We start from the raw sequence: 230,686 nt of genomic DNA, 5'->3' as shown, positions 1-230,686 counted from the left end.
CGCTCTCCGCTTCGCTCGCGTACTGCGCTATTGCGACGACAAATCACCCGCCGACGCGGACAGTCTGGATTCGGTGAAGAAGCACTTCGGATACTGACCGACATCGGGCACCGACCGCGCGTCGGTTGTACCGTCGACGGCATGACGGACGTCCACATCCACCCGCCCAAGGTGGAGGTCTTCGACGTCGCCGGCAGCACGAACACCGATCCCAAGGGTGTCGTGCGTCCCGTGGACCGGTACGACGAGACGGACTGGGGACTGTACATGGCCCGCCCGTCGGACCACCCGTCCTTCGACTACCTGGAATCGTGGATCATCCCCCGGCTCGGAATCCGCGCGTCCGTGTTCCACTATCTCCCCGAACACACCCGTGACCAGGACTACTACGTCGACATCGGTGAGTATCACCGGACCGGATCGGTGTGGCACTCGGTGGATCACTACCTCGACATCGTGGTGCGTACGGGCCGGGACGTCGAACTGCTGGACGTCGACGAACTGCTCGCGGCCCACACCGTGGGAATGCTGGATGCCGGTACGGCCGAATCGGCCATCCGCCGTGCGTCCGACGCGGTGGACGGCATCGCCGGCGCCGGTCACGATCTCGACGCCTGGCTCGCGTCCTCCGGGATGCCCACCCGCTGGCTCACTCCCACCCCTCGACCGGCCGCGGGCGGGCACGGGTCACTCCCCCGCTGACCACCCGGTGCGGCGCGCCCACTCGAGGCACCGTTCGTAGGCGGAGTCCATCCACGGTGCCTTCGCGTCGACGTATGCCTCGATCGCGGCGGCGTAGTCGGCCGGTTCGACGACCGCGGCCGCCGCGCGACGCTTGATCTCGAGATACTCGATCCGAACCTCGGGTTCGGCGCGCAGCCAGTCTCGGAACATCAGCGCCGACTGCTGACCGGGCCACCCCTCGACGCGAATGTGGATGTTGGCCGTTCGGCCGGGGTCGGCGGTTCCGTGCAGTCTCTTCTCCCACACGCTCGGATCGGACTCCCCGGGGTAGGCCGCTTTCGGCTCGTCGGAGGTGATGCGATCGATGCGCGGGAAGGTCGCCTCGGTGAGCGGATCACGCAGAGCGTCGGCGGTCTCCATGTCCCGCACCGTGATCTGGATGTCCAGGACATCCTTGGCCGGGAAATCGGGGACGGCGGTGGACCCGATGTGGTCGATGCGCACGGCGCGCTCGCCGCACGCCAGAGCCAGTCGCTCGATCAGTCGGCGAGCCTGGTCCGGCCAGGTGGGGTCCGGGTCCACGACGGAGGGCAGCGTGCGGGCCACGGTGCGTGTGCGCAGGTTGTCCCGGAACGGAACGAGACGCTCCGACCACAGGGCCCGCACCCTGGCCTCGAGTTCGTCCGGCGTCCCGGAGTTCTCGAGCCAGACGTCGGCGGCAACGCGGCGCTGCTCGTCGGTGGCCTGCGCGGCGATCCGCGACCGGGCGTCCGCTTCGGCGATGCCTCGTGACTCCACGAGGCGCCGGATTCGCTCGTCCTCCTCCACGTGGACCACGATCACCATGTGGAAAGCGGCCGCGGAACGACTTTCGACCAGCAACGGAATGTCGTGCACCAGAACGCAATCGGCCGGAGCCTCGGCCATGAGCTCCGACGTGCGAGCCCCGATCAGGGGGTGCAGGATGCCATTGAGGGCACGGGTGGATTCCTCGTCACCGAACGCCACGGTGGCCAGCGCCGAACGAATCAGCACCCCCTCGTCGTCGACGATCTCGGAGCCGAACCGCTCGACGAGCGCGGCCAGGCCCTCCGTCCCCGGTTCGACGACTTCGCGGGCGATCTTGTCGGAATCGATCACCACCGCGCCGCAGTCGGCGAGAGTGCGCGACACCGTCGACTTACCCGCTCCGATGCCACCTGTCAGTCCGATCCTCAGCATCCGTCCAGTGTGCATCGAACACGCCGCGAATCACCAGTCTCAAATGCACCATGTTTCCCAACCCGTCGGTTATCTTCGAGGCGCACAACAGGCTTCACGGTTCCTCACGAGGGCGACAGCGACACGACGGCCGTCGACGGAACCCACGAGCGCACCACTTCGACGGACAAAGGACGGGCATGGACACCAATCGGATTCAGCCGGGTCGTCATCGCCTGGGCATGCCGGATGGCGTTCACTGCATCCTCATCCCGCAGGTCGCCGACGCGCTGGCCGAGCACCGCCGCAACTGGTTCACCTCGCTGCTGAGCCCGGCGCGCCACAGCTTCGCGTCGATGCGCAAGCGCAGTGCGTCGATGGGCACGAGCTGGAGCCCCGCCGCCGCCGGCTGACGTTCCGCCCCCCCCGGACCACCACGGCCCGATCCCTTCGTTGGGATCGGGCCGTTGTCGTGCTCTGCGCGAGATCGAGGCTGTCGTGCTCTGCGCGAGATCGAGGTTGTCGTGCTCTGCGCGAGATCGAGGCTGTCGTGCTCTGTGCGAGATCGAGGCGCTCCCGGACGGACCGAGCGCCCCGAACCGGTGTGGTTCGGGGCCCTCGGGGGTTGACGCGGTGGAACCGTCGAATCAGGCTCCGCCGGACAGCTTCTCGCGCAGTGCGGCGAGCTGAGCGTCACTGGCGAGCGATCCGCCGGTGGACTCGGGTGCTGCGGCCGCCGGTGCACCCTCTGCAGACGGGGTACCGGTCTCGGAGGAGTAGCCGGCCGCTGCGTTGGCAGCTTCCTGCGCCTCGTCCGCGGCGGTCTTCTCCATCTGCGCGGTGTGCATCTTGTGGCGACGCTCCGCCTCGGCGTACCGGCCTTCCCACTCTTCGCGCTGCTTGTCGTATCCCTCGAGCCATTCGTTGGTCTCGGAATCGAAGCCTTCGGGGAAGACGTAGTTGCCCTGCTCGTCGTACGAGTCGGCCATGCCGTACTTGGACGGATCGAACTCGGCTGCGTAGTCCTCGTTGGCCTGCTTCAGCGACAGCGAGATCCGGCGACGCTCGAGGTCGATGTCGATGACCTTGACCAGCGCGTCGTCGCCGACGGTGACGACCTGGTCCGGGACCTCCACGTGGCGCTCGGCCAGCTCGGAGATGTGGACCAAGCCCTCGATGCCCTCTTCGACCCGCACGAAGGCGCCGAAGGGAACGAGCTTCGTGACCTTGCCCGGAACGATCTGACCGATCGCGTGGGTCCGAGCGAACTGACGCCACGGGTCTTCCTGAGTCGCCTTGAGCGACAGCGATACCCGCTCGCGGTCCAGGTCGACGTCGAGCACCTCGACGGTGACCTCGGTACCGACCTCGACGACCTCGGAGGGGTGGTCGATGTGCTTCCAGGACAGCTCGGACACGTGCACCAGGCCGTCGACGCCACCGAGATCGACGAACGCGCCGAAGTTGACGATGGAGGACACGACGCCCTTGCGGACCTGCCCCTTCTGGAGCTGGTGCAGGAACTCGCTGCGGACCTCGGACTGGGTCTGCTCGAGCCATGCACGACGCGACAGAACGACGTTGTTGCGGTTCTTGTCGAGCTCGATGATCTTGGCCTCGATCTCCTTGCCGACGTACGGCTGGAGGTCGCGGACGCGACGCATCTCGACGAGCGAGGCGGGAAGGAAGCCACGGAGACCGATGTCGAGGATGAGTCCACCCTTGACGACCTCGATGACGGTGCCCTTGACTGCCTCGTCCTTCTCCTTGAGCTCCTCGATCGTGCCCCAGGCGCGCTCGTACTGAGCTCGCTTCTTGGACAGGATCAGGCGGCCTTCCTTGTCCTCCTTGGTGAGGACGAGTGCTTCGATCTCATCTCCCACGGAGACGACCTCGTTGGGGTCGACGTCGTGCTTGATGGAGAGCTCGCGGGAAGGGATGACGCCTTCGGTCTTGTAACCGATGTCGAGCAGAACCTCGTCGCGGTCGACCTTGACGATCGTGCCTTCGACGATGTCGCCGTCGTTGAAGTACTTGATCGTGGCGTCGATGGCGGCGAGGAAATCCTCTGCGGAGCCGATGTCGTTGACGGCTACCTGCGGTGAGGTGACGGTGGATGAGGCCATGTGGTGAGTTGCTCCGGACGGGTTGGGGTCGGTGGATGGATGTTCGGTCGGACAGACTCTCGATCGACCGGACAGGATCCGGCTGCTGCCGTATCTTGACTGGTGAAAACCGTGAGACGCGGTGTACGCCGCTCGCGAGCAACCGACCGCGGCCTGACGACCGACGACGGAGCACACGCACGCGAGGGCAGACGTTGCGTGTGTCGAGACTACGCGGTGGCACGCACGGCGAGCAAACCCGGTTACGGTGTTGCGCGTGTCCGACGAATCCCCGTTCTCCGCGCCGGATCCGGCGACCATCGCCGACCCGAGCCGACCCGTCGAACACGCGTCGTCGCCCGAGTCGCGACCGTCCCGTCGACGAGTGGATTCGCGAGCGAGCGAGCAGGCCTCGCGCTCCTGGTGGGACCAGGATTCCGACGAGTACCACCGCACCCATGGACGGTTTCTCGGCGTGGACACGGACGACGGCGAGTTCGTCTGGTGTCCCGAGGGACTGCACGAGGGAGACGTGCACCTTCTCGGCGACGTCGCCGATCGCGACATCCTGGAGGTGGGCTGCGGGTCCGCACCCTGCGCGCGGTGGTTGACGGCGCAGGGAGCGCGGGCCGTCGGTCTCGACATCTCGGTCGGCATGCTCGCGCACGGCGTCGCCGCCCTGGCTGCGCGCGCCGATCCGTCGGCACCCGCGCCTGCCCTCGTCCAGGCCTCGGCGGAAAGACTTCCGTTCGCGGACGCGTCGTTCGACGCCGTCTGCTCGGCGTTCGGCGCAGTGCCCTTCGTCGCCGATTCCGCCGGCGTCATGAGCGAGGTCCATCGCGTCCTGCGCCCGGGCGGGCGCTGGGTGTTCGCGGTCAATCACCCGATGCGGTGGATCTTTCCGGACGATCCCGGACCCGACGGCCTCACCGCGACCATCCCGTACTTCGACCGCACCCCGTACGCGGAGTTCGACGACTCGGGTACGGCGACGTACGTCGAGCACCATCGCACCATCGGTGATCGAGTCCGCGAGATCGTCGCGTCGGGTCTGACGCTGGTGGACATCGTGGAGCCGGACTGGCCGGAATGGTTGGACCGCGAGTGGGGGCAGTGGTCTCCGCTACGTGGTGCGCTCTTCCCCGGCACGGCGATCTTCTGTTGCGAGAAGCCGCGCTGACGATCAGCGATGCACGGCGCGGGCCACGACGGTCTCGATGTACTCGCTCGTCGACGCCTGTCCCCCGATGTCCGCGGTCGCGACGCCGGACGCGATCGTGGCCTCCACCGCCTCGCGAATCCGCTCCCCGGCTGCGGCGTATCGGCCGGGGCCGGGACCGAGGGCGAGCCGTTCCAGCATCGCCGCCGCGGACAGGACGATCGCCGTCGGGTTCGCGCGGTTGTGGCCGGCGATGTCCGGCGCGGCGCCGTGCGCGGCCTGGGCCATCACCTTGGTGTCCGACGCGTTGATCGACGGGGCCATGCCGAGCGATCCGGACAGCTCCCCGGTGAGGTCCGAGAGAATGTCGCCGAACATGTTCTCCGCCACCACCACGTCGAAGTCCGCGCCCGATCGCACCAGCAGCGCCGCCATCGCGTCGATGTGTTCGTGGCGGACGACGACGTCGGGATGACGCGTGGCCACGGCGTCGCAGGCGTCGCGAAACAATCCGGTGGTCAGTCGAAGCACGTTCGTCTTGTGCACGACGGTCACGTGTCGGCGGCGAGTCGCGGCGAGGGCGAAGGCCTGCTCGGCGATGCGTTCGCACGCCGCCCGCGTGAACACTCCGACGGCGAGGGCCACGTCCGGCGTCGGCATGAATTCACCGGAGCCGATCCACATGTTCCGGTCCGCGTAGAAGCCCTCGGTGTTCTCTCGAACGACGACGAGGTCCATCGTCGGTGACACGGCCCGCACCCCGGACAGGGCCCGAGCGGGTCGAATGTTGGCGAAGAGATCGAACTCCTTGCGGATGCGGCCGCCGGGACTGAGCTGGCCTCGAAACTCCTCCGGGTACGACGCGTTGTCGTGGGGACCGAGCACCCAGGCGTCGAGTTCGGACAACGCCGCGAGGGTTTCGTCGGGAATGGGCGTTCCGTGGGAGGTGAGCGCATCACGTCCGAACGGCAAGCGTTGCCAGGCGATTCGCTCCGCCCCGACCGCCTGGACGGCCGCATCCACCACTCGAACAGCTCCCGGCACGATCTCGGCGCCGATGCCGTCACCGTCCATGACACCGATCGGATATCCGTCGCCTCGACGGTTCGAGGACCCCGTCGTCGTCTCGCCGCTCATTGCGCCATCATTGCTCATCATGGTGCAGTCGATGGAACTCCTGCTCGACGACGATGCCGTGGCGCTGATCGTGCGCGAGTGGCGGTTACTCGCCGATGCCGGTCTACCGAGTCAGGCCAGGCACAGTGGGGCGTCGAATCGACCGCACGTCACGGTGGCCGTGGCGCAGTCGTTCTCCGCCGAGGTGGAACGGCGTCTCGCGAATCTGGTGGCGGACTCCCAGCGGGCCGGCCGATTCCCGGTGGCGCTGCGCCTGGGCGGCCTCGTTCTCTTCGGAGGGCCCCGCGCCGTCCTCGCCCGGGCGGTGGTTCCGACGGCCGCTCTGCTCGACTTCCACGCCCGAGCGCACGAGGCCCTCGCCGGTTCCCCCGGGATACCTCCCCACCTCTTTCCGGGCCGGTACACCCCCCACGTCACACTCGGGATGCGGATGCGCGCGGACCAGGTGGCGTCTGCGGCGGCGCATGTGCTGCCGGTCTGCGAGGACATCGACACCGAGATCACCGGGGTACGTCGGTGGGACGGTGACGCCAAGCGTGAGTGGACGATCGACTGACGTTCGGGTGGCTCGGGAAGAATCACGGGATCGTTCGTGTTGGAAGCCGCAGAGACGTTCACTTCACGAGAGGATCATTTGTGGCAACCCAGACCCTGAACCAGCAGAACTTCGACGAGACCGTCACCGGCAACGACGTCGTTCTGGTCGACTTCTGGGCGGACTGGTGCGGCCCGTGCAAGCAGTTCGCGCCGACCTTCGAGAAGTCGTCCGAGAACCATCCAGATGTGGTGTTCGGCAAGGTCGACACCGAGGCGGAGCAGGGACTCGCCGCCGCCGCGAACATTCGCTCGATCCCCACGCTCATGGCGTTCCGCGAGGGCGTACTGGTCTTCGCACAGCCGGGCGCCCTTCCCCCCGCGGCCCTCGAAGAACTCCTCGGACAGGTCAAGAGCCTGGACATGGACGAGGTGCGCAAGCAGGTCGCGGCCCAGCAGAAGCCCGCCGAGTAACGACACCGTATGTAGACCGACACCGACGAGGGCGGTGGGAACCCGAGGTTCCCACCGCCCTCGTCGTGTGCGGATCAGTGAGCGGCGTCGTCCCAGCTTCGGCCCGTACCGACCGAGACCTCGAGCGGTACCGACAGCTCGATGGCGTCGGACATCTTGGCTCTGACCAGAGCTTCGACCTCCTGCCGCTCGGATTCGACGACCTCCAGAACCAGTTCGTCGTGAACCTGCAGCAGCATGCGGGACCGGAAGCCGGCTTCGACGAGGCCGTTCTGCACGTCGATCATGGCGACCTTGATGATGTCGGCGGCCGTGCCCTGGATGGGTGCATTCAAGGCCGCCCGCTCCGCCACCTCGCGCCGCTGGCGATTATCGCTGGTGAGATCCGGAAGGTAGCGCCGACGGCCGTAGAGCGTCGACGTGTACCCCACCTTGCGCGCCGCTTCGACGACCTCGTGCAGATAGTCGCGCACCCCACCGAACCGCGAGAAGTACGCCTCCATCTGCTCCTTCGCCTCCTCGGTGGAGATCTTGAGCTGCTGGGACAGACCGTAGGCGCTCAGACCGTAGGCGAGCCCGTAGGACATCGCCTTCACCCGACGACGCAATTCCGGCGTGACCTCGTCGATGGGCACCCCGAAGGCCCGCGAGCCCACGAAACTGTGCAGGTCCTCACCGGTGTTGAAGGCCTCGATCAATCCCTCGTCCTTGGAGACGTGCGCCATGATGCGCATCTCGATCTGGCTGTAGTCCGCCGTGAGAAGCGAGTCGAATCCGTCGCCGACGACGAAACCCTCGCGAATCCGACGGCCCGCCGAGGTCTTCACCGGAATGTTCTGCAGATTGGGCTCGGTCGAGGACAGTCGGCCGGTGGCGGCGATGGTCTGGTTGAACGTGGTGTGCACGCGACCGTCGTCACTGACGGCCTTGAGAAGACCGTCCACGGTCACCTTCAGTCGCGTCGCGTCCCGGTGATCGAGGAGGTGCCGCAGGAACGGATGCTCGGTCTTCTCGAACATCCCCTGCAACGCCTCGGCGTCCGTGGTGAACCCCGTCTTGGTGCGCTTGGTCTTGGGCATGTCGAGTTCCTCGAACAGCACCACCTGCAGCTGCTTCGGCGAACCGAGGTTGATCTGCTTTCCGATCACCGCGTACGCCGCGTCGGCCGCCGCGCTCACCTCCCCGGCGAACTGGCTCTGCAGATCGTGGAGATGGTCGAGGTCGATGGCGATACCGGTGTTCTCGACCGTGGCGAGCACCTCGAGCAGCGGGAGCTCCATGTCCGACAGCAGTGGCCCCGACTCGATCTCCGCCAGCTCGCGGTCGAGAGCGTCGGCAAGATCGAGCACCGCCTGCGCCCGAAGGATCTCGCCCTCCGCCACCGCGGCCTGCGACTCGTCCTCGTTGTCGAGCAACGACAGCTGGGCCTCGCCCGAGTCCTCGATCCGCAGTTCGCGCTTGAGGTACCGCAACGACAGATCGTCCAGTGCGAAGCTGCGCTGTCCGGGGCGCACCAGGTACGCCGCGAGGGCGGTGTCGCTGGTGGTCCCGTGAACCGCCCACCCGCGGCCGCGCAACGCGTGCAGCGCCCATTTCGCCTCGTGAAAGGCCTTCGGGCGCCGAGGGTCTGCGAGCCAGCCGGCGAGCGCCGCTTCGTCCGTCGAGTCGAGGCCGACGGTCTCGACGTACGCCCCCTCCCCGTCCGCGGCTGCGAATGCGATGGACGTGGCGTCGCCGTCGAACGGTGACCGCGAGCCCACCACGGACAGTCCGGTACGCACGCCCGACGAGGTGTGGGTGTCGAGCCATTCGCCCAGGGCGCCGGGCGCGAGTTGCTCGCCGCGCACCTCGAACCCCTCCTCCGCCTCCGGCTCGGACGAGGTGAGAGTGGCGAACAGGCGGTCACGGAGAACCCGGAACTCGAGGTCGTCGAACAGAGCGTGAACCCGTTCGCGGTCCCACGGCGCGAGCTCGAGCTGATCCGGGGTGTACGGAAGCGGAACGTCGCGCACCATCTCGGTGAGCTGACGATTCATGATCACGCTGGAGAGGTTGGCGCGCAACGCGTCTCCCACCTTGCCCCGAACCGTGTCGACCTTGTCCACCAACGCCTCGAGACTGCCGTACTCCGTGATCCACTTCGTCGCGGTCTTCTCGCCGACACCGGGAATTCCGGGCAGGTTGTCGCTCGGATCGCCGCGGAGCGCGGCGAAGTCGGGGTACTGACCCGGAGTGAGACCGTACTTCGACTCGACCTCGGCCGGGGTGAACCGGGTCAGATCCGACACGCCTTTCCGGGGGTAGAGCACGGTGACGTTGTCGTCGACCAGTTGCAACGCGTCACGGTCTCCCGTCACCACGAGAACTCGAAACCCCGCGGCCACGGCTTGCGTCGTCAACGTCGCGATGATGTCGTCCGCCTCGAAGCCGGCCTCGGCCATCACCGGGATTCCGAGCGCCCCGAGCACGTCCTTGGTGATGTCGACCTGACCGGCGAACTCGTCCGGGGTCTTGCTCCGGTTGGCCTTGTACTCCGGGAACTTCTCGGCGCGGAAGGTCTGACGTGAGACGTCGAAGGCCGCCGCGATGTGCGTCGGCGACTCGTCTCGGAGGAGATTGATGAGCATGGACGTGAATCCGTACACGGCGTTGGTGGTCTGGCCGCTGGTGGTCTTGAAGTTCTCCGCGGGCAGGGCGAAGAACGCTCGATAGGCCACCGAGTGGCCGTCGATCAGCATCAACAGGGGCGACTTCTCGGTTGCTGGACTCACGAGGCCCAGTCTAGGGAGGAGGGCCGACAGGGACGGTGTCGGTGCACGAACCGCGTCCGTCGGCCACCTGTCCGACAGCGAAACAAGACCGAAACAATCCGGTAATTGCAGACGCCGATTTCGATACCGTGCAGCCGCTAGAGTCCCACAATTGCAAGCATCGGTCGAGAGCCCTCGACATTCGCCTGTCCGAAAGGGACCCCGCGTGCCACCCTCGAGCCCTCGACGGTCGGTCCGAGCAGCAGCCACAGCCGCTCTCGTCCGCACGTTCGTCGTCGCGCTCCTGAGCCTGATCGCCCTCACCACCATCGGTGGCACGGCGCTGGCCCAGGAACCGACCCCCTCCCCCTCCCCGACCTCGTCACCCACGAGTGAATCGGGCTCGTCACCTCCCGCCGATGCCGTGTCGGTCAGTGGAAGTCTGAACAACGAAGGAGAACGCCTGGAAGGCGTCGACGTCGTCGCGCTCGACTCCTCCGGAGCCGAGGCCGCCAGAACGACGTCCGAGACCGGGGGCCGATGGACCCTCGACGTCTCCCCCGGTACCTACACGTTCAGCGTCGTGCAGGACACGCTTCCCGACGGGGTGAGCGTGCAGGGTGACGTCGAGCGTGACGTGCAGGCCGGCCGCTCCAACACCGTGATCTTCTCCTTCGGCGAGGCACGCACCGCAACCAGCGTTCCGGTCTGGGAGCAGTTCCTGCGAACGACGGTGGACGGCTTCCGGTTCGGTCTCGTCATCGCCCTCGCCGCAGTCGGTTTGAGCCTGATCTTCGGAACCACCGGTCTGACGAACTTCGCGCACGGCGAGATCGTCACCCTCGGCGCCGTGGCGGCCTGGGTCTTCAACGTCACGATGGGCATTCAGCTCATCCCGGCCACGATCCTCGCGATCATCGTCGGCGTCGCGATCGGCTGGCTGAACAACGCGGCCATCTGGAAACCGTTGCGAAAACGTAGGTCCGGGCTGATCGCTCAGCTCGTGGTGTCCATCGGACTCGCCATCGCGCTGCGCTATCTCATCCTGATCTTCTTCTCCGACCGCGCCGAGCCGTTCGCCGACTACCAGGCGCAGACCCAGAACGAGTGGGGCCCCTTCGCCATCACCAACGTCAACCTCGCCTGCATCATCATCAGCATCGTGGTTCTCGTCGGGGTGGCAGTGATGCTGCAGCGCACGCGAATCGGCAAGGCGATGCGTGCCGTCGCCGACAACCGCGACCTCGCCGCGTCGTCGGGCATCAACGTCGAGCGCGTCGTGACGTTCGTCTGGTGCCTCGGTGGCGGACTCGCCGCCCTCGGCGGCGTGCTGTTCGGTCTCTCCGAGCTGGCCGGTCGCGTCCAATGGGAGATGGGCTTCAAGCTTCTGCTGCTGATGTTCGCCGGAATCACACTGGGCGGGTTGGGAACCGCGTACGGAGCCTTCCTCGGCTGCGTCATCGTCGGGCTGCTCGTGCAGTGGTCGACGCTGATCATCAATCCCGATCTCAAGTACATCGGAGGACTGCTCGTCTTGATTCTCATCCTCATCGTCAGGCCGCAGGGCATACTCGGCTCGCGGCAAAGGATCGGGTGACCTCGTGGACATTCTCGGAGCACTCCAGGTTTCCCTCGCTCAACTCGTCGGCCCATCCGCGATCTTCTACGCGCTGCTCGCCATCGGCCTGAACCTGCACTTCGGCTACGCCGGACTGCTCAACTTCGGTCAGATCGGCTTCGCCCTGCTCGGCGGCTACGGCGTGGGCATCATGACGATCACCTACGAACAGCCGCTGTGGCTCGGCATTCTGGTCGGTCTCGGCGCTGCCGGCCTGTTGGCGCTGGTGCTCGGCATTCCCACACTGCGCCTCCGGGCCGACTATCTGGCCATCGTGACGATCGCCGCATCGGAAATCCTCCGCTTGGTGTTCAGATCCACGGCCAGCGACTCCGTGACGGCATCGACGAACGGCCTCTTCGGGTTCGCCGACCCGTTCACTTCGCTCAGCCCCTTCGATTCGGGCAAGCAATACGACTTCGTCGGTGTGAAGTTCTACGGCGACGATCTGTGGGCGATGGTCGTCGGTTGGTCGCTGGTGCTCATCCTGTGCGGGGTCGTCTATCTTCTCACTCACAGCCCGTGGGGACGCGTCCTCAAGGCCGTTCGTGAGGACGAGGACGCCGCTCGGTCCCTGGGCAAGAACGTCTTCGTCTACAAGATGCAGGCGCTCGTCCTCGGTGGCGTGATCGGCGGAATGGGCGGTGTCTTCAACGCTCTGCAGACCAAGTCGATCAACCCGGACTTCTACTCGACGGCGCAGACGTTCTTCGCCTTCGGAGCCCTGATTCTGGGCGGCGCGGCCACGGTTTTCGGACCCGTCGTCGGAGCCATGCTGTTCTGGTTCCTGCTCTCGATCCCGGATGCGATTCTGCGTCAGGCAATCTCGGGACCCGATCCACTGCTCAACCTCACCGAGCAACAGGTCGGTGCCACCCGTTTCGTCCTCCTGGGAATTCTGATCGCCCTCTTGATGGTGTTCAGACCTCAGGGCATTCTCGGCAACAAGCGAGAGGTTCAGCTCAATGCCTGACGCGAAGAACACGCCGAACAAGAACCCCAGCACACTGGAATCCCGTGCGGCCATGGCGCTCGACGCCGATCAACGTGCCGCGCTGTTCGCCGGGGTGGCCGGTGAACCCGGCTCGGCGAAGCCCGATCCGACGCTCGTCGTCGACGGTATCTCGCGCACGTTCGGCGGTCTCAAGGCCGTCGACGTGGCGCACCTGGAGATCCAACGCGGCTGCATCACCGGGCTCATCGGCCCCAACGGCGCCGGCAAGACCACCTTGTTCAACCTGTTGACCGGATTCGATCGGCCGGACACCGGAACCTGGTCGATGGACGGTCAGGAACTGGGCAAGATGCATCCGCATCAGGTCGCCCGCAAAGGCGTGGTGAGGACGTTCCAGCTGACCAAGGCACTGTCGAAGCTGACCGTTCTCGACAACGTTCGACTCGGTGCGACCGGGCAGCGCGGTGAACGAATACTGAACACCTTTCTACCGTGGACGTGGAAGGCTCAAGAGCAGGAAGTGACCGAACGTGCGAAAGAACTGCTCGCACGTTTCAAGCTCGACGCCAAGGCCGACGACCTCGCCGGTTCACTGTCCGGTGGACAGCGCAAACTGCTCGAGATGGCCCGCGCGCTCATGACCGACCCGTCCGTGGTGATGCTCGACGAGCCGATGGCCGGCGTCAATCCCGCACTGACGCAATCTCTTCTGGGACACATCAAGTCCCTGCGCGACGACGGGATGACGGTGGTGTTCGTCGAGCACGACATGGACGTCATCCGAGACATCAGCGACTGGGTCGTCGTGATGGCTCAGGGCAGCGTGATCGCCGAGTCCACACCGGAGGAACTGTCCAACAACGGGGCCGTCGTCGATGCGTACCTCGGCAGCCATCACGATCAGGCGCTCGAATTCGACGCCGACGGCAATCCGATCGGTGCGACGGCAGACCTGGCCGAGGCGCTGAAGAAAGCCGAGGTCGAGGAGCTCGCGGCCGGTGGCGATCTGTCGGAACCTGAGTTCGTCAAGCCCGACACCACCGACGGTGGATCCCACCGGGCCAAGGAGGTCAACTGATGAGTGAACCGACCACCGAGAAGCAGCAACTGACACCCGCGGAGTTCGCGGCCACTCCCGGGGAGCATGCTCGGCTCGCCGAGGGTGCCCTACTGCGCGCCGACGGCCTGGTCGCCGGCTACATCCCCGGTGTGAACATCCTCAGCGAATGCAACTTCTTCCTCAACGACGGCGAGATCGTCGGCATCATCGGACCCAACGGCGCAGGGAAGTCGACCCTGCTCAAGGCTCTGTTCGGTCTGGTCACGGTCCGAGAGGGCAGCGTCCAGCTGCGCGGCGACACGATCACCTCCGCCGAAGCGCACGTCCTGGTCACCAAAGGTGTGGGATACGTCCCGCAGACGCAGAACGTGTTCCCGTCGTTGACCATCGAGGAAAACCTCGAAATGGGAATCTATCTGCGACCGAAGAAGTTCCAGGAACGCTTCGACTTCGTCTCCGAACTCTTCCCCCTGCTCTCCGAACGACGCAAGGTGAAGGCCGGGGCTCTCTCGGGCGGCGAGCGACAGATGGTCGCGATGGGCCGAGCCCTCATGATGGAACCCTCGGTACTGCTCCTCGACGAGCCGTCTGCCGGCCTCTCGCCGATGTTCCAGGACGAGGTGTTCATCCGCTGCAAGAAGATCAACGCGGCCGGCGTCTCGATCATCATGGTCGAGCAGAACGCCAGGCGGTGCCTGCAGATCTGCGACCGAGGTTACGTTCTCGATCAGGGACGCAATGCCTACACCGACACGGGACCGGCTCTGATGAACGACCCCAAGGTGATCGAGCTCTACCTCGGCACTCTGGCGGGCAGCAAAGAGAAGAAGTAGCGACACGTCGACACACGAAACCCCGGTTCGGATCACTCCGAACCGGGGTTTTTCGCGCGGCTCGCTACACGAGCCCCGCCGGCCCGACGACGAAGGCCCGGGTCCGTTCTCGGACCCAGGCCTTCGTGTTCGGACGTCTACCGATCACTCACCGACGACGATGTAGCCGTCCGTGGTGAGGGTGTTGTCCGGTCCGAAGACCAGGTTGCCGTACGAACCGGTCGCAGGCTCGCCCGCGTCACTGAAGTTCAGCTCACCGGTGACACCGTCGTAATCGATGTCGGTGCCGGCTTGCAACAGCGGGAGGCACTCCTCGAACGAGGTGCACTTCTCGCCGTCCTTGGTGACACTGTTGATGTTCGCGGCAATGTCCACGCCTGCAGTCGATCCGGCCTGAATTGCTGCCAGTGCAGGAATCACGACCGCATCGTAGGACTCACCCGCGTAGTTGAAGTCGACGAGCGCAGGATCGACGGTCTGCAGTCGCTCCTGGAACTCGGTGCCGACGTCGGTGAGCGGCGTGGTTCCTCGCATCCCTTCGAGCAGGCCGGGAGCCACCGACTCGCCGAGGGCGTTACCCATGTTGCCGTCGACACCGTAGACGAGCGTGCCGTCCGAGGGCCCGATTCCGAGCTCGTTCATGCGGGTGATGATGCGCGCCGACTCGTCGAAGCCGATCACGGCTACGGCGTCGGGTGCGAAGTTGTTCACGTCGTCGATCTCGGCGTTGTACGACTGCGCGTTGGGGTCGTAGATGATGGTCTGGAGCTGATCGGACGGGATGCCCGCAGCTTCGAGATTCTCGACCGTGTTGTTCGCCAGTCCCGTTCCGTACGGGTCGTTCAGGGCGAGGATGGAGACGCGCTGAGCGCCGTCCTGTGCGATCAGGTCGGCCAGAGCCTGTGCCTGCAGCACATCGGTGGGTGCGGTACGGAAGTACAGCCCACTGTCCGGGTAGCAGACGAACTGGTCGGAGGTGTTCGCCGGCGAGATCATGACGACGCCTGCGCTGGTGATCTTGTCGATGACCTGCAGTGAGACGGCCGAGGACGCGGCGCCGACGATGACGTCCGCGCCACCCGCGAGCAATCGGTCGACCGTGGTGTTGGCGGTGTCGGTGGTGGTGTCGCCGGAGTCACCCGGAATGAGCGTGACCGGCTGATCCAGGACCCCTCCCGCAGCGTTGATGTCGTTGACGGCGAGCTGGACCCCCGCCACCTCGGGCGGTCCCAGGAATGCGAGGCTGCCGGTGTTGGGCAGCAAGGATCCGACGACCAGTGGGTCGGTGACGGGAGTGTCCCCCGCAGTGGCTTGTTCGGGTTCGCAGTCGGTGACGACCTCTTCGGCCGTTGCCGAGGTTCCGGCGGCGCTGTCGTCGCCGCCGGAACTCGAATCCTCGCCCGAAGAACAGCCGAACAGGGCGAGCGACGCGACGCTCACCAATGCAGCCGTTCGAACGATGGTTCGTCTTGCCATCAATGGTCTCCTCGAGATCTGTGCGACGCGAATTCGATACCGCGCCGCTCTGTGAGGGAGACCGTAGCGCTCCGACGGCGTTCGCGAACCGCCGAACAGGGCCTGTGACCTTACTGTGACGTGGAATCGATCAGTTTTAACAAAGCAACGGCGGACGGCACGTTCTCGAAGTCCGACGACAACGGTCAGATGTCAGCGCGGCGGTTGTTCGAGAGTCTCGATGACGACCGTCGCGACCGCCTTCATGGTGGTGCGTCGATCCATCGCCGCACGCTGGATCCACCCGAATGCGTCCGGCTCGGAGAGCGATTGCGATGTCATCAGCAGACCCTTCGCTCGATCGATCAGCTTGCGGGTGACCAGCCGGTCCTGCAGATCGGCGACGTCGCGTTCGAGCAGGGACATTTCGGCGAATCGGCTCGCCGCCAATTCCACCGCCGGAACCAGATCGGCCTTGGTGAACGGCTTGACCAGATAGGCCATCGCACCCGCGTCGCGGGCGCGCTCGACCAGGTCGCGTTGGCTGAACGCCGTCAGGATCACCACCGGCGCAATGCGTTCCGACGCGATCTCCGATGCGGCATCGATCCCGTCGCGCCGCGGCATCTTCACGTCCATGATCACCAGATCGGGGGTGAGCGCGCGGGCGAGGTCGACGGCCTGCTGTCCGTCCGCGGCTTCGCCCACGACGTCGTATCCCTCTTCGCGGAGCATCTCGACGAGGTCGAGGCGAATGAGGGATTCGTCCTCCGCGACCACGACCCGACGCGGTACCGGCGTGTTCATCGACTTCGACTCTCCTTCTCGGCGGTCCGGGGGATGACGGGCCCGGTGCGCGTACCCGGTTCGTGCCGAAAGGGTACCGGTGGTGGAGTCGGCGCACCGATCTTCTACACTCGGCAACCGCACCTGCCGCATGCGGCCGGTCACGCCCTCGTATCCCAATTGGCAGAGGAAACGGATTCAAAACCCGTCCAGTGTGAGTTCGAGTCTCACCGAGGGCACTCCCCCACACAGCCGGTGCCGACGACCCGTCGCACCGACAGGCCTACAGTCGAGTGCATGTACATCCCCAGCAAACTCCGGTGTCACGACACCGGCGCCGGCACCCTGTGTGCGCAACGCGTCGAGCATCGATTCGAGGCGTCCGCCGAGGATCCGGGTGTGCATTGGGTGTACTACCGATGCAGCGCGAATTCGGCTCACGTCACGGGGTACGAGGATCGAGTCGTCACCGACTGACTCTTCGCCGACGGCACCGATGCCGCGTGCTTCGTGATCGCGATCGGACTTCGGTGGATCACCCCCCGTACTCGCCGATGACGCGTCCGAGAACGTCACGCTCGGCGGCGGTGAGGCCGTTCAGCCGGGCGCGGATCACCGTTTCGTCCACCCAGAGTTCGTCCGCCAACTCGGACACGGAACCCGTACGAACCCAGCGCAGAGCGTCGCTCAGCTGGGCCAGGGAGACGAGTCGGCGTGCGGCTGTCGCCTCCACCGCCGCTTCTTCCCGAGTACGGGCGCGAGCGTCGCCGACCGGCATGCCGCGATCGAGGTGCACCAACTCGTGGGCGAGCGTCGACCGTCGGCCGGCCTGGCCCAGCCGACGGTCCAGCCAGATGCGGCTGCCCATCAGGGCGCCGTCGAGTCCGTCGAGTGTGTGGCGACAGACGATGGTCACGTCCGCTCTGCCTCCGGCATCCCGCCACGGGTCGTACCGCGTCATCGTCACAGTGTGTCGATGACCGCCGACATCCGAGGCGGTCAGCGCTCGGTGGAGCTCGTACGGGCGGCGTGCAGTTCGGTGGTCGGCGGCGGGGCGTCGTCGACGGTCCGAGGCGCCTCCATGCGGCGCCGGATGGCCGTCAGCAACTCGTCGTCGGTCAGCGCGTCGGCACTCGCCGCGAGTTCGATCGACGCGTCCACCTCGGTGGGGCGCAGGTAGCGAGCCACGACGAGCGCCTCCACCGGATTGCGACCGAAGTGGCGCGCCACCGCGATCACCCGGTCGGCGCTGGGTGTGTTCTTGCCCAGCTTCCACCGCGAGACGGACGCCGGGTCCACCCCCGCTGCTTTGGCTATCTCCACCTGCGACGCTCGATCCGTGACGCGGTTCAGGTACTCCCACCACGTCTCCCCCACCCCGGACGTTTCACCCATGGCGCGAACACTACTGACATCCACGCAATCCGACACACCGCCCCGGCGTTGCCTCACCGCTATTGCGTGTGTACCTTCACTGTCGTGTGCGCAATGAGCGTGCACATCGAATCGGGGGGTTTCGATGGCAGCACTGATCTTGAACCGCGACGGACTCGAGCGCCTGCGCCGGTGGTCCGACATCACCACGGACTGCGAGCTGGCGGCACGCATCGGAGTCGATCCCGCCACCGTGTCCCGCGTTCTCAGCGGAAAGTGCAGTCCCGGAACCAAATTCATCGCCGGCGTCGTGGCGGAGTTCGGCTCCGATCGATTCGGCGATCTCTTCGTCGTCGCGCCGGACGACGATGCATGTCACCTCGACGGGAAGTGGCGGATCAGACCTTCCTGAACCACGGTGGCCACGAGCTCACCCGTGCGAGCGAAGAACCGACCGGTCGCCAAACCGCGCGAACCCGCCGCCACGGGTGACTCGGTGGCATAGAGCATCCACTCGTCGAACCGGAACGGGCGGTGGAACCAGATGGAGTGGTTCACGGTCGCCGCTACGATGCGGTCGAACCCCCACGACAGACCGTGCGTGGTGATGATCGAATCGAGAACGGTGGTGTCCGAGGCGTACCCCAGCGTGGCCACGTGCAGGTTCGGGTCGTCCGGCAGAGGACCATCGGACCTCATCCACACCCGGTTGTGGTTCGACCTCTCCCCGGTGCCTTTCATGATCCACGCGGGATCGTTCGCGTAGCGCATGTCGATGGGCTTGAGAGCGTCGACGAACATACGCAGACGTTCCTCGTACCCGTCGAAGTGGTTGCCGAGCGGCGGCAGTTCCTCCGGGTACTCGACCTCCGGCAACTCGACGCTGTGTTCGAGGCCGTCCCGGAAATCCTGGAACGCCGCCAACATCACGAACAGTTCCCGGCCGTCCTGCATCGCCGTCACCTGACGGTTGGCGAACGCGCGGCCGTCGCGATGCCGGTCCACTCGGTACTCGATGTCTCGCTTGACATCCCCGCCTCGGATGAAGTGTGCGTTGATCGCGTGGACCGGCCGTGAACCGGCCACCGTGCGGCCCGCGGCGATCAGCGCCTGCGACACGAGCTGTCCGCCGAAGGTACGGCTCTCGACCTGCGCCGGATGACGCCCGACGAAGGTGTCGTCCCCGGTCTGCTGCAGGTCCAGAATGTCGAGCAAGGTCGTCAGATCACGGGAACGGCCGGCCGCCCCCGTCGCGATCGGTGAACTCCCCTCACCGATCGCGCCCCCCGCGGTGTTCACTCAGCGATCCTCTTCTCCGATTCGGTGCACGTGGATCAAGTTGGTGGAGCCTACCGTGCCCGGAGGGGCACCGGCGACGATGACCACCTGATCACCGCGGTTGTATCGATCGAGCTCGAGAAGCGATTTGTCGACCTCGCGGACCATACCGTCGGTGGTGTCGACGAACGGGACCAGGAACGTCTCGGTACCCCAGGTCAGAGCGAGCTGGCTGCGTACCTCCGGCAGCGACGTGAACGCGAGGAGCGGCAACCGTGAGTGCAACCGCGCCATGCGCCGTACGGTGTCCCCGGACTGGGTGAAGGCGACCAGGGCACGGGCGTCGAGCCGCTCGCCGATGTCACGCGCCGCGTAGGAGATCACGCCACGCTTGGTGCGGGGAACGTGGGTGAGCGCCGGTACGGGATCGCCGTCGGTCTCGACGGTTTCCACGATGCGCGCCATCGTGCGCACGGTTTCCATGACGAACTGTCCCACCGATGTCTCACCGGACAGCATGACCGCGTCGGTCCCGTCGAGCACGGCGTTCGCCACGTCGGACGCTTCGGCGCGCGTGGGGCGGGAGTTCTCGATCATCGACTCCAGCATCTGCGTCGCGACGATGACGGGCTTCGCGTTGGCGCGAGCGATCTGGATGGCGCGCTTCTGCACCAGCGGAACCTGCTCCAACGGCAGTTCCACGCCGAGATCACCGCGGGCGACCATCACCGCGTCGAACGCGAGGACGATGGCCTCGAGGTTGTCCACCGCTTCCGGCTTCTCGATCTTGGCGATGACCGGCACACGCCGACCGACCCGATCCATGACCGAGTGCACGAGTTCGACGTCCGCGGGCGACCGCACGAACGAGAGCGCGATGAAATCGACACCCAGGGCGAGGGCGAACTCGAGATCCGCCGTGTCCTTCTCCGACATCGCGGGAACCGACACGTCCATGCCCGGCAGCGAGACACCCTTGTTGTTGCTGACCGGGCCACCCTCGGTCACCCGGCACAGCACGTCGTTGCCCTCGACCCCGGTGACGACCAGCCCTACCTTGCCGTCGTCGACCAGCAGCCGGTCGCCTTCCTTGGCGTCCTGCGCGAGTTCCTTGTACGTGGTGGACACCCGGTCGTGGCTGCCCTCGCATTCCTCCACCGTGATCCGAACGAGTTCGCCGTTCGCCCACGTGGTCTTGCCTTCTTTGAAACGTCCCAGGCGAATTTTCGGTCCCTGGAGATCGGCGAGGATGCCGACGGCCTTACCGGTCGCGTTCGATGCCGCGCGCACTCGGTTGTAGTTGGCTTCGTGGTCGGGGTAATCGCCGTGACTGAAATTCAGCCGCGCCACGTCCATCCCGCTCTCGACGAGCTCCTTGATTCGCTCGTCACTTGCTGTTGCAGGTCCCAGGGTGCATACGATCTTCGTCCGTCGGCTCACGGGGCAAGCCTAGTCGCTGAGACCGGCGATCGCGCCCATGAACCCCCCTACTTTGTCCTGACAAGTGAACTACTGGTGAGTAGCTTTCACGGACGCAGCAACCGACCCGCGTGGTCGCGCAGACGGCCGGTCAGCATCCGGATTCCGTCGACCAGGGCCCACACCCAGACCCCGGCCACCAGGGTCGCTCCCGGCACCGTGCCCACGGACGTCAGCACCAGCACCACCCCGACGACGAAGATCGCGACCTGAGCGGCGGCGACCCGCGTGTGTCCCATGACGAATCGGCCCAGTCCGAGGGGTAGTGCCAGAAGCAGCGGACCCAGCTGCAACGCACCCGCCAATCTCCTGGACGTCGGGCCGAAGGGTTCGTCCGTGACCGGGTCGCGGCCCATCGGCGAGGCGGAGTCGACGGTCCGGCGCGGGGCCCGCGATGCCTTCCGCGGGGACTCGGACGCAGGTGTCAGCGGTCGCGCGTCGGGGGCGGGATACGCCGGAAAGGCACCCGAGCCCGGGCCCTCGCCGAAACTGGCGTTCGTGTTCCAGCCCGGCCCGGACCCTCCCGCGGGAGGGACCCCGTCCGCAGGACCGTAATCCGAGCCGCGCTCGGTCCATTCCGTCGAATCAGAGGGTCCGGTCACGACCCTCACCGTCCGTGGTCGACGCGATCCCGTCCACCGTCGTCACACCGTCGGTGGTGCCCGACGACACGACCGTCGAATCGTCCCGGTCGTCCTCGGGGTGGTCCTCGGAATCGTCGTCGTCCTCGGCGTCGGACCGCGACCTCAGCGACGCCGGGTCCTCACGGCCCTTGCGCGCCAGCACCACGTAGGCCAGCGCAAGAAGGAACACGATGCCCGAGGTGAAGGAGTTGACGCGGATGCCCGCGATCTCGTTCGCGAAGTCGCTGCGCATCAACTCGATGACGAACCGCCCCGCGCAGTACCCCGCGACGTACAGCGCGAACAGGCGGCCGTGGCCGATGCGGAAGCGACGGTCGAGGACCACGAGGACACCGACGATCACCACGTTCCAGAGGAGTTCGTACAGGAACGTCGGGTGCACGACCCGCTCGACGACCCCGTTGGACACCCCGGCGAGGGTGTCGACGCGGCCGTCCGCGTCGACACGTTGATAGATCTCGAGTCCCCAGGGAACCGTGGTCTCGCGGCCGTAGAGTTCCTGGTTGAAGTAGTTGCCGATGCGGCCGATCGCCTGCGCGAGCAGGATGCCCGGAGCCACGGCGTCGCCGAAAGCCGGGAGGGGAATGCCACGTCGGCGGCAGGCGATCCACGCTCCGACACCGCCGAGGAAGACCGCTCCCCAGATCCCGAGGCCGCCCTGCCAGATCTTGAGGGCATCGACCGGGTTGCCGCCCTCGCCGAAGTACGTGGGCGCGTCGGTGATGACGTGGTAGATCCGACCACCGATCAGACCGAACGGGACGGCCCACACCGCGACGTCGAGGACGGTGCCCTTGTCTCCCCCGCGGGCCACCCACCGCCGATCGCCCCAGACGATGGCGACGACGATGCCCAGGATGATGAACAGTGCGTACGCACGCAGTGCGAACGGACCGACGTACCAGACTCCCTGGGGCGGGCTGGGCAGATACGCGAGCAGGGCGGTGTCGGCGGTCACGAGGTCACGGTAGCGGAGCGGACACCGTCGGCGAGTTCGGCGGTGAGAGCCGCCACCGCAGCGATACCGGAGTCCACGGCCGTCACCAGAGCCGATCCGACGATCACGGCGTCGGCGTACGCGGCGATCTCCGCCGCCTGGGCGCCGGATCGCACACCGAGCCCGATGCCGATGGGGATGTCGGAGTGGATTCGGATGCGGGACACCAGTTCGGGGGCGGCCGACGACACGGACGCGCGAGCTCCGGTGACGCCCATCGTCGACGCCGCGTAGACGAACCCACTGCTCGACTGCACCGTGCGCGAGAGCCGCTCGTCGGTGGACGACGGGGCGACGAGGAAGATCCGGTCGAGGTCGTGATCCTGCGACGACGTCATCCATTCCTGAGCTTCGTCGGGAATGAGATCCGGCGTGATCATGCCCAGGCCACCCGCCGCTTCGAGTTCGGTGGCGAACTTCTCGACACCGAACTTCAACACCGGATTCCAGTAGGTCATGACGACTGCCTTGCCGCCGGCATCGGTGATCGCCTCGACCACACGGAACACGTCGTGCACCCGCGCGCCGTTCGCCAGAGCCGTACCGGCCGCGGCGGCGATGGTCGGGCCGTCCATCACCGGATCGGAGTAGGGAATGCCGACCTCGATGATGTCGCACCCGGATTCGACCATCGCGCGGACGGCCTCGATCGATCCGTCCACGGTGGGAAAGCCGGCCGGAAGGTAACCGACCAGCGCGGCGCGCTTCTCCGCGCGAGTGGCCTCGAACACCGGCGCGAGACGTGACGGGCCCTGCTCGACGGGAATGGGAACGACGGGAGTGCTCACTGGATGTTTCCCTTCTCGTCCAGGATGCCGAACCACTTCGCGGCCGTGTCGACGTCCTTGTCACCGCGGCCGGACAGGTTGACCAGAATGACCGCGCCCTCCCCCAGTTCCTTGCCCAGGGTCAGAGCGCCGGCGATCGCGTGCGCCGACTCGATGGCGGGAATGATGCCCTCGGTCTTGCTCAGCAGCGTGAACGCTTCCATCGCCTGCGTGTCGGTGATGGGCCGGTACTCCGCGCGACCGATGTCGTTCAGGTAGGAGTGCTCGGGTCCGACGCCGGGGTAGTCCAGGCCTGCGGAGATGGAGTGCGAGTCGACGGTCTGGCCGTCCGCGTCCTGGAGCAGGTACGAGAACGCGCCGTGCAGGGCACCCGGCGAACCGGCACCGATGGTGGCGGCGTGTCGGCCGGTTTCGATGCCGTCACCGGCCGCCTCCAGCCCGATCAGACGCACGTCGGCGTCGTCGATGAACGCGTGGAAGATGCCGATGGCGTTCGACCCACCCCCGACGCACGCCGCGATGGCGTCGGGAAGTCGGCCCAGGCTGTCGAGAACCTGCGCGCGCGCCTCCATACCGATGATGCGCTGGAAGTCACGCACCATCATGGGGAACGGGTGCGGACCGGCGACGGTGCCGAAGCAGTAGTAGGTGGCGTCGGCGTTGGTGACCCAGTCGCGCAACGCCTCGTTGATGGCGTCCTTGAGGGTGCGCGAGCCGGAGGTCACCGCGACGACCTCGGAGCCGAGCAACTTCATCCGCGCGACGTTCAACGCCTGCCGCTCGGTGTCCACCTCACCCATGTAGACGAGGCACTCGAGTCCGAGCAGAGCACACGCGGTCGCCGTGGCGACGCCGTGCTGGCCGGCTCCGGTCTCGGCGATGACGCGCGTCTTGCCCATCCGCTTCGCGAGCAGGACCTGCCCCAGCACGTTGTTGATCTTGTGCGAACCGGTGTGATTCAGGTCCTCGCGCTTGAGGAGGATGCGCGCTCCGCCCGCGTGGGCCGACAGGTTCGCGGCCTCGAACACCGGCGAGGGCCGCCCGGTGTAGTCGCGTTGCAGCCGATCGAGTTCGTCGAGGAACGTGCGGTCACCGCGGGCCTTGTCGTACGCCGCGGTGACTTCCTCGATGACCCCCATCAGGGCCTCGGGAACGTACCGGCCACCGTACTTTCCGAAGTGACCGCCGATGTCGGGGTCGTGTGTCGTCCGCTCGGTGATGCCGTCGCTGGAGTTCGGAAGCTTCGTGGTACTCACACCTCGAGTCTGCCCGACGACGTCGGGCGACGGTTCAGCGGGCCGGTTTGGGGCAGGACGGGTGCGTACCGGCGGTGACCAGGTCACGTACGGCCGATCGCGGGTCGCCGCTGGTCACCAGACCCTCGCCGACGAGTACCGCGTCGGCACCCGCTCCGGCGTAGGCGAGGAGATCCGCCGTACCGCGCACGCCCGACTCCGCGACACGAATCACAGTGGAGGGCAGACCCGGTGCGATCCGAGAGAACGTGTCCGGGTCGACGTCGAGAGTCTTGAGGTTCCGGGCGTTCACCCCGATGACCTTGGCGCCGGCCTCGAGCGCGCGGTCCGCCTCCTCTTCGGTGTGCACCTCGACGAGAGGAGTCATTCCAAGAGACTCGGTGCGGTCGAGCAGAGAGACCAGGGCATCCTGCGGCAGTGCCGCCACGATGAGAAGAACCATGTCCGCGCCGTGCGCGCGAGCCTCGTGGATCTGGTACGGGCCGACGATGAAGTCCTTGCGCAGCACCGGAATTCCCACGGCGCGCCGGACGGCGACGAGATCGTCGAGCGAGCCCCGGAACCGGCGCTCCTCGGTCAGCACGCTGATCACGCGGGCGCCGCCGGCCTCGTAGGCGGCGGCGAGGTCCGCAGGATCGGCGATGTCCGCGAGCGCGCCCTTGGAGGGACTGGCCCGCTTGACCTCGGCGATGACCGCGATGCCGGGTTCGATGAGTGCGGCGGCCGCGTCGAGGGCGGGCCGGGCCTTGGCCGCGGCGGCCTTCACGGACGCGAAGTCCACGACGGATTCGCGCGCTTCGGCATCGGCGCGCGCTCCGTCGACAATCGAGTCGAGAACTGTCATCGTCGTCGCCCCCGCATCCTTTCGTCGAGCAGCGGACGAAAGTGGTGTTCGTCCGATTGGCACAGCGTAGAGGGGCGTCGGGTCCGGTTCCTCGGCGGGTGCCCGAGCACCCGCATCGGCACGGACGTTGCGCAGGTCACGAACCCCGCGGTTCGGTTCCGCCCGACGAATCGTCGCGTGGGGAGCCGTCCGCGTCCGAAGGGACCGTGGGATCGACGCCCGAATCGAGCGCATCCCACAACGCACGTTCGCTGACGTCGGCGTCGTCGACGGAGGCGGTCAGTGCCTCGCGCTCGGCCTTCTCGCGCCGGACGGCCGGACTGTCGTACTTCGACGACAATCCCGTACGGGTGGTGGTCGAACGAAGGATCACCAGCGCGGCGAGCAGCGCGAGCACGGCGCCGAGCAGCGCCAGCGCGGCGGGAGCGCGGGAGACCGCGATCGCGACGACCTCGGCGCGGCCGGGAAGCTCCGCGAGAGCGGCGCCGCGGTCCGCTTCGGCCCCACCGACGATGAGCTGCACCGCGGGGATCGCGGCACCGAGACCCACCAGAGCCACCAGAATCGCCAACAGAATCGACCACCGGCCGCGGATGGCGAACAGGGCGGCCACGGCGGCGATCGCGGCGATCGCGAGGGGGGTGGTGGCCGCGGCCCAGGTACCGCCGACGATCGCCGTGTCCTGCTCGACTCCCAGACCGTCGAAACTGGTCACCGAGACCCAGGTCATCCGCGACGACGACCACAGCGCGACGGCCGCGAGCGCCAACAGAACGGCCGCGGTCCCGACGGTCCGGCGCTCCCGCGTCATCGGTCCGACCCCACGGGCGTGACGGTCTCGGCGGCGGCGACCGCGCCGAGCACGGCCATCGCCTTGTTGCGCGCCTCGGTGTCCTCGTACTCGGCGACCGAGTCCGCGACGACACCCGCGCCGGCCTGCACGTAGGCGGTGCCGTTCTTCATCAGTGCCGACCGGATGCAGATCGCGGTGTCCGCGTCGCCCGCGAAATCGAGGTACCCGACGATGCCGCCGTACACCCCGCGCCGCGTCGGCTCGAGCTCGTCGATCAGTTCCATGGCACGGACCTTCGGTGCCCCGGACAGAGTCCCGGCGGGGAAGCACGCCTTCACCGCGTCGAGCGCCTGTTGTCCGTCGTCGAGTCGCCCGGTCACGGTGGACACCAGATGCATCACGTGGCTGTACCGCTCGATGTGTCGGTAGTCGGTCACCTTGACCGTGCCGGGCTCGCACACCCGCCCCAGATCGTTTCGGCCGAGATCCACGAGCATGAGGTGTTCGGAATTCTCCTTCTCGTCCGCCAGCAGATCCTTCTCGAGCAGGATGTCGTCCTCCTCACTGGCTCCGCGCCACCGAGTGCCGGCGATGGGATGCGTGGTGGCGATGCCGTCGGCGACGGTGACCAGCGCTTCCGGACTCGATCCGACGATCGAGAACGCCGTCTCGCCGTCGTCCCCCGGCACGTGCATCAGATACATGTACGGACTCGGGTTGGACGCGCGAAGCATCCGGTAGACCTCGATGGGGGCGGCGTCGGTGTCCATCTCGAAGCGCTGCGAGAGCACCACCTGGAACGCCTCACCCGCCTCGATCTCCTCGACGAGCCGACGCACGTCCGCGCCGTACCCCTCGGTGGTGCGCTGGCGGCGGAAATCCGGAGCCGGTCGCGCGAAGGAGGACACCGTCGACCGTGCCGGGGTCGCGAGTGCGTCGGTCATCCGGTCGAGCCTGGTCACGGCGTCGTCGTACGCCTCGTCGACCCGATCGTCGGTTCCGTTCCAGTTCACCGCGTTCGCGATCAGGGTGATCGCTCCCTCGTGATGATCGACCGCGGCCAGGTCGGTCGCGAGCATCATCACCATCTCCGGGATCTGCAGGTCGTCGGTGGTGGTGTCGGGCAGTCGCTCGATGTGACGCACCGCGTCGTACCCCAGGTACCCCACCATGCCGCCGGTCAGCGGCGGCAGATCGGGAAGCCGCTCGGATCGCAGCAGTTCCAGCGTCGCGCCCAGGGCGTCGAGCGGATTCCCTCCCGACGGAGCTCCGATCGGCGCGTCACCCAGCCATGCCGCACGACCGTCACGCACCGTCAATGCCGTGGGGCTACCCGCGCCGATGAACGACCACCGCGACCACGACCGCCCGTTCTCCGCCGATTCGAGAAGAAACGTCCCCGGTCGGTCGTCGGCCAGTTTGCGATACGCGGACAGCGGAGTCTCGGAATCGGCGAGCACCTTGCGGACGACGGGGACGACCCGGTGTTCGGCCGCCAGCGCGCGGAACTGTTCACGAGTGGTGGTGCCGTCGGAATGCATCGGTCCATCATCCCGGGTAGGCGGAGTCGACTCCGCGAGGGCCACACCGACGGTGGGTGAAAGACTGACGACATGCGCGACGCGGAACCGAACGATCGGTGGCTGTCCCCCGGGCAGCAGGACGCCTGGCGGGCGCTCGTCGCCATCACGACACGGCTGCCGGCAGCGCTCGACACCCAGTTGCAACGGGACTCCGGCCTGACTCACTTCGACTACTTCGTTCTGGCGATGTTGTCCGAAGCCCCCGATCATCGCCTTCGCCTTCGCGAGCTGGCCCGCGTGGCCAACGCGTCGCTGTCCCGGTTGTCGCACGTGATGACCAAGCTCGAGAAGGCGGGGTGGGCGCGACGCGAGAACATCCCCGGCTCTCGCGGTTCACACGCGGTGTTGACCGACGCCGGACTCGAGCGTGTCGTCGCCACCGCCCCCGGTCACGTCGACACCGTTCGTGCGCTGGTGTTCGACGGTCTCGACGACGCCCAGGTGCAGACCCTGATGGAACTCGGAACCGTGATGGTGACGAACCTCGACGCCGCGATCGCTCGCGGCGAGTCCGCGCGTCAGTCCGAGAGCGGTGGGTCCGCGAGCGGTGCGTCGGACGGCTCGGACAAGAGCACGTCGGCGTCGAAACAGGAGTGATCGCCGGTGTGGCAGGCCCCGCCGATCTGATCGACGGTGAGCAACACCGTGTCGCCGTCGCAGTCGAGCCGAACCTCGTGCACGTACTGCGTGTGACCCGAGGTCTCCCCCTTCACCCAGTACTCGCTCCGCGAGCGTGACCAGTACGTTCCCTTGCGCGTGGCCAGGGTCATCGCCAGTGCGGTGTCGTCCATCCACGCGACCATGAGGACGTCACCGGTGCTCTTCTCGCGAGCCACCGCGCACACCAGACCGTCGTCGGTGCGCTTGAGGCGCGCCGCGATCGCGGGATCCAGTTCCGAGACACTCACCGAACCTCGACCCCTGTTCGACGCAGTGCGCCCTTGACCTCGCCGATCGTCATCTCCCCGAAGTGGAACACGCTCGCCGCGAGGACGGCGTCCGCCCCCGCACGGACGGCGGGTGCGAAGTGGTCGACCGCGCCCGCGCCGCCGCTGGCGATGACCGGGACCGCGACCGCAGCGCGCACGGCGGTGATCATGGCGATGTCGAAGCCCGCCTTCGTCCCGTCGGCGTCCATCGAGTTCAGCAGGATCTCGCCGACGCCCAGTTCGGCGCCGCGGCGGGCCCACTCGACGGCGTCGATTCCGGTTCCGCGGCGGCCACCGTGGGTGGTCACCTCCCAGCCCGACGCCGTGGCCGTCTCTCCCTCGGGCACGGTTCGAGCGTCGACGGACAGCACGATGCACTGCGAACCGAAGCGAGAACTCAACTCGCGCAGCAACTCCGGTCGCGCGATGGCCGCGGTGTTGATACTCACCTTGTCCGCGCCGGCCCGCAGGAGGGCGTCGACGTCGACGACACTGCGCACCCCACCGCCCACGGTCAGGGGGATGAAGACCTGTTCGGCGGTGCGGGTGACGACATCGAGCATCGTGGCCCGCCCACCCGAGGACGCGGTGACGTCCAGGAACGTCAACTCGTCGGCTCCGTCCGCGTCGTACTTGGCCGCCAACTCCACCGGGTCACCCGCGTCGCGCAGACCCCGGAAGTTCACCCCCTTCACCACGCGCCCGGCGTCGACGTCCAGGCACGGAATCACGCGTACGGCAACGCTCACGGCGCCAACCCTTCCGCCTCGTAGTTCAGAATCGCGAGAAGCTCCGAGTGCACTCCGGGCGCCGCGGCCAGCACGGATGTCGAGGACACGGTCCACGGCGCTCCCGCCAGATCCGTGACCACTCCTCCGCCCGCGCGAACCAGCATCGCGCCCGCTGCGTTGTCCCACGGGTGATGTCCGAAGACCACGGAGCCCCCGAGCACCCCGGCCGCGGTGAAGGCCAGATCGAGGCCGGTCGAGCCGTGCATGCGGATCCGCGACGACACCCGACTGATGTCGGAGAGGACCCGCACGCGGTACTCACCGGGGATCCGGCCGCGACTGTCGACGTTGAACGCGCCGAATCCGACGATCGAGTCGGCCAACGCGGTGGGAGTCAGAGCGGGGAGAACCTCGTCACCACGGTGAACCGGCCCCCCGTCGACCGCCCAGTACCGCTGCCCGAACAGCGGCAACCAGGTCAACCCGATCACCGGTACGCCGTCGACGAGCAGGGCCAGAAGTGTTCCCGCCGTGGGCAGTCCGTACGAATAGTTGAAAGTTCCGTCGATGGGGTCGAGCACCCACACCGTCCCCGACTCCACGGAGGGACCGCCGAACTCCTCACCGTGCACCGGGATCGACGTTCGGTCGGCCAGTTCGGCGGTCAGGCGACGCTCGAGTTCGAGGTCCACCTCGGTGGCGAAATCGTTGCCCACCTTCGCCACCGCGCTCGGCGCACCGACGCCGGCGACGAAGCGATCGTGCACCCCGTCGAGGAGGTCGCGCGCCGTCGCGGCGAGCGCGTCGAGATCCAGGTTCGACGCCGTCTCGCTCACGATGCGGCCGGAGCGCTGCCCGCGACCGCGGCCAATGCATCGGGAAGGGTGAACTGGCCGGCGTAGAGGGCCTTTCCGACGATCGCCCCCTCGACACCCCGGTCGGTCAACGCGGCGATGGCCAACAGGTCGTCGATGGTCGACACGCCACCCGACGCGACGACGGGGGCGTCGGTGGCCGCGCAGACCTGCTCGAGCAGTTCGAGATTGGGGCCGGTGAGGGTGCCGTCGCGGCCGACGTCGGTCACGACGTAGCGCGAACATCCGTCGCGATCGAGCCGCGCGAGAACCTCCCAGAGGTCACCACCGTCGCTGACCCATCCGCGGCCGCGGACACGGTGCTCGCCGTCGACGATGCGGACGTCGAGACCCACGGCGATCCGATCGCCGTATTCGCCGATCGCGCGCTTGCACCACTCGGGATTCTCGAGTGCCGCGGTCCCGAGGTTGACTCGCGCGCATCCGGTGGCCAGAGCGGCGCGAAGGCTGTCGTCGTCGCGAATGCCGCCGGACAGTTCCACCGCCACGTCGAGCTCACCGACGACTGCCGCGACGAGGTCTCGGTTGGAGCCGCGACCGAAGGCCGCGTCCAGATCGACCAGATGCACCCACTCGGCGCCGTCGTTCTGCCACGACAGGGCGGCGTCCCGGGGAGAACCGTAGGCGGTCTCGCTGCCGGCCTCCCCTTGGACCAGGCGAACGGCCAGGCCGTCGGCGACATCGACAGCGGGAAGAAGTACCAGGCTCACGGGCGTCGAGGTTACCGGCCGAGCCCGCTCATCGGTCGGTCGGGTCGACGCTGTGATCGGCGTCGCTGCCGTCGCCGAAGGACCTGCGCATCGAGCGTTTCGCCGCAGCGGACGCGACGGCGAGGGTGGTGACGACACCGACCCCGACGACGAGCAGACCGACTCCGCCGCTCGGACGTAGAAGGACCACGACGAACGCGGTCAGCATCAGTACGGCCGCCGCCGAACCGAGAACCAGCAGGGCGTGCCGGGCGAAGGAGAAATCGCCGGGGCCACTGTTCACGACAGCGTGCGCAACCAGTTCTCGAGCAACACGGCACCGGCATCACCGGACTTCTCCGGGTGGAACTGGGTGGCGGACAACGCTCCGTTCTCCACCGCCGCGAGGAACCGGCCACCGTGGTCCGCCCACGTCAACGTCGGTGCGCGCAGCGAGTCGCTCGGTTCGAGCTCCCACGTCTGTGCGGCATAGGAGTGTACGAAGTAGAAGCGCGTCTGCGGATCCATACCCGCGAACAGCACTGAGTCCGCGCCGGGCTCCACCGTGTTCCACCCCATGTGCGGCAGCACCTCGGCCCGAAGTTTCTCCACGGTGCCCGGCCACTGGCCACACCCGGTGGCCGGCACGTCGAATTCCACGCCGCGATCGAAGAGGATCTGCATCCCGACGCAGATTCCCAGCACCGGCCGACCGCCCGCGAGGCGCTTGTCGATCAACTCGTCGCCGCGTACGGACAGCAATCCGTCCATGCACGCCGCGAACGCTCCGACCCCGGGCACCACGAGTCCGTCTGCCGCCAGGGCGACCGAATGATCGTCGGTGACGGTGACCGACGCGCCGACGCGTTCGAGGGCGCGCTTCGCCGAGTGCAGATTGCCCGACCCGTAGTCGAGCAGAGTCACCGCCGGCGCGCTCACAGCGTGCCCTTCGTGGACGGCACGCCGCTCACCCGCGGGTCCGGTTCGACGGCCGCGCGCAGCGCCCTCGCGACGGCCTTGTACTCGGCCTCGGTGACGTGGTGCTGGTCTCGGCCGTAGAGGACCCGGACGTGCAGCGCGATCCGGGCGTTCAGGGCGATGGACTCGAACACGTGGCGGTTGATCACGGTGGAGTACGGGGCACCGGGGTATCCGGCGATCTGTGCGTGCAGCATGTGCTCGGGTTCGCCGGTGTGGACGCAGTACGGGCGGCCCGACACGTCGACGGCGGCATGCGCCAACGTCTCGTCCATGGGGACGAAGGCATCGCCGAAACGCCGGATGCCCTTCTTGTCCCCGAGCGCCTGTGCGAGTGCCTGCCCGATGACGATGGCGGTGTCCTCGACCGTGTGATGCGCCTCGATCTCGATGTCGCCCTTCGCCTGCACCGTGAGGTCGAAGCTGGCGTGGGTGCCCAGCGCGGTGAGCATGTGGTCGAAGAACGGCACCCCGGTGGAGATGTCGACGACGCCCGTGCCGTCGAGATTCAGCTCGACGGTGATCGCCGATTCCTTGGTGGTGCGCTCGATCCGGGCGATGCGGTTCGGCGTCATGATGCTGCTCATACTTCGGTTCCTTGCGTGCTCTGCGAGACGGGCTCGGTGTGCGAGACGAGGTCGGTCAGCGTCCGACTGACCTCGAGGAAACGATCGTTCTCGGCGGCGATGCCGATGGTGACGCGCAGGTACCCGGCGATCCCGACGTCACGGATCAGCACGCCCTGATCGAGGTACCGCGACCACGCCGCAGGTGCGTCGTCGAAGCGTCCGAACAGAACGAAATTGGCGCTGCTCGGCACCACGTGGAACCCGAGTGTCGCCAGCTCCGCGACGATGCGGTCACGCTGCGACGCCAGTTCGGCCACCGACGCGAGCGTCTCGTCGGCGTGCCGCAGAGCGGCGCGGGCCGCGGCCTGGGTGAGGACCGACAGGTGGTACGGAAGCCGAACGAGAAGCAGGGCGTCGACGACCGCCGGGGCGGCCACGAGGTAACCCAGACGTCCGCCCGCGAAGGCGAAGGCCTTGCTCATCGTTCGACTGACCACGATGCGCGTCGGGAACTCCTCGATCAGCGCGATGGCGCTGGGGGCGTCCGAGAACTCCGCGTACGCCTCGTCGATCACCACGATGCCCGGCGACGCCGCGACGATCCGCCGAATGTCGTCCAGCCAGAGGCTGTGACCGGTCGGATTGTTGGGAGTGGTGACGAACACGACGTCCGGCTGCATCGACTCGACGGCCTTCACCGCTTCGTCGACGTCGAGCGAGAAATCCGCCCGTCGGTGCAGATCCAGGAATTCGGTCTGCGTACCCGCCGAGATGATCGGGTGCATCGAGTACGACGGGACGAACCCCAGTGCGCGTCGGCCGGGACCGCCGAAAGCCTGCAGCAACTGCTGCAAAATCTCGTTGGACCCGTTGGCCGCCCACAGGTTGTCGACGGTGACGGGCACGCCGGTCCGCTCGGACAGATACGACGCGAGGTCCGTGCGCAGGGCGACCGCATCCCGGTCCGGGTAGCGGTGAAGGGATTCTGCCGCCACGCGCACCGAGCGTGCGATGTCGTCCACGAGCGCCGCGGACGGCGCGTGCGGGTTCTCGTTCGTGTTCAGCTGCACCGGCACGTCGAGTTGCGGCGCTCCGTAGGGCGACTTGCCCGTCAGGGCTTCGCGCAGCGGCAGATCGGCCAGCGACGCGCTCCGCCCCGGAGCCGTGGTCACGAGCCCGCCTCGAACCGCACGCGAACGGCGTCGCCGTGAGCGGGAAGGTCCTCGGCGTTCGCCAGTGCGACGACGTGCTTCGCGACGCCCGCGAGCGCGTCCCGCGAGTAGTCCACGATGTGGATGCCGCGCAGGAACGTCTGCACGGACAATCCCGACGAGTGCCGGGCGCATCCCGCGGTGGGTAGTACGTGGTTGGAACCGGCGCAGTAGTCACCGAGACTCACCGGTGCCCACGGACCGACGAACACGGCGCCGGCGCTGCGAATGCGATCGGCGACCCGGCTCGCGTCCTCGGTCTGGATCTCGAGGTGTTCCGCCGCGTAGGCGTTGACGGTGCGGACGCCGTCGTCGAGGTTCGCCACCAGCACGATGCCGGACTGCTCCCCGGCCAACGCGGTGGCCACCCGTTCGGTGTGCTTGGTCGTCCGCATCTGCGCGGCGACCTCGCGGTCGACGGCATCGGCGAGCTCGACCGAGGTGGTGACCAGCACGCTGGCCGCGAGGACGTCGTGTTCGGCCTGGCTGATCAGGTCCGCGGCGACGTGGACCGGGTCGGCCGTGTGGTCGGCAAGGATGGCGATCTCGGTGGGGCCGGCTTCGGAGTCGATGCCCACCGCTCCGCGGCAGAGCCGCTTGGCCGCGGTGACGTAGATGTTGCCGGGCCCCGTGATCATGTCGACCGGGGCCAGTTCCGCGCCGTCGGTGTCGGTTCCGCCGTAGGTCAGCAGCGCCACCGCCTGGGCACCTCCGACCGCCCACACCTCGTCGACGCCGAGCAGCGCAGCCGCCGCCAGAATCGTGGGGTGCGGCAGACCGCCGAAATCTGCTTGCGGCGGGGACGCGACCACGAGCGACTCGACCCCGGCGACCTGCGCCGGTACCACGTTCATCACCACGGAGGACGGGTAGACCGCGTTGCCGCCGGGAACGTAGAGGCCGACTCGATCGACGGGAATCCATCGTTCGGTGACCGTTCCGCCCGGCACCACCTGCGTCACCGTGTCGCGGCGACGCTGATCCTCGTGGACGATGCGCGACCGTTCGATGGACACCTCGAGGGCTTCGCGCACGGCGGGATCGAGTTCGGCGAGCGCCCGTTCGATCTCTCGCGCCGGCACTCGCACCGCGTCGGGTCGAACACGGTCGAACTTCTCGCCGTACTCGAGTGCCGCGTCGGCTCCGCGCTCGCGGATTGCGTCCACCACCGGTGTGACCAGATGCAGCACCGAGTTCACGTCCACTCCGCCTCGGGGGAGAACGGCACGCAATTCGGCCGTGGACGGGGAGCTCTCGCGCAGATCCACGCGACGCAGCTCGGTGCGGGCAGTCATGTCTGGTGTGTCCTTTCGAACGACGACAGAAAAAAGGTGACGGTGCGATTATCGCGCACCGTCACCTTTCGACGAACCGTGGGATCAGCTGTAGCGACCCGCCAGCTTCTCCAGCGTCTTGGTGATACCCGCGGCGTTCTGCGCGGGCATCTTGAACAGTTCGAGCACCTTCGGTGCCTTGGCGGATCCGTACAGGAAGGATTCGGTGACCTCGGTGGAACCGGGCGCGGTCTGCGCGAATTCCCAGCGCCACTTGTGACCGAGCGGGTGCTGCCACTCGATGACCTTGTTCTGTCCCTGATCGACGAACTCGGTCACCGTGCTCGTGATCTTGTACGGCACGCCGTACTGCTTCATCCCGACGGAGAACTTGGCACCCTTCGACAGGGTGGCCGGTCCCTTGACGTTGTCCTTCACCGTTCCCGAGCCGTCGACCTCACCGTGTCGGTGTGGATCGGCGAGCTGCGCGAACAGGACGTCGGCGTCGGCTGCGACCGTGACCTTTCTCGAAACCGAACGTGGTCCTTTGTCGACTGTCGTCACTGTTGCCATGTGCGGAGAGTATCCGGCGGCACGGGGTTTCAATCGGCCGTCGAGTGAAAATCAAGGCCCAGGTCGAGGACCGTGACGGAATGAGTCAGGGCGCCGACGGCGAGGAAGTCGACTCCCGTGCCCGCGTACTCGCGAGCCGAGGACAGTTCGAGGCCACCGGACGATTCCAGTTTCGTGCGCGGAGCCGTGCGATCGCGGCGTTGCACGGCCATCTGCGTCTGCCAGAGCGGAAAGTTGTCGAGGAGCACCAGTTCCACCCCCTCGGCCAACACCTCGTCGAGCTGCTCGAGGGTGTCCACCTCGACCTCGCAGGGCAGATCGGGCGCCGCGGCGCGCACGGCCCGCAGCGCCGCGACGACGGATCCGGCCGCCACCACGTGGTTGTCCTTGATCAACGCGGCGTCGCCCAGACCCATCCGGTGGTTGCTTCCCCCACCCGCGCGCACCGCGTACTTCTGCAGCGCGCGCAACCCGGGGAGGGTCTTGCGGGAATCGCGCACGACGCACCGCGTGCCCTCGATCGCGTCGACCCAGGCGGACGTGGCCGTCGCGATCCCGGACAGGTGGCACAGGAGATTGAGCATGGTGCGTTCGGCGGTGAGCAGTGCTCGAGTCGGTGCCTCGATCACCAACACCGACTCTCCCGCCCGCACTCGGGTCCCGTCCGGCACGCGGTCGACGATGCGATGATCGCCGATCACTTCGTCGAGCACCACGAGGGCCACGTCCACTCCTGCGACCGTCCCGTCCTGTCGCGAGACGACCGACGCGCGCGTTCGGGCATCGTCGGCCACCGTGGCCGTCGACGTCACGTCGGGTCCGTATCGCAGGTCCTCCTCGAGTGCACGCCGGACGACGTCGAGAACGTCGGCGCGGTCGACGGGAACCAACTCGGGTGTTGCGGTCATGACACTCCCTGGAACTGCGGTTCGGATGCGCCGAGGCGCTCGAGCACGGCGGACGCCTGCAGCCGGAAATGTGTGCTGCGCCGTTGTCCGTCGTCGATGTCGGGATGATCGGACCTGGTGTGCGCTCCCCGAGTCTCGGTACGGGCCGCGGCCGCGGCCACCACGGCGCTCGCGAGCAGGGTCATCGATGCGTCCTCGAGATGGGCGATCTCGCCGATGGGCAGCACCGGAGCTCCCGCGATCACCTCGGCCGCCGAGGACAGACCGTCCGCGTCGCGCACGACGCCGACCCACCGGGTCATGATCGACTGCAGAACCGCACGCGTTAACCGGGGCGCCGGGGGGACCCGGTCGTCCGCGTTCGGCACTCCCTGCACTCCGATTCGCTCTCGCGCCGCGACGGCCACCCGCGCGCCGACCACCGCTCCTTCGAGCAGACTGTTCGACGCCAGCCGGTTCGCGCCGTGCAGACCCGTCCTCGCGACCTCGCCCGCGGCGTAGAGACCCGGTACCGCCGTTCGGCCCCGAGAGTCGGTGACGATTCCCCCGCACGCGTAATGAGCCGCGGGAGCGACCGGAACGGGTTCGCGGGCCGGGTCCACGCCCAGAGCCAGGCACGCCGCGGTGACCGTCGGGAATCGACGATGCATGTGCGCCACCCCGGTCGCGTCGAGCAGCACGTGGTCGGTGCCGGTGTCGGCGAGGCGTCGGGCGATGGCCCGCGAGACCACGTCTCGCGGGGCGAGGTCGCCCAGTGGGTGCACGCCCTCGGTGATCGATCGACCGTGCAGATCGACCAGTCGCGCACCCTCGCCGCGCACCGCCTCGCTCACCAGTGGCAACCGTCCTCGACCACCGGGGACGAACAGAGCGGTCGGGTGGAACTGGACGAACTCCACGTCCGCGATCTCGGCGCCCGCGTGCAGGGCCAGCGCGATGCCGTCTCCGGTCGATCCCGCCGGATTGGTACTCGACGCGTACAGCATTCCGCTTCCGCCGGTGGCCAGCAGGACGGCCGGCGCGTGGACGACACCCATCCCGTCGGCGGTGGCGAGGAGGAGGCCCCGAACTCCGGTCGTGCCGGTGAGCACCCGGACCGCGGTCGCGCCGGTCAGGGTCGCCGGAGCAGCGGCGGAGAGGGCCCGTTGGATCTCGTCGCCGGTCGCGTCACCGCCCGCGTGCACGATGCGTCCGGTCGAGTGACCGCCCTCCCGCGTGCGGGACAGGGAACCGTCGGCCGCGCGGTCGAAGGCCGCGCCTCGGTCGACGAGAGCCGCGAGAGCAGCCGGTCCGGCCGAGACGATCGAGCGCACCGCCGCCGGGTCGCACAGTCCGGCGCCCGCGTTCAGTGTGTCCGCCACGTGCGCGTCGATGTCGAGCCCGTCGCTGATCGCGATGCCGCCCTGCGCATACCGGGTCGCGGTGTCCATCGCGTCCTTGCACACCACCAGAACCCGCAGCCCCGCGGCGGTGGCGTCGACGGCGGCGGTCAGACCCGCGATGCCGCCGCCGACCACCACCAGATCGGCGTCGGCTCGCCAGCGGTCACCGTCGGGGTCGAACACACCGGCCGAGGGAGCACCGAGGTCCGACGAGGTCACTCCCCGCCGCCGGGCGAGCCGATCGCGATCATGCGCTCGACGGACGCGCGGGCGCGGTCGGCGACCTGCGCGTCGACGTGCACCTCGTCCTTGTTCTCGGTGAGGCAGCGCAGCAGTGCCGCCGGCGTGATCATCTTCATGTAGGGGCACGACGCCCGCTCGTTCACCGCCTGGAAATCGACCTGCGGAGCGGCTTTGCGCAACTGGTGCAGCATGCCGATCTCGGTGGCCACGAGCACCTGGGTCGCACCCGTGGTCCGGGCCGCGTCGAGCATGCCGCCGGTCGAGAGGATCTTCACCTGGTCCTCGGGCACGAACCCCTCACCGGCGAGGTACAGAGCCGACGTCGCGCACCCGCACTCGGGGTGCACGTAGAGCTCGGCCCCCGGGTGAGCGCGCGCCCGCGCCGTCAACTCGTCGCCGTTGATGCCGGCGTGGACATGGCACTCGCCCGCCCAGATGTGCATGTTCTCGCGTCCGGTCTTGCGTCGGACGTGCGCGCCCAGGAACTGATCCGGAAGAAACAGCACCTCGCGATCCGCATCGATGGAGTTCACCACCTCGACCGCGTTGGACGAGGTGCAGCAGATGTCCGTCAGCCCCTTCACCTCGGCGGTGGTGTTCACGTACGAGACCACCACCGCGTCGGGGTGTTCTGCTTTCCACTCGCGCAGCTGTTCTGCGTCGATGGAGTCGGCGAGCGAGCACCCGGCCCGCTCGTCGGGGATCAGCACGGTCTTGGTGGGCGCGAGGATCTTGGCCGTCTCGGCCATGAAGTGCACTCCGCAGAAGATGATCGTCTCCTCGGGAGCCTCCGCGGCGATACGGGAGAGGGCGAGGGAGTCACCGACGTGATCGGCCACGTCCTGGATGGCAGGAAGCTGGTAGTTGTGGGCGAGGATCGTCGCGTTCGTCGCCCGTGCCAATCGCCGGATCTCGGCGGCCCACTCGGGTGTCGGGTCCACCCCGGAGTACCCCCCGACACCGTCGATGACAGCGGGAAACGCCGCGGTTCGCGTCGTCGTGATCGTCATGGTGCGCTCCTCACCTACCGCCGGCCCGAGGTGCGCCGGATCCGAACTCACCGCCGGGTTGGCCCCGACGGGGTTTTCGACTTACGATCGAAAACATGCCTCATCGTAGCACCGCCGCGGACCTACCCGGCGAGGAAGCGGCCGATCTCGGGTCCGCGTCCCTCGTCCACGAGGTGATCGGGGTGGTCTTCCAGGTGCGGGTGACGGCGCCGTCGAGGCCCGCCGAACTCGCCGTGCTCCTGTGGCAACGCGCCCTCGCCCCGGACCGTGGGACGTGGTCGCTCCCCGGCGGCGTGCTGGGCCCGAGCGAGAACCTCACCGACTCCGCCCGGCGGCAACTCGCGGAGAAGGTCGACGTTCGCGAGGTCAAGCACCTCGAACAACTGTCGGTGTTCTCCGACCCGCACCGGGTGCCCGGTCGACGGCGGATCGCGTCGACCTTCCTCGGCCTCGTCCCCAACGTGGCCGATCCGAGATTGCCGATGGACACCGCATGGCACCCGGTCCACGATCTTCCCGCCACCGCCTTCGATCACGGCACCATGGTGAAGCACGCGCGCACCCGGCTGGCCGCGAAACTCTCCTACACGAACATCGCGTTCGCACTCGCGCCCACCGAGTTCACCATGTCGACACTCCGCGACATCTACTGCGCCGCACTGGGATACCAGGTGGACACGACGAATCTGCAGCGCGTGCTCGCCCGTCGAGGAGTGCTGGCCGCCACCGGACGCACCGCCCCTCCGGGCCCCCACGGCGGACGCCCGGCGGCCCTGTTCCGCTTCTGCGAATCACGACTGCGAGTCACCGACGAATTCGCCGCGCTCAAGCCCCCGGGCTGACGGGCCACCGGCGGTCGTCCGGCCCGGCGGACGGCGTCGGGTCCGGGTCGTCACGGGATGCCGGCTCGTCGCCCGGCCCTCGCAGATCGTCGTAGCCGCACAGCGCCACCGCCAGAACCAGCGCGACACCGGCCGCGAGGGGTTGCGCCAGCAAGGCGATCGGCGTGATCACACTCGGTGCGAGCGAGACGATGTCCCCCGCCTCGGCCGACGGCATCGACGGGTAGCGCAGCAGGCCCACCCCCGTCCCGGCCCCGGCCATGACCACCGCGCCGAGCACGGACCCCACGGTCGTCGACGCCACCAGCCGGGGACCACGCTGCGCAACCGCAGTCCACGCCGCCAGCGCCGTCACCACCCCCACGGCCGCGCCCAGACACACGAAGTACGCGACCGCGTCGAACTGGTGCGCGCTCTCCCCCGTCAACACCACCCCACGCCCGCCGCCCACCGAGACGAGTTGCTCGACCGGCGCCGACAACGCCCACCCCGCCCCCACGATCGCGCTGACGACCGCGATGAGAAGGGTCGATCGCACCGGCCACCGCAGCGGGTGCGCGGGCTTCTCGGTACTCGACACGTCCACCCGGCCACCCTAGCCACACTCGACGCACCCGGACCGCCGGCGAAGGCTCTAGGCTGGCCGGGAACGATCACCGCCCTTAGAAGGAGACTCGCCGTGCAGTTGCGCCGCCCCGACGTCGTCGACGGTGCGATCACGATCCTCGACGAGTACGGCCTCGGCGACCTCACCATGCGCCGACTGGCCACGTCCCTCGGTGTCGGGCCCGGCGCCCTCTACTGGCATGTCGCCAACAAGCAGGCGCTGCTCGGCGCCGTGTCCGATCGCATCCTCGAGCGGATGGACCGTCCGGGTCCGCCGACGGACGGCCGGTGGGACGTGGGCCTCGCCGAGCTCGCGCATCGGCTGCGCGACGCTCTGCTCACCCATCGCGACGGAGCCGAGGTGGTGGCGACCAGCCTGTCCGCGCGGACCGTGACCCACCCGGTCGAGGGCACCCTGACCGCAGTGCTGCGCGCAGGCGGTCTCGACGCGGACGACGCGACGTCCGCTGCCCGCTCGTTGATGTACTACGTCCTCGGCGCGACGACGGACGAGCAGTCGCGCATGCAGATGGATTCCGTGGGTGCACTGCCCGCCGACGAGTCGGGTGGCGTCGGTCGCGACGCCACCGCGGAATTCGGTTTCGGGCTCGACCTCTTCCTCGACGGCGTGCGCAGTCGCGTCCGTACGCTGCAGGGGTGACCTCCTCCCCCCTCGACCGCTCCGTCACCGTGGTGGGTGCCGGCATCTCCGGCGCCGCCTGTGTCCGTGCCCTTCACGACGCCGGCATCACGACCCGCCTGCTCGACCGGGGGCGCGCACCAGGTGGCCGGATGGCCTCACCGCTCCTGCACGATCGCCGCGTCGACATCGGCGCGGGATACTTCACGGTGCGAGACGACGAGTTCGAGGCCCTGGTCCGAGGCTGGGAACGGGCCGGCCTGGCGCGCGAATGGACCGACACCTTCGGGGTTCTGCACGCCGGAGAGGAACCGTCCCGCAAGCAGGGGCCGGTGCGATGGGCGACCCCCGGCGGGCTGCGCTCCCTGGTTCGAGACCTGCTGGACGGAGTCGACGTGACCACCGCCGAACTCGACGGCCTCCCGGACGGCCACGTGGTTCTCGCCATGCCCGACCCGCAGGCCGCACGCATCACCGTCGTCCCCGACGCGGTCGACTACGACCCCACGATCACCGTCGTCGTCGGGCTGGAACCCGGTGCGTCGGTGCCGCTCTCGGACGCCGCCTTCGTCACCGACGACGACATCGAGTTCCTCGCCCACGACGGTGCCCGCCGGGGTGACGGCGCACCGGTGATCGTCGCCCACAGCACTCCGGCCCGCGCGCGGCGACACCTCGACGACCCCTCGACCGCCGTTCCGCCGATGGTCGCGGCGATGCGTCGATTGCTGGGTGTCGGTGAACCCGCGTGGACACACGCTCATCGGTGGACCTTCGCCAAGCCGGCCGACTCTCACCCCCAGAGCCACGCTCTGCACGAGCGCGACGGACGCGTGGTCGGCTTCGCCGGGGACCAGTGGTGCCCGGCGGGCGCTCCGCGGGTGGAGAGCGCCTGGCGATCCGGTACCGATCTCGGACGCGCCCTGGCCGCTCGACTCGGTTCCGGGACCTGACCCGCGACGAACGCACCTCCCGACCTGGGCCGACGGTCTCCGATCTCAGGGTGGGGGTCGGGCCGGGATAAGGTTCGCCCCATGTCCGTCGACCATGCACACGAAGCACCGACATTCCAGGTATGGCCCGGCAGCGCCTACCCGCTGGGCGCCACGTACGACGGCGCCGGGACCAACTTCGCCGTCTTCTCCGAGGTCGCCGAAGCCGTCGAACTCTGCCTCATCGACACGGACGGCAGCGAGACCCGGATCCGCCTCGACGAGGTCGACGGATACGTCTGGCACGCCTACCTTCCCGCCGTCCAGCCCGGACAGCGGTACGGCTACCGCGTACACGGCCCGTGGAATCCTGCTGCCGGGCAGCGGTGCGACGCCAGCAAGCTTCTCCTCGATCCGTACGGCAAGGCGTTCGTCGGTGCCTTCGACGGCGACCGGTCCCTCTTCAGCTACGACATCGACATTCCCGCACAGGAGACCCCGGTCGCGGAACCGTCCGGTGAGGTGCACCCCGGTGAGCCGCACGTCGCCGGACCCGCCGGCTCGGCCGTCGCCTCGCGCACCGTCGACGCCACGCGGGCGAACGTACCCACCCCCAACAACGTGCCCGCCGCGCCCGTCGAGGATCCGGACCCCGCTCCCGTCGAGGTGGAGCCCGTCGAGGTTGAGCCGGCGGACAGCAGCTTCCCGCAACACGATTCCCTCGGACACACCATGACCACGGTCGTGGTGAACCCGTTCTTCGACTGGCAGAACGACCGCTCGCCGCGACGGCCGTACAACGAGACCGTGATCTACGAAGCGCACGTCAAGGGCATGACGATGACGCACCCGGACATCCCCGAGGACATGCGCGGAACCTACGCCGGACTGGCGCACCCGGCCGTGATCGCCCACCTGGAGAAGCTCGGCGTCACGGCCATCGAGCTCATGCCCGTTCATCAGTTCATGCAGGACCAGACGTTGGTGGACAAGGGACTGCGCAACTACTGGGGCTACAACTCGTTCGGTTTCATGGCTCCGCACAACGAGTACGCGTCGTCCGCGCTCGCGGGTTCCGCGGTGTCGGAGTTCAAGACCATGGTGCGGTCCTTCCACGAAGCCGGCATCGAGGTGATCCTCGACGTGGTCTACAACCACACCGCCGAGGGCAACCACATGGGGCCCACGATTGCGTTCCGCGGCATCGACAACGCCGCCTACTACCGGTTGGTCGACGACGATCCGTCCTTCTACATGGACTACACGGGCACCGGGAACAGCCTCAACGTCCGCCATCCGCACACGCTGCAGCTCATCATGGATTCGCTGCGGTACTGGGTGACCGAGATGCACGTCGACGGCTTCCGCTTCGACCTCGCGTCCACGCTGGCGCGAGAACTGCACGACGTGGACAAGCTGAGCGCCTTCTTCGATCTGGTGCAGCAGGACCCGGTGGTGAGCCAGGTCAAGCTCATCGCCGAGCCGTGGGACGTCGGCGAGGGCGGCTACCAAGTGGGCAACTTCCCCAGCCTGTGGACCGAGTGGAACGGCATGTACCGCGACACGGTCCGCGATTACTGGCGCGGGGAGCCGGCGACGTTGGGCGAGTTCGCCTCTCGGCTCACCGGATCCTCGGACCTGTACGAGGCCACCGGCCGCCGCCCCGGTGCGAGCATCAACTTCGTCATCGCGCACGACGGTTTCACGATGAACGATCTGGTGTCCTACAACGACAAGCACAACGAGGCCAACGGCGAGGACAACAACGACGGCGAGAGCCACAACCGTTCGTGGAACTGCGGCGTCGAGGGTCCGACGGACGACCCCGAGATCCTCTCGCTGCGCGCCCGTCAGATCCGCAACATGCTCGCCACGCTGATGCTCAGTCAGGGCACACCGATGCTGGCCCACGGCGACGAGATGGGCCGCACGCAGCAGGGCAACAACAACGTCTACTGCCAGGACTCCGAGCTCGCGTGGATGGACTGGTCCCTCGCCGAGGAGAACGCGGACCTGATCGAGTTCACCTCACGGGTCATCGCGCTGCGCAACGACCACCCGGTGTTCCGGCGCCGCCGGTTCTTCGAGGGTCGGCCCATCCGTACCGCCGGTCAGACCCGCGACATCGCCTGGCTCACGCCGGCGGGTGAAGAGATGACCGAGGAGGACTGGGACAGCGGTTTCGGCAAGTCGCTGGCCGTCTTCCTCAACGGTGAGGGCATCCCCGAGCCGGACGGGCGCGGCAACCGCGTCGTCGACGACACGTTCTACCTGTGCTTCAACGCGCACCACGAACCGATCGACTTCACCACCGTCGACGGCGAGTACGCGTCGGAGTGGACGGTGGCGCTGAACACGGCGACTCCGACGGGCGACGAGGACCGCACGATCGTCGCCGGCACCGCCGTGGCCGTGGAGGCACGGTCACTGTTGGTGCTCAGAAAAACTGGGTAAGGACTGCACCATGGCACCGAGCAGAACGATCACGTCGACCTACCGACTCCAATTACGAGGTGATCGCTTCCGCCTCGGCGACGCCGAGCGCCTGGTCCCGTATCTCGCCGAACTGGGCATCTCCCACGTCTACCTGTCGCCCATCCTCACCGCGTCCGAGGGGTCCACCCACGGATACGACGTCACCGATCCGCGCACGGTGTCCGACGCCCTCGGTGGACGCGCGGCACTCGAGTCGTTGGTGACGGCGTGCCACGCGCACGGACTCGGGGTGATCGTCGACATCGTGCCGAATCACCTGGGTGTGGCCACCCCACGGGAGAACCCGTTCTGGTGGGACGTCCTGCGCCTCGGCCGGGCGTCGGAGTTCGCGGCGTTCTTCGACATCGACTGGACCGGGTCGGACCGCATCGCCCTCCCCGTTCTCGGCGCCGACTCCGACGTCGACGAACTGACCGTCGATCGGTCCGAAGACCAGCCCACCCTCGCCTACTACGAGCACCGCTTCCCCATCGACCCCTCGACCGACGACGGCTCGGACGACGCGAAGGCCGTGCACGACAGGCAGAACTACGAGCTGGTGGGCTGGCGGTCGGGGCGCATCGGCTACCGCCGCTTCTTCTCCGTCAGCGACCTCGCGGGACTGCGCCAGGAAGATCCCGCGGTCTTCGACGCCACCCACGCCGAGGTCGCGACGTGGTTCGCCGACGGTCTGATGGACGGTGTGCGCGTCGACCACCCCGACGGTCTCACCGCACCGGCCGACTACCTGGCGAAGCTCCGCGGGCTCGTCGGACCCGACGCCTGGCTGGTGATCGAGAAGATCCTGACCGCCGAGGAGCCCCTCGATCCGACACTCGCCGTCGACGGAACCACCGGGTACGACGCGTTGGCCGATCTCGGCGGCGTGTTCGTCGACGCGTCCGGTGAGGAACCGCTGACGGCTCTGTCCCTGCAGACGACCGGTGCGGCGGGCGACGCGGCCTGGGTGCACGAGGCGGAACGCTCGATCAAGCGGGTCACCGCAACCACCCAGCTCGCGGCCGAGGTGTCGCGCCTGGTGGCCGCCGTGGGTCGCGACGCGGGTAGTTCCGTGGACGTCGACGCAACCACGGCGGCGGCGGTCGAGGTCGTCGCCCGGATGCCCGTCTACCGCTCGGACTACGCACCCCTGGCCGGCATGCTGCCGCGGCTGATCGGCGACGTGGCCGCCGATCGACCCGAGCTGGTGCCCGCGCTGAACGGGTTGGCCGCCGCGGTCACTCGGGGCGGCGAGGCGTCGGCGCGGCTGCAGCAGGTTGCGGGCGCCGTCATGGCCAAATCGGTCGAGGATTGCATGTTCTACCGCACGTCGCGCCTGATCTCGCTTCAGGAGGTCGGCGGTGACCCGTCCCGCTTCGGCCGTTCGGTTCCCGAGTTCCATCTGCGACTGGCCGAGCGCGCCCGGTTGTGGCCCAAGGCCATGACCACCCTCTCGACGCACGACACCAAGCGCGGCGAGGACGTGCGCGCGCGTATCGGTGTGCTGTCCCAGACCCCGGCATTGTGGGAACGCTGCCTCGCCGACTGGGAATCGGTGACCGCCTCCCCCAACGGCGAAACCGGGCTGTTCCTGTGGCAGAACATCTTCGGCACCTGGCCGGTGGACGGCGTCGTGACGGCCGAGTACCGGCAGCGGCTCCACGATTATGCGGAGAAGGCCATCCGCGAAGCCGGATCGTTCACGGCGTGGAACGACGTGGACGAGGAGTTCGAAACGGCCGTCCACACGTGGATCGACGCGGTGCTGGACGGACCCGTGGCGGACTCCCTGACCACGTTCGTGGCGAACCTGGCCCCGCACGCCTGGTCCGATTCGCTGGGTCAGAAACTTCTGCACCTCACGGGACCCGGCATCCCGGACGTCTACCAGGGCACCGAACTGTGGGAGGACTCGCTCGTCGACCCGGACAATCGCCGAGACGTGGACTACGACGTGCGGCGAGCGCTGCTCGACTCCGTCACGTCCGCGCCCGATGTGGACGCGTCGGGAGCGGCGAAGTTCTGGGTGACGCGGCAGGCTGCCTCGTTGCGTCGTGAACGTCCCGCGAGTTTCGTCGGCGGCACGTATGCACCCGTGGCGGTCGACGGCGACTCGGCGGCCCATGTGGTCGGTTTCGCCCGCGGCCCGGAGGGCGGCACCGCGGACGTGGTCGCGATCGCGACCCGGTCGAGTCTGACGCTGGTCGATCACGGATGGCGCGATACGGCCGTGAGGCTCCCGGACGGGCAGTGGACCGATCGCCTGACCGGGCGCACGTTCTCCGGATCCGTCTCGGCGGTCGACGTGTTCGAGGCGATGCCGGTGGCCCTGCTCGTGCGCTGAACCGCCGGACACGGCGGGTGACAACAGAAATCGGGCCGGACACCGTGGTGGTGTCCGGCCCGATTCGGTGGAGCTGCCGGGAATCGAACCCGGGTCCTGTGTCGGTTTGCCAGGGCTTCTCCGTGCGCAGTTCGCTATGCCTCTACTTGGATCTCCAGATCTCGCGAACAAGCCTGGATGACGATCCCAGCCACTGTTGGATGTTCCACATCACTCCGTAGCCGAGTGAATAGGTAAGCCCTCTAGCTGATGCCAGTACCCGGCCCGAGGGCGAAACCGGACTGACAGACACGCAGTCGCTACTTAGGCAGCGAGTGCGTAGTCGCGCTGATTGGAATCGGCGCTTATATTTTTGCGATGACGCTTACGGTGGTCTCTCGCCTGCACCGGCACGCTTCCCCTGACTCGACGCACACAGTCGAAACCGTTCAGCCCCTTTCTCGCCCGCAACGGGCGATGGTGATCCGCCGCGTTACCGGCGGCGGCTGTTCAGTCTAACCTCATCCGACCGTAGTTTCATCCCGATCGTCGACGGCCTGTCGCTCGGCCTTGGTCGTGATGTTCTCGAGCATGCCTCGGAAGATGACGCCGTGGAACGGCATGATGGCGAACCAGTAGAGACGCCCGCCCAGGCCCCGCGGAAAGAAGATGGCGCGCTGTTCGTATCGCGACTTGGTTCCGCCGTCGCGCGGCAGTACGCGTAGTTCCAGCCAGGCCCCACCGGGGGCCTTCATCTCCGCACGTAGTCGGAGCAGCGAACCACGCTCGATCTCTTCCACACGCCACCAATCGAGGGCTTCGCCGTTGACCAGTCGGCGCGGGTCGCGGCGACCGCGCTTGAGTCCCACTCCCCCGACGACCTTGTCCATCCAGCCGCGAATCACCCAGGCGGCCGGGAACGAGTACCACCCGTTCTCGCCGCCGATGCCCTCGACGACGTCCCACAGTTGTTCGGGGCGCGCATTGCAGTCCTGCGCGCGCTCGTCGACGTAGACCACCTCGCCGGCCCAGTCCGGATCGGACGGAAGTGGATCCGACGGCGCGCCGGCGTCCGTCGCATTCGACCACGACGTCTCGACCTCACCGTTCTCGATCCGACGCAGCGCGAGTCGGACCGACTCCGCGTAACTGGTCAGTCCGCCCTCGGGCGGAGAGATGACGGAATCGATGTCGTTCTCGTGACCGATGGCGTCGTACTGCAACGATTCGATGAGCGGCATCGCCAGGCCGCGAGGGATGGGGGTGACGAGACCGATCCAGTGCCCGGCGAGCCGCGGCGTCAGTACCGGCAGAACCAGCATCCTGCGCTTGCGAAGTCCGGCCACGGCTGCGTACGTGTTCATCATCTCGCCGTACTGCATGACGTCGGGTCCACCGATGTCCCACGTCCGCGAGGTGTCGAAGTGGGCGTCGGCCGACTCGATCAGATAGTGCAGGACGTCGCGCACCGCAATGGGTTGAATCTGGTTGTGCACCCACTTCGGAGTGGTCATCACCGGCAGCCGGTTGGTGAGGTGACGGATCATCTCGAACGACGCCGACCCGGAGCCGATGACCACGCCGGCCTGGAGCACGACGGTCTGCACACCGGATTCGATCAGGATTCGGCCGACCTCCGCGCGGGAGTGCAGGTGCGGGGACAACTCACCGCTGACGGGGTGGAGTCCGCCCAGGTAGACGATGCGGCGAACACCGGCGGCCTTCGCGGCCTCGGCGACGTTCTCGGCGCTGGTGCGCTCGGTTTCGGCGAAGTGATCGTCTCCACCCATCGAGTGCACCAGGTAGTACACGACGTCGACGTCGCGGAACGCCTCGTTCAGCGACTCCCGATCACCGAGGTCACCGCGGACGACCTCCACGTCGGGGGCCCACGGCACGTCACGCAACTTCTGCGGCGACCGCGCCAACACCCGCACGCGGTACCCCGCTTCGTGCAGTCGAGGGGCCAGTCGGCCACCGATGTATCCGGTGGCGCCGGTGACGAGGACGCGGGCGCCTGTGGGGTTGTCCATGTCGATCATTCGTAGCAGAGCCCGGACTCGAGTGCCGATCGACTCAGCCGGACGTCGCGATGAGGGCGACCGAGGCCAGAGCCAGCGCCATCCCGACGCGTTGCATCGGCCCCACCCGCTCTCCCAACATCACCATCGCGAGCAGGACCGTCGCCGCCGGGTACAGCGCCGTGATGACGCTGACCAGGGACAACAGCCCGCCCTGGAAGGCGTAGAGCAACGCCGCGTTGGCCACCACGTCCAGCACCGCCACCCATACCGCCAGCATCACCACCGACCGTGGGGGCACCAGGAAGGAGGCCGTGATCAGCGCGACCGTCCACATCACCACCGTGGCGGACGCGCGGCTGGCGACCAGCGGCCACAGCCCGACGTCGTCGCCGCCCGCCAGGTCCAGGAAGACGAAGGTCGCGGCGAAGGCCACTCCGGAGGCGACGGTCAGGGCCGCGACGCGCGGGGTGAAGGTCAACGTGCGCCCACCGGCCACCTCACCGGCCGTGTCGTCGGGAGACTCCCGGCTCACCAGAACCACCGCGACGAGGGCACCTGCGATACCCACGTAGGCGAGCAGCGACGGTCGCTCGCCGCCGGTCACTCCGACGACCACCGGAATCCCGGCCACCAGCACCGCCGTGATCGGCGAGACCACTGCCATCGGACCCTCGGCCAACGCGACGTAGAACCACCACACCGCCAGACCGCCGGCGACTCCCGACATCGCTCCCCAGAACAGGGATGTGGCGGTGGCGGAACCGCCGACGAGCGGTGCGACGGCCAGCACCATCAGCAGCGATATCGGGTAGGAGACGATGACAACCCTGAGGGCGGCCACACGGCGAGAGGCGACTCCCCCGACGAAATCGCTCACGCCGTAGCCGACGGCGGCCACGAGCGCGAGGGCGACGGAGATCAGCGGTCGCTCCGGGCGGCAGTCACCTCATGCCCTTGATGCGCCGTCCGAGCTCGCGAGTCACCTCGCGCTCGGCGGTGCGTCGGGCCAGATCCTGCCGCTTGTCGTAGTCCTGCTTACCCTTGGCCAAGGCCAATTCGACCTTGACCTTGCCCTCGTTGAAGTACATCGAGAGCGGGACCAGCGTCATGTTGCCCTCGCGGGTCTTGCCGATGAGAACCTCGATCTCCCGCTTGTGCAGGAGAAGCTTGCGGTTGCGCCGCGGTGAATGGTTGGTCCAACTGCCCGCCATGTACTCGGGGATGTGCAGGCCACGCAGCCACACCTCGCCGTCGTCGACGGTGGCGAACGCGTCGGACAGGGATGCCTTGCCGTCGCGCAGGCTCTTGACCTCGGTGCCGACCAGCGCCACCCCCGCCTCGTAGACGTCGAGGATGCTGTAGTTGTGTCGCGCCTTGCGGTTGGTCGCAATGGCCTTGCGACCCTTCTCCTTCACAGCGGAACTCCGTTCGCGATTGTCGGTGACTCGGTTGTCGATGGCTCGATCGCGACGGACCCGTTCGTCGCGACTGTTCGCTCATCATAAGGAGCACGTCCAGCCGATTGTTCCCGAGCGCGTGCGCCGACCGACGTCACTGGCGTACGTACAGCCGCAGCGTGATGTACGACGTGACCGCCGCCATTCCCACACCGACCAGCAGCAACACCGGCGACACCAGGAGCACGTCGCTCGATGTGATCCGGGCCAGGATGTTCGCCTGATAGAGGTCGTCGAGCACGGAATCGATGAACGCCGTCTTCGCCGTGAACAGGCCCGCGATGGCCAGCACGGCCCCGACGAGCGAAGCCACCACCGCCTCGAGGAGGAACGGCAGTTGCGTGTACCAGCGGGTCGCGCCGACCAGTCGCATGATTCCGACCTCGGTCCGTCGGGTGAAGGCGGCGATCTGGACCATGTTGGCGATGAGGAGAACGGCGGCGACGGCCTGCACCACGGCGATCGCGAACGCCGCGTTGCGCACTCCGGCGAGCACGCTGAACAGGCGGTCGACGAGCTCGCGCTGGTTGAGCACGCTCTGCACCCCCGGCCGAGCGCCGAACTGATCGTCGATGACGCCGAATCGTTCCGGATCGTCGAGTCGAACCTTGAACGATGCCGGGAAGCTCTCCGGGCTCACCAGCGACGCCAATTCGGGCTGGTCGCGAAACACTCGGTCCGTCGCGTCGGCCACGGCGTCGTCGCGGTTCAGGTACTGCACGGAGGTGACCGACGGTGTGGCTTCGAGATCGGTGCGCAACGCCGCACACGTGTCGGAGGTACATCCCGGGTCGGAACCGGAGATGTCGTCCGTGAGGAAGATCTGCACCTCGACCCGATCGAGGAAGATCTGCTCCGTCTTCCCCGCCATCTGCACGACCAGCAGACCGCCGCCGAAGAGACCCAGGGAGATCGCGGTCGTGAGGACCATCGCGATGGTCATGGTGATGTTGCGACGGAGACCGGTGAGGACTTCACCGAAGAGAAAACTTGCACGCATGGCGAGATACTTTCGTCGATCGGGCGAGGGGCGGGAACGTCGGGGAACTACCGCCCGACGCCGTAGACCCCTCGGGCCTCGTCGCGAACCACACGTCCGTTGTCCAGCTCCACGACTCGTCGACGCATGGAGTCGACGATGTGGTTGTCGTGGGTGGCCATGAGAATCGTGGTTCCCGTGCGGTTGATGCGCTCGAGCAACAACATGATGTCCTGGCTCGTGTCCGGGTCCAGGTTGCCGGTCGGTTCGTCCGCGAGAAGAACCAGCGGGCGATTGACGAACGCACGCGCGATCGCGACGCGCTGCTGCTCTCCTCCGGACAACTCGGTGGGGAGCCGATCGGCCTTGCCGGACAGCCCGACCAGTTCGAGCACCTCGGGAACCGTGCGCTCGATCATCGATCGCGGTTTTCCGATGACCTCGAGCGCGAACGCGACGTTCTGCGACACCGACTTGTTCTGCAGCAGACGGAAATCCTGGAACACGCACCCCATGCTCTGCCTCAGCTTGGGGACCTTACGACCGGCGATCTTGTTCACGTGGAACGACGCCACCGTGATGTCACCCGAGGTGGGGACCTCCTCGCGGAGCAGCAATCGCATGAACGTGGACTTGCCGGAACCCGACGGTCCGATGAGAAAGACGAACTCTCCCTTGTCCACCTCGACCGAGACCTTGTCCAGGGCAGGGCGTGTGGAGGACTTGTAGGACTTCGACACGTTCTCGACGCTGATCACGGGACGCCAGTGTAGCCGCGTCGCCCCGGCCGTCTCGAGCACCGACTCGCCCGCGGGGCGCGACTACTGATTACCGCTCGCCGGCGGTAACGGCAGTCCCGGGATGGCCGGGAGCTGAATACCCGGAGGCCGCTGGGTGGACTCCGTGGTGCCCGGCGCCGTCGTGGCGGTGTCCGTCGTCTCCGGCACCTGTTGGGTCGGCGTGTTCGGCACGGTGGTTGCGCCGGTGGGTGACGACGTCGGAGTCGGCGTACCGGTGACCGTCGGTTCGGGTTCGACCGTCGGTTGCGGCTCGGGCTCGACCTCTTCCGTCGTCGGCGGCACGTACAGCGGGGAGTTCTCGTTCAACGTCGGGTCGTACCGCACCCCGTTCCACAACACGAGCACCGCGAAGAACAGGACGATCAGACCGACCGTCGTGGTCCTCAGGCCGCCCGGTAGGTACGGCGGGATCTTCGACACCCAGGCGAACCGCGACTTCTTCTCGTTCTCGGCGGGCTCGGTGGCGTCGGTGCCGGTGGCGTCGGTGCCGGTGGCGTCGGCGCCGCCGGCGTCGGGCCGGGTCATCGTTCGACCCCCGTGGCCTCGTCGGCCGAGAGTTCGGGCGAGACGGTGATGCCGTCTCGACGCAGAACGAGGGCGATGCGGGCACGCAGTTCACGCCCCACCTCGAACTGTTTGCCGGGCAGGGTGCGCGCGACGATGCGCAGGTTCACCTGATCCACCTCGATGCTCTCCACGCCCATCACCGTCGGCTCGTCGAGCAGCAACTCGGTGAGGTGCCGATCGGTGTGCGCCTCCTTGCCGACCGACTTCAACAGTTCGGTGACTCGCGGTAGATCGGCGGACGGCGGTACCGGCACGTCGATGACCGCGCGAGCCCAGTCCTTCGACAGGTTGACGGCCTTGACGATCTGCCCGTTCGGAACGGTGATGACCTCGCCCTCCGCGGAGCGGATCCGGGTGACTCGCAACGTGACGTCCTCGACGGTCCCCTCGGCGTCGCCACCGGGCGTGCCGAGAATCGCCAACTGCACCACGTCGCCGTAGCCGTACTGGCGCTCGGTGATGATGAAGAATCCCGACAGGATGTCCTGCACGATGCGCTGCGCCCCGAAACCGAGAGCCGCGCCCAGCACGGTGGCGGGTGCCACCAGGCTGGTGATCGGAAAGCCGAGTCGCTGGAGCACGCGGATCGCGACCAGGACGTAGATCAGCGCGATCACGACCCAGGTGATGACCTGGGCCAGCGAGTGGCGGTGCTTCTCGGCTTCCGTGCGGATCAACGCGTCGGTCTGCTGGTAGGCGCGGTCGATTCGACCGGTGATCTTGGTCCCGAGCCAGTTGACCCCGCGGGCGGCCAGCATGCCACCCAGAATCCACAGGATGATCTCGAGAAAATTGTTCGCCAACCAGAAGTTGAGATCCGGAGGCGGCGTGAGGAAGCTCGGCACGGTCAGGACTCGTCCGTGCGCATGCGCCAGCGGATGCCCGATTCGATGAACCCGTCGATGTCACCGTCGAGGACGGCCGAGGGGTTGTTCACCTCGTACTCCGTGCGCAGATCCTTCACCATCTGGTACGGGTGCAGCACGTAGGAACGCATCTGATTGCCCCACGAGCTGCCGCCGTCGCCCTTCAGGGCGTCCATCTCGGCGCGTTCCTCCTTGCGCTTGACCTCGAGCAGCTTCGCCTGGAGCACGCGCATCGCCGAGATCTTGTTCTGCAGCTGCGACTTCTCGTTCTGACAGGTCACGACGATGCCGGTGGGGACGTGGGTCAGACGGACGGCCGAGTCGGTGGTGTTGACGGACTGACCACCCGGACCCGACGACCGATAGACGTCCACCCGGATGTCACCTTCGGGGATCTCGATGTGGTCGGTCGTCTCCACGACGGGCAGCACCTCGACCTCGGCGAACGACGTCTGGCGTCGCCCCTGGTTGTCGAACGGACTGATACGGACCAGGCGGTGCGTGCCCTGCTCGATGGACAGGGTGCCGTAGCTGTACGGCGCCTTGACCGCGAAGGTGGCGCTCTTGATGCCGGCCTCCTCCGCGTACGAGGTGTCGTAGACCTCGACGCCGTAGCCGTGCTTCTCGGCCCAGCGGATGTACATCCGCATCAACATCTCGGCCCAGTCCGCGGCGTCGATACCGCCTGCGCCGGACCGGATGTTGACCAGGGCGTCCCGCTTGTCGTACTCCCCGGACAGCAGGGTCCGCACCTCGAGCAACTCGATGTCGGTGTGGAGCGAGGTGCGCTCGGCGTCGGCTTCGGCGTGGGCCTCCGCGGCGGCGTCGCCCTCCTCCGCCTCGGCCAGCTCGTAGAGCACGGGCAGATCGTCGAGGCGCTGTCGCAGCGCTTCGACGCGCCGCAGCTCCGCCTGCGAATGCGACAGAACGCTGGTGACCTGCTGCGCGTGCTCCTGGTCGTTCCACAGCTCGGGGTCCGCGGCCTGGTGCTCGAGTTCGTCGATGCGTCGACGCAGTTCTTCCACGTCGAGCACCGACTCGACGGTTCCCAGGGTGGTGTTCAGTTCGGCGATGTCGGCAGAAACGTCAGGATGCACGCGCTTCAGGTTACCGGTGCCACGGCGTTCACCCGAACGGCGGCGCGGGCGGCCCGGGCTCGATCGGTAACGTCCTCGCGGTGACCGACCGCGACCCGACAGACCGTGCCCGCTCCGTCGCCGACGATCTCGCGCTCGCCCTGCGCCTGGCCGATCGCGCCGACTCCATCACCTCGGCTCGTTTCCAGGCCGTCGACCTCCGTGTCGACGACAAGCCCGACCTGACGCCCGTCTCGGACGCCGATCTGGCCGTCGAGACCGAGATCCGTCGGATGCTGGGTACCGAGCGCCCCGACGACGCGATCCTCGGCGAGGAGTTCGGCGGCGACGCGATCCTGTCCGGTCGTCAGTGGGTGCTCGATCCCATCGACGGCACCAAGAGCTTCGTACGAGGGGTCCCCATCTGGGCCACGCTGATCGCACTCCTCGTCGACGGAACTCCCGTCGTGGGTGTCGTCAGCGCACCTGCCCTGTCCCGTCGATGGTGGGCCGCGTCCGGTCTCGGCGCCCACACCCGGTTCGGCGACGCGGAACCGCGCCGATCGCAGGTGTCGTCGGTCGGGGACCTGTCGGCGGCGAGTCTCGGCTTCTCCAGCCTGAGCGGTTGGCGCGAGATCGGCCGTCGGGACCGCTTCGTCGCCCTGACGGACGAGGTGTGGCGCATCCGCGGGTACGGCGACTTCCTCTCCTACTGTCTGGTCGCCGAGGGAGCCGTCGACGTCGCGGTCGAGCCCGAGGTGTCTCTGTGGGATCTGGCGCCGCTCGACATTCTCGTCCGGGAGGCGGGCGGGCGGTTCTCCTCGCTCGACGGTGCCGCCGGACCCCACGGCGGAAGTGCCGTCGCGACCAACGCACTGCTGCACGATCGGGTCGTCGGACGGCTTCGTTCCACCGATTGAGCAGGTCCGGGCGCCGACGACGCGCCCTCACCACACGGTGGACACCGAACTTACCGCTCAGTAAGATAGGCGGAGTCCCCGACCGAACACCGAGAAACAGCTGGTGATCATGACGAAGAACGACAGCGCTCCTACTACAGCGACGTCCGACGCCGCGCGGCGTCCGGTGCGTGACACGTCCGCAGTCGGCCTCAACCCGATCCGGCGCGACGCCATCGGCACGACCATGCGGATCCTCACCAAGCTGACCGGCTCCGAACTGGCCGAGAAGTACAAGCTGCGTCAGACGATCGACCGCGTGACCTACGAGGGCACGAAAACCGGATTCCGGACTCTGGGTGCAGCGACCCGCACGTTCTCCAAGGTGGCGGGCGGCGGCGCGCCGACGCGGCTCCCCGAATCGTCGGTCAAGAACTCCGACTACTTCGACCTGACGCCGGACGACGAACAGAAGATGATCGTCGAGACCGTCTTCGAGTTCGCGGAGGAGATCATGCGGCCGGCCGCGCACGACGCGGACGAGGCTGCGGCGTCGCCCGACGACCTGGTGTCGCGGGCCGCGGAACTCGGTATCACCCTGATCAACGTGCCCGAGAACCTCGACGGCGCGGCGAGCGAACGTGGAGCGGTCACCAACGCTCTCGTCGCCGAGGCCCTCGCCTACGGCGACATGGGACTGGCTCTGCCGATCCTGGCGCCCAGTGGCGTCGCGGTCGCACTGACCCAGTTCGGGACGGATGCACAGCAGAAGACGTATCTACCCGCATTCTCCGGCGAGAAGGTTCCCGGTGCCGCGCTGGTGGTCACCGAACCACGGGCGCTCTTCGACCCGTTCGCGTTGAGCACCAAGGCGGTCCGCTCCCCCAGCGGCTACAAGATCACCGGCGTCAAGTCGATGGTTCCGGCCGCCGCGTCGAGCGAACTGTTCGTCGTCGCCGCCGAACTCGACGGCAAGCCGGCCCTGTTCCTGGTCGAATCGGACTCCGCGGGGCTGAGCATCGAAGCCGACCCCAGCATGGGACTGCGTGCCGCCGGGCTGGGCCGACTGCATCTCGACGACGTCGCGGTGCCGGAGGGCAATCTCCTCGGTGACGGCGATGCCGACTCTCACGCCGCCGATTACGCCGACGCGATCCGGCTCGCCCGCCTCGGCTGGGCATCGATGGCCGCCGGGACGTCCAAGGCCGTTCTCGATTACGTCGTCCCCTACGTCAACGACCGCACGGCGTTCGGCGAGCCGATCAGCCACCGGCAGTCGGTGGCCTTCATGGTCGCCAACATCGCCATCGAGCTCGACGGACTGCGCCTGGTCGTCCAGCGCGGCGCCTCACGAGCCGAGCAGGGTCTGTCGTTCGCCCGCGAAGCATCGCTCGCGCGTCGCCTCGCCGGCGACAAGGGGATGCAGATCGGTCTGGACGGGGTGCAACTCCTCGGCGGCCACGGCTTCACCAAGGAACACCCGGTCGAGCGCTGGTACCGCGATCTGCGCGCCATCGGCGTCGCCGAAGGCATCGTCCTGATCTGATCGACTTCCCCTCTGCCACAAAGGAACACACTCATGATCAATCTCGAACTTCCTCGCAAGCTCAGGGCGTCGGCCAACCAGGCACACCAGGTCGCAGCCGAGATCCTTCGTCCCATCTCGCGCAAGTACGACCTCGCCGAGCACTCCTACCCCGTGGAGCTCGACACCATGGCCGCCATGGTGGAGGGAATGACCGACGCGGGCAACGACGTCGGCGGCGCCAAGGGTGGACGCGAAGGCAAGACCGACCCCGCCAAGTCCGGCAAGACCACGAACGCCAACGGCGGCAACATGTCCGCGTTGGTCAACGTCATGGAGACCTGCTGGGGCGACGTCGGACTGACGCTGTCCATTCCGTACCAGGGCCTCGGCAATTCGGCCATCGCCGCGGTGGCGACCGACGAGCAGCTCGAGCGCTTCGGCAAGGTCTGGGCCTCGATGGCCATCACCGAGCCCAGCTTCGGTTCCGACTCGGCTGCGGTCAGCACCACGGCCGTTCTCGACGGTGACGAGTGGGTGCTCAACGGCGAGAAGATCTACGTCACCGCCGGCGAGCGCTCCACACATATCGTGGTGTGGGCCACCGTCGACAAGAGCGCGGGCCGTGCCGCCATCAAGTCGTTCGTCGTGCCGCGGGACGCACCGGGACTCAGCGTGGCTCGACTCGAGCACAAGCTGGGGATCAAGGCGTCCGACACCGCCGCCCTGCTGCTCGACAACTGCCGCATCCCCCGCGACAACCTGCTCGGCTCGGAAGAGGTCAACAACGAGAAGGGGTTCGCGGGCGTCATGCAGACGTTCGACAACACGCGCCCCCTCGTGGCCGGGATGGCGATCGGTGTCGCCCGCGCCGCCCTCGAGGAACTGCGGACCATCCTCACCGACGCCGGTGTCGAAATCGACTACGACGCCACCACCTACGGCCAGCATGCGGCGGCTGCCGAGTACATCCGGCTCGAAGCCGATTGGGAGGCCGCGTACCTGCTCGCGATGCGTGCAGCGTGGATGGCCGACAACAAGGAGCCGAACTCCCTGCAGGCGTCCATGTCCAAGGCCAAGGCCGGGCGCAGCGCCTCGGACATCACGCTCAAAGCCGTGGAGCTCGCCGGCACTCTCGGCTACTCGCAGCACCTTCTGCTCGAGAAGTGGGCCCGCGACACCAAGATCCTCGACATCTTCGAGGGCACGCAGCAAATCCAGCAGCTCATCGTCGCGCGACGTGTTCTCGGAAAGTCGTCCGCCGAACTGAAGTGACACCGACGTCCCACCTCGACAGGCCCGACGCGCGCGCGTCGGGCCTGTCGTCGTTCGTGGCAAGCTTGCAGTGCCGGATGCCGATCGACGTGCACCGCAGCAGAAGGAGGAGTTCGATGTCCGACTGGGTGAAGAAGATCGAAGAGAAGACCAAGGGTTTCATCGCCGAAGCCGAAGTCGAGCTCACCGCGCTCGAGGGAGTGGACACCGTGGACCTCGGCGAAGCGGACGACGGTGACAGCGAATCGCGGACGGACACCGGCGGCGAGAAGGACGAGAACGATGCACCGAGCACCGGCATGACGTCGGCGGATCCCGACATCTCGCACTGACGCTATGAGTCAGGGGCACCCTCACGTCGCCAGACAGACCGAGGGTGCCCCTCACTCCACCGCGCCGCCCGCGTCAGGGGCCGCGCGCGCGTGTACAAACACAAACGGACCGGAACTCCGTGAGGAATTCCGGTCCGTGTGCACTGTGGTAGCGGGGACAGGATTTGAACCTGCGACCTCTGGGTTATGAGCCCAGCGAGCTACCGAGCTGCTCCACCCCGCGTCGGCTTCGAATCGCTGTGCGCCTCGAAGCGGTACTTCGTTTTGCTGTGTTGCTGAACAAGAAGTTACCGGACGGCATCGTGCATTTGCAAATCGCCTGCTGACCAATGGATTTCCGATACCAGCCGCCCACCCGAGTCGTGACCGGGGTCTCAAAATCAGCATGATGCCCCTCACATAACGAGCGCATCACGAAACCGCAACGCGGTGGTGTCGACCGACGGTGACCTGGGTTTTTGCAGGGAGAGCGGGGATCAATCACGGGCGACATGCCCGAATCCGACGATGTGACCGGTCGAGATCGCTCCATTACCGTCGCGTCCGGCCCACACACCGGGCCAGGCCGACCCGCCGCTGACCTCACTGCCCCGCGGGATCGGAAGACCCGACCACACGGGGGCAGAGGTCCGGCACATCCGCATCGACACCACACGTCGTTGTGTGCCGCGCCTGACAGCGCCGAGAGGATTCACCCGTATGACCACAGCACGTAGCTTCACCGCCCGCGCCCTCGGCTACGCCGCCGTCGCCGGCACCGTCGTCGCGATTCCGCTCGGACTGAGCACCGCCACCGCCAGCGCCGCACCCGCCCACAACTGGGACGGCGTCGCACAGTGCGAGAGTGGTGGCAACTGGTCGATCAACACCGGCAACGGGTACTACGGCGGACTCCAGTTCTCGCAGAGCACCTGGTCGTCGCACGGCGGTAGCGGCATCGCCTCCAACGCCTCGAAGGCCGAGCAGATTCGCGTCGCCGAGAACGTGCTCGCGTCTCAGGGCGTCGGTGCGTGGCCGACCTGCGGCAAGTACCTCACCACCGCGTCGCCTGCACCGACGGCTGTGCCCGAGCCTGCTCCGGCACCGGCGCCCGCACCGGCTGCACCGGCTGCACCCGCACAGGACCTCATCGATCAGGGTGCGGCGTTGGCCGAACAGTACGGCGTGGCAGCGCAATACCAGGACTTCGTGTCCGCGAGCCAGGGATTCGTGGCCGGCCTTCCTCGCTAGAAGCCGAACCGCACACCCCGAACACGACGAAGCCCCGCATCCGATCGGATGCGGGGCTTCGTCGTGTCGAACAGATCGAGTCGACCGGCGTATCAGCCGCCGGCGTTCTCGTACTCCTCGATCGCCTGCTCCAGCGTGGCGAACGCGGAACCGAGCTGAGCGAAGTCGCCCGAACTCTGAGCCGCACGCACACCCTCGAGTGCGGCATTCAGATTCTGCACGGCAGCAGCCTGATCGGCCGGGGGCGGAGTGGCGGCGGCCTGGGGTTCGGCCGGGGTCGCCGGTTCCGTCTCCGCTTCCGTTCCGGTCGTGGCCCCGTTGACCTCGGTGCCGTCCACCTCCGGCTCGACGGCAGCCACGGCCGATCCACGCCCGAACACCTGCTCGAGCGCACCGGCGAGCGTGGGCGCGTACCCGACGCGACCGTCGTAACTCACCAGCACGCGGATCAACTGCGGGTAAGCGGCGGGATCGTTGCTGCGCGAGGCGTACACCGGCTCGACGTACAACAACCCGTCCTCACCGATGGGCAGGGTCAGCAGGTTGCCGAACGTCACGGTGTTCTCACGACGCACGATGCCCAGGTTCTCCGACACCAGGGTGGTGGTCGTCATCTGGTTCTGTACCTGGTTCGGACCCTGCACCGACGTATCGGTGGGCAGCTGGAGCACCGTGAACTGGCCGTATCGCTCCGGTGACGAATCGACACTCACATACGCACCCAGCACCTCTCGCCGGAAACCGGTGAGCGCACTGGTGAGCTGGAAGGTCGCGTCCTCCGAGCTGCCGGACGGATCGCGGGTCACCACGTAGTACGGCGGCTGACTGGCGACGTTCGTCCCCTCCACCGTCGGATCGCTCGGGACCTCCCAGAACGCGTTGTTGGTGAAGAACTCACGAGGCTCGTCGACGTGGTACCGCGTCAACAGTTCTCGCTGGACCTTGAACAGGTCTTCCGGGTACCGGAAGTGGCTGCGCAATTCGTCCGTCACCGCAGACTTGGGCTCCACCGTTCCGGGGAAGGTGGACATCCAGGCATCGAGAACGGGATCGTTCTCGTCCTCCTGATAGAGGCGAACCGTGCCGTCGTAGGCATCGACGGTCGCCTTCACCGAGTTCCGGATGTAGCCGACCTGCCGGCTGGGCAGCGCCCGGACGGTCGTCGAGTCGAGGCTGTCCTCCGTGGCCTCTTCGAGGGAGGTCTGCTGGGAGTACGGGTACTGATCCAGCGTGGTGTAGCCGTCCATGATCCACACGATGCGACCGTCGACCATGGCCGGATAGGTGGCACCGTCGAGCGTCAGCCACGGCGCCGTCTTCTCGACACGGTCACGGGGATCGCGGTTGAAGATGATCTTCGACTCGGACCCGATGACGCCCGAGAACAGCAGGTTCCGTTCGGCGTAGCTGGCCGCGAAGACGCCGCGGTTGAACCAGTTGCCGATGGGCACTCCGCCGTCGCCGGTGTAGGAGTAGCTGCTCGAGTCGCTGTCGTATTCGCGCGGCTCGCCCGCCGATCCGACGATCGCGTAGTCCGCGTTGGAGTTCGCGATCACCGGGCCGTAGTAGATACGCGGCTGGTCGAGGTTCGCGGGACCGTCGTTGCGGATCGTTCCCTCGGCGTTGTTCTCGATCCAGTTGAGCTGGTAGCTCGGGTAACCACCCTGGTCGGTGTTGCCCTCCTGGGCGACGCCGACGACGGCGTTGGCCGGAGCCGCCACCAGACCGTTGCCGTGCGTGAACACGGTGTGGCGGTTGATCCAGTCGTTCTGGTTGTTGGTGAGCGACTGGGGAGAGATCTCGCGCGCGGCGACGACGTAGTCCCGCAGCTCACCGTCCACCTCGTAGCGGTCCACCGCGAGCGTGTCGGGGAACCCGTAGAAGTTTCGAATCTGCTGCTGCTGCGTGAACGTGCGCGACAGCACGTTCGGATCGAGCAGACGAATGTTCGACAGCGTCTGCTCCTCGTCCGCCACCTGCTGAGGCTGCAGGGTCGCGCTGCCCGAGTAGTTCCGATAGGTGACCGTCTCGTCGGTGATGCCGTACGCGGCTCGCGTCGCCGCGATGTTCCGTTCGATGTACACCGCCTCGCGGTCCGCCGCGTTCGGTCGAACCGAGAACTGCTCGACGACGAGGGGCCAGACGGCGCCGACCAGAATGGACGAGAGCACCAGCAGCGCGGTGGCCAGAGCGGGAATCCGAAGATCACGCAGGAAGATCGCGGCGAAGAAGGCACCGGCGCAGATGACGGCGATGGCGAGCAGGATCAACTTGGCGGGCAGAACCGAGTTGATGTCGGTGAAGCCGGCGCCGGAGAAGACCGGTTCCTTGCGACTGCTCCACAACAGCTCGTACCGGTCGAACCAGTAGGCCACCGCCTTGAGAACCACGAAGGTGCCCGCGAGGGCGGCCAACTGGATGCGCGCCGGCTTGGTGAGTGCACCCTCACGCCCGCTCAGGCGCAGGCCGCCGAAGATGTAATGCGTGACGAGCGCGGCGAAGAACGCCAGGACGACGGCGACGAAGAGCCAGTTCAGAACCGAGCGGTAGAACGGCAGGTCGAATGCGTAGAAACCGATGTCCAGTCCGAACTGCGGATCGGTCTGACCGAAGCTGCCGCCGTTCAGGAACAGCTGCACGGTCACCCAGTTCGCCTGGGCCACGAGGCCGGACAGGAAACCGATCGCCACGGGGACACCGATACCGAACACCCGAAGGCGGCTCATGACCGTCGTGCGGTAGCGGGCGATGGGGTCGTTGGGTCCGACGGTCGGTACGAAAACCGGGCGCGACCGATACGCGAACATCAGCGCGGCGAACACGACGCTGCCGACCAGAATGGAGACGGCGAGGAAGACCATCAGGCGGGTCACCAGCACGGTCGTGAAGACGCTGCGGAAACCGACCTCTCCGAACCACAGCCAATCGGTGTAGATATTCACCAGGCGCGGGCCGAACAGCAGCAGGGCTGCCACCACCGACGCCAGGATGAGCAATGTACGGCTGCGTCTCGTGAGAGTCGGTAAGCCGGTTGGGGGCCTCATGCCCACGAGCCACACTCCAGGATCTCGTGCGACCGTCTCGCGCACCACCACGGTCTCGGTGGCAGCACGGCGACGACAGCAGCATCATGTTTCTCAAATGTCCGTTTCGGACCACTGTACGGGCACTTCCCGACACCACGGACCGCAGACCGTGGCGCCGAGGACGACTCTAGCCCCGAGTGCAAGGATGGGTACGTGAGCGACAGTCCAGGCGAATACTTTCGACCCGACGACCACTTCGATCCCGGCGCCGATATCGGCCGCTCCGAACGCGCTCTCGCCCGCTGCGTGCGCGAGGTCGTCGACTTCGTCGAGGCCGGCGGATGGGACCAGGGACCTCAACTCTTCGCCCTGGTTCCGACGGCGGATCTCGCCGCAGCCGAGCCGAGCCTGCTCGATCAACTGCTCGACGGCGCCGATCTGACCCCGGTTGCGCAGGAGCGGCTGCCCGCCGACGTCGCGGGCGGGTCGCACGCCCTCGACGAGTTCCTGGGCACCACGACCTGGCCGTCATCGGTCGCCGGATGCGCTCTGGTGGAGGAGATCGTGGTCCTGCCGCCCGACGCGGAGACCGATCTCGACAACGCCCTCACTCCCCTGCTGGCCGACCGGGACGCGGCCGATCAGGCCGCCCGGCTGGCGGCGGAAGAACACCCCGAACGCCGTGACGGCCGGCTCGTGGTCGCCGTGTTGCGGGACGGCCCCTCACTCGCCCTGCTGCAGCTGCGTCCCGACGAGGACGAGGACGGCTTCGGAGACGAGTCGGCCGAGCTGCTGACCTACGAGAACCTCGCGCCGAACGTCGTCGCCGCCCTGTACGCGACCCTGGACGCGGTGGACGAGGACGACTGATCGGCAGCGCAGACCGGCCGTCACCCCGAGCGGTCAGCCCTTCGCCACCAACGGCGCGACCTCGGTACCGAGAAGCTCGATTCCGCGGAGCAGATCGCTGTGCGCGAGCCGCGGGTTGGTCATCTGGAGGGAGAGTCGGTCCACCCCGCCCAGCTGCTCGCCGACGCGAAGGATCTTGTCGGCCACGGTCTTCGGGTCGCCCATGAAGAAGGCACCGTTCGGCCCCGAGGTCGCGTCGAACTGTTGACGCGACGGCCGGGCGAATCCGCGCTCACGGGAAATCTTCGTGAACATCTCGTTCCAGCCGGGGTAGATCGTGTCGGCTGCGGCCTGCGTGGTCTCGGCGACGAAACCGAACACGTGCAGACCCACCTGCAGCTTTTCGGGTGCGTGGCCCGCCTGAGCTCCCGCACGCCGATACAGGTCGACGAGTGGGGCGAACTGCCGCGGTTCGCCGCCGATGATCGCGATCATCAGGGGCAGGCCCAGCAATCCGGCGCGGGCGAAGGACTCGGGGGTTCCACCGACTCCGACCCAGATCGGCAGCGGATCCTGCATCGGTCGCGGGTAGATGCCCTGCTTCTTCAGCGCCGGCCGGTGGCGACCGGACCAGGTGATCTCGACGTTGTCGCGAATCTTCAGGAGAAGGTCCAGCTTCTCGGCGAAGAGCGAGTCGTAGTCGGCCAGGTCCAGACCGAACAGGGGGAAGGATTCGGTGAAGGAACCGCGGCCCACGACCAGGTCGATCCGGCCCTTCGAGATCAGATCCAAGGTGGCGAACTCCTGGAACACCCGCACCGGGTCGTCGGCGCTGAGCACCTTGACGGCGCTACCGAGCCGAATGCGTTCCGTTCGAGCGGCCGCGGCGGCCAGGATGATCGACGGTGCGGAGTCGTAGTACTCACTGCGGTGATGCTCCCCGATGCCGAACGAGTAGAGCCCGACCTCGTCGGCGAGCGCTATCTCTTCGAGCAGGTGACCCATGCGCTCTTCCGGAGCGATCACGCGTTCGTCGGTCGGATCTGTCACGGAGGAGACGAAACTGTCTACGCCCAGGTGCACGGTGGACCTCTCGATCGGGAATCGTGTCGCCGTCGCGACCTTCGGACGGCGCCGGCCGTACGATGACGGCCGGTCGGTGGGAGAACATCGTTGCAATCGAAACTATTTCACGTCACCGGGTCCGCACGTTCAGCAACTCGGAGCCTCGCCTCCGGCGTTCAGCAACTCGGAGCCTCGCCTCCGGCGTTCAGGGACTCCAGCGCGTCGATCGCACCCGACAGCTGCTCCACCCGCACCAGCCGAAGTCCGTCCGGAGTCCGAGCCGCCGCTTCCGCGCAGTTGTCGCTCGGCACGAGGAACGTGGTCGCCCCCGCCTCCCGCGCAGCGATGAGCTTGTACGGGATTCCCCCGATCGGCCCCACGTTGCCGTCGGGATCGATGGTTCCGGTCCCCGCCACGAACGTGCCTCCCGTCAATTCGCCCGGGCTCAACTTGTCGATCACCGCGAGGGAGAACATCAGACCGGCGGACGGGCCGCCGACATCGGCGAGGTTGAAGTCGACCGTGAACGGAACATCCGGAGTCTCGACCGGGGTGATCCCCAGGTATCCGCGTTCGGCGTCGTCGGGTCGCGGCGCGAGGGTGACCTCCTCGGTGACGGGCGTGCCGTCCCGGATGACGTCGATCGTCACCGTCGATCCGGGGCCGCGAGCACCGACCGCCTCCTGCACGGACGCGACGGTGGAGACGGACACATCGTCGACCGCGACGAGCTCGTCACCCGCTTCCAGGATTCCCGCGGCCGGGCTGTCGTCGCCGATGTCGTCGATCGACAGCAGCACCGGCAGGTCCAGATACCGCAACGCGGCGAGCTCGGCGCTGTTCTCGGACTGCGCGAAATCCGCCTGATTCGCGCTCTCGACCTCCTCGCGCGTGCGGTCCGGCGGGTATATCTCGTCGCGAGGGACCAGACCTTGCCGACCGCTCAGCCACAGACCCAGCGCCTCGAACACGGTGAGACCGTCCCGGACCGCGACGGTGGTCATGTTCAGATTCCCGCGGGTCGGATCGGTCTCTGCGCCCTGGATGTCGACGACGGGTTCGCCGTCGACCTCACCGAGCGTGTCGAAAGTCGGGCCGGGTCCCAGCGCCGCGAACGGAACGGTGACCGCGGATCCGAGTACTCCGAGCACGACCACCGGCAACAAGGCGACCAGCAGAGTCGCGATCCTTCGATTCACGTCACCACAGTAATGATGATCGGCCGGAGCGCCGCCGCGCGGTGGCTTCGGCCGATGTTCGCCCTCGGCACGGTCTCCGAACGCCGACGAGCGGCCGTCGGCCTTGTACCGTTGAGGCATGACTAACAGCCCCTTCGGATTCTCGAATTCCGACGACGACCCGGACCGCGACAAGCCGTCCGGGGGTGGCCAGGGGGGTGGACCGGGCGGCTTCGGCTTCGGCGGCGAGGGGTTCGACCCCGCAGCACTGGGACAGATGTTCACCCAGTTCGGCCAGATGCTGAGCGGTATGGGGTCCTCGTCGTCCGCCGGTCCCGTCAACTACGACATCGCCAAGAAGCTGGCGCTGCAGCAGATCGGATCGAGCGAGCCGATTCGCGACGGTTCGAAATCGGCCGTCGCCGACGCGGCACACCTCGCCGAACAATGGCTCGACGAGGCGACGATCCTGCCCGCCGGTGCCGTGCGTACCCAGGCCTGGACCCCGCACGAGTGGCTGGACAACACCCTCGACACCTGGAAGCGACTCTGCGATCCGGTCGCGGAGCAGATCTCCGGGATGTGGACCTCCGCGCTGCCCCCGGAAGCGCAGCAGATGGTCGGTCCCATGATCGGCATGCTCGGGCAGATGGGCGGTATGGCCTTCGGGTCGCAGCTCGGCCAGGCGCTCGGTCAGCTCGCCAAGGAGGTACTCACCTCCACGGACATCGGCCTCCCACTCGGACCGTCGGACACGGCGGCCCTGCTTCCCGCCGCGGTCGCCGAGTTCAGCAGCGGCACCGAGCTTCCCGAGCGCGAGGTTCTGGTGTTCCTCGCGGCCCGTGAGGTCGCACACCATCGCCTCTACTCCCACGTTCCGTGGCTGCGTCAGCGAGTCCTGGCGACGGTCGAGGAGTACGCGCGGGGCATCCGGATGGACTTCGGTGCGATCGAGGAAGCCGCACGCGGTCTGGACCCGTCCGCCCTCACCGATCCCTCGCAGCTCGAGAAGATCCTCCAGCAGGGCACCTTCGAGCCGCAGACGACGCCGGAGCAGAAGGCCGCCCTCGAACGCCTCGAGGTGCTCCTCGCCCTGGTAGAGGGGTGGGTCGACACCGTGGTGACCTCCGCCGTCGGGGAGCGACTCCCGGGAGCGTCCGCGATGTCGGAGACAATGCGTCGCCGACGCGCGTCGGGTGGTCCCGCCGAGCAGACGTTCGCCACCCTCGTCGGCCTCGAACTGCGTCCGCGCAAGGTTCGCGAAGCCGCCGATCTGTGGCGGAAGCTGACCGACGCCGCCGGCATGCAAAGCCGAGACGGAGTCTGGGCGCACCCCGATCTGCTCCCCGACTCGTCCGATCTCGACGATCCCGCCTCGTTCCTCGATCGCATCGTCGGCGGCGAGACGGTCGGCAACTTCGACGACCCGATCGCTCAGCTCGAGGAGTTCGAGCGCAAGCGGGCCGCCGATGGAGACGGAGACAGCCCCCCGGCGACCTGATTCGCCGACCTGGGAATTCGTCGACGCTCCGCTCCGACGGTGCAGGTGGGAGCCTCGGCAGCCTGTGGATGAACGCCGTCGCCGCCGCGGTCTTCGGGTAGCGCTCGTGCCACCGTGTGAGCCATGAGCCCTCGGTCGCAGGAACCCGCTCCGTCGGACAAGGCCGTACCGGAGATCGCCGCGTCCCCGACGATTCCCTCCGCGCTCCACGACGTCGCCGTTCCACAGGCGGTGGCCGCCCGCGCCACCGCCTGTGGTCTGCCCGTGCTCGACGCGTCGATCGCGCTGCTGCGCCGTCGCGACGGCACCGTGCAGATCGGGTGGACCCCGGAACGCCGGTTCGTGCTCAGGCCGCCGCCGGGAGTCGACGTCGCGTCGATGATCGCGGTTCTACGCCTGATCGACGGCCGACGCAGCCTTCCCGATCTTTACTGGCGTGCCGCCGCGCTCGGACTCGACGGTTCGCACCTGACCGTCGTGCTCGGTGAACTGGACGGACTCGGCGTGTTGACCCGCCGTCGCCCGGAACGGCGTCGCACTCCGTCGGTCCTGGTCCTCGGTCGCGGTCCACTCACGGACGCCGTCACGATCGGACTCTCACCGACCTGCACCGTTCTGCGCCGACACGTCACGTTGCCGAACCGACGACTCGACGTGGACTGCGTGGTGTTGTGCGACAGCCTGACGTGTCGTCCCGAGATCACCGCCGTTCTCATGAGCGGTGCCATCGCGCACCTTCCGGTACGGGTTCGCGACGGCACCGGGGTGGTGGGACCGTTCGTCGAACCCGGACGGACCAGTTGCCTGCAATGCGCGGATCTGACTCGGTGCGACTACGACCGTGAGTGGCCCCACCTCGCGGCGCAGATGCTGTCGTCCTCGGGGGCAGGACCTGCCCCCACCGTCGGCGCGACGGCCGCCTTCGCCGTGGCGCAGGTGCTCGCCTACATCGCGTTGCGACCGGACGGTCCTGCGCTCCCGACCTTCGAGCACAGCGTGGAGATCGACGCCACCTCCGCGACCGCGGTGCGGCGGCGATGGCCTCCGCACGCTCTGTGTCGATGTCGTGGCGAATGAGCCGCCGGACGGACCTGGCCGGGGTCCGGTCGTGATGTGTCACCGACATCGGACCCGTGGGCCGACCGGTGGCGGCGCGTTTTCCGGTTGTCCGCCATGATGGAGTCATGCCCGACATTCCACGAAGAGGTTCCGCCCGATCCGCCAAGCTCGCCAGCATCCCGCTCGGGATGGCGGGCCGGGCCGCAGTCGGTTTCGGACGCAAACTCGCCGGGGGCAACAGCTCGGACATCGACGCCGAACTGAGCGCGAAGGCCGCGGAACAGATGTTCGCCGTGCTCGGCGAACTCAAGGGCGGCGCGATGAAGCTCGGGCAAGCGCTGTCGGTCATGGAAGCAGCCGTACCCGAGGAGATGGCGGGCCCGTACCGCGAGGCACTCACCAAGCTGCAGGCCGAGGCGCCCCCGATGCCCTCCTCGACGGTGCACCGCGTGCTCGATCAGCAACTCGGGACCGGGTGGCGCGCGCGAATGCAGCACTTCGACGACACACCGACGGCATCGGCGAGTATCGGGCAGGTGCACCGCGGAACGTGGTCGGACGGTCGCGACGTCGCGGTGAAGATCCAGTACCCCGGCGCCGATGAGGCGTTGCGCTCCGACCTCAAGACTCTGTCCCGCTTCGTCGGGGTGCTCTCGACGGTCGTTCCCGGCACCGACGTCAAGGCCGTGCTCGAAGAGATGTCCGCGCGGACCGAGGAGGAGTTGGACTACCGCATCGAGGGCGACAACCAGCGAGCGTTCTCCACCGTCTACGAGGGGGATCCGCGCTTCACCGTCCCGCGTGTCGTCGCCAGCGCGCCCAAGGTGGTGGTGTCGGAATGGATGGAGGGCACGTCGCTGTCCGCGATCGTGTCCGGCGGCACGACCGAGCAGCGGAACCGTGCCGGGGAGAATCTCGCCCGGTTCCATTTCGAGTCCGCCGCTCGGGTTCGACGCATCCACGGCGATCCGCACCCCGGAAACTTCAAGCTGCTCGACGACGGTCGGCTCGGAATCATCGATTTCGGAGCCGCACTGCAGTTGCCGAACGGACTGCCCCCGGAACTGGGCAGGATGGTGCGGCTGTCGCGGGACGAGAAGTTCGACGAGCTGACGGAGTTGTTGCGCGACACCGGTTTCGTTCTCCCCGGCCGTACGGTCACCGATCAGGAGATCGCGGACTATCTGCGGCCCTTCACCGATCCGATCAAGACCGAATCGTTCCACTTCACCCGGCAGTGGTTGCAGAGCACTGCGGGCCGGGCCGCCGATTTCAACGGTCCCCAGTTCCGTACCGCTCGCTCGTTGAACCTTCCGCCGCAGTACGCCGTGATCTTCCGGGTGTTGCTCGGATCGGTCGGAATCTGCGCGCAGCTCGATTCGTATGCCCCGTACATGGCGATTCTGACCGAGTGGATGCCGGGCTTCACGGACGCCGCGTAGTAGCGGGTGGGCGTCGCCGACCATGGGTCGGCGACGCCCGATCCTCGGTCACGCGACGGCCGCGGTCTTTCGGGGGCGACCGCGGGGGCGCTTGCGGGCGATGACCACGCCCTGCTCGAAGATCTCGCCTCCCCACACTCCCCAGGGTTCGGCGCGATCCAGGGCCTCGCCCAGGCACCACGAACGCACGGGGCACCGAGCACACAGCTGCTTCGCGCGCTCGAGGCGTTCCGGAGAGTCCGCGAACCAGAGATCCGGATCTCCGGTGCGGCAGGGGATGTCGGGTTTCGTGGTGGCTGCGATCCCCCACGACTCGAGGTCGTCCGATTCATCTGTGCGGGGGGTCGTCCGGGTGTCGACGGTGGACACGTCGGTCTCCTCTTGTTTCGTGTCGGTCGGTGATCGATGACGGGCGAACCGGCGGTGTCCGTCGATCGAGATGCGATCTCGACACGACGAAGGCCACGGTTCGCGGGGCGAATCCGTGGCCTTCGTGTGGTGCTACGAAGTGTGGTCCTATCCGGGCTGTGCCCGGGAGAGATCCATCACGGATGCCCGCGGCGCAATGCGCGTGCGACGCAGCAGCCCGACGAGCGGAAGGACTGCGAACACACGGGTTCCACGCACAGCTGCGTCACCCGGCACGCGATGCGCGGACGATGGTGCATGGAAGGCCACGAGGGCCTGCATCGACGTCTTCTTCACGGGTGACACCTCCTTCGGCAATCGAACGACAACGGGATGAAGCGGTCCTGCACTGGATCACGAGTCCGACCGACGAACGTTGCCGCCCTACGGATCCGGACACCGGGCGACGAGCACTCGGTCGATACCCCGCAACAGTAAACGCGCCGGGAAGGGGGCACAACCTATTTTTAACCTGCGCTTTCGCGCGTTTCCGTCAGGTGTCCGAGCGTTCCGAGATCAACGCCAGCACGTCCGCGCCGAACCGTTCGAGCTTCTTGGCGCCGATCCCCGGAATGGCGACCAACCCCCGCTCGTCGCGTGGACGCTGCTCCGCGATGGCGGTGAGCGTGTTGTCGCTGAACACCACGTACGCCGGGACCTTCAGTTCCTTGGACGTGGCCGAGCGCCAGGATCGCAGAGACTCGAGCAGGGGGATGTCGACGTCCGAGGGGCACGACTCGCACCGACCCAACATCGTGGCCACCGTGCCGATCACCTGCTTGCCACACACGCGACAGACCGGGCGTTTGCGGGACGACGTCGGCGCGGCGATGCGCGACGCGGGAGAATCGTCGGGCACCAGATCGACCAGGAAGCGAGATCGGCGGCGCGATTTGCGGCCGCCCTCGTTCCGAGCCAGCGCCCACGAGAGCTCCAGGTGTTCGCGCGCCCGCGTCACACCGACGTAGAGCAACCGTCGTTCCTCCTCCACCGCGGCCTCGTCCGGCGATGCGTTGTTGTCCCCCAGCGCGTGACTGATGGGCACCGTGCCATCGGTGAGTCCGACGAGGAACACCGCGTCCCATTCGAGCCCCTTGGCCGCGTGCAACGACGCCAGGGTGACCCCCTGCACCGTCGGTGGGTGCCGCGCTTCGGCGCGCGCGGCGAACTCCCGGAGCAGACCGTCGAGGTCGAGGTCCGGCATCTGAGCCACCAGGTCACCGGTGAGCGCCGACAGCGCCTGCAGGGCGGCCCACTTCTCGCGGGCCTGCGCGCCGGACGGTTCCGCCGTGGTCAGACCGAGCGGAGCCAGCACCGCCTCGACCAGACGAGGCAGGCCGGCACCCACGCGGGACTCGTCCGGCAGGTCCGTGCGACCGGCACTGGATCGAATCGCCGCGATCGCCGACCGCACGTCCGGTCGCATGAAGAAACTTTCGCCGCCGCGGACCTGGTACGGGATGGCCAGCGCCGTCAGGGCCTGCTCGTGTGCCTCGGAGTGGGCGTTGATCCGGTACAGCACGGCGATCTCCGACGGTTCCACACCGTTCCTGATCAGGCGCTGAATGGTCCGCGCGGTGCCGGCTGCTTCCGACGCCTCGTCGTCGTACTCCACGAAGGTGGGCTCGGGTCCCGCCGGGCGCTGTCCGATCAGCTGCAACCGAGTGCCGGCGATGCGCCCCTTGGCGGCACCGATGACCCGGTTCGCCAGCGACACGACCTGGGGCGTCGAGCGGTAATCCCGCTCCAGGCGAACCACCGTCGCATCGGAGAATCGGCGCGAGAAGTCGAGGAGGAACTTGGGCGTCGCTCCCGTGAACGAGTAGATGGTCTGGTTGGCGTCGCCCACCACCGTCAGATCGTCCCGCTCCCCCAACCAGGCGTCGAGTACTCGTTGCTGCAGCGGAGTCACGTCCTGGTACTCGTCCACCACGAAACAGCGATACCGCTCCCGGAACTCCTCCGCCACCGCGACGCTGTTCTCCAGCGCCGCGGCCGTGTGGAGCAGCAGATCGTCGAAGTCGAGCATCACCGCGTCCGGATCACTCGTCTTCAACTGCTCGTAGCCGGAGTACACCGCCGCGACCCGTTCGGGATCCGTGGGCGTGTCCCGATGCAGACGGGCCACGGACGCCGCGTAGTCCTCGGGAGCGATCAACGACGCCTTGGCCCACTCGATCTCTCCCGCCAGATCGCGGACACTGTCGGTCGACGTCGACGCGCCCACGGCGGACGCGGCGCGGCCCACCACCGTGAACTTCCGATCGAGCAAGCGCCACTGGGTGTCCCCGACGACCTGCGGCCAGAAGTACTTCAGTTGACGCATGGCCGCAGCGTGGAACGTCCGGGCCTGCACCTGCCCACCCGCACCGGCGATGCCCAGCGCTCGCAACCGTTCGCGCATCTCTCCGGCCGCACGGGCCGTGAAGGTGACGGCGAGTACCTGACCCGGCGACACGTGATTCGCCGCGACGAGGTGCGCGATCCGCCGGGTGATGGTCCGCGTCTTACCGGTGCCCGCACCGGCCAGCACGCAGACCGGACCGCGGGGGGCGAGAACGGCGGCCGACTGCTCTGGATCGAGACCGGCGACGGCGTCGCGTTCGGGACTGTCGCGTTCGTTCACCGATCCATCATGTCAGCCGAGTCCGACAGCGACGCGACGCCCGATCGTGAGGAACAATCCCGACGGCCGTGTGCGTTGTACGGGATGTGACTACGACAGCTGATCAGACGACAACTCACGACAAAGCTCCGGCCGTGACGATGTACTCCACCGAATGGTGTGGCTACTGCCGTCGGCTGAAGACCCAGCTCGACGAGAGCGGCATCGCGTACACCGAGATCGACATCGAACGCGATCCCGCGTCCGCCGAGTTCGTCGGCAGTGTGAACGGCGGAAACCACGTGGTGCCCACCCTGCGTTACGCGGACGGCAGCACCGCGACCAACCCCTCGCTGGCGCAGGTCAAGAAGTCGCTCGGACTCTGAGCGGGCGCTGCCTCGGCGCGCAGGACGTCACGCCGAGGCAGACCACGATTCGAGCATCGCGCGTGCGATGGAGATCGAGCCGGGCAGCAGCAGGGGTGCATCGTCCGACGCACTCCAGTCGCCCGCGTCCAGGGCCGCGCGTACCTCGCTGCGGCTGAACCATCGCGCTTCCGCGATCTCGCCATCGTTGAAGTACAGTGCCTGCTCACGGTCGGCGCGGGCGGCGAATCCGATCATGATCGAGCGCGGGAACGGCCACGGCTGACTCCCGAGGTAGGCGAGATCGGTCACGTCGAGGCCGACCTCCTCCTTCACCTCGCGTGACACACACGACTCCAGAGATTCTCCGGCCTCCACGAAGCCGGCCAGCACCGACATCCGGCGGACCGGCCAGACCGGCTGACGTGCCAGCAGAACGTGATCGTCGCCGTCGTGAACCAGAACGATCATCGCGGGGTCCGACCGCGGCCACTCTTCGTGCCCGGTGACCGTGCTGATCCGCGACCACCCCGCCGCAGCCGGTCGCGTCGGCGACCCGTCTCGCGCGGAGAACTGAGCCGTGCGGTGCCAGTTGAGGAGCGCGACGGCGGTGACCACGAGTCCGGCGGAGGACTCGGTGAGCACGTCGCCGAACGACCGGAGATCGGTCACTTCGCCGGGCAGGGCTTCGACCGGTACTGCCCAGACGTGTTCCGAGGACACCACGCCCAGGAAGACGGCGTCCTCCGGCGGCGCGTCGCCCAGGCCGCTCGCCGGGATCAGTTCGACCTGCCCGTCGGCGACCGGAACCCGGCCTGCAGCATCCACTCTCAGCACGGAGGCGGTTGCCCAACCGGTGGCCAGCGCGTCGGTGTCCCGACGCAGTTCCTCGGCGCGGTGGAGCGGCGAGCGCGACAGCAGGGGTTCGGTCAGCAGGGTGAACGGCACGCACCGACACTACTGACCGATGCTGTCGATCGACCCGCCCGGCCACCGGTCGCGCCGAACCGGTTCAGTTCGTGACGCGTCGGATGTACAACAGGCGGTCCTCGGCCTCGACGGCGTCGACCTCGGGAGAACCGACGCGAACGAGTCGGCCGTTCCGGACGACGCCCAGCACGATGTCGGACAGGTGCCGCGGTGACCCGCCGACCTCGTCCGGCTCGACCTCGCGCTCCGCGATCGCGAACCCGGCCTCGGGCGTCAACAGGTCCTCGATCATCTCCACGACACTCGGCGTCGTGGTCGCGATTCCCAGCAGGCGACCCGCCGTCTCCGACGAGACGACCACGGAGTCCGCACCGGACTGGCGCAACAGATGCACGTTCTCCGCTTCGCGGATCGCGGCGACGATCTTCGCCTTCGGGGCGATCTCCCGCGCGGTGAGCGTGACCAGCACCGCGGTGTCGTCACGATTGGTGGCGACGATGATGGCCGACGCATGCTGAGCGCCGGTCAGCCGGAGTACGTCGGACTGGGTGGCCGAACCGGACACGGTGACCAACCCGACGGCAGATGCCGCCTCCAGAGCGGCCTGATCGGTGTCGACGACCACGATCTCGGCGGCGGGAACTCCGTCACCGAGCATCGCGTCGATTGCGGTGCGGCCCTTGGTGCCGTAACCGACGACCACGGTGTGATTGCGCACGGTGCGCCTCCATCGCTGAATTTTGAACGCCTGACGGGAGCGCTCGGTGAGTACGGACAGAGTGGTGCCGACGAGAAGGATCAGGAAGAAGACCCGCAAGGGGGTGATCACCAGGATGTTCATCAAGCGGGCCGACGGCGAGAGCGGCGCGATGTCGCCGTAGCCGGTGGTCGAGAGCGAGACCGTCGTGTAGTACAACGCGTCGAGGAAGGACAACCCGTCGCCCTGGGTGTCGGCGTACCCGTCACGGTCGATATAGACCACGGTCGCCGAGACCAGCAAGGTCGCCAGTGCCATGAGAATGCGACGGTAGATCGCTCGCCACGGACTCTGTTCGAACTCCGGGATGCGAAGAATGCCGACCAGGGTGAAGTCCGGACGATCGGTGAGGGCCGCGTTCGAATTGCTCAACCGCGTGCGCAGCCGTCCTGCCATGCTTCGTCCTCGCTCGAGTTCGGTTCGTGGACAGCGCGCACGGCGCGGCCGATCAGTCGGGTCCGACTGTAACGGACACCGCGCACCGCATCGCGCATCCGCGTGGTCTTGGTATCGGGTGCGCGATGAGGCAGGCTCATCGCTCATGACCGACCTGTTGTCCTCGTTGCCCGTGCTCGGCCCCTCGGCGAAGCAGAAGGCCGCGAACGCGGCGGCCGGGAGGCTCGCCGTCCTGCTCGGCGGCGCCGGCGTCCTGCACTTCGCGGCGCCCGGCCCCTTCGACGGCCAGGTCCCGCGGGCGCTCCCGGGTGAACCCCGGACGTACACCTACGTGTCCGGTGCGGTCGAACTTGCGCTGGCGGCCGGTCTCACGGTGCCCCGCACCAGACGGGTCTCCGGACTCGCGGCCGCGGCGTTCTTCGTCGCGGTGTTCCCCGCCAACATCCAGATGGCGATGATCTGGCTGGCGAGCGAAAAGACCAGCACCGCAATGAAGATCGGGGTGATCGCGCGCCTCCCCCTGCAGATTCCGCTGATCACCGAGGCTCGGAAGGTCCACCGGCACGCTCGGTAGACGCGGCGTCCGCTCCGGCCGCGCGGACGAGCCGGGCCAGCTCGTCGGCGTCCGGCAGATCGGCCGGGGCCACGGTCGTGTCCGAGCGCACGTAGTGGAATGCCGCGCGCACCATGTCCAGGGAAACGGGCCGAGCAGGATCGGCCGCCGACATCAGCTCGGCCCATGCGATGCGGTACGCGGCGAGTTGCATGCCGATCGCGCGCGCCTCGCCGGGCCCGGGCGGCGCACCGGTCTTCCAGTCCACGATCGTCCAACCGCCGTCGGCGTCGGCGAAGACCGCGTCCATCCGGCCGCGCAGGACCACGCCCGCCACCGAGGTCTCGAACGGAACCTCGACCTCGACAGGGCTGCGTTGCGCCCACCGAGATGCGTCGAACGCCCGTTGCAGCTGCTCCAGGTCGGAGTCGGATCCGGTCGTCGCGTCGGCCGCACCCGGCAACTCGTCCAGGTCCAGTAGCCGGGTCGCACCGAACCGGCGCTCCACCCAGGCGTGGAAGGCCGTTCCCCGGCGCGCCAACGGATTCGGAGCGAACGGCACCGGTCGGCGCAACGCCGACGCCAGCGCATCCGGGTCCGCCACGAGTTGAACGATCTGGGACACCGACAGCGACGAGGGAACCGTGACCTCGCCGCCGGACGACGCCGGCGTGTCGCGTTCGGCGAGCAGGAGATCGATGTCCCGAGCCCAACCATCGGGGTCGGAATCCGCCCCGGCATCGGGGTCGGCGTCGGGCGTGGTCGCCAGTGCCGCCAGCACCGCAGCCGCCCCCGCCTCGACGTCCGCACGGCGGATGCCCAACGGGTCGGCCGGCCACACGGCGGTCTCCGGTGTTCCGGAGAAAGGGTTCGTCGCGTCCGCCGACGGAGGCTCGGTCCAGATCTCGACGGTGGCGGCCGCGCCCCTCTCATCGTGTCCGGCGAGGTCGTCGCGCAGTTCCCGCAGGAACTCCGACGCCCCTCGCGGCTTGGCGGACGTGCGGTCCCAGTGGTGGCCGGACACCAACAGAACTCGCTCGGTGCGGGTGAGTGCCACATAGAACAGTCGGCGGTCCTCGTCCGCGCGGCGACGTTTGAGTGCCTCCTTGTGCGCGGTGATCGCGTTCTCGAGGCTTTTGCGGTCGGCTATGTCGTCGAGCGACAACACCGGAACGCCGCCCGCGTCCTCGCCCTCGACGGCGCGGTCCCCGCGCAACGACGGAGGCAGCTCGGCGACCGATCCCAGCCACGACGCCGAGGCGGTGGACGAGGGGAACACGCCCTCGCTCACGTGCGGTACGGCGACCACCTCCCATTCCAAGCCCTTCGCGGCGTGCACGGTGAGAACCTGGACCCGATGCGGCGCGACCTCCACCTCCCCCGGCGCGAGACCGTCCTCGACGGACTCCGCGGCAGCGAGGAACGTCAGGAGTCCGGTGAGTGTGGCCGTGGGGCCGTCGCCGTAGTCGGCGACGACATCGGCGAACGCGTCGAGATGTTCCCTTCCGCCCGGGTCTCCGGCCGGACGTCGCGCTCCGGCTTCGATTCCGATCCCGAGTACGCGCTCGACGTCGGCGACCAAGTCGGGAAGCGGCTGGCCCAGGCGCATCCGTAGACCGTGCAGCTCCGCGCCGAGCGCCGTGATGCGCCGATGACCTTCCGCGGAGTACCGCGAGGGCTCCCCAGGATCGGCGACGGCGTCGACCAGCCCCGATTGCTCCGCACGCTCCCCCGGCAGCGCCTCTTCCAGCGCGCGACCCAGTTCCCGAGCGTCGCCGACGACCCCGGTTCGCCCCCGCTGCCCGAGTGCGGCGATGTCTCTCGCTCGCGACCAGAGAGCGCGCAGATCGGCGGCGCCGAGCTGCCACCGCGATCCTGTCAACAACCGCATGGCCGCACTCCCCGCGAGGGGGTCTGCGACGAGCCGCAACATCGCCACGAGGTCACCGACCTCCGGGGTACGCAACAACCCGCCGAGACCGACCACCTCGACGGGCAGTCCCCGTCGACGAAGCTCTTCCGCCATCGGCTCCGCATCGGCGTTGCGCCGCACCAGGACCGCCGCGGCGGGGGGTTCGCGGCCGGCGTCGTAGGCGGCGTCGTACTCGGCGGCGACCACACCGGCGATCCAGGCGCGCTCCTCGTCGATGGTGTTCGTCAGCGCCAGTCTCACGTCACCGGTCACGGCACCCGCGCGCGCCTGGAGTTCGTCGACTCCCACACCTCGCCCGCGCAGCGGCGCCGCCACCAGGTTCGCGAGGGCGAGAGCCTGAGGGGGGTTGCGCCAGCTGGTGGTCAGCTGGCGCACCGGAGCCGGCGTCACGGGGGTTCTGGCCGTGGCTGCAGATCGCGGAAAATCGGTGGTGAAGCGCGGCAGGTTCGCCGCGGAGGCGCCGCGCCATCCGTAGATGGACTGCATGGGATCCCCCACCGCCGTGACGGTCATGCCCCGGTCTCGGCCTCCACCGAACAGCGACGAGAGCAGCACGCGCTGCGCGTGTCCGGTGTCCTGGTACTCGTCGAGCAGGACCACCCGGTACCGGGACCGCTCGTCCCGGCCTACTTCCGGATGATCCGCGGCCACCGTCGCGGCCAGCGACATCTGTCGACCGAAATCCAGCAGGCCCTCCGACGTCATCACCTCGTGGAGCCGAGCGACCAGGGGCAGCAACGCCACTCGATCGTGTTGGGTGTCCGACACGGCGAGCAGTGGCCGGCTCGGTCCCGTCCCGGTCTGCCCGGGTCCTGCGGGCAGGGTGGTGACGAGTCGGTCCAGTTCCGCGTGCGCCGCGCGCAGATCACCGGGCGACACGAGGTGTTCGGCGAGCTGACCCGACAGGGCGAGGACCGATTCGGTGATCGATGTCGGGGCGCGGTCGGTGTCGATGTCACCGTCCCAGGCGGAAACGACACGATGCGCGAGTTGCCACAGCTCGGTCTCCGACACCAGCGACGTCGCCGGTTCCACCGGCAGCAGCATTCCGTGCCGATCGACGAGACGGCCGGCGAAGGAGTGGTACGTACTCACCTCCGGCTCGGCCGAGGTGACGGTCCGTCGCAGGTCACCGGACGGATCGAGATCGCGGACCAGCTGCGAGCCCGCCAGCCGGGCGAGACGTTGACGAATGCGAACGGTCAGCTGTTGGGCTGCTTTCCGCGTGAAGGTCAGTCCGAGCACCTCGTCCGGGCGTACGAGGGAATTCGCCACCAACCACACGACACGAGCAGCCATGGTCTCGGTCTTCCCGGACCCCGCGCCGGCCACCACGAGCATCGGTCCCGGTGGTGCGGCGATGATCGCGATCTGCTCGGCGGTGGGTTGCGGCTGGTCCAGTGCGTCGGCCAGTTCGGCGGGCGTGACCCGCGCCTCGGTGACGACGGCGGTCATCCTTCGGTCACCTGGCGACCGCTGTCCTGCGCCGGGCAGGACGACGCGACCGGGCAGTGCCGGCAGCCGTCGTTGACGCGCGCTTCGAACACCGGTCCCCGGGTGGCACGAGCCGCGTCGACCACGGTCTCACGCCATCGGTCCAGCGAGTCCTCCGCCAGGGGAGGTTGTGTACGTTCCGTCGCGCCCTCGGAGCGGTGCGGCTTGGCCACGAACACCAAGCGTCCACCGCCCGGCACGGCGGTGGGTTCGCCGTCCACCGCTCCTTCGGCCAGCGCCACCTGATACGTCGCGAGTTGGGGATGTTCGGCGGCCTGCGCCTTGGTCAGCGCGTTCTTGCCGGTCTTGACGTCGACGACCACGAGCCGACCGTCCGCGTCGCGTTCCAGCCGGTCGATCCGGCCGCGGATCCGCACAGCGGGGTCGCCCGGTGATCGCGGTTCGAGCACCCCGTCCACCGGGACCTCCACGCCCACCTCGGTCAACTCACCGCGGGTGCGGCGCATCCACGCCTCGAACGTCTCGATCATCGACGCGGTCCGGGCCAGTTCCTTGCGGGAATACCAGGCGGATCCCAGATCGACTCCGACCCAGGCCTTTTCGAGTTCGCGACGGACCTCGTCGGGCGGAACGCGTCCGGCGACCGCCTGTACCAGCGTGTGCACCAGCGTTCCGGTGACGGCGTGCACGGTGTCGCCGTCGTTGCCGCCGCTCCGTTCGAGGGCCCAGCGAAGCGGGCACGTGGTGAGCAGCTCCACCGTGGACGGCGACAGCGCGACCGGTCCGTCCTCGGGACCCCACAGTGCGGTGTCCGTGCTGACCCCCGCCATGCCGTACCACTGGTCCGGGTGCGCCCCCGGAACCCCCGCACGTGCGAGGCGCGCCAGCTGTCGGGCGGCGCGCGCGTGTCGCTCGGGGTCGGTGGATTCCACCCGCGCGTCGCAGACCACGCTGCGGAGTTCCGCCACGATGGCCGGGAGCGCCAGTACCCGTCCGGGTACGTCCTCCGTTCGCTCCTGAAGTGAACTCTCGGATCCACGTGCGACGGGCGACGACCACACGCTCGCGTCCTCGATCAGCTCGTCGAGAAAGCGGGATCGTACGAGGTCGGCGTCGCCCGACACCGATTCGACCGCGGTCACCAGCAGCGCTCGGCGGGCTCGGCTGCACGCCGACAGGAACAACCGTCGTTCCTCGGCCAACAACGGCGCGGTGCGCGAGAGTCGGCCGTCCAGGGAGTCTCCGCCGTCGGACACACCGGCCGCGAGATCCACCAACGCCTCGACGCCGAGCAGCGATCCCCTCGGACGCAGCGCCGGCCACAGACCCTCCTGCACCCCGGCGACCGCCACGACCTCCCACTCTCGGCCGGCGGCAGCGTGCGCACTGAGCACGCGCACCGCGTCGGGGGCGACCGCGGGATCACGCCCGTCCCCCACCGGAATCTGCTGATCGGCGACGTAGTCGACGAACCCGGCCACCGTCCCGCGGGGCAACGAATCGACGAAGGCCGCAGCAGCGTCGAACAGCGCCACGACACTGTCGAGATCCCGGTCCGCCTGCGCGCCGAGCGGACCTCCGCGTGCGGACGACGTCGTCCACCGGCGCTCGAGACCCGTCGCTCTCCACGCCGCCCACAGGGCTTCTTCGACCCGGCGACCTCCGGGTCCCACCGCCCGCAGACCGTCGGCGACGACCTTGCGCACGCGACGCAACGGTGCGGCCTCCACGGTGGAGAGGCCGTCGACGAGATCGTCCACGGAGGACCCGACGACGGCGGCGCGTATCAGCGCCGACGAATCGCGCTCGCCGCCACGCGCGACGTCACCGCGACGTAGCCCTCGGCGTAGGCGCCGGACGGCCAGCGGATCGGCCCCGCCGATGGGCCCCTCGACCAGAGCCAGCGCCGCGTCGTCGGTGAACCGGTGCGCACCGTCCCGCTCGAGACCCGCGGCGACGGCGTGCAGCGCCAACAGCAGTGCGGCCGCGCCTCGTTGGCGGTGCAGGGGGACGGCCGCTGCGGACGACACCACGGGCACCCCTGCCGCGTGGAGGGCGCGTCGCAACGGCGGCAGCGAGCGCGGAACCGAACGCACGATCACCGCCATGTCCGACCACCCGACCCCGTCCGACAGGTGAGCTCGACGCATCGTGTCGGCGATCTCGGCCGCCTCCTTCGCTGCGGAATCGGCGACGTGCACTCGTACCGGCGGTACTGCCGTGGGGGGTAGTTCCGGATCCTCGTCGTCGCGGTAGCGCTCGGCCCGCCGTCCGGGATCGCTGCCCGGCAGAAGGGACGCCACGGACGTGGCCACCGAGCCGACCGCGGCCGTGGCCCGGTGGTTGTGTCCCAACACGATTCGACGACCACCGGTGCCGTCGTCGAGCCCCGTCAGGTAGCCCGAGTCCGCGCCGCGGAAGGAGAACACCGTCTGATTCGGGTCCCCGGCCACGACACTCGACGAGGCTCCGACGCAGAGCAGGCGGATCAGGTGTGCCGCCTGCGGGTCCAGGTGTTGCGCGTCGTCCACCAGGACGTGCCGGATGCGGCGTCGCTGGGAGGACAGCAGTTCAGTGTCCGTCGCGAACGCGGTGAGTGCCGCGCCGACGAGCTCGGCCGCGTCCAACCCGGGCGCGGTGGCCTCGGGTGCCTCGACCCCCACCGATCCCCGCAGCAGCATCGCCTGCTCGTACTGGGCGGCGAACTTGCCCGCGGCGACCCATTCGGGCCGACCGTGGGCTCGACCCCACTTGATCAGATCTTCCGGGCCCAACCCTCGTTCTGCCGCCCGCAGTATCAGGTCGCGCAATTCGGAGGCGAACCCGGACAGCGCGAGTGCTGGCCGGACCCGCTCCGGCCAGTACGCCGCACCGTCCGCGACCTCCCCGCGCAACATCTCCCGGATGACCGCGTCCTGTTCGGCGTTTGTGAACAGGCGGGGTGGAGGATTGCCGTGCGCGGAGGCCTGGAGCCGAAGCACGGCGAACGCGTAGGAGTGCACGGTGCGGACCAGGGGCTCGCGGGTCGCCCGCACAGCGGATTCCGCGCCCAGGAGCCCGGCCGTGATCCGATCGCGCATCGCGGTGGCCGCGTTCTTGGAGTGCGTGAGCACCAGAACCGACTCCGGATCACAGCGGCGGTCCACGATGCGCGAGACCGCGACGTCGGCCACCAACGAGGTCTTCCCCGTGCCGGGACCACCGAGAATCTGCCACGGGCCGCCGGCGTCGAGCTCGTGTGGTTCCCGTCCGATCAGCGGCCGGCACGCTCTCGGCCACGATCGCGGCGACGGCGACGCCACCGGCCGAGCGACGAGACGAATCGCGGGGCCTTCGCCGTGACCCGCCGACCTCGCGCCCGCCGCTCGTGTGTCCATGCGGGCATTGCATCATGGGAGTCCGACACGGCCCGAACGACCGCATGTCGCGCCGCCCATCTCGACGGACAGGACGAACACGGTGACCGAGAACAGCGTCCACACCTACGGACCGGACGACGGACCGGTGGTTCTGGCGATACACGGCATGACGGGTCACGGCCGTCGTTGGCGAGCATGGTCGGAGCACCTTCCGCAGGCTCGTGTCGTCGCACCGGACCTGATCGGTCACGGCCGAGCGCGGTCGACCCCGCCCTGGAACATCGAGGCCCAGGTCGAACTCCTCGAACGGGCGATCACCGACCATGCGCCCGGACCGGTGGTCGTCGTCGCCCACTCCTACGGCGGCGTCCTCGCGGTCCATCTGGCTCGCACCGCTCCGTCACGAGTGTCCGGAATGGTGCTGCTCGATCCGGCGATCGGACTGGATCCCGAGACGATGCTGTCGATCGCGCACTCGACGGCGACCCACCACGACTACACCGACGAGGCCGAGGCGCGCTCGGAGAAGATCCACGGCGCGTGGAACGACGTCGATCCTCGGCTGCTCGACGAGGAGGTCGCGGAGCATCTGATCCCCACCGAGAACGGTCGAGTCGGATGGCGTACCTCGATGCCCGCACTGGTGGCGTCGTGGGGCGAACTGGCCCGGCCCGTCGTCGTTCCACCGCCGCACATCCCGGTGACCGTCGTGCGCGCGGCTCGCGTGCAGCCGCCCTACGTCGGGGAGCCCTTCCTCGACGCGCTGGCACGGGACGGTCGCCGGTTCGAACTCCTCGACTTCGACTGCGATCACATGGTGCCGCAGGCCCGTGGACCGGAGTCGGCGGCTCTCGTCGCACGCATGCTGGAGACGGTCGGGGCGCGATGAGCCCCATCACGGACGCTCAGGTCGAAGCGGTGCGCGCCGCCGTGCAGGCGGTTCCGCGCGGCGCGGTGACGACCTACGGCGACATCGCCCGGTACGTCGGGCTGTCGAGCCCGCGCATCGTGGGGTGGATCATGAGAACCGATTCGGTCGACCTGCCGTGGCATCGAGTGCTGCGTGCGGACGGACGACCCGCGCCCCATCTGCGCGAGCAGCAACTCGCCACGCTGCGAGGGGAGGGCGCTCGGGTCACCGACGGCCGGGTCGATCTCGGTACCTGTCGACACCGATTCCCCGATCCGACGCGGTGACGCGGCCTGCCTCAGGCAATGAGCTCGGGGACCTCGACGCGCCGGGGTGCGGCCGGCGTGCGCGCGAGGTCCGCACCGTCCCCGCAGACCCGCACGAGCACGTCCAGAGCGGCGTCGATCTCCGCCGGCGAGCGGGTGAACGGAATCCGCTGGTGATCGTCGAAGGCGTAGCCGGTGCCGAACCGGGTCCCCGGCGCCAACAGCAGCCCGTGACCACGCGCCGCCTCCACCAGCGCGGTGGACCCGAGCCCGTCCGGCAGCGTGCACCACAGCGACAGACCGCCACGAGGTCGATGGAACGTCCAGTTCGGTAGGCGTCGCGTCAGCCCGTCCATCAACCGATCACGGCTCGCCGCGAGCCGGGCGGCTCGATGGGCGACCACCTCGTCGTACCGCCCGAGAAGATCGATCGCCGCGAACTGGTCGAGGGCCGAGACGCCGAGCTGACGGCGCGCGAACGTCGAGGCGAGACGAGCGATGTGCGCCGGATCCGCCCTGACCCACCCGACGCGTAACCCGCCCCACACGGTCTTGCTCATCGACCCCACCGTGATGGTGGCGCGATCGGGCAGCGGGGCGCCGAACGCCTCGCTCGGTTGGTCACCGTCGAGAGCGAGATCCACGGCGACCTCGTCGACGACCGTGAGGACACCGTGTCGGTGCAACGTCGCGGCCACACGTCGGCGGTGTGCGGTGGGTAGTTCGGCCCCCGAGGGGTTGGACCAGTCGGGCATCAGATACGCGAGCGTCGGATCGTGCTGACGGGCGAGTCGATCGACCCCGGCGACGAAGGCGTCGGGATCGGCCGGATCCACCGGCACGGACACGCACCGACCACCGGCCGCCTCGATCACCTCGACGGCACCGGGGTAGGTGGGGTGCTCGATCAGGACCCTGTTTCCCGGGTCGACGAAGGTGTCGACGACGGCGTGCAGTGCGTCGGCGGCGCCGGAGGTGACGAGGATCTGGTCCGGTGTGGTCGGCATCCCGCGTCGAGAGAATCGCTGCGCCACCAGCTCTCGCAGTGTCGGCACCCCGGCACGGACGTACCCGGTGTCCGTCAGGTGCGCCCCGATCTCCCGCGCGGCCGTCGCGTACGCCGCGCCGAGGTGCGTCGACGCCGGCGGTGCCGCGTTCACGAATTCGAGGACGTCCCCCGGGTTCCCGTGCAACAGCCCACCCCACGGCAGCGGCCGCGGCTCGGGCACCACGAAGGTTCCGGAGCCGTGTCGGGACACCAGGCGTCCGCGATCGCGTAGTTCGCGGTAGGCCGAGGCGACGGTCACGCGGCTGATGCCGAGCACCGCCGCGAACACCCGCTCGGAGGGCACCCGCACCCGAGGAGCGAGCGTGCCGGCGGAGATCAATCGATCGAGCTCGTCGGCCAGCGCCGTGTAGAGCGTTCCTCGATCCCCGCGAAGTGCCGCCGGGTCCACGTGCGCCGCGAGCGTGCGCGCGGACATCGCCTCGACCGATCCGGAAGTGGTCACCTGCGAAAGGATGCCACATCGGTCGTCGAGCAGGCCACTCGTGCACCGACGGCGCTCCGGCGCCTCGAGTGGACCGCCGTGCGAACGGACCGTGCCGACGACCCCGCGGACCGCTCCCTGCTGGATCTCGCGGTCGGCGTCACCACTAGAGTCGGCTGTCATGACGGACGGGGATGTCGTGGTGGACGCCGTCGTGTTGGCCGGTGGCCGCAGCTCGCGGATGAACGGAGCCGACAAGACCCTCGCCACGATCGACGGGCACACCCTCGTCGACCGCGCCGTCGAGGCGGTGTCGTTCTGCCGCACCGTCGTGGTGGGTCCGAGCTCCGTGCCGGTGTCCCGCCCGGTTCTGCGCACGCGTGAGGAACCGCACTTCGGCGGTCCCGTCCGGGCACTGGCCGCGGGCCTGACCGCGCTGACGACCACCCCCGCTTCCGCCGTGACGGTGGTGCTGTCCGCCGACCTGCCCTACATCACCGAAGCCGCCGTTCGCCGCCTCGTCGACACGCTGGGACGCTCCGAGGCCGACGCGGTCTTCGCGACCGATTCGGATGGGCACCTGCAGTACCTGGTGGGTGCGTGGCGCACGGACGCCCTGCACGCGGGTCTCGCCCGGACGGACCACGGAGCCGACGCCACCCGCCAGCCGGCGTTTCGATCGCTGCTGCCCCAGCGCTACACCGGCATCGCCCTCGTCGGGGTCGACGATGTCGACACCGCGGAGGATCTGCTCGCGGCCCGCACCGCCGGGATTCGACCGACCCTGGACCGCGCACGCTCGCTGATCGCCGAACGCCTCCGCCCCAAACCCGTGGTCGTCGCGTCGTTGCTGGACAACCTCGGCGGGGCGCTGGCCGAGCCTCTGCGTGCCGCAACCGCTTTCCCTCGCTTCCCCACGTCCGCCATGGACGGTTACGCCGTGGTGGGATCCGGCCCCTGGCGCCTGACCGACACCGTCGTCACCGCCGGCGACGCGGCCACGGTCCACCTCGCGGCGGGCACCGCGGTCCGCATCGCAACGGGCGCACCGGTTCCCGCCGGCGCGTCGGTGGTGCGGGACGAGTTCGTCGACCTCGCGCCGCCGTGGGTTCGGCTCCGGGAGGACGCGCCGACGCGGGACGACGCCAGGTCCGTCGGTGAGGACTGGTCCGCCGGTACGCAACTCGCGCCGGTGGGCACCACGATCACTCCCGCCGTGGCGTCGGCCGCGCTCAGCGCCGGCATCGAGAAGGTCATGCTGCGTGGACCGGCCACGGTGCGTCTGGTGCTGAGCGGCAACGAGATCGTCGGTGACGACCGCCCGCTCTCGGACGGCATGATTCGCGACACCATCGGACCGGTCATGCCGAATTATCTGCACTGGTGCGGTTTTCGCGTCGCCGACACCGTGCACTGCGAGGATTCGGACGAGGCGTTCGATCGAGCACTGACCGCACCGGGCCCCGACGGTGCCGTGGCCGACGTCGTCGTGTTCGTCGGCGCGACCGGATCCGGCGCTGCGGATCGCCTGCAGGACATGCTGATTCGACACCGGACGACGCCCATCGTGCGCGGACTCGCGCTGCGACCCGGCGGATCCACCACCGTCTCCACGTTGCCGGACGGACGCGTCGTCCTCGGCGTTCCCGGCAACCCCTACGCCGCGGTCAGCACGATCTGCATTCTGGGCCCCGCCGTCGCACGGGCGGTCACGGCTCAATCGCCACCGACGCGGATCACCGGACGACTGCTCGATGCGGGCGATCCGCCCGACGTGGCGCGATCACTACCGGCGACCCACCTGGGCGACGACGGTTGGCGTGCCGAGACATCGCTGCGCACAGCGCATCTCGCGGCCCTCGTCGGTCACGACGCCCTCGCGATCATCGGCCCGGGTGACTCGCCCGTCGAGATCGTCCCGCTTCCGCGTATGTGAGGGCCGCCTCGCGATACCGCTCGCAGACCAGGTCGACCACCCCGGGGTGCAACCCGAGAGGTTCGGTGACACCGTCGGCTCCGCACTCGCCCAGCCTGGTGTGGAACAGGCCGGGAGCCAACAGGTAGGAGGCGACGAACACGCGACCGGGGCCCGCGTCGCGCAGCTGTGGAACCAGATCCTTCACGCGCGGCTCTCCCGTTGCCACGTAGGCCACCGAGACCGTGGAATTCGCGGCCTCCGACAGCTGATCCGCGGCCGTGTGCACATCGGCCAACGCCCGAGCGTCGGACGATCCGGCCGCGGCGAGAACGATGCGTTCGCCGGGCTGCCATCCGAGCCGTTCGAGGCGTTCGATCATCACTCCCGCGAGTACGGGATCAGGTCCGAGCGCCCGCGTGACGTGGACGTCGGCGTGCCCGCTCTCCTCGATCTCCCTCGGCACATCGGCGTGCACATGATAGCCGGAGGCGAGGAACGCGGGGACCAGGACCGCGGGGCCGTCGACGTCGCGCAGAACCTCCGACGGAGTCGGACCCAGGACGTCCACGAACGCCACCCGCACCGGACCCGCGGACACCGTCACCGCATCCGCGAGGTCGGCGATCAGTCGCACTCCGGCCGGATTCCGGGTGCCGTGCGCCACGAGAATCAGCTGCGGGACCGTCACGAGTCACCGTCCAGGGCGAGTCGGTATCCACGCTTGACCACGGTGGCGATGATACCGGGGGCTCCGAGAGCCGATCGGACGCGCGCCACCGCCGTCTCCACGGCGTGAGTGTCGCCGCCGCCACCCGGTAGCGCCGCGAGCAATTCGTCGCGCGAGACGACTCGGCCGGGGGTACGGGCCAGGACGTGCAGGAGGGCCATTCCGGCCGGCGACAGCGCCTTGGGAACGCCGTCCACCACGATGCACGCGCCGAGCACCCGGATGTCGTGGCCGCCGGCACGGAGCATCACGGCCCGACGGGGCAATTCGTCGGCCACGTGGCGGGCGAGCGCACCGACTCTCGCTCGCACCGGCGCGGTCGTCGGCACGCCGAGCACGTCGAGCGGACCCGAGGTCACCGGACCGACGCACACGGCGAGAACCCGATCGCGCAGGGACTGCAGCAACGGGTCGAGCAGCCCGTTCTCCTTCGCCCGCATGAGCATCGCCGCGACGGCAGGAGCACTGGTGAACGTCACCGCATCGAGATCCCCCGCGATCACGGCGTCGATCATCCGGTCCATGGGAGCCGAGTCGGCAGGCGGCACCCACCGGTACACCGGCACCGGGATCACCGTCGCGCCGGCGCCACGCAGGGCTTCGCAGAAGTCCGGTATCGGCTCCCATTCGGTCGTCGCGCCGTGCAACTGCACCGCCACGGTCGTGTCTCGAACACCCTCGGACAGAAGGTGCTCGAGTACCTCGGCCGAGGATTCCGAATCAGGAGACCACTCCTCCCGGAGTCCGGCGGCTCGAATGGCTCCCTTGGCCTTGGGTCCGCGCGCCAGAATTCGTGTCGCCTCGAGGGCGCGCCCGAGGTCCTCGGCCCGGCCCCACCCGTCCGCGGCTTCCATCCATCCGCGAAACCCGATCCCGGTGGTCGCCACGGTGATGTCGGGCGGGGTGGCGATGATCTGCAGGGTGACCCGTTCCAGTTCCGCGTCGTCGGACAACGGAATGATGCGGATGGCGGGCGCGTGCAGAACCTCCGCGCCCCGACGCTCGAGCAGGGTGGCCAGTTCGTCGGCACGTCGGGCAGCGGTGATGCCCACCGTGAACCCGGCGAGTGGCGTATCGGTCGACACCGCGGACGTGACCCCCGGCACGGCCTCGGTCGACTGTTCGCTCACGGCGTTTCCGTCTCCGATCCGGCGATGAGAACCATGTCGGCGTCCACCGCGACGGGATACGTGGCGAGCCGAACCTCCGGATCGTCCAGGCACCGGCCGTCTCGCAACGAGAATACCTGCTTGAGCAACGGCGATGCCACGGTCGGCTCCCCGCCCCGATCGCCGACCAGCCCTCGGGACATCACGGCCGCGCGGCCGTAGGGATCGATGTTGTCGACCGCGTGGAGCGAGTCGTCGGGCAGTCGGAACAGGGCGGCCTGCCTCCCGCCAGGCAGCAAAACCGCGACTCCACGCCCGGGGATCAGCGAGTCGAAGGCGATGGCCGGAGTCCAGGTCGGTGCCGCGACACCGGAGTGAAGCGGGTCGAGCGATTCGGTGACGGTCATGAAAGATTCCTCCTGGAGACAGTTCTACGTCGCCCGTGTTTCTCGGCGGTTAACCGGACATGTCCGGCGTTGTCGCACTCGTGGGTGGGTGCCGTTCACCCGGCCGGGACCGTGGGCATTCCCATGAGCACGGGGACCTTCCGCGGTCCGTCCTCGTCGAAGGAGACGGTGGGATCGGCTTCGGTCGGGGCATTGACGAACGACACGAACCGGCTCAGTTTGTCCTCGTCCTCCAACACCCCCGCCCACTCGTCGCGGTAACCGGCGACGTGACGATCCATGTCCGCCTCCAGTTCGGCCCCGATCCCGAGGCTGTCCTCGCACACCACCGCGATCAGGTGTTCGAGGCCGCCCTCGAGCGATTCGAGCCACGGCGCCGTCCGTTGGAGCCGGTCCGCGGTACGGACGTAGAACATCAGGTAGCGGTCGATGTAGCTGACCAGAGTCGCATCGTCGAGGTTGGAGGCGAGCAGCTGAGCGTGCTTCGGACTCTGTCCGCCGTTGCCGCCGACGTAGAGGTTCCACCCACCCTCGGTCGCGATCACTCCGACGTCCTTACCACGCGCTTCCGCGCACTCTCGAGCACATCCGGACACGCCGAACTTGATCTTGTGCGGTGAGCGGAGCCCGCGGTACCGGTTCTCCAGGTCGACTGCCATGCCGACCGAGTCCTGGACGCCGTATCGGCACCAGCTCGAGCCGACGCAGCTCTTCACCGTGCGCAGCGACTTTCCGTACGCCTGACCGGATTCCATACCCGCGTCCACGAGGCGCTTCCAGATGGCGGGCAGTTGCTCCACCCGCGCCCCGAACATGTCGATGCGTTGACCACCCGTGACCTTGGTGTAGAGCCCGAAGTCGCGGGCGACCTCACCGATGACGATGAGTTGCTCCGGTGTGCACTCCCCGCCGGGCATCCGCGGGACCACCGAGTACGTTCCGTTCTTCTGGATGTTGGCCAGGAAGTGATCGTTGGTGTCCTGCAGCGACGCCTGCTCGCCGTCGAGGATGTGATCCGACGACGTCGACGCCAGGATGGATGCGACGACCGGCTTGCAGATGTCGCACCCGGTTCCGCCGCCGTACTTCGCGATCAACGACGAGAAGGTTCGGGTGTTCGTGGCCCGCACGATCTCGAAGAGCTCCGCCCGAGACTGGGAGAAGTGCTCGCACAACGACTTCGAGAGCACCACGCCCGACGCGGCGAGCAGGGACTTGATCGACGGAAGACACCCACCGCACGTCGTGCCCGCGGACGTGCACGCCTTCACGGCGGCCACGTCGCAGGCACCCTCGGCGATGGCGCCGCAGATGGCGCCCTTGGTGACCCCGTTGCAGGAACAGATCTCGGCCGCGTCGGGAAGCGCCCCGATTCCCACCTGCTCCGCCGCCGGGGAGATGAGCGCTCCCGGATCCCCGGGCAGCTCTCGGCCCACCAGCGGACGGAGCAACGCGTAGGCGGTCGCGTCGCCCACCAGGATTCCTCCCAGGAGCGTCGTCGCGTCGTCCGAGACGACGAGTTTCGCGTACGTACCCTTCGGTGCATCGCTGAAGACCACTTCGAGCGCGCCGTCGGTGGCGGCCATCGCGTCCCCGAAACTCGCGACGTCGACACCCATGAGTTTGAGTTTGGTCGACATGTCCGCGCCGGGAAATTCTGCGGAGCCGCCCACCAGGCGGTCCGCGACGACCTCCGCGGTGGAATAGCCCGGTGCGACCAGTCCGTAGCATCGGCCCTCGACCGCCGCGCACTCGCCGATCGCGAAGATGTTCGGATCCGCGGTGCGGCAACCGATGTCGGTCAGGACGCCACCGCGCTCCCCCACCTCGAGTCCGCTGTCGCGGGCGAGCCGATCGTGCGGACGCACTCCGGCCGAGAAGACCAGCAAGGCCGCGTCGATCGTGCTGCCGTCCGACAGCGTCACCTCGATTCCCGACGCGCTCTCCGTGATCGACGACGTTCCGACGCCCGTGTGGACCGCGACCCCGAGATCGGTGATCAACCGTTCCAGCAGCGCCCCGCCGCCCTGATCGACCTGCATGGGCATCAACCTCGGTGCGAACTCGACGACGTGCGGAGTCATCCCCATCGTCTTCAGCGCGTTCGCCGCTTCGAGACCCAGCAGACCACCACCGACGACGACGCCCACCGCCCCGGGTTCCGCGGCGTCCGCGCAGGATCGGATTCGGTCGAGATCGTCCAGGGTCCGGTAGACGAAGCACCGGTCCAGATCGTGTCCGGGAATCGGCGGGACGAAGGGGTACGACCCGGTCGCCAGGATCAACGCGTCGTACGGCACACGATCTCCGCCGGCGGTCACCACCTCGCGGGCGTCGCGATCGATCGCGTCGGCCCGTGTTTCGGTACGCATGGTCACCGCGGTGTCACCCGGATAGTCGTTGCCCGCCAACGCGAGTGCCTCGCGGTCCCACGCACCGACGTAGGACGACAGACCCACCCGGTCGTACGCCGGAAGCGCTTCCTCGCACAGAACGGTCACCGACCAGTCACCCGCCGTGTCACGCGCGCGGAGGGCCTCGACGAAGCGGTGCCCCACCATGCCGTGACCGACCACCACGGCCGACCTGCCGGTGGGGCGGGCGGTGTGCGGTGATGGGGCGTCACTCGGGCGTGTCATGAGGTCTCCTCGACGATGGGGCAGATTCGGTGATTCGGTGATTCGGTGATTCGGTGATTCGGGGTTCGGTCGACTCAGGCCGTGTTCAGCGCGTCGGGCGGATCCACCCGGTGCAGCCACTCGCACAACCCCTCGACCACGCCGACGCAACTCCCGCACCCCGTGGTGGCTCGGGTCTTCTCGGCCATCGAGGTCGGCGTGTGTGCACCGGCTCGCCAGGCAGTGACGAGGTGCTTCTTGGTGACGGTGTTGCACCGGCAGATCACGGCCGCGTCGGGCATCGTCGAGGGGTTGGCGCTCTCGGTGGCGCCGCCGACGAGATGTCCGAGCAGAAGGGTCATCCGGTCGCTCGGCACGGGGGTGGCGCCGTCGAAGTACTGGCTCAGCGTGCCCACGACCTCGGGGTTCCCGAGCATGACCGCGCCGACCAGCCGGTCCTTGCGGACGACGACCTTGGCGTACCGGCCCCGCGTCGGATCCGACATCACCAGAACTTCGGTGTCGGTGTCGGCACCGTCGGCGTCGACCTCGCCCATCGAGGCGAGGTCGACGTCGTGGGCCTTGAGTCGCGTGATCTGGGCCGTACCGTCGTACCCGGTTCCGCCGCCGGTGCCGCACAGTTGATCTGCGACGACGCCCGCCATCTCCCAGGCGGGCTGCACCAGGCCGTAGACGTCGCCGCGATGCTGGGCGCACTCACCGATGGCTCGAATCTGCGGGTCGGATGTGCGGAGGTCGTCGTCGACCACGACGGCGCGGTCGACGACCAGCCCGGCCTCGGCGGCGAGTGCGACGTTGGGGCGGATGCCGGCGGCCACGATCACCAGATCGGCGCCGATCGCGCTCCCGTCCGACAGCACGAGTTCGCGGCTACCGTCCGCACCGACGCGCAGTTCCTTCGCTCGTGCGTCCAGAGCCACGTCCATGCCGAGTTCACGCAGGACACGAGTCAATACGGCACCTCCCGCGCCGTCCATCTGCTTTTCCATCGGATAGGCGCGGGGATGGACGATGGTGACCTGAGCTCCGCGCATGAGTGCGCCGCGCGCGGCCTCGATTCCGAGGAGCCCCGCGCCGATGACGACCACCCGGGTTCCCGGCGTCGCCGCAGCGACGATCGACTCGCAGTCTCCGAGCGTGCGAAAGGCGACGACGCCGTCGGCGAGGCGACCCGCGTCGTCCGTGAGTCCGCGCGCGGGTGGGACGAAGGGCCGGGATCCGGTCGCCAGCACCAGCGTGTCGTAACGGTCGACCTGCCCGTCGGAGCGAGCGACGGTGCGCGCAGCCGGGTCGATCGCGGTGATCGCGACCCCCACGTGCGTGGTCAGTCCGTGCCGGACACACCAGTCCTCGGGCTTGAGACGGGTATCGACCGGACGCAGCTGCCCGGCGACGACGTTGGAGAGCAGGATTCGGTTGTACGCGGAGTGCGGCTCGTCGCCGTACACCACGACCTCCACCCGTTCGGCCCTCGGATCGCGGCGATGGATCTCGTCCTGCAGACGGGCTCCGGCCAACCCGTTGCCCACCACGACGACACGATGGCGACGATCGGTCTCGCTCATCGCCGCGGCTCCAGCCGTACGGCACACACCTTGAACTCCGGCATCCGGCTCGTCGGGTCCAGAGCCGGGTTGGTGACGAGGTTGGCGCGACCTCGATCGGCGAAGTGAAACGGCAGGAAGACCGTGTCCAGTCGCATCGAGGCGTCGCACCGCACCACCGCCCCGACGGTGCCGCGGCGCGAGACGATGTCCGCGTCCGCGCCGTCCACGAGACCTGCGCGGGTCGCGGTATCGGGGTGGACCTGGACGAACATCGCTCCTGCCGACTCGGACAGCGACGCCACCCGGCGGGTCTGCGCTCCGGACTGGTAGTGCGTGAGCACCCGGCCCGTGGTGGCGAGAAGCGGGAAATCCGCGTCGGTGGGTTCGGCCGGGCCGATGTGATCGACCGGGACGAACCGTGCACGACCGTTCGGGGTCGCGAACCGATCGAGAAAGAGTCGCGGGGTGCCCGGGTGATCGACCGCGGGGACCGGCCAGTGCAGAGCCTCACCGGCGTCGAGCCGCTCGTAGGTGATGCCCGAGTAATCGGCGACGCCACCCGCGCTCGCACGCCGCAGTTCGTCGAACACCACCCGAGCGTCGACGGGGAAGCGATCCCGGGGCTGGCCGAGTCGGACCGCGAGATCGGACAGGATTCGCAATTCGCCGCGCGCCCCGTCCGGAGCCTCCACCGCGCTGCGGCGGCGCAGAATTCGGCCCTCGAGCGACGTCATGGTGCCTTCTTCCTCCGCCCATTGCAGCGTCGGTAGCACCACGTCGGCCAACGCCGCCGTCTCGGACATCACGAAGTCCGTGACCACCAGGAGGTCGAGCGAGGACAGCCGATCGACCACGTGCGACGCGCGGGGCGCCGAGACGGCGACGTTGGATCCGTGCACCATCAGCGCTCGCGGCCCGGTCTCGGTGCCGAGTGCGTCGAGCAACTCGTACGCGCTCAGTCCGGCACCCGGGATCTCGGAGGCCTCGATCCCCCACACCGACGCGACGTGTTCGCGCGCGTCGGGGTCGGTGATCTTGCGATAGCCGGGAAGCTGGTCCGCCTTCTGTCCGTGCTCGCGCCCGCCCTGCCCGTTTCCTTGACCGGTGATGCACCCGTAACCCGTGCCCGGTCGACCGCAGAGACCGAGAACGAGGGCCAATCCGATGACCGCGGAGACGGTGTCGGTGCCGGATGCGTGCTGCTCGGCACCGCGAGCCGAGAGGATGTAGGCGCCGGTTCCCGCGTCGCGCGACGCAGCGAGCAACCGTACGGCCGCCTGCATCTTCGCGACCGGCACTCCGGTGACGCGCTCGGTCCGCTCCGGCCACCATTGCGCCGCCGCGGTCCAGAACTCGCCGAACCCCTCGGTGCGGGAGTCGAGGTACTCACGGTCGGCGAGGCCGTCCAGCACGGCGAGGTGGACCATCCCCAGCGCCAACGCCAGATCGGTGCCCGGGGAGAGTTGCAGGTGCACCCCGCCGGCTGCCGTCGCACGCTCGACGGTGGGAGTGCGCCGGGGGTCGGCGACCACCAGTCCGCCCGCTTCCGCGGCCGACTTCAGGTGCTGCACGAACGGCGGCATCGTCTCCGAGACGTTCCCGCCCAGCAGAAGAACGGCGCGCGCGTCACCGACGTCTGCGAGGGGAAAGGGCAGTCCGCGGTCGAGCCCGAAGGACTTGTTGCCCGCCGCGGCCGCGGAGGACATGCAGAACCGGCCGTTGTAGTCGATGTTCGACGTACCCAGCGCCACCCGCGCGAATTTGCCCAGCAGATAGGACTTCTCGTTGGTGAGGCCACCCGCTCCGAAGATTCCCACCGCATCGGCGCCGTGCTCACCGCGGATGCGGATGAACGTCGAGGCGATCAGATCGAGCGCGTGATCCCACGTGGTGGGGACGAGCACCCCGTCCACTCGCACCAACGGCGACGTCAACCGTCCCGGCACTCGCAGGAGTTCCGCTGCGGTCCAGCCCTTCTGACACAGACCGCCCTTGTTCGTGGGGAACTGCCGCGACTCGACGGCCGCGTCGGCCGCGTTCGCTCCCGTCACGGTCATCGCGCACTGGAGCCCGCAGTACGGGCAGTGGGTCGCCGTTCCGAGGTTCCGTGCCTCCCGGGGGTTCCGCGACTCGTGGGCCGTGGACCCGGGAGCGGACGCGGCGAGAGTCATCCGGTGGTCACGATCTGCTGCTCTCGCGGCGCCGCCGTCGTGGCGGTCGTCCGAAGATAGACCGCCCACGTGACGATCGCGCAGACCACGTAGAACCCGAGGAAGACCCAGAAGGCCATCGTGGCGGACTTGGCCTCACCGGAGTACGACGCCCGCAGCACCAGGTTGATGCCCACTCCGCCCAGGGCACCGATGGCACCGGCGATACCGATCAGCGCACCCGACATGCGTCGGGACCAGGCGCCCTGCTCTTCTGTCGACATCCCCACCAGGGCAACGGACTTCGCCGCGAAGATCGCCGGGATCATCTTGTACACCGAACCGTTGCCGACGCCGGAGAGCAGGAACAGCAGGATGAAGCCGACCACGTACAGCGTCATGATCGTCCCGGTCGCCGCACCGGCGGTCGAGTCGTCCCACGCCGACGCGGACACCAGGATGCCGGTGGAGAAGATCATGGCCACGAACACGTAGAGCGTGATGCGCCCACCGCCGATGCGGTCGGCCAGCTTCCCGCCGAACGGGCGAGAGATCGAGCCGAGCAGTGGACCGATGAAGGCGATCTGCGCGGCCTGCAGCGAGGCCTCGGCCTGCTGCGCTGGGGTGGCCGGCGCCCCGTCGGTCAGGCCGGCGAGGAAATTGATCTGCAGGATCTGCCCGAAGGCGAAGCTGAACCCGATGAAGGATCCGAACGTACCGATGTAGAGAAACGCGATCCACCAGGAGTCCGTGAAGCGCAGGACGTCGATCATCGACCGCGAATTGGTCTTTTGATTGTCGAGATTGTCCATGAAGAGAGCGGCGCCGACCGCGGCGATCGCGATGAACACGAGGTAGATCGCGCACACGATCTCGGGAGCGGTGTTGCCGACGGTGGCGATCACCAGCAGGCCGATCAGCTGGATGACCGGAACACCGATGTTGCCGCCACCGGCGTTGAGACCGAGTGCCCAGCCCTTCTCCCGCTGCGGGTAGAAGGCGTTGATGTTGGTCATCGACGACGCGAAGTTTCCGCCGCCGAGGCCCGCGAACGCCGCCACGATCAGGAAGGTCGTGTACGAGGCCGGGTTCATCATGAAGTACAGGGTCAGCACGGTGGGGATCAGCAGCACGAGCGCACTGAAGATCGTCCAGTTGCGACCACCGAACTTGGCCGTGGCGAACGTGTACGGGATACGCAGGATTGCGCCGACCAGTGTCGGAACGGCGACGAGGAAGAACTTGCCCGCGGGATCGATGCCGTACTGCGCCATCGGCATGAACAGCACCATGACCGACCAGATCGACCAGATCGAGAAGCCCACGTGTTCGGCGACGACCGACCAGACGAGATTGCGTCGGGCGATGTCCTTACCGCCCGCCTCCCAGGCCTCGACGTCCTCGGCGTCCCACTCGGCGATGTGGTGTCTGCGAGCCACCGGGGGCGTGGCCCCGGTGTCGGTGTCCGACGAACGCGTCACGTGCGGCCTCCTGTTTCGATGGAAGCCTCAAGATAGGAAAGCCATGTTGCCGCGGCGCTGCCCGCGATTGCCTGGACGTGAACTTGACCTCACGGAGGTTCGCGAGAGCCGGTGAGGGCGGCCGAGGTCGATGCCGCCCCGGTGGCGGTCAGAGGTCTTCGTAGATCTGGGGACGACACGCCGACCGCGCGGCCCAGAGCAGAACCGCGACGCCGACGAGAAGGAACCCGAACGACCACGTCCATCCGTCCGTGCTCTCGTGCAGAACGCCGAACAACAGGGGTCCGGCGCACGCCACCGTGTAGCCGACGCCCTGGGTGAATCCGGACAGCGACGACGATCCCGCGGGCGTGCGGGTCCGAAGGTTGATCAAGGTCAGCGACAGCGGGAAGGTCAGCGGACCGATGCCCACCAGGATCACCCAGACGAACGTGGCGGTGGTGGGGAGCCACAACAGGCCTGCGAAACCGGCGAGGTAGGTCGCCGCGGCGAGCAGGACGAGCGGATAGGGGTCGGTCATCCGATTCGCCAGGGCCGGCGCGAGAAGCGCCGCGAACAGACCCATCGCGGCGAACACCGCCACCGCCGTTCCCGCGGTGGTCTCGTCGACACCCGACTCGACGAGCAGCGTCGGCAGCCACGTGAACAGGGAGTAGGTGATCATCGACGTCATTCCGAACATGAAGGCCATGCCCCATCCGAGCGACGTCCGCCAGACCGGAGGCAGGGTCGGGGCGCGGTCCGCCGTCGTCACCGTCTCGCCGATCGACGACGTATCGGCTTCGGAGGCCGTCGCCGACCGCGTCCGCCGCAGCAGCAGCACGGCCGACCACGGGCCGGCGGCCGCCACTGCCGCGATCGCCCAGAGACCGAGCGAGACCCGCCAGCCCGACGCGTCGGCCACGGGAACCGCGATGAGGGCGGGGACGATCGTGCCCAGCTGCAGCACGCAGATGTACAGCGTGCTCATCACCGCCAGGCGGTCCGAGAAGTACCGCTTGACCAGCGGAGGGATGACGACGTTACCGATTCCCATACCCGCGAGGGCCACGGCGGACAGACCGGCGAGGGAGACCACCTCGGGCGCGAGAGCGCGCGAGAGAACACCCACCGCGGTGAGAACCGCCGCGAGCAGCGCGGTCCGTTCGAGGCCCCATCGCGTCGCGATCCACGGCGTCAGAACGCCGAACAGCGCGAACATCGCCGTCGGCAGCATGCCCAGTACCCCGATGGCTGCGGTCCCGAACCCCAGGTCGTCCCCGACCCGCGGAAACAGCGGCGTCACCGAGGTCACGGCCGCTCGCAGTGTGAATGCCGACAGCACGAGCGCGGTGAAGACCAGCAATCGGCCCCGCAGAAGAGGCAGGGGGCGTCGTGACGCTGCGGGAGCGGTGGTGCCGGTCATGGCCGAATCATAGGATGATCGGATCATATGTGCCAAAGGCCGCTACCATGACGAGCGATCGGCTCGCACTCGGCGGGACCGACCGGAGCGGGAGGGTACGTGGTGCAGCAGGTTCGTCGGCAATCGCTGATCACCCAGGTCACCGAGTCGATCCGCGCCGAGATCGAAGCCGGGACCTGGCCCATCGGCTCGCGAATCCCGACCGAACCGGAATTGACCGCCCTCACGGGCGCCGGCCGCAACACCGTCCGCGAGGCGGTGCAGGCGCTGGTCCACACCGGGCTGCTCGAGCGCCGCCAGGGGTCCGGCACCTACGTCGTCGCGACGTCCGATCACCGCGCCGCGCTGGGTGACTACTTCGCCGCCGCACAGGAGCGCGAAGTGACCGAGTTGCGGCGCGCACTGGACGTTCCGGCCGCGGCGCTCGCCGCCGAGCGGCGCGACGATTCCGACGTCGACGCCCTGCTGGACACGTTGGCACAGCGTCGTGCCGCCTGGGACACCGACCGCGCGCGAGCCCTGCGGCTGGATGTCGCCCTGCATCGCGCCATCGTCGTCGCCGCACACAACACGGTCTACCTCGAGGTGTACGACTCGTTGCTCCCCCGCATCGAAGCGACGATCGCGCACCACGTGGCCGACACGGGTCGGGCACTGCACGACGAGCACGCCGCGTTGGTGAGGGCCGTCGTCGCCGGCGACGTACCCGCCGCCACCGACGCGGCTCGACGGTTCTTCGTCGAACTCGAGACGGCCTGACGACTCAGAGGATCAGACGGATCAGATCCGCGGTGCGGGCCAGGCCGGGAAAGGCGTCGCCCGTGGACCGTGGGTGCAGGGCGTGCACCGCCAGCCTGAAGATGACCGCCCGCAACAACATCTGCGGCCACTCCGGCATGTCGTTCCATCGACCGATCAGTCCGTCGTCCGCGCCGCCCCAGGACAGTGCGTCGACCACCACCACGGCAGCGGCCCACGACGCCGGTCGCCAGTACGGGGTGATGTCGGTGATCCCGGGCGCATCGACCCCCTCGAACAGCACGGTGCCGAAGAGGTCGCCGTGCACCAGCTGGTCCGGCAGCTCGACGGGGAGGCGCAGACTCGCGAGCTGACCGATCAATTCGACGCTGCGCAGACCGTCCGTCGAGGTGGGCTCGATGGCTCCACCGGCGCGGGCCGAGCGGAAGGGCACCGTCTCCCAGGCCGCCCGATCGGCCGCCACGAACACGTCGGCCTCCGTCCACGGCGCCACCGGCTGCTGCGAGAGGAACCGGGGGCGCTCGAGCTGAGACGTCGCGACGTGCAGACGTGTTGCGAGAGACACCACTTCGTCGTGCCGGGGCTCGGGGACGCCCGCGATGAAAGTGTCGGCCCGCCATCCGGATACCACGTATCTACCGTCCGTCGATCGCACGGGCCGCGCCAGTCGAACACCCTCCACCGCGAGGGTCTCGCGCACCTTCGCCGACCAGGCGCCGCGGGCGTGATCGGCCACCGGCGACAGCACGACGTCACCGCACCGCCATCCGCCGTCCCAGTCGGCGCCCAGCGCCACCGGGACCACCTCACGCAACCCGAAGGTCCCGATGACGTGCTGTGGGGGTTCCGCCGAAGTCATGCCCACAACGCTACAACCGTTGCGGACCGCGACCGGGGACGTGACCCCCTTCGCGGCGCGGGAAGCCGTCAGTAGGTCGGAAGGGTCGGATCGACGGTCTCGGACCACTCCTCGAGCCCGCCGCGCAGATGCCGGACATCGGTGAAGCCGACGCCCCGCAAGATGTGCAGGGCCTCCGCGGACCGCACCCCGGTCTTGCAGTAGAGCACCACCGGACGCGAGCGCGGGACGGCCGCGAACGCCGCCCCGGAACGGAAGTCGTCCATCGGCACCAGGGTCGCGCCGTCGAGGTGAGCGATGTCCCACTCGACCGGTTCGCGCACGTCGATCAGAACCGGCGATTCGTCCGACGCCAGACGATCCCGGAGCTCGACGGCACCGATCTCGTCGGCCGGCGCGGATTCCGGTACGGCCTCGACGCCGCAGAACGCGTCGTAGTCGGCCTCGACCTCGTGCACCGGCACCCGCGCCGGATCGCGGCGCAACCGGACCGTCCGGAACGTCATGGACCGTGCGTCGTAGACCAGCAGCCGTCCCAGCAGGGTCTCCCCCATGCCGGTGATCAATTTGACCGCTTCCGTCGCCATGACGGAGCCCACGACGCCGCAGAGCACTCCGAGGACTCCCGCCTCGGCGCACGACGGCACGGTCCCCGCGGGTGGCGGATCCGGGTAGAGATCGCGGTAGTCGACGCCCAGTCCGTGCGGGGCCGCGTCCCAGAACACCGACACCTGACCGTCGAATCGGTAGATCGAACCCCACACGTACGGGACCCCGGCCACCGCGGCGGCGTCGTTCACGAGATAGCGGGTGGCGAAGTTGTCGGTGCCGTCCACCACGAGGTCGTACTGCCGGAAGATGTTGACCGCGTTCCGCGGCGCGAGGTGCACCTCGTGCAGCCGGACCTCCACGCCGGAGTCGATGGACCGAATCTTCTCGCGCGCGCTGACGGCCTTCGGACGCCCGATGTCGGCTTCGCCGTGAATGATCTGCCGTTGCAGGTTGGACCGATCGACCTCGTCGAACTCCACGATGCCGAGGGTGCCGACGCCGGCGGAGGCGAGGTAGAGGAGCACCGGCGAACCCAGGCCGCCCGCGCCGACCACCAGCACCCGCGCGTTGCGGAGGCGGCGCTGACCGTCGACGCCGATGTCCGGCAGGAGCAGGTGACGGCTGTAGCGCGCCACCTCCTCACGGTCGAGCGGCGGACCCGGCTCGACGAGCGGCCCCGGTCCGGTCGGCTCGTTCACGTCCGCGGGTAGGGCCACGGATTGAATCGGCACACCTTGCCGTCCATGGGGACCACGCCCTCCGGGTCGAGCGTCGCGATGTCGTCGTTCCCCGTGCCGAAGGTCTGCTGCATCATGATCGGAGCGAGTCCACCGTCCGTCTCGCATGGCTGATGGGCCTGGTAGCCGATGGCGTGGCCCACCTCGTGATTGATCAGGTACTGCCGGTAGGACCCGATGTCACCCTGGAACGAGACCGCGCCACGAACCCATCGCGGCTCGTTCAACACGACTCGGCCGATGCCCGGGTTGTAGCAGGACACCTCGAGTTCGATGCTGTAACCGCACGCGTCGCGAATCGACAGCTGGGATGTGAGCGACACTCGGAAGTCCGGCTCGCCCGCGTCGATGCGTCGGAAAGCGAAACGCTCGTCGTTGGTCCAGCTCTTGGGGTTCGCGAGCGTTTCGTCCACGAGTCGACCGAAGGACTCGTCACCGCCGAACCCGGTGGTGTCGACGCCGTCCTCGATCTCCACCGTGTAGGAGAACACACGTTCGGTCCCCAGGCCCACCTGCTCGCCGGCACCGGGGACGATGCGCCAGGTCCCCGCACCCTCCACCGCGAAGGGGCCGCCGTCGGGCAACGTGCCCGACGAGATCGTCTCCGCGAAGTTGCCGTCCGCGCGAGGCGGAATTCCGATGACGCCGGTCTCGTCCGTGGTGTTGCTCAACGCTCCGAACCCCGGTGCGGTCTCGTCCGGGGCGGGCGTGCTCGACGACCGCACCGCGTCGACGACGACGAGAATGGTCACGATCACCAGGATCGGAATGGCGTAGGCCCGCCATCCGTACGTGGCGGTGAACTTGCCCAACCGCGATTGTTTCCGGACCCGACGCTCCGGCCGCGCCGCCCGAACCCGCGACGGATCGACGGCGGTGGGATCCCACTGAGCCCGTAGAGGCTGATGGGATCGACGGATCCGCTCGTCGCCGCCCGGCGCCCCGCGGCCCGGAGAAGACGCCCGACCGGCAGGTGCGTTCTCACGCTGCGGTTGCCATCGGTCGGTCACGTCAACCAGGTTCTCACACGCGTCTCGGGCGTCGGACCGGCGCGCCGGGGTATCGTCGTCCGAATCTGCACGAAGTTATAGCCGCTTCCGTCGGGGTGAGCGATCCTCACTGCCCGACGCGTGCGCGGCAGACAAGGAACCGAAGTCCACATGACAGACGTCGCCGACCGAAGCAACCCCGTGGGCAACGGAGGTGGCGGTCGCCGCAACGCGCGCCTTCCGCGGGACGCGCGGCGAGCCCAGTTGCTCACCGCCGCCAGCGAGATCTTCGTCGCCCGGGGCTACCACGCCGCCGGGATGGACGAGATCGCCGAATGCGCCGGTGTCAGCAAACCTGTTCTCTACCAGCACTTTCCAGGGAAGCTCGACCTCTACGTCGCCGTGTTGCAGAACTACGTCGACACCCTCATCGCCGGCGTTCGCCAGGCGCTGCGCTCCACCACGGACAACCGTCTGCGCGTCCGCGCCGCGGTCTTCGCGTTCTACGACTTCGTCGACACCGACACCCAGGGCTTCCGACTGGTCTTCGAGTCGGACCTGATGGGCGATCCGCAGGTTCAACGACGCGTCGACCAGGCGACCGAGGCGTGCGTCGACGCCGTCTTCGATCTGGTCAGCCACGATTCCGGCCTGGACCCGCACCGAGCCCGAATCCTGGCCGTCGGCCTCGTCGGAGCGAGCCAGTTCACCGCGCGGTACTGGCTCGAGGCGGACCGCCCGATCACCAAGGAGGAAGCCGTCGACACGACGGTGACACTGGCCTGGGGCGGCCTCTCCCACGTTCCCCTGCAGGCCGGCTGACGCTGCGCACGAAGCACGAGAGCCCCGCACCGAGATCGGTGCGGGGCTCTGCTGCCGTGACGGCCGGCGTCAGACGGCGGTTCGGGATCCGAATCCGACGCGTCGACTGTCCGACGGGCCGATCTCGACGTACGCCAACTTCGCGCCGGGGACGAGGTACTTGCGTCCCTTCTCGTCGACCAGGCTGAGCACACCTTCTCCGCCGAAGGCGGCGGTGACCAGCGCCTCCACCTCGTCGGGCGTCTGGACACTGTTCACGACCAGCTCCCGAGGGCTTTCTGCGATACCGATCTTGACCTCCACGGCCGACCTCCGAAACGTCGATGCTCGAGCGAACTACTGTCCGGTCCAGGCTAGTGCAGCCGCCGCGGGGTTCGGGGTCGCGGCGCACACGCCCTCAGCGAACACGACGCCGGACACGTCAGACGAGACCGAGCACCGCCATGCGCTCGGAATGCCGTACCTGCATGCGGTCGAACAGTGCGACGATCCCGTTGAAGTTGCCCGATGCCGTCATCACCAACTCGGTCAGTTCCTCGCGCTGCGCGAGGACGAACTGGGCCTGGGTGATGGCCTCCCCCAGCAACCGGCGACCCCAGAGCATCAACCGGTCCTTGTCCGACGGGCTCGCCTCGACCCGGGTCACGACCTCGCTGACCACGAACTCCGAATGGCCGGTCTCCGCGAGCACGTCGCGCACCGTCGCCGCGACGTCGTCCGGAAGACTGTGCGCGATCTCGCGGTAGAAGTCCGCGGCCAAACCGTCTCCGACATACGTCTTGACCAGCACCTCCATCCACGTCGAGGGCGCCGTGGACGCGTGGTACGCGTCGAGGGGTGCCGCGAACGGCTCGGTCACCGACAGGAGCTCGTGACCACGCCGTTCGAGGGCCGCCTGCAGAACCTCGAAGTGGTTCATCTCGGCGGCGGCCATGCTCGCGAGGTGGATCCGCCCGCGCAGGGTCGGTGCCATGCGCGCGTCCTCCACCAGCCGGTAGAAGGCCGAGATCTCGCCGTACGCGAGGACACCCAGGAGCGAGTCGATTCCCGGGTGGTCGGCGGGGACGATCGAGGTCTCGGACTCCGTGGCGGCCATGGCAGCAGACCTTACCGCCGCGGGGCCGTTCCGGGCGGAGACGACCGCGTCCGGCCGGGTCCTTCGCACGCCATCGCCGCCGGAGCAGGTAGAATTCTGTCCGAGCGATCCTCCGGAGCCGTTTTCCGATTCGGCACCGACCGTCGACGCGCCTCCACACGAGCCGTCACGGATCGCTCACCGACATTGTGCGCGCACCTGATTCGTGCTCGACCGCCGTTCAAGTCGGACATGTCCGCCCGTCGTCCGCACCAGCGGTCGCAGGTGCTCGAGAACGTGCGAGGCCTTGCGATCCGGTGGACACGCTCGCGGGATCGGTCCGGCTGCGATGACGGCCCGACGACGGATCGAGGGCATCGATTCGGGCCGCCACTCGGCCCTGGCCCTCACTCGTGCGTGCAGAACACGAGAGAGGCCGAACCCCTGAGCGAGACAACCGTCGACCACGAGACCGATCCCGTGGTGGAGAACACCGTGTCCGCGGTCATCGACACCACGCACGTCCCCCCCACCTTCGCCGAGCTCGGAGTGCACCCGGAGATCGTCCGCGGGCTCACCGACATCGGCATCGAGCGCACCTTCGCGATCCAGGAGCTGACCCTGCCCCTGGCCATGGCGGGCGACGACCTCATCGGTCAGGCCCGCACCGGCATGGGCAAGACCTTCGGCTTCGGAGTTCCCCTTCTGCACCGCCTGGCCACCGGTCCTGCCGGCGGATCCGGGACCAGCGTCCTCGACGGCACGCCGCGTGCTCTGGTGATCGTCCCGACGCGCGAGCTCTGCGTCCAGGTCACCAAGGACCTCGAGACCGCTGCGCGCCACCTCCGGTCCACCAACGGCAAGGTCGGCGTCATGTCGATCTACGGCGGTCGTCCGTACGAGGCGCAGATCGAGCAGCTGCGGTCCGGTGTCGACGTCGTCGTCGGTACCCCGGGACGCCTCCTCGACCTCGCCAAGCAGGGCCACCTGGTCCTGGGCAAGGTCGGCGTCCTGGTCCTCGACGAGGCCGACGAGATGCTCGACCTCGGGTTTCTGCCGGACATCGAACGCCTCATGGGCATGGTGCCGGAGAAGCGCCAGACGATGCTGTTCTCGGCCACCATGCCGGGACCCATCATCACGCTCGCGCGCACCTTCCTCACCCAGCCGACGCACATCCGGGCCGAGGAGGCGGAGTCCTCCGCGGTGCACGAGCGCACCGCCCAGCACGTGTTCCGTGCCCACGCACTGGACAAGGCCGAAATGGTCGCCCGCGTCCTGCAGGCGAACGGCCGCGGGGCCACCATGATCTTCACGCGAACCAAACGCACCGCGCAGAAGGTGGCCGACGACCTCGGCGAGCGCGGATTCGCAGTGGGCAGTGTCCACGGCGACCTCGGGCAGGTCGCGCGTGAGAAGTCCCTCAAGTCGTTCCGCGACGGCAAGATCGACGTGCTGGTGGCCACCGACGTCGCCGCGCGCGGCATCGACATCGACGACGTCACCCACGTCATCAACTATCAGTGCCCCGAGGACGAGAAGACGTACGTCCACCGCATCGGCCGCACCGGCCGCGCAGGACGCACCGGCATCGCCGTGACGCTCGTGGACTGGGACGACATCCCCCGCTGGCAGCTGATCGACAAGGCGCTGGTCCTGGGCATCCCGGACCCGGTGGAGACCTACTCGAGCTCGCCGCATCTCTTCGCCGAACTCGACATCCCCGAAGGCGTGACCGGCAGCATCGCCAAGCCCGGTCGCGGCTCCGGCGACTCCCGCACCGAGAAACCCCGCACCGAGAAGCCCCGCACCGAGAAGTCCCGGTCTGCCGGTGCCACCACGGCCACGCAGGATCCCGCGGCGGGGACGGGAGCCGGTGAGTCCGCCTCGACCGCACCCCGGCGCAGTCGCTCCCGCCGACGCACGCGTGCCGGCGACAGCGGTGACACCACGTCGGATCGGCGCGCCGCGTCGCCCGACACCGGTCCCGCGGTAGCCGCCGAGTCGGGCGACGACTCCACCGACCGTCCCCGGAGACGCCGTCGCCGTCGGACCGCATCCGGACGTTCCGGCGAGCCGAACGCCACGGGAGACACTCGCGCGGCGTCGGATTCGTCGACCTCGAGCACCGACTGACTTCTCGGTAGGTGATCGCTCCCGAACGGCGTACGCGCGCCGACCTGATCGTCGCGGCGACCATCGTCCTCGTCCTGATGGTCGCCGCGTCGGTGATCTGGCTCCGCAGCGACGCGCGGGGCACCACGTCCGTCACCGCGGACACACCGCTCGCGCTGCCCGCGTCGGCGTTGTCCGTCCCGGAATCGCTGACCGAACGGTGGCGCGCGCCGGATCCCGCGCTCGGTCCCGTGACCGCCGTCGGCGGCGCGATCGTCGTCGGCGGCGAGAACTCCGTTCGCGGGCTGAACCCGGTCGACGGCGTCGAGGCGTGGTCCTACGTCCGGGATCGCCCGCTCTGCGCCATGGTGGGGGCCTGGGACGCGGCCGTGGCCGCGTTCTCCGATCCTCGTGGTTGCGGTCAGGTCACCGAACTCGACGGGTCCACGGGTGAACGGCGAGACCAGCGCACCAACGACGCCGATCCGTCGGTGACGCTCACGTTCGACGGGACCTACGTGACCCAGGCCGGGCCCACTCGGCTCGAGGTGTGGAGGTCCGACCTCGTGCGCACCATCGAGTACGGGCGCGTCGCCGCTCCGGTCAGCTCCGGTGATCAACCGCGCTCCGGATGCACGTTGCTGTCCACCGGGTCGAGCAGCGCGCGTCTGGCGGTGCTCGAACAGTGTCCGGACGAGGACGGGCCGCGGCTCACCGCCCAGAACCCGGTACCCGAGGACAACACCGAGCCCGAGATCAACGGCTCCACCGTTCTCACCGACGTGCCCGTCGGGGGCGGCGGTGCGCGCGTCCTCGCGGTGGTGGGAGACCGCATCGGGCTGTACCTACCGCCATCGGGTACCAATCCGGCTCGGGTCGCCGTCTTCGACGGATCGTCCGAGTTCGCGTCCGCGCAGGCCCTGGACGAGCCGGCGGCGCCGACGGCGGGACCGGCGGACGTCACCCGCACCGGAACGGTGCTGTCCTGGTGGACCGGCGGCTCGACGATCGGTTTCACCCAGATCGACCTGGCGCAACGCTGGGTCCTGCCGGACACCCTGGGGCCCGGCGCCGTCATGGCGGGCCAACTGCTGGTACCGATCTCGGACGGTCTCGCCGTGGTCGACATCGGGAACGGAGTGGTCACCCGGACCATCGCCGTCGATCGCGGCGGCTACGACGGTCCGGTCACCCTCGCGGTGCTCGGAACCGGCGTCGTGGAGAAGCGCGGCGACGAGGTCGTGTCCCTGCAGTAGCCGGGGCCGTCCCGTCAGTCCTCGGCGACGTACGTCCGTAGCTCGGCCCCGTCGAACCAGTGCGCCGCCAGGTTGTCGGCGAGATCGCGATAGGCCTGCGCACCCTTGTTCTTGCGCCCGGCGATGACCGACGTCCCCGACGCCGACGCCTCGGCGAATCGCACGGTCCGCGGAATCGGCGGTGCGATCACCGGAATGTCGTATCGGCCGGAGACGTCGGCCAGCACGTCGCGACTGTGGGTGGTCCGCGAGTCGTAGAGCGTGGGGAGCGCACCGAGCAACGTCAGCGTCGGATTGGTGATCTGCTGGATCTCGCTCACCGTGCGCAGCAGCTGCCCCACACCGCGGTGCGCCAACGTCTCGCACTGCAGCGGGACCAACACCGAATCGGCAGCGGTCAGACCGTTGAGCGTCAACACCCCGAGGGACGGCGGGCAATCGACGACGATCACGTCGAAGTCGTCCGCCACGGTGGCCAGAGCGCGCTTGAGCGTGTACTCGCGGCCGGGCCGCATCAGCAGCATCGCCTCGGCACCCGCCAGGTCGATCGTCGCGGGCAGCAAGGCCGCGCCTTCCGCCGTCTCGAGAATCGCCTCGCTCGCCGGTACCCCCGCGGTGAGCACCTCGTGAACCGAGGTGGTCAACTTGTCCGGGTTGTGCCCCAACGAGAACGTCAGGCTGCCCTGCGGGTCGAGATCGACGACCAGCACCCGCTTCTGCAGGGCCACCAATGCCGCACCGAGAGACGCCACGGTGGTGGTCTTGGCGACGCCACCCTTCTGATTCGCCACTGCGAGGATCGTCGTCACCCGCTGATCTTGACACTCGGTGCCGCACGGTGTCGCGGTTCGGGGTCCCCGCGGCGTGGCGAACGCCTCGTCGTGCGGCGAGGCGCAGGCCGTTCCCTCGCCCCCGTGGATGCTTTGGAACAATTCACGTCATGTCCACCCCCTCGCACCGTGTCCGCCGACTCGTCCTGCTCCGTCACGGCGAAACCGAGTGGGCGGCAGCGGGTAAGCACACCGGATCGACCGACGTTCCCCTCACTCCGCACGGCGAGCAGCAGGCCGTACGCGCCGGTCGACTCCTCGCCGAACTCGATCTGCAGAGTCCGCTGGTGATCTCCAGCCCGCGCGAACGGGCCACGCGCACCGCCGAACTCGCCGGGCTGGCGATCGACCGGACGTGGGACGCGACGAGCGAATGGGATTACGGCACGTACGAGGGCCTCACGACCCCGGAGATCCGAGAGACCGCCCCGCACTGGACGGTGTGGACGCATCCGTGTCCCGGCGGAGAGAGCATGGAGGCCGTCACCACACGGGCCGACCTCGTGTTATCCGTCGTGGAACCGGCGCTCGTGGAGCGAGACGTGATTCTCGTCGGCCACGGACACTTCTCCCGCGCCGTCGTGGCCCGCTGGGTGCATTTTCCCACGATCGAGGGTCGCCGCTTCGCTCTCGGTCCGGCGGCGCACTCCGTCCTCGGGTACGAGCACGGCTTTCGGCAGATACTCGCGCACAACGTCGACTCGCGCACGCCCCGGTCCGGCCGGGAACGAACGCGTCCGGAGAACTAGGGCGTGCGGCCGGATCCGTCCGGTCGACGCTCGTTCGGTCCGGGTTCGTCGATGTACTCGTCGAGCATCCACCGCGACGCCGGCCCACAGAACAGACACACGAGCACGGTCACGACGGTCACGCCGAGGACGGTTCCGTAGAGCGGCTGCTGCGAATCGGTCAACAGAGACCAGACGACGGGCAGCAGCAACAGCTGAGCCACGATGGCGATCGCTCGCCCCCACCGATTCCCGAGCACCAGGGCGACACCGCCGGTGCCGATCGCTCCACCGAGAACCAGGAACCAGATGGCCGTGCCGAATCCGTTGGCCACCGTTTCGTCGGCGCCGGCGAATCCGCGCACCACCAGGACCACGGCGGCGACGAGCGCGACCGCACCCTCGCCGGCCACGAGAACACCGGCCAACCGGATCGGGGCCGGGGCATCGGCACCGGACTTCGAAGAAGGCACCCAGCCACCCTAGAGCAACCGAGGAGGCCCGCGCCCGACGCGGCGGCCGGGGTCGGGACGGCCCGAGGTCGTGACCGGAGCGGGACCGCGCGCGTCTAGGCTGGTCGCTCGTGCGAGCCATTCTCATCGTCAATCCGAATGCCACGTCGACCACCGCGGCGGGACGCGACCTGGTTGCTCACGCGTTGGCCAGTCGGGTCTCGTTGTCGGTGATTCACACCACGCACCGCGACCACGCCAGCGAGATCGCCGTGGAGGCACGACGAGCCGGAATCGGTCTGGTGATCGTCCACGGCGGGGACGGCACCGTCAACGAGGTGGTCAACGGCCTGCTGGGCACGCCGGCTCCGACGTCGATGCAATCGGTGACCGTCGGCCCGGTCCCCGTGCTCGCCGTCGTTCCCGGCGGGTCGGCCAACGTGTTCGCCCGGTCGCTGGGCATCGAGCGCGACCCCGTCGAGGCCACGAACCAGCTGATCGATCTCATCGACGCGGGAAGTGTGCGTCGAATCGGTCTGGGACACTGCGACAAACGGTGGTTCACGTTCAACGCCGGGATGGGATGGGACGCGGACGTCTGCCTGGCCATCGACGACGGGCGGAAGAGCGGCGAACCCGTCTCACCGCTGCGATACGTCCGTGTCGCCGTGTCCACCTTCTTCCGCCGCAAGCGGCGCGACCCGCTCCTGACCGTCACGGTGGACGGCTCCGAGCCCGTCGACGGGGTTCACTATGCCTTCGTGTCGAACTCCGATCCGTGGACGTACTTCGACGATCGTGAGGTGCACACGAATCCGGGCACTCGTTTCGACAGTGGACTCGGCATCTTCGCGATGCGGTCCACGGCGGCATTCCGGTCGCTGCGAGTCGTCGCGCAAATGCTTTCTGCGAAGTCGGATCCACGCTCGTCGGCATTGCTGAGAATGGACGACGTTCCGCGGATCGTGGTGCGGTCCGACGAGCCCGTGGGCCTGCAACTGGACGGCGATTTCATGGGCGAGCGAACCGAGGTGGAGTTCGCGTCCGCGCCCGACGCCCTCGCGGTCGTCGCACCCCTACCTGCTCGAACGTCCTGAAGCCAAGCAAATGTGTTTCACATCTCGGAATCCGGGTACCAGACCACAGCGTCCGGTTGCAAATTCATCCGAGTGAGCTTGCCCACGCAGCGGCGTGAATCTATTGACATCCCCACTGTTCGTGAAAGCATTCATGAGTAACAGCGCGGAAACATTTCATGCTGCGCACTTGAACTGCATCGAAACAGACCGACACCGATCGACAGCGCACCATGGCGCTCAGTAAGGAGTACGAGAATGGATTGGCGCCACCAGGCAATCTGTCGCGACGAGGACCCGGAACTGTTCTTCCCGGTGGGAAACAGCGGACCGGCTCTCGCGCAGATCGCCGATGCCAAGGTTGTCTGCAACCGTTGCCCCGTCACCGCCGACTGCCTCTCCTGGGCCCTCGAGTCGGGCCAGGACGCGGGCGTGTGGGGCGGGATGAGCGAAGACGAGCGTCGCGCGCTCAAGCGTCGAAACGCACGCACCCGCGCCCGCTCCGCGGTCTGACCCGGACGTAGATCGTCCCGAGCAACCGTTCGACCTCGACGCGGTTCCACGAAGCCCGGCACCGACAGGTGCCGGGCTTTTTCGTGCGCCGGCCCGGTCGCGGGGCGTCATCGGCGCTCTCGTCGACCGAGCGGAATGGTCAGAACGGCGTCCGTTCCGCCGTCCGGCCCCGGGCGGACGACGAAGTTCCCGTCGAGCTCGACCGACACGAGGGTACGCACGATCTGCAGTCCCAGCCGGTCCGAGGCCGTCGCGTCCACGCCGTCCGGCACACCGCGGCCGTCGTCTCGTACGGTGACGTCGAGGGTGCGGGCCGAGCGCGTCGCGAGAACGACGACCCGACCGGCGGACCCCGGATCGAATCCGTGTTCCATCGCGTTCTGGACCAGCTCGGTGAGCACCATGATCAGTGGGGTGGCTCGCTCCGCGGGAAACGATCCGAGACTGCCCCAACGCGTCACCGCCATCTGCGACGACAGCGATCCGATGTCGACCATCACCGGTATCAGGCGATCGACCACCACGTCGAGGTCGACGACCTCGTCCACCGACGACGACAACACGTCGTGCACCAGGGCGATTGACGTCACCCGCCGAACCGATTCCGTCAACGCCACTTTCGCCTCGTCGTTCTCGGTGCGTCGGGCCTGCATCCGCAACAGTGCAGCCACCGTCTGCAGGTTGTTCTTGACGCGATGATGGATCTCGCGAATCGTGGCGTCCTTGCTGAGCAGAGCCCGGTCGCGCCGGGTCACCTCGGTGACGTCGCGAACCAGCACCACCGCGCCCACGGACCGACCCGACGGTCGCAGCGGAACCGTCCGCAACAGAACCGTGGCCCCGCGCGCCTCGACCTCCATGCGGCGTCCCCGCAGCGAGCGCACCGACTCGCCGATGTGGGCGGCGATCTCGTCCGCGTCGAACGGATCGGTGACCAGCGATCGCGTGGATTCCGCGAGGTCGTGACCGGGTAGATCGGCCGTCAGGCCCATCCGGTGGTACGCGGAGACCGCGTTGGGGCTGGCGTAGGACACCACGCCGAGGGTGTCGAGGCGAACGAAACCGTCGCCGACGCGCGGACTCGAGTTCACGTCGGTCTTCTCCGTCGGAGCGGGAAAAGACCCCTCGGCGATCATGTCGCACAGGTGGTGCGCGCAGTCGCGGTACGCCGATTCGAGCAGACTGGGCGGTCGGCCGGACACCGGAGCCGAATCCCTGGTCAGCACGGCCACGATGCGCCCGTCGACACGGACGGGCACGGCGTCGTCGGGCGGTCCGGCGTCCGAGGCGAACTCTCCCCTCGGGCGGACGATGGCCGTCGCGCGGAGACAGTCGAGAACCTGGGGATGCTCCGCGGGCGAGACGACTGCGCCCACCTTGTCGACCGGAAGGACCGTCGGCGCGGTGGTAGGTCGGCACTGCGCCACGCACACCAGCCGACCCGGGTCCGGCGATTCTTCTCTCACCCACAACAGAACGTCGGCGAACGACATGTCGGCGAGCAGTTGCCACTCGGCGACGACGCGCTGCAGATGATCGACGGCGCTGCCCGGCAGGTCGGTGTGCTCGGCCAGAAGATCGGACAGGGTGGACACGGCGCAGTGGCTCCGTCGGACCGAGTCAGCCGATCACGGCGATCAGGTCACCCTGCTGGATGACGTCGCCCACCCGCACGCCGACCGAGGTGACGGTGCCGGAACTCTCGGCCAGAACCGGGATCTCCATCTTCATCGACTCCAGGATCACCACCGTGTCGCCGTCTCGCACCCGATCGCCTTCGGCGACCATGATCTGAAACACCGTCGACACCATCTCGGCGCGGACATCCTCGGCCATGACGAATCCCTTCTTGCCGCAGGCGGACTCACCGCGCCGAGCCGACGCACGGAGTCCGGTCGGTCTCGCTGAGCCGACCACTCGTGGTACAGCCAACCACACGTGGAAGAATGCCTGTGAAACGGAAGGAGATCCACCATGGGCAAGCGAGGACGCAAGAAGCGCGCGCGCAAGAAGAACGCCGCCAATCACGGTAAGCGGCCCAACGCCTGATCGGGCACACACACGAACGAGGGGCCGAGACGCACTGCGTCTCGGCCCCTCGTCGTTTCGGGTCTCGTCGTCTGCGGTGATCCGTCAGACCGTTCGGTCCTCCGACGTGATCGTCACGGACTTGCGGATCTCCAGGGTCAGGCGTTCCCGCAGCCCCTCGGGCGCCCGCTCTCCCCCGCACTTACGGCCGATCAGGGATTTGATCTTCTCCTCGATGCCGTACTGCGCCAAGCACGATCCGCAGCTGTCCAGATGCAGTTGCACACGGCGCCGACTGCCTTCGTCGCACTCGTTGTCGAGCAGCGTCCAGACGTCGGCGATGACCGCGGAGCAGTCCAGATCCTCGAATTGGTTCTCGCTCATCGAACGACCTCCTCGGAGTCGGCTGCGGCGGTGTTCGACGGTTCCGAGCGGGTGAACCCGCGATCGCGGGCCACTTCGGCGAGTTCCCCGCGCAACTGCTTGCGGCCGCGGTGGAGCCGGGACATCACGGTGCCGATGGGGGTGCCCATGATCTCGGCGATCTCCTTGTACGGAAATCCCTCGACGTCCGCGTAGTACACCGCCATGCGGAAATCTTCCGGTAGCGCCTGGAGCGCCGCCTTGATGTCGTCGTCGGGCAGCGCGTCGAGCGCCTCGACCTCGGCCGATCGGAGCCCGGTCGACGTGTGCTCCGCGGTCGCCGCGAGCTGCCAGTCCGTGATCTCGTCGGTGGGATACTGCGCGGGTTGGCGCTGCTTCTTCCGATACGAGTTGATGTAGGTGTTGGTGAGGATGCGGTACAGCCAGGCCTTGAGGTTGGTGCCCTCACGGAAGCTCTTGAAGGCGGTGTACGCCTTCACGTACGTCTCCTGCACCAGATCCTCGGCGTCGGAGGGATTGCGGGTCATGCGCAACGCGGCGCCGTAGAGCTGGTCGAGCAGCGGAAGCGCGTCGCGTTCGAACCGCGCGGTGAGATCCTCTGCGCTCTCGGTCGAGCGGATTCCGTCCTCGGTTTCGAGCAGGGCGGGATCCACGGTACCGGTGGTGTGACCGTCGGGCGTACCCGCGGTTCCCGGATCGGCGCTCCTGCCGGCATGTGCTGTCGATTCGTCCGTCACGCTGATCCCTTCGGTCGCCTCGAGCGCGGGCAGACCGGCGGCATCTGCGCCACCGGTGCTCACCGGCGACTTTACCGGTGCGAGCACCACCACATTCGTCAGCGTACGGCGGGGTGACACGGTCGCGACACTCATCCGCACCTCCTTCACATCGTGAGGACCGGCGCCGATCCGGAAGCATCCGGCCGAACGACAGTCCGTTCTCCTCGGTGCAACAGCCCCGTCTCCGGTCCTGTTCCCGGTCGGATCCGTCCGGAGCGCTAGGGTCGATCCGACGTCGTCGACCGCTCGGAGGTGCTCGTGTCCGCATCGGCCACGCCCGCGACCACCCTGCTGATCCGCCGCGGGATCGACTTCACGACTCACACGTACGAACACGACGCCCGCGCCGGCTCGTTCGGCGACGAGGCCGTGGCCGCCCTGTCGACCGACCTCGACATCGACCACCGCCAGGTGTTCAAGACCCTGGTGTTGCGAACCAAGGTCCGCTCTCTGGTGGTCGCCGTACTCCCCGTTCCCGAGTCGCTGTCGCTCAAAGCGGCGGCCTCGGCACTCGGTGTCGGCAAGGTGGCCATGGCAGAGCGTGCCCCCGCCGAGCGCTCCACCGGCTACGTGTTCGGCGGCATCTCGCCGGTGGGGCAGCGCACGCCGCTTCCCACGGTGGTCGATGCGACTGCCCTGCACTGGGATCGCGTGTTGTGCAGCGGCGGCCGCCGCGGTCTCGAGATCGCACTCGACCCTCGCGACCTGGTCGCGATCACCGGTGCCGTCGTGGCGGACGTTCTCGCGTGATCCGGACGGTCGCTGCCGCTCGGTGTCCGCTGCGGTGAGAGAATCGTCGTCGTGACGCCCTGGACTGCCCCCCTCGCCCCCGGACCCGTTCGTGCGACGGTCGCGCTTCCCGGATCGAAATCCATGACCAATCGTGCGCTGGTGCTGGCGGCGCTGGCCGACGGTCCGTCCACCGTGACGGGCACGCTTCGCAGCCGGGACACCGACCTCATGATCGACGCACTTCGCACCCTGGGCGCCACGATCGACATCGACGCGGACGACCCCACCTCGGTGCGGGTCGTCCCCGGCCCCCTGCGCGGCGGGCACGTGGACTGTGGTCTGGCCGGAACGGTGATGAGATTCGTACCGCCCGTCGCGGCGCTGGCAACCGGCGATTCGACCTTCGACGGCGACGAGCACGCGCGCACGCGACCCCAGCGGACCATTCTCGATGCTCTGCGCGGCCTGGGAGTGCGCGTGGACGGCGACCGGCTCCCGTTCGTCGTCGGCGGCGCGAACGGAGTTCGAGGTTCGGTCGTGCGCCTCGACGCGTCCGGGTCCTCCCAGTTCGTATCGGGTCTGCTGCTCTCGGCGGCCCGGTTCGTCGACGGGCTGACCGTCGAGCACGTCGGACCACCGGTGCCGTCCATGCCCCACATCGAGATGACGGTGGCGATGCTGCGCGAGAACGGCGTGGTCGTCGACACCGCCGCGGAGACCGGCGTCGCCGACACCTGGACGGTGCGGCCGGGTCCCATTCGCGCCGTCGACCGCGTCATCGAACCCGACCTCTCCAACGCGACACCGTTCCTCGCGGCCGCCGCCGTCACGGCGGGTGAGGTGACCGTTCCCCTGTGGCCCGCCTCGACGACACAGCCGGGCGACGCCTTTCGTCGGATCCTCGCCGACATGGGTGCGTCGGCCACCCGGACGGCACACGGTCTCACCGTTCGCGGACCGGCCGCGTTGACGGGCCTCGACGTCGACCTGCACGACGTCGGCGAGCTGACCCCGACGGTCGCCGCCATGGCCGCGCTCGCGACGTCCCCGTCCCGCCTGCGGGGCATCGCGCACCTCCGGGGACACGAGACCGATCGTCTCGCCGCGCTCGCGGCCGAGCTCGGTTCGCTCGGGTGCCGGGTCGAGGAGACCGAGGACGGCCTGGTGATCACCCCGGCTCCGATGACCGGCGGCCCCTGGCGCGCGTACGCCGACCACCGGATGGCCACAGCGGGCGCCGTGGTCGGTCTACGAGTCGGCGGAATCGACGTCGACGACATCGACTCGACGGCGAAGACGCTGCCCGATTTCGCCCGGTTGTGGAACGCCATGCTGGGCGGCGCGTCCTGACTCGGCAGACCGGCGCGGGCCGCCTGCCGCACTACGACGAGTCCGATGTACGCATTCGGCCGGGCAAGGGCACGCGCCCCCGGACCAAGACTCGTCCGACACACGCCGACGCGGAGCGCGCGATGGTGGTGACCGTCGACCGCGGACGGTGGGGTGTGGTTCTCGACGGTGACCCCGATCGTTTCGTCGTTGCCATGCGTGCACGCGAACTCGGGCGCGTACCCATCGTGGTGGGCGACGAGGTGGGGGTGGTCGGAGACGTCTCGGGGCGTGTCGACGCGCTCGCACGCATCGTCCGGGTCGAGGATCGCCGCACCGTGTTGCGACGCACGGCCGACGACACGGACCCGTACGAACGCGTGGTGGTGGGCAACGCGGACCGGCTGCTGATCGTGGTCGCACTCGCCGATCCGCCTCCCCGGTCCGGATTCGTGGAGCGGGCGATGGTGGCCGCGTACGTGGGCGGGCTGCAACCGGTATTGGTGCTGACCAAAGACGATCTGGCCGATGCCGGTGATTTCGCCGCAGTGTTCGCCGGTCTCGACGTGCCCGTGGTGATGGCGGGCAGAGATCGACCGCTCGACGATCTGCATCGGCTGATCGACGGTGGCTTGTCCGCTCTCATCGGCCATTCCGGGGTGGGGAAATCCACGTTGGTCAACCGACTCGTCCCCGAGGCGCACCGCGCGGTGGGTGTGGTGTCCGGCGTGGGCAAGGGTCGCCACACGTCCACCCAGTCGGTGGCGCTGCATCTACCGGAGGGCGGCTGGGTGATCGACACGCCCGGAATCCGATCGTTCGGACTCGCCCACATCTCGCCGGGTGACGTGGTGTCCGCGTTCTCGGATCTCGCTGTCACTGTTCAGGATTGCCCGCGCGGATGCACCCATCTCGGACCACCGGCCGATCCGGAGTGCGCGTTGGACACGTTGACCGACCAAGCGGCGCACCGCGTTTCCGCGGTGCGCCTGCTGCTGAAGGCCGTCATGAGCAACGACGCCTGGGTACGCGACCCGAGCTGAGCTCGGGTCGCGTCGGTGTTCTGGCGGGAGATGTCCTGGCGGGAGATGTCCTGGCGGGAGATGTCCTAGCGGGAGATCAACTTCCGGAGTCCCCGCCGCTTCTTCGACGTCAGGTTCGCGGTACGCAGTCCGACGCGACGACCGGTCTCGGGATCGACGATCGGGGCGACCGCCCCACCGAACTTGCGCTCGGACGCAGTCTCCGGTGCGTCGTCCGCCGTCGCCGTGAGGTACTTGTCCGGCAACGAGAGCTTGGCGATGGTCCGCCACGACTTCGCGTACTGCAGCGGGAACGAGCCCGTGGTGTACGGAAGATCGTACTTCTCGCACAGCCCGCGAATCCGAACGCTGATGTCCGCCAACCGATTACTCGGAAGGTCGGGGAACACGTGATGCTCGATCTGGTAGCAGAGGTTGCCACTCATGAACGCGAGAACCGGTCCGGCGTTGAAGTTGGCACTGCCCAGCATCTGGCGCAGGTACCACTGGCCCTGCGACTCGCCATCGAGGTCCTTGCGCGTGAACTTCTCGGCACCGTCGGGGAAGTGGCCGCAGAAGATCACCGCGTTGGTCCAGATGTTGCGGATGACGTTGGCGGTGATGTTCGCGGTCAGCGACGAGCGGAACGAGGCCGCCGGTGACACGGACGTCGCGGCCGGCGTGATGACGTAGTCCTTGAGCATCTGGCGGCCGACCTTGTCTCCGACTTCCTTCAGCTTGCGCCGCGTCTCCTCCTTGGGAACCCGGCCCTTCACGGCCTTGCCGAGTTCCAGATGCTGAACGGCCACACCGTATTCGAAGAGCAGCATGAGCAACGTGTTGTAGACGAGGTTGCCGGCGTTGAACGGAACCCACTTGCGGTCGCGGGTCACCCGGATGAGGCCGTAGCCCACGTCGTCGTCCATGCCCAGCACGTTGGTGTACTTGTGGTGGATGTAGTTGTGGGTCTGCTTCCAGTGCGCGGACGGCCCCGTGTTGTCCCATTCCCAGGACGTCGAATGGATCTCCGGGTCGTTCATCCAGTCCCACTGGCCGTGCATCACGTTGTGCCCGAGCTCCATGTTCTCGATGATCTTCGAGACTCCCAGAACGGCACTTCCGGCCCACCAGGCCACCCGCTTGTCGCTGGCGAGCAGGGTCGTACGGCCGATGGCCTCGAGTCCTCGCTGCAAGCGGATCGTGTTGCGGATGTACTTGGCATCCTTCTCACCGCGGGATTCCTCGATCTCGCGCCGCAGGGCGTCGAGTTCGTGTCCGAGAGCCTCGACATCGGATTCGGTGAGGTGCGCGTACTCCTTGACATCGGAGATGGCCATGTTCAGCTCCTCGAGTAGTGTCGACGCCCTCGCTCGAGGGCCGTTCGCACTACCGTACCGGAACTTACGCCTCCGTAGGTTACGGTCGCGTATGTGTGTGACGCATCACCGCGCGGCGACCGCGGATGCCTGGTGCCGAGCCGAGCGGAACGCAGCGCGAGCTTCCGAACGCGCCTCGCGCAGGGCCGATCGCAGGCCCCGCTTACGTCCGGTGATCGCGTCGAAACGCACCCGGTCGACCACCGAGTTCTCGCCGGTGTGGAACCGCTTCTCCGAGCTGGTCTCCGGGGCATCGTCCGAGGTCCGACGCAGTACCGAGTCGGGAAGCGCGAGCTTGAAGATGGTGCGAAGCGACAGCCAGTACTGCGTCGCCAGGTGACCGGTGGTGTACGGCAGGTCGTATTTGTCGCACAACTGACGCACCGTGGTCGAGATCTCGGCGTATCGGTTGCTCGGCAGATCCGGGAACATGTGGTGCTCGATCTGGTAGCAGAGGTTGCCGCTCATGAACGCCATCGCCGGTCCGGCGGTGAAGTTGGCGCTGCCCAGCATCTGGCGCAGGTACCACTCCTCCCGCGTCTCGGTCTCGAACTGGCCCATCGTGAACTTCTCGGCCCCGTCCGGGAAGTGGCCGCAGAAGATCACCGCGTACGCCCAGAGGTTGCGGATCACGTTGGCGGTCAGGTTCGCGCCGACGGCCCGGCGCCACCCCGGTCCGGCGAGCGCCGGGAACAGCACGAAGTCCTTGACCACCTGGGTGCCGATCTTCCGGACGAACGCTCGGTTCGGCTCGGACTTCGTCGACCAGCGCGAGCCGCCGACCTGGTCCTGAGCGGCTTCGAGGTCGTGCAGGGCGATGCCCCACTCGAACGTCAGCGCGAGCACCAGGTTGGCCAGCGGCTGCGCGAGGTTGATCGGCTTCCACTGCTCGTCGCGGGTCATGCGGAGAATGCCGAACCCGATGTCGTGGTCCATCCCGACGATGTTGGTGTACGTGTGGTGCGAGTAGTTGTGCGCTCGCTTCCACTGCGCGGACGGGCCCGTCTGGTCCCACTCCCAGTTGACGGAATGGATCTCCGGATCGTTCATCCAGTCCCACTGGCCGTGCATCACGTTGTGGCCGAGTTCCATGTTCTCGATGATCTTGCTGGTCGCCAGCAGCGCAGTGCCGACCAGTGCGGCCGGACGCCACTTCGATCCCATGATCGCGACCCGACCGGCGACTTCGAGAACGCGCTGTGCGGCGATGGTGCGTCGGATGTAGCGCGCGTCCCGCTCGCCGCGTGACTCCTCGACGTCGCGACGCAGCGCATCGAGCTCGCGCCCGAAGGCCTCGATGTCCGCGTCCGTCAGGTGCGCGAATTCCCGAATGTCCGTGATCGCCATTGGCGGTTACTCCCGAGATCGAATGTTGGCCGTCGACGGCCGAGGGGCGCGTCGTGCCTCGAGCCGACAGGTTCGGCGGGCAGCCTCCTCCGACAATAGCCGAATCCCGCGAGTTGCCGAATGGCCCCGGCGCGGGGCACATCTCACAGTTCGACCGTGCAATCCCCCGCTGCAGCCGAAATGCAGGTCTGAATGCGCTCGCCGTGCGAATGTTCCTTGCCCGAGCGCAGATCGCGCACATGACCGTCCGTCAACGGTGCGACGCAGGTCTGACAGATTCCCATCCGACACCCGAAAGGCATTGCCACGCCGACCTTCTCGCCGGCCTCGAGCAGGGTCGTGGCCCCGTCGATCTCCACCGTTCGGCCGGACACGGAGAACGTCACGGTGCCACCCTCGGCCGATCCGGAACGTGCGATCTCGAACCGTTCGGTATGCAGACGATCCGCGATCCCGGCGCCCTTCCAGACCCGCTCGAGGTCGTCCAGCATGGCAACGGGGCCACACGCCCACGTCTGCCGTTCTCGCCAATCCGGAAATCGATCATCGAGCGAGGTCGGGTCGAATTTTCCGTCCGACCGGGTCAACTGGACGTGCGAGACGAACGACTCGTGGGCCCGATCCAATCGCTCCAGTTCGGTGGCGAACATCACCTCGTCCTCGGACGGGGCGGAGTGCACGTGGACGACGTCGGGCATCCGGTCCCGGCCGTCGAGGCTGCGCAGCATTCCGATGACCGGCGTGATTCCACTGCCGGCGGTGACGAAGAGAATCTTCTCCGGCGGAGGCTCGGGCAGCGCGAAGTCCCCCTTCGGGGCGGCCAGCCGCACGATGGTGCCTGCGGGCACTCCGCCGACGAGGTGCGACGACAGAAATCCCTCCGGCATCGCCTTGACGGCGATCGAGATCTGCTTGTCCTTCCAGTCGGGCGCGGACGTCAAGGAGTACGAGCGCCAGTGCCATCGGCCGCCGATGTGCAGACCGATCCCGATGTACTGCCCCGGGCGGTAGTCGAAGTCGAAGCCCCAGCCCGGTTGGATCACGATGGTCGCCGAGGTCTCCGTCTCGGATTCGACACGCACGATGCGTCCGCGCAGCTCGCGGGCCGACCACAGCGGGTTGGCCAGATGCAGGTAATCGTCCGGGATCAGCGGGGTGGTGATCCGCGCGAGTGCGCCACGCACCAGGTTGGCCGCCGGTCGCCGCGGAGAAGACACACCGGCAACCGGAGCTTCGAGCCACTCTTTGAGTCCCACAGAGAATCCGTTCCTCGGTCCGACGGGTCGACAAGAACCACAGCTGCTAGAGCAGCTCCAGGAGAAACGGTATCTCCTGCGGCGCGTACCACGCGAGTTCGTGATCCTCGGCGTCGCCGAGGACGAACTCGGCATCGGTGTCACCCAGATCGGCGGCGTCGATCTCGGCCACCGCGGCCCGTACGGCGTCCTCGGCCCCGACCAGATCCACGTGGATCGACGCGACCTCGGCGAGGGCGAGCGGCGCGGCCAGACGTACCACCGCGTCGTCGAGATCGGGGCGAAGCTTCACGTCCTCCACATCGGCGGCGATCACCACCCGGCGGTAACGGGACGACGACGAATCCGCGACCACGGCTCCCTCGGGATCGGCGGTCTCCGCATCCTCGGCGTCGTCGATCTCCGTGCCGAGCAGTCGCATCGAGGCGCGGGCGGCCTCACGGAGCGCGACGTCCGCGAGCTCGTCGTCCTCCCCCGCGGTGTACGCCGCGCGCAGGGCGGGGGTGACGGCGAAGGCGGTCCGACTGATCGGGTTCAGCTCACCGTCGTCGACGAGCGTGTGCAGCATGGCGATGGTCGCCGGAACGAAGACCCTCACGTGAATGCGTCATCCTCTCGGGTTCTTGTCGTCGGCCGCGTCGAGGAGTTCCTCGAGCGCCTCGTGCACGAGTGTGGTCACCACATCTATATCCGGCATGGCCGCGCGATCGGCGTTGACACCGTAGTAGACGTTGCCGTCGTACGACGTGAGGCCGATGGACAAGGCCTGGTTGCGGACGAGCGGCGGTACCGGATACATCTCGAGCATCCGAGCGCCGCCGACGTACAGCGAGAACTGCGGGCCGGGCGCGTTGGTGACGATCACATTGAACATACGCTGCGACAGACTGCTGCCCACCCGCGCTCCCATCGCGTGCAGGGTCGCCGGGGCGAACCCCGTCAGCGCGATCAACGTCGACGCGGTCACCCCGTTGCTCTGGCGCAAGTGCGCCTCGGTGGCGTGCGAGACATGGGACAGGCGAACGACCGCATTGGGCTCTCCGACCGGGAGGTCGATGAGAAAGGACTCGACCTCGTTGGCGGGAAACTCGGTGGCGGACGACTCGGTGGGTGCGGCCGAGCCGACGGGGATCGACCCCGCGACCTCGGAGTCGCCGGCGGCCCGTGGGTGCACCGACAACGGAACCATCGCACGCACCGTCGTCGACGCGGTGACCGGCTCACCGCGCGAGAGCAACCAGTTCCGAAGCGCCCCGGCGACGACCGTGAGCACGACGTCGTTGACGGTGCCGCCGAACTTCGCGCGTATGCGGCGGTAATCGTCGAGATCGGTCTTGGCCACCGAGAACCGACGGTTGCGCGAGATGGTCGTGTTCAACGGACTGGTCGGCGCCGGCTGCGCCGCCGTGCGCACCACGGCCGCCACGCGTCCCACTGCCCGTACCGCGCCACCGGCAGCGTGCGCGACGTCTCCCACCGCGCCGCGAATCGCCTCGACGCCCTCACCCGGACGCGACACGAGTTCGGCCACCGCGTCCAGAACGAGTGCCTTGTCGGACGGTTCGCGGGCCGGCATCCACAGTTCCTCGGCCATGGGCGGCGGATTCTTGCTCGCGTCGAGAATGACCTGGCTGATCTCGAGAGCCTTGTCGCCGTCCACGATCGAGGAATGCGATTTGGTGAAGATGGCGAACCGGTTCCGCGCCAGACCCTCCACGAGGTACATCTCCCACAACGGGCGGGTGCGGTCGAGCGGGCGTGAGGTCAGGCGCGCCACGAGATCGTGCAGTTGCTCGGTCGATCCGGGACGCGGCAACGCGGATCGCCGAATGTGGTACGTGATGTCGAAATCGCGGTCGTCGACCCACACCGGCCGGGCCAGGCCCAACGCGACCTCGCGGACCTTCTGGCGGTAGCGCGGGACCAGCGACAAGCGACTCTCGACGAGATCGAGCAGTCCCTCGTAGGTGAAACCACCGCGAGGCAACCGGAAAATGGCAAGGGATCCCACGTGCATCGGTGTGGTGCTGGCTTCCAGGAAGTAGAACGACGCGTCCTGGGTGGTGAGTCTGGTGGCCAACGCGCAGTCCCCTCGATCGTTGCGAACGCTCAGTCTCGCACGTCACCCCCATCGGACCCACAGGTCGCCCCGCACGCGCATGCCGTCGAATCGGTTCCGCCCCCGGGGCATTTCGGGGTGGTTCGACAGCGGTGCGTCGTCGGCGCTGTGACTTCGTCCGGGCCTTCCGACATCGCGCCCGCGAGGTGGGTCGATCGTGCCAGAATCTTTCCCGTCCGACTCTCCCGGACCTCGTACTCTTCACGACCTCGACGCGATGAACGTCGCGTCCCGAGCCCTATCCGGGAGACACCGTGACCGCCCCTGACTCCTTCACACCTCCCCCGCCGCCCACACCCCTGCCGTCCACACCACCGCCGGACGCCACCGACCACGTCCTGACGAGGCGGCTCCCCCGCTCCGAACCACCGGCGACGGGTCACCCGGATCACCGCTGCGCCGCGGGCGCTCCCCGTCGACGGGGCGGAGCGCTCTCCGCGTCGCGGCCGGGTCCTCACTCGGGGCGCTCGCCCTCACCCCGGCCGGTCTCCGATCCCGACGGCGCAGCGCTGGCGGCGGCGGCCCGCATGTTCGCCGATCGGTGTCTGCGATTGATCCTGGAAGCGATCGACCGACGCCGGCCGGTCTCCACCGTGACGCCTCTGCTCTCCCCGGCGGTCGCGGGGATGATCAGCGCACTGTCGACGGCGTCGGTGCCCGGCCGATCCCGCGGGGGCGCCGTTGTTCGAACGGTGCACGTACGCCTCGTCGGGGACACGGCCGCCGAGGTGTTCGGGACCTACGCCCGCGGTGACCGGGTGTTCGCCGTCGCGGCCCACCTCACCGCTCGCCGCGGCGTGTCGCCGAGCGAATCGCGACTCTCGACGCGCTCGGCGCCGGCTCGCGGCGCCGCGTGGACGATGACCAGCCTGCGATTGTCCTGATCGGTCTACTTGCGGCGCTTGGACTTCGACGTTCGCTTGACGGGCTTGGATCCGGTGCGGGCAGCCTCGCGCCGCTGTCGACGCGTACCCGCAGCCGAACCTTCCGGCGCCTCGTCGGTGGCGCGTCGAACCGACGTTCCCCCGGTCTCGTTCGGTCCCGAGAACGTCAATCGACCGGTCTCGCTCTCCTCGAGTCCCTTCGCGCGCAGTGCGGCGGGCGCGGCCGGGCGCGACTCCGGAACGGGAACCGCAGGACGCGCCGGAGCGGCCGGAGCCGCACCCGTGGGCCGTGACTGCGCGGGGGCAGCCGGCGCCGGTACGGGGGCGCCCGCGGCGGGCGCGCCGACCGGCGACTGCAATCCGGCACCGACCTGCAGACCGACGGACGCCGCCGGGCCGGGGGTGGTCGCTTCGACCTGCAGGTTGAACAGGAATCCGACGGATTCCTCCTTCAGGCCTTCCAGCATGCCGGTGAACATGTCATACCCCTCGCGCTGGTACTCGATCAGCGGATCACGCTGAGCCATCGCGCGCAGACCGATGCCCTCCTTGAGGTAGTCCATCTCGTAGAGGTGCTCACGCCACTTACGGTCGAGGACGGAGAGCAGGACCCGACGTTCGAGCTCACGAATGCCGTTCTCGCCCGCGATCTCGTTGATCTCGACCTCGCGCTTGGCGTATGCCTCGCGGGCGTCGGTGAGCAGTGCTTCGAGCAGTTCCTCGCGAGAGAGGTCGCCCTTCTCGCCGAATTCGTTCTCTCCGGTCAGTTCCTTCTGATCGAGCGAGACGGGGTAGAGAGTCTTCAGCGCCGTCCACAGCTGATCGAGATCCCAGTCCTCCACGTACCCCTCGGTGGTGGCCCCTTCGACGTAGGCGGTGACCACGTCGGTGATCATCTGCTCGACCTGGCCCTCCATGTTCTCCCCGCGCAGAATGCGTCGCCGCTCGTCGTAGATGACCGTGCGCTGCTGGTTCATCACCTCGTCGTACTTGAGAACGTTCTTGCGGATCTCGAAGTTCTGCTGCTCGACCTGGGTCTGCGCGCTCTTGATCGCCTTCGAGACCATCTTGGCCTCGATCGGAACGTCGTCGGGCAGGTTCAGTCGCGTCATGATCGACTCGAGAGCCGAGCCGTTGAAGCGACGCATGAGTTCGTCGCCGAGCGAGAGGTAGAACCGGCTCTCGCCGGGGTCACCCTGACGACCCGCACGCCCGCGGAGCTGGTTGTCGATGCGGCGGGAGTCGTGGCGCTCGGTACCCAGCACGTAGAGCCCGCCGGCAGCTCGGACCTTGTCGGCCTCGGCCTTGACGTCGGCCTTGACCTCGTCGAGCGTGGCCTCCCATGCCTCCTGGTACTCGTCCGGCTGCTCCACCGGGTCGAGGCCGCGGCCACGCAGCGCGATGTCGGCGATGATGTCCGGGTTTCCGCCGAGCACGACGTCCGTGCCACGACCGGCCATGTTGGTCGCCACGGTGACGGCGCCGGTGCGGCCGGCCTCGGCGATGATCGTCGCCTCCTGCTCGTGGAACTTCGCGTTCAACACGTTGTGGGGCACGCCGCGCTTGGTGAACTGCTTCGACAGGTACTCCGAGCGCTCGACGCTCGTGGTGCCGATCAGCACCGGCTGGCCGTTGTCGTGCCGCTCGACGACGTCGTCGACCACCGCGTTGAACTTGGCTTCCTCGGACTTGTAGATCAGGTCGCCGTTGTCGGCGCGCACCATCGGACGGTTCGTCGGGATGGGGATGACACCGAGCGAGTAGGTCTGGTGCAGTTCGGCCGCCTCGGTCTCGGCGGTACCGGTCATCCCGGACAACTTGTCGTACAGCCGGAAGTAGTTCTGGAGCGTGATCGTCGCGAGGGTCTGGTTCTCGGCCTTGATCTCGACCTTTTCCTTGGCCTCGATCGCCTGGTGCATGCCCTCGTTGTATCGACGGCCCACGAGGATCCGGCCGGTGAACTCGTCGACGATGATGACGTCGCCGTCACGGACGATGTAATCCTTGTCGCGCTGGTACAGCTCCTTGGCCTTGATGGCGTTGTTGAGGTAGCTCACCAGGGGCGAGTTCGCGGCCTCGTAGAGGTTGTCGATGCCCAGCTGGTCCTCGACGAACTCCACGCCGGCTTCGTGCACACCGACGGTCCGCTTCTTGATGTCGATCTCGTAGTGCAGGTCGACCTTCATCATGGGCGCGATGCGCGCGAACTCCGCGTACCACTTGGACGACGCGTCCGCGGGCCCCGAGATGATCAGCGGCGTGCGGGCCTCGTCGATCAGAATGGAATCGACCTCGTCGACCACGGCGAAGTTGTGTCCGCGCTGGACGAGGTCGTCCAGCGAGTGCGTCATGTTGTCGCGCAGGTAGTCGAAGCCGAACTCGTTGTTCGTTCCGTACGTGATGTCCGCGGCGTACGCGGCCCGACGCTCGGCCGGGGTCATCCCGGACAGGATCACGTCGACGCTCAGACCGAGAAAGCGGTGGACGCGGCCCATCCACTCGGAGTCGCGCTTGGCGAGGTAGTCGTTGACCGTGACCACGTGGACGCCGTCGCCGGAGATCGCATTGAGGTAGGCGGGCAGGACACAGGTGAGGGTCTTGCCCTCACCGGTCTTCATCTCCGCCACGTTTCCGAAGTGCAATGCCGCTCCGCCCATCACCTGGACGTCGAAGTGACGCTGTTGCAGCACTCGCATGGATGCCTCGCGCGCGACGGCGAACGCCTCGGGCAGAAGTTCGTCGAGGGTCTCGCCCTCGGCGTACCGCGCGCGGAACTCGTCGGTCTTCGCCCGCAGCTCGGCGTCCGTGAGTGGCTCCACGTCGGGAGACAGGGACGACACATGGTCGGCGATGTGCTTGAGCCGCTTGACCATGCGACCTTCACCGACACGGAGCAACTTGGTAAACGACAACGACGGCACGGGCTTTACTCGTCCTCAGGATCGGCAACGGGTGGACATTCGTTCGGGCGGTGACGCCCCGGCGGGCGTACGCGATTCACTCGTCACGACACCGCCGACGCAGACCATCGTAGGCGCTGGCGTCGACACGACACTGCGGGTGCCCGTCCGGAGAAGGACGAACACCCGCAGTGATCGCGCGGAATCAGGACAGACGGATCAACCCGTAGTCGAACGCATGACGGCGATAGACGACCGAGGGGCGATCGGTCTCCTTGTCGTGGAACAGAAAGAAGTCGTGTCCGACCAGTTCCATCTCGTACAGCGCGTCGTCGACGGTCATGGGACTGGCGTCGTGGTCCTTGATCCTCACGATGCGTCCGGGACCGGCGTTCTCCTCCGGCGCGTCCGGTTCCGGATCGACCGACGTCGGTGCCAGGTCGATGGTCTCGGCCAGCGGTGCGGTGGCCTCGGCGACCGAGGTGGGCCGCTTCTCGCCGTAGTGCACCTTGCGTCGGTCCTTGGTCCGCCGCAGCCGGTTCTCCAGCTTGGTGGTCGCGGACTCGAGGGCAGCGTAGAAGCTGTCGGCGCACGCCTCGGCGCGGACGACGGGCCCCTTGCCTCGTGCGGTGATCTCCACTCGTTGACAGTTCTTGGCCTGACGTCGATTTCGCTCGTGGATGAGTTCGACGTCGAAGAGGTGGATGGTGGGATCGAACCGCTCGAGTCGAGCGAGCTTCTGTGACACGTACAGGCGGAAGTGGTCGGGGATCTCCACGTTGCGACCCTTGACGACGACGTCCGCGGACGTCTCGTCGGCAGAGGATCCCGCGTCGGCAGGGGCGCCGCCGAAATAGCCGGGATCGGTGGACGTATCGGTGGCGTCCGGCTCGGCCGAGTTCTGGGTCGAGGGATCGGAGCCCTGGACGTGCGGCTCCCGTGGGTGGGCATTCACGCGTTGTGGTGCGGTGTGCGCAGCAGTGGCTGGAGAAGTGGTCGTCATACGTACCTCCCGATAGTGGCTGCCGACGACGACGGAGGTCGAGGCAGCGGGGAAAACGTGAAGCGCCGGGGTCGATCAACGCCCGGCACCAGGTGAAGAACTACCACCTCCTCCCGGTGTTCGTGGGCGTGCGGGCGTCGACCCGGACGAGCGTTCGACGTGGTTCGAACCGTAGTCGCTCACCAGTACGTCTGCCACCGTTCACGCGATATTCACGGGGTCTTTTCAGGTCCATCCCCGGTGCGATTTCGCCATTCTCGAAACGGCGGATCACGCCGTTGTCGCTCCACCGTCGGCACTCACCGCACGTGGGCCACGACGAGTACGCCCTCCACCCGCCACTGTCGTGCCGCGAGGGCGCGCACCGTTTCCGCCGCGGTGGCGCCCGTCGTGGTCACGTCGTCCACCACGAGGCACGTTCGGACCGACGGCAACGCGGCACCGGCGCGCACCCGGACACGGCCGGACAGATTGTCCGCACGCTCCGCGGCCGAGAGTCCGACCGAATCACGCACGCGGGCATCCATTTCGACGATGTTCGCGACATCGACGCGTTCGGGTGCGAGGGATCTCGCGGTCGCCCGACACATCCGAGTCACCGGGTCGCCGCCGCGTGTCCGTGCCGCCCGTCGACGAGTCGGGGCGGGAACGAGCACCAGCTGCGACAGCTCGGGCGGGTCGATCTCGCCCGCATCCCGCAGGCGGTGGATCGCCACCGCCACGGCGGTGCCCAGCGGGACCGCCAGGTCCCGGCGACCGCGCTCTTTCGCCGCGACCACGGCGCGTCGCCGAGGCCCGCCGTACGCGCCGAGCGACCAACACGGCACTCCCACGTCGGCACGCGGCACGACGCGCACCGGATCTCCCGCGAGTTCGTCGCGACAGGCGTCGCACCAGGCCACGTCGGGGCGGCCGCAGCCTCCGCATTCGCGGGGAAGCACGAGGTCGATCAAGTTCTGCACGGGTGACGACTGTGCCCCCACCCACCGACACGGTGAGGAAGGACTCAGCCCGGCAGCACCGGGACGGCCTTCGTACCGGTCAGTCCGGGCACCTCGCGCCAGTACCGGTCGCTCGCCGGATCGCTCTCGTCGATCTGGAACACCGCACGCGAATCGGCGACGTAGGTGCTCGTCGCGGAGGCGTCCACGGACACCACGGGGGCGGTCAGGTTGCGGCTCGGCAAGCCGTCGAGGCGCGATCCGTCCACGGCGACCTCGACGATGGGAACGTCCGCGGCGGCCCGTGCCACCACGACGGTGTTACCGGTACTCCAATCGAGCGACAGTGCGGCGCTGGCCAATCCGTTGGCCACGGCTTCGGGTTCGCGCAACGCGTACACGCCGTCGGCTCGACGGACGACCACCGCGACGTAGACGGTTCCGTCCACGATGAGAGCCGCACGAACACCGTCGCGAGAGAGTCGTAGTTCGGTGATCTGACCACCGAGCTCCGTGATCGCCGAGGAGTCGACGTCGACCACCGACACCTGGCCGGTCGCCGGCTCGCGCACCGCGCGCTTCACCACGGTGCCGTCCGTGACCGCCCAGACGGCGTCGCGATCGGCTCCCCACGACGGTCTGGTGATCGACGCACCCTCCGCGACCGGGAAGGCTCCCCCGCCGTAGGTACCGATCATCAGGGCGTCCGGCTGTTGAGGCGCCGGTCGCCCCGTGTCGGAGACGGCCGCCACCAGCGTTCCGTCGGCCGACAGCGAGATCGAGCGCATGTTGTTCACGGTGCCGAAGTACCCGGGCACGGCGGTGATCCCGTCGGCGTCGATACGCACGAGGCTGCCGTTGCGAAGGGCGTGCAGACCGACGTCCGCCCCCGGTACCGCCAGGGGATCGAATTCGGCCACGTCCGCGGTGGTCCACCCGGACGGATAGGCGGGATCCAGTGGGTCGCCGTTGGCCAACAGCACGTAGGGACCCGAGATCTCGGCCTCGGCCAGCGTCCAGATGACCTGCGCCGCCAACAACTCGCGTGTCGCGGGGTCCAGTGATGCTGCCCCGTCGAAATCGATACGGACGCCGCCGAGCCCGACACCGACGGCCGTGTCCCGGCCGTCCGCCTTCGTGATCTCACCGGTGGTGGTGACGTCGTTGAGAAGGTTGCGCACCGCGGGCTCGAGCGATGCACGCGGACCCACCTGAAGCAGTGTGGTCAGGGTCGACGTCAGCGCCTCCTGGGCGGTGTTCACCCAGCGCTGATCGGGAACGAGCGTCGTTCCCGTGGGGTCCACGAAATACAGCGAACGCCGTTGGTAGGAGCTCAGGAACTGAGTACGGTCCATCACCACCCCCGAGGGCAGCTCGTCGATCCGCCATTCCCCGTTCTCGCGCACCAGGGTCAGAGCGGCATCGAACGAACCCTGCTCGGCCAGGTAGCGGCCGCCCTGCTCGAGTCGGCCCACCCGGTTCGCTCGGATGGTGTAGCTCGCGGAATCGGTGGATCGCGACTCCTCGAGCACGTCGACCTTGTCCACCACCACCGCACCCGCGCCGTCGTTCCAACGCGAGGCCGCGTCGTCGGTGAGGAACTGTCGGGCGCCGGCATGGTCCTGCGCCGGATCCGTGCTCGCCTGAACGAAGTCGCGGACCAACAGGGCGGGCTCGCGCCCCGGGGTCGGCGCCGCCTGCTCCTCGGGAAGGGACCCGCGGGCCACCTCGCCGATGGCCTGCGGTGACGACGACGCCGGCAGCGAGGCGCACCCGGACAGGAGAAGGACGAGTATCGCCATCATCACCCACAGGGTTCGAGACCTGCGTGGGCCGGCGTTCACGAGCGGCGCTCCGAGGCGTCGACCCCGACGGTCATCGGCCGAGCGGCGGGCAGAATCTGGCCACGGGGATGCTTGCGCATCGTCGGCCTCAACGGGAGCGGGCTGGACACGACCTTGCGTCCACGAACGAGTGGAACTGTGAGCCGGAAGCATGCGCCGTACCCCATCTCGCCCCACGCCTCGAGCTTGCCGTCGTGCAGCCGCGCGTCCTCGAGGCTGATGGCCAGGCCGAGCCCGGTACCACCGGAACGACGCACCCGAGACGGGTCCGACCGCCAGAAGCGATTGAAGACCAGTTTCTCTTCGCCGGGACGAAGACCGATCCCCTGGTCGCGCACCACGAATGCCGCGGCGTCGTCGTCGGCTCGCAGGCGCAGCAGCACCGGCTTGCCCTCACCGTGATCGAGGGCGTTCGCCAGGAGGTTGCGCAGGATCCGCTCGACACGACGTGGATCGACATCGGCCAGGACCGGCTCGTCCGGCACGTCGACGATCAGCTCGGTGCCGGTCTCGCGGGCGAGGTGACGCACCGTGGTCACCGCCGCGCGGGCACACATGCGAAGATCGAGCTGCTCCGAGGAGAGCTCCGCGACGCCCGCGTCGTGACGGGAGATCTCCAGCAGGTCGTTCAACAGGATCTCGAACCGGTCGAGCTCGGCCACCAGCAGTTCGGACGACCTCTTCAATGCGGGGTCGAGGCTCTCGCTCGCATCGTGGATCAACTCGGCCGCCATGCGCACCGTGGTCAGCGGTGTCCGCAACTCGTGCGACACGTCCGAGGTGAACTGGCGTTGCAGATTACCGAACTCCTCGAGCTGCGCGATCTGCTTGGACAGACTCTCCGCCATCTCGTTGAACGACATCGCGAGGCGGGCGATGTCGTCCTCGCCGCGCACCGGCATTCGCTCCTTAAGGCGACCGTCGGCAAAGCGAACCGCGATACGGGACGCCGAGCGGATGGGCACGACGACCTGCCGGGCCACGAGCATCGAGATCGCGGCCAGGAGCACCAACAGGACGGCCCCGCCGATGAACAGGGTGCCCCGCACGAGCGCCAGACTGCGCTCCTCACCGGCGAGCGGGAAGACGAGATACAGCTCGAGCGTCGACAGATCGGACGCCGTGGGACTGCCCATGATCAGGGCCGGTCCGGAGTACCCGTCGGGGTCGGACACGGTCGCGTACTGGTAGCTGACCTGGCCGACCTGCACGAACGATCGGAGAGCCTGCGGGATCTGTTCGGCGGGTCCCGTGGACGTCTCGGGACGGGCGCCGTCGCCGGGAACGATGAGCACCGGATCGAACGTACCTGCCGAACCCGACTCCGCGCCGCCCTCACCGTCGCCGCTGCGGAGCGAGGACGATGCGAGCTGCAGCCTGTTGCCGACGGTCGTCGAATCGTCGCCGGCCAGCTGGCCCTCCACCAGCGCCCGCGCTCGGTCGAGTTCCTCGGTCGCGGCGTCGATCTTGCTGTCGAGGAGACGGTCCGTGATCTGGCTGGTCAGCACCACCCCGAGCACGGAGATGACGACCAGGGACAGCGTCAGCGTCGAGACCACGACGCGAAGCTGCAGCGAGCGTCGCCAGGAATGACCGGCGGCCGTGCCGAGCAAACGCGACCACCGAACCAGCGGCGAGAAGGTGCCGTTGATCCGCCTGCGTGACCGGGACGAGAAGATCACCGGTGGCGCTGCCGCGAAGCGAGACCGGTCACGGTGGGCCGGCCTTGTACCCGACGCCTCTCACGGTCAGGACGACCTCGGGATTCTCGGGATCGATCTCGACCTTCGCGCGCAAACGCTGGACGTGCACGTTCACCAGGCGCGTGTCCGCAGCGTGGCGATACCCCCAGACCTGCTCCAGGAGAACTTCCCGGGTGAACACCTGGCGCGGCTTGCGCGCCAATGCGACCAACAGGTCGAACTCGAGAGGAGTCAGCGAGATCAGAACGCCGTCCCGCGTCACTTTGTGCGCGGGGACGTCGATGACCACGTCGCCGATCGAGAGCAGCTCGGCGGGCTCCTCCTCGGTCCGACGCAGGCGGGCTCGCACACGCGCGACGAGTTCCTTGGGCTTGAACGGCTTCATGATGTAGTCGTCGGCGCCCGATTCGAGACCGAGGACCACGTCGACGGTGTCGGTCTTGGCCGTCAGCATCACGATCGGCACTCCCGAGTCGGCGCGCAGGACGCGGCACACGTCGATACCGTTCATCCCGGGAAGCATGAGGTCGAGCAGCACGAGATCCGGGCGGTTCTCGCGCACCGCCGCCAGTGCCTGAGTACCGTCGCCGACGACGAACGGTTCGAAACCCTCACCGCGAAGAACGATGGTGAGCATCTCGGCCAGCGCCGTGTCGTCGTCGACAACCAGAATTCGTGGCTTCATGGGTCCTATCGTGTCATTTCGTCGGGCCGGGTCGGCTGATTGAGCAGGTCGGCGGCGAGTCCCTGCACGTCGACCGACTCCGAGGTCTCGTCCGGCCGGACCACGAACCACGGCGAGACCCAGGACGCGGCCGCGAGCCCCGCATAGACGGCCGCAGTACGAGCCTGCAGTCCGTGGTCCCGTTCGTACACGTCACGAGCCCGCGAGGAGTCCTCGGCTTCCCGCTCGCGAGCACGGCGCTCGGCCACCTCGACCGGCACGTCGAGGAGGATCTGCGCCGTCGGCAGCGGCAGCACTGCCCGATCGAACTCGAGGTTGCGTACCCACTCCACGATCTCGCCGTCCGCGTCCTGGTGTACCCGGGCCGCCGAGTACGCGGCGTTGGAGGCCACGTATCGATCGAGCAGCACCACGTCGTGTCGCGCGATCATCGCGCGAAGATCCGCTGCGGCACCGGCTCGGTCGAGCGCGAACAGCACGGCCATCGCGTTGACGCTGGCGGCGAGGTCACCGTGCTCGCCCCCCAGCGCCTCGGCGGCGAGATCGGCATGGAGGGATTCCCCGTATCGCGGAAATCCCACTCGGACCGCGTCGACGCCCGACTCCGACCACGCTCGCGTCAACTGCGCGGACAAGGTGAACTTGCCCGCGCCGTCGACGCCCTCGATCGCGATCAGTCGACCCATCGATCCGTACCCTTCTCGCCGCCGCGGATCTCTAGTAGCGGTAGTGCTCGGGCTTGTACGGCCCCTCGACGTCGACGCCGATGTACTCCGCCTGCTCCTTGGTGAGCTTGGTCATTGTTCCGCCGAGCGCCTCGACGTGGATCCGCGCCACCTTCTCGTCCAGGTGCTTGGGAAGACGGTAGACCTCGTTGTCGTACTCGTCCGGCTTCGTCCACAACTCGATCTGCGCGATGACCTGGTTGGAGAAGCTGTTGCTCATGACGAACGACGGGTGGCCGGTCGCGTTGCCGAGGTTCAGCAGGCGACCCTCGGACAGCACGATGATCGAGTGGCCGTCCTTGAACTGGAATTCGTCCACCTGCGGCTTGATGTTGATGCGGGTGACCTCGGGCGAGCGCTCGAGAACCGCCATCTCGATCTCGTTGTCGAAGTGGCCGATGTTGCCCAGGATCGCCTGGTGCTTCATCTTGCGCATGTGCTCGAAGGTGATGATGCCGAGATTGCCGGTCGAGGTGATGATGATGTCGGCTTCGCCCACGGCCTGCTCGACCGTGCGCACGGGGAATCCGTCCATGAGCGCCTGCAGCGCGTTGATCGGATCGGCCTCGGTGACGGTGACGCGCGCGCCCTGTCCTCGAAGTGCTTCCGCAGAGCCCTTGCCCACATCGCCGTAGCCACACACGAGGGCGGACTTGCCGCCGATCAGCACATCGGTGCCGCGGTTGATGCCGTCGATCAACGAGTGGCGGGTGCCGTACTTGTTGTCGAACTTGCTCTTGGTGACCGAGTCGTTGACGTTGATCGCCGGGAAGGTGAGCTCACCCTGGGCGGCGAACTGGTACAGCCGCAGCACTCCGGTGGTGGTCTCCTCGGTGACACCCTGAACGGACTCGGCGATGGCCGTCCACTTGGCGGAGTCCGCCTCGAGGGACGCGCGCAGCAGCGCGAGGAAGACCTTGTACTCGTCGGAATCCTGGTCGTCGTCCGTGGGCGGCACGACGCCGGCCTTCTCGAACTGCGCGCCGCGGAGCACGAGGGTGGTGGCGTCGCCGCCGTCGTCGAGAATCATGTTGGCGTGGCGTGCGGTGCCGTCCGCGGCCGTCGGCCAGGTCAGCATCTTCTCGGCCGCCCACCAGTACTCTTCGAGCGACTCGCCCTTCCAGGCGAAAACGGGTACGCCCGAGGGCTTCTCGGGACTGCCGTAGGGGCCGACCACGGTGGCCGCGGCCGCGTGATCCTGTGTCGAGAAGATGTTGCAGGACGCCCAGCGAACCTCGGCACCCAGCGAGACGAGCGTCTCGATGAGGACGGCGGTCTGCACGGTCATGTGCAGCGAGCCGGAGATGCGGGCACCCTTGAGCGGCTGCACGTCGGCGTACTCGCGACGCAGCTCCATCAGGCCCGGCATCTCGTGCTGAGCGAGTCGAATTTCCTTGCGTCCGTATTCAGCCAGCGAAAGATCCGCGACCTTGAAATCGAGACCGTCGATGACGTCGGCTTCGAGATTAACGACAGACTGGGGTGTCGATGTAGTCATGTATGTACTGCTCCTGTCGGCTGGTGATCGTATCCAGGCTATCGGCTCGGGCGATCATCGGGTGTTCTCGGGTGCGCCGACCTCTCGTTCGGTCCTCGGAGGGTCTCGGCGACTGTCGGCGTACGCGTCGGCGTCCGCGAACCGGGCACGCAACGAATCCGCCTTGCCGGGCTGGAGGTTCGCCGACATCACGTCGCCGTCGTAGTGCGCCACCACGCGCGGGTCCATCACCCGTCGCCAGAGCGGAGGCACGGCCGCGAGAACCACCATGGTGGCGTACCCGGCGGGCAATTGAGGAGCCTCGTCGAACGTGCGCAGCGTCTGGAAACGACGGGTGGGGTGAGCATGATGATCGCTGTGCCGTTGCAGGTGGTAGAGGAAGATGTTGGTGACGATGCGATCACTGTTCCAGCTGTGCCGCGGCGAGCATCGCTCGTAGGGGCCCCGAGCGGTGCGGCGTCGTAGCAGCCCGTAGTGCTCGATGTAGTTCACGGATTCGAGCAACACCACGCCCACCAGCGCCTGCAGCAGAACCAGCGGCAGTACGGCCGGGCCGAAGGCGACAGCGAGCCCGACGGCGAGTACGACGGACATCGCCCACGCGTTCACGACGTTGTTGCGCAGGCTCCACACCCGCTCGTCGCGCCGCATCGAGCGGTTGCGCTCGAGCTTCCACGCGGAGCGCACTCCGCCCACGATCGTGCGGGGGAGGAATCGGTACAGCGACTCCCCCAGCCGAGCGCTCGCGGGATCCTCGGGCGTCGCGACGCGCACGTGGTGACCGCGGTTGTGCTCGACGTAGAAGTGCCCGTAGAAGCTCTGCGCGAGAGCGATCTTGGCGAGCCACTGTTCCGATTTCTCGACGCGGTGACCGAGTTCGTGTGCCGCGTTGATGCCGATTCCCGCCACCAGGCCGACGCTGACCGCGTACCCGATCTTGTCGATCACCGACAGGTCTCCGAACGTCCACAGATAGCAGGCGACGAGCAGGCCGGCGTACTGCACGGGGAGGAAGGCGAAGGTGCACCAGCGGTAGAAGCGGTCGTGTTGAAGGGCATCGACCTCGTCGTCCGACGGGTTCTGGCCGTCCTCACCCGCGATCACGTCGAGAAGCGGAATCAGAACGAAGAACACGAGCAGTCCGCTCCACCAGAACGCCGAGACCCCGGTGTGCAGGACCAACTGCGACGGTAGAAGCGCCGAGGCCGGAGCCAGGATTCCCAACATCCACAGGTATCTCTTCGGGTCCCGCCACCGCCGCGTCATTCCACTGCCTCCCCTGGATCTCCGGTCTTCGGATCTCCGGTCTTTTCTCGCGGTCCGGATCGACGAACCGTGAGAATTGCTGGTTTCGAGCGCACAACTGTGCCCTGCGACCGTCGACAGCCCCCCGATGAAACCGACCGATGCGTCTAGCAGTGTAGTTCGAACTTCAAGATTTCGAAAAGGTCACGGAGGCGAAGAATCCTGTGAGAGAACTCTGCCCAACGCCGGATGCGTTGTCACCGTTCACGAATCATGCCGGAAGACTGCCGCCGGCGCGACACGAGGGCACCCGGTGCGGTCGATCCCGAGGAAGGAGATACGGATCGAGCAGGCTATCGACGCGGTTCACCCACTCTGGCGACGAAGCACCTCGCCGTGTCGGACAACGACGCCACTCGCGGCGTCGGTTCTGCGGCATCCACCCACGCCGCCGTTCCTCGTTCGATCACCAATCGGTCGTCGCCGGACGACAACTCCACTCGCCCCTCCGAGCACAGCACGATCGTGGGGCTCGGCTCGGAGCCGTCGACGGTCACGTCGGCACCGGCGACGAGGTCGACGCGGCACAGCGCGAATTCTGGTGCGGGGGTGTCGTATCGGACTCGTCCCTCGGCGTCCGGAACCGGGTCCAGCACGGGTGAGTCGATCGGTTCGAAATCGAGAACCCGCATCAGTTCGGGCACATCGACGTGCTTGGGGGTCAGACCGCCACGCAGGACGTTGTCCGAGTTCGCCATGATCTCGACGGCCGTACCGCGCAGATAGGCGTGCAGGTTTCCGGCGTCGAGGTAGAGCCCCTGACCGGGCCGCAGAGTCACGCGATTGAGCAGCAACGACGCCAGTACGCCGGCGTCGCCCGGATACTGCTCGCCCAGCTCGAGAGTCGTCCGCAGTTCCGAACCGAAGTCTCGATCGTCCTCGCCGCCGGCGCGCTCGAGCATTCGGACACACGCGTCCAGAACCTGCGGCAACATCGCGTCCAGCGCCCGTTGCGGAAGCGTGATCCACGAGGTGAACAAGGCCCGCAGCCCCGAAGAATCGGGTTGAGCCGCCAGCATGTCGTAGTAGGGGCGCAGTTCCTCGACGTCGAGACGCTGCAGGAGGGCAACGGTGTCGGACGGACGGCGAAACCCGGCAAGCGCATCGAACTCGGTGAGAGCGACGACCAATTCGGGTTTGTGGCTGCTGTCCTTGTAATTACGTGTCGACGCGTCGACGGCGATTCCGGCCGCGTTCTCGCGCTCGAAGCCTTCGCGGGCCTGGTGCGCACTCGGGTGAGCCTGGAGCGACAGCGGCTCGTCGGCAGCGAGGAACTTGACGAGGAAGGGGAGTCGCGGACCGAACGCCGCGACCACGTCCGCACCGAGAAGCCGTCCGGGATCTGCGTCGATCAGTTCGAGCAACGACCGACTACCGGCGTCCTCCACCACGTGCGCGGGGTCTGCCGGGTGCGCACCGAACCACATCTCCGCTTCGGGGTGCCGCGTCGGTGACGGCGCGCCTCGCAACTCCGCGAGCGCAGTTCTCGATCCCCAGGCGTAGGAACGGGCGGCGCCCTCCAGTCGCTTCACCAGCGATCACCGACACCGTCGAAGGACCGGGTCGGGGTCGGACCGGCGGTCACGCGGAGATACGCGGCTGCCGACTCGAGCCGCGCCGCGAGTACCAGCGACTGTCGCAACACCACGGACGCGGCCCCGACGGCCGACGGCTCACCCGAACCACCGGAATCGCCGGGCTCGTCGGCGCGGACGACGTCCACCTCGCCGAGGACCGCGACCCGCCGCCGCACGGAGGTGTCGTCGGGGTCGGTCGAGACCGCCAACACGCGCAGAGGATCCGCCGGACGAGGCCCGTCGATCTGCTCGTCGTGGAAGAGCGGGTCCACCGGGACACCGACAGGGTCGGGACTCGTCGCGGCGTCGTGCACCGCGGCGGCGACGTCGGAGAGTTCGCCGACGGCGGCGACCGCTCCGGCCACCCGCAGCAACACCGCCGCACCGTGCCGCGCCACTTCGGTGCTCACCACCGAATCTCCGGTCAGGACGACACGGCGACCCCTCATGCGTGAGGCGAGCCCCTTCGCGGGATTCGCGAACACCTCCACCGACGCGTGGTGTCGAGCGATTTCCGCGTCGACCGCGTCGGCGAGGGCGTCGAGATCACCGATCGACGAGGACCGATCGACCGCGGCGACCACGGAACCCATTGCCGCGAGATAGCGTGGCAGTGAATTCTGTTCGAGCACACGCACTCTGGGAGGCAGGGGCAGAACGCGACCGGCACCGGCGCCCGCCACCGGTCCCTCGTCGGGTGCGCACACGACCACTTCGGATCGCCGACGCACCGCAGCGGCGACCGAGGCCGCCAAGCTCGGGTCACCGGCGTTGTCCCCCGCCACTACGACCACGTCCAACGGGCCGACCCACGGCGGCGTCGAGGAGGAACGAACGATCGGCACCCCGGCCGTGGGAGCGAGGATCGCCGCGACCAGACCCGCCGCTCGGGCCGCCGGTCCCGACGGAGCGACGAGCACGACGCTGCGGGGGTTCATACCCTCCAGCGGTGAGAACACGCCTTCGGCGACCGCCGCGGCGGTCTCCCTGATCTGCGCCCCCGCCAGCGCTGCCGAATGGAGAGCGCCGACCGAATCGGCGGCCAGCACGGCGTCGGCGTCGTCGAGATCCACGTACATCGATGGAGCAGTCATGGTCGCCTGCACCTGCCTCTCGCAGTCCGTGTTCTCACCGTGTCACCGCGCGGGCCGCGGAGACGGACTCTTCTGCACGGCCCGGTTCGAGGACCGTGTCGACGGGTTCCCCGCGCCGGCGCGGAGCAATCATCGAGCTGCGCGGACGATCCCCAGGATCTCCGTGGTGAGCGCGTCGACGTCCGCTCGGGTCGGTGCCTCGACATTGAGACGGAGCAACGGTTCGGTGTTCGACGCCCGAAGGTTGAACCACGAGCTGTCACCCAGGTCCACCGTCACGCCGTCGAGGCGATCGATGTCCTCGGTGCGGTCCGCGAACGCCTCCAGAACGGCCGCGGTGCTGGCTGCGGCATCCACCACCGTCGAGTTGATCTCTCCGGACGCGGCGTAGACCTCGTACTGCCCCATGATCTCCGACAACGGCCGTTCCTGCTCGCCGAGTGCCGCGAGCACGTGGAGCGCTGCGAGCATCCCGGAATCGGCGCCCCAGAAATCACTGAAGTAGTAATGGGCCGAATGCTCGCCGCCGAACACCGCGCCCGTCTCGGCCATGAGCGCCTTGATGAACGAGTGCCCCACTCGGGTGCGAACCGGAGTCCCACCGAGCCGCTCCACCAATTCGGAAACCGATCGGGAGGTGATCAGGTTGTGAATGACCGTGGCGCCCGGCTTCTTCGCCAGTTCGCGCTCGGCGACCAGCGCGGTGATCGCCGACGGCGACACGGGCTCGCCACGCTCGTCGACCACGAAGCATCGATCGGCGTCGCCGTCGAACGCGAGTCCCACGTCGGCTCCGGTCTCCCGCACGAACTTCTGGAGGTCGACCAGATTGGCGGGCTCGAGGGGGTTCGCCTCGTGATTGGGAAAGGACCCGTCGAGCTCGAAGTACAGCGGGTGCAGCGTCACCGAGGACATGGGAGCGAACACGGCGGGAACGGTGTGCCCACCCATTCCGTTTCCGGCATCGACCGCAACGGACAGAGGTCGGACCCGCGGCATCGCCACCAGATCGCGCACGAACGCGGCGTAGTCCTCGAGGACGTCCTGCTCGGTCACCTGCCCGGCCGCACCGTCGAACGCCGGAACTCCGTCGACGACGTCGGCGGAGATGGTCGCCAACCCCGAGTCCTGCCCGACCGGCTTGGCGCCCGCGCGACAGAGCTTGATCCCGTTGTACCGCGCCGGATTGTGACTGGCGGTGAACATCGCGCCGGGGCAGTCGAGCACACCCGACGCGTAGTACAGCTGATCCGTGGACGCGAGTCCGATGGTCACCACATCGAGCCCCTGCGACGTGACACCGTCGGCGAACGCGGCCGACAGCGACGGCGAGGAGTCGCGCATGTCGTATCCCACCACCACACGATCGGCGCCTTCGGCACGCATCAACCGAGAGAAGGAGGCGCCGACGTCTCGAACGAAGTCGTCGTCGATCTGCTCTCCCACCACACCGCGGACGTCGTACGCCTTGATGACGGCATGAACCAGATCAGCTGGTCGGGCCACTTGCACACTCCTGAACGTCGTTGGCACACGGTCGCATTGCTCGTGCAGAGTGTAGTGCCCGGAGCGGTCGATCCTGCCGGGTACGCGCAACGACCGGTCGGCCGTCGCGGCAGCGAACCCGGTTTCGACGTGTCCGTCAGCCGGCGGGATCGGGCAGGACCCGAAGGTGGCCGCGCCGTCCGGTTCGGGCCGTCGGAACGGGCACCGAGCTCGGTCGGTCCGACGCCATCCGATCGCGCGGGACCGAGGTGGGCCGGGCAGAGCGAGGCAGGCTTCGGTCGCGTGACCCTGCCTCGCGCACTGCTTCGGCGAGAGCGGTGAGATCGTCGTCGTCGGGCGAGGTGGTGGTGAAGCCGCCCTCGTACTTCATCAGTTCCCAGCCCTTGGGGGCCGTGATGGAGGAACCGTGCACCTCGCACAGATCCCAGGAGTGTGGTTCGTCCACGGTCGCGAGCGGGCCGACGACGGCGGTGGAATCGGAGTAGACATAGGTGAGCGTGGCGACGGCGGGCCTGTTGCACCCCGGTCGGCAGCATGCGCGCACTGATCTCACGTGTCGCACAGTATCGCGTCCATCGGCGGATTCGGAACCCAACACGCCACCGCGCCTCCCGCGAGCGGTCGCACACACCCCGGACGTAGCATCGTCGCCGTGCCGTTCATCTCCCGTTCCCCGCGATCCGGTCCTCGCCGCGGACCGACGACGTCCCGGACCGCGGCACGACGCGGGCGTGGCATGCGCGGAACTCTGTTTCCGGACGGGGTACCGGCTCGCAAGTCTCGGGCCGAGAAGTTCGACGCCGCCGTCCTCGAAGCCTTCACCGACATCGACCGTCGGTGGCACGACCGGCTGACCAAGCTGGACATCGCGGTGGACGACGTTCCCAAGATCCGAGCGGTGAACCCGGAGTCGGTCAACTGGCCGCCGGAAGTCGTCGCCGAGGGTCCGGTCCCGCTCTCACGTCTGGTGCCGGCGGGAGTGGACACCACCGGAGCGACCACTCGCGCTCGCATCGTGTTGTTCCGCCGGCCCCTCGAGCGCCGCGCTCACGATTCGATCGAACTGACCGATCTGGTGCACGACGTGCTGGTCGAGCAGATCGCGACCTACCTCGGCGTGACACCGGACGTGGTCGACCCCGAACCGACGGACTGACCCCCGCTCACGCGAAAGGTCGGACGACGATCACGCCGCCCGACCCTCGTGCTCGAACTACGGTCAGATGATTCCGCGCTTGAGGCGCCGTCGCTCGCGCTCGGACAGTCCACCCCAGATACCGAAGCGTTCGTCGTGCGCGAGAGCGTATTCCAGACACTCGTCCTTCACCTCGCACCCGAGACAGATCCGCTTCGCTTCCCGCGTCGACCCGCCCTTCTCGGGAAAGAACGCCTCCGGGTCGGTCTGCGCGCAGAGGGCGCGCTCCTGCCACTGGTCCTCCATCTCGTCGAACATCTCGTCCATGTCGCGGACGAGGCTCAACTGTGGTGCGACCGTGGGGGTTCGGAGTGCCGACAGTGCGGGATCCTCGTCGACGGACGCCTCGGCTCCGTCCGCCTCGGCTCCGTCGTCGTGTTCGTCGCCCGACGCTGCATCGAGCACTTCCACCGCGGTCGGATCGTCGACCACGTGCGAGTCCTCGGATGCCTCCGGGTCGAGATCGAGCGTGGGCACTGTCTGTCGACCGAAGTCCTGGTGCTGTTCCGGCATCACTTCCGCCTCCTCACCTGTTCGAGCGCAGTTGTTGTCGGTCATGGGGATCGATGATCGACCGTGAAGCCGGATCGAAGAGCGAATCGTGAAGCGAGCCGAACGGCTCCGGCCGCACCCCGGTGAGGTGCGACATCGCCATCATGGGAACGCATGTTCGAACGACGGCGCGCTGCAAGCGATTCCGCCGTGCGAACCGGTAATGACATGACTGTGATTAGACACGCCACGGTGTGTCGCGGTCAAGCGGACGGGGGTTTTGCCAATACCATTCGCGCTCCGGAATTCCCGGACGACACGTCCGCACGGTGTTTCGTCCACGGACACGCCGACGGTGATCTGCGTCGCACCGGCCCGTGGACCGAGCGACGGCGACGCCGAGCGGAGTCGAGTCGGAGCCTAGGCTCTCGGGCATGAAGGTCACTGTTCTGGTCGGCGGAGTGGGCGGCGCCCGCTTCCTGCAGGGTCTGCGCGCCCTGCTCGGGGACGACGCGGAGATCACCGCACTGGTGAACGTCGGCGACGACGTCTGGATGCACGGTCTGCGCATCTGCCCCGACCTCGATACGTGCATGTACACCCTCGGTGACGGCATCGACACCGACCGCGGGTGGGGACGGCGCAACGAGACGTGGAGTGCGAAAGAGGAACTTGCGGCCTACGGGGCACAGCCGGACTGGTTCGGCCTCGGCGATCGCGACCTCGCCACGCACCTGATCCGCACCCAGATGTTGCGAACCGGCTATCCGCTGTCCGCGATCGTCGAGGCTCTGTGCGATCGCTGGAAGCCCGGGGTGCGCCTGCTGCCGGTCACGGACGATCGTTGCGAGACCCACGTGGTGATCACCGATCCGGCCGACGACACCGACAAGGCAGTGCACTTCCAGGAGTGGTGGGTGCGCCACCGGGCCGCTGTGAAGACTCACAGCTTCGCCTACATCGGAGCGGACGACGCCACGCCGGCACCCGGAGTCCTCGAGTCCGTGGAGAACGCCGACGCGGTGATCCTCGCGCCCTCGAATCCGGTCGTGAGCATCGGTGCGGTGCTCGCTGTGCCCGGAATGAGAGCCGCGCTCCGCACGACATCGGCCAAGGTGGTCGGTCTGTCCCCCGTCGTCGACGGACGTCCGTTGCGCGGCATGGCCGACGAGTGTCTTCAGGTGATCGGGGTGGACACGACCGCCGAAGCGATCGGTCGTCACTACGGGGCCCGCTCGGCAGCCGGGATCCTCGATGCCTGGCTCGTGCACACCACGGACACCGCCGACGTTCCGGGCGTGGACGTCCACTCGGTTCCGTTGATCATGGAGAACCCGGCCGTCACCGCGGAGATGGCCCGAGCGGCCCTGGTCGCGGCGGGGGCGATGTGAGCGACTCGATCACCGACCACGCTCCGGGAGGTTCTCTGGAGATCGTCCCGGTCGAGGGACTGCCGGAGTTCCGGCCGGGCGACGATCTCGCCGCCGCCGTCGCCGCGGCTGCGCCCTGGCTGCGCTCCGGCGACGTTCTCGTCGTCACCAGCAAGATCGTCTCGAAGGTCGAGGGACGATTGATCGCCGCCCCGCGCGACCCCGAGGCCAGGGACGCCGCCCGGCGCGTCCTCGTCGACCAGGAGGCGGTCCGCGTCGTCGCCCGACGCGGGCGCACCCTCATCACCGAGAACCGGCTCGGCATCGTGCAGGCCGCGTCCGGGATCGACGGCTCGAACGTCGACGGCGACGAACTCGCACTCCTGCCCGTCGACCCGGACGCCAGCGCGACGGCGCTGCGCAGCGCGCTCCGCGATCTCCTCGACGTCGACGTCGCGATCGTGGTGACCGACACCATGGGTCGAGCCTGGCGAAACGGGCAGACCGACAACGCCATCGGTTCGGCCGGGCTCACCGTCCTGCACGCCTACGCCGGTGGCCACGACGATCGCGGCAACGAGCTCCTGGTCACGGAGGTCGCCGTGGCGGACGAACTGGCCGCGGCCGGTGACCTGGTGAAGGGAAAGCTCGGTTCCGTGCCGATCGCCGTGGTCCGGGGCCTGTCCCCCGTCGACGACGGCTCGACCGCCCGTGATCTCGTGCGTCCCGGCGAGGACGATCTGTTCTGGCTCGGAACCGCCGAGGCCCTGCGCCGGGGAGCCGTGGACGCGGTGCGGGCTCGCCGGTCCGTTCGCTCGTTCACCGGCGACCCCGTCGACCCCGAGCAGATCCGTGCCGCCGTGGCGGACGCCGTCACCGCCCCCGCACCCCACCACTCGCGCCCGATGCGGTTCGTCGTCCTGCGCTCACCCGCCGTCCGCTCGGCACTGCTCGACGCGATGGCACGGAGGTGGAAACGTGATCTCGAGGCCGACGGCAAGAGCGCGGAATCGATCGCCGGACGCATCGCTCGCGGCGACATCCTGCGCACGGCCCCCGCGGTGGTACTGCCGTTCTTCGTCACCGACGAGGCCCACGAATACCCGGACGCCGCGCGCGCCGACGCCGAACTGTCCATGTTCACCGTCGCGGCCGGCGCCGCGGTCCAGGGCCTGCTGGTATCTCTCGCTGCCCGCGACCTCGGCAGCTGTTGGATCGGGTCCACCATCTTCGCCGCGGACGTCGTGCGCGACGTGCTCGACCTCCCCGCGTCCTGGCGTCCGGTGGGCGCCGTCGCGATCGGCCACCCGGCCGCGGACCCGTCGCCGCGTCCCGACCCCGACCTCTCGACGATCCTGATCGAGGTGTGACGGTAGCCGTGAGCACACAGTCTCTCCACCGATCCGCCCGAGAGTTGTTGCAGCGGTGGGACACCGACGACGCGATGGACGACTCCATGCGTCACACCATGCTCGCGTTTCTCGACAGCGCGCCGCGAGGGTGCCTTCGCGACAACGTCGCCGGCCACGTCACGGCCTCGGCGCTGGTTCTCGACGAGAGCGGCTGTCACGTGCTGCTCACCCTGCACCCACGGGTGGGGCGATGGCTGCAGCTGGGCGGACACTGCGAGGAGACCGACGAGACCGTGCGCGACGCCGCCCTACGCGAAGCACGCGAGGAGAGCGGGATCGAGGCGGCCACCCTGGAGCCGGGCCTGCTCTCGATCCACACGCACCCCATCACCTGCTCGCTGGGTGTGCCGACCCGGCACCTCGATCTCCGGTTCGTCGTCCGCGTGCCCGACGGTTCGCACATCGTGCGCAGCGCCGAATCGACCGACCTGCGGTGGTGGCCGGTCGACGAACTACCGGACGGACGCGCCGGGGCCGAGCGAGAGGCGTTGCGCGAGATGATCGATCGCGCGCACGCCCGGCCCTGACGGACGTCAGACGTCGGTCGAGAAGCGCACGCCTCCGTCGGGCAGCGTCACGCCGGGCCACACCCGGGCACCACGGAGCAGTTCGCACCGAGCACCGATGTTGGCTCCGTCGCCGATCACGGCATCGCGGATCAGGGCTCGGGGCCCGATGCGGGCTCCGAAGCCCAGGATGGACCGTTCCACGACGGCACCGGCCTCGACGACGGCACCGTCGAACAGGATCGCCCCGTCGAGACGCGCTCCCGCACCGACCTCGGCTCCGCGTCCGACGGCGGTACCGCCGATCAGCAGAGCCCCGGGCGCGACACCTGCGCTCGAATGCACCAACGATTCCCCCCGCGTGCCCTCGAGCGCGGGCGACGGGGCGATCCCGCGGACCAGATCGGCCGAGCCTCGGACGAAGTCCTCCGGCGTGCCCATGTCGCGCCAGTACGCGGCGTCGACGTGGCCGTACACGCGCTTGTCGGAGGCGAGCAGGGACGGAAACACCTCACGCTCGACGGACACCGGGCGGTCGGTCGCGATCGACTCGATGATCTCGCGCTTGAACACGTAGCACCCGGCGTTGATCTGGTCGGTGGGCGGATCCTGGGTCTTCTCGAGGAAGGCGGTCACCCGACCGTCCTCGTCGGTGGGAACGCAGCCGAACGCGCGGGGGTCGCCGACGCGCACCAGGTGCAACGTGACGTCCGCGTCCTTGTCCCGATGGGTGTCGAGCACCGCACGCAGGTCCGTGCCGCCGAGCACGTCCCCGTTGAACACCATGACGTTCTCGGCGCGCAACTGCGAGAACACGTTTCGGATTCCGCCGCCGGTGCCCATCGGTTCGACCTCGGTGACGTACACGAGTTCGAGCCCGAGAGCGCTGCCGTCACCGAAGTGCTCCTCGAAGACCTCCGCCTTGAACGACGTCCCGAGCACCACTCGTTCGATCCCCGCAGCCCGGATTCGGGCGAGAAGATGCGTCAGGAACGGCAGCCCGGCGGTGGGAAGCATCGGCTTGGGAGCGGACAAGGTCAGCGGACGAAGCCGAGTCCCCTTGCCGCCCACCAGAATCACCGCGTCGGTCGCCGAACCACTCATCTGCTCTCGCCTTTCGTCGTGTCCGAACCGGCCGCGCCGGTGTCGCTGTCGTCGCGGGCCCGAAGTGCGGACGCCACGACCAACTTCGATCGGAGCGCGAGCCCCGCCCGAAGCGACCATCGCAGTGGAGCTTGCCATCTATGGGGGTGTCGGTCCGCCTGAAAGCGATAGGCACTGTCGTGATGGGCGGGGAGCATGGACTCCGGATGGCGCCCCGCGGCATGACCTTTGGCGTGAGTCACCACCGCGGTCGGTACGTAGACGTTGTGCCAGCCGCTCTTTCCGAGCCGATCCCCCAGATCGACGTCCTCCATGTACATGAAATACCGGGAGTCGAACCCGTTCACGGAGTCGAAAGCGGCACGGCGCAGGAGAAGACACGAACCCGAGAGCCACCCCACCGTGCGTTCGCTGACCGCCTCGGTGTCCTGGCGATACCGCCGGGTCCACGGATTCGTGGGCCACACCGTTCCCAGAACCGCGTGCACCGATCCCGACACGAGGTCCGGAACGTGGCGCGCGGACGGGTACCGGGATCCGTCGGGCTCGAGGATGAGAGGGCCCAGTGCGCCCGCCCGCGGCCAGCGCTCGGCCGCGGCGAGCAGCTCGTCGATCGACCCGGGGCCCCACTGCACGTCCGGATTGACCACCATGACGAACTCCACGTCCGGATCCACCTCGGCCACCGCTCGGTTGGCGGCGGCGCCGTACCCCACGTTCTCCCCGATCCGCATCAGTCGCACGCCGGGGTGGCGTCCCACCGCCTCCTCCGGAGCACCGTCCGTGGAACCGTTGTCGGCCAGGATCACCTCGACGGTCCGCGAGGTGGCGAGCGGGAGCGTCGACAGGAAGGTGTCCAGATGCTCGCCCGGTGAATACGTGACCGTCACGACGGCGAGGTGGTCTTTCACGTCGGGCAGCCTAGCGGGCGCGAGAGGCCGATCGACCCCGCACCCTCAGTCCACGCGTGCCGCCAACGCGGCCGTCAGACCGTCCCGCCACGGCCGCAACGGGGTGAGACCCGCCTCGTTCCAGGCTCGCGGGGACAGCACCGAGTAGGCCGGACGAGGGGCCGGACGCACGTAGCGATCACTGCCGCAGGGCCGCACGCGTTCGGGGTCGGCGCCCACGCCGGCGAACGTCGCTCGCGCGAGGTCGAACCACGAGGCCCGGCCGGAATTGGTGGCGTGCAGGATCGGCGGGAGCCGTCGTTCGGTGGTCGCCACCTCGAGAAGGGCGTCGGCGAGATCGGCCGCGTAGGTCGGCGACCCCACCTGATCGTCCACCACATCGACGAAGTCCCGCTCCCGTTCGAGGCGGAGCATCGTGGCCACGAAATCCGAGCCCCGGCCGGTGTAGACCCACGCGGTGCGCACCACGGTGGCCGTCGGCAATGCGGCGAGCACCGCCCGCTCGCCGGCCAGCTTGGTGCGCCCGTACGCGGTACGAGGCCCGGTGGCGTCCGACGGCTCGTACGGGTCCGACGCGGTTCCCCCGAACACGTAGTCCGTCGAGACGTGCACCAGCCGCGCTCCCACGGCTGCGCAGGCTTCCGCCAGAACTCGCGGGCCGGTGGCGTTGACGATCTCGGCGCGCTCTTCCTCGGATTCGGCCGCGTCCACAGCGGTGTGCGCGGCGCAATTGACCACCACGCAACCCGGCGTCAGCGCGTCCGCCACGGCACGCGGGTCGGTGATGTCCATCTCACGTGAGGTGAAGCCGTCGATCGACAGTGTCGCGTCGACCGGTCGGTCGAGGATGCGGGTTCCCACCTGACCGGCGGCTCCCGTCACCACGATGCGGGTACTTCCGGGCCCCGAAGCGCCGGCACGGTCTGCGTGGGTCGTCACGGGCACCGAGTGTGGCACGCCGTGTCCGCCTGCGCCGACCTCGGCCGTGGTGCGGTTAGCCTGAGGCACGTGACGGATTCTGTGACGGGCCCCGGGACACCGCGCGATCCGCACAGATCCCGCTCGGCCCGCGACCCCGGCTATCGCCGAGCCCCCGACGACATGCGTGGTCGTCGCGACGACCCCGACGACATCCGTGGTCGTCGCGATTCTCGGGATCCGCGGGCACGCCGTGAACCGTCGACGGACGGCCGGGGGCATCGTCGCCCGGAGGACACGCCGGCCCGTCGGCGACCGGCCGGACACCGTTCGCAGAAGTCCGCGCGCCCCACCGGCCACGTGGTCGTGGCTCTGCTGTCGACCCTGATTCTTCTCGTCACCGGTATCGCTTGGCAGAGCATCGACTCGCTGCGCAGCAACCTCGCCACCGTCTCCAACCTCGGGCTGGGCGGGGGTACCGACGGCGCGATCGACATCCTGCTGGTCGGGACCGATTCTCGGACCGACGCGCACGGCAACGAGCTGACGCAGGCCGAGCTCGATTCGCTGCGCGCCGGCGAGGAGGTCGCGAACAACACCGACACAATCCTGCTCGTCCGCGTTCCCAACGACGGATCCTCCGCGACGGCCATCTCCATCCCTCGCGACGCCTACGTCCGCGTTCCCGGTATCGGCGACTCCAAGATCAACGCCGCCTACGGAGCGACCAAGGAAGAGAAGCGAATCGAGCTCGTCGAGAGCGGCGTTCCCGACGCACAGGCCGACGCGGAGTCCACCGAGGCCGGGCGTCAGGCTCTCGTCGAGTCGGTCGCCGACCTGACCGGCGTGACCGTCGATCACTACGCCGAGGTGGGACTGCTCGGATTCGTTCTGCTGACCGACGCCGTCGGCGGCGTCGACGTCTGCCTCAACAATCCGGTGGACGAGCCCCTGTCCGGGGCCCGGTTCGCCGCCGGAGAGCAGACGCTCTCGGGCGCCGACGCACTCAGCTTCGTGCGTCAACGGCACGATCTTCCGCGCGGAGACCTCGACCGCATCGTCCGACAGCAGGTCTTCATGGCCTCGCTCGTGCGCGAGGTGCTCAGCGCCCGAACGCTCAGCAATCCGTCCACCCTGTCGCAACTGGGTGCCGCGGTGCAGCGTTCGGTGGTACTCGACTCGGACTGGGACATCCTCCAATTCGCGACGAACCTCCAGGACGTCGCCGGTGGGGCCGTGACCTTCGAGACCATTCCGGTAGCGGACATCAACGGGGTCACCGACTACGGCGAGTCCATCGTGGCCGTCGATCCGGTGGCCGTACAGGACTGGGTGCGAGGGCTGTCGGGCGACGCGGCGACCGAGGACGACGCCACCCCCACCGACGACGCTCCGGACATCGATCCGTCGTCCGTCACGGTCGACGTGGCCAACGACAGCGGCATCGACGGTCTCGCCGCTCAGGTCGCGTCGGACCTGTCCAACGAGGGCTTCGGGACCGGCGACGTCGGCAACAACGAGGACGCTCCGGTCACCACGACGACGGTGTTCGCCGCGTCCGTCGACAGCGACGCCGCCACGGTCGTCGCCGCTCGGGTGGGCGCCGCGGCGGTCGAGACCGACGCCACGCTCCCCCGCGACACCGTGCGCGTCGTGGTCGCCGCCGACTACCGGGCCCCCACCGTGGACCCCGGAGCGACGGGGGCGGCTCTCGCGGGCGTCACCTCGGCCGGCGATCTGCCGATACCGGCACCACCGGCGCAGAACCCGATCGACGCCGGGAACGTGGGACCGCAATGCGTGAACTGATCGTGAGCCCGCGCGTCGGGCCGTGACAGACTCTGTTCTCGTGACCCTCACCGATCTCCTGCTCGATCCCATCCTGGCCGTCGACGGCGCGGGTCCTCGGATCACCTACTACGACGACAGCACCGGCGAGCGCATCGAACTGTCCGCCATCACGCTGGCGAACTGGGCGGCGAAGACCGCGAACTTCGTTCGCGACGAGACGGGTGTGCAACCGGGCGACGTGGTCTGCGTGGACCTGCCCGCGCACTGGCAGACGGCCGCGGTGCATCTGGGTCTGTGGTGGGCGGGCGCGACGGTGGTCCTCGGCTCCCACCCCGACGCCGTGCTCGCGATGGTCACCGCCGACAAGGTCGCCGATGCCGATGCACCCGAGATCGCCGCGTTCTCGCTCGACCCCTTCGGCAAGGGGATCGCCGATCTTCCCATCGGGGTCGTCGACTACGCCACGGCCGTACGGGTGCACGGGGACACGTTCGCGCCGGCCGGCGCCGGTGCCGCACTCGACGGTCGGTCCGTGGAGGACGTGCTCGCGGCCGCCCTCGTCGCTGCCGAGCGCCGGAACCTGTCGCCGACGGATCGGGTGCTGAGTACCCGGGAATGGGACTCCGACGACGCGCTGATCGACGGGTTCGTCGCCGTGATGGCTGCCGGTGCCTCGCTCGTGCAGGTGCGCAATCCTGCCGCGGGTTCGCAGGAACGGCGCCGGGAGACCGAAAAGGTCACCGCCGTTCTCGACTAGCTGTTCTCCTCGCGAGCCGTGCCGGGAGGCGTGTCTGGGGGCGTGTCAGGGGGCGTGGGTCTGCGATAGCCCCCGTCCTCGAGGCCGGCCGCGATCTCGAATCGGTTGCGCGCACCGGGCCGTCGCACCTCCTCGACGAGGTACCGCACCGCGAATCCGAGACCGTGGCGAGCCCACTGATCGGCGTGCACGGCTTCGTGGCGGAGCAACCGGGCGCGCTTCTCGGGATCGTCCAGCGTGGAGCCGGTGAGGAACACCGCGCCCACACAGGTCCCGCCCCGTGCGTAGCCTCGGGACATTCCTCGACAGACGAGAAGATCGGTGGCGCGGTCCCATTCCGGGTAGGCGCCCCACAGCCGAGCCCAGCCGAGCGCGAGCACCGACACCACGGTGACCTGCCGGCTTCCCCTCGACACCGCGTTCAGGGCACCGGCCGGCAATCGGCGTGATGAAGGTCGATCGCGCATTCTCACAGCATCCCGTCTGCGTCGGCATCGTGTCCACGTCGGTGCCCGGTCACATCAGCGCCACGCCGACCGCGCAGGCGGTGACCGACAACCCCACGGTGGTGACGAGGTGCAGCGCCGCCGCCGGGAGGCGGTTCTCCTGCACGAGCCGGACGGTCTGCACACTCGCGGTGGAGAAGGTGGTGAACCCGCCGCAGAAACCGGTTCCGAGGACGACGAGCAGAGTAGTAGGAGCGCCGTGGAACATCACGGCGCCGGCGAGCAGTCCCAGAAGGAACGAACCGACGACGTTGATACCGAGCACGGCGGCGGGCCACCGCGGGAACAGCGGCGTCAGGACGGACTCGGTCGCTACTCGAGCGACCGCGCCCACGGCACCGGCCGTCGAGACGGCGAGCAGCAGCCAGACGCCGGTCATCTCGGCACCCCACGGGAGGAGATCCGAGCACCGACGACGATGCCCGCGAACGCGGCGATCACTCCGAGAATCACGGTCGAGACGAGATATGCGGCGGCCGTGGCGGTCTCACCGCCCCGGATCAGATCCACGCTCTCGAGCGCGAAGGCCGAGTACGTCGTGAACGCACCGCAGAAGCCACTGCCCGCGAGCAATCGGAGTCGACGCCGACGGCCGAGGTCCGGGCCGCGACGCAGCAAGGCCTCGAGGAGCAGTCCCAGAACGAAGGCGCCGAGGAGATTGACCACGAAGGTGGCCCACGGCCATCCCCCCTCCGCCGGCCAGGTGGTCTCCGCGCCGTATCGCGCGGCCGTGCCCAGTGCCCCGCCGACGAACACGAGGGACAGAGCCGCCGGATCACGGTGCAGCGCCCGGGGACCGGTGCGCGGTCCGGCCGGTTTCACCCGAGGAGACTCCGGCGCAGCGCCTCGTCCTTCTCGAGCACGGTGGCCTCGAGGCTTCGCTGGAAGGACTCCATCCGCGCGCGCAGCGTCGGGTCTGCGGACCCCAGGATGCGAACCGCCAGCAGACCGGCGTTGCGCGCGCCTCCGATCGACACCGTTGCCACCGGAACTCCCGCGGGCATCTGCACGATCGACAGAAGCGAGTCCATACCGTCGAGGTATTTCAGCGGCACCGGAACACCGATCACCGGGAGCGGAGTCGCGGACGCCACCATGCCCGGCAGATGGGCGGCTCCGCCCGCTCCCGCGATGATCACCTCGACACCCCGACCCGCGGCGTCCCGGGCGTAGTCGAGCATCCGCTGCGGAGTGCGATGTGCGGAGACGACACCGACCTCGAACGGAACCTCGAACTCGGCGACCGCGAGCGCGGCGGCCTCCATGGTGGGCCAGTCCGAGTCACTGCCCATGACGATGCCCACGCGGGCACCGGGGATCGTCGTCGTCTCATCCATGGTGCGGGTCCCATCCGTCGGTCCAGGTACCGTGCGAGAGCCAGTGGGCGGCTCTCTCGGCGCGTTCGCGCAGCGCGGCGACGTACTCGGGATCGTCCGGTGATCCTGCCGGTCCGCCGACGATGTTCACGTGTCCGATCTTGCGATCCGGACGTTCGCCCTTGCCGTACAGGTGCACCTTGGCGTCGGGCATCCGAGCGAACAGATGGTGGACGCGCTCGTCCATCGACAGGTCCGGTTCGGCCGGTGCGCCGAGCACGTTGGCCATCACCGTCACCGGAGCGATCGGTGAGCAGTCGCCCAGCGGGTAGTCGAGAACCGCCCGGAGATGCTGCTCGAACTGCGAGGTGCGCGCGCCGTCCTGGCTCCAGTGACCCGAGTTGTGGGGTCGCATCGCCAGCTCGTTGATCGCCAGTGTGCCGTCCTCGGTCTCGAACAGCTCGACCGCCATGACGCCGACCACACCGAGTTCCGCCGCGATCCGCAGCGCGATGTGCTCGGCCTCGGCGGCTCTGTCCTCGGAGAGTCCGGGCGCGGGTGCGATGGCCACCGCGCACTGCCCGTTGCGCTGCACCGTCTCCACCACCGGCCACGTCGCTCCCTGCCCGAAGGGCGAGCGCGCGACCATCGCGGACAGCTCCCGCGTCATCCGTACCCGCTCCTCCACCATGAGTGCCGTGCCCGCGGCCAGCTGCTCCTCGACGATCTCGGCGGCCTCGTCAGCGGTGTCGGGCATCCACACCCCGCGGCCGTCGTAGCCGCCCCGAACGGCCTTGATCACCACCGGCCACCCGTGCGTGTTTCCGAACGCCACGACATCGGCGGCCTCGGTCACCGGCGCGAACGCGGGCATCGGCAGACCGAGCTCGCTCAGGCGCGTCCGCATCCGAAGCTTGTCCTGCGCGAACACCAAAGCGCCGGGCGGCGGTTGTACGTTGACGCCCTCCGACACCAGGACGTCGAGATGCTCGGTCGGAACGTGTTCGTGATCGAAGGTGAGTGCGTGCGCCCCGCGCGCGACCTCCCGGAGGGCGTCGAGATCGCCGTGGTCGCCGAGCACCACGTCGGCGGTCACTCTGGCCGCCGGCTCGTCCTCGCGGGCGGCGAGCACCCGCAGGGTCTGGCCGAGCTCGACGGCGGCGCGGTGCGTCATCCGGGCCAGCTGACCGCCACCGATCATCGCGACCGTGGGCATCGTGGACATGCGTTGACGTGGGGGTTCTGCGCGCGGAGGTACCTCTGCGTCGGGTGCGTGGTTCGGTGTCACGGCAATCATGGTGTCATGAGCCACCGACCGCGGGTGCGCGCGTCTTTGGTAATCGGATGCCCGGGTTCGTACACTTCGGTGTCGTGCCCCTGATCGACAGCGTGGTCGCGCGCCTCCCGCAACCAATTCGGACAATTGTCCTACGACATACCGAACTGATCAAATTCGCCATCGTCGGCGCCACCACGATGGTGTTCGACCTGGTGATCTTCTACAGCCTGAGTCTCACGGTGCTGGAGAACAAGCCGGTCGTCGCGAAAATCATCAGCGGCATCATGGCGACCATTCTCAGCTACATCTTGAATCGCGAATGGTCGTTCAAGAATCGCGGTGGACGCGAACGCCATCACGAAGCACTGCTGTTCTTCACCATCAGTGGAATCGGCGTTCTCATCGCCGCCGCGCCCCTGTGGATCGCCAACAACATCTTCGACATTCGCGAGGGTGCGGCGAGCCTCGGCGCCCTCGTGCTCATCGACTTCGTCCTGAACTACATCATCGGCAATCTGATGCAGATGGCGTTCCGATTCTGGGCGCTGCGCCGATTCGCCTTTCCCGAGGCCAACGGACGCGGAGCCATCGCCAATCCCCTGGTCCCCGAACACGACGAGGAGACGATCGAGGACGATCCGCGGGAGTGGCTCGGACACAGCTGACGATCGCAGCGGGGGCTCGGCGAGAAGACGAGCCGTCAGCGCGGTTCGGCGCTCCCGGCGAGAACCGGCGGAGACTCCGTCCGGATCGCCGGAATGAAGATCGAGAAGAGGGCGGGCCGCCGCCGTTGGAGTTCGAGTCGGCCCCCGTCGGCTTCGACCAGTGCGCGCGCCAGGGCCAGGCCGACGCCGGTGGAACCGGCCCCGGAGAATCCTCGGTCGAAGATGTGGGGTGCGAGCCGGTCGCTGACCCCCTGCCCCTCGTCCGCGACCTCCACCCGAACCGTCGGTTCGCGCTTCTCCCGTCCCGGTGATCCGCCGGCCACCCGAACCCTCACCGTGCAGGTACCCGCTCCGTGTTCGAGGGCGTTGTGCACCAGAACCGAGACGGCCTCGCGAAGTCGTGCCCCGGTCACCGACGCGGTCACCGCGGTGTCTCCGGTGAGCACCAGCGAACGAGACGCGTCCGCGTACGTCCGTGTCCAGTCGGCCACGACCGATTCGAGCGTCTCCATGACCGGCACCGTGGTCGCGCCCGCGGCGCCGTCGTGACGCGAGGTGCGCACCAATTCGTCTATCGCCACTGTCAGCCGGTCGACCTGGGCCATCGCTTCCTCCGCCTCCGTCACCACCTCGGGATCGGGATGGCACGACAGTTCGTCGAGTCGGAGCCGGACGGCCGTGAGCCGACTGCGGAGCTGATGGGAGACGTCGCCGACGAGGGCGTGCTCGCGCTGGAGACGGCCGACGATCTCGATCGACGCGGCGTCCAGGACGTCGGAGACCCGGTCGAGTTCGGCGACACCGTGGCGAGTCTGATCCTGACGGAAATCACCCTCCGCCAGTCGCGCGGCTCGGAGCGCCACCTGACGCAGGGGGTCGGCCAGTCGCCGCGCGGTACCCACGGCAACCGCCGTTCCCAGCGCGATGGAGAGGGACACGACCAGAGCCACGGCCCCCACCGCCTGTTTCTGCGCCGTCCGCATCTCGGACGACGGGGCTTCGAGGCGAAGCGAGACCGACGTACCCATCGACAACGACTCGACGATCGGATCGGTCACCGACGCGGCGCCCAGATCGGCGCGGGTCGCGGGGTTGGCCGGGGTCGGGTACACGATCTCGAGCCGACCCCCTCGGGGGACCAGCAGACGCAGGCTCGTGACGTCGAGCCCGCCCTCGACGAGGCCGTCGCCGCCCTCCTGCTCGATGATCTCGGAGGCCAACCGGTCCAGTCGGGACTGCAGGTCGTTGCGAGTGAAATCCTCGACCCACAACCAGGCGGTGTAGGTCAGCGGAATCCCGAGCAACAACCCGGTCAGGATCACGACCGCCAGAATCGACTGCAGAATGCGTCGGCGCATCGGACGAGCCCGCCGTCAGTCCGCGTTGATTCGGAAGCCGACCCCGCGCACGGTGGCGATCCGGCGCTCCGCGACGGAACCCTCGTCACCGATCTTGCGACGAAGCCAGGACATGTGCATGTCGAGCGTCTTCGATCCCCGCAGTTCGACGTCTCCCCACACCTCTTGCAGGATGGTCTCGCGCGACACCACCTGCCCGGCGTGATCGAGCAGGACCTTGAGCAACTCGTACTCCTTGTTCGCCAGCGAGATCTCGGCGCCGTCCAGCAGCACTCGTCGAGCGGCGGGTTCGAGGCGGAGTCCGTTCACCTCGACCACCGAGTCCTCGGCGCCGGCACCGCGCCGTCGCAGCAGGGCTCGCACCCTCGCCATCAGCTCGGCGACTCGGAACGGTTTGCTCACGTAGTCGTCCGCGCCCGCATCGAGGCCCACGACGAAGTCGACCTCGTCGGTACGTGCCGTCAGCATCAGAACCGCGATGTCCGCGCCGGTCGCCCGAATCTGTCGGCAGACCTCGAGGCCGTCCATGCCCGGGAGACCCAGATCCAGGATCAACAGGTCGTAGCCGCCGTCGAGGGCGCGCTGCAGCGCGGTGGGGCCGGTTGCTTCGACGGTCACCGCGTACCCCTCCCGGCCCAGTGCGCGGGACAGGGGTGCGGCGATGGCGTCGTCGTCTTCGGCGAGCAGAACTTCGGTCACCGGTCCACCTTACGAGGTCCAGGAGTCGACGCCGGATTCTTCGACGCGGCCGTCGCCGTCGTCGAACGCCTGGTGATAGAGCAGGGAGTGCACGCGCTCGATGTCCGGGACGTCGTCGAATTCGAGCGGATCGTCGGACATCGACACGATGACCAGGGTCCCCGTCTTCATCATCCGGTCGATCACGCCGTGCCGGAACTGCACGTTCGAGATGCTCCGCACGGGCACGTCGATTCCGGAATGCCGGAAGACGCCCTGCCGCACGAGAACTCGGCGGTCCGTCACGACGAAGTGCGTGGTTCGCCATCGCCACACCGGGAGCACCGTGCGCCAGAGCACGAAAATCGTCCACAGAGCGACCGCGCCGAGAGTTGCCGGCCACGCGAGGTCCGGGTCCAGTGACCTCCCCGCCAGCCCGACGAGGAACCCCAGTCCGGCCGTCGCGACGAGCAGCGTGACCGCGGGAACGACGAGCATCTTCCAATGCGGATGTCGGTGCAGCAGTATGTCTTCGTCACTGCCCAGGGTGGCTCGTGGAAATCCCATCGAGACCCTTACACCCCGTCCCCGGCCTCGTCGCGACCCGACTCGGGCGTCGGTTCGGCGACTCGGAGGTGAGTGACATCGCCGGCCGACACGGCAACCGGCACCGCGGATCCCCCCGACCCGTCGGGGTCCGGGGTCACGATCAGACGTCCCTCGCCGTCGACGTCCGTCGCGACGCCGTGCAGCACGACGTCGCCGGGCATCGTCACCTTCACCCGTCGGCCGAGCGTGTCGCACCGATCGCGATAGGCGGCCGCGATGCTCGTGGTGTCCCACCCGCTCTCGGCCCACTCGTCCATGGTCGAGCCGAGACCACGCAGGAACGCCCGCACGAGCGTCCCCCGGTCGATGACCGCGGCGTTCTCCAGTTGCAACGAGGTCGCCGTCGGGACCGGCAGTTCCTCGGTGGTGAGCGAGACGTTGATTCCCACGCCCGTCACCACCGTCGGCACGGGTTTCGTCGTGGCGACCTCGACGAGAATCCCGGCGACCTTGCCGCCGGACACCAGCACGTCGTTGGGCCATTTCAGGACCGCGTCGACCTCGGCGACGGTCCGGAGCACGTCCACGGTCACGATCCCGGTCACGAGCGGCATCCATCCGAGGGCCGAGGGTGCGATGCCGGGCAGTTTCAGCAACGCCGATACCGCGACCTGGGAACGGGCCGGTGCGGTGAAGGGGCGTGAATGGCGACCGCGGCCGGACTCCTGGTGATCGGCGACGAGCGCCGTGCGATCCGCGGCAGTGCCGGCCACGGCGAGCAGATCGGCATTGGTGGACCCGGTCCGGGCCACCACGTCGACCCGCGCCCACGATCGACGCGGACCGTCCACGAGGGCACGACTGAGCGCCGCACCGTCGAGCGGAGGTCGGTCCAGATTTTCCCACATGGGTCTCGAGCATAGAGACCCGTGTGGACGGTGGTCACCGACCGAGGTGGCCGGTGGTCGACGACTTGTCGACGCGCCGAGATGCCGTCCCGGTGCGTTGCTCGCGCCCCCGACACGATTAGGGTGCTGGGCTATGACGACTGTTCAGGATCCGTCCGCGCAGGAAGTGGTGTCCGACCAGAGCGGTGACGCCGCTCCGGACATCCACACCACCGCGGGGAAGCTGTCCGAACTCGCGGCGCGACACGCCGCGGCAGCCATGCCGGCCGGGGAAGCGGCCGTCGAGAAGGTGCACGCGAAGGGCAAGCTGACCGCCCGCGAACGCATCACCGCTCTGCTCGACGACGGCTCGTTCGTCGAACTCGACGCCCTCGCCCGCCACCGCAGCGTCAACTTCGGCCTCGCCGACAACCGCCCGTTCGGTGACGGCGTCGTCACCGGCTACGGCACCGTCGACGGCCGCGACGTCTGCGTGTTCTCGCAGGACGCCACCGTGTTCGGCGGTTCGCTGGGCGAGATCTACGGCGAGAAGATCGTCAAGGTCATGGACCTCGCACTCAAGACCGGTCGCCCCCTCGTCGGCATCAACGAAGGCGCCGGCGCGCGCATCCAGGAGGGCGTCGTCTCCCTCGGGCTCTACGGCGAGATCTTCCATCGCAACGTCCGCATGTCCGGCGTCGTTCCGCAGATCTCGCTGATCATGGGTCCGGCCGCCGGTGGTCACGTGTACTCCCCCGCCCTGACCGACTTCGTCGTCATGGTCGACAAGACCTCGCAGATGTTCGTCACCGGTCCCGACGTCATCAAGACCGTCACCGGTGAGAACGTCACCATGGAGGACCTCGGCGGCGCCCACACCCACATGGAGAAGTCCGGTGTCGCGCACTACGTCGCCTCCGACGAGCAGGACGCCCTCGACTACGTGCGCGACCTGCTGGGGTACCTGCCGAGCAACAACCAGGCCGCAGCGCCGCGGATGGAACCGTCGGACCCGATCGACGGCTCGATCGCGGACTCGCTCACCGCCGAGGACCTCGAGCTCGACACTCTGATCCCGGACTCCCCCAACACCCCGTACGACATGCACGAGGTCATCCGCCGCATCCTCGACGACGACGAATTCCTCGAGGTGCAGGAGGGCCGGGCGCGCAACATCGTCGTCGGGTTCGGTCGAGTCGACGGTCGCAGCGTCGGCATCGTGGCGAACCAGCCCACCTCGTTCGCCGGCACGCTGGACATCGACGCCTCCGAGAAGGCCGCACGGTTCGTGCGCACGTGCGACTGCTTCAACATCCCCATCATCACCCTCGTCGACGTTCCCGGGTTCCTCCCCGGCACCGACCAGGAGTACAACGGCATCATTCGCCGCGGCGCCAAGCTTCTCTACGCCTACGGCGAAGCCACCGTCGGCAAGATCACCGTCATCACCCGCAAGGCCTACGGCGGCGCCTACGACGTCATGGGCTCCAAGCACATGGGTGCGGACGTCAACCTCGCCTGGCCGACCGCGCAGATCGCCGTGATGGGAGCCTCCGGCGCGGTGGGCTTCGTCTACCGCAAGCGGCTGCTCGAAGCCGCGAAGAACGGCGACGACGTCGACGCTCTGCGCCTCGAACTGCAGAACGAATACGAGGACACGCTCGTGAACCCGTACGTCGCCGCCGAACGCGGATACGTCGACGCGGTCATTCCGCCGAGCCACACCCGCGGACAGATCGTCGCCGCACTGCGCCTCCTCGAGCGCAAGATGGTCACCCTGCCTCCGAAGAAGCACGGCAACATTCCCTTGTGACACGCGTTCGGTCGAGCCGGACTCACCAGAAGGTATGCGCCAGCGACCATTCGGTGAGTTCGGCGTCGATCGTCGAGCGCAGTTCGGCCTCGTCGCCCGCGTAGTCCGGGTGGATGCCGAAGAACGTGATCGTCACCTTGTTTGCGTACTCCACGGCCCAGGCCGCGATGGCCGGCCCCTGGTGTCGACGATCCTCGGCCTCCCGTCCCTGCATGATCGCGCGGATGGCGAAGGACTCGGCGACCTCGCCGCCGAGCTGGAGCGCACTGTCCGGTGCGACACCCAGATTGGACACCGTCGTGTCAGGACCGGCGATGGACGTCATCATGCGCCCGAGGATCCGGTCCGGGAGCAGTCGCGCCACCGACTGCAGGTGATCCGCGACCGATTCGTCGGACGACGCGTATCGAGCGAAGGCCGCCTTGCTGAGTCGCCTGATCTCCTGCAGACCGTGGTCCGGCGCGATGGGGCCCGGTACCCGAATCCACACGCCCCCTGACGCATTGGCACGCTCGTCGTCGTCTCCCCTGGTGCTCACCGCGATGCAGATGCGGGTCCCGTCGGCGGCGACCGGGTATCCCGTCCGCCGCAGGATGCTTGCCAGCAGCGCGGTGAACAAGCCGTTCGGAGTACCACCCAGTTCCGTTGCCCGCGCGTGCCATTCGGCACGGTCGAGATCGACGACGGCCAACGTGGTGTCCGGCTCGTCGGTGCGTTCCGACTTGGGCGGAACCGGGTTGACCCACACGGTCGTCGCGGTCTCGTCGTCCCCGGACGGTCCCCGCCGCAGGCTTCGCAGCGCCGCGGAGACCGCGCTTCTGGCGATCACCGCGACCGCGGTCGCCACCGTCGGCACCTGCGCCGCCGCGTCGCTCAGGTCGCCGAGCACCGCGCGCGGGCCCGTCGCCTCGCGCTCGTCGGGCAGGTTCGACCGGGACGTTCTCGACGCGGCCGCCGCGAGTGCCGCGTAGACCGCCTGACCGTCGGCGACCATGTGCGAGACGAGCAGCGACACGACGGTCCGTCCCGATTCCGTTCGCGCCCAGTCGATGGTCCATCCCCGACCGGAGGCGGGGTCGAGGTCGGCCGACCGCAATCGGGTGTCCACCCACGTTCCGACGCCCTCGTCGGGCAGGAGTTCCGGCTCTCGACGCACCGAGGGCTGCCGGCCGGACCGCACCCACCTGTCGCGAGCGACGGGGACGGCCGCGCGAACGATCTTGCGGTCGAACGAACCCGCGGCCAACTCCCGCGCGAGCTCGTCGATCGCCTCGTCACCGGGGTCGCGCGAGAACACCCACAGGTACTGGATGGGAGCCGTCCAGCCGAACAGACGTTCCGCCAGAGCGTACGACTCGTCCGCACCCGCGACTCGGGTCATGATTCGTCACCGTCCTTCGATCGCTCGGTCACCAGAAGCGGTGCGTCACATTCCATGCCGTCAGTTCGCCCGCGAGGGCATCCCGCAGCCGCTCGGTGGTGCCCACTCGGGTCTCGTCGAAACCGGCCACGGCGAACGTCGCCCGACCGCCGACCTCCAGATACCAGGACTGCAGTCCCTCTCCGAATCGGTGGGGCTCGGCGGGGTCGACGCCGCGAGCGTCACCGCGGAACGCGACGCCGGACGCCGGGCCCGATCCGAAGTCGAGCAACGAACGATCCAACGACCCCAGGTTGGACACCATCACATCCGGCATTCCGGATCCGCCGGAGGTCACCGCACGCGTCACCAGGGACAGCGGAAGTATCTGCAGCAGTGGCCGTAGATGAATCATCGCCGGTCGACGCCCGTCCGACAGCCCGCCGAACGCCTCCTTGCACAGGCGCCGGACCGTGGTCAGATCCGATCCCGCCACCGGTCCGGAGGACAGATACACGGACACCCCGGCGGTGGCGTTTCCGCGAGAGTCACCCTGCTCCGCACGCACACTCACCGGTATCCCCACCTTCAACTCCACCCCGTCGTCGGCGTAACCGGTGGACCGGAGTGCACCGGCCACGACCGCGACGAAGAGACTGTTGCGAGTGCCGCCGTGCGCGGTCGCCACGGCGTCCCACTCGTCGACGTCGACCGACACCACGACCCACGACGGTCGCGCCTTCGGAGCGCGGACGTGCGCGGGCGATCGTCCGGCGACGGCCGCACCGGGTCGGGCCGCACCGGTGTCCGCTCCACCACCGGTAGCCGCGGTCACGGCTGCACGTGCGATACCTCTCGCGGCTCCCGCCACCTGCAGGGCCGCGTCCATGGCGTCGAGGACGAGGGCACGAACGGCGGGTGTGGACGAGCCGGCCGGGTGCGGGACCTCGTCGACGTGCGGTGTCCGCGCCGATCGAGCGGCGTCCGCCGCCGCAGCGGTGAGGGACAACCCGTCTGCCACCAGATGCAGACACGTCAGCGAAACCGCAGTGCCGCCGCCGCTCGTACGGGTGGCACGCAGTCGCCACGACCGTCCTGCCTCGGGATCGAGGTCGACCGAGTGCAGTTCGTCGGCACCCCAACGCTCGAGCGCATCGTCCGACAGGGTTGCCGTGTCCATCAGCAAGGGCTCCGACCTACCGGACGACACCCACCGCGGCCTCGCGAGCGGGACTGTCGGGCGCACGACGCGTCGCTGCAGCGGCCCCCGACGCAGTGCGGCGTGTACAGCCTCGAGCGCAGTGTGCGGCACCTCGTGATCGAAGGTCCACAACAGCTGCAGAACGACGTCCCAGCCGAAGGCTTCGCGCAGAAACCAATAGGTGAAATCCTCGTCCTGCAGGCGGGCCGCCGGTATCGAGGTCACGGTCGGGACGCCTCCACCAGATCCGCAGCCCGAGCGCGCGCTTCGGCGGGACCGATCATCTCCGCCGCGAGATCCTCTGCGGCTCGGGCACAGTCGTCGGTCATGATCCTGCGCAATCCGGACTCGAACGACTCGTCGTCGAGCCCCGCCAGTGTGGTCGCGGCTCCGGCGCCCCGGTCCGCGATGCGGGCGCCCCAGAACGGCTGATCGGAACTCACCGAACAGACGAGGGTGGGCCTCCCCGCGCGGATTCCGGCGGCAGTACTCCCGGCGCCGCCGTGGTGCACCACCGCCCCGCACAGCGGGAAGATCCTGCTGTGGTCGAGGGACCCCGTCACCATCGTGGTCTCCTCGTCGCCACCCTCCGGTGGCCAGGTCACGGACTCGTTCCACCCGACGCTCACCAGCGCACGGTGTCCCAGGCGTCCACACACCGAATCCACCATCGCGACCAGAGCAGCCGGATCCGACACGGGCATGGAGCCGAATCCGACGTACACGGGAGGCGGTCCCGACGCGATCCATTCGAGGACCGCGGAATCGGTCCGGGTCGACGGATCCACGCGAGCCCGCAGATCGGCGTCCAGATCGAGGAAACCGCAGAACGGCCTCCGCTCGCCCCACCGCGACGCCAGCTGGGGGCAGAACGCCGGGTCGTAGGCTTGGATCTCCGTGCCGTAGCGCGCGATTCGGTACGGAAGCGGCGATCCCGCAGTAGGCACCCCGAGCGCCGTGCGCAGACCGTTCTCCCGACGCCGGGTGGCGAGCCACACGAGGTGATCGACCATCGACCAGGCCGCCTCCAGCACCGGACCCGGAAAGGCGTCGGTGCCGGGCACCGGCGAATGAACGCCGTTACGGCGAATGGGTGCGTGCTGCAGGGCGATCAACGATGCGCCGTGGCGTTCCGCCAGCGGAAGCGCGGCCTGCTCGGTGGTCACTCCGGTGACGATCACGTCGACTCCGTCGGCGGTGGCCGCGGTCAGTTCCCGAACCATCTGATCCCAGCCGTAATTCCACAACTGCCGTAGTGCGCCGAGCCTGTCCGCCACCGACCCGCGGCGAAGTCCGTGGCGCACCAGATCCGAGTTCATGTGGTCGAAGGTGTCGTAACCGAAGCCGGTCGTCTCGAGACCGGCCGAGGCCGCGAAGGAGACCAGATTGGGTGGAACTGCCATCAGGACGTCGTGCCCGCGACTGCGGAGCTCGGCCCCCAGAACCACGGCCGGCTGCACGTCACCACGAGTACCGCTGACGGCAATGACGATGCGCACGTGTCGACTCCTCTCGACGGCGTGATCACACACCAACTGTTCTGTGTACCAACGTTTCACAGCATGCGTGGCACGAGTGGCACACCCCGGACCGCTCAGACTGTAGACGCTCGAGGCGAATGGCGCAGAAGGAGACGCTGCTCACATCGAGCGGCCGGTGTGGAACCCGACGTCTCGATTCGCCGATCCGCGCGAGCTCTGCAATGGTGGCCGCAGAGACGTTCGCACCGGACACGATCGGGGGGTCGAAGATGCGGTTGTTGGCCAATTTCAACGGAAGCCGCGGTGACGTGCAGCCCGGAATCGCTCTGGCCGTCGAGTTGGTCCGTCGTGGTCACACGGTCACCATGGCCGTTCCTCCGAACGCGGTCGACCTCGTCCGCCGTGCGGGACTCGACGCTCGCGCCTGCGGATCGGACACGGCGGCTCTCCTGGCCTCCGACCTGGTCTCACGTGACCTCTCGTCTCCGAATCCGGCCCGTCGGATCCGGGCGGTGTCGGAGCTGACTCTTCGCGACGGCCGATCCGTGCACCGTCGACTCGAAGAACTCGCCACCGGCGCCGACGCCGTGATCGGCTCCAGCGTGGGGCAGGAGCGCGGGATCAACGTCGCCGAGAAGCTCGGTGTCCCCTACGTTCCCGTGCACTATTGCCCTGTTCGCAGCAACCGACGGTATTCGTTCCTGGATCCACCGGCGCCGTTCGGGTCCCCGCCGTTCGTTCGCCTCGGCTGGTCCGTCCTCGATCGAGTTCTGTGGACGACCTCGCGACGCAGCGAGAACGTCCTCCGCGACGAGTTGGGACTGCCGCCGGCGAAACACAGTGTGGCCGAGCGGGCACGACGGTCCGAGACGACCGAACTCCAGGCGTACGACCGAACGTTGTTCCCGGGGCTGGCCGACGAGTGGGGACTCCGTCGACCCCTGGTCGGGTTCCTGGAACCGGATCCGTCGACTCGACAACGGTTGGACGAGTTCGACGATCGCGATCTTCGATCCTGGTTGGACGACGGTCCGCCGCCGATCTACGTGGGGTTCGGGAGCATGCGTCGACCCACCGTGGCACGGGCCGCCCGCATCCTCACCGCGGCCGCACTGGACGCGGGTCATCGCGTGCTCGCCGTGGGCGCCGACCTCGGTCCCGAAGTCCCCGAGTCCGACCCGCGTGTTCACCGCACGACGTCGGTGAACCACGCAGTGGTTCTTCCGCGGTGCCGCGCCGTCGTGCATCACGGCGGGGCCGGATCCACGGCGGCCGGACTGCGCGCCGGCCGCGCGACGTTGGTCTGCCACGTCGGTGCGGATCAATCACTGTGGGGCAGGCGCGTTCTCGCTACGGGGGTCGGCGCCTCCGTCCCCGCGCGATCGCTGAACCCGGCACGGGCAGCCGCTGCACTCGACGCCGTGACCGACTCGGCGTGCGTCGACGCGGCCGATGCCCTGTCCGAACGTCTCACCCCGGCGTCCGTCGCCGTGACGGCCGCCGCGGACCACGTCGAGTCCGTCGCCGGGTCGACCGCGTCCATCCGTCGCCGTCAGAGGAGTACGACACGATGACCCTGTCCGTGGTGATACCGGCCTTCGACGAGGAGGAGACCATCGGAACGTGCCTCGACCTTCTCGGTGAGCAGATGGAACACATCGCCGAAATCATCGTGGTGGACAACAATTCGACCGATGCGACTCGCGCCGTGGTGGAGGCCCGCTCCGCGACGATCCCGTCGATTCGCCTGATCACCGAGCCACGGCAGGGGTTGGTCTTCGCTCGCAACACCGGCCTCGACGCCGCGACATCGGATGCGGTGGCTCGTATCGACGCCGATACCCGAGTCCCGCCCGACTGGGCACGGACGATCGTCGCCTTCCTGGAGTCCGATACCGACGAGCGATGGGCGGCGTTCTGTGGCCGGGGGGAAGCCTACGACCTGCCGTACGGCGACGCCGCTGCGACGCTGAAGGCTCGGTTCTCGCCGTTGGCCGCACGGCGCGGCCCCCGCACGGACGTTCGCGAGGTTCCGGTTCTCTACGGCTCCAACATGATTCTGCGGCGCAGTACGTGGCACCGAATCCGGCGCACCGTCAGCATGCGCCGAGATGTGTTCGAGGATGTGGACATGGGTCTGTGCGTGCAGGCAATCGGTGGACGCAACGCGTTCCTACCGCACCTGACGGTGGGAGTGTCTCCCCGCCGGATGGAATCGAGCATGCGCGCATTCGTGGTCTACATGGCCTGCCTACCGAGAACACTCGCCCTGCATCGGCGCTATGCCCTGGCCGTGGGTGCCGCGCTCGTGTATCTGCCCGGTGTCGCACTGCTGCACGCGGCCCGCCTGCTCGTCATCCGGGCGTACGACAAGGAAAGTCACTCGTTTCGCATCCGGGCACTGCTGACACCGACCGCAGACCGAGCGATGCCGTAGCCGCGGTCGACGGAGATGGGCTGCGACACCGAACGTCACGGCACCGTCATGAATCCGGGCGACATGCTCGAACAATTAACACGAATTCAACATTCTGCCCTGGCCGACATTCACCCGTGATTCAGGACACCTCCATTCGTATTGAGAAGAATCTTTCCTGCCCTTACTGTGAACGACGGGTACCGGATAGAGTCGATATCCGAGAATGCTCGATCCCGTTGCGCCACAGCGCACTATTGATTTCTCCCCCAGAGTTCGAGTGCCGGTGTTCGCGTCGTTTTCCTCGCGACCGTTCGGCACCACGAGTTCACGAACGGACGGGTGATACGACGCCATGGAATTCACCGAGCTCGCCGAGTATTCGCTTCCCGACGGGCGCCTGACCGAATGGGTGCCGACGGTGCGGGGTCCCGAGGAGTGGACCGTCGACCCGCGGCCGCTCGCCTTCACCCACGAAGCGCACTGCCGACACAGCCTGTCGCGAGACGCCGGCCTCGCGCCGGGCGACACCGAGAACATCGAGAACACCGAGAACACCGGCGCAGCCTGGATCGGCGCCGCGTTCGAGATCCACGACCGCTACGACGCGGCCGCGGTCGGTCGCGCGCTCGAAACATGGACGGCGCGACACGAAGCCTTTCGCACCACGGTCGCCGTCGACGGCAGCACGGCATCCGAGGACACCCCCCTCATCCGAAAGACCCTGTCCGCCGGTGCGATCGAGGTGGTCGGTCGAACCGACGGCCGGTTGCGGACCGGCTCGGCCATCCGTGAGCATCTCGCCGATTTCTTCGGACGACGACTGTCGCCCTTCCGGTGGCCACACTGCCTCGTCGCCACCGTGGACAACAGCGGTGTGGACGACGCCACCGTGGTCGACGGCGGCGCGGACGATCGCCCGTCGAATTTCCTTCTGGTGTTCGCTGCGGACCACTCCGTGATGGACGCGTACTCGATGCTGCTCGCGATCGGAGAACTGAAGCGGCTCTACGAGTTCGAACTGCACGGTCACGACCCGCAGCTGGTTCCCATCGGCAGTCACGTCGAGTACTCGGTGTCCGATCGACGCCGCGGCGAGGAACTGTCCTACGACCACGAGGTGGTTCGGACGTGGGCTCGCTTCCTCGGTGACACCGGGTTCCCGTCCTTCCCCCTTGCGACCCGGGCAAACTCGCCCACCCGCGCCGCTCAGAACAACGTCTCGTCGTGGCTCCTGTCGGACACCGAGGTCGCACAGCTCGCACACACCTGCCGCGCACTCGGCCGGTCCATGACCGCAGCCACCCTCAGCGCACTCGCCCTCACCAACCACGCGCTGACCGGTGACCCGCGCCTGCGCCTGACGATGCCGATGCACACCCGCCACGAGGCCCGCTACGCCCGATCGGTGGGGTGGTACGTCGGGGTCGTGCCGATCGACGTCGGCGTCGATCGGGACCACACGTTCACCGGCACCCTGGATTCCGCGGCGGCGACACTCGCCGCCGTCGACGGGTACGCCACCGCTCCGTACTCCAAGATCGCTCAGCTGCTGGGGATCGACTCCGTACCGCGGTTCGTGGTGTCCTACCTCGATCTACGCCACACCCCCGATGCGCAGGAATGGGAACGATGGCGAGCCCGCACCCTCCGGAGCGCGACCGTGGCCGACGACGAGGTCTATTTCTGGATGCTGCGCACCTCCCGTGGCCTCAACGTCTCGGCCCGCTTTCCCGGCAACGACGTCGCCACCGAGAACGTCCTGACGTTCGTCGAACGGTTGCGCTCGATTCTGAGGGACGCAGCGGGCTCCGATCCCATGACGGTCGAGGACTGCGCTCCGGTCGACCGCACACCCGCGGCCGCCGGAGGTCGTCGGTGATCATCACGGCGATGGACAACTGGAGCCCGCGTCCGGGCACCCTGTTCGAGTGGCACCCGGTCGCCCGTACGTCGGCGGACGAGGTACCGGACCCCACCCCGGCATCGTTTCTGCAGGAGAACCACATTCGCGGGGTCGACGCGGTTCGCGCGCGGGGCGGGACCCACCATGCCTACCTCGGTGCCGCGACGGAGATCGACGGCGAGTTGGACGTCGACGCACTCACCCGTGCCCTCGAGACGTTCGTCCTCCGGCACGAGGGGCTTCGCACGCGTCTCGACGTCCTCGACGGCGAAGTTCGCCGCCACCGGGTTCTCGACCACGCGGTGCGCTTCCGTCCGGTGGCCACAGGACGGACGCTGGGACACAGCGCCTTCCGCGAGTACGCCCGCACCAGATTCTCGAACGAAGCCGTGGCGTCGGCGTGGCCCGGTTTCGCCGTCGGCGCGATTCGGCGTGAGCACGACTTCACGCTGTACTACGGAGTCGACCATGCGCTCTCCGACGGCGTGTCCCAGATTCTGGTCGTCTCCGAACTCGCCGACCTGTATCGAGCCGAATGCACCGGTACTCCGGCTGTGGACACCACGGCGTGGTCGGGCAGCTTTCTCGACTACGTTCACATCGAGAACGACGCCGGCAACGCACTCACGGCCGACTCGGCCGAGATACGACGCTGGGCCGAGCTCGTGACCGCCAACGATGGCGCCATGCCGTCGTTCCCGCTGGATCTGGGACTCGATCCCGGCGAGACGGCACCGGTGCGCCCGATCGAGATGGATCTCCTCGACGCCGCCGAGACGGAACGCTTCGAGCGAGTCGCTCGCGCGGCGGGAGGCTCGTTCACCAGCGGTCTTCTGGCCGCCGTCGCCACGACCGATCTCGAACTCGCCGGGCGGCGTGACTATTTCGGACTGACCGTGCTCTCGACCCGTCACCTGGGGGATTTCGCGCTGTCGCAGGGATGGTTCTGCAACTTCGCCCCGGTGGCGTTCCGGGTGGCGGGGGCTCGCGACTTCTCGTCCCTGGTACAGCGGGCACATCGCGGGTACGACGAGGCGAAAGCGTTGGCGGCCGCGCCGATCGGTGCCGTACTACGGCTGCTGTTCGAATCCGGAGTCGGCGGACCCGATCTGGCGAGGAGTCCGCACATGTTGTCCTACATCGATTTTCGTCGCTTTCCCGGCCACGGAACCCCGGCGGACGACGCCGCGATCCTCTTCACCGGGGAGGGGCGTACCGCCAATGCGTCGATGTGGTTCAACCGCGATCGCGATCACTTCTATCTCGGCTCGCAGACGCCGGACACGCCCGTCGCTCGACGGCAGACAGCCCGGTACCACGCACACCTGAGGGCGGTTCTGCGCGACGTGGCCCGCACCGGCGACCATCGACCGGTCGAGACCGAACGGGAGGTGGTGCGTGCAGGTCACCAGCATTGACCGGGTTCACCTCGAACCCGGCACGCTGCGGCGATGGACGATGACACCCAGCGGACCCGGTGTTCCCTCCGAGGTTCCCCCGTCGTTCAACCAGTCCAATCACCTGTCCGACACCGCCGAGGGGACCACATGGTTGGCCGCGACCTTCGATGTCGACGGACCCATCGACGTCGAGGCACTCTCCTCGGCCTTCGCTCGCCTCGTCGACCGACACGGTTCCCTGCGTACGGGTTTCGTGCGGACCGGGGACCGCACGTCGCGCCTTCTCCACCCCCGCGGTTCGTTGATTCCGACCCGCGGCGACGACGTGGTGCTGTCCTCGTCGCGAGACACGAACGAGGCGTTGCGGGCAGCGTTGAACGACGCCTGTCGTCCGTTCGCGTTCCCGTCGTATCTGCTCGCGGCCGTCGACCGCCCGGACCGATCCACCGTCGTCTGCGGCTTCGACCACGCACTGGTCGACGCACTCTCCCTGACCGTGGTGGTGGACGAGATGCGCCGGTTCTACGCGTCGGCTCCCGAACCGGAGGAGGACGCCGTCGCCGGCTGCTTCGTCGACTACTGCGCAGCCGAGGCGTGTGCCGAGACGGTGGATCCGGACGACGAGCGAATGACGCGATGGCTCGCGTTCCTACGCCGTCACGGCAACGCGCCTCCGACGTTTCCGCTGCCCCTCGGTCGTCCTCGCGTCGTACCGGATCGATCGGCTGTCGACGTCGTCGAGGTGCTCACCGCGAACCGATCGGCGGAGTTCGAACGTCTGTGCCGCGGCCTCGGCGCGAGCCTCTACGCAGGCGTCCTGGCCGCCATGGGGCATGCGGTCCGGGATCTCGGCGGGGGTGACGAGCTGCCTCTGCTGTTTCCCCTGCACACCCGAACCAGACCGGAGTGGGCGCGAGCGATCGGCTGGTTCGTCACGAACGCACCGCTCGACGTGCGGACGCAACCGGTTCTCGTCGACACCATTCGCCGTACCGGCGTGGATCTCCGACGCGCCGTCGAGCTCGGAACCGTCCCCATCCCCGGGGTCGTCTCCGCTCTCGGAGGTCTGCGCCGACCCCGCAAGGACGTGTTCATGGTGTCCTTCGTCGACTACCGACGACTTCCGGGCCACCTCGATCACCGCCGCGTCTCGGCCCGTCACATCTCGAACGTGACGGTCGCGGACGACGCGCAGTTCTGGTTCTCGCGAACCGACGACGGGGTGTCGCTCCGAGTGCGCTACCCGGACAACACCGACGCACGCGAGACGATCACCGCGTTCTGCGCGCGGCTGGCCGAGATTCTCGCGGTCGCCGGGCAACCCACGGATCGTTCGCGCGCCACCGTCGGTCCTCTAGGGTGATCGTGCGCCGACGCGGCGCCTGGACACTGCACCACCCCACCCCCGTTGGGAGACGACCGTGACGACCGACTTCGAGCCGAACGACACCGCGAGTTCCGAGGAACCGGCCGGCCCCGCGAGCATTCGCATCGTGTCGGGGCACCCCTCGGACATCGAGATCGCAGCGCTGGTGACCGTGCTCGCCGGTGCGAGCGGATCCACCGGAGCGGCCGGGGCGCCCGCGATCCGCGACGACTGGGGACATCCCTCGACGATGCACCGCTCCACCCGGGCGTTCTCCCCACTCGCCTTCGGCGGCGATCTGCACACACGCGGGTGACGCGCTTCGTTCTGGCGTCGCGGTCACCCGCGCGCTTGTCGGTGTTGCGAGCCGCCGGTCTCTCTCCCGTCGTCCGCGTCTCCGACGTCGACGAGGACGCGATCATCGACGCCCTGGGGTCGACCGCCCCGCACCACGTGGTGGTCACCGAACTCGCCACCGCCAAGGCATCGGCCATCGCGGCCGCTGTCTCGGACGACCCGTCGCTGCGCGGTGACGTGGTGATCGTCGGGTGCGATTCCATGCTGTCCATCGGTGGCCACCTCGTGGGTAAGCCCCACGACATCGACACCGCGCGCGAGCGCTGGGCCGCCATGGCCGGAGGGACCGGTGAGCTTCTCACGGGCCATTGCGCTCTGCGCCTCTCCGACGGTGTGGTGACGGCGCACGCCGCCGACCACTGCGCGACCACCGTGCACTTCTCTCGTCCCGAACCGGCCGACCTCGAGGCCTACTTGGGATCCGGGGAACCGATGACCGTCGCGGGCGCCTTCACCCTGGACGGTCTCGGCGGGTGGTTCGTGGACGGGATCGAGGGCGATCCGTCGTCCGTCATCGGAATCGGGCTACCCCTGGTACGTCGACTGCTCGCAGACCTCGGCGTGTCCGTGAGCGCCCTGTGGTCCGCGAACGGAGGTGGGGCGGACACCGGGTCCGACGATCGAGGAACCGGCGGGCCCCTAGGATCGTTGAGCACGTAGCACACGCCCCGCACGTCACAGCCGAGCTCAGGAGCCACACGTGTCCGTCGCGCCAGATCCACACCCCACCTTCGCCTCGTTCGCCCACCCCGAACGCTTGGTCTCCACACAGTGGTTGTCCGCCAACATCGGCACACCGGGACTCAAGATCGTCGAGTCCGACGAGGACGTCCTGCTGTACGACGTCGGCCACATCCCCGGCGCCGTCAAGGTCGACTGGCACCTCGACCTCAACGATCCCGTCACCCGTGACTACGTCGACGGGGCCAAGTTCGCCGACCTCATGAACCGCAAGGGCATCTCGCGCGACGACACCGTGGTCATCTACGGCGACAAGAGCAACTGGTGGGCCGCCTACGCTCTCTGGGTGTTCACCCTGTTCGGACACGAGGACGTCCGTCTGCTCGACGGCGGCCGTGACGCCTGGATCGCCGAGAACCGCGACACCACCCTCGACGTTCCGGAAACGGCCACGGTGGACTACCCCGTCGTCGAACGGGACGACGCGGCGATCCGTGCCTTCAAGGACGACGTGCTGAGCCACCTCGGCACCGGCCCTCTCGTCGACGTGCGCTCCCCCGCGGAGTACACCGGTGAGCGCACCCACATGCCCGACTACCCGGACGAGGGCGCTCTCCGCGGCGGTCACATCCCGACGGCGGCATCCATCCCCTGGGCCAAGGCCGCCGCGTCCGACGGCCGCTTCAAGTCCCGCGAGGAGCTCGAGGAGGTCTACGCGGACGTCGCGCCCGACGCGGACGTCATCGCGTACTGCCGCATCGGCGAGCGGTCGAGCCACACCTGGTTCGTGCTGACCCACCTGCTCGGGTACCGGAACGTGCGCAACTACGACGGTTCGTGGACGGAGTGGGGCAACGCGGTGCGCACCCCCATCGCGCGCGGCGAGGAGCCGGGGACCGTCCCGGCATGAACGCGCTCCCCGACGCTCTCGCCGAGATCGTCGACGACTTCGCCGCCGTCGACGGTCAGGACAAGATCACCCTCCTGCTCGAGTTCAGCAACGAACTCCCGCCGCTGCCGAGCGACCTCGAGGAGGCCGCGATGGAGCCGGTGCCGGAGTGCCAGTCCCCGCTGTTCCTGTCGGTGGACGCCGCCGACCGGAACAACGTTCGACTGTTCTTCAGCGCGCCGGCCCAGGCGCCCACCACGCGCGGTTTCGCGTCGATCCTCGCGCAGGGGCTCGACGGGTTGCCCGCCGACGAGATCCTCGCGGTGCCGGACGACTTCTACACCGCACTCGGATTGGCCGACACCGTCAGCCCGCTGCGGCTCCGGGGAATGTCGGCGATGCTGAGCCGGGTGAAGACTCGCCTGCGGGCGTGATCGGTCGGTCTTTGTTCGGACAATGTGGGTTCGGTCGTTAAGCTGATCACTCACCACTCACAGAGTCCAACGAGGAGGTGTCGAGCGTCGTGGAGTTCACCGAACTGGTCGACTATCCGATCCCGTCCGGCACTCTCACCGAGTGGATCCCGAGCGTCGGGCCGCACGCGTCGACACCCGAGGACGCCGGCTGGCGTCCCGACCCTCGCCCCACCTCGCACGTTCACGACGCTCACCTGCGTCGGACCATGGCGAACCCGGCGGCGGGTCGGGAGTCCTGGCTGGGTACGGCGTTCGACGTCGACGGGCCCCTCGATCGTGTTGCGTTCCGACGTGCCGTGACGGCGTGGATGGATCGGCACGAGGGAATGCGCAGCAACGTGACCGTGCACCCCGTGACGGGCGAACTCTCTCGTGTCACCGCGCCCCCGGGTGCCACCGACATCTGGGTGATCGAGCAGGACACGTGCACCGAGTCCAGCGATGTGTATCGGCACATCCAGCACCTGTTCGACGAGTACACCTCACCGTTGGCCTGGCCGTCCTACGCATTCGTGACGCTGGAGCCGTCGGCGACCGAGGGCGCGGAGCCGTCGGCGACCGGGGGCGCGGAGCCGTCGGCGACCGGGGGCGCGGAGCCGTCGGCGACTCGCGATCGCTTCACCGTCTTCTTCGCCGCGGACCACTCGATCATCGACGGCCTGTCGATCGTGCTGATCGCACACGAGCTCACCCGGCTCTACGAGGAGGCGCTCACGGGAGCGCCCGCAGGACTCTTCCCCACCGGTAGCTACCTCGACTTCGGAGTTCTGGAACGAGCGAACTGCGTCGGCATCGACGCCGCGCACGACGCCGCCGTCACCTGGAGACACTTTCTGGACGAGAACGGCGGTGAGTTCCCGTCGTTTCCGCTCGACATCGGCGACGAACCCGCCGTGCCCGTCGCGCAGAACGGGCTGTCGGCCTGGATCATGGACCCGGCCGACGCCGAGGCGTTCACGGTGGCGTGCCGCAAGACCGGGCCCGGATTCTCGGCCGGTCTGATCGCGGCCATGGCCGCCGCGGCATTCGTCGTCGACGGAGCGCGACAGTTCCGGACCGTCACGCCGATGCACACGCGACACGATCCGAGCTGGGCTGCGTCGCTCGGGTGGTTCGTCGGGGTCAGCCCTCTGTCCGTCGCCGTCGAACCGCAGGACACGTTCGGTGACCTGATCGTCCGGACCGGCACCGAACTCGCCGACAAGCGGTCGGTCTCCCGCATCCCGCTCGACCTGGTGACGGATGCGCTCGGGGTCACCTCGTTGCCACGCTTCGTGGTGTCCTTCATGGACGTGCGGTTCGCACCGAGCGCCGAGACGTGGCCCTCGATGCACGCCCGCGCTCTCCGCAGCAAGAAGTACGACCACGACGTCTACCTGTGGTTCCACCGCACGCCGCAGGGAGTGAATCTGTCCGCTCGGTTCCCCAACACCGAGGTCGCCACGGCCGCGGTGCACCGATACGTCGCAGCGCTGCGGGAGGTTCTGGACATCGTCGTCGCGACGGGGTCGTTCACGTGCGCACCAGCGCCGTCGGACGTGCTCGACGCGAGCGGAGGGTGAGTCCCTGCGTATCGTGACCGACGCCTCGTCATACACTCCGAACCGAGTCAGCTCCGTCACCGACCCGACACCCGTCGGGGACGGCGACACCCGCGCCCATGGGTTCCGACCCCGTCCACCAACACAGGAGGCTTCGTGCCCAGCCACGCCACAACTCGCATCAGCAAGGTTCTCGTCGCCAATCGCGGCGAGATAGCGGTTCGCGTGATCCGGGCTGCGGCCGATGCCGGCTACACCTCGGTCGCCGTCTACGCCGAACCCGATGCCGACGCGCCGTTCGTGCACCTGGCCGACGAAGCCTTCGCTCTCGGTGGTCAGACCTCCGCCGAGTCCTACCTGGTGATCGACAAGATCATCGACGCCGCGAGCAAGTCCGGCGCCGACGCCGTGCACCCCGGCTACGGTTTTCTGTCGGAGAACGCCGAGTTCGCCCAGGCCGTGATCGACGCCGGCCTGATCTGGATCGGACCGTCACCGCAGTCCATTCGCGACCTCGGCGACAAGGTCACCGCCCGGCACATCGCGACCCGTGCGAAGGCTCCGTCCGTCCCCGGAACCTCCGAGCCCGTGAAGAACGCCGACGAGATCCTCACCTTCGCCGACGAGCACGGCCTGCCCATCGCCATCAAGGCGGCGTTCGGTGGAGGCGGTCGCGGCATGAAGGTCGCCCGCACCCGCGAGGAGATCCCCGAGCTGTTCGATTCCGCCACCCGCGAGGCCGTCGCCGCGTTCGGTCGTGGCGAGTGCTTCGTCGAGCGCTACCTGGACAAGCCGCGGCACGTCGAGGCGCAGGTCATCGCGGACCAGCACGGCAACGTCGTCGTCGCCGGTACCCGTGACTGCTCGCTGCAGCGACGGTTCCAGAAGCTCGTCGAGGAAGCTCCCGCGCCGTTCCTCACCGACGAGCAGCGTGCCGAGATCCACGCCTCCGCCAAAGCCATCTGCAAGGAAGCCGGCTACTACGGCGCCGGCACCGTCGAATACCTCGTCGGTCAGGACGGACTGGTGTCGTTCCTCGAGGTGAACACCCGCCTGCAGGTCGAGCACCCGGTCACCGAGGAGACCTCGGGCATCGACCTCGTTCTCCAGCAGTTCGCGATCGCGAACGGCGAGAAGCTGTCCATCACCGAGGACCCCGCTCCGCGCGGACACTCGTTCGAGTTCCGCATCAACGGCGAGGACGCCGGCCGCGGGTTCCTTCCCGCTCCCGGCCCCGTCACCACGTTCGTCGCCCCCTCGGGCCCGGGTGTGCGCGTCGACTCCGGTGTGGTGTCCGGCAGCGTCATCGGCGGACAGTTCGACTCGATGCTCGCCAAGCTCATCGTCACCGGCGCCACCCGCGAGGAAGCTCTGGCGCGCTCGCGTCGCGCGCTCGCCGAGTTCGACGTCCAGGGACTGGCCACGGTCATCCCGTTCCACCGCGCCGTGGTCTCCGATCCGGCGTTCATCGGCGACGGCTCCTCGTTCGACGTCCACACCCGCTGGATCGAGACCGAGTGGGACAACCAGGTCGAGCCGTTCACGGCGGGCGCACCGATCGAGGACGACGACGAAGGCCTGCCCCGGCAGAGTGTCGTCGTCGAGGTCGGCGGTCGCCGGGTCGAGGTCTCCCTCCCGGGTCGGTTCTCCCTCGGCGGCGCAGCACCGGCCGGCGGCGGTGCGATCCGCCGCAAGCCCAAGCCGCGCACCCGCGGCGGCGCCGGCGGCGGCGCCGCGTCCGGTGACGCCGTCACCGCACCCATGCAGGGCACCGTGGTCAAGGTCGCGGTCACCGAGGGACAGGAAGTAGAAGCCGGTGACCTGATCGCCGTGCTCGAGGCGATGAAGATGGAGAACCCCGTCAACGCACACAAGGCCGGTGTCGTGACCGGCCTGTCCGTCGAGCCCGGTTCCGCCATCACCCAGGGAACCGTTCTCGCCGAGCTGAAGTGACGCACGCGGCCGGCCGGACCTCGTCGGCCGGTGTCTCGTCGGTACAGGGCGGCCTCCGGGTCGCCCTGTTCGACGTGTTCGGGACCGTGGTCGACTGGCGAGGCGGGATCGCGACGGCCACGGCCGCGTGGCTCACCGACCACGCCCCCGAACGCACGGACATCGACCCCGGCGACTTCGCCGATCGGTGGCGCGGAAAGTACCAACCGTCGATGGAGCCGATTCGCGCCGGTCGACGTGGATTCACCAAACTCGATGTGCTGCACCGGGAAAGCCTGGTCGAGCTGCTCGGCGAACTCGAACTTCCCGCCGTGGACGTGGACGAACTGAACCGAGCGTGGCATGCGCTCCCGCCGTGGGCGGATTCCGTCGACGGCATCGCCTCCGTCCGACGATCCGTCGCCGCCGCGCCGTTGTCCAACGGCAACGTCTCGCTGCTGCTCGACATGGCCCGCGTGTCGGGGTTGCCGTGGGACGCGATCCTCGGCGCCGAGGTGGTGCAGGCGTACAAGCCGACGCCGGAGAGCTATCTGCGGACGGCCGCACTGCTGGATCTCGAACCGTCCCAGTGCCTCATGGTCGCATGCCACAACGACGACCTCGCCGCGGCGGCTCGATGCGGACTGCGCACCGCCTTCGTACGGCGCCCACGCGAGCACGGACCGACGCAACGCGAATCCGAACCGAACGACGCCTGGGATTTCGTCGTCGACGACCTCGTCGAGCTCGGCTCGCTACTGGCCTACCGGCCTCGGTCGATCAACCGTTCGTAGACGCCGACCTCGGATCCCACCTCGTAGGCCCCGATGCCGGTGAACGACGACAACACCCGATCGTGGTTCCAGTCCTCGTCGACGTGGATCTCGTGCGGATTGCCCTCGATCTCGTGCTGGGGGTAGTGCACGATCGGGATCGACAGGTACACCGCCCGTGCCGCTGCGGCTCCGCACCGCTCCCACAGGGCCAACGCGTCGGATTCGGTCATGTGCTCGGCGACGTCTCCGACGATCACCACGTCCGCCGGCGGCAGATCGACCTTGCGAGCGTCACCGAGAACGATCTCGTCGTAGTAGTCGCGCAACCGATAGGTCTCCACGTAGGGCGGCCAGATCTCGACCCCGGTCAGGCGGGACACCGCGGGCCCGGCGAGCAGTTTCGCGTAGGTGCCCACCCCCGGCCCGATGTCGAGGACGGACACGGGCGAGTCGGCTCCCAGCGCGCGGACACGGTCGCGAATCCAGGACTTTCCCTCTGCAGAACTCTGTGGCATGCACGAGGGTGCCCCCGGGGAAGCGTCGGTAATCGCGCCCGGCGATTCGGGCTCGACTACTCGTCGTAGAAGGTCTGCAACACGATGGTGCTGCGGGTGTTCACGCCCGCGGTGCTGCGAATCTGTTGGAGCAGTCCTTCGAGGTCTCGGGGCGAGGCGACCCGCACCAGGAGCACGTAGCTGTCCTCGCCGGCCACGGAGTGGCACGCACGAACCTCCGGCAGACCCCGGAGCCGAGCCGGGGCGTCGTCGGGGGCCGTCGGATCGAGTGGGGTGATCGCCACGAACGCGGAGAGCGGCGACCCGACGGCGTCGTGATCGACCCGGGCGGTGTACCCCAGAATCACCCCCGACGATTCGAGTCGACGAACCCTGGTCTGCACCGCGGAGACGGACAGCCCGGCCTTCTCGGCGAGGTGCGCCAGGGTGGCGCGGCCGTCCGTGACGAGTTCGGCGACCAGAACCCGATCGGTGGCGTCGAGCGTGGTGCGAGCGGCGGTCATGCGAACAGCGGCGGCATGGCGAGCACCATGACCGTGGACCAGGACACGTGCGTCAGTATGGGCGCGAGGATGCCGCCCGAGGCCCGCCGTTCCAGGCCGAGCACGAACCCGAGGGTGATCGCCGCGAAGGCCAGCATGGGATTTCCGGTCGCGAGGGTGGCGATGGTGTAGACGATCGTCGAGATCAGAACCGGCCGCGCGGCGCCGATCGCCGAGAACAGCGCGCCGCGGAAGAAGATCTCCTCAGCGACGCCGTTGAGCAGGGTGATGAAGACGATCAGCACCAGTGGTCCGAAGCGCGCATGGTCGAGCACCGTTGCGGTGAAGTCACGCAGTGGCGGTATCTCGCGGACCACGAGAGCGCCGAGGACGAACACCCCGCCGGCGGCGAGCCCGATGGCGATGGGCGTCACGATCGGGCGTCTCAGATGCCCGCGGAACGCGATCCGGCCGAGGTGCAACGGACCGGAGAGGAATCCGCCGATGATCCAGACCAGCGCCAGCGAGATGGTGAGGAAGTAGAACACCGGATCGCCGGGCTCGACCGCCAGGGACACACCGAGCAGCGTGGCTCCGATGACCAGCACGATCGCGACGACGATGCGTCGGCGGAGAAATGCACGATCCGATTCGCGGTGGTCGCGGTCGACCTTGTCCACCAACGCCGATCGCACCACGCCCTCTACCCGTGTCTGCCAGGACACCATCGGTCGGTCCTCCCCTGTCGTCGTCTCGCGCATGTCCTGTCCGGATCAGGCGTCGCTGCGCCGAAGAGCCGATCGCAGCCACCCGGACACGTGCGCGACCGCGTCGAGATTGGTGCGCACCACCGGAGCCACCGGCCACGAGTACAGCAGCGTACGGGCCCCCAACGCCTCGAGCAGACGCCAGCCGTCCTCGGTCATCAGCTCGGCGCCCCGGCGCCGGATGCTCGCCACGTCGCCGCCCGTCCACGCCGCGTCGGACTTCACCAGCCGCATCGAGTCCGGCGTCGAGCCGAGACTGCGCGGCATGGACGCCGACCCGAGCAGGCTGCGCCGCATCGCGTCCTCGACACCGGTGAGACCACCGTCGGGATCGGGAACGAACTGCTTGATGCGGTCCTCTCCCGCGGTCATGGAGTTCACCAGGGACTGCACGAGGTCGTCGGCGAGCGCCCCCGGCACGGGTATCAGTCGTCCGATGACCAGTGCGGCCAAGGCGGTGGGAACCCCGGGAGTCGGGATCCCGATTCGATGGAGATTCGCGGCCTTGACGTAGGCGAAGACCAGATCTCGGTACGGCAACACCTCCGGACCCGCGACGTCGTACGCACCCGCCGGCACCGCCTCCCGGGCGCAGGCCCGTAGGTAGTGGACGACGTCGCCGACCGCGATGGGCTGGACGGGCTTCGCCAGCCAGGACGGCAGCGGCAACACCGGCAGCCGGTCCGCGAGGTACCGCATCATCTCGAACGAGGTCGAGCCGGCGCCGATGACGATGGCGGCCCGCAGCCACACCAGCTCCACGCCGTCGACGTCGAGAGCTTCCCCGACCTCCTTGCGGCTGGCGAGGTGCTCGGAGAGCTTCTCGCCCTCGGGTACGAAACCTCCGAGGTAGACGATGCGACGCACCCCGGCCGCCTTCGCAGCGTCGGCGAAATTGCGAGCGGACTGCAGATCGGTGTCCCGATAGCCGGATTCACCGATGGCGTGCACGAGGTAGTAGGCGACGTCGATCGACCGGGCGTCGAGCGCGGCCACGCACGAGGCCGCATCCGTGACGTCGAGCTCGACCGCCTGCACCTCGTCGTACCAGTCGAACGCCCGCAGCCCGAGCGGAGTGCGAGAACCCACCACCACGTCCTGACCGTCCGCCGTCAACGCGGCGACGAGTCGCGAACCGATGTATCCGCTGGCGCCGGTCACGAAGGCAGTCATGCGCTCAGGCTACGGGCCGCCGAGTCGGCTTTCGGTGTCGAGGTGATCGGCATCACCGTTCGACCCGCGCGAGACCGCACTGCCCGGAATCCCACCCCCGTACCGCCCGATGGGTCATAGTTGGTCGATGTCCAGCGACGTAGAACCTCACCGCGTTCAGACGCCGCGCACGGTCAGCGTGTCGATCCCCACCGTGGCGGGCCTGCTCGACGCGGCGCGTGGAACCGTGATCTGGTCTCTCGACACCGTCGCGTTCGTCGCTCAGCTCCCGCACCGGATCGACGGACTCATGGCGCGCGTGGACGAACTGCTGACGTCCGTCGAGAAGATCACCGCGGAGGCGGCGGCGGCGATCGAGAACGTGGAGAAGACGAATCGGGACGCGGCCGAGGTGGTCGACGGTGCGGGAACGACGTCCGACAAGGCGCTCGCGTTGATCACCGAGTTCGAGCCGATCACGGCGAAGGCCATGCCCATGGCCAAGGTGTTCGTGGACAACTTCTCCGACGAGGAGGTCCAGGCGGCGATCCAGATGATCGACCACCTGCCGGAACTGATGGACCGGATGGAGACGATCATGCCGATCCTGGCCACGATGGACACCGTGGCGCCCGAGATCCACCAATTGCTCGAGGTCACGAAGGACGTGCGCAAAGCGGTCATCGGCATCCCCGGGTTCAAGTTCTTCCGCAATCGGGGCGAGGAACGACTGTCCGGCGAGTGAGACCGCGCGTGTCGATGTCGGTGGGGCGGGGCACTATGAGTGAGTGAGCCGCCGAACCGACACCGCCCCGGACGCCGAGAGCGTGCTGGGCAAGTTCTCGGCGCCCACGCGCACGTGGTTCGACGGCGCGTTCCCCGCTCCCACCCCCGCCCAACTCGGCGCCTGGGATTCCATCTCCAGTGGCTCGCACACCCTGGTCGTCGCGCCCACCGGTTCCGGCAAGACGCTGTCGGCCTTCCTGTGGGCTCTCGATCGATTGGTCTCCCGCACCGACGACGCCGATCGCGGCACCCGGGTTCTGTACGTGTCGCCGCTGAAGGCCCTCGCGGTGGACGTCGAACGGAACCTCCGGGCCCCGCTGGTCGGCATCACGCAGACGGCCAAGCTGCAGAACATCGTGCCCCCGGACATCTCGGTCGGTGTGCGCTCGGGTGACACCACCCCGGCGGACCGGCGCGCGATGATCAAGACGCCGCCGGACATCCTCATCACCACACCCGAGTCGCTTTTTCTGATGCTCACCTCGGCCGCACGGGAGTCGCTGCGCCTCGTCGACACCGTGATCGTCGACGAGGTCCACGCCGTGGCCGGCACCAAGCGCGGCGCTCACCTCGCCCTGTCGCTCGAACGGCTCGACGCGGCGCTGGAGAAGCCCGCACAACGTATCGGCCTGTCCGCGACCGTGCGCCCGCACGAGGAGGTGGGGCGGTTCCTCACGGGCTCGGCGCCCATCACCATCGTCTCGCCGCCGTCCGCCAAGACCTTCGATCTGTCCGTGCGCGTTCCGGTCGAGGACATGACGGAACTGGGCACCACCGAACCCGCCGAGGGTTCGGCGTCGGCGGCCCCGCAGCAGGGGTCCATCTGGCCGCACGTCGAGGCGCAGATCGTGGACCTGGTGCTCGAGCACCGCTCGTCCATCGTGTTCGCGAATTCGCGTCGTCTGTCCGAGCGGCTCACCGCGCGCCTGAACGAGATCTACGCCGAACGCCTCGGCAACGGGGTCGAGGCCGACCATGCGCCCCCGTCCCAGATCGGCTCGTCCGGCGACGTGGTCCACGGCGCCGATCCGATCCTGGCCCGCGCGCACCACGGCAGCGTCAGCAAGGATCAGCGGGCGCTCATCGAGGACGACCTGAAGTCCGGACGTCTGCGATGCGTGGTGGCCACCAGCAGTCTCGAACTCGGAATCGACATGGGCGCAGTCGATCTCGTGGTCCAGGTCGAAGCACCGCCGTCGGTGGCGAGCGGGCTGCAGCGCGTCGGTCGGGCCGGGCACCAGGTCGGTGAGATCTCCCGCGGCGTGTTGTTCCCCAAGCACCGCACCGACCTCATCCACTGCGCCGTCACCGTCCAACGCATGACCGACGGTCACATCGAAGCCCTCGCCGTTCCCGCCAACCCGCTGGACATCCTGGCCCAGCACACCGTGGCCGCGTGCGCCCTCGAGCCCATCGATGCGGACGAGTGGTTCGACACCGTGCGTCGCACCGGCAACTTCGCGAACCTCCCACGGTCCGCCTTCGAGTCGACCCTCGACCTGTTGTCGGGGAAGTACCCCTCGGACGAGTTCGCCGAACTGCGCCCGCGCTTGGTGTGGGACCGCGACGGAGGTTCTCTCACCGGCCGGCCCGGAGCCCAACGTCTCGCGGTCACCTCCGGTGGCGCCATCCCGGACCGCGGACTCTTCGCGGTGTTCATGGTGGGTGAGAAGGCGAGCCGCGTCGGCGAACTCGACGAGGAGATGGTCTACGAATCACGGGTGGGTGACGTGTTCGCACTCGGCGCCACCAGCTGGCGGATCGAGGAGATCACCCACGACCGCGTTCTGGTCAGCCCCGCGTACGGCCAGCCCGGTCGGCTGCCGTTCTGGCACGGAGACGGTCTCGGACGTCCGGCCGAGCTCGGGGAAGCCCTCGGCGCCTTCCTGCGCGAGTCCACCGACGACGACGCCCTGCGCACCCGACTCGGCGCCTCGGGCCTGGACGAGAACGCGGTGAACAACCTGTCGGCGCTGCTCCTCGAGCAACGCACCGCCACCGGCCACCTTCCCACGGACCGCACGTTGGTCGTCGAGCGCTTCCGAGACGAACTCGGCGACTGGCGACTGGTCCTGCACTCCCCCTACGGCCAGCAGGTCCACGCGCCGTGGGCGCTGGCCATCGGCGCCCGGCTCGTGGAACGTTTCGGCATCGATTCCCAACCGACGGCCTCGGACGACGGCATCATCGTCCGACTGCCCGACACCGAGGACGAGCCCCCGGGCGCCGATCTGTTCGTCTTCGAGAAGGACGAGATCGCCGATGTGGTGACCGAGCAGGTCGGCGGCTCGGCGCTCTTCGCGTCCCGGTTCCGCGAGTGCGCCGCGCGCGCTCTGCTCCTGCCGCGGCGCAACCCCGGCAAGCGCGCACCGCTGTGGCAGCAGCGTCAGCGCGCCGCGCAGTTGCTCGACGTGGCCAAGAAGTACCCGTCGTTCCCGATCCTGCTCGAGACGGTGCGCGAGTGTCTTCAGGACGTCTACGACCTCCCCGCACTCGAGGCACTCTGCACGCGCATCGCCCGTCGACAGATTCGCATCGTCGACGTCGAGACGGATTCGCCGTCGCCGTTCGCCACGTCGCTTCTGTTCTCCTACGTCGGCCAGTTCATGTACGAGGGCGATTCCCCGCTCGCGGAACGGCGCGCGGCGGCGCTGTCGCTCGACGCATCGCTTCTCGCCGAGTTGCTCGGCCGGGTGGAACTGCGCGACCTGCTCGATGCCGACGTCGTGGCGGATACCGAGAAGGAACTGCAACGCCTGGTCGAGGATCGCCGGGCCACCGATCTCGAGGGCGTCGCAGATCTGCTGCGACTGCTCGGACCGCTCACCACCGCAGAACTCGAACTGCGGTGCGACCCTGCTGCCGAGGCGGCGAACTGGGCTCGCACCCTCACCGAATCCCGACGTGCCCTCGAGGTCTCGTTCGCGGGTTCGCAGTGGTGGGTGGCCATCGAGGACGCCTCTCGCCTGCGCGACGGTCTCGGTGTGCCGCTGCCCATCGGCACACCGGCCGCCTTCATCGAACCGGTCGAGGATCCGATGGGCGACCTCGTCAGCCGTTACGCCCGCACGCACGGACCGTTCTCCATCGCGGACGTCGCCGGCCGTTTTGGAATCGGATCGGCCGTCGCACGCGACGTGCTCCTTCGGTTGGCCGCGCAGAAGCGGGTCGTCGAGGGCGAGTTCCGACCCGGCGGCACCGGCAGCGAGTGGTGCGACAGCGAGGTGCTGCGGCGGTTGCGTCGCCGCTCGCTCGCGGCGGCGCGCCAGGAGGTCGAGCCGGTACCGACGACGGTACTGGGCCGATTCCTGCCGCGGTGGCAACACGTCGGAGGCACGTTGCGCGGAATCGACGGGGTCGCGACGGTGGTCGATCAGCTTGCCGGCGTGCCGATTCCGGCGTCGGCGTGGGAGTCGTTGATCCTGCCGCAACGAGTCCGGGACTACTCCCCCGCGATGCTCGACGAGCTGACGGCGACCGGGGAGATCCTGTGGTCCGGGCACGGCGCCATCTCGTCGAAGGACGGATGGGTGTGCCTGCACCCTGCCGACGCGGCGCCGTTGACGATGAACCCGCCGAAGGACGACGAACTCAGCGATCAACAACGCACCGTCCTCGACGCCCTGTCCGGAGGCGGCGCGTACTTCTTCCGGCAGCTCTCCGACACCGTCGGATCCACGGACGACACCGCGCTCGTCGCCGCGCTGTGGGACCTGGTGTGGACCGGACACCTGACCAACGACACGTTCGCCCCGTTGCGTTCGCTGTTGCACGGCACCACCCGATCCGCGCCCAGTCACCGGCCCGCACGCCGCGCTCCGCGAGCGCGTTCCTATCAGCGACTCGCCCGCCCCTCGCTGCCCACCCGGACCGGTCCTCCGTCCGCCGGCGGCCGGTGGGCTCTGTTGCCGGAAGCCGAACCCGATCCCACCATCCGGGCCCACGCCACCGCCGAGATCCTCCTGGAACGGTACGGCGTGGTGACGCGCGGCTCGGTGATGAACGAGGGCGTTCCCGGCGGTTTCGGCGGCGTCTACAAGGTGTTGACCGGGTTCGAGGACAGCGGGCGCGCTCGACGCGGCTACTTCGTCGATTCGCTCGGCGGCGCCCAGTTCTCCACGTCCGACGTCGTCGATCGACTGCGGTCCGAGGCGGAACGACCCACGTCCGCGGTCGCGCTCGCGGCGACGGATCCGGCCAATCCCTACGGCGGCGCTCTGCCCTGGCCGAAGGCCGCCCCGGAGAGTGCCTCGGCACATCGACCGGGTCGCAAGGCCGGAGCGATCGTGGTACTCGTCGACGGCGAGCTGATTCTCTACGTCGAGCGCGGCGGCAAGTCCGTCCTCACCTTCACCGAAGACCGTGACGTTTTGACCTCGGCCGCGAAAGCTCTCGGCGCGCTCGTCACGTCCAGGTCGGTCGACAAACTTCTCATCGAACGGACGGACGGTATCGACATCCACGGCAGCGTCTTCGCCTCCATCCTCGGCGAAGCGGGGTTCTCCGCGACCCCGCGCGGCCTGCGAATCCGGGTCTGAGCACCGATGCCCGAAGGAGATACCGTCTGGCGGACGGCGAACTCGTTGCGCGAGGCCCTGGACCGGCGGGTGCTCACTGCCTGCGACGTCCGGGTCCCGCGGTACGCCACCGTCGACTTCACCGGGCACCGAGTGGACGGCGTGCATTCGTTCGGCAAACACCTGGTGATCGAAGTAGCGGACAAGGTGATTCACTCGCACCTCAAGATGGAGGGCGCGTGGCACGTGTACCTCCCGGACACGCGCTGGCGCCGACCGACCCACCAGGCGCGGATCGTGCTGCGCAACGATCAGCGCACCGCGGTGGGCTTCGAGCTGGGCGTCGTCGAGATTCTGGACTCCGTCGAGGAAGCGGTGGGCTACCTCGGACCCGATCTGCTCGGTCCGGACTGGGACGCGGCTCGGGCCGTGCAGAACCTGCAGTCCGACCCCGATCGTCCCATCGGACTGGCTCTTCTCGATCAGCGCAATCTCGCCGGCCTCGGCAACGTCTATCGCAACGAGATCCTGTTCCTGCGAGGAGTCGATCCGCGCACTCGGGTTGCCGACGCCGGCAACATCGCCAAGATGGTCGACCTCTCCCACCGCACGATCGAGGCGAACAAGAACCGCAACGGCCGCACGTTCACCGGTGATCTCCGCGCCGGACGACACTTCTGGGTCTACGGCCGCGAGGGAAAGGAGTGTCGCCGCTGCACGACCACCGTCCAGTTCGGCCTCCTCGGGGACAATCCGCTGGAGGAGCGTCAGATCTATTGGTGCCCGCGGTGCCAACCGCCGGTGTGACCGACGCAGGCGACCGTTCCGGCGCTAGGGCGTGACCGGTTCGAGGATCTCGCGTCGCGCCTCGGGAGCGGCGATCCGCAGCGCATCGGCCGCGGCGTCGTCCGGCTGGGTCTGGGACTCGATCTCCGCCTCCACCCGGGCGCGGTAGTTCTCCACCTCGTTGTCGACCGTCGCGGCGTCCCACCCGAGAACGGGCGCCACGAGCTTCGCGACCTGTTCCGCACAGTCCAGACCCCGGTGGGCGTACTCGATGGAGATGCGGGTTCGCCGGGCGAGGATGTCCTCGAGGTGTAGAGCGCCCTCGGCCACCGCGGCGTAGACCACCTCCACCTGCAGATAACTCGGTGCGTCGGTCAGCGGCTGCAACAACTCGGGTGTGTCGTCAGTCAACGCCAGGACCTCGTCGACGAGCGATCCGTACCGGTCGAGCAGGTGCGTCACGCGGTGCGGATGCAAACCGTGCGCGGCGCCGTACCGAGTCGCCTTGTTCACCAGGGCGAAGTAGCCGTCGGCCCCCACCAGCGGCACCTTCTCCGTCACTGACGGAGAGACGCGGGCCGGGATGTCGTCGGCCGCGATGTCGACGGCGTCCTTGCCCATTACGCGATAGGTCGTGTACTTACCGCCGGCGATGGCCACGAGACCGGGAGCGACACGGGCCACCGCATGTTCACGCGAGAGCTTCGAGGTCTCGTCGCTCTCGCCGGCCAGCAGGGGACGCAACCCGGCGTACACGCCGTCGATGTCGGCGTGGGTCAACGGTGTCACGAGGACCTCGTTCACGCGGGCCAGGATGTAGTCGATGTCCGCCTTGGTCGCCGCGGGGTGCGCCAGGTCGAGGTTCCACTCGGTGTCCGTGGTGCCGATGATCCAGTGCGAGCCCCACGGAATCACGAACAGGACCGACTTCTCGGTGCGCAGGATGATGGCGGCCTCGCTCACGATGCGGTCACGGGGCACGACGATGTGCACGCCCTTCGACGCGCGAACGCGGAAGCGACCCTTCTGCCGGGAGAGCGCCTGGATCTCGTCCGTCCACACCCCGGTCGCATTGATCACCACGTGGCCACGAACCTCGGTGGTGGCACCGTTCTCCGAATCGCGCACTCGCACACCGGAGACGCGGTCCGCCTCGCGAAGGAACCCGACGACCTGGGAGGACGTGCGGATCACGGCACCGTACTGGGCCGCGGTGCGGGCGACCATCATGGTGTGCCGCGCGTCGTCGACGACCGTGTCGTAGTACCTGATGCCGCCGATCAGCGACCGGCGCTTCAACCCCGGCGACGTGCGCAGCGCGGCCGACCGGGTCAGATGCTTCTGCCCCGGAACAGACTTCGCCCCACCCATCGAGTCGTACAGGAAGATTCCGGCCGCGATGTAGGGCCGCTCCCAGAATCGGTGTGTCAGGGGGAACAGGAACTCGAGGGGTTTGACGAGGTGTGGCGCGAGGGTCGACAGGGACAGTTCGCGTTCGCGCAGCGCCTCCTTGACCAGTCCGAACTCGAGCTGCTCGAGGTACCGCAAGCCGCCGTGGAACATCTTGGACGACCGGCTGGACGTCCCCGACGCGTAGTCCCTGGCCTCGACCAGTGCCACCTTCAGACCGCGAGTCGCCGCATCCAGAGCAGCACCGGCGCCGACCACACCGCCGCCGACCACGACCACGTCGAACTGCTCGTTCCCCAGCCGCTGCCAGGCCTGCTCTCGCTGGGCGGGACCGAGGGTGCCGGACGGGTGGCGGTCGAACTCTGGCTGGTCGGGCACGATTCGGCTCCCCACGATGGTCACGTCGGCGGTCGAGGACCGCCCCAGATTACGTCACGGCGCCCCTCGGGCCGGAGGTCGTCAGTCGAGGTCGTCGTTGCGCATGAGCTGGCGAGCGGCCTCGGTGATCGAGCCGGTGAGCGACGGGTACACCGAGAAGGTCTGGGCGAGATCGTTGACCGAGAGATTGTTCTGCACGGCGAGCGCGATCGGCAGGATCAGCTCGGAGGCGGTCGGCGCGACCACGACACCGCCGATGACGACTCCGGTGGCGGGTCGGCAGAAGATCTTCACGAACCCACGGCGCAACCCGGACATCTTGGCGCGCGGATTCGTGTTCAGCGGCAGCATCACGGTACGAGCGGGCACGTCCCCGTTGTCGATGGCGGCCTGCCCCACCCCCACCGTGGCGAGCTCGGGGCGGGTGAACACCGCGGACGCGACCGTCTTGAGCTTGATGGGCGTGACGGCCTGTCCCAGCGCGTGGTACATCGCGATGCGGCCCTGCATGGCGGCCACCGACGCGAGGGGCAGCAGACCCGTGCAGTCGCCGGCCGCGTAGATGCCGGGCACCGTGGTTCGGGACACCCGATCGACGCGGAGGTAGCCGCCCCGGTCCAGTTCGATCCCGACGCGATCGAGGCCCAGGTTGTCGGTGTTCGGCACCGATCCCACCGTCATGAGCGCGTGCGACCCCTCGACCGTGTTGCCGTCGGACATCTTGACCACGACACCGGTGGCGGTGCGCTCGACGGCGTCGGCGCGCGCGTTCTTGACCAGCGTCACGCCGCGCTCGGCGAAGACGTCCTCGAGGACCAGCGCGGCGTCGGCGTCCTCACCGGGGAGAACGCGATCACGGCTGGAGACCACGGTGACCTTCACGCCCATCTCGGTGTAGGCGGAGACGAACTCGGCGCCGGTGACACCCGAGCCCACCACCACGAGGTGCGTGGGAAGCGCGTCGAGGTCGTAGAGCTGACGCCAGTTCAGGATGCGTTCACCGTCGGGCTCGGCGCCGGGGATCACGCGCGGGCTGGCACCGGTGGCGATGAGGACCACCTCGGCGTCGATGACCTCGGTGTTCCCCGTCGACAGGGTTGCCTCCACCTGGTGGGCGGCGAGCCCGAGCTGGGTGTCGATGACCTTCGCCGTGCCGGACAGCACCGTCACTCCGACGGTCTGCAGTCGGTCCCGGATGTCCGAGGACTGCGCCTGCGCCAACGACTTCACGCGGTTGTGGATCTGCGGCAGATCCACGACGGCCGAGGCCGGGTCCAGCTCGATACCGAGGTCCGAGGCTCGGCGCATGTCCGTACGGATCCCGGTCGACGCGATGAAGGTCTTCGAGGGCACGCAGTCCCACAGGACGCACGCACCTCCCACACCGTCGGAGTCGATGAGCGTCACCGTTCCGCCGTGTTGGGCGGCGACGAGAGCGGCTTCGTATCCGGCCGGTCCGCCTCCGATGATCACGATGCGGGTCATTCGTCCTCCAAAGCAGGTGTTCGTGGAGTGATGGCGGGCAGTGCGCGAGGATTGCTCGCGCGATACCTCCAACCTATTGCACGGGCCCCGGTACGGCGCACTCCAGGCGCACCTCGGTCCTCGATCGGACCGCGGACGGTTTAGGCTGACCGCCGTGCCGATCTACGCCGCTTACGGTTCCAACATGCACCCCGAGCAGATGCTCGAGCGGTGCCCCCACTCGCCGGTGGCCGGAACCGGATGGTTGCCGGGATGGCGACTGACGTTCGGTGGCGGTGACATCGGGTGGGAAGGCGCGCTGGCCACCGTGGTCGAGGACCCGGACTCCACGGTGTTCGTCGTTCTCTACGACGTGCCGGCCGAGGACGAGGACCGACTCGATCGCTGGGAGGGCTCCGAGCTCGGCATCCACCGCAAGCTCCGACTCCGCATCGACACCGAGGACGGTCCCGTCCTCGCCTGGCTCTACGTCCTCGATGCGTACGAGGGCGGTCTGCCGTCGGCCCGCTACCTCGGCGTCATGGCCGAGGCGGCGGAGATCGCGGGCGCTCCGGCCGACTACGTCCGTGATCTCCGGACCCGCAACAGCCGCAACGTCGGGCCCGGCACCTCGGCCTAGGTCGCCGCGACCTTCTCCGTGGCCGCCTCGGCGGACTGCGGCGTGCGGATGAAGAACGACGCCACGACGGCGAGCAGCGACACCACGCCACCGCACAGGAACGCCGTGTGAATTCCGCCCTGCTGAGCGGTGACGGCGTCGATACCGTCGGCCGCGCGCGACGCCGCGGCGGTGGACATCACGGTCACGAACAGCGCCGTGCCCGCAGCTCCGGCCAACTGTTGGACCGTATTGAAGATCGCACTGCCGTGGGAGTACAGGTGCGGGGGCACCGAACCCAGCGACGACGTCATCAGGGGGGTCATCAGCAGGGCCAGTCCCGACGTGAGGAGCATGTGGATTCCGACCACCATCGGGATCGCCGTGTCGGCGGTCAGCGTGGTCATCGACCACAGCGCGATGCTGACGACGAACGAGCCGGGGATGACGAGAGGCCGCGGTCCGATGCGGTCGAAGACCCGCCCGACGATCGGAGCCAGCAGGCCCATCAGCAGACCTCCCGGCAGCAGCATGAGACCCGTGGTCAGCGTGGTGAGGCCGCGGACGTTCTGCAGGTACATCGGGAGAAGGATGAGGGCGCCGAACAGCGCCATCATGCTGATCGAGAGCATGCCGAGGCCGATGCTGAACGTCGGCGTCTTCAGCGGACGCAGGTCCAGCAGCGCCCGTCCCGAATCCTGCCGCGACACCTGCCGGAGAACGAAGAACACCAGGGCGACGACGCCGATCGAGAGCGGGATCCAGACCGGAACGCCGCCTCCCTCCGCGGAGTGCCCGAGGCTGCCGAGCCCGTAGACGATGCCGCCGAAGGCGAACGCGGACAACACGACCGAGAATGCGTCGAACGGGGCGACCGTGGCCGAGGCCGTGATGTTCTCCACCAGCGCCGACCCGATGCCGAAGGCGACGAGCGCCACCGGGAGCACCAGCCAGAACATCCAGCGCCACTCGAGCACGTTGAGGATGATGCCCGAGATGGTCGGCCCGACGGCCGGCGCGACGGCGATGACGATCGAGATCACGCCCATCATGCGCCCGCGCCGGTCGGCCGGCACCAGCCGAAGCACGGTGGTGATCAGCAGCGGCAGCATGATGGCGGTTCCGCCGGCCTGGACCACGCGGCCGGTGAGCAGAAGACCGAAACCGGGTGCCGACGCGGCGAGCAGCGTGCCCACGCTGAACAGGGTCATGGACGTGAAGAACACCTGGCGCAGCGTGAAGCGCTGGAACAGGTAGCCGGTGGTGGGGATGACGATGGCCATCGTCAGCAGGAAACCGGTGGTGAGCCACTGGGCCGTGCTCGCGTCGATCGCGAGGTCCACCATCAGGGTGGGCAGCGCGACGCTCATGATCGTCTCGTTGAGGATCATGACGAAGGCCGCCACGACCAGCACGGAGATCAGCAACTTGCTGCTTCGGGGCAGAGTGCCGCCGGGCGTCGCTGTCGAGGAGACCTCGGCGTCGGGTACCTGCATGTCGAAACGATCCTTTCTGCCGACCGGGACACCATCGTGGCTCCCGATCTCGACGATTCCGGCGACTGCGCAGTGCGCGACCGGACACGACAGTCTGTTCCGTCGTGACAGTGACTGTCAACTTGATTCCCAATGGTAAGTTGAGCGTCACAACCCACCCGAGGAGTGCGTCGTGACCGACCGTTCGACCGATCCAGCGCCGCCGACCGACCGCGGCGACGCCCGCGTTCTCGATCTGCGCGAGCGCCGACGACGCGACACCTGTCAGGACATCTCGGCGGTGGCGCTCGACCTCTTCGAGCGGCACGGCGTCGCCGCGACCACCGTCGGCGACATCGCCCGCGAGGCCGGGATCTCGCAGAGCACGTTCTTCCGTCACTTCCCCACCAAGGAGGAGTCGGTTCTGGTGCCCGACCTCGAGGTCGAGCGAACCCTGGCGCAGTGGTTGGAGCGCACCCCGGCCGATCGGATCGGCTTCGGAGAACTGGCCGCGGTCTACGGGGCCTCCCTGTCGCGGCTCGCTCGGGCCGACGACGCCACCCTCGACCGCGTCCTGCGCACGCGCCGACTGATCCTCGGCGACGCACACCTGCGGTCGGCGGCGTTCGCTCTGGACGCGGTCGCCGTCGCGCGGGTCACCGACGCGATCGCCGACGCCCTCGGTGACCGCGAGCCCCGTTACGTCGCGCGGCTGATGGCCGAGAGCGCCACGACCGCCGTGCGCGTCGCCTTCGAGACCTGGGCGGAGTCACGCGAGCGCGGGGACACCGACGCCGACCTGACCGAGATTCACCGCACGGTATGTGCGGACCTGCGGCGCGCCGTCCGGCGCTGAGTCACTCGTCGTCGTTCAGGCCCAGCGCGAGCGCGGTCATCACCCGCACACCGACCGCCAGGGCCCGCTCGTCCAGATCGAACGTCGGCTGATGGATGTCGAGCTGCGGCCCGTGTCCGGGCCACACACCCAGCCGAGCCATCGCGCCGGGGACGTTCTCCAGGTACCACGAGAAGTCCTCGCCGCCACCGGATTGCGCGGTATCGGCCAGAGCGTCGGGACCGATCGAGCGAATGGCCGCCTCGAAACGACGCGTCGCGTGCTCGTCGTTCACCACCGGCGGCACCCCGCGCCGGTAGTGGACCTCGTACTTCACTCCCGTCGGAGCGAGCAGGCCCGCGACGATCTCGTGAACGAGAGGCTCGAGGAGCGCCCACGTCTCGTGGTCACCGGTACGTACCGTGCCCGTCAACATTCCCTTCTGCGGGATCGCGTTGGGAGCCTGCCCGGCGACGACCGCGCCCCACACCATCACGGTGCTGGTCCGCGGATCGACCCGGCGGCTGAGCAGCCCGGGCAGGCCGGTGATCACCGAACCCAACGCGTACACCAGATCCGACGTCAGGTGCGGCCGCGAGGTGTGTCCACCGGCGGAGTCGAGGCGCAGCTCCACGGTGTCCGCGGCCGAGGTGATCGACCCGACCCGGATCCCGACCTTGCCGACCTCGAGACGTGGATCGCAGTGCAGCGCGAAGATCTGCGAGACGCCCTCGAGCACACCGGCGGCGACCATCTCCATCGCTCCACCCGGCATCACCTCCTCGGCGGGCTGGAAGATCAAGCGCACCCCGACGGGGAGCGAATCCAGCGAGGCGAGGGCCAGCCCGGTCGCCATCAGGATGGTCGTGTGGGCGTCGTGGCCGCACGCGTGCGAGACCCCCGGCACGGTCGAGCTGTATGCGGCGCCGGTGTATTCGGGCAACGGCAGCGCGTCCATGTCGGCCCGCAACGCGACGCGAGGTCCCGCGGGGCCGATGTCGCACACGATCCCTGTGCCCGACGGCATCACGGTGGGGTGCAGTCCGGCAGCGCGCAGGGCGGACGCCACGAACGTCGTCGTGCCGAACTCCTGACGCGCGAGCTCGGGGTGGGCGTGGATGTGGCGACGCCACGTCACCAGATCGGCTCCGTGCGCTGCGATCCAGGCGTCGGCCGGATTCATCGAGTACTCGTCCCTTCGGTTCGTTCCCGGTTGCCGGGGCGTGCCTGCCCGTCGATCAACCGCCGTCGCTGATCGTCGTCTCTCGCCGCCGCGATCGCCACTTCGGCCAACGCACGCGCCCCGTCGAGCACGGCGCGGTCGGCGGATTCCGTGACGCACGCCGCCGCGAACTCGGGCTGATGGGTCACGGCACCGCCCGAGTCCAGACCGATCACGGGGTGGATACCGGGAATGTGCGCCGTCACGTTGCCCATGTCCGTGCTCCCGAACGGTCGGGAGGACTCGAACTCCTCGCTCACCAGATCACGCCCCAGCGCCCGCGCGACCGTGCGATACGTCTGCACCAACCAGGGATCGGGAGTGAGTTCTGTGTACGTCGGCGACACGGTCACCACGTCGTGCGTGCAGCCCGTCGCCAGCGCTCCGGCGTGGAAGCAGCCGCGGGCGCGACGGTCGAGATCCGCCAACGACTCGGCGGTGTCGGCACGCAGGTAGTACAACAGTTCCGCGTATCCCGGCACGATGTTCGGCGCGGTCCCGGCCTTGCCCACGATGCCGTGCACCTGCTGTCCGGGGCGCAGGTGTTGGCGGAGCAGCCCGATGCCGACCTGCGCCACCGTGACGGCGTCGCCCGCGTTGATTCCCCACTCCGGTGCCGCGGACGCGTGGGCTTCGCGGCCGGTGTAGCGAACGGCGATGTCGGACAACGCCAGTGAGCGCGCGGCCGCGATGTCGATCGGCCCGGGGTGCACCATCAGCGCCATCGACACGCCGTCGAAGACACCCGCCTCGAGCATGAGCACCTTTCCACCGCCGGACTCCTCCGCGGGGCAGCCGAGCACCCGCACCGTCAGCCCGAGTTCGTCGGTCACCGCGGCGAGAGCCACGCCGGCACCCACCGCCGATGCGGCAATGATGTTGTGCCCGCAGGCGTGTCCGATCTCCGGCAGCGCGTCGTACTCGGCGCACACCGCGACCACCAGATCGCCGGACCCGAACGTCGCCTCGAACGCAGTCGACAGACCGGCGACGCCCCGGCGCACGTCGAAACCGTTGTGCTCGAGAAGTTCGGCGGTCGCCGCCGCCGCGTGGACCTCCTCGAACGCCAGTTCCGGACGCGCGTGCACGGCGTGCGACAACGCGATCAGATCGCTGGTCGCGGAGTCGATCGCGGCATTCGCGCGGTCGATCACGGCGTCGGATGGCGGGGGCACGTCGAACAGTCTGTCACTGGGCTGTCGATCGCCCTGCGGTCAGTGCACCGCAGGGTTCGCGATCACGTCAGCCCCCGAAGCTGAATCCACTCGATGCGGTGGACACCGACAGCGCGGTGAGGGTGTCCACGTGAATGCTGTTCTTGATCGAGGTGAGGTTCGGTCCACGATGAGCGGTACGCGCGGCGGCCTGCTCGACCGCCGACGCCAGCAGGTCCGCTTCCGACGCGACGTTCTGGGCGATGCCGGCGGCCACCGCATCGGTGCCGCCGTATCGACGCCCGGTGGTCATCGCCTCGATGGCCGTCTGCCGCGGGAGGCGTCGGTTGAGCAGAGTCGACATGCCGACCGTGAACGGCATGCCGAGCGAGACCTCGGGAAGACAGAAATACCCGCGGTCCTCGCGCATGGTCACGGTGTCGTGGCACAGCGCGAGCATCGCGCCGGCCCCGAAGGCGTGGCCCTGAACCGCCGCGACGGTCGCCATGGGGAATCGCAGCAGGCGGGTGTACACGGTGTGCACCAGATCCAGGTACCGGGGCATCGTGTCGGCGTGCGCGAAGAGGTAGTCCGTGTCCAGACCGTTGGAGTAGAACTTGCCGGCACCGACGGTGACCAGGGCGGCGGGTCCCTCGGCGGCTTCGGCCTCGTCGAGAAGGGAGTGCACCTGCGCCACCCAGTCGGGATGGAACCTGTTCTCCGGATTGGTGCCGTCGGCCGTGGCCAGGGTGAGGACGAAGACGTCGCCGTCGCGTTCGAGGAAAGGCATGGCGCGAATGGTACTAGCCGGTAACAACGCATCCGTTCACATCGGAAGGCATCATGGGCGCGTGCCGTTCGCCGTCGTCGCCCAGCTCGGCGTCATCGTGATCCTCGCCGCGGCCGCCGCGATGTTGTTGTTCGTCGGCGCGTTCGCCTCGGGAGCGGTCCTTGCCGCGGCGGCGACGCTGTGGTTCGTGCGGCTGTACCGACGCGACAGCTGACCGGGTCGATCACTACAGTCGGCGGACGTGACTGGTTCCGAGCGAGGCCCCGACACCGCGACTCCGCACGCCGACCCGGAGGTCGATCCGACCGGGGCGGCCCGACTCGCGGCCGACGCTCTGGCCGAGATCACCGGGGTGGCGCGTCATCCCGTCGCGGTGGTGCTGGGTTCCGGCTGGCAGACCGCCGCCGAGCAGTTCGGCGAACCCGATCACGTGGTGCCGATGTCGGACCTGCCCGGCTTCGCCGAGCCGTCGGCGCTCGGCCACTCGAACGCCATGTGGTCCGTCCGCGTCGGCGAGACTCCGGTACTGATTCTCCTCGGTCGAACGCACGCCTACGAGGGTCATCACCTCGGACGGGTCGTGCACCCCGTACGCACGGCCTGCGCGGCCGGTGCGGCGACCGTCGTGCTGACCAACGCCGCAGGCGGAATCCGCGAGGGAATGGCGGTGGGCGACCCGATCCTGATCGAGGATCATCTCAATCTCACGGCGCGATCTCCCCTGGTCGGCGGCCGTTTCGTCGACCTGGTCGACGCCTACTCCGCCGATCTTCGCGATGTGGCCAAGCGCATCGACTCGACGCTGGCGGAGGGCGTGTACGCCGGGCTCCCCGGACCTCACTACGAGACTCCCGCCGAGATTCGCATGTTGCGCACCCTCGGGGCCGACCTGGTGGGCATGTCCACGGTGCACGAGACCATCGCCGCCCGCGAGGCGGGTGCTCGGGTACTCGGCATCTCGCTCGTGACCAATCTCGCCGCCGGTATGACCGGTGAACACCTCGACGGCGACGAGGTCATCGCCGCCGGAGCCGCGTCGGCCGTACGGATGGGCACGCTGCTGCGCGAACTGGTGCCGCACCTGTGACGGACGGGACCTCCGCGCTCGCCGATACGGCGCGGCGGTGGATCGCCGACGATCCGGACCCCCGAACCCGAGCCGAACTGGCCTCGCTGGACGACACCGAACTCGCTCGACGGTTCGCGTCGTCGATCTCGTTCGGCACGGCCGGTCTGCGGGGGCCCGTCCAGGCGGGGCCGAGCGGCATGAACGTGGCCACGGTGACGCGAGCGACGGCCGGCCTCGCCGAGTACCTGTCGCGGCACCACGAGCCGGGCGCCGATGTGGTGATCGGCCGCGACGCCCGGCACGGGTCCGCCGATTTCGCGGTGGCCGCGGCGGAAGTACTGGCGGCGCGCGGTTTTCGGGTGACGCTGCTCCCGGATCCCGCACCGACGCCCGTTCTGGCCTTCGCCACCCGTCGCCGTGAAGCTGTCGCCGGGATCCAGATCACCGCCTCGCACAATCCCGCCGCGGACAACGGCTACAAGGTCTACCTCGACGGCGGCGCCCAACTCGTCTCCCCCGCGGACCGCGAGATCGAGGCGGCCATCGCGGCCTCCCCCGGTGCGGCGTCGATCCCCCGCGCCGCGGTCGACCCGAGCACCGAGGACGTCACCCGCGAGTATCTGGACGCGATCGAGGCCAGGGTGCCTCGGGCACCCGGCCCGGTCCGGATCGCACTGACCCCACTGCACGGCGTCGGTGGCCGCCTGACCGTGGAGGCGTTGCGCCGCAGCGGTGTCGAGGACGTGCACGTGGTCGCCACCCAATTCGACCCCGATCCGAACTTCCCGACCGTCTCGTTCCCCAACCCGGAAGAGCCGGGCGCGCCGGATGCCGTGCTCGGTCTGGCCGAGGAGATCGACGCCGATCTGGCGATCGCGCTCGATCCCGACGCGGACCGATGCGCGGTGGGCGTCCGTGGACCGCTCGGGTGGCGCATGCTCACCGGCGACGAGACGGGGGCACTGCTCGCGGACCACATCCTGCGGTCGGCGGCCCCGAACGCACTCGTCGCGACGACCATCGTGTCGTCGACGTTGCTGTCCGTCCTCGCCCCGGCCCGCGGTGCCCGCTCCGCCCGCACCCTCACCGGGTTCAAATGGTTGGTGCGCGCCGGTGACGGTCTGGTCTATGCGTACGAGGAGGCCATCGGCCACTGTGTGGATCCGAACACGGTGCGGGACAAGGACGGTATCTCCGCGGCGGTTCTGCTCGCTCGCATCACCGCGGATCTGATCGCCGACGGTCGGACGCCGCTGGACGTCCTCGACGACCTCGCGCTCGAGTTCGGCGCACGCGCGGGAACCCAGGTCTCGCGGCGCGTCGACGATCTCGCCGAGATCGTCGCCATGATGGCGAGGCTGCGCGCAGCACCGCCGACAGCTCTCGCGGGCGTTCCGGTGACGATGGTCGATCACGACCTCGCGGAGGGTCCGTCGCGCACCGACGCCGTGGAGTTCACGGGCGACGGGGTGCGCATGATCGTTCGTCCGTCGGGAACGGAACCCAAACTGAAGGCCTACATCGAGGCCGTCGAGCCGGTCGCCTCGGCCGAGGACCTCGCCCCGGCGCGCGACCGAGCCGGGCGGCGACGCGACGAGATGGCCGCGTTCGCCCGCGAGTTCTAGCGGGGACCGAACTGGCGGTCGCCCGCATCGCCGAGACCGGGGACGATGTATGCGTTCTCGTTCAGTCCGTCGTCGATCGCGGCCGTGACCAGACGAACCGGCAGTCCTGAATCGGCCAGCGCCGCAACACCTTCCGGGGCGGCGACGACGCAGACGGCGGTCACGTCGTCGGCGCCGCGCTGCACCAGCAACTCGATGGTGTGCACCATCGAGCCACCGGTTGCGAGCATCGGATCGAGTACGTACACCGGGTAGCCGGCCAGATCGTCGGGCAACGACTCCATGTACGGCACCGGTTGCAGCGTCTTCTCGTCGCGCGCGATACCGACGAAGCCCATGCGCGACTCGGGAATGAGAGAACTCGCCTTCTCCACCATGCCCAGGCCGGCACGCAGCACCGGAACCAGGAGCGGCGGCCGCGACAGACGCACGCCCACGGTGGTCGCGACGGGAGTACGAACCTCGTACTCCTCCGTCGGCGCGTCGCGAATGGCTTCGTAGACCAGCATCTGGGTGAGCTGGCTCAACGCCGAGCGGAACGACGGGTTGTCCGTGCGCTCGTCGCGCATCGTCGCGAGAAGCGCGGACGCCAAGGGGTGGTCCAGCACACGGGTGTCCATGGGGGGCGAAGTCACGGAACGAACCCTAACGGCCCTCGCACCGGAACACCGACGGAACCTCCCCCGGGCCGCACGCGTCCTATGTGCTCGTGGAGCCGTCCCTGCCGAGACGTCCGCCACGACCATCGTCACGAGGAGGCGCCCATGGACACCGGAATCACGGCACACCAGGTCACGGCACACCAGGTCACGGCCGAGGCGGAGGAGATCCGACGTTTCGCCGATGCCGCCGCGGAGATCGGATCCGTACTCGCGGCGCCCGCGGACCTCTCCGCCGGTGTCGCCGCGATCGCCGCGGCGCTCGGTCCGATCGGTGCCGACACCGCCGCGGTCCTCGCGCGCGCGCACCGAGCTCACACCGCTCGGGTCGCCGCTCTGAGCCGGGTGTACGCGCACGTCGCCACGTCCGCGCGGGCCGCGGCCGGGGCATACGAGAGCACCGACGCCGCAACGGCGAACGCCCTGTCCGGCGTCGGAATCGCGTCGTGATCGATCTGCTCGCCGCACCGATGAAGGCGCTGCTGGCCGAACTGGGAACCGGCGTCCCGGCGCCCGGCTCGTCGGACGATCTGCTGCGCACCGCGACCGAGGCGCTCACCTCCGCGGGCGAGACGACCGCATCCGTGCTGACCCGCGTGGCTCACACGTGGTCCGGGCCCGCCGCCGAGAGCGCGGGCGCACGTACCGTGCGGTGTGCGGAGTCGGCGGTGCATCTGGCGATCCACGCCACGGAACTGCGGACCGCGTTGCAGGAGGCCTGCGCGAGTGTGGCCCGCGGGCACGCCGAACTCGCCGCCGTGATCGAGTCGTTCGTGACCACCGCCGCGGCCTCGGTGCCCGCGCTCGCCTCGCCCGCCGGACAGGCGGCCGTCGTCGCACTCGCCGTCGACCACCTCGAACGGGCCGCGCTGATCCACGCGCGGGTGCGCGCCGAGTTGGACGCGCACGCCGCGGCCGTGTCTGCGTCGGTGCCGCCACCGGTACCGGGGATTCCCGGCGTCGACGGCTCCGATGTCCGGTTGGCCGATGTTGCTCGCGTCGCCGCAGCCGCCGTGTCACCCTCTGCCGCACGGCTCGGCGTTCCGACCGTCGACGGGCCGTACGGCGCGGGTCCCGGCCTGTCGGCCGACGCCGCTCACACGAGCGGACCGACCGCGCCGGGACACCGGGCGTACGACCCGGCGCAGGGCGGGTCCGGGGTGTCGGTGATCCTTCCCGACGGCAGCACGGCCCTCGCACCGAACGAACGCGCCGCGAGCGCCGTCCGCTTCGCCCTCGAGCAACAGGGCACCCCGTACGTGTGGGGCGGCACGACGCCGGGCTCGGGTCTGGACTGCAGCGGGTTGACCCAAGGTGCGTATCAGCAGGCCGGGGTCGACATCCCGCGGTTGGCCGCCGACCAATCGGTGGGCGCACCGGTGGGCCAGGACGACGTGATGCCCGGTGACCTCGCGGTGTGGGACGGCCACGTCGCAATGGTCGTCGGGAACGGACAACTGGTCGAGGCCGGAGATCCGGTGCAGGTCGGCCCCATCCGAACGTCCAACTCCGGCATGACGTTCCACGGCTTCTACCGCCCCACCGAATGACCGCTCCGGTTGCACGCGCCGGGACGTCGACCGTCTCCGTCGAGGTCGACGCCCACGGAGCCGTCGTCGCGCTCGACATCGATCGCGGTGAGCTCGGCTACGGCGGATCCGCCCTCGCGACGTCGATCCTGGCTCTCTACACCCGGGCGCATCGAGAGGCCGCCGCGAGGTGGCACGCGCAGTTGCTCGCCGACGGTGTGCCGAGCGCCGTCGCCGACCGGGTCGCGCGGCCGTGACCGCCTCGGCTCGCGGCCGCGCCGACGGGGCGGCGTCGGCTCTGCACTCTCACGAGGACGCGCTCGCGGCGGCGTGCGGACGAGCCGTCGTCACCTCGGCATCCGGTCTGGAGGTCACGGCCCGAACCGACGGGTACGGGCGGCTCATCGACCTGACGGTCGGCGAGAACCTGCGGGGACACAGGGCGTCCGACGTGCGACGAGCGATCGTCGACGCAATCGAGTCCGCCGCCCTCGACGCCACCGAACACCGACGCCGGATTCACGAGCAACTGCTCGCGGAACTCGCCGCGGTGCTGAGATAGGCTCGCGGCCATGGCTGGAGACATCGTCCCGATCGAGCTCGGAGTGACTGCCGGCGACCTCGTCACCTTGTGGGCGCCGGAGTGGCGCGAGGACGGTGAGGACTGGGAGGCCTTCCTCGGCAAGGACGAGGATCTGTACGCGTTCGAATCCGTCGCGGAGCTCGCTGCGTTCATTCGCAACGACACCGACAACGATCTGGTCGACCACCCCCGGTGGCGCACGGTCGTCGCTCTGTCCGCGGCCCAGATCGAGCCGGACGACGAGCACGTCTTCGACTTCGTCGGTGTACCGGAACTGGCCGCGGGCGACGCCGACGACGAGTCCGTGGTCGAGCTCGCCCAGACCCTCGAGATGGCCCGCACGCTCGGCGAGGTCTGTGAACTCGACGCCGTCACCCGGTTCTTCTCGGCGAATCCCGTTCTGGGCGTGCTCTCTCGGGGTAGCGGCACGTTCGAGGGTCGCGAGGGCAAACAGCTGTGGGACCGCGTCGGAGCCGTCGTCGCGAAGGGCTGGGACGGCGTGCTGGACGCGATCGACGAGGTGCTGACGGTGCCGGAGGTGGACGCCGACTCGGTCGCCGTCGCCGATGCGGAGATCACCGCCGCGGCCGAGAACATCGTCGACGCCGAGGATCTGGACGACGACGATCTGGACACCGACACCGACACCGACACCGAACGCGGGGCGGCGACGACCGTCGTGGTCGGTGCGGGTGTCGACGACGGGGACGACGAGGACGAGGAGGTCGACGGCTTCTGGACCTCGGTCGGTGTCGATCCCATCCGCATCATCACCGCCGAGGACATCTACTACACCCTGCGGTGCTACCTGGACGACGAGCCGATCTTCCTCGGCCGCTCCGGCGCGATCACCGTCTTCGGCAGTGAGCGGACGCTGGCGCGCTACCTCGCCGACGACCACGACCACGACCTGACGTCGCTGAGCACCTACGACGACATCCGGACCGCGGCCATCGACGGTTCGCTCGAGATCACCGTCACCGACGACAACGTCTACGTGCTCCCCGGCCTCGCCGACGACCTGGAGAACGGTCCCGAGGCCGTCGATCCCGATCAGCTCGACCTGGCGGTCGAATTGTTCACCGATGCAGCCGATTACGCCAACGACACCTCTCTCGAAGAAGCGTTGGCGCCGTCGACGCCGCTGGGGTGGTACGTCTCGTACGTCGTCGAGCCCGTCGAAGGACGCCTGGCTCCCAGTGCCCCGTTCAGCGCGGAGGCCGAATCGTGGCGGGCGCTCGAGCGGGAGTTCGAGGCGCGGTTGCGCAAGGAGTGACGCCGGGCGCCGTTCGGAGTGAGGGTGCCGTTCGGTCCGTCACGGACGGTCGGGGTGCCCCTCACTCCGGGCGGGGGCGGTCCCGGCCGGCCACTACCCCAACAACACTCGATACCCCGGCTTCACGATGTCGTCGATGATCGCCAACCGCTGATCGAAGGGGAGGAACGACGACTTCAGCGCGTTGATGGTGAACCGCTCGAGGTCCGACCACCCGTATCCGAACGTCGAGGCGAGCCGGAACATCTCCTTGCTCATCGACGTGTCGCTCATCAACCGGTTGTCGGTGTTGACCGTGACGCGGAACCGCAGCCGCGCGAGCACGTCGAACGGGTGCTCCTCGATGCTGGCCACGGCGCCCGTCTGAACGTTGGAGCTGGGGCACAACTCCAGCGGAATGCGCTTGTCGCGCACGTAGTTCGCCAACCGGCCCAACTCACGAGACCCGTCGGCTCCGGTCGTGATGTCGTCGACGATGCGCACGCCGTGCCCCAACCGATCGGTGCCGCAGAACGCGATCGCCTCGTGGATCGACGGGAGCCCGAAGGCCTCGCCCGCGTGAATGGTGAAGTGCGCGTTGTTGGCCCGCATGTACTCGAACGCGTCGAGGTGTCGGCTCGGGGGGAATCCGGCTTCCTTGCCCGCGATGTCGAAGCCCGCCACACCCCGATCGCGGAAACGCACGGCGAGTTCGGCGATCTCCCGAGACCGCGCGGCGTGCCGCATCGCGGTGAGAAGACATCCGATCTCGATGGATCGACCCGAGGCCTGTGCCGCACTGCGGCCCTGGCGGAATCCCTCGAGCGTGTGCTCGACGACCTCGTCGAGCGTCAACCCCTTCTCGAGGTGTTGCTCGGGAGCGAACCGGACCTCCGCGTACACGACACCGTCGGCCGCAAGGTCCTCGGCGCACTCGCGCGCCACTCGCTGCAGGCCCTCGGCGGTCTGCATGACGGCCACGGTGTGCGCGAACGTCTCCAGGTACAGCTCGAGCGAACCGCTGTCGGCCGCATCGCGGAACCATCGTCCGAGACTCTCCGCGTCCGAGGCGGGGAGTCCGTCGTACCCGCACTCGGCGGCCAGCTCCAGCACGGTGGAGGGCCGCAGGCCCCCGTCGAGGTGGTCGTGCAGCAACGCCTTCGGCGCGCGCGCGATGTTCTGCATGTCCAGAGGGGCCGGACCGCTGAGAGCAAACGTCACGTCGTCATCCATGCCCGCGACTGTAGTGTCCGCGCCCGACGCGGCGCGATGCCACTACAGCGGGTCGAGGATCCGCTTCAGGAATTGCTGCGTCCGCTCCTGCGCGGGATGACTCAACACGTCCTCCGGGGTACCTCGCTCCACCACCACTCCCCCGTCGACGAACAGCACCTGATCGGCCACCTGCTGGGCGAACCGGATCTCGTGGGTGACCACGACCATGGTCCAGCCCTCGCTCGCGAGGTTCTTCATGACCGAGAGCACCTCGCCCACCAGTTCGGGATCCAGCGCGGACGTCGGTTCGTCGAACAGCATCAGTTGGGGCGCCAGGGCGAGTGCCCGCGCGATTCCCACTCGCTGTTGTTGGCCACCGGAGAGCTGGAACGGGTACTGGTCCTCCTTGCCGGTCAAGCCGACCTGCGCGAGGAGCTCGCGACCCGCCGCTTCCGCCTCGTCGCGCGGGATCTTCTGGACGATCACCGGGCCTTCGACGACGTTCTGGAGAACCGTCTTGTGCGGAAAGAGATTGTGGCTCTGGAACACCATGCCGCTCTGCGCCCGGAGACGACGCAACTCGACCCCGGCACGACGGCCGGTCAGGGCCGCGAAGTCCACGGACACCTCGCCGATGCGCACGGTGCCGGCGTCCGCCGGATCGAGCGCGTTGAGGCCACGCAGCAGCGTCGTCTTCCCGGACCCGGACGGGCCGATCACGACCGTGACGGTGCCGCGATCTGCCGTGAAGTCCATCCCACGCAGAACATGGTTGTCGCCGAACGACTTCCGCAGTCCCGACACCTCGATCAACGGATTCTCGGTCATCGCGCCACGTACCTGTCCAGTCGAGTTTCGAGTCTGCCCTGCACGGACGACAGTGCGATGCAGATGGCCCAGTAGTACAGCGCCGCCACGGAGTAGAGCGCGAAGAAGTCGAAGGTGGGTGCTGCCGCCAGTTGAGCGACGCGCAGCAGTTCGGTGACCAGAATCGTGGACGCGAGCGAGGTGTCCTTCACCAGGGAGATGAGCGTGTTGGACAGGGGCGGGACGGCGGTCCGCAGCGCTTGCGGGAGCACGATGCGTTGCAGCGTGGTGCGGTACCCCATGCCGACGGTCTGAGCTGCCTCCCACTGCCCCTTCGGCACGGCCAGGATCGCCGCGCGGATCACCTCGGCGGCGTACCCGCCGACGTTGATGCTGAACGCGATGACGGCGGCCGGGAACGGGGAGATCACCACCCCGAACTGCGGCAGGGCGTAGAACACGATGAACAACTGCAGGAGCAGCGGAGTTCCACGCACGATCGAGACGTAGAAACGCGCGGCGGCGGCAAGGGGGCGTATCGACGAGATCCGAGCGAGCGCGACTCCCAGGGCGATGACCAGACCGATGACGAAGCTGATGGCGGTGAGCGGCAGGGTCACGGTGACGGTGGCCTTCAGCATCGGAACCAGGTTGTCCCGAACCAGATCCCACTTCGACTGTGCGGCCGCGGCCTCGCCCTGCGGTTGCGCGTCGGCCATCGCGTCCTCGTCCGGGACCGCGACGTCGGATCCGAAATACTGCTCGGAGATCTCCGCCAGGGTCCCGTCGGCGCGCAGCGTTCGGACCGCGGTGTCGACGTCGTCCATCAGACCGCTGTCCCGGCGCGCGGCGAACGCCTGCAGGCTGGTGTCACCGGTGCTCGCGGCCACCTCGATCCCGGTGTCCCCGGTCTGCGCGAAGTACTCCGCGATGGCCAGACTGTCGTTGACGGTCGCGTCGACGCGTCCGTCCTTGACCAACGTCACGGCCTGGACGAAACCCTCGACGGCCTCGACCTGCGCACCGGCCTCGGACGCCACGTCGGCCCAGTTGCTCGTCGAGGACTGCGCCGTGGTCCGGCCGTTCAGATCGGCGAGCGAGCCGATCGACGCGTCACCCGTACGCGTGACGATCTCGCCCTCGGACACCGTGTACGGAACCGAGAGGTCGTACGCGGCGCGCCGCTCGTCGTTGATGGTGACCTGGTTGGCGATCAGGTCGAATCGGCCCGACTCGAGCCCCGCGAAGATGGAGTCGAACGGCGTTTCCACGAACTCCACCCGGACGCCGAGTTGCTCTCCGACGGCGCGCACGACGTCGATGTCGTATCCGGTGAGCGTGCCGTCGCCCGCCTGGTAGCTGAACGGGCTGTAGGTCCCCTCCGTGCCGACCACCAGCACGCCGTCGTCGCGGACCGATTCGAGCAGCGGCCGATCGTCGGCGCCGCACCCTGCGATCAGAACCGCGAGGATGGCGGCGAGCACCGTCACGACCCCGAATCGACGTCGGCGCGCGCTCGCGCCGGTCGGCGTCACCTACTCGCCGATGCGATCGAGAACGAGCGACGCCGGCACCGCCGCGGCGGACTCCGGAGACCCGGGGTCGGAAGACACGGTCCAGCCTCCGCGCAGCGCGTCGATCGCACCGTCGAACCGTTCGGGAGTGTCGGTGTGCAACGTGAAGAGCGTCTGACCGGCCCGAATCTCGTCCCCCGGTTTGGCGTGCATTCGGACGCCCGCGGCCGCCTGAACCGCCTGGCCCTGCCGCTCCCGACCGGCGCCGAGACGCCACGCCGCGACACCCACCGCCATGGCGTCGAGCGAGGTCATGCGACCACCCGTCTCGGCGACGATGTCGGTGGTGTGCCGAGACGTCGGCAGGGACGCGTCGGGATCGCCCCCCTGCGCGGAGATCATCGCGCGCCAGTGATCCATGGCCGAACCGTCGCGCAACCTGTCGGCGGGGTCGACGTCGATGCCGGCCGCACCGACCATCGCGCGAGCCAGTTCCAGAGTCAGCTCGACGACATCGGCCGGTCCGCCCCCGGCCAGGACCTCGACGGATTCCGCGACCTCGAGAGCGTTGCCCGCGGTGTGACCGAGCGGACTGTCCATCGCGGTCAGGAGAGCGAGCGTGCGCACCCCGGAATCGTTGCCCAGCTCCACCATCGTCCGGGCCAGTTCCCGTGCGGTGTCGAGATTCTTCATGAACGCGCCGGCCCCCACCTTGACGTCGAGAACCAGGGCGCCGGTTCCCTCCGCGATCTTCTTGCTCATGATCGAGCTCGCGATGAGCGGGATGGACTCCACGGTGCCGGTGACGTCCCGCAGCGCGTAGAGCTTCTTGTCCGCGGGCGCGAGATCCGCGCCGGCCGCGCAGATGACCGCCCCCGCGCTCGGATCGTCGAGGATGCGGGTCATCTCGGCGACGCTCAGGTCGGCCCGCCACCCCGGAATGGATTCGAGCTTGTCGAGGGTGCCTCCGGTGTGGCCGAGACCCCGGCCGGACAGCTGGGGCACGGCCGCGCCGCACGCCGCGACGAGAGGCGCGAGCGGCAGCGTGATCTTGTCCCCCACCCCGCCCGTGGAGTGCTTGTCGACGGTCGGCCGGGTGAGCTGGGAGAAATCCATTCGCGTGCCCGACGCGATCATCGCGTCGGTCCAGCGGCGAATCTCGATCGCGCTCATTCCCCCGAGGAAAATGGCCATGGCCAGCGCCGACATCTGCTCGTCCGCGACGTCACCGCGGGTGAACGCGTCGACCATCCAGACGATCTGGTCCGAATCGAGTTCATGGCCGTCGCGCTTCGTGGCGATCACCGACACGGCGTCAGGCATGGTCGGCCTCGCGAGTCGCGACTCGACCGGCGTCGAGATCGTCGGGTCCGAACGCATCGGGAAGGAGATCACTCAGTGGTCGGATACCGGACGGTGTGTCGATGAGCAGATCGTGGCCACCGAACTCGAACAGCAACTGTCGGCAGCGTCCGCACGGGAGCAGCGTCGTGCCGCGACTGTCGCAGCAGGCGAACGCGATCAACCGTCCACCGCCGCTCGCGTTCAGGGCGGACACCAGCCCGCACTCGGCGCAGAGGCCCAGCCCGTATGAGACATTTTCCACATTGCATCCCACGACCATTCTCCCGTCGTCCACCAACGCGGCGGCGCCGACGGGGAACCGAGAGTAGGGGGCATAGGCATGCGTCATGACGTCACGGGCACTGTCTCGCAACGATTTCCAGTCGATCTCGGCCATACCGAAGGATCCTTCCACGTCCGGCCCGTCGGCGCGGAGCGGTGGGGCACCGGTATTCCGCGAATTGGACAGGCAATCCTAACTTTTCGACCCCGAGAAATTGTAAGTGCCTGTCGAATTAGTACCGCGTTCTGCAGGGGTTTATTGTTCGAAGTAGTCGTTTCACACACACGATCGAGCAGGTCACCGGAAAACGCCCGGCGTCTCACGCTCGTCGCGTCCATCAATGATGTTGGAGGCACTGCACTCGATGGCTAGCACGACTGAAGCCGCCCCCACGCGGGAGCGCACGCGGTCCTTGTATCGCGGAGACCCCGGCATGTGGTCCTGGGTTCTGCACCGAATCACCGGTGTCATCACCTTCTTCTTCTTGTTCGTCCACGTGCTCGACACCGCACTCGTGCGCGTCGACCCTGCGGCGTACGACCAGGTGATCGACACGTACAAGACGCCGATCGTCGGCCTGATGGAACTCGGCCTCGTCGCCGCGGTCCTCTATCACGCGCTGAACGGCATCCGAGTCATGCTCATCGACTTCTGGTCGAAGGGGCCGCAGTACCAGCGGCCGATGCTCTGGACCATCGCCGGCATCTGGATCGCGCTGATGATCCCGGGCGCCGCTCGCATCCTCTACAACACCTTCGCAGGGGGACACTGATCATGGCGACAACCGACGCTGGATCCAAGCAGGCTCCCACTCTCGGCACCTCGTACGACCGGCCGGCGAGCCTCGACAATCCGCGGACGCCGCGACGCAAGGGCCGGGGCAACTTCGAGCTCTACGCATGGTTGTTCATGCGGTTCTCCGGACTGGCGCTCGTGGTGCTCGTCCTGGGCCACCTGTTCATCATGCTGATGCTCGACGAGGGTGTTCACCGCATCAACTTCGCCTTCGTGGCCGGCCGGTGGGCCAGCCCGTTCTGGCAGGTGTGGGACCTCACGATGCTGTGGCTCGCACAGCTGCACGGCGGCAACGGCTTGCGCACGGTCATCGCCGACTACTCGCGCAAGGATTCGACTCGCTTCTGGCTCACGACACTGCTGGTGCTGTCGATGATTCTCGTCATGGGTCTGGGTACCTATGTCATCTTCACCTTCGACCCCAACATCACGGCTAGCTAGGGGAGCGTAAACATGCAGGAACATCGTTACGACGTACTCATCGTCGGCGCCGGTGGCGCCGGAATGCGCGCGGCGATCGAAGCCGGCCCGCGCGCTCGCACGGCGGTGCTGACCAAGCTCTACCCCACGCGTAGTCACACCGGCGCAGCACAGGGCGGCATGTGCGCGGCGTTGGCCAACGTGGAGGAAGACAACTGGGAGTGGCACACCTTCGACACGATCAAGGGTGGCGACTACCTGGTGGACCAGGACGCCGCCGAGATCATGGCGAAGGAAGCCATCGACGCGGTGCTGGACCTCGAGAAGATGGGCCTGCCGTTCAACCGCACGCCCGAGGGCAAGATCGACCAGCGACGCTTCGGCGGTCACACCCGTGACCACGGCAAGGCGCCGGTCCGACGGGCCTGCTACGCCGCCGACCGCACCGGTCACATGATCCTCCAGACCCTGTACCAGCAGTGCGTCAAGCACGACGTGGAGTTCTTCAACGAGTTCTACGCGCTCGACATCTCGCTCACCGAGACCGAGAACGGCCCGGTCGCGACCGGCGTCATCGCGTACGAGCTGGCCACCGGCGAGCTGCACATCTTCCACGCCAAGTCGATCGTCTTCGCCACCGGTGGATCCGGTCGCATCTACAAGACGACGTCCAACGCGCACACGCTCACCGGCGACGGCATGAGCATCGTCTTCCGCAAGGGCCTGCCCCTGGAGGACATGGAGTTCCACCAGTTCCACCCGACCGGTCTGGCCGGTCTGGGCATTCTGATCTCCGAGGCCGTGCGCGGCGAGGGCGGCATTCTCCGCAACGCCGACGGCGAGCGCTTCATGGAGCGCTACGCCCCCACCATCAAGGACCTCGCGCCGCGTGACATCGTCGCGCGTTCCATGGTGCTCGAGGTTCTCGAGGGTCGCGGTGCCGGACCCAACAAGGACTATGTCTACATCGACGTGACCCACCTCGGTGCCGACGTTCTCGAGGAGAAGCTGCCGGACATCACCGAGTTCTCCCGTACGTACCTCGGCGTCGACCCGGTGACGGATCTCGTGCCCGTATACCCGACGTGCCACTACGTCATGGGCGGCATTCCCACCAAGATCCATGGTGAGGTGCTGCGCAACAACGAGGACATTGTGCCCGGCCTGTTCGCCGCCGGCGAGTGTGCCTGCGTGTCGGTCCACGGCTCCAACCGCCTCGGCACCAACTCGCTGCTCGACATCAACGTGTTCGGCCGTCGCGCCGGCATCGCGGCAGCCGAGCACGCGAACAGCACCGACTTCGTTCCTCTGCCCGAGGAGCCCGCGAAGATGGTGCAGGACTGGCTCGAGCTGATCCTGTCCGACCACGGACACGAGAAGGTCGCGACGATCCGCACCGAACTGCAGCAGTCGATGGACAACAACGCGTCCGTCTTCCGCACCGAGGACACCCTCAAGCAGGCGCTGAGCGACATCCAGATCCTCAAGGAGCGCTACGGCCGCATCACGGTGCAGGACAAGGGCAAGCGCTACAACAGCGACCTGCTCGAGGCAGTGGAGCTCGGCTTCCTGTTGGAGATGGCCGAGGTCACCGTCGCCGGTGCGCTGGCTCGCAAGGAGACCCGCGGCGGTCACGCCCGCGAGGACTACCCGGAGCGGGACGACGTGAACTTCATGCGGCACACCATGGCGTACAAGGTGGGCGAAGGCCTCCTGTCCGACATCCGCCTCGACTACAAGCCCGTGGTGCAGACGCGCTACGAGCCGATGGAGCGAAAGTACTGATGAGCGCACCCGCAATCGACAAGGCCCAGGACCAGAGCGACCTCCCGGACGTTCCGGACGAGGCCGTCATGGTCACCCTCAAGATCGCTCGCTTCAACCCCGAGAACGATCTGGGCGCGCACTGGGACAGCTTCCAGGTCCCGACCCTTCCGACCGACCGACTGCTCAACCTCATGCTGTACGTCAAGAGCTACCTGGACGGCACGTTCGCCTTCCGTCGCTCCTGCGCGCACGGCGTGTGCGGTAGCGATGCCGTGCGGGTCAACGGCGTGAACCGTCTGGCCTGCAAGGTCCTGATGCGCGACATGCTGCCGAAGGACTCGTCCAAGACGCTGACCATCACCATCGAGCCGATCCGCGGCCTGCCCGTGGAGAAGGATCTGATCGTGGACATGGAGCCGTTCTTCGATGCGTTCCGTGCGGTGAAGCCGTTCCTCATGGTGTCGGGCAACGAACCGACCCGTGAGCGCATCCAGTCGGCGGCCGACCGGGCCCGCTTCGACGACACCACCAAGTGCATCCTGTGCGCGTGTTGCACCACCTCGTGCCCGGTGTACTGGAGCGACGGCAGCTACTTCGGACCGGCGGCGATCGTCAACGCGCACCGGTTCATCTTCGACAGCCGTGACGAAGGTGCCCAGGACCGTCTGGACATCCTCAACGACGTCGAGGGTGTGTGGCGCTGCCGTACCACCTTCAACTGCACCGACGCGTGCCCTCGCGGCATCCAGGTCACCAAGGCGATCCAAGAGGTCAAGCGCGCTCTGCTGTTCGCCCGCTAGCCCGACACATCGACACGCCGTCGCCCGCACCACCGATTCGGTGGTGCGGGCGTCGTCGTTCGGAGGGACTTCGGGGCTCAGACGAACGCCGAGTGGCCCGTCACCCCGCGCCCCACGATGAGATTGTTCATCTGGGACGTTCCCTCGTAGGAGTACAGCGCCTCCGCGTCCGCGAAGAATCGGACCACGTCGTAGTCGAGGATGATCCCGTTGCCACCCATGATTTCTCGGGCCCAGCCGACCACCTCTCGCAACCGTGTCGTGCAGTAGCTCTTGCTCAGCGCCGCGTGCTCGTCGTGGTGGACTCCGGAGTCCTGGAGCTGCGAGACCCGCAACGCCAGTCCCAGGCAGGCCGTGATGTTGCCGGCCATCCGCGCGATCAGATCCGAGATCAACTGGAACGACGCGATGGGCGCGCCGAACTGCTCGCGCTCCTGTGCGTAGGCGACCGCCTTCTCGAAGGCCCCGATCATCACCCCGACCGCACCCCAGGCCACTCCCCCTCGGGTCAACGAGAGAACCTTGGCGGTGTCCGCGAACGAGTTCGCATGCTCGAGCTTGTTGGCGACGGGTACGCGGCAGTTCTCGAAGTACAGGTCGGCGTTCTCGACCGCGCGCAGCGAGTACTTGCGTTCGATCTTCTCGGCGCGGAAGCCCTCGAACTCCTTCTCCACCACGAAACCCTTGACCTGGCCGTCGCTCTCGTCCTTGGCGTACACGATGATCAGGTCCGCGAAGGTGGCGTTGCCGATCCACCGCTTGCTGCCGTCGAGAACCCAGTGGTCTCCGTCCAGCCGCGCGGTGGTCTCCAGACCGCCGGCGACGTCGGATCCGCCCTGTGGTTCGGACAGCCCGAACGCCCCGATCTTCTCCATGCGCTGCATGGCGGGCAACCAGCGATCCTTCTGCTCGTCCGAGCCCAGGATGGCGATGCTGCTCATGGCGAGGCCGCTGTGCACGGTGAACATCGTCCCGGTCGACGGGTCGATGCGCGAGAACTCGAGACCCAGCCACCCGGTGAGTACCTTGCGCGCCGGTTCGCGACCCCCGATCCCGTACCCCAACCCGACGATGTCGAGCTCCGCCAATCGCGGCAACAGGTGCGTGGGCGATTCCGCCTTCTCCCAGAACTCGTTGGCGCGCGGCGCGACCTCCGTCTCCAGGAACCGGCGAGTGCGCAGAACGATCTCCGCCTCGTCGTCGGTCAGGACGCCCTGGTACCCGAACATGTCCGCCGACAGGAAGTCGGCCGACAGTGGCCCCAGTGGTTCGTGCTTGCTCATGTGCGGCTCCCGCTCTCGTGTGACCTCTGTCCGTCACCCTGCGCCACGGATACCCCGTTCGTCGCCGAATCAGGCGAATCGTCCCGCCCCCGACGCGATCTCGAGGTGATCTCGAGGTGATCCAGGTCTTGCGGGGAAGCGCTTCCGCGGCGAGGCTCGAAGACACCGATCATCGCCCCGCCACGCCACGCCACGCCACGAAGGACCTGCGCCCATGACGACATCCGCACGTATCCGACGCACCGGTCGCATCACCGCCGAGGCGTGCGACATCGACGAGTTCCGCGCCCTCGTCGCACGCACCACCGATCCGGCCGACTACCCCTTCGCGGCCGGCACCCGCGAGAACGTCCTGCTCTACGACGCTGCGGACCTCACCGCTCGCGTCACGGATCCGGCCGTCCGGGCCGAGGTGCAGGACGAGCTCGCCCACGCTCTTCTCGACGGGCCCGGCATCGTGGTGTTCCGCGGCGCGTTCACCGAGGACCACGCCCTCGGCGAGGCCACCGACTTCTTCGCCGCCACCATCGCCCGCCAGCACGACGCCGGAACCAGGGGCGGTGATCATTTCGCGACACCCGGAGCGAACGACCGCGTCTGGAACGCCCTGCAGAAACTGGCGATCGATCGCCCGGACGTGTTCGCCCGGTACTACTCCAACGATGTTCTCGCTCTCGTCTCCGAGGCCTGGCTCGGTCCGATGTACCAGGTCACCTCCGCGATCAACGTGGTCAACCCCGGCGGCGGTGCCCAGAGCCCGCACCGGGACTACCACCTGGGGTTCATGCCCGCCGAGACGGCGGCGCGGTTCCGAGCGCACGTGCACCGGCTCTCTCCCACGCTGACCCTGCAGGGCGCGGTCGCGCACTGCGACATGCCGGTGCACAGCGGGCCCACGATGTATCTGCCGTTCTCGCAGCTCTACGAGCCCGGCTACCTCGCGCTCGGGCTTCCCGAGTTCGCGGATCATTTCGCGCAGAACCACGTCCAGCTGCCCCTCGAGGCGGGAGACGCGGTGTTCTTCGATCCGGCCCTGTTCCACGCGGCCGGCCACAACACCTCGACGGACATCCACCGCATGGCGAACCTGCTGCAGGTGTCGTCGGCGTTCGGTCGGGCCATGGAAAGCGTGGATCGCGGCGCGATCGTCGAGGCCGTCTACCCGCCCCTGCGACGGCTTCGGGACGCCGGTGCGTCCGATGCGGTGCGCAACGTCGTGGCCGCCGCGGCCGAGGGATATCCGTTTCCCACCGACCTCGACCGGGATCCGCCGCTCACCGGCATGGCCGGTGAGACCCAGGCCGAACTGGTGCACCGGGCCCTGCGCGACGATCTCGATCCCCGTGCTCTCGGCGAGCAGCTCCGAGCCATGGCGGTACGACACCACGCGTGAGGTGCTCAGCGGGGGATGTTGAACGGCGTCACCACGTGCACCGCGGACGGTACGTTCCGCACCCCGCTCACCGCGCCTGCCGCCTGCATCAGCAACCGGCAGGCGCGGTGGACGTCGCTGCGCAGATCGTGATGCAGCACCACCGAGATCGATCCGTCCTCGAGCAACCGACGGTTGTCGGTGTCGAGATCGTGTGCGACGAAGACCCGGCACGGACGACCCACCCGACGGAAGGCACGCACCGTCGCGGGGTTGCCACCGCCGATGGAGTACACGCCCTCGACGGCCGGGTTGGCCTCCAGGGCTGCGACGACGAGGTCTTCCACCGTGTCGTCGAGGCCACCGCTGCGCGCGATGTCGACCACCGCCCGCCCCCCACCGGGCAGCTCGCCACGTTCGACGGCCATGTCCCGCAACGCTTTCCGGAACCCCACTTCACGCTCCCCCTCCCCCCTGAACGTGTCGTGGCTCAGCGTGACCAGGACGGCACCGCCGCGATCGCCCCGATCACCGAGCCACCGATCGACCAGGTAGGCCGCGGTCGCCCCGGCTTCGCGACCGTCGATACCCACGTAGGCGGTCCGCGTGCTCGTCGGCACGTCGGACACGTAGGTGACGACGGGTATGCCCGCGGCCGTCGTCCGGTCGATCGCCTCGACCACCTCCGGCCGGTCGGGTGCCTTCAGCACGATTCCGTGCGATCCCGTCGAACGAATGCGTGCGAGCGTGTCCACGACGGCAGGGACGGACTCGGTCTCGCGGAAGTGGAATCGCGCCCGAACGACGGCCGGTGACAGCATCGGTAGTTCCGACTCGAGCGCCGTGCGCACCTCGGCGCAGAACCGCGGCGGAGCCTGCACGACGACGTCGTAGAAGAACTTCCGTCCGGACAGGCGCAGCTGGCTGCGCTGCTTGTCCAGATCGGCGATCGCCTGTCCGACCTCGGCGCGGGTGTCGTCTCGAACGCCGGGTCGACCGTGCAGAACCCGGTCGACGGTCGCTTCGCTCAACCCGGCCTGCTGCGCGATCTCCCGCACTTTGTAGCGATGACCCACGACGCGCCTCTCGAGGTGTTTTTGATGTCTTTTCAGTGTTGATCGTCGACCCGCCGACCGCAAGACTCGCAGCATGGGAATCGGTTTGCAGGACACCGTCGCGTTCGTCAGCGGCGGCACGTCCGGCGTGGGCGCCGCGGTGGTGCGAGCTGCACTCGGTGCCGGTGCCCGCGTCGCCTTCACCGGACGCCGCGCCGACGTCGGCGAGCGCCTCGAACGCGACCTGCGGGGTCACGGGCACGACGCGACCTTCGTACGATCGGACGTCGCCGATCCGGTTCAGGCCGTCGCCGGCGTGGAACAGGCCGTCGCGACGTACGGCCGCGTCGACGCGGTCTGCAATGCCGCCGGCCTGACCACGCGCGGATCTCTCCTCGACACGACCCCGGAGCTGTTCGACGATCACATGGCGGTCAACCTGCGCGGGCCCTTCTTCGTCATGCAGACCGCGGTGAAGGACATGCTTCGGCGATCCGCCCCCGGAACCGTGGTCAACATCGGATCCATCAGCGGTCGCGGCGGCCAGTCCTACCTCGCGCCCTACGTGGCGGCGAAGGCCGGCCTGTCCGGACTGACGAAGAACGCCGCGCATGCCCACCGCTGGGATCGCATCCGCATCAACGCCGTCGACATTGGCTGGACCGAGACCGAGGGAGAAGCCGCCACCCAGAAGCGCTTCCACGATGCGGACGACGACTGGGCGGTCGAAGCCGCGAAGGCGTCGCCGATGGGCAAGCTCGGCAGGCCCGACGAGATCGCCGCGTTCGTGGTGTTCCTGCTGTCCGCGGACAGCGGTGTGGTGACGGGCTCGGTCGTCGAGTGGGACCAGCAGGTCATCGGAGGGCAGGACTGATGGGCGCACGTATCGGCATCATCGGCCTCGGTCGAATCGGCGCGTTCCACGCCGGGATCCTCGCCGCATCGGCCGGGGTGTCGAGTCTGGTCGTGACCGACGACCGACGGGACGTCACGAGCTCTGTCGCAGAGCGCCTCGGGGCGGACGCCGTCGCCTCCACCGTGGAGATGCTCACCGCCGGAGTCGACGGCATCGTCGTCGCGGCCGCCACCCCCGCGCACGCGTCGCTGCTCCTCTCGTGCGTCGACGCGGGCATTCCGGTCTTCTGCGAGAAGCCTCTCGCGTTCACGGCCGTCGAGAGCAAAGCCGTCGTCGACGGCATCTCCGGGTCGGACGTTCCCGTCCAGATCGGCTTCAACCGACGCTTCGATCCGGCTGTCGCGGCCGCCCATCGCGCGGTCCGGTCCGGCGAGCTCGGGTTCGTGCACACCGTGCGCTCGACCACCTTCGATCCCGCTCCCCCGCCGCTGGACTACATCGCCGCGTCCGGGGGTATCTTCCGCGACTGCAGCGTCCACGACTTCGACACGATCCGATGGATCGTGGGATCCGAGGTCGTGCAGGTGTTCGCCACCGGCTCGAATCGGGGCGACCCGGCGTTCGCCGCGGCGGGAGACGTGGACACCGCGAGCGTCCTGATGACGTTCGCCGACGGCACCGTCGGCGTGGTGTCGAACTCGCGTTACAACGGCCGAGGCTACGACTGCCGCCTCGAGGTGCACGGCCGCGACGACACCGTCGTCGCGGGATGGGATGCGAAGTCTCCCGTCCGCAACCTGGGGACGTTCACCGACGGCCGGTCGTTCCCCGACGAGCCACCGCACTCGTTCTTCATGGACCGTTTCGCCGAGTCCTACCGCGCCGAACTGGACGCGTTCCTGAGCGTGGTCGCCGGCACCCACCCGTCACCCTGCACCGCGCAGGACGCGCTCGAGATCGCCTGGATCGCGGAAGCAGCCACCGCGTCGTTGCACCGCAACGCACCCGTCACTCTGGAAGAGGTTCGATCATGACCACCACCGTCCGTATCGCCGGAGCGCCCATCTCGTGGGGCGTGTGCGAGGTCCCCGGGTGGGGCCACCAGCTCGACAACGATCGCGTGCTGACCGAGATGCGCCGAGCGGGTCTCGCCGCGACCGAGAACGGTCCCGAGGGATTCCTCCCCGCGGATCCGTCTGCCCTCGCCGCCACTCTCGCGAGCCACGGGCTGACCTCCGTCGGCGGCTTCGCACCCGTTCTGCTGCACGAGGACTCGCACGATCCGGTGCCCACCATCGCCGGGCTGCTGGACGGTTTCGTCGCGGCCGAGGCGGACGTCATCGTGCTGGCCGCGTCCACCGGACAGGACGGGTACGACGAGCGGCCGGTCCTCACGTCCGATCAGTGGACCGTGTTGTTGCGCAACCTCGATCGGCTCGCCGAAGCATCTGCCGCTCGCGGCATCCGCGCCGTCGTCCATCCTCACATCGGCACCATGATCGAGCAGCGCGACGAGGTGTTGCGCGTCCTCGACGGGTCGTCGATCCCGTTGTGCCTGGACACCGGGCACCTCATGATCGGCGGCACCGATCCCGCCGAACTCGCCTCTGCCGCACCGGATCGCATCGCACACACCCACCTCAAGGACGTGAACGCGGCACTGGCCGCTCGCGTTCGGGCCGGCGAGGTCACCTACACCGACGCCGTGCGGGCCGGAATATACACCCCGCTCGGAACCGGAGATGTGGGCATCGACGGCGTGGTGAACACCCTTCTCGACGTCGGGTACGACGGCTGGTTCGTCCTCGAGCAGGACACGATCCTGACCGGTGAGCCGGAGGGCGCGGGCCCCGTCACCGACGTCATCGAGAGCGTGGAGTTCCTCCGCTCCGTCGTCGCGGCGCGGCACGCATCGGTATGACCACGAAGCCCCTGCGCCTGGGCATCCTGGGGGCCTCACGTATCGCGGCGTCGTCCATCGTGGGTCCGGCCCGGGCGCTGGATCACCGACTGGTCGCGGTCGCGGCGCGCAGCCGGTCCCGTGCCGAGACCTTCGCGCAGCAGCACGGCGTCGAGCGCGTCCTCGATGACTACGACGCGGTGATCACCGATCCCGAGGTCGACGTCGTCTACAACCCGCTGGCCAACGCGTTGCACGCACCGTGGAACATCCGAGCCCTGGAATGCGGGAAGACGGTGCTCACGGAGAAACCGTTCGCCCGCAACGCCGCCGAGGCCCGCGAGGTTCGCGACGTCGCTCGCCGAACCGGGGGTCTCGTCGTCGAGGCGTTCCACTACGTGTTCCACCCCGTGACGCGGCGGATGTTCGAACTCGCCCGTTCCGGAGATCTCGGCTCGCTGTCCCGCGTCGAGGTGGTCATGGCCATGCCCGAACCCGAGTCCGACGATCCTCGCTGGTCGCTCGATCTCGCGGGCGGCGCGATCATGGATCTCGGGTGCTACGGCCTGCACGTGCACCGCATGCTGGCCGCGGTCGCCGGCGGGCCGCCGTCCGTGGTGTCGGCGCGTGCGACCGAGCGCGATCCCGGAGTCGACGCGACCTCGTCGGTCGAGCTCCGCTTTCCCGGCGGCGCAACGGGTTCGGTGGTGAACTCGATGCAGCACCCTCGGTTCGAGTTCACGATGCGCCTGTCCTTCACCGACGGCGAGGCGTTCGCCCACGACTTCATCCGACCCGATCTCGACGACCGCGTGACCGTCACCGACGCGTCGGGAACGCGGACGGAGCACCTCGGGACCCGTCCGACGTACGAGTTCCAGCTCGAGGCTCTGGCCGAGCATCTACGAGGAGGCGCGCCGTTCCCCCTGCACGCCGACGACGCGGTCGCCACGATGGATCTCGTCGACGCGGCGTACCTCGCGGCGGGACTCCCGGTCCGCTGATCCATCGGTGCGACACGACGAAGCCCCGACATGACCGAGCCCCGACACGACCGAGCCCCGCTCTCGAATCGAGAGCGGGGCTCGGTGCGTTCGAACGTCAGCGACGCAATTCGTGGGTCAGGGTCTCGAGCTCGTCACCGCCGGCCATCTCTCTGGTCAACGCGTCGAGGTCGATCTCGTCGTACGAGCAGTCCAGCTTCTGGCGACCGCGGTTGAGGAGCACGAAGTGATCGCCCACCATGTACGCGTGGTGCGGATTGTGCGTGATGAAGACGACGCCGAAGCCCTGATCCTTGGCCGCGGAGATGTACCGCAGCACCATGCCGGACTGCTTGACACCCAGCGCGGCGGTGGGCTCGTCCAGGATGAGAACGCGGGCGCCGAAGAAGATGGCCCGCGCGATGGCCACACACTGACGCTGACCACCGGACAGCGACCCGATCGGAGCGTCGACGTCGGGGAGGTCGATGCCCATCTTGTGCAGCTCTTCCTTGGTCGTCGCCCGCATCGCCGCCGCGTCGAGGATGCGCAGGACACCCTTCTTGCGGAGTTCCTGACCGAGGAAGAAGTTGCGCCACACCGGCATCAGGGAGACGACGGCGAGGTCCTGGTAGACCGTCGCGATGCCCTTGTTCAGGGCGTCCTTCGGTGAGGAGAAACGCACTTCCTCGCCGTCGACCAGAACCTGACCCTCGGTCTGCTGGTGCAGACCGGCCATGATCTTGATCAGGGTGGACTTGCCCGCGCCGTTGTCGCCGAGGACTCCGGTCACCTCGCCGGCACCGACGCGCAGGTTGATGCCGCCGAGGGCGATGATGTTGCCGTAGCTCTTGCCGACATCCTTCAGTTCGATGAGCGGTACTGCGCCACCCTTGCCGGACTCCGTCGGGGTCTGAATCGTTGCACTCATGTCTCGTGTCACCTTTTCGCTGCGAAGCTGCGGAAGCTGTTGTTGGCGATGACCGCGAAGAGCAGCATCGCGCCGAGGAAGAACTTGAACCAGTCCGGGTTCCATCCGGCGTAGACGATGCCCTGGTTGGTCATACCGAAGATGAACGCACCGATGGCCGCGCCGACCGCGGTTCCGTAGCCGCCGGTGAGGAGGCAGCCACCGATGACCGCGGCGATGATGTAGAGGAACTCGTTGCCGACGCCCTGGCCCGACTGCACGGTGTTGAAGGCGAACAGCAGATGCATGCCGACGAACCAGGCACAGAAACCGACGAACATGAACATGCCGATCTTGACCTTGGTGACCGGGACGCCGATGGCCCGCGCCGAGTCCTGGTTGCCGCCCACCGCGAAGACCCAGTTGCCGATCCGTGTCTTCATGAGCACGAAGGTGGTGATGGCGGTGAAGAGAAGCCACCAGACGACCGTCACGCGAAGCGAGACACCGAAGACCGAAAACGACGACGAGAATGCCGCCTGAGCGGAGTCGAACCCGTCCATGTCCGAGATCGACTGCGTGGCGACCTGGCCGGTGACGAGCTTGGTCACAGCGAGGTTGATGCCGGTGAGCATCAGAAACGTCGAGAGCGTGATCAGGAACGACGGGATCTTGGTCTTCATGACCATGTATCCGTTGAAGAATCCCACCGCGAGCGCCAGTCCCAGCGCGAGGAAGGAACCGAGCCAGACGTTGAGGTGCAGGTTGTACGCGAGCATGGACGCCGCGATCGAGGAGAACGTCACCGCCACACCCGTGGACAGATCGAATTCCCCGCCGATCATGAGCACGGACACGCCGCACGCCATGATGCCGATCGTGGAGGACGCGTAGAGCACCGTGGCCAGCGCCTCCGGGCTGCGGAACGGCGGCGCCACGATGGCGAAGAACACGAAGATGATGACGGCACCGAACAGCGCACCGATCTCCGGCCGAACGAGAAGCCGCTGAAACGGCTTCTGCTTCTTCACCCGTTCGTCGGTGACGACGGTGTGACTGGTCAGATCGAGATCTGCCTGTGTGGACATGGAATTCCTTACCTGATCACGGACGCGGAGCGTGCTGTGGTGACGTCGACTTCGCTGCCGTCGACGATAGGTCGTGAGGTCGAACTTGCGGTGGCGGGACCTGTCGATCCGATCGAACCGCGCCGACACCGATGCGGTGCCGACCCGTGCGCGGCGAGGCCGTCGCCTCCCACCCACGATGTAATACGGGTCACAAAGGAATGTCAATACTTTGTTCGGACATTAGAACTTCCGAACGACCGGCTGACGCGTCGGAGCAGCTCAGAGCCTGACCCACGCCCCGGCGCGGACCGACTCGGTGATGGCGTCGAGAACCTCCGCGCTGCGAACGGCGTCGCGCACCGTCGCGCCGTGCGCCACTCCGTCGCCGATCGACCGCAGGAAACGCGCCGCCTCGACCACCTTGAGGTCGTCGTAACCCATCGCCGATGCCGACCCCGGCTGGAAGGCGCCGTACTCCCCCGCACCCGGTCCGACGAGCACGGTGGACACGGACTGATCCTGGTAGAGCGGTCGGCCGTCGGGACCGCGCCCGACGCCGACACCGAGTTCGCCGAGGCGACGGAAGTCCCAGAACAGAGCCCCCTCGGTTCCGTGGATCTCGAATCCGTACGCGTTCTGCTCGCCGACCGACACCCGACTCGCCTCCAGGGTGCACCGGGCACCGGAGGCCATGCGCAGTTGCGCCGAGACGAAGTCCTCGTTCTCCACCGGTCCGAGTTCGCCGCCCTCGGCCCGCGTGTGTCCGCTCGTGGCGCCGGTGGGACGGGACCGCCTCGGCAGGAACACCGCGGTGTCGGCGACCAGAGATTCCGTGTCGCCGAGGAGATACCAGACGAGGTCCGATCCGTGCGACGCCAGGTCACCGAGCACTCCGTTACCACCGCGAGCGCGCTCGAATCGCCAGCTCAGAGCCCCGTCGGGATGAGCGGCGTAATCGCTGAAGAACCGGAAGCGCGCGTGGGTCACGGATCCGATCTCCCCGGCCTCGATCATCTCCCGGGCCCGCTCGACGGCCGGCGCGTTGCGGTAGTTGAACCCCACTGCGGTCTGGACCCCGGCGGACTCGGCGGCGATCGCCACTGCCCGTGCATCGTCGGCGGACAGGCCGACCGGCTTCTCGATCCACAGGTGCTTTCCCGCCTCGACCACCGCGGTTCCCATCTCCCGGTGCAGGAAATTCGGTGCTGTCACCGACACGGCTCCGATGGCCGGATCCGACACCAGATCACGCCAGTCGGTCGTCGCCGAGGCGAATCCGAACTGTTCGGCAGCGAGCTCGGCCCGGCCCGGCACCTCGTCGGCGACGGTGGCCAGCGTCGGTGTGGGGACGAGATCCGGATAGTGGTGGCGCACACGGGCATAGGCCTGTGTATGGACGCGGCCCATCCAACCGAATCCGGCGACGCCGACGGCAACGGAGGACAGAGCAGAGTTCTCGGACATGGGTGTACTCCCGGGGACGGCGACCCGAGCCGGCCGACCTACCGGTCGACGAGCGTGGTGTCGAAGTAGTAGCGCGAGGCGCGGTAGACGTGTGATCCGTACTCGACGACCTTGCCCGAATCGTCGAATGCGGTGCGGTGCATGGTGAGCAGGGGCGCGCGGACCTTCTCGTCGAGGAGAAGGGCCTCGTCCTTGTCCGCCGACTTCGCCCCGATGCGCTGGCGGGCGAGCCGAATGTGCACACCCTTGGTGCGCAGCGACTGGTAGAGACCGTGCTCCTCGAGTTCCTCGGGAGCCGGGGCCACGTCGACGGGAAGGTAGTTGTCCATCAGGGCGAGCGGTTCGCCCTTGGTACTGCGCAGACGGCGGATGGTGACGACCTCGGTGTCCGGGTCCAGATTCAGTTCTCGCGCGAGGTCGTCCGTCGGTGCTCCCACCGAGTACTCCAGGAGCTTCGTGCTGGGATCCTGGCCGGCGCGCGCGAGGTCGTCGAAAAGGCTGGTGAGCTCCACCGGTCGGTGTACCGGGCTCTGCACCACCTGCGTTCCCACGCCGCGCTTTCGCACCAACATGCCCTTGTCGACCAATTCCTGAATGGCCCGTCGAGTCGTCGGCCGCGACAGATTGAGGCGCTTGGCGAGCGCGAGCTCGTTCTCGAATCGGTCTCCCGGTGCAAGCGTACCGCCGAGGATCGACCTCTCGATGGCCTGTGCGAGTTGATAATAGAGCGGGACCGGACTCGACCTGTCGAGCTCCACGGCGAGAGGTTGAGTCACGTTCGCCTCCGTCTGACGTTCTCGTGGGTGCCGCGCACCCGATCTGGAGACCGAGTGTAGGTGAACGGCGCCGATATGACGTCAAGTTAGAATGTCAGGACAAACTGTTGACATTCACTGTGGTGCGGCGCACAGTTGTCATGAGCCGCCGCGCAGTGACCGTCCCATGATCCCCGATCACCCATGATCCTCGATCACGCAGATACTTGGAGTCGACTTGACCACAACGAACCCCGACCACACCGGTGTCGACCACACCGGCCTCGACCACCGCGGCTTCGACGTCCTCGCTTTCGGCCGTAGCGGCGTCGACATCTACCCGCTCCAGGTGGGCGTCGGACTCGAAGACGTCGAGACGTTCGGCAAGTTCCTCGGGGGCAGCGCCGCGAACGTCGCCGTCGCCGCCGCGCGACTCGGGCGGCGCAGCGCACTGATCTCCGGTGCCGGCCGCGACCCGTTCGGGCGCTTCGTCCGCGCCGAGCTCGCCCGTCTGGGCGTCGACAATCGCTTCGTCGTGGAGAACGTCGACTACGCCACCCCGGTCACGTTCTGCGAGATCTTCCCGCCCGACGACTTCCCGCTCTACTTCTATCGCAAGCCGACCGCGCCGGATCTGCAGGTTCGCCCCGCGGACATCGACACCGACGCCGTCACCGCCGCCTCGCTGTTCTGGTGCACGGTCACCGGACTGTCGGAAGAACCGAGCCGCAGTGCACATTTCGCCGCCTGGGACGCCCGTGGTCGAGCGCCGCTGACGGTGCTCGATCTCGACTACCGCCCCATGTTCTGGCCGAGTCCCGCTGCCGCCACCGAGCAGGTCCAGCGCGCGCTGCGCCACGTCACCGTCGCCGTCGGCAACCGCGAGGAATGCGAGATCGCCGTCGGTGAGACGGATCCGGACCGCGCCGCGGACGCTCTCTTGGACCTCGGCGTCGAGCTCGCGATCGTCAAGCAGGGCCCCAAGGGCGTGCTCGGCAAGACGCGGACCCAACGGGTCGAGGTACTGCCGAATGCGGTCGACGTCGTCAACGGTCTCGGCGCGGGCGACAGCTTCGGCGGATCGTTGTGCCACGGACTGCTGGCCGAATGGCCGCTCGAGAAGATCCTGCGCCACGCCAACGCCGCCGGCGCCATCGTGGCCTCGCGTCTCGAGTGTTCCACCGCCATGCCCACCGCCGACGAGGTCGCGGCGCTGGCCGAGTCCGCACCCGACACCCGTGGAGCCCTTCATGTCTGACACCGTCGTGAACCACCGCGCGGCCACACCGACCACCCCGGCCACCCCGACCACCCCGGCCGCCTGCGCCACCTACGCGGACGTGACGGCTATCCGGGCGCACGACCCGCACGCCGTGGAGCGGGCGTGGGCCACCCGCCTCACCCGCGAGACCGTGCGCGGCGACGGTCGACTGATGATCGTCGCGGCGGACCATCCCGCCCGCGGTGCGCTGTCGGTCGGCTCGAACTCGACGGCGATGAACTCGCGGTCGGAGCTGCTCGATCGCCTGCGTACGGCATTGGCGAACCCGGGCGTCGACGGCGTGTTGGCCACCTCGGAGATCCTCGACGATCTCGTTCTCCTCGGTGCGCTCGACGACAAGGTCGTGATTTCGTCCATGAACCGCGGCGGTCTGGCCGGCGCGAGCTTCGAGCTGGACGACCGCATGACCGGCGCGACGGCCGCGTCCACGAAGAAGGCCCGGATGAACGGCGCCAAGATGCTGACGAGGATCGACCTCGACGACCCGGGCACTCTCGGCACGATGACGGCGTGCGCCTCGGCGATCGACGAACTCGCCGCCGCGGGCCTGATGGCCATGGTCGAGCCGTTCCTGTCCTCGCGTCGAAACGGCAAGGTCGTCAACGACCTCTCCGCCGATGCCGTCATCAAGTCGATCCACATCGCTCAGGGCCTCGGCAGCACGTCCGCGTTCACCTGGATGAAACTGCCGGTCGTCGACGAGATGGACCGCGTCATGGACGCGACCACGCTGCCGACCCTGCTGCTCGGCGGCGATCCCCAGACCGCACCCGAGGAGACCTACGCCAGTTGGGCACGCGCGCTGAAGATTCCGGCGGTCCGCGGTCTGATCGTGGGACGCACGCTGCTCTACCCGGGGGACGGCGACGTCGCCGCCGCCGTGGGAACGGCCGTCGACATGGTGCGGGACGGAGCGGCACACCGATGAACAGCGAGTACTACATCCCCGCCGGGTCGGGCGGAACGGGCGACTTCACCGTCGCCGTCACCCCGGACAGCGCCGGCTGGACCGAGACCAGCCTCTGGACGGTGGCCCTGTCGCCGGGTCAGCGTCTCGAGCTGGACTCCCGCGGCGACGAGATCATGGTCGTCCCGCTGTCCGGTGCCGTCGTGGTGCGCTGCGGTGACGAGGAGTTCGCCCTCGCCGGCCGTCGTTCCGTGTTCGACGGTCCGAGCGACTTCGCCTACGTGGGACGCGAGCGTTCCTACTCGCTGACCAGTGAGCACGGTGGCCGATTCGCCCTGTGCGGGGCTCGCGCCGCGACCTCTCTCCCGTTTCGGTACGTGGCGGCGGCGGACGTCGCCGTGGAACTACGCGGGGCGGGGAACTGCAGTCGCCAGGTCCACAACTTCGGAACCGCGGACACGTTCGACGCCGACTCCATCATCGCGTGCGAGGTCATCACACCCGGTGGAAACTGGTCCTCCTACCCCGGCCACAAGCACGACGAGAACACCGCCACGGAGTCGGCGCTCGAGGAGATCTACTACTTCGAGATCGCGGAAAGCCCGGACGGCGCTGCCGGTTTCGGCTACCACCGCGTGTACGGCACTGCCGAAAGGCCCATCGAGGTACTCGAAGAGGTCCGCTCCGGCGACGTCGTACTCGTCCCGCACGGCTACCACGGCCCGTCCGTCGCGGCGCCCGGCTACCACATGTACTACCTCAACGTCATGGCCGGCGCGGGCGTCGAACGCGCGTGGAACATCGTCGACGACCCGGCCCATACGTGGATTCGCGGCACCTGGTCCGACCAGGACGTCGACCCCCGACTTCCTCTGCACTCCCCCACCTCGTCCCAAGGAGCATGACCGTGGTGTCCACCGCACCGATCTCGGCGAGCAAGTCCGAGAACGCCGAGCCGACCGTGCATCTCACGGTCTCGCAGGCGGTCGTCCGGTTCCTCGCGAACCAGTTCGTCGAGCGCGACGGCGTCCGCGACCGGTTCTTCGCCGGGGCGTTCGGCATCTTCGGCCACGGTAACGTCGCCGGACTCGGGCAGGCCCTTCTCCAGGCCGAGATCGATGCCGCCGAGGCGGGCACCGAACCTCGACTGCCCTACGTCCTCGGCCGCAACGAACAGGCCATGGTGCACAGCGCCGTGGCCTACGCACGCCAGAAGGACCGGCTGCAGACCTGGGCCGTCACCGCCAGCGTCGGACCCGGATCGACGAACATGCTCACCGGGGCGGCACTCGCGACGGTCAACCGTCTGCCCGTGCTGCTGTTGCCCGCCGACACCTTCGCGACGCGCGTCAGCGCACCGGTGTTGCAGGAACTGGAGCTGCCGTCGAGCGGGGACGTCACGGTCAACGACGCGTTCAAGCCGCTCTCGCGCTACTTCGACCGCGTCTGGCGTCCGGAACAGTTGCCCGCCGCTCTGCTCGGTGCGATGCGCGTGCTCACCGACCCCGCCGAGACCGGAGCGGCAACGGTCGCCATTCCCCAGGACGTCCAGGCCGAGGCGTTCGATTGGCCGGAATCCCTGTTCGCTCCGCGCACCTGGCACGTCGGTCGACCGCTCCCCGAGACATCCGCGCTCGCCCGGGCCGCCGAGGTGATCCGCTCGGCGAAGAGGCCACTGATCGTGGCCGGCGGCGGGGTGATCTACTCCCGCGCCACGGACGCCCTGGCCGCGTTCTGCGAGAGAACGGGCATCCCCGTCGGACAGAGCCAGGCCGGCAAGGGTGCGTTGCCCTTCGACCATCCGCAGAGTATGGGGGCCGTGGGATCCACCGGCACCACCGCCGCCAACGCGTTGGCCACCGAGGCCGACGTCGTGATCGGGATCGGGACGCGCTACAGCGATTTCACCACCGCCTCGCGCACCGCGTTCACCGATCCCGACGTGCGTTTCGTCAACATCAACGTCGCGTCGATCGACTCCGTGAAGCAAGGCGGGGTCTCCGTCGTGGCCGATGCTCGCGAGGCGCTCGAAGCGCTGTCCGAGGCTCTGGCCGATCACACGGTCTCGGCCGACTACGGCGCCCGGATCGTGGATCTCGCGAAGACCTGGGACGACACCGTGTCCTCGGTCTACGCGATCGAGAACTCGTCGGCCCCGTTGACCCAGAGCCAGGTCATCGGGCTCGCCAACACGTTGTCCGATCCCCGCGACGTCGTCGTCTGCGCCGCCGGTTCCATGCCCGGTGATCTCCACAAACTCTGGCGCACACGTGATGCGAAGGGCTACCACGTGGAGTACGGCTTCTCGTGCATGGGCTACGAGGTGGCCGGCGGCATCGGCGCCAAGATGGCCGAGCCCGATCGCGACGTGTTCGTCATGGTCGGCGACGGCTCCTACCTGATGATGGCGACCGAACTGGTCACCGCTGTGCAGGAGGGCGTCAAGATCATCGTGATCCTGGTGCAGAACCACGGTTTCGCGTCGATCGGATCCCTGTCGGAGTCCCTGGGCTCGCAGCGGTTCGGCACCGACTACCGCTACCGCGGCGACACCGGTCGACTCGACGGTGGCGTTCTTCCGGTGGACCTGGCCGCCAACGCCGCGAGTCTCGGCATCGAGGTCGTCCGGGTGAACAACGGTTCCGAGTTCACCGACGCGGTCGAGGCCGCCAAGGCGAGCGAGACGAGCACCGTCATCCACGTCGAGACCGATCCGCTGATCGCCGCGCCGGACTCCGAGTCCTGGTGGGACGTTCCCGTCTCCGCCACCTCCACGCTCGAGTCCACGCAGACCGCGTACGCGACGTACGAGAAGTGGAAGAAGATCCAGCGCCCGTACGTCCGTCCGTCGGAACGCTGACCCGCGCCCGGTCTCGATCACGATTCCCGATCACACTTCCCACCCGAAATTTTTGGAAAGGCATTCACCATGAGCGTGATTCGCGTCGGATCCGCGCCCGATTCCTGGGGCGTGTGGTTCCCGGACGACCCCCAGCAGACTCCGTACGAGCGCTTCCTGGACGAGGTCTCCGCGTCCGGCTACGAGTGGATCGAGTTGGGCCCCTACGGTTATCTGCCCACCGACCCGCAGAAGTTGCTGGGCGAGCTGCACTCCCGCAACCTGAAGCTGTCCGCCGGCACCGTGTTCGAGCACCTCCATCAGGACGGCGCGTGGGACGCGGTGTGGACCCAGATCGAGGACGTCGCCAAGTTGACCGCCGCCGCCGGCGGCACCCACGTCGTCGTCATTCCCGAGATGTGGCGCGACCCGTCCACCGGCGCGGTCCTCGAGGATCGCACTTTGACGCCCGAGCAGTGGCGCAAGAAGACCGAGGGCATGAACGAGCTGGGCAAGCGGATGTTCGAGCAGTACGGCGTCCGGGCCCAGTACCACCCGCACGCGGACAGCCACGTCGACACGGAAGAGAACGTGTACCGCTTCCTCGACGGAACCTCCGGCGAATTCGTGAACCTGTGCCTCGACACCGGCCACATCAGCTACTGCGGCGGCGACAACATCGCCATCGTCGAGCGCGCCCCCGAACGTATCGGGTACCTCCACCTCAAGCAGGTGGACGAAGCCGTCCGCGCGAAGGTCGCCGCGGAGGACCTGCCGTTCGGTGAAGCCGTGAAACTCGGCGCCATGACCGAGCCCCCGCTCGGCATTCCGGACATGCCGCCGCTGCTCGCGACCATCGAACGGCTGGCCGACGAGGGCAGGCTGACCGCGGACATCTTCGCGATCGTCGAGCAGGACATGTACCCCTGTGCGGTCGACGCACCCCTGCCCATCGCTCAGCGCACCCG

At 68.3% G+C, this 230,686-nt stretch carries 214 protein-coding genes, 2 tRNA genes, 1 other RNA gene and 1 pseudogene (2 of these 218 cut by a window edge); 92 read left to right on the top strand and 126 right to left on the bottom strand.

The genetic code is table 11. The annotated features are described in order from the left end of the window. Both ACY466_RS10180 and ACY466_RS10175 read left to right on the top strand, forming a co-directional pair. Positions 1 to 97: the end of an ATP-dependent DNA ligase gene (locus ACY466_RS10180; protein WP_463252060.1), read on the top strand. The gene continues 1,415 nt to the left of window position 1, outside the view; the window shows 97 of its 1,512 coding nt (coding positions 1,416–1,512); its start codon lies beyond the left edge, outside the window; it ends in the stop codon at positions 95 to 97. A gap of 44 nt (positions 98 to 141) precedes the next feature. Beyond that, positions 142 to 702, top strand: a complete 561-nt coding sequence (locus ACY466_RS10175; RefSeq protein ID WP_463252059.1) for a ribonuclease FAU-1 family protein — start codon at positions 142 to 144, stop codon at positions 700 to 702. On the opposite strand, the gene coaE is transcribed toward ACY466_RS10175, so the two are convergent. Continuing rightward, positions 688 to 1,905 (bottom strand): dephospho-CoA kinase, encoded by a 1,218-nt coding sequence (coaE, locus tag ACY466_RS10170; RefSeq protein WP_463252058.1) that lies wholly within the window; start codon positions 1,903 to 1,905, stop codon positions 688 to 690. The two genes, ACY466_RS10175 and coaE, sit on opposite strands and share 15 nt — an antisense overlap. Positions 1,906 to 2,084: 179 nt before the next feature. Between coaE and ACY466_RS10165 the strand changes: the two genes are divergently transcribed. Beyond that, positions 2,085 to 2,297: a hypothetical protein gene (locus ACY466_RS10165; RefSeq protein ID WP_463252057.1), complete on the top strand. Its 213-nt coding sequence runs from the start codon at positions 2,085 to 2,087 to the stop codon at positions 2,295 to 2,297. A 234-nt stretch (positions 2,298 to 2,531) separates the two neighbouring features. Here the strand turns inward: ACY466_RS10165 and rpsA are convergent, their stop codons facing one another. Then, on the bottom strand, positions 2,532 to 4,010 hold the full coding sequence (gene rpsA / locus ACY466_RS10160; RefSeq protein WP_463252056.1) for a 30S ribosomal protein S1: 1,479 nt from the start codon (positions 4,008 to 4,010) through the stop codon (positions 2,532 to 2,534). 298 nt (positions 4,011 to 4,308) lie between these two features. Between rpsA and ACY466_RS10155 the strand changes: the two genes are divergently transcribed. Further along, positions 4,309 to 5,169 carry a class I SAM-dependent methyltransferase gene (locus tag ACY466_RS10155; protein WP_463252216.1) on the top strand — a complete coding sequence of 287 codons (861 nt, stop codon included), beginning with the start codon at positions 4,309 to 4,311 and terminating at the stop codon, positions 5,167 to 5,169. A gap of 3 nt (positions 5,170 to 5,172) precedes the next feature. Here ACY466_RS10155 and ACY466_RS10150 read toward each other — a convergent pair whose 3' ends face one another. After that, positions 5,173 to 6,285 (bottom strand): isocitrate/isopropylmalate dehydrogenase family protein, encoded by a 1,113-nt coding sequence (locus ACY466_RS10150; protein WP_463252055.1) that lies wholly within the window; start codon positions 6,283 to 6,285, stop codon positions 5,173 to 5,175. On the opposite strand from ACY466_RS10150, the gene ACY466_RS10145 reads away from it, so the two are divergent. Both ACY466_RS10145 and trxA read left to right on the top strand, forming a co-directional pair. Continuing rightward, positions 6,221 to 6,841, top strand: coding sequence for a 2'-5' RNA ligase family protein (locus ACY466_RS10145; RefSeq protein WP_463252054.1), 621 nt, complete (start codon positions 6,221 to 6,223; stop codon positions 6,839 to 6,841). The genes ACY466_RS10150 and ACY466_RS10145 overlap by 65 nt on opposite strands. Positions 6,842 to 6,921: 80 nt before the next feature. Next, the gene (gene trxA / locus ACY466_RS10140) at positions 6,922 to 7,293 is read left to right on the top strand and encodes a thioredoxin (protein ID WP_463252053.1); all 372 of its coding nucleotides are present in this window, start codon (positions 6,922 to 6,924) and stop codon (positions 7,291 to 7,293) included. Between the two features lie 74 nt (positions 7,294 to 7,367). Here trxA and polA read toward each other — a convergent pair whose 3' ends face one another. Then, the gene (gene polA / locus ACY466_RS10135; RefSeq protein ID WP_463252215.1) at positions 7,368 to 10,031 is read right to left on the bottom strand and encodes a DNA polymerase I; all 2,664 of its coding nucleotides are present in this window, start codon (positions 10,029 to 10,031) and stop codon (positions 7,368 to 7,370) included. A gap of 238 nt (positions 10,032 to 10,269) precedes the next feature. Between polA and ACY466_RS10130 the strand changes: the two genes are divergently transcribed. Genes ACY466_RS10130 through ACY466_RS10115 form a run of 4 tightly spaced genes read left to right on the top strand, consistent with a single transcriptional unit; the run spans position 10,270 to position 14,509 of the window. Next, the gene (locus ACY466_RS10130) at positions 10,270 to 11,640 is read left to right on the top strand and encodes a branched-chain amino acid ABC transporter permease (protein ID WP_463252052.1); all 1,371 of its coding nucleotides are present in this window, start codon (positions 10,270 to 10,272) and stop codon (positions 11,638 to 11,640) included. A 4-nt stretch (positions 11,641 to 11,644) separates the two neighbouring features. Beyond that, complete coding sequence (locus ACY466_RS10125) at positions 11,645 to 12,634, top strand: branched-chain amino acid ABC transporter permease (RefSeq protein WP_463252051.1); 990 nt, start codon at positions 11,645 to 11,647, stop codon at positions 12,632 to 12,634. Between the two features lie 52 nt (positions 12,635 to 12,686). Then, on the top strand, positions 12,687 to 13,694 hold the full coding sequence (locus ACY466_RS10120) for an ABC transporter ATP-binding protein (RefSeq protein WP_463252214.1): 1,008 nt from the start codon (positions 12,687 to 12,689) through the stop codon (positions 13,692 to 13,694). Beyond that, positions 13,694 to 14,509 carry an ABC transporter ATP-binding protein gene (locus ACY466_RS10115; protein ID WP_463252050.1) on the top strand — a complete coding sequence of 272 codons (816 nt, stop codon included), beginning with the start codon at positions 13,694 to 13,696 and terminating at the stop codon, positions 14,507 to 14,509. The genes ACY466_RS10120 and ACY466_RS10115 overlap by 1 nt, the downstream gene beginning before the upstream one ends. A 144-nt stretch (positions 14,510 to 14,653) precedes the next feature. Here the strand turns inward: ACY466_RS10115 and ACY466_RS10110 are convergent, their stop codons facing one another. After that, positions 14,654 to 15,985 carry an ABC transporter substrate-binding protein gene (locus ACY466_RS10110; RefSeq protein ID WP_463252049.1) on the bottom strand — a complete coding sequence of 444 codons (1,332 nt, stop codon included), beginning with the start codon at positions 15,983 to 15,985 and terminating at the stop codon, positions 14,654 to 14,656. Positions 15,986 to 16,177: 192 nt separating this feature from the next. After that, positions 16,178 to 16,771, bottom strand: a complete 594-nt coding sequence (locus ACY466_RS10105) for an ANTAR domain-containing response regulator (RefSeq protein ID WP_463252048.1) — start codon at positions 16,769 to 16,771, stop codon at positions 16,178 to 16,180. Positions 16,772 to 16,915: 144 nt separating this feature from the next. Between ACY466_RS10105 and ACY466_RS10100 the strand changes: the two genes are divergently transcribed. Together ACY466_RS10100 and ACY466_RS10095 are read left to right on the top strand one after the other, a co-directional pair. Continuing rightward, positions 16,916 to 16,989, top strand: a tRNA-Leu gene (locus ACY466_RS10100). 58 nt (positions 16,990 to 17,047) lie between these two features. Next, a complete protein-coding gene (locus ACY466_RS10095) occupies positions 17,048 to 17,227 on the top strand; it encodes a hypothetical protein (protein WP_463252047.1) in 180 nt (59 codons plus the stop codon). A gap of 58 nt (positions 17,228 to 17,285) precedes the next feature. Here the strand turns inward: ACY466_RS10095 and ACY466_RS10090 are convergent, their stop codons facing one another. Further along, the gene (locus tag ACY466_RS10090; RefSeq protein WP_463252046.1) at positions 17,286 to 17,711 is read right to left on the bottom strand and encodes a M78 family metallopeptidase domain-containing protein; all 426 of its coding nucleotides are present in this window, start codon (positions 17,709 to 17,711) and stop codon (positions 17,286 to 17,288) included. A 38-nt stretch (positions 17,712 to 17,749) separates the two neighbouring features. Next, a complete protein-coding gene (locus ACY466_RS10085) occupies positions 17,750 to 18,145 on the bottom strand; it encodes a helix-turn-helix domain-containing protein (protein ID WP_463252045.1) in 396 nt (131 codons plus the stop codon). Between the two features lie 124 nt (positions 18,146 to 18,269). Here ACY466_RS10085 and ACY466_RS10080 point away from each other — a divergent pair, with 124 nt between their 5' ends. After that, positions 18,270 to 18,536 (top strand): helix-turn-helix domain-containing protein, encoded by a 267-nt coding sequence (locus ACY466_RS10080; protein ID WP_463252044.1) that lies wholly within the window; start codon positions 18,270 to 18,272, stop codon positions 18,534 to 18,536. Here the strand turns inward: ACY466_RS10080 and ACY466_RS10075 are convergent. From ACY466_RS10075 to ACY466_RS10035, 9 genes are all read right to left on the bottom strand, one after another. Next, positions 18,500 to 19,381, bottom strand: coding sequence for an acyl-CoA thioesterase (locus ACY466_RS10075; protein ID WP_463252213.1), 882 nt, complete (start codon positions 19,379 to 19,381; stop codon positions 18,500 to 18,502). The two genes, ACY466_RS10080 and ACY466_RS10075, sit on opposite strands and share 37 nt — an antisense overlap. A 42-nt stretch (positions 19,382 to 19,423) precedes the next feature. Further along, positions 19,424 to 20,842, bottom strand: a complete 1,419-nt coding sequence (pyk, locus tag ACY466_RS10070) for a pyruvate kinase (RefSeq protein WP_463252043.1) — start codon at positions 20,840 to 20,842, stop codon at positions 19,424 to 19,426. 86 nt (positions 20,843 to 20,928) lie between these two features. Then, on the bottom strand, positions 20,929 to 21,483 hold the full coding sequence (locus ACY466_RS10065; protein ID WP_463252042.1) for a hypothetical protein: 555 nt from the start codon (positions 21,481 to 21,483) through the stop codon (positions 20,929 to 20,931). Next, positions 21,467 to 22,483: a prolipoprotein diacylglyceryl transferase gene (lgt, locus tag ACY466_RS10060; RefSeq protein WP_463252041.1), complete on the bottom strand. Its 1,017-nt coding sequence runs from the start codon at positions 22,481 to 22,483 to the stop codon at positions 21,467 to 21,469. Before lgt ends, ACY466_RS10065 begins: the two co-directional genes overlap by 17 nt. Beyond that, a complete protein-coding gene (gene trpA / locus ACY466_RS10055) occupies positions 22,480 to 23,289 on the bottom strand; it encodes a tryptophan synthase subunit alpha (protein WP_463252212.1) in 810 nt (269 codons plus the stop codon). Before trpA ends, lgt begins: the two co-directional genes overlap by 4 nt. Positions 23,290 to 23,306: 17 nt before the next feature. Beyond that, complete coding sequence (gene trpB, locus ACY466_RS10050) at positions 23,307 to 24,566, bottom strand: tryptophan synthase subunit beta (RefSeq protein WP_463252040.1); 1,260 nt, start codon at positions 24,564 to 24,566, stop codon at positions 23,307 to 23,309. A gap of 34 nt (positions 24,567 to 24,600) precedes the next feature. Beyond that, entirely contained in the window at positions 24,601 to 25,410 is an 810-nt protein-coding gene (trpC, locus tag ACY466_RS10045; protein ID WP_463252039.1) for an indole-3-glycerol phosphate synthase TrpC, read from the bottom strand. A gap of 136 nt (positions 25,411 to 25,546) precedes the next feature. Next, complete coding sequence (locus tag ACY466_RS10040; RefSeq protein WP_463252038.1) at positions 25,547 to 26,221, bottom strand: TIGR02234 family membrane protein; 675 nt, start codon at positions 26,219 to 26,221, stop codon at positions 25,547 to 25,549. Then, a complete protein-coding gene (locus ACY466_RS10035) occupies positions 26,218 to 27,744 on the bottom strand; it encodes an anthranilate synthase component I (RefSeq protein ID WP_463252037.1) in 1,527 nt (508 codons plus the stop codon). Before ACY466_RS10035 ends, ACY466_RS10040 begins: the two co-directional genes overlap by 4 nt. Before the next feature lie 72 nt (positions 27,745 to 27,816). On the opposite strand from ACY466_RS10035, the gene ACY466_RS10030 reads away from it, so the two are divergent. Then, complete coding sequence (locus ACY466_RS10030; RefSeq protein WP_463252036.1) at positions 27,817 to 28,383, top strand: MarR family winged helix-turn-helix transcriptional regulator; 567 nt, start codon at positions 27,817 to 27,819, stop codon at positions 28,381 to 28,383. On the opposite strand, the gene hisI is transcribed toward ACY466_RS10030, so the two are convergent. The 13 genes from hisI to nadA all read right to left on the bottom strand — a co-directional run bounded on the left by hisI (position 28,305) and on the right by nadA (position 39,158). Next, positions 28,305 to 28,694, bottom strand: a complete 390-nt coding sequence (gene hisI, locus ACY466_RS10025) for a phosphoribosyl-AMP cyclohydrolase (protein WP_463252035.1) — start codon at positions 28,692 to 28,694, stop codon at positions 28,305 to 28,307. The two genes, ACY466_RS10030 and hisI, sit on opposite strands and share 79 nt — an antisense overlap. After that, the gene (gene hisF, locus ACY466_RS10020; protein ID WP_463252034.1) at positions 28,691 to 29,464 is read right to left on the bottom strand and encodes an imidazole glycerol phosphate synthase subunit HisF; all 774 of its coding nucleotides are present in this window, start codon (positions 29,462 to 29,464) and stop codon (positions 28,691 to 28,693) included. The genes hisI and hisF overlap by 4 nt, the downstream gene beginning before the upstream one ends. Next, positions 29,461 to 30,282: an inositol monophosphatase family protein gene (locus tag ACY466_RS10015; RefSeq protein WP_463252033.1), complete on the bottom strand. Its 822-nt coding sequence runs from the start codon at positions 30,280 to 30,282 to the stop codon at positions 29,461 to 29,463. Before ACY466_RS10015 ends, hisF begins: the two co-directional genes overlap by 4 nt. Then, positions 30,279 to 31,031, bottom strand: coding sequence for a bifunctional 1-(5-phosphoribosyl)-5-((5-phosphoribosylamino)methylideneamino)imidazole-4-carboxamide isomerase/phosphoribosylanthranilate isomerase PriA (priA, locus tag ACY466_RS10010; protein ID WP_463252032.1), 753 nt, complete (start codon positions 31,029 to 31,031; stop codon positions 30,279 to 30,281). The genes ACY466_RS10015 and priA overlap by 4 nt, the downstream gene beginning before the upstream one ends. A gap of 28 nt (positions 31,032 to 31,059) precedes the next feature. Beyond that, positions 31,060 to 31,314 carry a hypothetical protein gene (locus ACY466_RS10005; protein WP_463252031.1) on the bottom strand — a complete coding sequence of 85 codons (255 nt, stop codon included), beginning with the start codon at positions 31,312 to 31,314 and terminating at the stop codon, positions 31,060 to 31,062. After that, positions 31,311 to 31,949, bottom strand: a complete 639-nt coding sequence (gene hisH / locus ACY466_RS10000) for an imidazole glycerol phosphate synthase subunit HisH (RefSeq protein ID WP_463252030.1) — start codon at positions 31,947 to 31,949, stop codon at positions 31,311 to 31,313. The genes ACY466_RS10005 and hisH overlap by 4 nt, the downstream gene beginning before the upstream one ends. Further along, positions 31,946 to 32,575: an imidazoleglycerol-phosphate dehydratase HisB gene (gene hisB / locus ACY466_RS09995; protein ID WP_463252029.1), complete on the bottom strand. Its 630-nt coding sequence runs from the start codon at positions 32,573 to 32,575 to the stop codon at positions 31,946 to 31,948. The genes hisH and hisB overlap by 4 nt, the downstream gene beginning before the upstream one ends. Further along, complete coding sequence (locus tag ACY466_RS09990) at positions 32,572 to 33,729, bottom strand: histidinol-phosphate transaminase (protein ID WP_463252028.1); 1,158 nt, start codon at positions 33,727 to 33,729, stop codon at positions 32,572 to 32,574. Before ACY466_RS09990 ends, hisB begins: the two co-directional genes overlap by 4 nt. Then, entirely contained in the window at positions 33,726 to 35,063 is a 1,338-nt protein-coding gene (gene hisD, locus ACY466_RS09985; RefSeq protein ID WP_463252027.1) for a histidinol dehydrogenase, read from the bottom strand. Before hisD ends, ACY466_RS09990 begins: the two co-directional genes overlap by 4 nt. An 84-nt stretch (positions 35,064 to 35,147) precedes the next feature. Next, a complete protein-coding gene (locus tag ACY466_RS09980) occupies positions 35,148 to 35,615 on the bottom strand; it encodes an SRPBCC family protein (protein WP_463252026.1) in 468 nt (155 codons plus the stop codon). Between the two features lie 29 nt (positions 35,616 to 35,644). Further along, positions 35,645 to 36,523, bottom strand: a complete 879-nt coding sequence (gene nadC / locus ACY466_RS09975; protein ID WP_463252025.1) for a carboxylating nicotinate-nucleotide diphosphorylase — start codon at positions 36,521 to 36,523, stop codon at positions 35,645 to 35,647. Then, positions 36,520 to 38,124, bottom strand: coding sequence for an L-aspartate oxidase (locus ACY466_RS09970; protein WP_463252024.1), 1,605 nt, complete (start codon positions 38,122 to 38,124; stop codon positions 36,520 to 36,522). The genes nadC and ACY466_RS09970 overlap by 4 nt, the downstream gene beginning before the upstream one ends. Next, positions 38,121 to 39,158: a quinolinate synthase NadA gene (gene nadA / locus ACY466_RS09965; protein WP_463252023.1), complete on the bottom strand. Its 1,038-nt coding sequence runs from the start codon at positions 39,156 to 39,158 to the stop codon at positions 38,121 to 38,123. Before nadA ends, ACY466_RS09970 begins: the two co-directional genes overlap by 4 nt. Before the next feature lie 95 nt (positions 39,159 to 39,253). Here nadA and ACY466_RS09960 point away from each other — a divergent pair, with 95 nt between their 5' ends. Continuing rightward, positions 39,254 to 40,000: an NUDIX hydrolase gene (locus tag ACY466_RS09960; RefSeq protein ID WP_463252022.1), complete on the top strand. Its 747-nt coding sequence runs from the start codon at positions 39,254 to 39,256 to the stop codon at positions 39,998 to 40,000. Here the strand turns inward: ACY466_RS09960 and ACY466_RS09955 are convergent. After that, positions 39,984 to 40,586, bottom strand: coding sequence for a DUF2567 domain-containing protein (locus tag ACY466_RS09955; RefSeq protein ID WP_463252021.1), 603 nt, complete (start codon positions 40,584 to 40,586; stop codon positions 39,984 to 39,986). The two genes, ACY466_RS09960 and ACY466_RS09955, sit on opposite strands and share 17 nt — an antisense overlap. Positions 40,587 to 40,679: 93 nt before the next feature. On the opposite strand from ACY466_RS09955, the gene ACY466_RS09950 reads away from it, so the two are divergent. The 4 genes from ACY466_RS09950 to treY all read left to right on the top strand — a co-directional run bounded on the left by ACY466_RS09950 (position 40,680) and on the right by treY (position 46,997). Then, the gene (locus ACY466_RS09950; RefSeq protein WP_463252020.1) at positions 40,680 to 41,267 is read left to right on the top strand and encodes a TetR/AcrR family transcriptional regulator C-terminal domain-containing protein; all 588 of its coding nucleotides are present in this window, start codon (positions 40,680 to 40,682) and stop codon (positions 41,265 to 41,267) included. Continuing rightward, complete coding sequence (locus ACY466_RS09945; protein WP_463252019.1) at positions 41,264 to 42,199, top strand: NAD(P)/FAD-dependent oxidoreductase; 936 nt, start codon at positions 41,264 to 41,266, stop codon at positions 42,197 to 42,199. The genes ACY466_RS09950 and ACY466_RS09945 overlap by 4 nt, the downstream gene beginning before the upstream one ends. Positions 42,200 to 42,280: 81 nt before the next feature. Next, positions 42,281 to 44,632, top strand: coding sequence for a glycogen debranching protein GlgX (gene glgX / locus ACY466_RS09940; protein WP_463252018.1), 2,352 nt, complete (start codon positions 42,281 to 42,283; stop codon positions 44,630 to 44,632). A gap of 10 nt (positions 44,633 to 44,642) precedes the next feature. Next, entirely contained in the window at positions 44,643 to 46,997 is a 2,355-nt protein-coding gene (gene treY, locus ACY466_RS09935; protein WP_463252017.1) for a malto-oligosyltrehalose synthase, read from the top strand. Positions 46,998 to 47,062: 65 nt separating this feature from the next. Here the strand turns inward: treY and ssrA are convergent. The 9 genes from ssrA to prfB all read right to left on the bottom strand — a co-directional run bounded on the left by ssrA (position 47,063) and on the right by prfB (position 54,766). Next, positions 47,063 to 47,433: a transfer-messenger RNA gene (ssrA, locus tag ACY466_RS09930) on the bottom strand. A 64-nt stretch (positions 47,434 to 47,497) separates the two neighbouring features. Next, complete coding sequence (locus tag ACY466_RS09925; RefSeq protein ID WP_463252016.1) at positions 47,498 to 49,009, bottom strand: SDR family oxidoreductase; 1,512 nt, start codon at positions 49,007 to 49,009, stop codon at positions 47,498 to 47,500. A gap of 43 nt (positions 49,010 to 49,052) precedes the next feature. Continuing rightward, positions 49,053 to 49,898, bottom strand: coding sequence for an EamA family transporter (locus ACY466_RS09920; RefSeq protein WP_463252015.1), 846 nt, complete (start codon positions 49,896 to 49,898; stop codon positions 49,053 to 49,055). 43 nt (positions 49,899 to 49,941) lie between these two features. Next, positions 49,942 to 50,415: an SsrA-binding protein SmpB gene (gene smpB, locus ACY466_RS09915; protein WP_463252014.1), complete on the bottom strand. Its 474-nt coding sequence runs from the start codon at positions 50,413 to 50,415 to the stop codon at positions 49,942 to 49,944. Between the two features lie 136 nt (positions 50,416 to 50,551). Continuing rightward, entirely contained in the window at positions 50,552 to 51,457 is a 906-nt protein-coding gene (gene ftsX, locus ACY466_RS09910) for a permease-like cell division protein FtsX (RefSeq protein ID WP_463252013.1), read from the bottom strand. Positions 51,458 to 51,504: 47 nt separating this feature from the next. Beyond that, positions 51,505 to 52,194, bottom strand: a complete 690-nt coding sequence (gene ftsE, locus ACY466_RS09905; RefSeq protein ID WP_463252012.1) for a cell division ATP-binding protein FtsE — start codon at positions 52,192 to 52,194, stop codon at positions 51,505 to 51,507. A 63-nt stretch (positions 52,195 to 52,257) separates the two neighbouring features. Beyond that, complete coding sequence (locus tag ACY466_RS09900; protein WP_463252011.1) at positions 52,258 to 52,761, bottom strand: hypothetical protein; 504 nt, start codon at positions 52,759 to 52,761, stop codon at positions 52,258 to 52,260. Next, positions 52,758 to 53,561 carry a mechanosensitive ion channel family protein gene (locus ACY466_RS09895; RefSeq protein ID WP_463252211.1) on the bottom strand — a complete coding sequence of 268 codons (804 nt, stop codon included), beginning with the start codon at positions 53,559 to 53,561 and terminating at the stop codon, positions 52,758 to 52,760. Before ACY466_RS09895 ends, ACY466_RS09900 begins: the two co-directional genes overlap by 4 nt. 89 nt (positions 53,562 to 53,650) lie before the next feature. Beyond that, positions 53,651 to 54,766: a peptide chain release factor 2 gene (prfB, locus tag ACY466_RS09890; RefSeq protein WP_463252010.1), complete on the bottom strand. Its 1,116-nt coding sequence runs from the start codon at positions 54,764 to 54,766 to the stop codon at positions 53,651 to 53,653. Positions 54,767 to 54,846: 80 nt separating this feature from the next. Here prfB and hisN point away from each other — a divergent pair, with 80 nt between their 5' ends. The 4 genes from hisN to ACY466_RS09870 all read left to right on the top strand — a co-directional run bounded on the left by hisN (position 54,847) and on the right by ACY466_RS09870 (position 58,776). Continuing rightward, on the top strand, positions 54,847 to 55,665 hold the full coding sequence (hisN, locus tag ACY466_RS09885) for a histidinol-phosphatase (RefSeq protein ID WP_463252009.1): 819 nt from the start codon (positions 54,847 to 54,849) through the stop codon (positions 55,663 to 55,665). A gap of 103 nt (positions 55,666 to 55,768) precedes the next feature. Then, the gene (locus tag ACY466_RS09880) at positions 55,769 to 57,190 is read left to right on the top strand and encodes an acyl-CoA dehydrogenase family protein (RefSeq protein ID WP_463252008.1); all 1,422 of its coding nucleotides are present in this window, start codon (positions 55,769 to 55,771) and stop codon (positions 57,188 to 57,190) included. Positions 57,191 to 57,223: 33 nt separating this feature from the next. Then, complete coding sequence (locus ACY466_RS09875; protein ID WP_463252007.1) at positions 57,224 to 58,444, top strand: acyl-CoA dehydrogenase family protein; 1,221 nt, start codon at positions 57,224 to 57,226, stop codon at positions 58,442 to 58,444. Positions 58,445 to 58,560: 116 nt separating this feature from the next. Continuing rightward, positions 58,561 to 58,776: a hypothetical protein gene (locus tag ACY466_RS09870; RefSeq protein WP_463252006.1), complete on the top strand. Its 216-nt coding sequence runs from the start codon at positions 58,561 to 58,563 to the stop codon at positions 58,774 to 58,776. A 146-nt stretch (positions 58,777 to 58,922) separates the two neighbouring features. On the opposite strand, the gene ACY466_RS09865 is transcribed toward ACY466_RS09870, so the two are convergent. After that, a tRNA-Met gene (locus tag ACY466_RS09865) sits at positions 58,923 to 58,999 on the bottom strand. A 476-nt stretch (positions 59,000 to 59,475) separates the two neighbouring features. Between ACY466_RS09865 and ACY466_RS09860 the strand changes: the two genes are divergently transcribed. Beyond that, the gene (locus tag ACY466_RS09860) at positions 59,476 to 60,006 is read left to right on the top strand and encodes a transglycosylase family protein (RefSeq protein WP_463252005.1); all 531 of its coding nucleotides are present in this window, start codon (positions 59,476 to 59,478) and stop codon (positions 60,004 to 60,006) included. A gap of 92 nt (positions 60,007 to 60,098) precedes the next feature. Here ACY466_RS09860 and ACY466_RS09855 read toward each other — a convergent pair whose 3' ends face one another. Beyond that, positions 60,099 to 63,056, bottom strand: coding sequence for a UPF0182 family protein (locus tag ACY466_RS09855; RefSeq protein ID WP_463252004.1), 2,958 nt, complete (start codon positions 63,054 to 63,056; stop codon positions 60,099 to 60,101). A 249-nt stretch (positions 63,057 to 63,305) separates the two neighbouring features. On the opposite strand from ACY466_RS09855, the gene ACY466_RS09850 reads away from it, so the two are divergent. Further along, positions 63,306 to 63,902 carry a PPA1309 family protein gene (locus ACY466_RS09850; RefSeq protein WP_463252210.1) on the top strand — a complete coding sequence of 199 codons (597 nt, stop codon included), beginning with the start codon at positions 63,306 to 63,308 and terminating at the stop codon, positions 63,900 to 63,902. A 33-nt stretch (positions 63,903 to 63,935) separates the two neighbouring features. On the opposite strand, the gene ACY466_RS09845 is transcribed toward ACY466_RS09850, so the two are convergent. Further along, positions 63,936 to 64,964 carry an LLM class flavin-dependent oxidoreductase gene (locus ACY466_RS09845; RefSeq protein WP_463252003.1) on the bottom strand — a complete coding sequence of 343 codons (1,029 nt, stop codon included), beginning with the start codon at positions 64,962 to 64,964 and terminating at the stop codon, positions 63,936 to 63,938. A 158-nt stretch (positions 64,965 to 65,122) separates the two neighbouring features. After that, the gene (locus ACY466_RS09840; protein ID WP_463252002.1) at positions 65,123 to 66,145 is read right to left on the bottom strand and encodes a YlbL family protein; all 1,023 of its coding nucleotides are present in this window, start codon (positions 66,143 to 66,145) and stop codon (positions 65,123 to 65,125) included. A gap of 118 nt (positions 66,146 to 66,263) precedes the next feature. On the opposite strand from ACY466_RS09840, the gene ACY466_RS09835 reads away from it, so the two are divergent. From ACY466_RS09835 to ACY466_RS09825, 3 genes are all read left to right on the top strand, one after another. Further along, positions 66,264 to 67,625 (top strand): zinc-dependent metalloprotease, encoded by a 1,362-nt coding sequence (locus tag ACY466_RS09835; protein ID WP_463252001.1) that lies wholly within the window; start codon positions 66,264 to 66,266, stop codon positions 67,623 to 67,625. Between the two features lie 123 nt (positions 67,626 to 67,748). Beyond that, positions 67,749 to 68,702, top strand: coding sequence for a hypothetical protein (locus tag ACY466_RS09830; protein WP_463252000.1), 954 nt, complete (start codon positions 67,749 to 67,751; stop codon positions 68,700 to 68,702). 107 nt (positions 68,703 to 68,809) lie between these two features. Continuing rightward, positions 68,810 to 70,126, top strand: a complete 1,317-nt coding sequence (locus ACY466_RS09825) for an ABC1 kinase family protein (RefSeq protein ID WP_463251999.1) — start codon at positions 68,810 to 68,812, stop codon at positions 70,124 to 70,126. 48 nt (positions 70,127 to 70,174) lie between these two features. Here the strand turns inward: ACY466_RS09825 and ACY466_RS09820 are convergent, their stop codons facing one another. Both ACY466_RS09820 and ACY466_RS09815 read right to left on the bottom strand, forming a co-directional pair. After that, on the bottom strand, positions 70,175 to 70,429 hold the full coding sequence (locus ACY466_RS09820) for a WhiB family transcriptional regulator (RefSeq protein ID WP_463252209.1): 255 nt from the start codon (positions 70,427 to 70,429) through the stop codon (positions 70,175 to 70,177). A 598-nt stretch (positions 70,430 to 71,027) separates the two neighbouring features. Then, entirely contained in the window at positions 71,028 to 73,160 is a 2,133-nt protein-coding gene (locus ACY466_RS09815; protein WP_463251998.1) for an ATP-dependent DNA helicase UvrD2, read from the bottom strand. A gap of 140 nt (positions 73,161 to 73,300) precedes the next feature. Here ACY466_RS09815 and ACY466_RS09810 point away from each other — a divergent pair, with 140 nt between their 5' ends. After that, positions 73,301 to 73,525: a mycoredoxin gene (locus ACY466_RS09810; protein ID WP_463252208.1), complete on the top strand. Its 225-nt coding sequence runs from the start codon at positions 73,301 to 73,303 to the stop codon at positions 73,523 to 73,525. A gap of 27 nt (positions 73,526 to 73,552) precedes the next feature. On the opposite strand, the gene nudC is transcribed toward ACY466_RS09810, so the two are convergent. Both nudC and ACY466_RS09800 read right to left on the bottom strand, forming a co-directional pair. Beyond that, a complete protein-coding gene (gene nudC, locus ACY466_RS09805) occupies positions 73,553 to 74,452 on the bottom strand; it encodes an NAD(+) diphosphatase (RefSeq protein WP_463251997.1) in 900 nt (299 codons plus the stop codon). A 64-nt stretch (positions 74,453 to 74,516) separates the two neighbouring features. Continuing rightward, positions 74,517 to 75,587, bottom strand: coding sequence for a potassium channel family protein (locus ACY466_RS09800; RefSeq protein WP_463251996.1), 1,071 nt, complete (start codon positions 75,585 to 75,587; stop codon positions 74,517 to 74,519). A gap of 145 nt (positions 75,588 to 75,732) precedes the next feature. Here ACY466_RS09800 and ACY466_RS09795 point away from each other — a divergent pair, with 145 nt between their 5' ends. Next, a complete protein-coding gene (locus ACY466_RS09795) occupies positions 75,733 to 76,161 on the top strand; it encodes a DoxX family protein (RefSeq protein ID WP_463251995.1) in 429 nt (142 codons plus the stop codon). On the opposite strand, the gene ACY466_RS09790 is transcribed toward ACY466_RS09795, so the two are convergent. Both ACY466_RS09790 and ACY466_RS09785 read right to left on the bottom strand, forming a co-directional pair. Continuing rightward, positions 76,124 to 79,528 carry an ATP-dependent helicase gene (locus ACY466_RS09790; protein WP_463251994.1) on the bottom strand — a complete coding sequence of 1,135 codons (3,405 nt, stop codon included), beginning with the start codon at positions 79,526 to 79,528 and terminating at the stop codon, positions 76,124 to 76,126. The genes ACY466_RS09795 and ACY466_RS09790 overlap by 38 nt on opposite strands. After that, positions 79,525 to 82,905, bottom strand: a complete 3,381-nt coding sequence (locus ACY466_RS09785) for an ATP-dependent helicase (RefSeq protein ID WP_463251993.1) — start codon at positions 82,903 to 82,905, stop codon at positions 79,525 to 79,527. Before ACY466_RS09785 ends, ACY466_RS09790 begins: the two co-directional genes overlap by 4 nt. 82 nt (positions 82,906 to 82,987) lie before the next feature. On the opposite strand from ACY466_RS09785, the gene ACY466_RS09780 reads away from it, so the two are divergent. Further along, complete coding sequence (locus ACY466_RS09780) at positions 82,988 to 83,776, top strand: alpha/beta fold hydrolase (protein WP_463251992.1); 789 nt, start codon at positions 82,988 to 82,990, stop codon at positions 83,774 to 83,776. After that, complete coding sequence (locus ACY466_RS09775) at positions 83,773 to 84,084, top strand: MGMT family protein (RefSeq protein ID WP_463251991.1); 312 nt, start codon at positions 83,773 to 83,775, stop codon at positions 84,082 to 84,084. The genes ACY466_RS09780 and ACY466_RS09775 overlap by 4 nt, the downstream gene beginning before the upstream one ends. Positions 84,085 to 84,095: 11 nt before the next feature. Here ACY466_RS09775 and ACY466_RS09770 read toward each other — a convergent pair whose 3' ends face one another. After that, positions 84,096 to 85,574, bottom strand: a complete 1,479-nt coding sequence (locus tag ACY466_RS09770) for an aminotransferase-like domain-containing protein (protein WP_463251990.1) — start codon at positions 85,572 to 85,574, stop codon at positions 84,096 to 84,098. A gap of 160 nt (positions 85,575 to 85,734) precedes the next feature. Between ACY466_RS09770 and ACY466_RS09765 the strand changes: the two genes are divergently transcribed. Continuing rightward, positions 85,735 to 87,489: an NTP transferase domain-containing protein gene (locus ACY466_RS09765; protein WP_463251989.1), complete on the top strand. Its 1,755-nt coding sequence runs from the start codon at positions 85,735 to 85,737 to the stop codon at positions 87,487 to 87,489. Here ACY466_RS09765 and ACY466_RS09760 read toward each other — a convergent pair. The 8 genes and pseudogenes from ACY466_RS09760 to ACY466_RS09725 all read right to left on the bottom strand — a co-directional run bounded on the left by ACY466_RS09760 (position 87,437) and on the right by ACY466_RS09725 (position 98,936). Continuing rightward, a complete protein-coding gene (locus ACY466_RS09760; RefSeq protein ID WP_463251988.1) occupies positions 87,437 to 88,159 on the bottom strand; it encodes a sirohydrochlorin chelatase in 723 nt (240 codons plus the stop codon). The genes ACY466_RS09765 and ACY466_RS09760 overlap by 53 nt on opposite strands. Then, positions 88,156 to 89,283 (bottom strand): uroporphyrinogen-III synthase, encoded by a 1,128-nt coding sequence (locus tag ACY466_RS09755; protein WP_463252207.1) that lies wholly within the window; start codon positions 89,281 to 89,283, stop codon positions 88,156 to 88,158. Before ACY466_RS09755 ends, ACY466_RS09760 begins: the two co-directional genes overlap by 4 nt. Before the next feature lie 41 nt (positions 89,284 to 89,324). Next, positions 89,325 to 89,714 carry a nitrite reductase small subunit NirD gene (nirD, locus tag ACY466_RS09750; RefSeq protein ID WP_463251987.1) on the bottom strand — a complete coding sequence of 130 codons (390 nt, stop codon included), beginning with the start codon at positions 89,712 to 89,714 and terminating at the stop codon, positions 89,325 to 89,327. A gap of 95 nt (positions 89,715 to 89,809) precedes the next feature. Further along, positions 89,810 to 92,353, bottom strand: a complete 2,544-nt coding sequence (gene nirB, locus ACY466_RS09745; RefSeq protein WP_463251986.1) for a nitrite reductase large subunit NirB — start codon at positions 92,351 to 92,353, stop codon at positions 89,810 to 89,812. A gap of 74 nt (positions 92,354 to 92,427) precedes the next feature. Next, positions 92,428 to 93,918: an FAD-dependent oxidoreductase gene (locus ACY466_RS09740; RefSeq protein ID WP_463251985.1), complete on the bottom strand. Its 1,491-nt coding sequence runs from the start codon at positions 93,916 to 93,918 to the stop codon at positions 92,428 to 92,430. Next, positions 93,915 to 95,990 (bottom strand): annotated as a pseudogene (locus ACY466_RS09735) (molybdopterin oxidoreductase family protein); the annotation flags it as partial. The gene ACY466_RS09740 and the pseudogene ACY466_RS09735, both read right to left, overlap by 4 nt. A 77-nt stretch (positions 95,991 to 96,067) precedes the next feature. Beyond that, positions 96,068 to 97,531, bottom strand: coding sequence for a nitrate/nitrite transporter (locus ACY466_RS09730; RefSeq protein WP_463251984.1), 1,464 nt, complete (start codon positions 97,529 to 97,531; stop codon positions 96,068 to 96,070). A 148-nt stretch (positions 97,532 to 97,679) separates the two neighbouring features. Continuing rightward, positions 97,680 to 98,936, bottom strand: coding sequence for an MFS transporter (locus ACY466_RS09725; protein ID WP_463251983.1), 1,257 nt, complete (start codon positions 98,934 to 98,936; stop codon positions 97,680 to 97,682). 102 nt (positions 98,937 to 99,038) lie between these two features. Between ACY466_RS09725 and ACY466_RS09720 the strand changes: the two genes are divergently transcribed. Further along, complete coding sequence (locus ACY466_RS09720) at positions 99,039 to 99,695, top strand: FadR/GntR family transcriptional regulator (RefSeq protein ID WP_463252206.1); 657 nt, start codon at positions 99,039 to 99,041, stop codon at positions 99,693 to 99,695. A gap of 4 nt (positions 99,696 to 99,699) precedes the next feature. On the opposite strand, the gene ACY466_RS09715 is transcribed toward ACY466_RS09720, so the two are convergent. From ACY466_RS09715 to ACY466_RS09705, 3 genes are all read right to left on the bottom strand, one after another. Further along, entirely contained in the window at positions 99,700 to 100,554 is an 855-nt protein-coding gene (locus ACY466_RS09715) for a TIGR02569 family protein (RefSeq protein WP_463251982.1), read from the bottom strand. Positions 100,555 to 100,622: 68 nt separating this feature from the next. Then, complete coding sequence (gene moeB / locus ACY466_RS09710; protein WP_463251981.1) at positions 100,623 to 101,837, bottom strand: molybdopterin-synthase adenylyltransferase MoeB; 1,215 nt, start codon at positions 101,835 to 101,837, stop codon at positions 100,623 to 100,625. Beyond that, positions 101,801 to 102,853 carry a DUF3152 domain-containing protein gene (locus tag ACY466_RS09705; protein WP_463251980.1) on the bottom strand — a complete coding sequence of 351 codons (1,053 nt, stop codon included), beginning with the start codon at positions 102,851 to 102,853 and terminating at the stop codon, positions 101,801 to 101,803. The genes moeB and ACY466_RS09705 overlap by 37 nt, the downstream gene beginning before the upstream one ends. A 150-nt stretch (positions 102,854 to 103,003) precedes the next feature. Here ACY466_RS09705 and ACY466_RS09700 point away from each other — a divergent pair, with 150 nt between their 5' ends. Next, the gene (locus tag ACY466_RS09700) at positions 103,004 to 103,654 is read left to right on the top strand and encodes a TetR/AcrR family transcriptional regulator (protein WP_463251979.1); all 651 of its coding nucleotides are present in this window, start codon (positions 103,004 to 103,006) and stop codon (positions 103,652 to 103,654) included. 69 nt (positions 103,655 to 103,723) lie between these two features. Here the strand turns inward: ACY466_RS09700 and ACY466_RS09695 are convergent, their stop codons facing one another. Together ACY466_RS09695 and ACY466_RS09690 are read right to left on the bottom strand one after the other, a co-directional pair. Further along, complete coding sequence (locus tag ACY466_RS09695) at positions 103,724 to 103,957, bottom strand: DUF3107 domain-containing protein (protein WP_463251978.1); 234 nt, start codon at positions 103,955 to 103,957, stop codon at positions 103,724 to 103,726. Between the two features lie 118 nt (positions 103,958 to 104,075). After that, positions 104,076 to 104,750 (bottom strand): ferritin-like fold-containing protein, encoded by a 675-nt coding sequence (locus tag ACY466_RS09690; RefSeq protein WP_463251977.1) that lies wholly within the window; start codon positions 104,748 to 104,750, stop codon positions 104,076 to 104,078. Positions 104,751 to 105,146: 396 nt separating this feature from the next. On the opposite strand from ACY466_RS09690, the gene ACY466_RS09685 reads away from it, so the two are divergent. Further along, positions 105,147 to 106,865 carry a DEAD/DEAH box helicase gene (locus ACY466_RS09685; protein WP_463251976.1) on the top strand — a complete coding sequence of 573 codons (1,719 nt, stop codon included), beginning with the start codon at positions 105,147 to 105,149 and terminating at the stop codon, positions 106,863 to 106,865. Positions 106,866 to 106,876: 11 nt separating this feature from the next. Then, positions 106,877 to 108,100: an Rv3212 family protein gene (locus ACY466_RS09680; RefSeq protein ID WP_463251975.1), complete on the top strand. Its 1,224-nt coding sequence runs from the start codon at positions 106,877 to 106,879 to the stop codon at positions 108,098 to 108,100. A 14-nt stretch (positions 108,101 to 108,114) separates the two neighbouring features. Here ACY466_RS09680 and ACY466_RS09675 read toward each other — a convergent pair whose 3' ends face one another. Continuing rightward, on the bottom strand, positions 108,115 to 108,909 hold the full coding sequence (locus tag ACY466_RS09675; protein WP_463251974.1) for a ParA family protein: 795 nt from the start codon (positions 108,907 to 108,909) through the stop codon (positions 108,115 to 108,117). A 131-nt stretch (positions 108,910 to 109,040) separates the two neighbouring features. On the opposite strand from ACY466_RS09675, the gene ACY466_RS09670 reads away from it, so the two are divergent. Further along, a complete protein-coding gene (locus ACY466_RS09670; RefSeq protein ID WP_463251973.1) occupies positions 109,041 to 109,679 on the top strand; it encodes an acid phosphatase in 639 nt (212 codons plus the stop codon). Here ACY466_RS09670 and ACY466_RS09665 read toward each other — a convergent pair. After that, the gene (locus ACY466_RS09665; protein WP_463251972.1) at positions 109,676 to 110,131 is read right to left on the bottom strand and encodes a hypothetical protein; all 456 of its coding nucleotides are present in this window, start codon (positions 110,129 to 110,131) and stop codon (positions 109,676 to 109,678) included. The two genes, ACY466_RS09670 and ACY466_RS09665, sit on opposite strands and share 4 nt — an antisense overlap. A 110-nt stretch (positions 110,132 to 110,241) precedes the next feature. On the opposite strand from ACY466_RS09665, the gene ACY466_RS09660 reads away from it, so the two are divergent. Continuing rightward, positions 110,242 to 111,207, top strand: a complete 966-nt coding sequence (locus ACY466_RS09660; RefSeq protein WP_463251971.1) for a diacylglycerol/lipid kinase family protein — start codon at positions 110,242 to 110,244, stop codon at positions 111,205 to 111,207. A gap of 237 nt (positions 111,208 to 111,444) precedes the next feature. Further along, positions 111,445 to 111,699: a WhiB family transcriptional regulator gene (locus ACY466_RS09655; RefSeq protein WP_463251970.1), complete on the top strand. Its 255-nt coding sequence runs from the start codon at positions 111,445 to 111,447 to the stop codon at positions 111,697 to 111,699. A 107-nt stretch (positions 111,700 to 111,806) separates the two neighbouring features. Here ACY466_RS09655 and ACY466_RS09650 read toward each other — a convergent pair whose 3' ends face one another. Then, positions 111,807 to 113,294, bottom strand: a complete 1,488-nt coding sequence (locus ACY466_RS09650) for a sensor histidine kinase (protein ID WP_463251969.1) — start codon at positions 113,292 to 113,294, stop codon at positions 111,807 to 111,809. Between the two features lie 25 nt (positions 113,295 to 113,319). Continuing rightward, a complete protein-coding gene (locus ACY466_RS09645; protein WP_463251968.1) occupies positions 113,320 to 113,535 on the bottom strand; it encodes a biotin/lipoyl-binding carrier protein in 216 nt (71 codons plus the stop codon). A 138-nt stretch (positions 113,536 to 113,673) separates the two neighbouring features. On the opposite strand from ACY466_RS09645, the gene ACY466_RS09640 reads away from it, so the two are divergent. Beyond that, on the top strand, positions 113,674 to 113,748 hold the full coding sequence (locus tag ACY466_RS09640; RefSeq protein ID WP_369758845.1) for a 50S ribosomal protein bL37: 75 nt from the start codon (positions 113,674 to 113,676) through the stop codon (positions 113,746 to 113,748). Positions 113,749 to 113,832: 84 nt separating this feature from the next. On the opposite strand, the gene rsrA is transcribed toward ACY466_RS09640, so the two are convergent. Both rsrA and ACY466_RS09630 read right to left on the bottom strand, forming a co-directional pair. Beyond that, a complete protein-coding gene (rsrA, locus tag ACY466_RS09635) occupies positions 113,833 to 114,111 on the bottom strand; it encodes a mycothiol system anti-sigma-R factor (protein ID WP_463251967.1) in 279 nt (92 codons plus the stop codon). Continuing rightward, positions 114,108 to 114,983: a sigma-70 family RNA polymerase sigma factor gene (locus ACY466_RS09630; RefSeq protein ID WP_463251966.1), complete on the bottom strand. Its 876-nt coding sequence runs from the start codon at positions 114,981 to 114,983 to the stop codon at positions 114,108 to 114,110. Before ACY466_RS09630 ends, rsrA begins: the two co-directional genes overlap by 4 nt. Before the next feature lie 165 nt (positions 114,984 to 115,148). On the opposite strand from ACY466_RS09630, the gene ACY466_RS09625 reads away from it, so the two are divergent. Genes ACY466_RS09625 through rsgA form a run of 3 tightly spaced genes read left to right on the top strand, consistent with a single transcriptional unit; the run spans position 115,149 to position 117,994 of the window. Then, positions 115,149 to 115,640 carry an aminoacyl-tRNA deacylase gene (locus ACY466_RS09625; protein ID WP_463251965.1) on the top strand — a complete coding sequence of 164 codons (492 nt, stop codon included), beginning with the start codon at positions 115,149 to 115,151 and terminating at the stop codon, positions 115,638 to 115,640. A 51-nt stretch (positions 115,641 to 115,691) separates the two neighbouring features. Next, positions 115,692 to 116,972 (top strand): 3-phosphoshikimate 1-carboxyvinyltransferase, encoded by a 1,281-nt coding sequence (aroA, locus tag ACY466_RS09620; RefSeq protein WP_463251964.1) that lies wholly within the window; start codon positions 115,692 to 115,694, stop codon positions 116,970 to 116,972. Then, a complete protein-coding gene (gene rsgA, locus ACY466_RS09615) occupies positions 116,969 to 117,994 on the top strand; it encodes a ribosome small subunit-dependent GTPase A (RefSeq protein ID WP_463252205.1) in 1,026 nt (341 codons plus the stop codon). Before aroA ends, rsgA begins: the two co-directional genes overlap by 4 nt. Before the next feature lie 65 nt (positions 117,995 to 118,059). Here the strand turns inward: rsgA and ACY466_RS09610 are convergent, their stop codons facing one another. The 5 genes from ACY466_RS09610 to ACY466_RS09590 form a co-directional block, all read right to left on the bottom strand. Next, positions 118,060 to 119,310 (bottom strand): fatty acid desaturase family protein, encoded by a 1,251-nt coding sequence (locus ACY466_RS09610; RefSeq protein ID WP_463251963.1) that lies wholly within the window; start codon positions 119,308 to 119,310, stop codon positions 118,060 to 118,062. 105 nt (positions 119,311 to 119,415) lie between these two features. Then, positions 119,416 to 120,696 carry a fatty acid desaturase family protein gene (locus ACY466_RS09605; RefSeq protein WP_463251962.1) on the bottom strand — a complete coding sequence of 427 codons (1,281 nt, stop codon included), beginning with the start codon at positions 120,694 to 120,696 and terminating at the stop codon, positions 119,416 to 119,418. 143 nt (positions 120,697 to 120,839) lie between these two features. After that, a complete protein-coding gene (locus ACY466_RS09600) occupies positions 120,840 to 121,952 on the bottom strand; it encodes a ferredoxin reductase (protein WP_463251961.1) in 1,113 nt (370 codons plus the stop codon). 46 nt (positions 121,953 to 121,998) lie between these two features. Further along, complete coding sequence (locus ACY466_RS09595; RefSeq protein WP_463251960.1) at positions 121,999 to 122,550, bottom strand: DUF6912 family protein; 552 nt, start codon at positions 122,548 to 122,550, stop codon at positions 121,999 to 122,001. 9 nt (positions 122,551 to 122,559) lie between these two features. Continuing rightward, positions 122,560 to 124,032 (bottom strand): WS/DGAT/MGAT family O-acyltransferase, encoded by a 1,473-nt coding sequence (locus ACY466_RS09590; protein WP_463251959.1) that lies wholly within the window; start codon positions 124,030 to 124,032, stop codon positions 122,560 to 122,562. A gap of 293 nt (positions 124,033 to 124,325) precedes the next feature. Here ACY466_RS09590 and ACY466_RS09585 point away from each other — a divergent pair, with 293 nt between their 5' ends. Further along, positions 124,326 to 124,955, top strand: a complete 630-nt coding sequence (locus ACY466_RS09585) for an Rv3235 family protein (protein ID WP_463251958.1) — start codon at positions 124,326 to 124,328, stop codon at positions 124,953 to 124,955. A gap of 5 nt (positions 124,956 to 124,960) precedes the next feature. On the opposite strand, the gene secA is transcribed toward ACY466_RS09585, so the two are convergent. The 13 genes from secA to ACY466_RS09520 form a co-directional block, all read right to left on the bottom strand. After that, entirely contained in the window at positions 124,961 to 127,876 is a 2,916-nt protein-coding gene (secA, locus tag ACY466_RS09580) for a preprotein translocase subunit SecA (protein ID WP_463251957.1), read from the bottom strand. A gap of 184 nt (positions 127,877 to 128,060) precedes the next feature. Then, positions 128,061 to 128,858: a ribosome hibernation-promoting factor, HPF/YfiA family gene (gene hpf / locus ACY466_RS09575; protein ID WP_463251956.1), complete on the bottom strand. Its 798-nt coding sequence runs from the start codon at positions 128,856 to 128,858 to the stop codon at positions 128,061 to 128,063. 299 nt (positions 128,859 to 129,157) lie between these two features. Continuing rightward, positions 129,158 to 129,820: a ComF family protein gene (locus tag ACY466_RS09570; RefSeq protein ID WP_463251955.1), complete on the bottom strand. Its 663-nt coding sequence runs from the start codon at positions 129,818 to 129,820 to the stop codon at positions 129,158 to 129,160. Between the two features lie 44 nt (positions 129,821 to 129,864). Next, positions 129,865 to 131,604: an MtrAB system accessory lipoprotein LpqB gene (gene lpqB, locus ACY466_RS09565; RefSeq protein ID WP_463251954.1), complete on the bottom strand. Its 1,740-nt coding sequence runs from the start codon at positions 131,602 to 131,604 to the stop codon at positions 129,865 to 129,867. Between the two features lie 35 nt (positions 131,605 to 131,639). Further along, positions 131,640 to 133,325 carry an MtrAB system histidine kinase MtrB gene (mtrB, locus tag ACY466_RS09560; RefSeq protein WP_463251953.1) on the bottom strand — a complete coding sequence of 562 codons (1,686 nt, stop codon included), beginning with the start codon at positions 133,323 to 133,325 and terminating at the stop codon, positions 131,640 to 131,642. A gap of 28 nt (positions 133,326 to 133,353) precedes the next feature. Continuing rightward, positions 133,354 to 134,031, bottom strand: a complete 678-nt coding sequence (gene mtrA / locus ACY466_RS09555; protein ID WP_463251952.1) for an MtrAB system response regulator MtrA — start codon at positions 134,029 to 134,031, stop codon at positions 133,354 to 133,356. A gap of 5 nt (positions 134,032 to 134,036) precedes the next feature. Continuing rightward, positions 134,037 to 134,717, bottom strand: a complete 681-nt coding sequence (locus tag ACY466_RS09550) for a dTMP kinase (RefSeq protein ID WP_463251951.1) — start codon at positions 134,715 to 134,717, stop codon at positions 134,037 to 134,039. Positions 134,718 to 134,748: 31 nt separating this feature from the next. Next, on the bottom strand, positions 134,749 to 136,254 hold the full coding sequence (gene ahcY, locus ACY466_RS09545; RefSeq protein WP_463251950.1) for an adenosylhomocysteinase: 1,506 nt from the start codon (positions 136,252 to 136,254) through the stop codon (positions 134,749 to 134,751). Between the two features lie 54 nt (positions 136,255 to 136,308). After that, positions 136,309 to 137,520: an alkane 1-monooxygenase gene (locus ACY466_RS09540; RefSeq protein WP_463251949.1), complete on the bottom strand. Its 1,212-nt coding sequence runs from the start codon at positions 137,518 to 137,520 to the stop codon at positions 136,309 to 136,311. Positions 137,521 to 137,852: 332 nt separating this feature from the next. After that, on the bottom strand, positions 137,853 to 139,091 hold the full coding sequence (manA, locus tag ACY466_RS09535; RefSeq protein ID WP_463251948.1) for a mannose-6-phosphate isomerase, class I: 1,239 nt from the start codon (positions 139,089 to 139,091) through the stop codon (positions 137,853 to 137,855). Next, complete coding sequence (locus tag ACY466_RS09530; RefSeq protein WP_463251947.1) at positions 139,088 to 140,230, bottom strand: tobH protein; 1,143 nt, start codon at positions 140,228 to 140,230, stop codon at positions 139,088 to 139,090. Before ACY466_RS09530 ends, manA begins: the two co-directional genes overlap by 4 nt. A gap of 129 nt (positions 140,231 to 140,359) precedes the next feature. Further along, complete coding sequence (locus ACY466_RS09525) at positions 140,360 to 141,736, bottom strand: phosphomannomutase/phosphoglucomutase (RefSeq protein ID WP_463251946.1); 1,377 nt, start codon at positions 141,734 to 141,736, stop codon at positions 140,360 to 140,362. A gap of 136 nt (positions 141,737 to 141,872) precedes the next feature. Further along, positions 141,873 to 142,289, bottom strand: coding sequence for a DUF3499 domain-containing protein (locus tag ACY466_RS09520; RefSeq protein ID WP_463251945.1), 417 nt, complete (start codon positions 142,287 to 142,289; stop codon positions 141,873 to 141,875). 183 nt (positions 142,290 to 142,472) lie between these two features. Between ACY466_RS09520 and ACY466_RS09515 the strand changes: the two genes are divergently transcribed. Next, positions 142,473 to 142,892 (top strand): metallopeptidase family protein, encoded by a 420-nt coding sequence (locus tag ACY466_RS09515; protein WP_463252204.1) that lies wholly within the window; start codon positions 142,473 to 142,475, stop codon positions 142,890 to 142,892. A 63-nt stretch (positions 142,893 to 142,955) separates the two neighbouring features. Here the strand turns inward: ACY466_RS09515 and ACY466_RS09510 are convergent, their stop codons facing one another. Continuing rightward, positions 142,956 to 143,198, bottom strand: coding sequence for a WhiB family transcriptional regulator (locus tag ACY466_RS09510; RefSeq protein WP_463252203.1), 243 nt, complete (start codon positions 143,196 to 143,198; stop codon positions 142,956 to 142,958). 659 nt (positions 143,199 to 143,857) lie between these two features. Here ACY466_RS09510 and cofD point away from each other — a divergent pair. Genes cofD through ACY466_RS09495 form a run of 3 tightly spaced genes read left to right on the top strand, consistent with a single transcriptional unit; the run spans position 143,858 to position 146,732 of the window. Continuing rightward, a complete protein-coding gene (cofD, locus tag ACY466_RS09505; protein WP_463251944.1) occupies positions 143,858 to 144,814 on the top strand; it encodes a 2-phospho-L-lactate transferase in 957 nt (318 codons plus the stop codon). Then, positions 144,811 to 146,163, top strand: coding sequence for a coenzyme F420-0:L-glutamate ligase (locus ACY466_RS09500; protein ID WP_463251943.1), 1,353 nt, complete (start codon positions 144,811 to 144,813; stop codon positions 146,161 to 146,163). Before cofD ends, ACY466_RS09500 begins: the two co-directional genes overlap by 4 nt. An 8-nt stretch (positions 146,164 to 146,171) precedes the next feature. Beyond that, on the top strand, positions 146,172 to 146,732 hold the full coding sequence (locus tag ACY466_RS09495) for an NUDIX hydrolase (RefSeq protein WP_463251942.1): 561 nt from the start codon (positions 146,172 to 146,174) through the stop codon (positions 146,730 to 146,732). Positions 146,733 to 146,738: 6 nt separating this feature from the next. On the opposite strand, the gene manB is transcribed toward ACY466_RS09495, so the two are convergent. Genes manB through rfbD form a run of 3 tightly spaced genes read right to left on the bottom strand, consistent with a single transcriptional unit; the run spans position 146,739 to position 149,665 of the window. Then, a complete protein-coding gene (gene manB, locus ACY466_RS09490; RefSeq protein WP_463251941.1) occupies positions 146,739 to 147,815 on the bottom strand; it encodes a mannose-1-phosphate guanylyltransferase in 1,077 nt (358 codons plus the stop codon). Beyond that, positions 147,812 to 148,726 (bottom strand): glycosyltransferase family 2 protein, encoded by a 915-nt coding sequence (locus ACY466_RS09485; RefSeq protein WP_463251940.1) that lies wholly within the window; start codon positions 148,724 to 148,726, stop codon positions 147,812 to 147,814. The genes manB and ACY466_RS09485 overlap by 4 nt, the downstream gene beginning before the upstream one ends. A 45-nt stretch (positions 148,727 to 148,771) precedes the next feature. Beyond that, on the bottom strand, positions 148,772 to 149,665 hold the full coding sequence (rfbD, locus tag ACY466_RS09480; protein WP_463251939.1) for a dTDP-4-dehydrorhamnose reductase: 894 nt from the start codon (positions 149,663 to 149,665) through the stop codon (positions 148,772 to 148,774). Positions 149,666 to 149,734: 69 nt separating this feature from the next. Between rfbD and ACY466_RS09475 the strand changes: the two genes are divergently transcribed. Then, on the top strand, positions 149,735 to 151,453 hold the full coding sequence (locus tag ACY466_RS09475; RefSeq protein WP_463251938.1) for an LCP family protein: 1,719 nt from the start codon (positions 149,735 to 149,737) through the stop codon (positions 151,451 to 151,453). A gap of 40 nt (positions 151,454 to 151,493) precedes the next feature. Further along, positions 151,494 to 152,192 carry a TIGR03089 family protein gene (locus ACY466_RS09470; RefSeq protein WP_463251937.1) on the top strand — a complete coding sequence of 233 codons (699 nt, stop codon included), beginning with the start codon at positions 151,494 to 151,496 and terminating at the stop codon, positions 152,190 to 152,192. On the opposite strand, the gene ACY466_RS09465 is transcribed toward ACY466_RS09470, so the two are convergent. From ACY466_RS09465 to ACY466_RS09445, 5 genes are read right to left on the bottom strand one after another with little or no spacing between them, the layout of a single operon-like run. Continuing rightward, the gene (locus tag ACY466_RS09465; protein WP_463251936.1) at positions 152,189 to 152,659 is read right to left on the bottom strand and encodes a hypothetical protein; all 471 of its coding nucleotides are present in this window, start codon (positions 152,657 to 152,659) and stop codon (positions 152,189 to 152,191) included. The genes ACY466_RS09470 and ACY466_RS09465 overlap by 4 nt on opposite strands. A 49-nt stretch (positions 152,660 to 152,708) precedes the next feature. Next, positions 152,709 to 153,077: a fluoride efflux transporter FluC gene (locus ACY466_RS09460; RefSeq protein WP_463251935.1), complete on the bottom strand. Its 369-nt coding sequence runs from the start codon at positions 153,075 to 153,077 to the stop codon at positions 152,709 to 152,711. Then, on the bottom strand, positions 153,074 to 153,520 hold the full coding sequence (locus ACY466_RS09455; protein WP_463251934.1) for a fluoride efflux transporter FluC: 447 nt from the start codon (positions 153,518 to 153,520) through the stop codon (positions 153,074 to 153,076). The genes ACY466_RS09460 and ACY466_RS09455 overlap by 4 nt, the downstream gene beginning before the upstream one ends. Continuing rightward, entirely contained in the window at positions 153,517 to 154,035 is a 519-nt protein-coding gene (purE, locus tag ACY466_RS09450) for a 5-(carboxyamino)imidazole ribonucleotide mutase (protein ID WP_463251933.1), read from the bottom strand. Before purE ends, ACY466_RS09455 begins: the two co-directional genes overlap by 4 nt. After that, positions 154,028 to 155,239: a 5-(carboxyamino)imidazole ribonucleotide synthase gene (locus ACY466_RS09445; RefSeq protein ID WP_463251932.1), complete on the bottom strand. Its 1,212-nt coding sequence runs from the start codon at positions 155,237 to 155,239 to the stop codon at positions 154,028 to 154,030. Before ACY466_RS09445 ends, purE begins: the two co-directional genes overlap by 8 nt. Before the next feature lie 146 nt (positions 155,240 to 155,385). On the opposite strand from ACY466_RS09445, the gene ACY466_RS09440 reads away from it, so the two are divergent. Beyond that, positions 155,386 to 155,958 carry a GtrA family protein gene (locus tag ACY466_RS09440; protein ID WP_463251931.1) on the top strand — a complete coding sequence of 191 codons (573 nt, stop codon included), beginning with the start codon at positions 155,386 to 155,388 and terminating at the stop codon, positions 155,956 to 155,958. 35 nt (positions 155,959 to 155,993) lie between these two features. Here ACY466_RS09440 and ACY466_RS09435 read toward each other — a convergent pair whose 3' ends face one another. The 4 genes from ACY466_RS09435 to ACY466_RS09420 are packed head-to-tail and all read right to left on the bottom strand — an operon-like array spanning position 155,994 to position 159,451. Then, entirely contained in the window at positions 155,994 to 157,316 is a 1,323-nt protein-coding gene (locus ACY466_RS09435) for a sensor histidine kinase (RefSeq protein WP_463251930.1), read from the bottom strand. Positions 157,317 to 157,331: 15 nt separating this feature from the next. Further along, positions 157,332 to 158,015 (bottom strand): response regulator transcription factor, encoded by a 684-nt coding sequence (locus ACY466_RS09430; protein ID WP_463251929.1) that lies wholly within the window; start codon positions 158,013 to 158,015, stop codon positions 157,332 to 157,334. 9 nt (positions 158,016 to 158,024) lie between these two features. Further along, complete coding sequence (locus ACY466_RS09425) at positions 158,025 to 158,561, bottom strand: PH domain-containing protein (protein WP_463251928.1); 537 nt, start codon at positions 158,559 to 158,561, stop codon at positions 158,025 to 158,027. Positions 158,562 to 158,569: 8 nt separating this feature from the next. Continuing rightward, positions 158,570 to 159,451, bottom strand: a complete 882-nt coding sequence (locus tag ACY466_RS09420) for a biotin--[acetyl-CoA-carboxylase] ligase (RefSeq protein WP_463251927.1) — start codon at positions 159,449 to 159,451, stop codon at positions 158,570 to 158,572. Between the two features lie 133 nt (positions 159,452 to 159,584). On the opposite strand from ACY466_RS09420, the gene ACY466_RS09415 reads away from it, so the two are divergent. Then, complete coding sequence (locus ACY466_RS09415; RefSeq protein ID WP_463251926.1) at positions 159,585 to 161,243, top strand: acyl-CoA carboxylase subunit beta; 1,659 nt, start codon at positions 159,585 to 159,587, stop codon at positions 161,241 to 161,243. 22 nt (positions 161,244 to 161,265) lie between these two features. Here ACY466_RS09415 and ACY466_RS09410 read toward each other — a convergent pair whose 3' ends face one another. Genes ACY466_RS09410 through ACY466_RS09400 form a run of 3 tightly spaced genes read right to left on the bottom strand, consistent with a single transcriptional unit; the run spans position 161,266 to position 165,303 of the window. Further along, positions 161,266 to 162,624 carry a hypothetical protein gene (locus tag ACY466_RS09410; protein WP_463251925.1) on the bottom strand — a complete coding sequence of 453 codons (1,359 nt, stop codon included), beginning with the start codon at positions 162,622 to 162,624 and terminating at the stop codon, positions 161,266 to 161,268. Positions 162,625 to 162,652: 28 nt separating this feature from the next. Then, on the bottom strand, positions 162,653 to 164,029 hold the full coding sequence (locus tag ACY466_RS09405; RefSeq protein ID WP_463251924.1) for a hypothetical protein: 1,377 nt from the start codon (positions 164,027 to 164,029) through the stop codon (positions 162,653 to 162,655). After that, the gene (locus ACY466_RS09400; RefSeq protein ID WP_463251923.1) at positions 164,026 to 165,303 is read right to left on the bottom strand and encodes a glycosyltransferase; all 1,278 of its coding nucleotides are present in this window, start codon (positions 165,301 to 165,303) and stop codon (positions 164,026 to 164,028) included. Before ACY466_RS09400 ends, ACY466_RS09405 begins: the two co-directional genes overlap by 4 nt. A gap of 203 nt (positions 165,304 to 165,506) precedes the next feature. Between ACY466_RS09400 and ACY466_RS09395 the strand changes: the two genes are divergently transcribed. The 12 genes from ACY466_RS09395 to ACY466_RS09340 all read left to right on the top strand — a co-directional run bounded on the left by ACY466_RS09395 (position 165,507) and on the right by ACY466_RS09340 (position 179,043). Next, positions 165,507 to 166,859, top strand: a complete 1,353-nt coding sequence (locus tag ACY466_RS09395; protein ID WP_463251922.1) for a glycosyltransferase — start codon at positions 165,507 to 165,509, stop codon at positions 166,857 to 166,859. After that, positions 166,856 to 167,722, top strand: coding sequence for a glycosyltransferase family 2 protein (locus ACY466_RS09390; RefSeq protein ID WP_463251921.1), 867 nt, complete (start codon positions 166,856 to 166,858; stop codon positions 167,720 to 167,722). The genes ACY466_RS09395 and ACY466_RS09390 overlap by 4 nt, the downstream gene beginning before the upstream one ends. Positions 167,723 to 168,056: 334 nt before the next feature. After that, the gene (locus ACY466_RS09385) at positions 168,057 to 169,583 is read left to right on the top strand and encodes a condensation domain-containing protein (RefSeq protein ID WP_463251920.1); all 1,527 of its coding nucleotides are present in this window, start codon (positions 168,057 to 168,059) and stop codon (positions 169,581 to 169,583) included. Then, on the top strand, positions 169,580 to 171,025 hold the full coding sequence (locus tag ACY466_RS09380; protein WP_463251919.1) for a condensation domain-containing protein: 1,446 nt from the start codon (positions 169,580 to 169,582) through the stop codon (positions 171,023 to 171,025). The genes ACY466_RS09385 and ACY466_RS09380 overlap by 4 nt, the downstream gene beginning before the upstream one ends. Next, a complete protein-coding gene (locus tag ACY466_RS09375) occupies positions 171,006 to 172,370 on the top strand; it encodes a condensation domain-containing protein (RefSeq protein ID WP_463251918.1) in 1,365 nt (454 codons plus the stop codon). The genes ACY466_RS09380 and ACY466_RS09375 overlap by 20 nt, the downstream gene beginning before the upstream one ends. A gap of 58 nt (positions 172,371 to 172,428) precedes the next feature. Next, positions 172,429 to 172,689, top strand: a complete 261-nt coding sequence (locus tag ACY466_RS09370) for an acyl-CoA carboxylase subunit epsilon (protein ID WP_463251917.1) — start codon at positions 172,429 to 172,431, stop codon at positions 172,687 to 172,689. After that, positions 172,686 to 173,390, top strand: a complete 705-nt coding sequence (locus tag ACY466_RS09365; RefSeq protein WP_463251916.1) for a Maf family protein — start codon at positions 172,686 to 172,688, stop codon at positions 173,388 to 173,390. The genes ACY466_RS09370 and ACY466_RS09365 overlap by 4 nt, the downstream gene beginning before the upstream one ends. 40 nt (positions 173,391 to 173,430) lie before the next feature. Further along, a complete protein-coding gene (locus ACY466_RS09360) occupies positions 173,431 to 174,321 on the top strand; it encodes a sulfurtransferase (RefSeq protein WP_463251915.1) in 891 nt (296 codons plus the stop codon). After that, positions 174,318 to 174,734: a SufE family protein gene (locus tag ACY466_RS09355; RefSeq protein ID WP_463251913.1), complete on the top strand. Its 417-nt coding sequence runs from the start codon at positions 174,318 to 174,320 to the stop codon at positions 174,732 to 174,734. Before ACY466_RS09360 ends, ACY466_RS09355 begins: the two co-directional genes overlap by 4 nt. An 89-nt stretch (positions 174,735 to 174,823) precedes the next feature. After that, positions 174,824 to 176,338, top strand: a complete 1,515-nt coding sequence (locus ACY466_RS09350) for a condensation domain-containing protein (protein ID WP_463251911.1) — start codon at positions 174,824 to 174,826, stop codon at positions 176,336 to 176,338. A 135-nt stretch (positions 176,339 to 176,473) separates the two neighbouring features. Beyond that, the gene (locus ACY466_RS09345) at positions 176,474 to 178,270 is read left to right on the top strand and encodes an acetyl/propionyl/methylcrotonyl-CoA carboxylase subunit alpha (RefSeq protein ID WP_463251909.1); all 1,797 of its coding nucleotides are present in this window, start codon (positions 176,474 to 176,476) and stop codon (positions 178,268 to 178,270) included. Next, complete coding sequence (locus ACY466_RS09340; protein WP_463251907.1) at positions 178,267 to 179,043, top strand: haloacid dehalogenase type II; 777 nt, start codon at positions 178,267 to 178,269, stop codon at positions 179,041 to 179,043. Before ACY466_RS09345 ends, ACY466_RS09340 begins: the two co-directional genes overlap by 4 nt. On the opposite strand, the gene ACY466_RS09335 is transcribed toward ACY466_RS09340, so the two are convergent. The 4 genes from ACY466_RS09335 to ACY466_RS09320 are packed head-to-tail and all read right to left on the bottom strand — an operon-like array spanning position 179,013 to position 181,962. Continuing rightward, positions 179,013 to 179,540 carry a class I SAM-dependent methyltransferase gene (locus ACY466_RS09335; protein WP_463251905.1) on the bottom strand — a complete coding sequence of 176 codons (528 nt, stop codon included), beginning with the start codon at positions 179,538 to 179,540 and terminating at the stop codon, positions 179,013 to 179,015. The two genes, ACY466_RS09340 and ACY466_RS09335, sit on opposite strands and share 31 nt — an antisense overlap. Before the next feature lie 56 nt (positions 179,541 to 179,596). Then, positions 179,597 to 180,043, bottom strand: coding sequence for an Lrp/AsnC family transcriptional regulator (locus tag ACY466_RS09330; protein WP_463251903.1), 447 nt, complete (start codon positions 180,041 to 180,043; stop codon positions 179,597 to 179,599). Beyond that, on the bottom strand, positions 180,040 to 180,750 hold the full coding sequence (locus ACY466_RS09325) for a lysostaphin resistance A-like protein (protein ID WP_463252202.1): 711 nt from the start codon (positions 180,748 to 180,750) through the stop codon (positions 180,040 to 180,042). The genes ACY466_RS09330 and ACY466_RS09325 overlap by 4 nt, the downstream gene beginning before the upstream one ends. 45 nt (positions 180,751 to 180,795) lie before the next feature. After that, a complete protein-coding gene (locus ACY466_RS09320; protein ID WP_463251901.1) occupies positions 180,796 to 181,962 on the bottom strand; it encodes an NAD(P)H-binding protein in 1,167 nt (388 codons plus the stop codon). Positions 181,963 to 182,089: 127 nt separating this feature from the next. Between ACY466_RS09320 and ACY466_RS09315 the strand changes: the two genes are divergently transcribed. From ACY466_RS09315 to ACY466_RS09305, 3 genes are read left to right on the top strand one after another with little or no spacing between them, the layout of a single operon-like run. After that, positions 182,090 to 182,686, top strand: coding sequence for a ribulose 1,5-bisphosphate carboxylase large subunit (locus ACY466_RS09315; protein WP_463251899.1), 597 nt, complete (start codon positions 182,090 to 182,092; stop codon positions 182,684 to 182,686). Between the two features lie 43 nt (positions 182,687 to 182,729). Further along, complete coding sequence (locus ACY466_RS09310) at positions 182,730 to 187,265, top strand: ATP-dependent helicase (RefSeq protein WP_463251897.1); 4,536 nt, start codon at positions 182,730 to 182,732, stop codon at positions 187,263 to 187,265. Positions 187,266 to 187,271: 6 nt separating this feature from the next. Then, complete coding sequence (locus ACY466_RS09305; protein ID WP_463251895.1) at positions 187,272 to 188,051, top strand: DNA-formamidopyrimidine glycosylase family protein; 780 nt, start codon at positions 187,272 to 187,274, stop codon at positions 188,049 to 188,051. A gap of 24 nt (positions 188,052 to 188,075) precedes the next feature. Here the strand turns inward: ACY466_RS09305 and ACY466_RS09300 are convergent, their stop codons facing one another. Beyond that, the gene (locus tag ACY466_RS09300; protein ID WP_463251893.1) at positions 188,076 to 189,818 is read right to left on the bottom strand and encodes a glycerol-3-phosphate dehydrogenase/oxidase; all 1,743 of its coding nucleotides are present in this window, start codon (positions 189,816 to 189,818) and stop codon (positions 188,076 to 188,078) included. Positions 189,819 to 189,899: 81 nt separating this feature from the next. Further along, positions 189,900 to 191,303: an NAD(P)H-quinone dehydrogenase gene (locus tag ACY466_RS09295; protein WP_463251891.1), complete on the bottom strand. Its 1,404-nt coding sequence runs from the start codon at positions 191,301 to 191,303 to the stop codon at positions 189,900 to 189,902. 154 nt (positions 191,304 to 191,457) lie between these two features. On the opposite strand from ACY466_RS09295, the gene ACY466_RS09290 reads away from it, so the two are divergent. Next, positions 191,458 to 191,922 carry a gamma-glutamylcyclotransferase gene (locus ACY466_RS09290; protein WP_463251889.1) on the top strand — a complete coding sequence of 155 codons (465 nt, stop codon included), beginning with the start codon at positions 191,458 to 191,460 and terminating at the stop codon, positions 191,920 to 191,922. Here the strand turns inward: ACY466_RS09290 and ACY466_RS09285 are convergent. Beyond that, positions 191,919 to 193,397, bottom strand: coding sequence for an MDR family MFS transporter (locus ACY466_RS09285; protein WP_463251887.1), 1,479 nt, complete (start codon positions 193,395 to 193,397; stop codon positions 191,919 to 191,921). The genes ACY466_RS09290 and ACY466_RS09285 overlap by 4 nt on opposite strands. A gap of 172 nt (positions 193,398 to 193,569) precedes the next feature. On the opposite strand from ACY466_RS09285, the gene ACY466_RS09280 reads away from it, so the two are divergent. Then, on the top strand, positions 193,570 to 194,232 hold the full coding sequence (locus tag ACY466_RS09280) for a TetR/AcrR family transcriptional regulator (protein ID WP_463251886.1): 663 nt from the start codon (positions 193,570 to 193,572) through the stop codon (positions 194,230 to 194,232). A gap of 1 nt (position 194,233) precedes the next feature. Here ACY466_RS09280 and ACY466_RS09275 read toward each other — a convergent pair whose 3' ends face one another. From ACY466_RS09275 to ACY466_RS09265, 3 genes are all read right to left on the bottom strand, one after another. Further along, on the bottom strand, positions 194,234 to 195,394 hold the full coding sequence (locus tag ACY466_RS09275; RefSeq protein ID WP_463251884.1) for a M20 family metallopeptidase: 1,161 nt from the start codon (positions 195,392 to 195,394) through the stop codon (positions 194,234 to 194,236). Further along, positions 195,391 to 196,584, bottom strand: a complete 1,194-nt coding sequence (locus ACY466_RS09270; RefSeq protein WP_463252201.1) for a M20 family metallopeptidase — start codon at positions 196,582 to 196,584, stop codon at positions 195,391 to 195,393. Before ACY466_RS09270 ends, ACY466_RS09275 begins: the two co-directional genes overlap by 4 nt. Positions 196,585 to 196,675: 91 nt before the next feature. Further along, positions 196,676 to 197,377 carry an enoyl-CoA hydratase/isomerase family protein gene (locus ACY466_RS09265; RefSeq protein WP_463251882.1) on the bottom strand — a complete coding sequence of 234 codons (702 nt, stop codon included), beginning with the start codon at positions 197,375 to 197,377 and terminating at the stop codon, positions 196,676 to 196,678. Positions 197,378 to 197,438: 61 nt separating this feature from the next. Between ACY466_RS09265 and ACY466_RS09260 the strand changes: the two genes are divergently transcribed. From ACY466_RS09260 to ACY466_RS09250, 3 genes are read left to right on the top strand one after another with little or no spacing between them, the layout of a single operon-like run. Beyond that, positions 197,439 to 197,591, top strand: a complete 153-nt coding sequence (locus tag ACY466_RS09260) for a hypothetical protein (protein ID WP_463251880.1) — start codon at positions 197,439 to 197,441, stop codon at positions 197,589 to 197,591. A 27-nt stretch (positions 197,592 to 197,618) separates the two neighbouring features. Further along, positions 197,619 to 198,464 carry a purine-nucleoside phosphorylase gene (locus ACY466_RS09255; RefSeq protein ID WP_463251878.1) on the top strand — a complete coding sequence of 282 codons (846 nt, stop codon included), beginning with the start codon at positions 197,619 to 197,621 and terminating at the stop codon, positions 198,462 to 198,464. Beyond that, positions 198,461 to 200,071, top strand: coding sequence for a phospho-sugar mutase (locus ACY466_RS09250; protein WP_463251876.1), 1,611 nt, complete (start codon positions 198,461 to 198,463; stop codon positions 200,069 to 200,071). Before ACY466_RS09255 ends, ACY466_RS09250 begins: the two co-directional genes overlap by 4 nt. Here the strand turns inward: ACY466_RS09250 and upp are convergent. Beyond that, complete coding sequence (gene upp / locus ACY466_RS09245) at positions 200,068 to 200,691, bottom strand: uracil phosphoribosyltransferase (protein WP_463252200.1); 624 nt, start codon at positions 200,689 to 200,691, stop codon at positions 200,068 to 200,070. The two genes, ACY466_RS09250 and upp, sit on opposite strands and share 4 nt — an antisense overlap. A gap of 144 nt (positions 200,692 to 200,835) precedes the next feature. Here upp and ACY466_RS09240 point away from each other — a divergent pair, with 144 nt between their 5' ends. From ACY466_RS09240 to ACY466_RS09220, 5 genes are read left to right on the top strand one after another with little or no spacing between them, the layout of a single operon-like run. Then, a complete protein-coding gene (locus tag ACY466_RS09240; protein ID WP_463251874.1) occupies positions 200,836 to 201,180 on the top strand; it encodes a type VII secretion target in 345 nt (114 codons plus the stop codon). Next, positions 201,177 to 202,280, top strand: a complete 1,104-nt coding sequence (locus tag ACY466_RS09235; RefSeq protein WP_463251872.1) for a C40 family peptidase — start codon at positions 201,177 to 201,179, stop codon at positions 202,278 to 202,280. Before ACY466_RS09240 ends, ACY466_RS09235 begins: the two co-directional genes overlap by 4 nt. After that, positions 202,277 to 202,516 (top strand): hypothetical protein, encoded by a 240-nt coding sequence (locus ACY466_RS09230; RefSeq protein WP_463251870.1) that lies wholly within the window; start codon positions 202,277 to 202,279, stop codon positions 202,514 to 202,516. The genes ACY466_RS09235 and ACY466_RS09230 overlap by 4 nt, the downstream gene beginning before the upstream one ends. Beyond that, entirely contained in the window at positions 202,513 to 202,821 is a 309-nt protein-coding gene (locus ACY466_RS09225) for a hypothetical protein (protein WP_463251868.1), read from the top strand. Before ACY466_RS09230 ends, ACY466_RS09225 begins: the two co-directional genes overlap by 4 nt. A 10-nt stretch (positions 202,822 to 202,831) precedes the next feature. Continuing rightward, positions 202,832 to 204,118, top strand: a complete 1,287-nt coding sequence (locus tag ACY466_RS09220) for a primosomal protein (RefSeq protein WP_463251866.1) — start codon at positions 202,832 to 202,834, stop codon at positions 204,116 to 204,118. A 93-nt stretch (positions 204,119 to 204,211) separates the two neighbouring features. Here ACY466_RS09220 and ACY466_RS09215 read toward each other — a convergent pair whose 3' ends face one another. The 5 genes from ACY466_RS09215 to ACY466_RS09195 form a co-directional block, all read right to left on the bottom strand. Further along, entirely contained in the window at positions 204,212 to 205,282 is a 1,071-nt protein-coding gene (locus ACY466_RS09215) for an adenosine deaminase (protein WP_463252199.1), read from the bottom strand. A gap of 90 nt (positions 205,283 to 205,372) precedes the next feature. Further along, on the bottom strand, positions 205,373 to 206,140 hold the full coding sequence (locus tag ACY466_RS09210) for an amino acid ABC transporter ATP-binding protein (RefSeq protein ID WP_463251864.1): 768 nt from the start codon (positions 206,138 to 206,140) through the stop codon (positions 205,373 to 205,375). After that, positions 206,137 to 207,654, bottom strand: coding sequence for an ABC transporter permease subunit (locus ACY466_RS09205; RefSeq protein ID WP_463251862.1), 1,518 nt, complete (start codon positions 207,652 to 207,654; stop codon positions 206,137 to 206,139). Before ACY466_RS09205 ends, ACY466_RS09210 begins: the two co-directional genes overlap by 4 nt. Then, positions 207,655 to 208,956: a thymidine phosphorylase gene (locus ACY466_RS09200; protein WP_463251860.1), complete on the bottom strand. Its 1,302-nt coding sequence runs from the start codon at positions 208,954 to 208,956 to the stop codon at positions 207,655 to 207,657. It abuts the gene before it with no gap. After that, the gene (locus ACY466_RS09195; protein ID WP_463251858.1) at positions 208,949 to 209,374 is read right to left on the bottom strand and encodes a cytidine deaminase; all 426 of its coding nucleotides are present in this window, start codon (positions 209,372 to 209,374) and stop codon (positions 208,949 to 208,951) included. The genes ACY466_RS09200 and ACY466_RS09195 overlap by 8 nt, the downstream gene beginning before the upstream one ends. A gap of 250 nt (positions 209,375 to 209,624) precedes the next feature. Here ACY466_RS09195 and sdhC point away from each other — a divergent pair, with 250 nt between their 5' ends. From sdhC to ACY466_RS09175, 4 genes are read left to right on the top strand one after another with little or no spacing between them, the layout of a single operon-like run. Further along, positions 209,625 to 210,032: a succinate dehydrogenase, cytochrome b556 subunit gene (sdhC, locus tag ACY466_RS09190; RefSeq protein ID WP_463251856.1), complete on the top strand. Its 408-nt coding sequence runs from the start codon at positions 209,625 to 209,627 to the stop codon at positions 210,030 to 210,032. 2 nt (positions 210,033 to 210,034) lie between these two features. Continuing rightward, positions 210,035 to 210,496 (top strand): succinate dehydrogenase hydrophobic membrane anchor subunit, encoded by a 462-nt coding sequence (locus tag ACY466_RS09185; RefSeq protein WP_463251854.1) that lies wholly within the window; start codon positions 210,035 to 210,037, stop codon positions 210,494 to 210,496. 12 nt (positions 210,497 to 210,508) lie between these two features. Further along, entirely contained in the window at positions 210,509 to 212,260 is a 1,752-nt protein-coding gene (gene sdhA / locus ACY466_RS09180) for a succinate dehydrogenase flavoprotein subunit (protein ID WP_463251852.1), read from the top strand. After that, positions 212,260 to 213,042, top strand: a complete 783-nt coding sequence (locus tag ACY466_RS09175; RefSeq protein WP_463251850.1) for a succinate dehydrogenase iron-sulfur subunit — start codon at positions 212,260 to 212,262, stop codon at positions 213,040 to 213,042. The genes sdhA and ACY466_RS09175 overlap by 1 nt, the downstream gene beginning before the upstream one ends. Before the next feature lie 77 nt (positions 213,043 to 213,119). On the opposite strand, the gene ACY466_RS09170 is transcribed toward ACY466_RS09175, so the two are convergent. Continuing rightward, complete coding sequence (locus tag ACY466_RS09170; RefSeq protein WP_463251848.1) at positions 213,120 to 214,325, bottom strand: acyl-CoA dehydrogenase family protein; 1,206 nt, start codon at positions 214,323 to 214,325, stop codon at positions 213,120 to 213,122. A gap of 214 nt (positions 214,326 to 214,539) precedes the next feature. Here ACY466_RS09170 and ACY466_RS09165 point away from each other — a divergent pair, with 214 nt between their 5' ends. Next, positions 214,540 to 215,718, top strand: a complete 1,179-nt coding sequence (locus tag ACY466_RS09165) for a phytanoyl-CoA dioxygenase family protein (protein ID WP_463251846.1) — start codon at positions 214,540 to 214,542, stop codon at positions 215,716 to 215,718. Between the two features lie 5 nt (positions 215,719 to 215,723). Here ACY466_RS09165 and ACY466_RS09160 read toward each other — a convergent pair whose 3' ends face one another. Continuing rightward, positions 215,724 to 216,773 carry a LacI family DNA-binding transcriptional regulator gene (locus tag ACY466_RS09160; protein ID WP_463251843.1) on the bottom strand — a complete coding sequence of 350 codons (1,050 nt, stop codon included), beginning with the start codon at positions 216,771 to 216,773 and terminating at the stop codon, positions 215,724 to 215,726. Positions 216,774 to 216,846: 73 nt separating this feature from the next. On the opposite strand from ACY466_RS09160, the gene ACY466_RS09155 reads away from it, so the two are divergent. The 4 genes from ACY466_RS09155 to ACY466_RS09140 are packed head-to-tail and all read left to right on the top strand — an operon-like array spanning position 216,847 to position 220,512. Beyond that, complete coding sequence (locus ACY466_RS09155) at positions 216,847 to 217,626, top strand: SDR family oxidoreductase (protein WP_463251841.1); 780 nt, start codon at positions 216,847 to 216,849, stop codon at positions 217,624 to 217,626. Beyond that, positions 217,626 to 218,642: a Gfo/Idh/MocA family protein gene (locus ACY466_RS09150; protein ID WP_463251839.1), complete on the top strand. Its 1,017-nt coding sequence runs from the start codon at positions 217,626 to 217,628 to the stop codon at positions 218,640 to 218,642. The genes ACY466_RS09155 and ACY466_RS09150 overlap by 1 nt, the downstream gene beginning before the upstream one ends. After that, the gene (locus ACY466_RS09145; RefSeq protein WP_463251837.1) at positions 218,639 to 219,529 is read left to right on the top strand and encodes a sugar phosphate isomerase/epimerase family protein; all 891 of its coding nucleotides are present in this window, start codon (positions 218,639 to 218,641) and stop codon (positions 219,527 to 219,529) included. The genes ACY466_RS09150 and ACY466_RS09145 overlap by 4 nt, the downstream gene beginning before the upstream one ends. Beyond that, complete coding sequence (locus ACY466_RS09140; RefSeq protein ID WP_463251835.1) at positions 219,526 to 220,512, top strand: Gfo/Idh/MocA family protein; 987 nt, start codon at positions 219,526 to 219,528, stop codon at positions 220,510 to 220,512. The genes ACY466_RS09145 and ACY466_RS09140 overlap by 4 nt, the downstream gene beginning before the upstream one ends. Positions 220,513 to 220,609: 97 nt before the next feature. Here ACY466_RS09140 and ACY466_RS09135 read toward each other — a convergent pair whose 3' ends face one another. The 4 genes from ACY466_RS09135 to ACY466_RS09120 form a co-directional block, all read right to left on the bottom strand. Beyond that, positions 220,610 to 221,422 (bottom strand): ATP-binding cassette domain-containing protein, encoded by an 813-nt coding sequence (locus ACY466_RS09135; RefSeq protein ID WP_463251833.1) that lies wholly within the window; start codon positions 221,420 to 221,422, stop codon positions 220,610 to 220,612. 8 nt (positions 221,423 to 221,430) lie between these two features. Continuing rightward, entirely contained in the window at positions 221,431 to 222,489 is a 1,059-nt protein-coding gene (locus ACY466_RS09130) for an ABC transporter permease (protein WP_463251831.1), read from the bottom strand. A 261-nt stretch (positions 222,490 to 222,750) separates the two neighbouring features. Continuing rightward, positions 222,751 to 223,935, bottom strand: a complete 1,185-nt coding sequence (locus tag ACY466_RS09125) for a Gfo/Idh/MocA family protein (RefSeq protein WP_463251829.1) — start codon at positions 223,933 to 223,935, stop codon at positions 222,751 to 222,753. A gap of 38 nt (positions 223,936 to 223,973) precedes the next feature. Further along, positions 223,974 to 224,711, bottom strand: coding sequence for a GntR family transcriptional regulator (locus tag ACY466_RS09120; RefSeq protein ID WP_463251827.1), 738 nt, complete (start codon positions 224,709 to 224,711; stop codon positions 223,974 to 223,976). Positions 224,712 to 224,928: 217 nt separating this feature from the next. Here ACY466_RS09120 and iolC point away from each other — a divergent pair, with 217 nt between their 5' ends. The 5 genes from iolC to ACY466_RS09095 form a co-directional block, all read left to right on the top strand. Beyond that, the gene (gene iolC / locus ACY466_RS09115; RefSeq protein ID WP_463251825.1) at positions 224,929 to 225,948 is read left to right on the top strand and encodes a 5-dehydro-2-deoxygluconokinase; all 1,020 of its coding nucleotides are present in this window, start codon (positions 224,929 to 224,931) and stop codon (positions 225,946 to 225,948) included. Continuing rightward, on the top strand, positions 225,941 to 226,900 hold the full coding sequence (locus ACY466_RS09110) for a Cgl0159 family (beta/alpha)8-fold protein (protein ID WP_463251823.1): 960 nt from the start codon (positions 225,941 to 225,943) through the stop codon (positions 226,898 to 226,900). The genes iolC and ACY466_RS09110 overlap by 8 nt, the downstream gene beginning before the upstream one ends. Next, entirely contained in the window at positions 226,897 to 227,784 is an 888-nt protein-coding gene (gene iolB, locus ACY466_RS09105) for a 5-deoxy-glucuronate isomerase (RefSeq protein ID WP_463251821.1), read from the top strand. Before ACY466_RS09110 ends, iolB begins: the two co-directional genes overlap by 4 nt. Then, the gene (iolD, locus tag ACY466_RS09100) at positions 227,781 to 229,739 is read left to right on the top strand and encodes a 3D-(3,5/4)-trihydroxycyclohexane-1,2-dione acylhydrolase (decyclizing) (RefSeq protein ID WP_463251819.1); all 1,959 of its coding nucleotides are present in this window, start codon (positions 227,781 to 227,783) and stop codon (positions 229,737 to 229,739) included. Before iolB ends, iolD begins: the two co-directional genes overlap by 4 nt. A 69-nt stretch (positions 229,740 to 229,808) precedes the next feature. Beyond that, positions 229,809 to 230,686: the 5' portion of a sugar phosphate isomerase/epimerase family protein gene (locus tag ACY466_RS09095; RefSeq protein ID WP_463251817.1), read on the top strand. Its footprint extends 46 nt past the window's final position; only the first 878 of its 924 coding nucleotides appear in the window; its start codon is at positions 229,809 to 229,811; the stop codon falls past the right edge of the window.

The organism is Rhodococcus sp. K11/5 (genome assembly GCF_055193735.1).
This window is presented reverse-complemented; position numbering and strand designations above follow the sequence as displayed.

Excerpts from the sequence above, each read along its gene's own strand:
- ACY466_RS10175 (WP_463252059.1), top strand. The coding sequence starts at position 142 with ATGACGGACGTCCACATCCACCCGCCCAAGGTGGAGGTCTTCGACGTC.
- coaE (WP_463252058.1), bottom strand. The coding sequence starts at position 1,905 with ATGCTGAGGATCGGACTGACAGGTGGCATCGGAGCGGGTAAGTCGACG.
- ACY466_RS10165 (WP_463252057.1), top strand. The coding sequence starts at position 2,085 with ATGGACACCAATCGGATTCAGCCGGGTCGTCATCGCCTGGGCATGCCG.
- rpsA (WP_463252056.1), bottom strand. The coding sequence starts at position 4,010 with ATGGCCTCATCCACCGTCACCTCACCGCAGGTAGCCGTCAACGACATC.
- ACY466_RS10145 (WP_463252054.1), top strand. The coding sequence starts at position 6,221 with ATGACACCGATCGGATATCCGTCGCCTCGACGGTTCGAGGACCCCGTC.
- ACY466_RS10150 (WP_463252055.1), bottom strand. The coding sequence starts at position 6,285 with ATGAGCGGCGAGACGACGACGGGGTCCTCGAACCGTCGAGGCGACGGA.
- polA (WP_463252215.1), bottom strand. The coding sequence starts at position 10,031 with ATGCTGATCGACGGCCACTCGGTGGCCTATCGAGCGTTCTTCGCCCTG.
- ACY466_RS10120 (WP_463252214.1), top strand. The coding sequence starts at position 12,687 with ATGGCGCTCGACGCCGATCAACGTGCCGCGCTGTTCGCCGGGGTGGCC.
- ACY466_RS10115 (WP_463252050.1), top strand. The coding sequence starts at position 13,694 with ATGAGTGAACCGACCACCGAGAAGCAGCAACTGACACCCGCGGAGTTC.
- ACY466_RS10110 (WP_463252049.1), bottom strand. The coding sequence starts at position 15,985 with ATGGCAAGACGAACCATCGTTCGAACGGCTGCATTGGTGAGCGTCGCG.
- ACY466_RS10105 (WP_463252048.1), bottom strand. The coding sequence starts at position 16,771 with ATGAACACGCCGGTACCGCGTCGGGTCGTGGTCGCGGAGGACGAATCC.
- ACY466_RS10095 (WP_463252047.1), top strand. The coding sequence starts at position 17,048 with ATGTACATCCCCAGCAAACTCCGGTGTCACGACACCGGCGCCGGCACC.
- ACY466_RS10090 (WP_463252046.1), bottom strand. The coding sequence starts at position 17,711 with ATGACGCGGTACGACCCGTGGCGGGATGCCGGAGGCAGAGCGGACGTG.
- ACY466_RS10085 (WP_463252045.1), bottom strand. The coding sequence starts at position 18,145 with ATGGGTGAAACGTCCGGGGTGGGGGAGACGTGGTGGGAGTACCTGAAC.
- ACY466_RS10080 (WP_463252044.1), top strand. The coding sequence starts at position 18,270 with ATGGCAGCACTGATCTTGAACCGCGACGGACTCGAGCGCCTGCGCCGG.
- trpC (WP_463252039.1), bottom strand. The coding sequence starts at position 25,410 with ATGACAGTTCTCGACTCGATTGTCGACGGAGCGCGCGCCGATGCCGAA.
- ACY466_RS10040 (WP_463252038.1), bottom strand. The coding sequence starts at position 26,221 with ATGACGCGGGAGCGCCGGACCGTCGGGACCGCGGCCGTTCTGTTGGCG.
- ACY466_RS10035 (WP_463252037.1), bottom strand. The coding sequence starts at position 27,744 with ATGCATTCCGACGGCACCACCACTCGTGAACAGTTCCGCGCGCTGGCG.
- ACY466_RS10030 (WP_463252036.1), top strand. The coding sequence starts at position 27,817 with ATGCGCGACGCGGAACCGAACGATCGGTGGCTGTCCCCCGGGCAGCAG.
- hisB (WP_463252029.1), bottom strand. The coding sequence starts at position 32,575 with ATGAGCAGCATCATGACGCCGAACCGCATCGCCCGGATCGAGCGCACC.
- hisD (WP_463252027.1), bottom strand. The coding sequence starts at position 35,063 with ATGACTGCCCGCACCGAGCTGCGTCGCGTGGATCTGCGCGAGAGCTCC.
- ACY466_RS09980 (WP_463252026.1), bottom strand. The coding sequence starts at position 35,615 with ATGGCAACAGTGACGACAGTCGACAAAGGACCACGTTCGGTTTCGAGA.
- nadC (WP_463252025.1), bottom strand. The coding sequence starts at position 36,523 with ATGACCGCAACACCCGAGTTGGTTCCCGTCGACCGCGCCGACGTTCTC.
- nadA (WP_463252023.1), bottom strand. The coding sequence starts at position 39,158 with ATGACGATCACGACGACGCGAACCGCGGCGTTTCCCGCTGTCATCGAC.
- ACY466_RS09960 (WP_463252022.1), top strand. The coding sequence starts at position 39,254 with ATGCCTCATCGTAGCACCGCCGCGGACCTACCCGGCGAGGAAGCGGCC.
- glgX (WP_463252018.1), top strand. The coding sequence starts at position 42,281 with ATGTCCGTCGACCATGCACACGAAGCACCGACATTCCAGGTATGGCCC.
- treY (WP_463252017.1), top strand. The coding sequence starts at position 44,643 with ATGGCACCGAGCAGAACGATCACGTCGACCTACCGACTCCAATTACGA.
- ACY466_RS09925 (WP_463252016.1), bottom strand. The coding sequence starts at position 49,009 with ATGGACAACCCCACAGGCGCCCGCGTCCTCGTCACCGGCGCCACCGGA.
- ftsX (WP_463252013.1), bottom strand. The coding sequence starts at position 51,457 with ATGCGTGCAAGTTTTCTCTTCGGTGAAGTCCTCACCGGTCTCCGTCGC.
- ACY466_RS09900 (WP_463252011.1), bottom strand. The coding sequence starts at position 52,761 with ATGACCCGGCCCGACGCCGGCGGCGCCGACGCCACCGGCACCGACGCC.
- ACY466_RS09895 (WP_463252211.1), bottom strand. The coding sequence starts at position 53,561 with ATGCTGGCCGCCCGCGGGGTCAACTGGCTCGGGACCAAGATCACCGGT.
- ACY466_RS09875 (WP_463252007.1), top strand. The coding sequence starts at position 57,224 with ATGATCAATCTCGAACTTCCTCGCAAGCTCAGGGCGTCGGCCAACCAG.
- ACY466_RS09870 (WP_463252006.1), top strand. The coding sequence starts at position 58,561 with ATGTCCGACTGGGTGAAGAAGATCGAAGAGAAGACCAAGGGTTTCATC.
- ACY466_RS09860 (WP_463252005.1), top strand. The coding sequence starts at position 59,476 with ATGACCACAGCACGTAGCTTCACCGCCCGCGCCCTCGGCTACGCCGCC.
- ACY466_RS09835 (WP_463252001.1), top strand. The coding sequence starts at position 66,264 with ATGACTAACAGCCCCTTCGGATTCTCGAATTCCGACGACGACCCGGAC.
- ACY466_RS09830 (WP_463252000.1), top strand. The coding sequence starts at position 67,749 with ATGAGCCCTCGGTCGCAGGAACCCGCTCCGTCGGACAAGGCCGTACCG.
- ACY466_RS09825 (WP_463251999.1), top strand. The coding sequence starts at position 68,810 with ATGCCCGACATTCCACGAAGAGGTTCCGCCCGATCCGCCAAGCTCGCC.
- ACY466_RS09810 (WP_463252208.1), top strand. The coding sequence starts at position 73,301 with ATGTACTCCACCGAATGGTGTGGCTACTGCCGTCGGCTGAAGACCCAG.
- ACY466_RS09800 (WP_463251996.1), bottom strand. The coding sequence starts at position 75,587 with ATGGCAGGACGGCTGCGCACGCGGTTGAGCAATTCGAACGCGGCCCTC.
- ACY466_RS09795 (WP_463251995.1), top strand. The coding sequence starts at position 75,733 with ATGACCGACCTGTTGTCCTCGTTGCCCGTGCTCGGCCCCTCGGCGAAG.
- ACY466_RS09790 (WP_463251994.1), bottom strand. The coding sequence starts at position 79,528 with ATGACCGCCGTCGTCACCGAGGCGCGGGTCACGCCCGCCGAACTGGCC.
- ACY466_RS09785 (WP_463251993.1), bottom strand. The coding sequence starts at position 82,905 with ATGGACACACGAGCGGCGGGCGCGAGGTCGGCGGGTCACGGCGAAGGC.
- ACY466_RS09775 (WP_463251991.1), top strand. The coding sequence starts at position 83,773 with ATGAGCCCCATCACGGACGCTCAGGTCGAAGCGGTGCGCGCCGCCGTG.
- ACY466_RS09765 (WP_463251989.1), top strand. The coding sequence starts at position 85,735 with ATGACGGACGGGGATGTCGTGGTGGACGCCGTCGTGTTGGCCGGTGGC.
- nirD (WP_463251987.1), bottom strand. The coding sequence starts at position 89,714 with ATGACCGTCACCGAATCGCTCGACCCGCTTCACTCCGGTGTCGCGGCA.
- nirB (WP_463251986.1), bottom strand. The coding sequence starts at position 92,353 with ATGACACGCCCGAGTGACGCCCCATCACCGCACACCGCCCGCCCCACC.
- ACY466_RS09740 (WP_463251985.1), bottom strand. The coding sequence starts at position 93,918 with ATGAGCGAGACCGATCGTCGCCATCGTGTCGTCGTGGTGGGCAACGGG.
- ACY466_RS09725 (WP_463251983.1), bottom strand. The coding sequence starts at position 98,936 with ATGACCGGCACCACCGCTCCCGCAGCGTCACGACGCCCCCTGCCTCTT.
- ACY466_RS09715 (WP_463251982.1), bottom strand. The coding sequence starts at position 100,554 with ATGACTTCGGCGGAACCCCCACAGCACGTCATCGGGACCTTCGGGTTG.
- ACY466_RS09700 (WP_463251979.1), top strand. The coding sequence starts at position 103,004 with ATGACAGACGTCGCCGACCGAAGCAACCCCGTGGGCAACGGAGGTGGC.
- ACY466_RS09690 (WP_463251977.1), bottom strand. The coding sequence starts at position 104,750 with ATGGCCGCCACGGAGTCCGAGACCTCGATCGTCCCCGCCGACCACCCG.
- ACY466_RS09670 (WP_463251973.1), top strand. The coding sequence starts at position 109,041 with ATGTCCACCCCCTCGCACCGTGTCCGCCGACTCGTCCTGCTCCGTCAC.
- ACY466_RS09655 (WP_463251970.1), top strand. The coding sequence starts at position 111,445 with ATGGATTGGCGCCACCAGGCAATCTGTCGCGACGAGGACCCGGAACTG.
- ACY466_RS09645 (WP_463251968.1), bottom strand. The coding sequence starts at position 113,535 with ATGGCCGAGGATGTCCGCGCCGAGATGGTGTCGACGGTGTTTCAGATC.
- rsrA (WP_463251967.1), bottom strand. The coding sequence starts at position 114,111 with ATGAGCGAGAACCAATTCGAGGATCTGGACTGCTCCGCGGTCATCGCC.
- ACY466_RS09630 (WP_463251966.1), bottom strand. The coding sequence starts at position 114,983 with ATGAGTGTCGCGACCGTGTCACCCCGCCGTACGCTGACGAATGTGGTG.
- ACY466_RS09610 (WP_463251963.1), bottom strand. The coding sequence starts at position 119,310 with ATGGCCATCTCCGATGTCAAGGAGTACGCGCACCTCACCGAATCCGAT.
- ACY466_RS09605 (WP_463251962.1), bottom strand. The coding sequence starts at position 120,696 with ATGGCGATCACGGACATTCGGGAATTCGCGCACCTGACGGACGCGGAC.
- hpf (WP_463251956.1), bottom strand. The coding sequence starts at position 128,858 with ATGACGACCACTTCTCCAGCCACTGCTGCGCACACCGCACCACAACGC.
- lpqB (WP_463251954.1), bottom strand. The coding sequence starts at position 131,604 with ATGATGGCGATACTCGTCCTTCTCCTGTCCGGGTGCGCCTCGCTGCCG.
- mtrA (WP_463251952.1), bottom strand. The coding sequence starts at position 134,031 with ATGAAGCCACGAATTCTGGTTGTCGACGACGACACGGCGCTGGCCGAG.
- ACY466_RS09550 (WP_463251951.1), bottom strand. The coding sequence starts at position 134,717 with ATGGGTCGACTGATCGCGATCGAGGGCGTCGACGGCGCGGGCAAGTTC.
- ahcY (WP_463251950.1), bottom strand. The coding sequence starts at position 136,254 with ATGACTACATCGACACCCCAGTCTGTCGTTAATCTCGAAGCCGACGTC.
- ACY466_RS09540 (WP_463251949.1), bottom strand. The coding sequence starts at position 137,520 with ATGACGCGGCGGTGGCGGGACCCGAAGAGATACCTGTGGATGTTGGGA.
- ACY466_RS09530 (WP_463251947.1), bottom strand. The coding sequence starts at position 140,230 with ATGACTGCTCCATCGATGTACGTGGATCTCGACGACGCCGACGCCGTG.
- ACY466_RS09515 (WP_463252204.1), top strand. The coding sequence starts at position 142,473 with ATGCGCGGAACTCTGTTTCCGGACGGGGTACCGGCTCGCAAGTCTCGG.
- ACY466_RS09510 (WP_463252203.1), bottom strand. The coding sequence starts at position 143,198 with ATGGACGAGATGTTCGACGAGATGGAGGACCAGTGGCAGGAGCGCGCC.
- cofD (WP_463251944.1), top strand. The coding sequence starts at position 143,858 with ATGAAGGTCACTGTTCTGGTCGGCGGAGTGGGCGGCGCCCGCTTCCTG.
- manB (WP_463251941.1), bottom strand. The coding sequence starts at position 147,815 with ATGAGTGGTTCGGCGACCGACGCGGTGATTCTGGTGGGCGGCAAGGGG.
- ACY466_RS09465 (WP_463251936.1), bottom strand. The coding sequence starts at position 152,659 with ATGCGCGATCGACCTTCATCACGCCGATTGCCGGCCGGTGCCCTGAAC.
- ACY466_RS09460 (WP_463251935.1), bottom strand. The coding sequence starts at position 153,077 with ATGACCGGCGTCTGGCTGCTGCTCGCCGTCTCGACGGCCGGTGCCGTG.
- purE (WP_463251933.1), bottom strand. The coding sequence starts at position 154,035 with ATGGATGAGACGACGACGATCCCCGGTGCCCGCGTGGGCATCGTCATG.
- ACY466_RS09445 (WP_463251932.1), bottom strand. The coding sequence starts at position 155,239 with ATGTCCACGATGCCCACGGTCGCGATGATCGGTGGCGGTCAGCTGGCC.
- ACY466_RS09435 (WP_463251930.1), bottom strand. The coding sequence starts at position 157,316 with ATGCGCCGACGCATTCTGCAGTCGATTCTGGCGGTCGTGATCCTGACC.
- ACY466_RS09425 (WP_463251928.1), bottom strand. The coding sequence starts at position 158,561 with ATGGGATTTCCACGAGCCACCCTGGGCAGTGACGAAGACATACTGCTG.
- ACY466_RS09420 (WP_463251927.1), bottom strand. The coding sequence starts at position 159,451 with ATGTGGGAAAATCTGGACCGACCTCCGCTCGACGGTGCGGCGCTCAGT.
- ACY466_RS09415 (WP_463251926.1), top strand. The coding sequence starts at position 159,585 with ATGACGACTGTTCAGGATCCGTCCGCGCAGGAAGTGGTGTCCGACCAG.
- ACY466_RS09410 (WP_463251925.1), bottom strand. The coding sequence starts at position 162,624 with ATGACCCGAGTCGCGGGTGCGGACGAGTCGTACGCTCTGGCGGAACGT.
- ACY466_RS09395 (WP_463251922.1), top strand. The coding sequence starts at position 165,507 with ATGGTGGCCGCAGAGACGTTCGCACCGGACACGATCGGGGGGTCGAAG.
- ACY466_RS09390 (WP_463251921.1), top strand. The coding sequence starts at position 166,856 with ATGACCCTGTCCGTGGTGATACCGGCCTTCGACGAGGAGGAGACCATC.
- ACY466_RS09385 (WP_463251920.1), top strand. The coding sequence starts at position 168,057 with ATGGAATTCACCGAGCTCGCCGAGTATTCGCTTCCCGACGGGCGCCTG.
- ACY466_RS09355 (WP_463251913.1), top strand. The coding sequence starts at position 174,318 with ATGAACGCGCTCCCCGACGCTCTCGCCGAGATCGTCGACGACTTCGCC.
- ACY466_RS09335 (WP_463251905.1), bottom strand. The coding sequence starts at position 179,540 with ATGCCACAGAGTTCTGCAGAGGGAAAGTCCTGGATTCGCGACCGTGTC.
- ACY466_RS09330 (WP_463251903.1), bottom strand. The coding sequence starts at position 180,043 with ATGACCGCCGCTCGCACCACGCTCGACGCCACCGATCGGGTTCTGGTC.
- ACY466_RS09325 (WP_463252202.1), bottom strand. The coding sequence starts at position 180,750 with ATGGTGTCCTGGCAGACACGGGTAGAGGGCGTGGTGCGATCGGCGTTG.
- ACY466_RS09320 (WP_463251901.1), bottom strand. The coding sequence starts at position 181,962 with ATGACTGCCTTCGTGACCGGCGCCAGCGGATACATCGGTTCGCGACTC.
- ACY466_RS09315 (WP_463251899.1), top strand. The coding sequence starts at position 182,090 with ATGTCCAGCGACGTAGAACCTCACCGCGTTCAGACGCCGCGCACGGTC.
- ACY466_RS09305 (WP_463251895.1), top strand. The coding sequence starts at position 187,272 with ATGCCCGAAGGAGATACCGTCTGGCGGACGGCGAACTCGTTGCGCGAG.
- ACY466_RS09295 (WP_463251891.1), bottom strand. The coding sequence starts at position 191,303 with ATGACCCGCATCGTGATCATCGGAGGCGGACCGGCCGGATACGAAGCC.
- ACY466_RS09285 (WP_463251887.1), bottom strand. The coding sequence starts at position 193,397 with ATGCAGGTACCCGACGCCGAGGTCTCCTCGACAGCGACGCCCGGCGGC.
- ACY466_RS09275 (WP_463251884.1), bottom strand. The coding sequence starts at position 195,394 with ATGAATCCGGCCGACGCCTGGATCGCAGCGCACGGAGCCGATCTGGTG.
- ACY466_RS09265 (WP_463251882.1), bottom strand. The coding sequence starts at position 197,377 with ATGCCTTTCCTCGAACGCGACGGCGACGTCTTCGTCCTCACCCTGGCC.
- upp (WP_463252200.1), bottom strand. The coding sequence starts at position 200,691 with ATGGACACCCGTGTGCTGGACCACCCCTTGGCGTCCGCGCTTCTCGCG.
- ACY466_RS09240 (WP_463251874.1), top strand. The coding sequence starts at position 200,836 with ATGGACACCGGAATCACGGCACACCAGGTCACGGCACACCAGGTCACG.
- ACY466_RS09230 (WP_463251870.1), top strand. The coding sequence starts at position 202,277 with ATGACCGCTCCGGTTGCACGCGCCGGGACGTCGACCGTCTCCGTCGAG.
- ACY466_RS09220 (WP_463251866.1), top strand. The coding sequence starts at position 202,832 with ATGGCTGGAGACATCGTCCCGATCGAGCTCGGAGTGACTGCCGGCGAC.
- ACY466_RS09215 (WP_463252199.1), bottom strand. The coding sequence starts at position 205,282 with ATGCAGAACATCGCGCGCGCGCCGAAGGCGTTGCTGCACGACCACCTC.
- ACY466_RS09210 (WP_463251864.1), bottom strand. The coding sequence starts at position 206,140 with ATGACCGAGAATCCGTTGATCGAGGTGTCGGGACTGCGGAAGTCGTTC.
- ACY466_RS09200 (WP_463251860.1), bottom strand. The coding sequence starts at position 208,956 with ATGCCTGACGCCGTGTCGGTGATCGCCACGAAGCGCGACGGCCATGAA.
- ACY466_RS09195 (WP_463251858.1), bottom strand. The coding sequence starts at position 209,374 with ATGGCCGAGATCGACTGGAAATCGTTGCGAGACAGTGCCCGTGACGTC.
- sdhC (WP_463251856.1), top strand. The coding sequence starts at position 209,625 with ATGGCTAGCACGACTGAAGCCGCCCCCACGCGGGAGCGCACGCGGTCC.
- ACY466_RS09185 (WP_463251854.1), top strand. The coding sequence starts at position 210,035 with ATGGCGACAACCGACGCTGGATCCAAGCAGGCTCCCACTCTCGGCACC.
- sdhA (WP_463251852.1), top strand. The coding sequence starts at position 210,509 with ATGCAGGAACATCGTTACGACGTACTCATCGTCGGCGCCGGTGGCGCC.
- ACY466_RS09175 (WP_463251850.1), top strand. The coding sequence starts at position 212,260 with ATGAGCGCACCCGCAATCGACAAGGCCCAGGACCAGAGCGACCTCCCG.
- ACY466_RS09170 (WP_463251848.1), bottom strand. The coding sequence starts at position 214,325 with ATGAGCAAGCACGAACCACTGGGGCCACTGTCGGCCGACTTCCTGTCG.
- ACY466_RS09165 (WP_463251846.1), top strand. The coding sequence starts at position 214,540 with ATGACGACATCCGCACGTATCCGACGCACCGGTCGCATCACCGCCGAG.
- ACY466_RS09155 (WP_463251841.1), top strand. The coding sequence starts at position 216,847 with ATGGGAATCGGTTTGCAGGACACCGTCGCGTTCGTCAGCGGCGGCACG.
- ACY466_RS09150 (WP_463251839.1), top strand. The coding sequence starts at position 217,626 with ATGGGCGCACGTATCGGCATCATCGGCCTCGGTCGAATCGGCGCGTTC.
- ACY466_RS09145 (WP_463251837.1), top strand. The coding sequence starts at position 218,639 with ATGACCACCACCGTCCGTATCGCCGGAGCGCCCATCTCGTGGGGCGTG.
- ACY466_RS09140 (WP_463251835.1), top strand. The coding sequence starts at position 219,526 with ATGACCACGAAGCCCCTGCGCCTGGGCATCCTGGGGGCCTCACGTATC.
- ACY466_RS09135 (WP_463251833.1), bottom strand. The coding sequence starts at position 221,422 with ATGAGTGCAACGATTCAGACCCCGACGGAGTCCGGCAAGGGTGGCGCA.
- ACY466_RS09130 (WP_463251831.1), bottom strand. The coding sequence starts at position 222,489 with ATGTCCACACAGGCAGATCTCGATCTGACCAGTCACACCGTCGTCACC.
- ACY466_RS09125 (WP_463251829.1), bottom strand. The coding sequence starts at position 223,935 with ATGTCCGAGAACTCTGCTCTGTCCTCCGTTGCCGTCGGCGTCGCCGGA.
- ACY466_RS09110 (WP_463251823.1), top strand. The coding sequence starts at position 225,941 with ATGTCTGACACCGTCGTGAACCACCGCGCGGCCACACCGACCACCCCG.
- iolB (WP_463251821.1), top strand. The coding sequence starts at position 226,897 with ATGAACAGCGAGTACTACATCCCCGCCGGGTCGGGCGGAACGGGCGAC.
- iolD (WP_463251819.1), top strand. The coding sequence starts at position 227,781 with ATGACCGTGGTGTCCACCGCACCGATCTCGGCGAGCAAGTCCGAGAAC.